This is a genomic window from Dickeya fangzhongdai, assembly GCF_002812485.1.
GTDB lineage: Bacteria > Pseudomonadota > Gammaproteobacteria > Enterobacterales > Enterobacteriaceae > Dickeya > Dickeya fangzhongdai.
The window spans coordinates 4,376,322-4,607,007 of the sequence record NZ_CP025003.1 but is presented as its reverse complement, the minus strand read 5'-3'; the positions used below and the strand labels follow the sequence as shown (position 1 = coordinate 4,607,007).

219 protein-coding genes, 3 tRNA genes, 3 rRNA genes and 1 riboswitch (2 of these 226 only partly in view) are annotated in these 230,686 nt (G+C 56.8%); of the genes, 157 read left to right on the top strand and 68 right to left on the bottom strand.

The window, feature by feature from the left end; all coding sequences use genetic code 11:
• On the bottom strand, window positions 1–596 hold the 5' end (the start) of the coding sequence (gene glpD, locus CVE23_RS20680; protein WP_038664843.1) for a glycerol-3-phosphate dehydrogenase. It extends 904 nt beyond the left edge of the window; 596 of the gene's 1,500 nt are visible here — the first part of the coding sequence; the start codon lies at window positions 594–596; its stop codon lies beyond the left edge, outside the window.
• Window positions 597–958: 362 nt separating this feature from the next.
• On the opposite strand from glpD, the gene glpE reads away from it, so the two are divergent.
• On the top strand, window positions 959–1,279 hold the full coding sequence (gene glpE / locus CVE23_RS20675; RefSeq protein WP_100850251.1) for a thiosulfate sulfurtransferase GlpE: 321 nt from the start codon (window positions 959–961) through the stop codon (window positions 1,277–1,279).
• A 41-nt stretch (window positions 1,280–1,320) separates the two neighbouring features.
• Here the strand turns inward: glpE and CVE23_RS20670 are convergent, their stop codons facing one another.
• The 4 genes from CVE23_RS20670 to rbsK form a co-directional block, all read right to left on the bottom strand.
• Window positions 1,321–2,619, bottom strand: a complete 1,299-nt coding sequence (locus tag CVE23_RS20670; RefSeq protein WP_100850250.1) for an MFS transporter — start codon at window positions 2,617–2,619, stop codon at window positions 1,321–1,323.
• 5 nt (window positions 2,620–2,624) lie between these two features.
• The gene (locus tag CVE23_RS20665; protein WP_049854240.1) at window positions 2,625–3,104 is read right to left on the bottom strand and encodes a NanQ anomerase/TabA/YiaL family protein; all 480 of its coding nucleotides are present in this window, start codon (window positions 3,102–3,104) and stop codon (window positions 2,625–2,627) included.
• 110 nt (window positions 3,105–3,214) lie between these two features.
• Window positions 3,215–4,135 (bottom strand): dihydrodipicolinate synthase family protein, encoded by a 921-nt coding sequence (locus CVE23_RS20660; protein WP_038920455.1) that lies wholly within the window; start codon window positions 4,133–4,135, stop codon window positions 3,215–3,217.
• Window positions 4,136–4,193: 58 nt separating this feature from the next.
• Window positions 4,194–5,405, bottom strand: coding sequence for a ribokinase (gene rbsK / locus CVE23_RS20655; protein WP_038920454.1), 1,212 nt, complete (start codon window positions 5,403–5,405; stop codon window positions 4,194–4,196).
• Window positions 5,406–5,683: 278 nt separating this feature from the next.
• On the opposite strand from rbsK, the gene glpG reads away from it, so the two are divergent.
• The 4 genes from glpG to malQ all read left to right on the top strand — a co-directional run bounded on the left by glpG (window position 5,684) and on the right by malQ (window position 12,053).
• On the top strand, window positions 5,684–6,508 hold the full coding sequence (gene glpG, locus CVE23_RS20650; RefSeq protein WP_039692860.1) for a rhomboid family intramembrane serine protease GlpG: 825 nt from the start codon (window positions 5,684–5,686) through the stop codon (window positions 6,506–6,508).
• Between the two features lie 143 nt (window positions 6,509–6,651).
• On the top strand, window positions 6,652–7,410 hold the full coding sequence (locus CVE23_RS20645; protein ID WP_012768014.1) for a DeoR/GlpR family transcriptional regulator: 759 nt from the start codon (window positions 6,652–6,654) through the stop codon (window positions 7,408–7,410).
• 44 nt (window positions 7,411–7,454) lie between these two features.
• Window positions 7,455–9,872, top strand: coding sequence for a maltodextrin phosphorylase (gene malP / locus CVE23_RS20640; RefSeq protein ID WP_100850249.1), 2,418 nt, complete (start codon window positions 7,455–7,457; stop codon window positions 9,870–9,872).
• A 12-nt stretch (window positions 9,873–9,884) separates the two neighbouring features.
• Entirely contained in the window at window positions 9,885–12,053 is a 2,169-nt protein-coding gene (malQ, locus tag CVE23_RS20635) for a 4-alpha-glucanotransferase (RefSeq protein ID WP_038920451.1), read from the top strand.
• 232 nt (window positions 12,054–12,285) lie between these two features.
• Here malQ and nfuA read toward each other — a convergent pair whose 3' ends face one another.
• Both nfuA and gntX read right to left on the bottom strand, forming a co-directional pair.
• Window positions 12,286–12,861 carry a Fe-S biogenesis protein NfuA gene (nfuA, locus tag CVE23_RS20630; RefSeq protein WP_033569397.1) on the bottom strand — a complete coding sequence of 192 codons (576 nt, stop codon included), beginning with the start codon at window positions 12,859–12,861 and terminating at the stop codon, window positions 12,286–12,288.
• A gap of 56 nt (window positions 12,862–12,917) precedes the next feature.
• Complete coding sequence (gene gntX / locus CVE23_RS20625; RefSeq protein WP_100850248.1) at window positions 12,918–13,622, bottom strand: DNA utilization protein GntX; 705 nt, start codon at window positions 13,620–13,622, stop codon at window positions 12,918–12,920.
• 78 nt (window positions 13,623–13,700) lie between these two features.
• Between gntX and bioH the strand changes: the two genes are divergently transcribed.
• Together bioH and CVE23_RS20615 are read left to right on the top strand one after the other, a co-directional pair.
• A complete protein-coding gene (gene bioH / locus CVE23_RS20620) occupies window positions 13,701–14,471 on the top strand; it encodes a pimeloyl-ACP methyl ester esterase BioH (RefSeq protein ID WP_049854235.1) in 771 nt (256 codons plus the stop codon).
• Between the two features lie 20 nt (window positions 14,472–14,491).
• Window positions 14,492–15,175: a hypothetical protein gene (locus CVE23_RS20615; protein ID WP_049854234.1), complete on the top strand. Its 684-nt coding sequence runs from the start codon at window positions 14,492–14,494 to the stop codon at window positions 15,173–15,175.
• 131 nt (window positions 15,176–15,306) lie between these two features.
• Here the strand turns inward: CVE23_RS20615 and CVE23_RS20610 are convergent, their stop codons facing one another.
• From CVE23_RS20610 to greB, 3 genes are all read right to left on the bottom strand, one after another.
• The gene (locus tag CVE23_RS20610; protein WP_100850247.1) at window positions 15,307–17,646 is read right to left on the bottom strand and encodes a Tex family protein; all 2,340 of its coding nucleotides are present in this window, start codon (window positions 17,644–17,646) and stop codon (window positions 15,307–15,309) included.
• 152 nt (window positions 17,647–17,798) lie between these two features.
• Complete coding sequence (olsF, locus tag CVE23_RS20605) at window positions 17,799–19,508, bottom strand: bifunctional ornithine lipid synthase OlsF (protein ID WP_038920445.1); 1,710 nt, start codon at window positions 19,506–19,508, stop codon at window positions 17,799–17,801.
• A gap of 214 nt (window positions 19,509–19,722) precedes the next feature.
• Complete coding sequence (greB, locus tag CVE23_RS20600; RefSeq protein ID WP_038664885.1) at window positions 19,723–20,205, bottom strand: transcription elongation factor GreB; 483 nt, start codon at window positions 20,203–20,205, stop codon at window positions 19,723–19,725.
• A gap of 270 nt (window positions 20,206–20,475) precedes the next feature.
• Between greB and ompR the strand changes: the two genes are divergently transcribed.
• Window positions 20,476–21,195: an osmolarity response regulator transcription factor OmpR gene (ompR, locus tag CVE23_RS20595; protein WP_005969424.1), complete on the top strand. Its 720-nt coding sequence runs from the start codon at window positions 20,476–20,478 to the stop codon at window positions 21,193–21,195.
• On the top strand, window positions 21,192–22,589 hold the full coding sequence (envZ, locus tag CVE23_RS20590; protein WP_038920443.1) for a two-component system sensor histidine kinase EnvZ: 1,398 nt from the start codon (window positions 21,192–21,194) through the stop codon (window positions 22,587–22,589). Before ompR ends, envZ begins: the two co-directional genes overlap by 4 nt.
• A gap of 95 nt (window positions 22,590–22,684) precedes the next feature.
• On the opposite strand, the gene pckA is transcribed toward envZ, so the two are convergent.
• From pckA to CVE23_RS20565, 5 genes are all read right to left on the bottom strand, one after another.
• Complete coding sequence (gene pckA, locus CVE23_RS20585) at window positions 22,685–24,304, bottom strand: phosphoenolpyruvate carboxykinase (ATP) (RefSeq protein ID WP_038664892.1); 1,620 nt, start codon at window positions 24,302–24,304, stop codon at window positions 22,685–22,687.
• 295 nt (window positions 24,305–24,599) lie between these two features.
• Window positions 24,600–25,472 (bottom strand): Hsp33 family molecular chaperone HslO, encoded by an 873-nt coding sequence (hslO, locus tag CVE23_RS20580; protein ID WP_038920442.1) that lies wholly within the window; start codon window positions 25,470–25,472, stop codon window positions 24,600–24,602.
• A 173-nt stretch (window positions 25,473–25,645) separates the two neighbouring features.
• The gene (gene hslR, locus CVE23_RS20575; RefSeq protein ID WP_100850246.1) at window positions 25,646–26,059 is read right to left on the bottom strand and encodes a ribosome-associated heat shock protein Hsp15; all 414 of its coding nucleotides are present in this window, start codon (window positions 26,057–26,059) and stop codon (window positions 25,646–25,648) included.
• Window positions 26,056–26,760 carry a GMP/IMP nucleotidase gene (yrfG, locus tag CVE23_RS20570; RefSeq protein WP_100850245.1) on the bottom strand — a complete coding sequence of 235 codons (705 nt, stop codon included), beginning with the start codon at window positions 26,758–26,760 and terminating at the stop codon, window positions 26,056–26,058. Before yrfG ends, hslR begins: the two co-directional genes overlap by 4 nt.
• 176 nt (window positions 26,761–26,936) lie before the next feature.
• Window positions 26,937–29,066: an intracellular growth attenuator family protein gene (locus tag CVE23_RS20565; RefSeq protein ID WP_100850244.1), complete on the bottom strand. Its 2,130-nt coding sequence runs from the start codon at window positions 29,064–29,066 to the stop codon at window positions 26,937–26,939.
• A 423-nt stretch (window positions 29,067–29,489) separates the two neighbouring features.
• Between CVE23_RS20565 and nudE the strand changes: the two genes are divergently transcribed.
• Window positions 29,490–30,041, top strand: coding sequence for an ADP compounds hydrolase NudE (gene nudE / locus CVE23_RS20560; protein ID WP_038920437.1), 552 nt, complete (start codon window positions 29,490–29,492; stop codon window positions 30,039–30,041).
• 147 nt (window positions 30,042–30,188) lie between these two features.
• Here nudE and mrcA read toward each other — a convergent pair whose 3' ends face one another.
• On the bottom strand, window positions 30,189–32,747 hold the full coding sequence (gene mrcA, locus CVE23_RS20555; protein ID WP_038920436.1) for a peptidoglycan glycosyltransferase/peptidoglycan DD-transpeptidase MrcA: 2,559 nt from the start codon (window positions 32,745–32,747) through the stop codon (window positions 30,189–30,191).
• 319 nt (window positions 32,748–33,066) lie between these two features.
• On the opposite strand from mrcA, the gene pilM reads away from it, so the two are divergent.
• From pilM to ppiA, 14 genes are all read left to right on the top strand, one after another.
• Window positions 33,067–33,975, top strand: a complete 909-nt coding sequence (pilM, locus tag CVE23_RS20550; protein WP_100850243.1) for a type IV pilus biogenesis protein PilM — start codon at window positions 33,067–33,069, stop codon at window positions 33,973–33,975.
• Window positions 33,969–34,529, top strand: a complete 561-nt coding sequence (locus tag CVE23_RS20545) for a PilN domain-containing protein (RefSeq protein WP_100850242.1) — start codon at window positions 33,969–33,971, stop codon at window positions 34,527–34,529. Before pilM ends, CVE23_RS20545 begins: the two co-directional genes overlap by 7 nt.
• Window positions 34,526–35,080, top strand: coding sequence for a hypothetical protein (locus CVE23_RS20540; protein ID WP_225622617.1), 555 nt, complete (start codon window positions 34,526–34,528; stop codon window positions 35,078–35,080). The genes CVE23_RS20545 and CVE23_RS20540 overlap by 4 nt, the downstream gene beginning before the upstream one ends.
• 62 nt (window positions 35,081–35,142) lie before the next feature.
• Window positions 35,143–35,433, top strand: a complete 291-nt coding sequence (locus CVE23_RS20535; protein WP_229705568.1) for a HofP DNA utilization family protein — start codon at window positions 35,143–35,145, stop codon at window positions 35,431–35,433.
• A 3-nt stretch (window positions 35,434–35,436) separates the two neighbouring features.
• The gene (gene hofQ, locus CVE23_RS20530; RefSeq protein ID WP_049842585.1) at window positions 35,437–36,747 is read left to right on the top strand and encodes a DNA uptake porin HofQ; all 1,311 of its coding nucleotides are present in this window, start codon (window positions 35,437–35,439) and stop codon (window positions 36,745–36,747) included.
• A gap of 601 nt (window positions 36,748–37,348) precedes the next feature.
• Entirely contained in the window at window positions 37,349–37,870 is a 522-nt protein-coding gene (gene aroK, locus CVE23_RS20525) for a shikimate kinase AroK (protein ID WP_038669202.1), read from the top strand.
• Window positions 37,871–37,923: 53 nt separating this feature from the next.
• Window positions 37,924–39,009, top strand: coding sequence for a 3-dehydroquinate synthase (gene aroB, locus CVE23_RS20520; RefSeq protein ID WP_049842586.1), 1,086 nt, complete (start codon window positions 37,924–37,926; stop codon window positions 39,007–39,009).
• A gap of 134 nt (window positions 39,010–39,143) precedes the next feature.
• On the top strand, window positions 39,144–40,199 hold the full coding sequence (locus tag CVE23_RS20515; protein WP_100850241.1) for an SPOR domain-containing protein: 1,056 nt from the start codon (window positions 39,144–39,146) through the stop codon (window positions 40,197–40,199).
• Between the two features lie 76 nt (window positions 40,200–40,275).
• The gene (gene dam, locus CVE23_RS20510) at window positions 40,276–41,103 is read left to right on the top strand and encodes an adenine-specific DNA-methyltransferase (protein ID WP_038664929.1); all 828 of its coding nucleotides are present in this window, start codon (window positions 40,276–40,278) and stop codon (window positions 41,101–41,103) included.
• A gap of 139 nt (window positions 41,104–41,242) precedes the next feature.
• Window positions 41,243–41,920, top strand: a complete 678-nt coding sequence (gene rpe / locus CVE23_RS20505) for a ribulose-phosphate 3-epimerase (RefSeq protein WP_038664932.1) — start codon at window positions 41,243–41,245, stop codon at window positions 41,918–41,920.
• Window positions 41,913–42,611 (top strand): phosphoglycolate phosphatase, encoded by a 699-nt coding sequence (locus CVE23_RS20500; protein WP_038664935.1) that lies wholly within the window; start codon window positions 41,913–41,915, stop codon window positions 42,609–42,611. Before rpe ends, CVE23_RS20500 begins: the two co-directional genes overlap by 8 nt.
• Before the next feature lies 1 nt (window position 42,612).
• Window positions 42,613–43,617, top strand: a complete 1,005-nt coding sequence (trpS, locus tag CVE23_RS20495; protein ID WP_038920431.1) for a tryptophan--tRNA ligase — start codon at window positions 42,613–42,615, stop codon at window positions 43,615–43,617.
• 293 nt (window positions 43,618–43,910) lie between these two features.
• Window positions 43,911–45,065 carry a mandelate racemase family protein gene (locus CVE23_RS20490; protein ID WP_038920430.1) on the top strand — a complete coding sequence of 385 codons (1,155 nt, stop codon included), beginning with the start codon at window positions 43,911–43,913 and terminating at the stop codon, window positions 45,063–45,065.
• Window positions 45,066–45,309: 244 nt separating this feature from the next.
• Window positions 45,310–45,882 (top strand): peptidylprolyl isomerase A, encoded by a 573-nt coding sequence (gene ppiA, locus CVE23_RS20485; protein ID WP_038920429.1) that lies wholly within the window; start codon window positions 45,310–45,312, stop codon window positions 45,880–45,882.
• 250 nt (window positions 45,883–46,132) lie between these two features.
• Here ppiA and pelZ read toward each other — a convergent pair whose 3' ends face one another.
• The 3 genes from pelZ to pelC all read right to left on the bottom strand — a co-directional run bounded on the left by pelZ (window position 46,133) and on the right by pelC (window position 50,395).
• Window positions 46,133–47,395 carry a pectate lyase PelZ gene (gene pelZ, locus CVE23_RS20480; RefSeq protein ID WP_038920428.1) on the bottom strand — a complete coding sequence of 421 codons (1,263 nt, stop codon included), beginning with the start codon at window positions 47,393–47,395 and terminating at the stop codon, window positions 46,133–46,135.
• 169 nt (window positions 47,396–47,564) lie between these two features.
• Window positions 47,565–48,689, bottom strand: a complete 1,125-nt coding sequence (pelB, locus tag CVE23_RS20475; protein ID WP_049854222.1) for a pectate lyase PelB — start codon at window positions 48,687–48,689, stop codon at window positions 47,565–47,567.
• Window positions 48,690–49,267: 578 nt separating this feature from the next.
• Window positions 49,268–50,395 (bottom strand): pectate lyase PelC, encoded by a 1,128-nt coding sequence (gene pelC / locus CVE23_RS20470; protein WP_049854221.1) that lies wholly within the window; start codon window positions 50,393–50,395, stop codon window positions 49,268–49,270.
• 458 nt (window positions 50,396–50,853) lie between these two features.
• Between pelC and CVE23_RS20465 the strand changes: the two genes are divergently transcribed.
• The 11 genes from CVE23_RS20465 to argD all read left to right on the top strand — a co-directional run bounded on the left by CVE23_RS20465 (window position 50,854) and on the right by argD (window position 63,679).
• Complete coding sequence (locus tag CVE23_RS20465; RefSeq protein WP_100850240.1) at window positions 50,854–52,224, top strand: pyridoxal-dependent decarboxylase; 1,371 nt, start codon at window positions 50,854–50,856, stop codon at window positions 52,222–52,224.
• Window position 52,225: 1 nt separating this feature from the next.
• Entirely contained in the window at window positions 52,226–53,257 is a 1,032-nt protein-coding gene (locus CVE23_RS20460; RefSeq protein WP_038920424.1) for a ligand-gated ion channel, read from the top strand.
• Window positions 53,254–54,543, top strand: coding sequence for a PDC sensor domain-containing protein (locus CVE23_RS20455; RefSeq protein WP_038920423.1), 1,290 nt, complete (start codon window positions 53,254–53,256; stop codon window positions 54,541–54,543). The genes CVE23_RS20460 and CVE23_RS20455 overlap by 4 nt, the downstream gene beginning before the upstream one ends.
• Entirely contained in the window at window positions 54,540–55,682 is a 1,143-nt protein-coding gene (locus CVE23_RS20450; protein WP_038920422.1) for an MFS transporter, read from the top strand. Before CVE23_RS20455 ends, CVE23_RS20450 begins: the two co-directional genes overlap by 4 nt.
• Window positions 55,683–55,893: 211 nt before the next feature.
• Entirely contained in the window at window positions 55,894–56,520 is a 627-nt protein-coding gene (locus CVE23_RS20445; RefSeq protein WP_038664968.1) for a glycoside hydrolase family 19 protein, read from the top strand.
• 485 nt (window positions 56,521–57,005) lie between these two features.
• The gene (locus CVE23_RS20440; RefSeq protein WP_100850239.1) at window positions 57,006–58,970 is read left to right on the top strand and encodes a PatA/PatG family cyanobactin maturation protease; all 1,965 of its coding nucleotides are present in this window, start codon (window positions 57,006–57,008) and stop codon (window positions 58,968–58,970) included.
• A gap of 107 nt (window positions 58,971–59,077) precedes the next feature.
• Window positions 59,078–59,227, top strand: coding sequence for a hypothetical protein (locus CVE23_RS22930; RefSeq protein ID WP_022635150.1), 150 nt, complete (start codon window positions 59,078–59,080; stop codon window positions 59,225–59,227).
• 264 nt (window positions 59,228–59,491) lie between these two features.
• Entirely contained in the window at window positions 59,492–59,809 is a 318-nt protein-coding gene (locus tag CVE23_RS20435) for a helix-turn-helix domain-containing protein (RefSeq protein WP_107760597.1), read from the top strand.
• Window positions 59,810–60,342: 533 nt separating this feature from the next.
• Complete coding sequence (locus CVE23_RS20430) at window positions 60,343–61,473, top strand: helix-turn-helix domain-containing protein (RefSeq protein ID WP_225622616.1); 1,131 nt, start codon at window positions 60,343–60,345, stop codon at window positions 61,471–61,473.
• 220 nt (window positions 61,474–61,693) lie between these two features.
• Complete coding sequence (locus CVE23_RS20425) at window positions 61,694–62,269, top strand: aminodeoxychorismate synthase component II (RefSeq protein WP_038664982.1); 576 nt, start codon at window positions 61,694–61,696, stop codon at window positions 62,267–62,269.
• 186 nt (window positions 62,270–62,455) lie between these two features.
• Window positions 62,456–63,679 carry a bifunctional acetylornithine/succinyldiaminopimelate transaminase gene (argD, locus tag CVE23_RS20420; protein ID WP_100850237.1) on the top strand — a complete coding sequence of 408 codons (1,224 nt, stop codon included), beginning with the start codon at window positions 62,456–62,458 and terminating at the stop codon, window positions 63,677–63,679.
• 88 nt (window positions 63,680–63,767) lie between these two features.
• On the opposite strand, the gene crp is transcribed toward argD, so the two are convergent.
• On the bottom strand, window positions 63,768–64,400 hold the full coding sequence (gene crp, locus CVE23_RS20415) for a cAMP-activated global transcriptional regulator CRP (RefSeq protein ID WP_012768072.1): 633 nt from the start codon (window positions 64,398–64,400) through the stop codon (window positions 63,768–63,770).
• A gap of 329 nt (window positions 64,401–64,729) precedes the next feature.
• On the opposite strand from crp, the gene CVE23_RS20410 reads away from it, so the two are divergent.
• On the top strand, window positions 64,730–65,137 hold the full coding sequence (locus tag CVE23_RS20410; protein ID WP_038664988.1) for an OsmC family protein: 408 nt from the start codon (window positions 64,730–64,732) through the stop codon (window positions 65,135–65,137).
• Window positions 65,138–65,180: 43 nt separating this feature from the next.
• On the opposite strand, the gene CVE23_RS20405 is transcribed toward CVE23_RS20410, so the two are convergent.
• The 3 genes from CVE23_RS20405 to CVE23_RS20395 all read right to left on the bottom strand — a co-directional run bounded on the left by CVE23_RS20405 (window position 65,181) and on the right by CVE23_RS20395 (window position 67,409).
• The gene (locus tag CVE23_RS20405; protein ID WP_038920414.1) at window positions 65,181–66,050 is read right to left on the bottom strand and encodes a phosphoribulokinase; all 870 of its coding nucleotides are present in this window, start codon (window positions 66,048–66,050) and stop codon (window positions 65,181–65,183) included.
• 127 nt (window positions 66,051–66,177) lie between these two features.
• Window positions 66,178–66,414, bottom strand: coding sequence for a YheU family protein (locus tag CVE23_RS20400; protein ID WP_038664995.1), 237 nt, complete (start codon window positions 66,412–66,414; stop codon window positions 66,178–66,180).
• A complete protein-coding gene (locus CVE23_RS20395) occupies window positions 66,411–67,409 on the bottom strand; it encodes a hydrolase (RefSeq protein WP_100850236.1) in 999 nt (332 codons plus the stop codon). The genes CVE23_RS20400 and CVE23_RS20395 overlap by 4 nt, the downstream gene beginning before the upstream one ends.
• A 134-nt stretch (window positions 67,410–67,543) precedes the next feature.
• On the opposite strand from CVE23_RS20395, the gene CVE23_RS20390 reads away from it, so the two are divergent.
• Window positions 67,544–68,149: a LysE family translocator gene (locus CVE23_RS20390; protein ID WP_038920412.1), complete on the top strand. Its 606-nt coding sequence runs from the start codon at window positions 67,544–67,546 to the stop codon at window positions 68,147–68,149.
• 51 nt (window positions 68,150–68,200) lie between these two features.
• Here CVE23_RS20390 and CVE23_RS20385 read toward each other — a convergent pair whose 3' ends face one another.
• Window positions 68,201–70,120 (bottom strand): ABC transporter ATP-binding protein, encoded by a 1,920-nt coding sequence (locus tag CVE23_RS20385; protein ID WP_038921147.1) that lies wholly within the window; start codon window positions 70,118–70,120, stop codon window positions 68,201–68,203.
• A gap of 124 nt (window positions 70,121–70,244) precedes the next feature.
• Here CVE23_RS20385 and kefG point away from each other — a divergent pair, with 124 nt between their 5' ends.
• The 4 genes from kefG (at window position 70,245) to slyD (ending at window position 73,606) form a co-directional block, all read left to right on the top strand.
• The gene (gene kefG, locus CVE23_RS20380) at window positions 70,245–70,796 is read left to right on the top strand and encodes a glutathione-regulated potassium-efflux system ancillary protein KefG (protein WP_038665004.1); all 552 of its coding nucleotides are present in this window, start codon (window positions 70,245–70,247) and stop codon (window positions 70,794–70,796) included.
• 3 nt (window positions 70,797–70,799) lie between these two features.
• Window positions 70,800–72,605 (top strand): glutathione-regulated potassium-efflux system protein KefB, encoded by a 1,806-nt coding sequence (kefB, locus tag CVE23_RS20375; RefSeq protein WP_038920411.1) that lies wholly within the window; start codon window positions 70,800–70,802, stop codon window positions 72,603–72,605.
• A gap of 78 nt (window positions 72,606–72,683) precedes the next feature.
• Window positions 72,684–72,878 carry a YheV family putative zinc ribbon protein gene (locus tag CVE23_RS20370; RefSeq protein WP_038920410.1) on the top strand — a complete coding sequence of 65 codons (195 nt, stop codon included), beginning with the start codon at window positions 72,684–72,686 and terminating at the stop codon, window positions 72,876–72,878.
• A 143-nt stretch (window positions 72,879–73,021) separates the two neighbouring features.
• A complete protein-coding gene (gene slyD / locus CVE23_RS20365; protein ID WP_038920409.1) occupies window positions 73,022–73,606 on the top strand; it encodes a peptidylprolyl isomerase in 585 nt (194 codons plus the stop codon).
• Window positions 73,607–73,670: 64 nt separating this feature from the next.
• Here slyD and CVE23_RS20360 read toward each other — a convergent pair whose 3' ends face one another.
• Window positions 73,671–74,888 carry an oxalate decarboxylase family bicupin gene (locus CVE23_RS20360; RefSeq protein WP_100850235.1) on the bottom strand — a complete coding sequence of 406 codons (1,218 nt, stop codon included), beginning with the start codon at window positions 74,886–74,888 and terminating at the stop codon, window positions 73,671–73,673.
• Window positions 74,889–75,359: 471 nt separating this feature from the next.
• On the bottom strand, window positions 75,360–76,727 hold the full coding sequence (gene eat, locus CVE23_RS20355; RefSeq protein ID WP_100850234.1) for an ethanolamine permease: 1,368 nt from the start codon (window positions 76,725–76,727) through the stop codon (window positions 75,360–75,362).
• 373 nt (window positions 76,728–77,100) lie between these two features.
• Here eat and CVE23_RS20350 point away from each other — a divergent pair, with 373 nt between their 5' ends.
• Both CVE23_RS20350 and qhpR read left to right on the top strand, forming a co-directional pair.
• On the top strand, window positions 77,101–78,117 hold the full coding sequence (locus tag CVE23_RS20350) for a phosphotransferase enzyme family protein (RefSeq protein ID WP_100850508.1): 1,017 nt from the start codon (window positions 77,101–77,103) through the stop codon (window positions 78,115–78,117).
• A 152-nt stretch (window positions 78,118–78,269) separates the two neighbouring features.
• A complete protein-coding gene (gene qhpR / locus CVE23_RS20345) occupies window positions 78,270–79,313 on the top strand; it encodes an AraC-like transcriptional regulator QhpR (RefSeq protein WP_038665028.1) in 1,044 nt (347 codons plus the stop codon).
• A 69-nt stretch (window positions 79,314–79,382) separates the two neighbouring features.
• Here the strand turns inward: qhpR and CVE23_RS20340 are convergent, their stop codons facing one another.
• On the bottom strand, window positions 79,383–79,601 hold the full coding sequence (locus CVE23_RS20340) for a protein SlyX (protein ID WP_038665031.1): 219 nt from the start codon (window positions 79,599–79,601) through the stop codon (window positions 79,383–79,385).
• A 213-nt stretch (window positions 79,602–79,814) separates the two neighbouring features.
• Here CVE23_RS20340 and fkpA point away from each other — a divergent pair, with 213 nt between their 5' ends.
• The gene (gene fkpA / locus CVE23_RS20335; RefSeq protein WP_038665034.1) at window positions 79,815–80,675 is read left to right on the top strand and encodes an FKBP-type peptidyl-prolyl cis-trans isomerase; all 861 of its coding nucleotides are present in this window, start codon (window positions 79,815–79,817) and stop codon (window positions 80,673–80,675) included.
• A 144-nt stretch (window positions 80,676–80,819) separates the two neighbouring features.
• Here the strand turns inward: fkpA and pmrB are convergent, their stop codons facing one another.
• From pmrB to eptA, 3 genes are read right to left on the bottom strand one after another with little or no spacing between them, the layout of a single operon-like run.
• A complete protein-coding gene (gene pmrB, locus CVE23_RS20330) occupies window positions 80,820–81,947 on the bottom strand; it encodes a two-component system sensor histidine kinase PmrB (protein WP_038920405.1) in 1,128 nt (375 codons plus the stop codon).
• Entirely contained in the window at window positions 81,944–82,612 is a 669-nt protein-coding gene (pmrA, locus tag CVE23_RS20325; RefSeq protein WP_038920404.1) for a two-component system response regulator PmrA, read from the bottom strand. Before pmrA ends, pmrB begins: the two co-directional genes overlap by 4 nt.
• Entirely contained in the window at window positions 82,609–84,252 is a 1,644-nt protein-coding gene (gene eptA, locus CVE23_RS20320) for a phosphoethanolamine transferase EptA (RefSeq protein WP_038920403.1), read from the bottom strand. The genes pmrA and eptA overlap by 4 nt, the downstream gene beginning before the upstream one ends.
• Before the next feature lie 183 nt (window positions 84,253–84,435).
• Between eptA and CVE23_RS20315 the strand changes: the two genes are divergently transcribed.
• From CVE23_RS20315 to CVE23_RS20120, 40 genes are all read left to right on the top strand, one after another.
• Entirely contained in the window at window positions 84,436–85,158 is a 723-nt protein-coding gene (locus CVE23_RS20315; RefSeq protein WP_013319711.1) for a helix-turn-helix transcriptional regulator, read from the top strand.
• Window positions 85,158–85,547, top strand: coding sequence for a sulfurtransferase complex subunit TusD (gene tusD / locus CVE23_RS20310; protein WP_038920402.1), 390 nt, complete (start codon window positions 85,158–85,160; stop codon window positions 85,545–85,547). Before CVE23_RS20315 ends, tusD begins: the two co-directional genes overlap by 1 nt.
• A gap of 15 nt (window positions 85,548–85,562) precedes the next feature.
• Window positions 85,563–85,922 (top strand): sulfurtransferase complex subunit TusC, encoded by a 360-nt coding sequence (gene tusC / locus CVE23_RS20305; protein WP_049854209.1) that lies wholly within the window; start codon window positions 85,563–85,565, stop codon window positions 85,920–85,922.
• An 11-nt stretch (window positions 85,923–85,933) separates the two neighbouring features.
• Window positions 85,934–86,221, top strand: a complete 288-nt coding sequence (gene tusB, locus CVE23_RS20300) for a sulfurtransferase complex subunit TusB (RefSeq protein WP_038920400.1) — start codon at window positions 85,934–85,936, stop codon at window positions 86,219–86,221.
• Window positions 86,222–86,353: 132 nt separating this feature from the next.
• Entirely contained in the window at window positions 86,354–86,728 is a 375-nt protein-coding gene (gene rpsL / locus CVE23_RS20295) for a 30S ribosomal protein S12 (RefSeq protein WP_012768095.1), read from the top strand.
• Between the two features lie 96 nt (window positions 86,729–86,824).
• Window positions 86,825–87,295, top strand: coding sequence for a 30S ribosomal protein S7 (gene rpsG / locus CVE23_RS20290; RefSeq protein ID WP_013319707.1), 471 nt, complete (start codon window positions 86,825–86,827; stop codon window positions 87,293–87,295).
• A gap of 92 nt (window positions 87,296–87,387) precedes the next feature.
• Window positions 87,388–89,502, top strand: coding sequence for an elongation factor G (gene fusA / locus CVE23_RS20285; RefSeq protein WP_038920399.1), 2,115 nt, complete (start codon window positions 87,388–87,390; stop codon window positions 89,500–89,502).
• A 71-nt stretch (window positions 89,503–89,573) separates the two neighbouring features.
• Complete coding sequence (tuf, locus tag CVE23_RS20280) at window positions 89,574–90,758, top strand: elongation factor Tu (protein WP_012882957.1); 1,185 nt, start codon at window positions 89,574–89,576, stop codon at window positions 90,756–90,758.
• 128 nt (window positions 90,759–90,886) lie between these two features.
• Window positions 90,887–91,081, top strand: a complete 195-nt coding sequence (gene bfd, locus CVE23_RS20275) for a bacterioferritin-associated ferredoxin (RefSeq protein ID WP_013319705.1) — start codon at window positions 90,887–90,889, stop codon at window positions 91,079–91,081.
• A 74-nt stretch (window positions 91,082–91,155) separates the two neighbouring features.
• Window positions 91,156–91,629: a bacterioferritin gene (gene bfr / locus CVE23_RS20270; RefSeq protein WP_038920398.1), complete on the top strand. Its 474-nt coding sequence runs from the start codon at window positions 91,156–91,158 to the stop codon at window positions 91,627–91,629.
• 289 nt (window positions 91,630–91,918) lie between these two features.
• Complete coding sequence (gene rpsJ, locus CVE23_RS20265; RefSeq protein ID WP_001181005.1) at window positions 91,919–92,230, top strand: 30S ribosomal protein S10; 312 nt, start codon at window positions 91,919–91,921, stop codon at window positions 92,228–92,230.
• Between the two features lie 32 nt (window positions 92,231–92,262).
• Window positions 92,263–92,892, top strand: coding sequence for a 50S ribosomal protein L3 (rplC, locus tag CVE23_RS20260; RefSeq protein WP_013319703.1), 630 nt, complete (start codon window positions 92,263–92,265; stop codon window positions 92,890–92,892).
• Window positions 92,893–92,902: 10 nt separating this feature from the next.
• Complete coding sequence (gene rplD / locus CVE23_RS20255) at window positions 92,903–93,508, top strand: 50S ribosomal protein L4 (protein ID WP_012764041.1); 606 nt, start codon at window positions 92,903–92,905, stop codon at window positions 93,506–93,508.
• Window positions 93,505–93,807, top strand: a complete 303-nt coding sequence (rplW, locus tag CVE23_RS20250) for a 50S ribosomal protein L23 (RefSeq protein WP_009111205.1) — start codon at window positions 93,505–93,507, stop codon at window positions 93,805–93,807. The genes rplD and rplW overlap by 4 nt, the downstream gene beginning before the upstream one ends.
• An 18-nt stretch (window positions 93,808–93,825) precedes the next feature.
• Window positions 93,826–94,647: a 50S ribosomal protein L2 gene (gene rplB, locus CVE23_RS20245; protein WP_038665071.1), complete on the top strand. Its 822-nt coding sequence runs from the start codon at window positions 93,826–93,828 to the stop codon at window positions 94,645–94,647.
• A gap of 16 nt (window positions 94,648–94,663) precedes the next feature.
• Window positions 94,664–94,942 carry a 30S ribosomal protein S19 gene (rpsS, locus tag CVE23_RS20240; protein WP_012764044.1) on the top strand — a complete coding sequence of 93 codons (279 nt, stop codon included), beginning with the start codon at window positions 94,664–94,666 and terminating at the stop codon, window positions 94,940–94,942.
• A 14-nt stretch (window positions 94,943–94,956) separates the two neighbouring features.
• Window positions 94,957–95,289: a 50S ribosomal protein L22 gene (gene rplV / locus CVE23_RS20235; protein WP_033570830.1), complete on the top strand. Its 333-nt coding sequence runs from the start codon at window positions 94,957–94,959 to the stop codon at window positions 95,287–95,289.
• Between the two features lie 17 nt (window positions 95,290–95,306).
• Window positions 95,307–96,008: a 30S ribosomal protein S3 gene (gene rpsC, locus CVE23_RS20230; protein WP_012768105.1), complete on the top strand. Its 702-nt coding sequence runs from the start codon at window positions 95,307–95,309 to the stop codon at window positions 96,006–96,008.
• A gap of 13 nt (window positions 96,009–96,021) precedes the next feature.
• Window positions 96,022–96,432, top strand: a complete 411-nt coding sequence (rplP, locus tag CVE23_RS20225; RefSeq protein ID WP_012768106.1) for a 50S ribosomal protein L16 — start codon at window positions 96,022–96,024, stop codon at window positions 96,430–96,432.
• Entirely contained in the window at window positions 96,432–96,623 is a 192-nt protein-coding gene (rpmC, locus tag CVE23_RS20220; RefSeq protein WP_012764048.1) for a 50S ribosomal protein L29, read from the top strand. Before rplP ends, rpmC begins: the two co-directional genes overlap by 1 nt.
• Complete coding sequence (gene rpsQ, locus CVE23_RS20215) at window positions 96,623–96,877, top strand: 30S ribosomal protein S17 (protein ID WP_012768107.1); 255 nt, start codon at window positions 96,623–96,625, stop codon at window positions 96,875–96,877. The genes rpmC and rpsQ overlap by 1 nt, the downstream gene beginning before the upstream one ends.
• Before the next feature lie 165 nt (window positions 96,878–97,042).
• Window positions 97,043–97,414, top strand: coding sequence for a 50S ribosomal protein L14 (gene rplN / locus CVE23_RS20210; RefSeq protein ID WP_012768108.1), 372 nt, complete (start codon window positions 97,043–97,045; stop codon window positions 97,412–97,414).
• Between the two features lie 10 nt (window positions 97,415–97,424).
• Window positions 97,425–97,739 carry a 50S ribosomal protein L24 gene (gene rplX / locus CVE23_RS20205; RefSeq protein ID WP_038665079.1) on the top strand — a complete coding sequence of 105 codons (315 nt, stop codon included), beginning with the start codon at window positions 97,425–97,427 and terminating at the stop codon, window positions 97,737–97,739.
• Window positions 97,740–97,753: 14 nt separating this feature from the next.
• Window positions 97,754–98,293 (top strand): 50S ribosomal protein L5, encoded by a 540-nt coding sequence (rplE, locus tag CVE23_RS20200; protein WP_038665082.1) that lies wholly within the window; start codon window positions 97,754–97,756, stop codon window positions 98,291–98,293.
• A gap of 13 nt (window positions 98,294–98,306) precedes the next feature.
• Entirely contained in the window at window positions 98,307–98,612 is a 306-nt protein-coding gene (rpsN, locus tag CVE23_RS20195; RefSeq protein ID WP_012768111.1) for a 30S ribosomal protein S14, read from the top strand.
• Between the two features lie 33 nt (window positions 98,613–98,645).
• On the top strand, window positions 98,646–99,038 hold the full coding sequence (gene rpsH / locus CVE23_RS20190; protein WP_012768112.1) for a 30S ribosomal protein S8: 393 nt from the start codon (window positions 98,646–98,648) through the stop codon (window positions 99,036–99,038).
• A 13-nt stretch (window positions 99,039–99,051) separates the two neighbouring features.
• Window positions 99,052–99,585 (top strand): 50S ribosomal protein L6, encoded by a 534-nt coding sequence (rplF, locus tag CVE23_RS20185; RefSeq protein ID WP_012886342.1) that lies wholly within the window; start codon window positions 99,052–99,054, stop codon window positions 99,583–99,585.
• Between the two features lie 9 nt (window positions 99,586–99,594).
• A complete protein-coding gene (gene rplR, locus CVE23_RS20180) occupies window positions 99,595–99,948 on the top strand; it encodes a 50S ribosomal protein L18 (protein WP_012768114.1) in 354 nt (117 codons plus the stop codon).
• Window positions 99,949–99,962: 14 nt separating this feature from the next.
• Window positions 99,963–100,463, top strand: coding sequence for a 30S ribosomal protein S5 (rpsE, locus tag CVE23_RS20175; protein ID WP_012768115.1), 501 nt, complete (start codon window positions 99,963–99,965; stop codon window positions 100,461–100,463).
• Between the two features lie 6 nt (window positions 100,464–100,469).
• The gene (rpmD, locus tag CVE23_RS20170; RefSeq protein WP_004846568.1) at window positions 100,470–100,649 is read left to right on the top strand and encodes a 50S ribosomal protein L30; all 180 of its coding nucleotides are present in this window, start codon (window positions 100,470–100,472) and stop codon (window positions 100,647–100,649) included.
• A 3-nt stretch (window positions 100,650–100,652) separates the two neighbouring features.
• Entirely contained in the window at window positions 100,653–101,087 is a 435-nt protein-coding gene (gene rplO, locus CVE23_RS20165; protein ID WP_038920397.1) for a 50S ribosomal protein L15, read from the top strand.
• A gap of 7 nt (window positions 101,088–101,094) precedes the next feature.
• Window positions 101,095–102,426: a preprotein translocase subunit SecY gene (gene secY, locus CVE23_RS20160; RefSeq protein ID WP_013319693.1), complete on the top strand. Its 1,332-nt coding sequence runs from the start codon at window positions 101,095–101,097 to the stop codon at window positions 102,424–102,426.
• A gap of 34 nt (window positions 102,427–102,460) precedes the next feature.
• The gene (gene rpmJ, locus CVE23_RS20155; RefSeq protein WP_012768118.1) at window positions 102,461–102,577 is read left to right on the top strand and encodes a 50S ribosomal protein L36; all 117 of its coding nucleotides are present in this window, start codon (window positions 102,461–102,463) and stop codon (window positions 102,575–102,577) included.
• 147 nt (window positions 102,578–102,724) lie between these two features.
• Window positions 102,725–103,081 carry a 30S ribosomal protein S13 gene (gene rpsM / locus CVE23_RS20150; protein WP_012768119.1) on the top strand — a complete coding sequence of 119 codons (357 nt, stop codon included), beginning with the start codon at window positions 102,725–102,727 and terminating at the stop codon, window positions 103,079–103,081.
• 16 nt (window positions 103,082–103,097) lie between these two features.
• Window positions 103,098–103,487 carry a 30S ribosomal protein S11 gene (gene rpsK, locus CVE23_RS20145; protein ID WP_002919257.1) on the top strand — a complete coding sequence of 130 codons (390 nt, stop codon included), beginning with the start codon at window positions 103,098–103,100 and terminating at the stop codon, window positions 103,485–103,487.
• A 30-nt stretch (window positions 103,488–103,517) separates the two neighbouring features.
• On the top strand, window positions 103,518–104,138 hold the full coding sequence (rpsD, locus tag CVE23_RS20140; protein ID WP_013319692.1) for a 30S ribosomal protein S4: 621 nt from the start codon (window positions 103,518–103,520) through the stop codon (window positions 104,136–104,138).
• Between the two features lie 25 nt (window positions 104,139–104,163).
• Window positions 104,164–105,153: a DNA-directed RNA polymerase subunit alpha gene (locus tag CVE23_RS20135; protein ID WP_012768121.1), complete on the top strand. Its 990-nt coding sequence runs from the start codon at window positions 104,164–104,166 to the stop codon at window positions 105,151–105,153.
• A 40-nt stretch (window positions 105,154–105,193) separates the two neighbouring features.
• Window positions 105,194–105,586, top strand: a complete 393-nt coding sequence (rplQ, locus tag CVE23_RS20130; RefSeq protein WP_012768122.1) for a 50S ribosomal protein L17 — start codon at window positions 105,194–105,196, stop codon at window positions 105,584–105,586.
• A 129-nt stretch (window positions 105,587–105,715) separates the two neighbouring features.
• The gene (locus CVE23_RS20125) at window positions 105,716–106,102 is read left to right on the top strand and encodes a DnaJ family domain-containing protein (protein WP_038920396.1); all 387 of its coding nucleotides are present in this window, start codon (window positions 105,716–105,718) and stop codon (window positions 106,100–106,102) included.
• 60 nt (window positions 106,103–106,162) lie between these two features.
• Window positions 106,163–106,429: an alternative ribosome-rescue factor A gene (locus CVE23_RS20120; RefSeq protein WP_071605241.1), complete on the top strand. Its 267-nt coding sequence runs from the start codon at window positions 106,163–106,165 to the stop codon at window positions 106,427–106,429.
• Here CVE23_RS20120 and mscL read toward each other — a convergent pair.
• From mscL to def, 5 genes are all read right to left on the bottom strand, one after another.
• Window positions 106,392–106,817, bottom strand: a complete 426-nt coding sequence (gene mscL, locus CVE23_RS20115; RefSeq protein WP_038920395.1) for a large-conductance mechanosensitive channel protein MscL — start codon at window positions 106,815–106,817, stop codon at window positions 106,392–106,394. The two genes, CVE23_RS20120 and mscL, sit on opposite strands and share 38 nt — an antisense overlap.
• A gap of 103 nt (window positions 106,818–106,920) precedes the next feature.
• On the bottom strand, window positions 106,921–108,297 hold the full coding sequence (gene trkA, locus CVE23_RS20110; protein WP_038920394.1) for a Trk system potassium transporter TrkA: 1,377 nt from the start codon (window positions 108,295–108,297) through the stop codon (window positions 106,921–106,923).
• 50 nt (window positions 108,298–108,347) lie between these two features.
• Complete coding sequence (rsmB, locus tag CVE23_RS20105; RefSeq protein WP_100850233.1) at window positions 108,348–109,643, bottom strand: 16S rRNA (cytosine(967)-C(5))-methyltransferase RsmB; 1,296 nt, start codon at window positions 109,641–109,643, stop codon at window positions 108,348–108,350.
• Window positions 109,644–109,701: 58 nt separating this feature from the next.
• Window positions 109,702–110,643 (bottom strand): methionyl-tRNA formyltransferase, encoded by a 942-nt coding sequence (gene fmt, locus CVE23_RS20100; RefSeq protein ID WP_100850232.1) that lies wholly within the window; start codon window positions 110,641–110,643, stop codon window positions 109,702–109,704.
• 36 nt (window positions 110,644–110,679) lie between these two features.
• Window positions 110,680–111,189: a peptide deformylase gene (gene def, locus CVE23_RS20095; protein WP_038920391.1), complete on the bottom strand. Its 510-nt coding sequence runs from the start codon at window positions 111,187–111,189 to the stop codon at window positions 110,680–110,682.
• Window positions 111,190–111,301: 112 nt separating this feature from the next.
• Between def and dprA the strand changes: the two genes are divergently transcribed.
• From dprA to CVE23_RS20065, 6 genes are read left to right on the top strand one after another with little or no spacing between them, the layout of a single operon-like run.
• Window positions 111,302–112,435, top strand: a complete 1,134-nt coding sequence (gene dprA / locus CVE23_RS20090; protein WP_038921146.1) for a DNA-protecting protein DprA — start codon at window positions 111,302–111,304, stop codon at window positions 112,433–112,435.
• Complete coding sequence (locus CVE23_RS20085; protein ID WP_038920390.1) at window positions 112,407–112,880, top strand: DUF494 family protein; 474 nt, start codon at window positions 112,407–112,409, stop codon at window positions 112,878–112,880. Before dprA ends, CVE23_RS20085 begins: the two co-directional genes overlap by 29 nt.
• A 19-nt stretch (window positions 112,881–112,899) precedes the next feature.
• Entirely contained in the window at window positions 112,900–113,460 is a 561-nt protein-coding gene (locus CVE23_RS20080; protein ID WP_071605240.1) for a DNA topoisomerase family protein, read from the top strand.
• A complete protein-coding gene (gene tsaC, locus CVE23_RS20075; RefSeq protein ID WP_071605239.1) occupies window positions 113,453–114,022 on the top strand; it encodes an L-threonylcarbamoyladenylate synthase type 1 TsaC in 570 nt (189 codons plus the stop codon). The genes CVE23_RS20080 and tsaC overlap by 8 nt, the downstream gene beginning before the upstream one ends.
• An 18-nt stretch (window positions 114,023–114,040) precedes the next feature.
• Window positions 114,041–114,868: a shikimate dehydrogenase gene (gene aroE / locus CVE23_RS20070; RefSeq protein ID WP_100850507.1), complete on the top strand. Its 828-nt coding sequence runs from the start codon at window positions 114,041–114,043 to the stop codon at window positions 114,866–114,868.
• Window positions 114,865–115,134 carry a DUF1488 family protein gene (locus CVE23_RS20065; protein WP_038920389.1) on the top strand — a complete coding sequence of 90 codons (270 nt, stop codon included), beginning with the start codon at window positions 114,865–114,867 and terminating at the stop codon, window positions 115,132–115,134. The genes aroE and CVE23_RS20065 overlap by 4 nt, the downstream gene beginning before the upstream one ends.
• 18 nt (window positions 115,135–115,152) lie before the next feature.
• Here CVE23_RS20065 and CVE23_RS20060 read toward each other — a convergent pair whose 3' ends face one another.
• On the bottom strand, window positions 115,153–115,698 hold the full coding sequence (locus tag CVE23_RS20060) for a gamma carbonic anhydrase family protein (protein ID WP_038921142.1): 546 nt from the start codon (window positions 115,696–115,698) through the stop codon (window positions 115,153–115,155).
• 466 nt (window positions 115,699–116,164) lie between these two features.
• Between CVE23_RS20060 and CVE23_RS20055 the strand changes: the two genes are divergently transcribed.
• The 9 genes from CVE23_RS20055 (at window position 116,165) to aceK (ending at window position 127,764) form a co-directional block, all read left to right on the top strand.
• Window positions 116,165–117,706 (top strand): 16S ribosomal RNA (locus CVE23_RS20055).
• Between the two features lie 69 nt (window positions 117,707–117,775).
• A tRNA-Ile gene (locus CVE23_RS20050) sits at window positions 117,776–117,852 on the top strand.
• A gap of 112 nt (window positions 117,853–117,964) precedes the next feature.
• Window positions 117,965–118,040, top strand: a tRNA-Ala gene (locus CVE23_RS20045).
• Window positions 118,041–118,207: 167 nt separating this feature from the next.
• Window positions 118,208–121,114 (top strand): 23S ribosomal RNA (locus tag CVE23_RS20040).
• Between the two features lie 120 nt (window positions 121,115–121,234).
• A 5S ribosomal RNA gene (gene rrf / locus CVE23_RS20035) occupies window positions 121,235–121,350 on the top strand.
• The 16S, 23S and 5S rRNA genes sit together here with 2 tRNA genes alongside, the layout of an rRNA operon.
• A gap of 417 nt (window positions 121,351–121,767) precedes the next feature.
• A complete protein-coding gene (metA, locus tag CVE23_RS20030; RefSeq protein WP_038665129.1) occupies window positions 121,768–122,697 on the top strand; it encodes a homoserine O-acetyltransferase MetA in 930 nt (309 codons plus the stop codon).
• Between the two features lie 302 nt (window positions 122,698–122,999).
• Window positions 123,000–124,598, top strand: a complete 1,599-nt coding sequence (aceB, locus tag CVE23_RS20025) for a malate synthase A (protein WP_100850231.1) — start codon at window positions 123,000–123,002, stop codon at window positions 124,596–124,598.
• A 23-nt stretch (window positions 124,599–124,621) separates the two neighbouring features.
• Window positions 124,622–125,929 carry an isocitrate lyase gene (gene aceA / locus CVE23_RS20020; RefSeq protein WP_100850230.1) on the top strand — a complete coding sequence of 436 codons (1,308 nt, stop codon included), beginning with the start codon at window positions 124,622–124,624 and terminating at the stop codon, window positions 125,927–125,929.
• 77 nt (window positions 125,930–126,006) lie between these two features.
• Window positions 126,007–127,764: a bifunctional isocitrate dehydrogenase kinase/phosphatase gene (gene aceK / locus CVE23_RS20015; protein WP_049854784.1), complete on the top strand. Its 1,758-nt coding sequence runs from the start codon at window positions 126,007–126,009 to the stop codon at window positions 127,762–127,764.
• Window positions 127,765–127,770: 6 nt separating this feature from the next.
• Here aceK and iclR read toward each other — a convergent pair whose 3' ends face one another.
• Complete coding sequence (gene iclR, locus CVE23_RS20010; protein ID WP_038665141.1) at window positions 127,771–128,601, bottom strand: glyoxylate bypass operon transcriptional repressor IclR; 831 nt, start codon at window positions 128,599–128,601, stop codon at window positions 127,771–127,773.
• A 164-nt stretch (window positions 128,602–128,765) separates the two neighbouring features.
• Between iclR and metH the strand changes: the two genes are divergently transcribed.
• The 3 genes from metH to CVE23_RS19995 are packed head-to-tail and all read left to right on the top strand — an operon-like array spanning window position 128,766 to window position 134,431.
• A complete protein-coding gene (gene metH / locus CVE23_RS20005) occupies window positions 128,766–132,449 on the top strand; it encodes a methionine synthase (protein ID WP_100850506.1) in 3,684 nt (1,227 codons plus the stop codon).
• A gap of 37 nt (window positions 132,450–132,486) precedes the next feature.
• Window positions 132,487–133,851 (top strand): AAA family ATPase, encoded by a 1,365-nt coding sequence (locus CVE23_RS20000; protein ID WP_049854782.1) that lies wholly within the window; start codon window positions 132,487–132,489, stop codon window positions 133,849–133,851.
• Window positions 133,820–134,431, top strand: a complete 612-nt coding sequence (locus CVE23_RS19995) for an HNH endonuclease family protein (protein WP_038920383.1) — start codon at window positions 133,820–133,822, stop codon at window positions 134,429–134,431. The genes CVE23_RS20000 and CVE23_RS19995 overlap by 32 nt, the downstream gene beginning before the upstream one ends.
• Window positions 134,432–134,527: 96 nt before the next feature.
• On the opposite strand, the gene CVE23_RS19990 is transcribed toward CVE23_RS19995, so the two are convergent.
• Window positions 134,528–135,982, bottom strand: coding sequence for a DASS family sodium-coupled anion symporter (locus tag CVE23_RS19990; RefSeq protein ID WP_100850229.1), 1,455 nt, complete (start codon window positions 135,980–135,982; stop codon window positions 134,528–134,530).
• 299 nt (window positions 135,983–136,281) lie between these two features.
• Between CVE23_RS19990 and CVE23_RS19985 the strand changes: the two genes are divergently transcribed.
• Window positions 136,282–137,928: a Na/Pi cotransporter family protein gene (locus CVE23_RS19985; protein ID WP_038920381.1), complete on the top strand. Its 1,647-nt coding sequence runs from the start codon at window positions 136,282–136,284 to the stop codon at window positions 137,926–137,928.
• A gap of 57 nt (window positions 137,929–137,985) precedes the next feature.
• Here CVE23_RS19985 and CVE23_RS23185 read toward each other — a convergent pair whose 3' ends face one another.
• A complete protein-coding gene (locus CVE23_RS23185; RefSeq protein ID WP_049854778.1) occupies window positions 137,986–139,020 on the bottom strand; it encodes a methyl-accepting chemotaxis protein in 1,035 nt (344 codons plus the stop codon).
• A 204-nt stretch (window positions 139,021–139,224) separates the two neighbouring features.
• A complete protein-coding gene (gene lysC / locus CVE23_RS19975) occupies window positions 139,225–140,589 on the bottom strand; it encodes a lysine-sensitive aspartokinase 3 (RefSeq protein ID WP_100850228.1) in 1,365 nt (454 codons plus the stop codon).
• A gap of 116 nt (window positions 140,590–140,705) precedes the next feature.
• A riboswitch (Lysine riboswitch) is annotated at window positions 140,706–140,903 on the bottom strand.
• A 206-nt stretch (window positions 140,904–141,109) separates the two neighbouring features.
• Here lysC and pgi point away from each other — a divergent pair.
• Window positions 141,110–142,759 (top strand): glucose-6-phosphate isomerase, encoded by a 1,650-nt coding sequence (pgi, locus tag CVE23_RS19970; RefSeq protein ID WP_038920377.1) that lies wholly within the window; start codon window positions 141,110–141,112, stop codon window positions 142,757–142,759.
• Between the two features lie 76 nt (window positions 142,760–142,835).
• Here the strand turns inward: pgi and CVE23_RS19965 are convergent, their stop codons facing one another.
• Window positions 142,836–143,831, bottom strand: coding sequence for a glycosyl hydrolase (locus CVE23_RS19965; protein WP_225622615.1), 996 nt, complete (start codon window positions 143,829–143,831; stop codon window positions 142,836–142,838).
• 72 nt (window positions 143,832–143,903) lie between these two features.
• Here CVE23_RS19965 and CVE23_RS19960 point away from each other — a divergent pair, with 72 nt between their 5' ends.
• Window positions 143,904–144,926 carry an IS110 family RNA-guided transposase gene (locus CVE23_RS19960; protein ID WP_100848778.1) on the top strand — a complete coding sequence of 341 codons (1,023 nt, stop codon included), beginning with the start codon at window positions 143,904–143,906 and terminating at the stop codon, window positions 144,924–144,926.
• Window positions 144,927–145,111: 185 nt separating this feature from the next.
• Here the strand turns inward: CVE23_RS19960 and CVE23_RS19955 are convergent, their stop codons facing one another.
• On the bottom strand, window positions 145,112–145,279 hold the full coding sequence (locus tag CVE23_RS19955; protein WP_188726083.1) for a hypothetical protein: 168 nt from the start codon (window positions 145,277–145,279) through the stop codon (window positions 145,112–145,114).
• Window positions 145,280–145,528: 249 nt separating this feature from the next.
• Between CVE23_RS19955 and CVE23_RS19950 the strand changes: the two genes are divergently transcribed.
• The gene (locus CVE23_RS19950; protein ID WP_038920375.1) at window positions 145,529–145,873 is read left to right on the top strand and encodes a DUF4156 domain-containing protein; all 345 of its coding nucleotides are present in this window, start codon (window positions 145,529–145,531) and stop codon (window positions 145,871–145,873) included.
• Window positions 145,874–145,912: 39 nt separating this feature from the next.
• Here CVE23_RS19950 and epmB read toward each other — a convergent pair whose 3' ends face one another.
• On the bottom strand, window positions 145,913–146,956 hold the full coding sequence (gene epmB / locus CVE23_RS19945; RefSeq protein WP_038920373.1) for an EF-P beta-lysylation protein EpmB: 1,044 nt from the start codon (window positions 146,954–146,956) through the stop codon (window positions 145,913–145,915).
• A gap of 39 nt (window positions 146,957–146,995) precedes the next feature.
• On the opposite strand from epmB, the gene efp reads away from it, so the two are divergent.
• Both efp and CVE23_RS19935 read left to right on the top strand, forming a co-directional pair.
• Window positions 146,996–147,562: an elongation factor P gene (gene efp / locus CVE23_RS19940; RefSeq protein ID WP_012768149.1), complete on the top strand. Its 567-nt coding sequence runs from the start codon at window positions 146,996–146,998 to the stop codon at window positions 147,560–147,562.
• Between the two features lie 155 nt (window positions 147,563–147,717).
• Window positions 147,718–148,071, top strand: coding sequence for a DMT family protein (locus tag CVE23_RS19935; protein ID WP_022635071.1), 354 nt, complete (start codon window positions 147,718–147,720; stop codon window positions 148,069–148,071).
• 168 nt (window positions 148,072–148,239) lie between these two features.
• Here CVE23_RS19935 and blc read toward each other — a convergent pair whose 3' ends face one another.
• The 5 genes from blc to frdA all read right to left on the bottom strand — a co-directional run bounded on the left by blc (window position 148,240) and on the right by frdA (window position 152,209).
• Entirely contained in the window at window positions 148,240–148,788 is a 549-nt protein-coding gene (gene blc / locus CVE23_RS19930; protein WP_100850227.1) for an outer membrane lipoprotein Blc, read from the bottom strand.
• Between the two features lie 118 nt (window positions 148,789–148,906).
• Entirely contained in the window at window positions 148,907–149,263 is a 357-nt protein-coding gene (frdD, locus tag CVE23_RS19925; protein ID WP_049854775.1) for a fumarate reductase subunit FrdD, read from the bottom strand.
• Between the two features lie 14 nt (window positions 149,264–149,277).
• On the bottom strand, window positions 149,278–149,673 hold the full coding sequence (gene frdC / locus CVE23_RS19920) for a fumarate reductase subunit FrdC (protein WP_100850226.1): 396 nt from the start codon (window positions 149,671–149,673) through the stop codon (window positions 149,278–149,280).
• 12 nt (window positions 149,674–149,685) lie between these two features.
• On the bottom strand, window positions 149,686–150,420 hold the full coding sequence (locus CVE23_RS19915) for a succinate dehydrogenase/fumarate reductase iron-sulfur subunit (protein ID WP_038665183.1): 735 nt from the start codon (window positions 150,418–150,420) through the stop codon (window positions 149,686–149,688).
• Window positions 150,413–152,209, bottom strand: a complete 1,797-nt coding sequence (frdA, locus tag CVE23_RS19910; RefSeq protein ID WP_038665185.1) for a fumarate reductase (quinol) flavoprotein subunit — start codon at window positions 152,207–152,209, stop codon at window positions 150,413–150,415. Before frdA ends, CVE23_RS19915 begins: the two co-directional genes overlap by 8 nt.
• Window positions 152,210–152,678: 469 nt before the next feature.
• Here frdA and epmA point away from each other — a divergent pair, with 469 nt between their 5' ends.
• Complete coding sequence (gene epmA, locus CVE23_RS19905; protein ID WP_038665188.1) at window positions 152,679–153,656, top strand: elongation factor P--(R)-beta-lysine ligase; 978 nt, start codon at window positions 152,679–152,681, stop codon at window positions 153,654–153,656.
• An 80-nt stretch (window positions 153,657–153,736) separates the two neighbouring features.
• Here the strand turns inward: epmA and mscM are convergent, their stop codons facing one another.
• The 3 genes from mscM to rsgA all read right to left on the bottom strand — a co-directional run bounded on the left by mscM (window position 153,737) and on the right by rsgA (window position 159,122).
• Window positions 153,737–157,060 carry a miniconductance mechanosensitive channel MscM gene (gene mscM, locus CVE23_RS19900; RefSeq protein WP_100850225.1) on the bottom strand — a complete coding sequence of 1,108 codons (3,324 nt, stop codon included), beginning with the start codon at window positions 157,058–157,060 and terminating at the stop codon, window positions 153,737–153,739.
• Between the two features lie 29 nt (window positions 157,061–157,089).
• Complete coding sequence (gene asd / locus CVE23_RS19895; protein WP_049854771.1) at window positions 157,090–158,001, bottom strand: archaetidylserine decarboxylase; 912 nt, start codon at window positions 157,999–158,001, stop codon at window positions 157,090–157,092.
• 71 nt (window positions 158,002–158,072) lie between these two features.
• Window positions 158,073–159,122, bottom strand: a complete 1,050-nt coding sequence (gene rsgA / locus CVE23_RS19890; protein ID WP_100850224.1) for a small ribosomal subunit biogenesis GTPase RsgA — start codon at window positions 159,120–159,122, stop codon at window positions 158,073–158,075.
• A gap of 147 nt (window positions 159,123–159,269) precedes the next feature.
• Between rsgA and orn the strand changes: the two genes are divergently transcribed.
• From orn to CVE23_RS19850, 8 genes are all read left to right on the top strand, one after another.
• Window positions 159,270–159,812: an oligoribonuclease gene (gene orn, locus CVE23_RS19885; protein WP_038920366.1), complete on the top strand. Its 543-nt coding sequence runs from the start codon at window positions 159,270–159,272 to the stop codon at window positions 159,810–159,812.
• 179 nt (window positions 159,813–159,991) lie between these two features.
• A tRNA-Gly gene (locus CVE23_RS19880) sits at window positions 159,992–160,067 on the top strand.
• Between the two features lie 443 nt (window positions 160,068–160,510).
• Window positions 160,511–162,046 carry an amino acid adenylation domain-containing protein gene (locus CVE23_RS19875; protein WP_167389559.1) on the top strand — a complete coding sequence of 512 codons (1,536 nt, stop codon included), beginning with the start codon at window positions 160,511–160,513 and terminating at the stop codon, window positions 162,044–162,046.
• Between the two features lie 3 nt (window positions 162,047–162,049).
• Window positions 162,050–162,316 carry an acyl carrier protein gene (locus CVE23_RS19870; RefSeq protein ID WP_049842643.1) on the top strand — a complete coding sequence of 89 codons (267 nt, stop codon included), beginning with the start codon at window positions 162,050–162,052 and terminating at the stop codon, window positions 162,314–162,316.
• 23 nt (window positions 162,317–162,339) lie between these two features.
• Entirely contained in the window at window positions 162,340–163,287 is a 948-nt protein-coding gene (locus CVE23_RS19865; protein ID WP_038920365.1) for a chlorinating enzyme, read from the top strand.
• Window positions 163,288–163,301: 14 nt separating this feature from the next.
• A complete protein-coding gene (locus CVE23_RS19860) occupies window positions 163,302–163,982 on the top strand; it encodes a serine-tRNA(Ala) deacylase AlaX (RefSeq protein WP_049854768.1) in 681 nt (226 codons plus the stop codon).
• Window positions 163,975–164,895 carry a DMT family transporter gene (locus tag CVE23_RS19855; RefSeq protein WP_038665208.1) on the top strand — a complete coding sequence of 307 codons (921 nt, stop codon included), beginning with the start codon at window positions 163,975–163,977 and terminating at the stop codon, window positions 164,893–164,895. The genes CVE23_RS19860 and CVE23_RS19855 overlap by 8 nt, the downstream gene beginning before the upstream one ends.
• Entirely contained in the window at window positions 164,888–165,616 is a 729-nt protein-coding gene (locus CVE23_RS19850) for a thioesterase II family protein (RefSeq protein ID WP_100850222.1), read from the top strand. Before CVE23_RS19855 ends, CVE23_RS19850 begins: the two co-directional genes overlap by 8 nt.
• A 39-nt stretch (window positions 165,617–165,655) precedes the next feature.
• On the opposite strand, the gene CVE23_RS19845 is transcribed toward CVE23_RS19850, so the two are convergent.
• Window positions 165,656–166,228 (bottom strand): helix-turn-helix domain-containing protein, encoded by a 573-nt coding sequence (locus CVE23_RS19845; protein ID WP_038921140.1) that lies wholly within the window; start codon window positions 166,226–166,228, stop codon window positions 165,656–165,658.
• 153 nt (window positions 166,229–166,381) lie between these two features.
• Here CVE23_RS19845 and CVE23_RS19840 point away from each other — a divergent pair, with 153 nt between their 5' ends.
• Window positions 166,382–166,990 carry a LysE family translocator gene (locus CVE23_RS19840; RefSeq protein WP_100850221.1) on the top strand — a complete coding sequence of 203 codons (609 nt, stop codon included), beginning with the start codon at window positions 166,382–166,384 and terminating at the stop codon, window positions 166,988–166,990.
• 99 nt (window positions 166,991–167,089) lie between these two features.
• On the opposite strand, the gene CVE23_RS22810 is transcribed toward CVE23_RS19840, so the two are convergent.
• On the bottom strand, window positions 167,090–167,314 hold the full coding sequence (locus CVE23_RS22810; protein WP_145958435.1) for a hypothetical protein: 225 nt from the start codon (window positions 167,312–167,314) through the stop codon (window positions 167,090–167,092).
• A 9-nt stretch (window positions 167,315–167,323) separates the two neighbouring features.
• On the opposite strand from CVE23_RS22810, the gene CVE23_RS19835 reads away from it, so the two are divergent.
• From CVE23_RS19835 to CVE23_RS19805, 7 genes are all read left to right on the top strand, one after another.
• Entirely contained in the window at window positions 167,324–168,391 is a 1,068-nt protein-coding gene (locus CVE23_RS19835; RefSeq protein WP_145958434.1) for a YbbN family protein, read from the top strand.
• 429 nt (window positions 168,392–168,820) lie between these two features.
• On the top strand, window positions 168,821–169,627 hold the full coding sequence (locus tag CVE23_RS19830; protein ID WP_038920360.1) for an efflux RND transporter periplasmic adaptor subunit: 807 nt from the start codon (window positions 168,821–168,823) through the stop codon (window positions 169,625–169,627).
• Window positions 169,624–170,943, top strand: a complete 1,320-nt coding sequence (locus CVE23_RS19825) for an efflux RND transporter periplasmic adaptor subunit (protein ID WP_038920359.1) — start codon at window positions 169,624–169,626, stop codon at window positions 170,941–170,943. The genes CVE23_RS19830 and CVE23_RS19825 overlap by 4 nt, the downstream gene beginning before the upstream one ends.
• Window positions 170,940–173,048: a site-2 protease family protein gene (locus CVE23_RS19820; RefSeq protein ID WP_100850219.1), complete on the top strand. Its 2,109-nt coding sequence runs from the start codon at window positions 170,940–170,942 to the stop codon at window positions 173,046–173,048. Before CVE23_RS19825 ends, CVE23_RS19820 begins: the two co-directional genes overlap by 4 nt.
• Window positions 173,049–173,410: 362 nt before the next feature.
• The gene (locus CVE23_RS19815) at window positions 173,411–174,298 is read left to right on the top strand and encodes a phage tail protein (RefSeq protein ID WP_049854750.1); all 888 of its coding nucleotides are present in this window, start codon (window positions 173,411–173,413) and stop codon (window positions 174,296–174,298) included.
• A 107-nt stretch (window positions 174,299–174,405) separates the two neighbouring features.
• Window positions 174,406–180,285, top strand: coding sequence for a DUF4347 domain-containing protein (locus CVE23_RS19810; protein ID WP_167389558.1), 5,880 nt, complete (start codon window positions 174,406–174,408; stop codon window positions 180,283–180,285).
• 89 nt (window positions 180,286–180,374) lie between these two features.
• Complete coding sequence (locus CVE23_RS19805; protein ID WP_049854748.1) at window positions 180,375–181,883, top strand: TolC family protein; 1,509 nt, start codon at window positions 180,375–180,377, stop codon at window positions 181,881–181,883.
• A gap of 84 nt (window positions 181,884–181,967) precedes the next feature.
• Here CVE23_RS19805 and nifJ read toward each other — a convergent pair whose 3' ends face one another.
• Window positions 181,968–185,480: a pyruvate:ferredoxin (flavodoxin) oxidoreductase gene (gene nifJ, locus CVE23_RS19800; protein WP_100850218.1), complete on the bottom strand. Its 3,513-nt coding sequence runs from the start codon at window positions 185,478–185,480 to the stop codon at window positions 181,968–181,970.
• A gap of 575 nt (window positions 185,481–186,055) precedes the next feature.
• Here nifJ and CVE23_RS19795 point away from each other — a divergent pair.
• The 8 genes from CVE23_RS19795 (at window position 186,056) to CVE23_RS19755 (ending at window position 193,954) form a co-directional block, all read left to right on the top strand.
• The gene (locus CVE23_RS19795; protein ID WP_038920353.1) at window positions 186,056–186,802 is read left to right on the top strand and encodes a hypothetical protein; all 747 of its coding nucleotides are present in this window, start codon (window positions 186,056–186,058) and stop codon (window positions 186,800–186,802) included.
• 407 nt (window positions 186,803–187,209) lie between these two features.
• Window positions 187,210–188,091, top strand: coding sequence for a nitrogenase iron protein (gene nifH, locus CVE23_RS19785; protein ID WP_038665259.1), 882 nt, complete (start codon window positions 187,210–187,212; stop codon window positions 188,089–188,091).
• Between the two features lie 60 nt (window positions 188,092–188,151).
• Entirely contained in the window at window positions 188,152–189,600 is a 1,449-nt protein-coding gene (gene nifD / locus CVE23_RS19780; RefSeq protein ID WP_100850216.1) for a nitrogenase molybdenum-iron protein alpha chain, read from the top strand.
• A gap of 87 nt (window positions 189,601–189,687) precedes the next feature.
• The gene (gene nifK, locus CVE23_RS19775; protein ID WP_100850215.1) at window positions 189,688–191,256 is read left to right on the top strand and encodes a nitrogenase molybdenum-iron protein subunit beta; all 1,569 of its coding nucleotides are present in this window, start codon (window positions 189,688–189,690) and stop codon (window positions 191,254–191,256) included.
• 100 nt (window positions 191,257–191,356) lie between these two features.
• Entirely contained in the window at window positions 191,357–191,575 is a 219-nt protein-coding gene (gene nifT / locus CVE23_RS19770) for a putative nitrogen fixation protein NifT (RefSeq protein ID WP_033570863.1), read from the top strand.
• 12 nt (window positions 191,576–191,587) lie between these two features.
• The gene (locus CVE23_RS19765) at window positions 191,588–192,250 is read left to right on the top strand and encodes a NifB/NifX family molybdenum-iron cluster-binding protein (protein ID WP_100850214.1); all 663 of its coding nucleotides are present in this window, start codon (window positions 191,588–191,590) and stop codon (window positions 192,248–192,250) included.
• A 133-nt stretch (window positions 192,251–192,383) separates the two neighbouring features.
• Window positions 192,384–192,743, top strand: coding sequence for a helix-turn-helix domain-containing protein (locus CVE23_RS19760; protein ID WP_202438418.1), 360 nt, complete (start codon window positions 192,384–192,386; stop codon window positions 192,741–192,743).
• The gene (locus CVE23_RS19755; RefSeq protein WP_100850213.1) at window positions 192,743–193,954 is read left to right on the top strand and encodes a type II toxin-antitoxin system HipA family toxin; all 1,212 of its coding nucleotides are present in this window, start codon (window positions 192,743–192,745) and stop codon (window positions 193,952–193,954) included. Before CVE23_RS19760 ends, CVE23_RS19755 begins: the two co-directional genes overlap by 1 nt.
• Window positions 193,955–193,965: 11 nt before the next feature.
• Here CVE23_RS19755 and CVE23_RS19750 read toward each other — a convergent pair whose 3' ends face one another.
• Window positions 193,966–194,328, bottom strand: a complete 363-nt coding sequence (locus CVE23_RS19750; protein ID WP_038921137.1) for a hypothetical protein — start codon at window positions 194,326–194,328, stop codon at window positions 193,966–193,968.
• Window positions 194,329–194,432: 104 nt separating this feature from the next.
• Here CVE23_RS19750 and CVE23_RS19745 point away from each other — a divergent pair, with 104 nt between their 5' ends.
• A complete protein-coding gene (locus tag CVE23_RS19745) occupies window positions 194,433–194,621 on the top strand; it encodes a hypothetical protein (RefSeq protein WP_038920347.1) in 189 nt (62 codons plus the stop codon).
• Here CVE23_RS19745 and CVE23_RS19740 read toward each other — a convergent pair.
• A complete protein-coding gene (locus tag CVE23_RS19740) occupies window positions 194,602–196,194 on the bottom strand; it encodes a methyl-accepting chemotaxis protein (RefSeq protein ID WP_100850211.1) in 1,593 nt (530 codons plus the stop codon). The genes CVE23_RS19745 and CVE23_RS19740 overlap by 20 nt on opposite strands.
• Window positions 196,195–196,539: 345 nt before the next feature.
• Between CVE23_RS19740 and nifE the strand changes: the two genes are divergently transcribed.
• The 6 genes from nifE to CVE23_RS22925 all read left to right on the top strand — a co-directional run bounded on the left by nifE (window position 196,540) and on the right by CVE23_RS22925 (window position 201,287).
• Window positions 196,540–197,913: a nitrogenase iron-molybdenum cofactor biosynthesis protein NifE gene (gene nifE / locus CVE23_RS19735; RefSeq protein WP_100850210.1), complete on the top strand. Its 1,374-nt coding sequence runs from the start codon at window positions 196,540–196,542 to the stop codon at window positions 197,911–197,913.
• A gap of 9 nt (window positions 197,914–197,922) precedes the next feature.
• The gene (nifN, locus tag CVE23_RS19730) at window positions 197,923–199,308 is read left to right on the top strand and encodes a nitrogenase iron-molybdenum cofactor biosynthesis protein NifN (RefSeq protein ID WP_100850209.1); all 1,386 of its coding nucleotides are present in this window, start codon (window positions 197,923–197,925) and stop codon (window positions 199,306–199,308) included.
• The gene (locus tag CVE23_RS19725; RefSeq protein ID WP_038665286.1) at window positions 199,295–199,762 is read left to right on the top strand and encodes a NifB/NifX family molybdenum-iron cluster-binding protein; all 468 of its coding nucleotides are present in this window, start codon (window positions 199,295–199,297) and stop codon (window positions 199,760–199,762) included. The genes nifN and CVE23_RS19725 overlap by 14 nt, the downstream gene beginning before the upstream one ends.
• A 200-nt stretch (window positions 199,763–199,962) precedes the next feature.
• Window positions 199,963–200,442, top strand: a complete 480-nt coding sequence (locus CVE23_RS19720) for an Hcp family type VI secretion system effector (protein ID WP_100850208.1) — start codon at window positions 199,963–199,965, stop codon at window positions 200,440–200,442.
• Window positions 200,443–200,541: 99 nt separating this feature from the next.
• Window positions 200,542–201,063, top strand: coding sequence for a DUF2778 domain-containing protein (locus CVE23_RS19715; RefSeq protein WP_308420898.1), 522 nt, complete (start codon window positions 200,542–200,544; stop codon window positions 201,061–201,063).
• 77 nt (window positions 201,064–201,140) lie between these two features.
• Complete coding sequence (locus CVE23_RS22925) at window positions 201,141–201,287, top strand: hypothetical protein (protein ID WP_167389557.1); 147 nt, start codon at window positions 201,141–201,143, stop codon at window positions 201,285–201,287.
• Window positions 201,288–201,508: 221 nt separating this feature from the next.
• Here CVE23_RS22925 and CVE23_RS19705 read toward each other — a convergent pair whose 3' ends face one another.
• Both CVE23_RS19705 and CVE23_RS23180 read right to left on the bottom strand, forming a co-directional pair.
• Window positions 201,509–201,904, bottom strand: a complete 396-nt coding sequence (locus CVE23_RS19705) for a hypothetical protein (RefSeq protein WP_100850205.1) — start codon at window positions 201,902–201,904, stop codon at window positions 201,509–201,511.
• 240 nt (window positions 201,905–202,144) lie between these two features.
• The gene (locus CVE23_RS23180; protein WP_259503095.1) at window positions 202,145–202,267 is read right to left on the bottom strand and encodes a hypothetical protein; all 123 of its coding nucleotides are present in this window, start codon (window positions 202,265–202,267) and stop codon (window positions 202,145–202,147) included.
• 120 nt (window positions 202,268–202,387) lie between these two features.
• On the opposite strand from CVE23_RS23180, the gene nifU reads away from it, so the two are divergent.
• The 6 genes from nifU to nifM are packed head-to-tail and all read left to right on the top strand — an operon-like array spanning window position 202,388 to window position 207,145.
• Window positions 202,388–203,215: a Fe-S cluster assembly protein NifU gene (gene nifU / locus CVE23_RS19700; RefSeq protein ID WP_100850204.1), complete on the top strand. Its 828-nt coding sequence runs from the start codon at window positions 202,388–202,390 to the stop codon at window positions 203,213–203,215.
• A gap of 32 nt (window positions 203,216–203,247) precedes the next feature.
• Window positions 203,248–204,492, top strand: coding sequence for a cysteine desulfurase NifS (gene nifS, locus CVE23_RS19695; protein WP_049842640.1), 1,245 nt, complete (start codon window positions 203,248–203,250; stop codon window positions 204,490–204,492).
• 12 nt (window positions 204,493–204,504) lie between these two features.
• Window positions 204,505–205,653 carry a homocitrate synthase gene (gene nifV / locus CVE23_RS19690; RefSeq protein ID WP_100850203.1) on the top strand — a complete coding sequence of 383 codons (1,149 nt, stop codon included), beginning with the start codon at window positions 204,505–204,507 and terminating at the stop codon, window positions 205,651–205,653.
• 4 nt (window positions 205,654–205,657) lie between these two features.
• The gene (locus CVE23_RS19685) at window positions 205,658–205,927 is read left to right on the top strand and encodes a nitrogenase-stabilizing/protective protein NifW (RefSeq protein ID WP_049854738.1); all 270 of its coding nucleotides are present in this window, start codon (window positions 205,658–205,660) and stop codon (window positions 205,925–205,927) included.
• Complete coding sequence (locus CVE23_RS19680; RefSeq protein WP_100850202.1) at window positions 205,911–206,354, top strand: nitrogen fixation protein NifZ; 444 nt, start codon at window positions 205,911–205,913, stop codon at window positions 206,352–206,354. The genes CVE23_RS19685 and CVE23_RS19680 overlap by 17 nt, the downstream gene beginning before the upstream one ends.
• The gene (gene nifM / locus CVE23_RS19675) at window positions 206,351–207,145 is read left to right on the top strand and encodes a nitrogen fixation protein NifM (RefSeq protein ID WP_100850201.1); all 795 of its coding nucleotides are present in this window, start codon (window positions 206,351–206,353) and stop codon (window positions 207,143–207,145) included. The genes CVE23_RS19680 and nifM overlap by 4 nt, the downstream gene beginning before the upstream one ends.
• Here nifM and CVE23_RS19670 read toward each other — a convergent pair.
• The 3 genes from CVE23_RS19670 to CVE23_RS19660 form a co-directional block, all read right to left on the bottom strand.
• Window positions 207,066–207,608: a methylated-DNA--[protein]-cysteine S-methyltransferase gene (locus CVE23_RS19670; RefSeq protein ID WP_100850502.1), complete on the bottom strand. Its 543-nt coding sequence runs from the start codon at window positions 207,606–207,608 to the stop codon at window positions 207,066–207,068. The genes nifM and CVE23_RS19670 overlap by 80 nt on opposite strands.
• A 50-nt stretch (window positions 207,609–207,658) precedes the next feature.
• Entirely contained in the window at window positions 207,659–209,023 is a 1,365-nt protein-coding gene (locus CVE23_RS19665) for a DNA-3-methyladenine glycosylase 2 family protein (RefSeq protein WP_100850200.1), read from the bottom strand.
• Window positions 209,024–209,262: 239 nt separating this feature from the next.
• Entirely contained in the window at window positions 209,263–209,793 is a 531-nt protein-coding gene (locus CVE23_RS19660) for a flavodoxin (protein ID WP_038920335.1), read from the bottom strand.
• Window positions 209,794–210,207: 414 nt separating this feature from the next.
• On the opposite strand from CVE23_RS19660, the gene nifL reads away from it, so the two are divergent.
• The 5 genes from nifL (at window position 210,208) to CVE23_RS19635 (ending at window position 217,366) form a co-directional block, all read left to right on the top strand.
• Window positions 210,208–211,737 (top strand): nitrogen fixation negative regulator NifL, encoded by a 1,530-nt coding sequence (nifL, locus tag CVE23_RS19655; RefSeq protein ID WP_100850199.1) that lies wholly within the window; start codon window positions 210,208–210,210, stop codon window positions 211,735–211,737.
• On the top strand, window positions 211,734–213,305 hold the full coding sequence (gene nifA, locus CVE23_RS19650; protein WP_049842638.1) for a nif-specific transcriptional activator NifA: 1,572 nt from the start codon (window positions 211,734–211,736) through the stop codon (window positions 213,303–213,305). The genes nifL and nifA overlap by 4 nt, the downstream gene beginning before the upstream one ends.
• 176 nt (window positions 213,306–213,481) lie before the next feature.
• Complete coding sequence (gene nifB / locus CVE23_RS19645) at window positions 213,482–214,879, top strand: nitrogenase cofactor biosynthesis protein NifB (protein ID WP_038920333.1); 1,398 nt, start codon at window positions 213,482–213,484, stop codon at window positions 214,877–214,879.
• Complete coding sequence (locus CVE23_RS19640; protein WP_038920332.1) at window positions 214,879–215,391, top strand: nitrogen fixation protein NifQ; 513 nt, start codon at window positions 214,879–214,881, stop codon at window positions 215,389–215,391. The genes nifB and CVE23_RS19640 overlap by 1 nt, the downstream gene beginning before the upstream one ends.
• Before the next feature lie 304 nt (window positions 215,392–215,695).
• Window positions 215,696–217,366: a methyl-accepting chemotaxis protein gene (locus tag CVE23_RS19635; protein WP_049854730.1), complete on the top strand. Its 1,671-nt coding sequence runs from the start codon at window positions 215,696–215,698 to the stop codon at window positions 217,364–217,366.
• A gap of 205 nt (window positions 217,367–217,571) precedes the next feature.
• Here CVE23_RS19635 and CVE23_RS19630 read toward each other — a convergent pair whose 3' ends face one another.
• Complete coding sequence (locus tag CVE23_RS19630; RefSeq protein ID WP_042861216.1) at window positions 217,572–218,468, bottom strand: LysR family transcriptional regulator; 897 nt, start codon at window positions 218,466–218,468, stop codon at window positions 217,572–217,574.
• Window positions 218,469–218,628: 160 nt separating this feature from the next.
• Between CVE23_RS19630 and CVE23_RS19625 the strand changes: the two genes are divergently transcribed.
• The 6 genes from CVE23_RS19625 to CVE23_RS19600 all read left to right on the top strand — a co-directional run bounded on the left by CVE23_RS19625 (window position 218,629) and on the right by CVE23_RS19600 (window position 225,473).
• Window positions 218,629–219,960, top strand: coding sequence for a M20 family metallo-hydrolase (locus CVE23_RS19625; RefSeq protein WP_100850198.1), 1,332 nt, complete (start codon window positions 218,629–218,631; stop codon window positions 219,958–219,960).
• The gene (locus CVE23_RS19620) at window positions 219,957–221,408 is read left to right on the top strand and encodes a M20 family metallopeptidase (RefSeq protein WP_100850197.1); all 1,452 of its coding nucleotides are present in this window, start codon (window positions 219,957–219,959) and stop codon (window positions 221,406–221,408) included. Before CVE23_RS19625 ends, CVE23_RS19620 begins: the two co-directional genes overlap by 4 nt.
• Before the next feature lie 244 nt (window positions 221,409–221,652).
• On the top strand, window positions 221,653–223,176 hold the full coding sequence (abgT, locus tag CVE23_RS19615; protein WP_100850196.1) for a p-aminobenzoyl-glutamate transporter: 1,524 nt from the start codon (window positions 221,653–221,655) through the stop codon (window positions 223,174–223,176).
• Window positions 223,177–223,375: 199 nt separating this feature from the next.
• Window positions 223,376–223,846, top strand: coding sequence for a MarR family winged helix-turn-helix transcriptional regulator (locus CVE23_RS19610; protein WP_100850195.1), 471 nt, complete (start codon window positions 223,376–223,378; stop codon window positions 223,844–223,846).
• 121 nt (window positions 223,847–223,967) lie between these two features.
• Window positions 223,968–224,393: an organic hydroperoxide resistance protein gene (locus CVE23_RS19605; protein ID WP_100850194.1), complete on the top strand. Its 426-nt coding sequence runs from the start codon at window positions 223,968–223,970 to the stop codon at window positions 224,391–224,393.
• Window positions 224,394–224,462: 69 nt separating this feature from the next.
• The gene (locus CVE23_RS19600; RefSeq protein WP_038920327.1) at window positions 224,463–225,473 is read left to right on the top strand and encodes an alpha/beta hydrolase; all 1,011 of its coding nucleotides are present in this window, start codon (window positions 224,463–224,465) and stop codon (window positions 225,471–225,473) included.
• 60 nt (window positions 225,474–225,533) lie between these two features.
• On the opposite strand, the gene CVE23_RS19595 is transcribed toward CVE23_RS19600, so the two are convergent.
• The 6 genes in view from CVE23_RS19595 to CVE23_RS19570 are tightly spaced (at most 46 nt apart) and all read right to left on the bottom strand, a layout consistent with a single transcriptional unit that may run on beyond the window.
• Complete coding sequence (locus CVE23_RS19595) at window positions 225,534–226,352, bottom strand: amino acid ABC transporter ATP-binding protein (RefSeq protein WP_039693163.1); 819 nt, start codon at window positions 226,350–226,352, stop codon at window positions 225,534–225,536.
• A gap of 18 nt (window positions 226,353–226,370) precedes the next feature.
• Entirely contained in the window at window positions 226,371–227,312 is a 942-nt protein-coding gene (locus CVE23_RS19590) for an amino acid ABC transporter permease (protein WP_100850193.1), read from the bottom strand.
• A 4-nt stretch (window positions 227,313–227,316) separates the two neighbouring features.
• Window positions 227,317–227,847, bottom strand: a complete 531-nt coding sequence (locus CVE23_RS19585; RefSeq protein WP_038920324.1) for a GNAT family N-acetyltransferase — start codon at window positions 227,845–227,847, stop codon at window positions 227,317–227,319.
• A gap of 29 nt (window positions 227,848–227,876) precedes the next feature.
• Window positions 227,877–228,824, bottom strand: coding sequence for an ABC transporter substrate-binding protein (locus tag CVE23_RS19580; RefSeq protein ID WP_100850192.1), 948 nt, complete (start codon window positions 228,822–228,824; stop codon window positions 227,877–227,879).
• A 46-nt stretch (window positions 228,825–228,870) separates the two neighbouring features.
• Entirely contained in the window at window positions 228,871–229,791 is a 921-nt protein-coding gene (locus CVE23_RS19575; RefSeq protein WP_100850191.1) for an ABC transporter substrate-binding protein, read from the bottom strand.
• On the bottom strand, window positions 229,788–230,686 hold the 3' portion of the coding sequence (locus tag CVE23_RS19570) for an LLM class flavin-dependent oxidoreductase (RefSeq protein WP_100850501.1). It continues 478 nt past the right edge of the window; the window shows 899 of its 1,377 coding nt (coding positions 479–1,377); its start codon lies beyond the right edge, outside the window; its stop codon occupies window positions 229,788–229,790. Before CVE23_RS19570 ends, CVE23_RS19575 begins: the two co-directional genes overlap by 4 nt.

The window sequence follows — 230,686 nt, the reverse complement described above, 5'->3', positions numbered from 1 at the left end:
GCCTGCCAGCGATGCGTCTCGCCGCTCAGCGCGTCTTCGGCTTCCACCACCCACAGGCCGTTTTCTCGGCGGGCGCGGGTGACGGTCATGCGCGTTTTCACCTCGCCGCCGCGGCGTACGACTTCCTGCGCGTTCAGCACCACCAGACGGGCGTCGTCCACCCAGCAGTCGGAATATTCGAAACCGCGCGTCAGTTCCGGTTTCAGCACCGATTCACGGCCGAATCGCAGCCCGTGGCTGGACGGCAGGCTGACGCGTTTGCCCAGATGGTCGTACATGAACAGACCGGCGCGAATCATCCAGGCCGGACGCAGGTGCGGCTGGTGCGGCAGGCGAAAACGCATCGGGAAAATGATGTGCGGCGCCATTTTCAGCAGCACTTCGCGTTCGGACAGCGCTTCCCCCACCAGCCGGAATTCATAGTGTTCCAGATAGCGCAGGCCGCCATGAATCAGCTTTGAGCTGGCGGAGGAGGTGGCGCAGGCCAGATCCTGTGCTTCCAGCAACAGAACGGACAGTCCGCGCCCGGCGGCATCCGCCGCGATGCCGGTACCGTTAATGCCTCCGCCGATCACGATCAGATCTTTGGTTTCCACGTTTTCTCCTCCGCCACGTCAAAAGCCGTCATATTCGTTAAAAGCTATAATGTCGTTAAAAGCAATAATGTTCGTTTTCGCTCACGATATTAATCGAAAACAAACATGTTAGCCAAGCGTTAACCAATTAAAAACATTTGCGCGTGATGTAGCTAACAGTTTCGCGCCTGATTTAATTAAAGATAACCTGTTCGGCACGGGTGATCTGGGGGTTTTCCCCGCCGCGCGCGCCCGGTTGTTCGCGATATCCCTGTGGTTTATCCGGTCTATCGGCGCGATGAGTGGGTTACAATGCGCGCAATGTCATGCAAGGCATACCATTCGGTAACCACCACCCTTTATCAGGCAATATGAGGCAGGCAATGGAGCAGTTTGAGGCAATCGATATTGAGCAGGCGCATCAGCGCTGGCAGCAAGGCATTGTGCTGGTGGATATTCGCGATCCGCAGAGTTTCGGCGGCGCCCACGTGCCTGGCTCGACCCACCTGACCAACGAAACCCTGTCGGATTTTGTGCGCGGCGCCGATTTCGAACAGCCGGTGATGGTGATGTGCTATCACGGCATCAGCAGCCGTAACGCGGCGAATTACCTGATAAGCCTGGGTTTTGAGGCCGTATATAGCGTGGATGGCGGTTTCGACGCCTGGCAAACGCGCTTTCCGCAGGATGTGGCAGCGGGATGACGGTGAACCGGTGTGGCGCGCGAGGCGCCACACCGGCTTGATTACCGGACTTCAATCGGTTTTTTGACGAACAAGCCGTAGCTCAACGCCCCTAGCATCAGCAAACCCGCGCCCAGAAAGAAAACATTGGTGAACATCCCGGTGGCGTCCAGAATCACCCCGGTAATAATGGGCGCGCTGGCTGCCCCGAGAAAACCGCCGAAGTTCTGAATGGCGCCAAGTGACGCCACCTGCTCTTTGGGAGCAATGTCGGTCGCCAGTGTCCAGATGACGCCGGAAGGCAACTGCGAGCAGAAATATCCCAGCGATAACAGCAGAATGGACATCGAGGTGTTGCTGACGAAAGGAATCGGCGCAACAAAGCAGGCCGCCAATGCTGCTCCCAGTACGATAGGGATCTTACGGGCGGTGATGGTGTTGACGCCGCGGCGAATCAGCCGATCGGAGATAGCACCGCCACACAGCACGCCGAGAATGCCGGCGAGGAACGGAATGGAGGCAATCCAGCCGGTCTGTTTCAACGTGAAGCCGAGGGATTTTTCCAGATAGCCCGGCAGCCAGGTCAGATACACCCAGATGGTAAACATGATGGAGAAATTACCCAGAATCATGAACCAGGTGGTTTTATGCCGAAACAGCGCGCCCCAGCCTGGCTGGCTTTTGGCCGCCTCATCGCCGGACGCCGCCGCCGCTGTTGTTCCGGCATGAATGTCGCGCTCTTCGGCCGCGGTCGGTTCGCGGTAGAACTTCAGCCAGACCAGCAGCAGCGGTATGCCCGCCAGGCCGATGGCGATAAACATGCCGCGCCAGCCCAGCGTCAGCAACAGTACGGTCAGAATCGGCGGCGCCACGGCGTTGGCGATCTGCGAGCCGGTATTGATGATGGCGGTCGGCAGGCCGCGTTCGCGGGCGGAAAACCAGCGGTGGGTGATTTTAATGCCCGAGGTAAAAAAGGGCGACTCGGCGATACCCAGCAACATGCGCAATCCATAGAACATGGAATAGCCGTTGATGAATCCGGCCAGCACGGTAAAGGTTGACCACAACCCCACTGCGCCGGAAAACATTTTTTTCGGCCCCAGTTTGTCCACCAGCCAGCCGGCCGGCAGGTTGGCGAGCGCATAAGGCCACAGGAAGGCGGAAAGCAGCATGCCCATCTGGGTGGCGCTGAAACCGAACTCTTTAGCGATGGTGGTATTGGCGATACTCAAGTTGGCGCGGTCAAGGTAATTGATGATCGCCGCCATTAACAGAATGAAAATGATTCCCCAGCGTAAGCGGGTAATCGGCGAGGTGGTTATAACCGTATTATCTTGTAAGGTAGAGGTGGCGTTTTTCATAATAATCAGCAATCCGTAAATAAACTGATGTGAATTTTAATCACCGCTTTGCGAATAAAAGACGGGCCTCGGCTTTGACAGCATGGCCGGTGCAGATCTTCCGGAAAGAAAACGGCAAACATGCCTGGTGTTAATGAAATAAAGCTTTCGTTTTGAGTATTGCGATAAAAGACAATATCGTGGTGCTCGCTTTTGTCTTCAATCACAGTATTGCTGCGGCTGCCGCGTGCGACGCCGATGGTTTCTTCCCCCTGTAATAAATATTGGATATCGACAAAATTAAAATGTGATTCCGCCAGCCGTTCCTCGGCAGGTTCTGTGGTGAACTCTTGTAATAAGCAGAACATTTTTCCGGGAATAATGTCGTATTTCCCCGTCGCCATCACGGCAAAGTCGGTCGTGGAAATATAATCGATGGCCTGATGAATAATCGGATGTGTTGCGTATTTCTCCCGACTCCAGTCTTGTTGATCGCAAATAATCATAGCGGGTTATTCCTGGTGAATGACAAGAGCATGCCATTAAGCCGGCAGGTGGAAATAAAGGCGTTATTTCCACTCGCCGGACAATACGCCTGACGGCGGTGACGTTATCGTTACTGAATTTTTTTCTGGTAGTGTTCCGTTCCCTGACGAATCTGATCCAGGATCACCGTCAAGGCCCAGAATTTCTCCAGCACATTGTCCCCGGTCACCCGGCAGTGATCGTGTTCAAAGGTGCCGAGGCGCTGATGGTAGATCTTGGCGTTTTTGGGGTAGCCCAGCGTTTCGGTGACCGCCGCCAGCGACAGAAAGGTCGCCAGCTCCTGCGCCAGTTCCGGCTGCTGCCGGCTTTGCGAATACAGCCACTGATACAATTCCGGGTGGAAGTTGGTGAACACGCCGCTAAAGCCTTTGGAGCCGGCGCGCATCGCCGGAAAAGCGATGGCGGCGTTGGCGTTGATGATATTCAGCGGCGTGCCGGCGGTGAGTTTTACCCGGCGTTCTACCGTTGGCAGGTCGCAACTCACGTCCTTGAGCACCACAAAGCGGCCGCTGTTGGCGCAGTGCATCAGTTCTTCATCCGTCAGCAGGCGGCGATACGGCGCCGGACATTCGTATAGGCCGAGCGGCAGTGTCGCCGGCAGCGCCGCCAGCAACGTGTCCAGCGTACTGAAGAATGTCGCCGAGCCTTGGTTTTTCGGGTCCAGATGATTGGTGACCAGCACCAGCGCGTCGATGCCGGTTTCCGCCATCGCCTGCAGTTCGGCAATCTGCTCGTCGATAGCGTCGCTGATGTGGCCGGATGCGATCACCGGCACGCGTCCCGCTACGGTGTCTACGACGAAACGAGCCAGATCCACGCGCTCCTGCAGGCTGAGGAACAACATTTCGCTGGACTGGCAGACGGCGAACAGCGCGTCCACTCCTTTGTCCAGATACCAGTCAATCAGCTTCGCCAGACCGGGGTAGTCGATTTCGTTTCTGGTGTTAAACGGGGTCAGCATGACGGGAATGATGCCTTCGATGCTCTTCATTCTTTTTCTCCTTGCCCGAAAATCTGTTCGGGGTGTTTAAAAATAAGGTGTGGGTAAATCAGCGTTGCGCCAGCCGGTTCGTCACCTGCTGATGGGTTGGCATATTGGCGGCGCCTTCCCGTTCGACCGCCAGAGAGGCGAACGCATTGGCATAGGTGGCGGCCTGCGCCACGCTCTGTCCGGCGGCCACGGCGGCGGCGAATGCGCCGTTGAAGGCATCGCCGGCGCCGGTGGTATCCACGCTGACGGCGGGAAAGGCTGGAATATGCTGGAATTGCTGACCGTCAAACAGCAGGGCGCCGTTGGCGCCCATGGTGATGATCACCCGTGCGGCGCCAAGAGCGTGGATTTTCTGCGCGGCTTGTCTGGCACTGTCCAGGCTGTTGATCTCAATACCGGACAGTAATGAGGCTTCGGTTTCATTCGGGGTGATGATATCCACATAATCGAGGCAGGATAAAACATCGTCGGAATAAGGGGCCGGATTCAGGATAATTTGCGTGTCGAGCGCCCTGGCCAGCTTCATGGCGCTTAGCGTAGCCGGGAAATTATTTTCCATTTGCAGCAGCAATACGTCCGCGTCTTCCAGCTCGGGCATGATTTCGGCAATTTCTTCATCGGTCAGCGTTTTATTGGCGCCGGAATAAATGGCAATCATATTTTCGCCATTTTGCAGCGAGACATAAATAATCGCGTTGCCGGTCGGTTCCGTGTCGGACTGATATAATTTAAATGAGTGAATGGCGGATTTTGAAAGATGTTCGTAAGCAAAATGACTGAATTGATCTTTCCCGACTTTGGAAACGAAATGCACTTTCGCACCGGCCATACTGGCGGCCATTGCCTGATTGGCGCCTTTTCCTCCTGGCCCCAGTGCGCTGCCTTGCGCCAGTAAAGATTCTCCGCCTTTGGGAAAACGCGCGACCCTGGCGACAATATCCACATTAAACGAGCCAAGAATACAGACTTTACCTTTCATGGTTTTATCCTTTTTTCGTATGCTTTTATTTCTTACCTGATTTTTTATTTTCTTTAACAGGACCTCAAAATCTTTTCCGGTTTCGGTAATAAGCTGAGATTGCAGGCTGCGGCGAATAATAACGGCGCCGCCGTGGCAACGCTGAATCAGTTGTTGCCGGGCCAGGGCATTCAGATCACTGCGTATGGTTTCTCTGGTGACAGAGAAAATAGCGGCCAGATATTCCACGCTGGCGCGATCGTATTGATCCAGATATTCCAGAATCTTGTTTCTACGCTCTTCAAGAAACATACCCTTAACACCTCTTAAATGAGAGTAATGGAGCCTCCCTGGTTGAAAAGTGACCGCGATCATAGGATGTCGGACAAAACGGAAGTAAACAAAAATCCGCAGTACACCCGCCGGGCGGCAAGGGAGCCTGTCATGACGAATGCCCGAGAGATGTGAAAGCCATCACATCCAAACGGAAATAGCGGGGGTTATGAACGGTTATTGCGCTGCGCTCCGGGCGGTAAATGTTTTAGAATCGAAGACATAAATTCATTGGCGGGAAGCGTTGGGCTATTGTCATGATCCGAATTGTTGCGTTATCCAATCCGCGTCTGGCGCAGGCGTTTGTCGACTATATGCATACGCACCAGGTGCGACTGGTTGTCCGCATCAACGGCAGCGAAGTGGATATCTGGCTGCCGGATGAGAGCCAGCAGGAGCGGGTGAAACAGGAACTGGCGCGCTTTCTGCAAGAACCCTGGCATGAACGCTATCAGGCGGCCAGCTGGCAGAACGGCACTACCGACAGCGGGCTGCGTTACCCGTCGTTTTCCTACCTGCAGACGCTGCGCCAGCGCGCGGGGCCGTTGACGCTGGCCGTGCTGGTGGTCGCCATCGCCGTCTACCTGCTGATGCAGGCCTACGGCGTCGAGCGCATGATGGTGCTGCTAGCCTTTCCGGACAGCACGCAGACTCTGCAGCTCTGGCGCTGGTTCAGCCACGCGCTGCTGCATTTCTCGCTGTTGCATCTGCTGTTCAACCTGATGTGGTGGTGGTATCTCGGCGGCCCGGTGGAGCGTGTGCTCGGCACCCGGCGCTTGTGCGTCATTCTGTTATTGTCATCTGCGCTCAGCGGTTGGGTGCAGTCCTGGTTCAGCGGTGTCTATTTCGGCGGCCTGTCCGGCGTGGTGTATGCCCTGATGGGGTACGTCTGGCTGCGCGGCGAGCGTGAGCCGGATGGCTCGCTGCATCTTCAGCGTGGTTTGATGGCGTTTGCGCTGGTGTGGCTGGTGGCGGGCTATTTCGATATTTTGGGCATGTCGATCGCCAATGCGGCGCATGTCGCGGGACTGGTCATTGGCTTGCTGATGGCATGGTGGGATACACGCAACAGACACCGTTAATGCCATCATACCGTTTACCGAAATCCGAATGAGTGGCAGAAGGGCGCGCAGTGGCTACTGCATGGCCGTGCGTTGTTTTGCCTGCGAGGCGCGGTTTCTTAATTGGCCGGCATGACGGCATGCCGGTGTTTGAGGGGATCAATGTGAAGCAAACACAGCGGCACGACGCCATTATCGATTTGGTGCGTCGGCAGGGATACGTCAGTACCGAGGAGCTGGTGGAGCATTTTGCGGTCAGCCCGCAGACCATTCGCCGCGATCTGAACGATCTGGCGGAACAGAACAAGATCCATCGTCATCATGGCGGAGCGGCGTTGCCCTCCAGTTCGGTTAATACCGCCTATCACGATCGCAAAATGATGTGGTCTGATGAAAAAGCCAGGATTGCGAGGCAGGTCGCCAGCCAGATTCCGGATGGTGCTACGCTTTTTATTGATATCGGCACCACGCCGGAAGCGGTGGCCCACGCGCTGATGAACCATAAAGATTTGCGGGTGGTCACCAACAACCTGAATGTGGCGACGCTGCTGACCGCCAAAGAAGATTTTCGCCTGATTCTGGCGGGTGGCGAGGTGCGCAGCCGGGACGGCGGCATCATCGGCGAGGCCACGCTGGATTTCATCTCTCAATTCAGGCTCGATTTCGGCATTTTGGGAATCAGCGGTATTGATATGGACGGCTCGTTGCTGGAGTTTGATTACCACGAGGTACGCACCAAGCGGGCGATTATCGAAAACTCCCGCTGCGTGATGCTGGTGACGGACCATTCGAAGTTCGGCCGTAACGCTATGGTCAATTTGGGTAACATGGATTTGATCGACTATCTTTTTACCGATCAGTTACCACCGCCCAGTGTGCTGAAAATCATCGAACAACATAAGGTACAGTTGGAGTTGTGCTGATCCCGACGTGCCTTTTTCCATCACTGATAGAGGAGAGAGGCACGATGTCACCATCATTCAATCCTTCCCGGTTCGCCGCCGCCCTGCAGCGTCAGTTGCAGGCGTGCGCTCAACCGTCTTTGCAGGCGCTGTCGTTGCGTCAGTGCTGGCAACTGGTGAGCGCCGCGCTGACGGAGCAACTGGATGTGTTGACGTCTGCCGACCAGTTCCCGCCCGACGCCGCGTCTGCGGCGGCGCGGCATGTCAATTACCTGTCGATGGAGTTCCTGCCCGGCCGCCTGACCGGCAACAACCTGCTCAATCTGGGTTGGTATGACGCGGTGGCGGAGGTGCTGGCGCAACAGGGGCTGGCGCTGAGCGACGTGCTGGAGCAGGAAACCGACCCGGCGCTCGGCAACGGCGGGCTGGGACGGCTGGCGTCCTGTTATCTGGACGCGATGGCGACGGTCGGCCAGCCGGCGACAGGCTATGGTCTGCATTATCAGTACGGCTTGTTCCGCCAGCATTTTGACGCCTGCTTTCAGCGGGAAACGCCGGACGACTGGCTGCGCGACAGCTACCCCTGGGCGCGTCCGCGTCCGGAGCTGGCGGTGGAGGTCGGCTTCGGCGGCGAACTGGCGATACAGGCGGATGGCAGCGAGCGTTGGATACCGGAGCAGGTTATCGTCGGCGAGGCCACCGATATCCCGGTTATCGGCTATCGCAACGGCAGGGTACAACCGCTGCGGCTGTGGCAGGCCACGCACAGTGACCCGTTTGATCTTGAGCAGTTCAACGCCGGTCATTACCTGAAAGCCGAGCAGCAGGGCATCGCCGCCGCCAGTCTGACCAAGGTGCTTTACCCGAACGATAATCACGCGGCAGGTAAAAAACTGCGCCTGATGCAGCAGTATTTTCAGTGCGCCTGCGCCGTGGCGGACATCTTCCGGCGGCATGAGCGCGCAGGAAGGTCTCTGGAGACGTTGCCCGACTATGAAGTGGTGCAGTTGAACGATACCCATCCGACGCTGGCGATCCCCGAAACCCTGCGTCTGTTGCTGGACGAGCACGAAATGCCGTGGGAACAGGCCTGGCAGCTTACCGGGCGCCTGTTTGCCTACACCAATCATACCCTGATGCCGGAGGCGCTGGAGTGCTGGGACGAACGGCTGTTCGGCCGGCTGCTGCCGCGTCATCTGTCGATTATCAAAACGATTAATGAGCGCCTGCGCCAGCAGGTGGACGCGCGCTGGCCGGGCGATCGGCACGTCTGGGCGCGGCTGGCGGTGGTACATCGCCGTCAGGTGAGAATGGCGAACCTGTGCGTGGTGGCCTGCTTTGCGGTCAATGGGGTGGCGCAGATGCACTCTGATCTGGTGGTGCGCGACCTGTTTCCGGAATATCACCAACTGTGGCCGACGAAGTTTCACAATGTCACCAACGGCATTACGCCGCGCCGCTGGCTGAAACAGTGCAACCCGGCGCTCTCTTCGCTGATCGACGATACCCTGCGCACCGAATGGGGCAACCGGCTGACGCTGCTGGACGGGCTGGCGCCCTATGCGCAGGACAGCGCGTTCCGGGCGCGCTACCGGCGCATCAAGCAGGACAATAAAACGCAACTGACGCAATTTTTGCAGCGCGAATACGGCATCCGTATCGATCCGGCCTCGTTGTTTGATGTGCAAATCAAACGGTTGCATGAATACAAACGGCAGCATCTGAATCTGCTGCACATTTTATCGCTATATAAGCGATTGCTTGCCGACCCCGGATTGGATATCGTGCCGCGCCTTTTTCTGTTTGGCGCCAAGGCTGCGCCGGGGTACGTGCTGGCAAAAAACATTATTTACGCCATCAACTGCGTGGCGGAGCACATTAACCGGGACAAACGGGTGAATGATCGCCTGAAAGTGGTCTTTTTGCCGGATTACCGTGTTTCGCTGGCGGAGCGGATTATTCCGGCCGCCGACGTATCGGAGCAGATTTCCACGGCGGGCAAGGAGGCGTCCGGCACCGGCAACATGAAGCTGGCGCTGAACGGCGCGCTGACGGTGGGCACCCTGGACGGCGCCAATGTGGAGATGGCGCAGGAAGTGGGCGCGGAGAATCTATTCATCTTTGGGCATACCGTCGAACAAGTGAAAGCGCTGACCGCCGACGGCTATAAACCCGCTCGCTACATTGCCGCGAATCCATTGCTCAAGGAAATCCTCGCCGAACTGGCCGATGGAACGTTCAGTCACGGGGATAAAACGGCGTTCGCCCCTCTGCTGGATAGCCTGCTGAAACTGGGGGACCCCTATCTGGTGCTGGCCGATTTCGCACCTTACTGCCAGATCCAACAGCGTGTGGATGAGCTGTATCGTGAACCTGATGAATGGACGCGTCGCTGCATTCTGAATACCGCCCGCATGGGGATGTTCAGTGCCGATCGGGCAATTCATGATTATCAGAAACGCATCTGGACGATGCGTGATTAAGGAATCAATACCATGGCGTTGAAAGCAAAAAAATCTGTACCCCAACATCCGGGGATCGCTGATACCTATAAAGATGCTTACGGTAATGAACAGGCGATAGACCAGGAAACCCGCGAGAAACTGCTGCAACTGCTTGATGTGGCGGCTCCGACAGTAGCGCCGTTGCCTTCGGTGTGCGTGTTCCGTCAGGGGCAACCGCATAGGTTGCCCCTGCGCGATGAAGGCGAGTATGGCTGGACGCTCACCTATGAGAAAGGCGGCATTATCGAAGGGCGTTCGGCCGGGCAGGCGGCGCTGGCGTTGCCGGACAACCTGCCGCTCGGCTACCACCAACTTATTCTGACGCAGGGCGAACAGCAGTGGTCATGCCGGGTGATTGTGGCGCCGGCGCGGTGTTACGAGCCGGAACCGCTGACGCAGGGAAAACGCTGGTGGGGCGTCACGGTGCAGCTTTATACCCTGCGTTCGTCGGATAACTGGGGGATCGGCGATTTCGGCGACCTGAAAACGCTGGTGGAGCAGGTAGCGCGCCGGGGCGGCGCCTTTGTCGGCCTTAATCCATTGCACGCGCTTTATCCGGCCGAGCCGGAAGCCGCCAGCCCGTACAGCCCGTCATCGCGCAACTGGCTGAATATTATCTATATCGATGTGAATCAGGTGGATGATTTTCATCAGAGCGACGCCGCCTGCGAGTGGTGGAAGCAGGACGATGTTCAGCGACGGCTGACAGCCGCCCGCGCCAGCCGATGGGTGGATTACGCCGCGGTCACCAGCCTGAAACTGACGGCGCTGCGGCTGGCGTTCAACCATTTTAATCGCCGCAACGCGCTGGACCCGCGCAAAACCGCCTTCCAGCAATTTCTGAAAACCCACGATGAAAGCCTGTTGCAGCAGGCGACTTACGACGCGTTGCAGGCGTGGCGGAAGAAGCAGGGCGAGCCGGCCGCCGACTGGTTGCAGTGGCCGTGGGAATATCATGACGCGCGTAGCGACGCCTCGCTGCGATTCCGGCAGGAACACGCCGATGATGTGCAGTTTTATTGCTGGCTGCAGTGGCTGGCGCATGAACAGCTGGCGACCTGTTTTTCCCACAGCAAACAACTGGGCATGCCGATCGGTCTGTATCGCGATCTGGCTGTAGGGGTGGCGCAGGGCGGCGTGGATACCTGGGGCGATCAGCAATTGCACTGCATGTCGGTGACGCTAGGCGCGCCGCCGGACCCGCTGGGGCCGGGCGGACAGAACTGGAACCTGACGCCGATGCACCCGATTCTGCTGCGCCAGCGCGACTATCAGCCGTTTATCGATTTGCTGCGCAGCAATATGGCGCACAGCGGCGCGCTGCGTATCGACCATGTGATGGGGCTGCTGCGGCTGTGGTGGATTCTGAGCGGTAGCACCGCTACCCACGGCGCTTATGTGCTTTATCCGGTGGATGACCTGCTGGGGATCCTGGCGCTGGAAAGCCATCGCCATCGCTGCCTGGTGATCGGCGAGGATCTGGGGACGGTGCCGGAAGAGATCGTCAACAAACTGCGCGACAACAGCGTCTACTCCTATAAGGTGCTGTTTTTTGAAAAGGATCAGCACGATCGTTTTCGCGCGCCGGACGAGTATCCGCCCCGCTCAATGGCTACCATCACCACCCATGACCTGGCGACGTTACGTGGCTACTGGCAGGGCGTCGATCTGACGCTGGGCAAGGATCTCGGGTTGTATCCCACCGACGCATTGCTGCAACAGCAGCACGACGCGCGGGAAAGCGCCAAGCAGGGGCTGCTTGACGCCCTGCATGAGCAGGGACTGCTGCCGCAGCGGGTTGGGCGCAATGCATCGCTCACGACCATGAGCGCCCAGCTTAACCGCGGAGTGCAGCGTTATCTGGCCGACAGCGCCAGCGCGCTGCTGGGATTGCAGCTTGAAGACTGGCTGGACATGGCGACGCCGGTGAATGTGCCGGGCACCCATCAGGAATACCCCAACTGGCGGCGCAAGCTGAGCCGTTCGCTGGATTCCATTTTTACCGACCGCTATCTGGAACGGTTGATTCGGGATATCGATTTGCGTCGTGGCGGGCCGGTACCGTCGCGGACCAGAAAGACGGCGAAACCGGCAGATAACGAGAAGCCGGAAGAGACAAAAAAGGAAGAGACAAAAAAGAAAGCAACGAAAAAAGCCTGAGTGGCGAGTAAACGGCATCGGGAAAAACGACGGGCGACCAGATGACTGGCCGCCCGTGATAATCAAAACCGGCTCGATGGGGCCGATCGTCAGCATCGTATCCGATCAGCACTACCGATCAGCACTACCAATCAGCACTACGTCGTATCATGGCATCTGATTGGAATGACCATCCCATCAGAGCGACATCCTGTCAGAACGGCATTCTATCAACTGTCAGAACGGCATCCTATCAATAGTAGGAGTGTTCGCCGCGCTGATGCTCGGTGAGGTCACGCACCCCTTTCAGTTCCGGGAATTTCTGCAACAGCTCTTTTTCGATGCCTTCCTTCAGGGTGTAATCCACCATGGAACAGCCGTTGCAGCCGCCGCCGAACTGCAGAATGGCGTAACCTTCCTCAGTGATTTCCATCAGCGTGACGCGGCCGCCATGACCGGCCAGCTGCGGGTTGATCTGGGATTGCAGCACATACTCCACACGCTCCATCAGCGGAGCGTCGTCGCCGACTTTGCGCATCTTGGCGTTCGGCGCTTTTAACGTCAGCTGGGAGCCTAACTGGTCGGTCACGAAGTCGATTTCGGCGTCTTCCAGATACGGCGTGCTGAGTTCATCCACGTAGGCGGACAGTTTCTCGAACTTCAGCTCGGTATCGTTCGGCTCGACGGCATCGGGCGGGCAGTAGGACACCCCGCACTCGGCGTTAGGGGTACCGGGATTGATGACGAAGACACGGATCTGGGTGCCTTCCTCCTGTTTTGCCAGCAGCTTGGCAAAGTGCTCCTGAGCAGCGTCGGTAATACGAATCATAATGTTAACTCAATAGTTGACTACGCCAGTTGGTTATAATACGCCCATCCCGGCGGTTACGACAAGGTGCGGCATAGACACCACACCTGAACCTGCCGCGCGCCGGCATTGCATAATACCCGGCTGACTTCCGCCGCGGTGCTGCCGGTGGTCACCACATCGTCCAGCAACACTAACCGTTTGCCGTCGACGTCATGCCGACACTCGAACGCGCCGCGCAGGTTGCGGCGACGGGAACGTGCGCCCAACGTCTGCTGAGGAACGGTAGAACGCACGCGGACCAGCGCGGCGGGGTGATACGCGCAGCCCAACCAGCACGCCAGCAGGCGTGCGAGCAGGTCGGTCTGGTTGAAGCCGCGCCGCCAGTGACGCCGTCGGTGCAGAGGAACGGTGACGATGGCGTCAGGCCGCGGATACGCGGCGGGCAGGCTCCGGGCGGTATCCCGGCGGCGCGCCAGCCATTGCAGCAGCATCAACCGCGCCAACGCCGGCGCCAGCTCGGTGCGCCCCTGAAATTTGACGCGTTTGAGCAGCGTGCTCAGCGGCGGCCGATAATCGCTGACAAACAGCAACGACTGCCACGGCGGCGGCTGTTGCAGGCACCGTCCGCACGGCAGGACGTCGGATGCCGAAGGCAGGCCGCAGCGCGGACAGCTGGTGACCGGCAGCAGCAGGTGACGGCGGCAGTGACTGCAAATCCCGTGATGACTATGATAGAGCGGCTGCTGGCAGAGCCAGCACTGTGCCATGATCGTCAACATCGCATTTCCCTGAGTAATCAGGCATGCCGGGCGGCGTGGCCTGAACCATTCCATTTCTGACGGAGGACAACATAACTCATGGAAGCACTGCACTGGCAAACGGAAGGGGAAGGAACATGCGAACTTGTGATGCTGCATGGCTGGGGAATGAATTCGCAGGTATGGAACAACATCGTCGTGCGACTGGCCCCGCATTTCAGGCTGCATCGGGTGGACCTGCCGGGTTATGGTCAGAGTCAGGGATTTGGGGTGATGTCGCTTGCCGACATGGCGCAGCAGGTGTTGGCGCAGGCGCCGCAGCGGGCGGTGTGGCTGGGCTGGTCGCTGGGCGGGCTGGTGGCCAGTCAGGCGGCGCTGAGCGCGCCGGAACGGGTTAATGCGCTGATTACGCTGGCGTCGTCCCCGTGCTTTGAAGCGCGCGACGACTGGCCGGGCATCCGTCCGCAGGTGTTGTCCGGTTTCCAGCAAATGCTGAGCGAAGATTTCCTCGGCACCATCGAGCGCTTTCTGGCGTTGCAGACGCTGGGTACCGAAAACGCCAGAAAAGACGCCCGCTTGTTGAAAGTGGCGCTGTCCGGTCAACCGGCGCCGACTACCGAAGTGCTGAACGCCGGGTTGGATATCTTGCGCCACGCCGATCTGCGTGAACCGCTGAGTGCGCTGACCGTACCGTTCCTGCGTCTGTACGGCGCGTTGGACGGGCTGGTGCCGCGCAAGGTCGCCGCGCTGATGGACGAACGGTACCCGCACTCCACTTCCGTGGTAATACCGAAAGCCGCCCACGCGCCGTTTATTTCCCACCCGGAAGCGTTTGTGGAGCATGTGGTGAATTTTACTCAGGCAAAATGAGAATGTGACAAGGAACAATAATGTCTGAAGCAATGGTGTCTGAGTCGATTGTTGAATCTGAATGGATATTAAAAGGATTCTGGACCAGGGTAAGGTTTGCCTATCAAACAACGCACGGTGGCTGGAGCGATATCGATGTATTGGCATATGACCCTGAAGAAAAGCATTTAGTCATTTCAGAATCGAAAGTCAGGGGGCCTAAAAAAGATATTTATGCTTACACCGAACATACCAAACAAAGGTATGGCTCGATACTTGAGTATGATGCGAATCACTATTTCTCATTTTTAGACCATTTACCTTTAGTGTGTGCTGATGGTGTTATCTTTTCTAATTTTAACAAGATGGTCAAACGGTTGACGGTTCAATTAGTCTCTAACTACGTTATTGATTCGTCGCTTTTGGCAGAAGCTGAGCAAACTGTATTAGAGAAAGTGCACCGCTTATTTCCAGATACCAATATGCAGATCCATATCATGCTTGATTCGACCATCGATGTTATTTCAAGGGTGATCTCATTGGAAAGCGAAAGTACGCGGGGACGTCGATACGGTCACCCTATGCTGGATATTGCCAGGGAAATAAATCGTTATTCCCATCCCACTATTCATTATGCCGGGCAAGGTAAGGTTAAAACAGCGGCGGTGCGCGAACAGATAAACTCGGTATTAGAGAGTGTATTGAATAAGAAAACGAGCCAATAACCTTTCTGTTTCCTGATAGACGTCAGATTTTCTGAGAGACAGCTATTTTCAGGTTGTCGCCTGCTGTGCCTTTAAATACTGCACCCGGATCCTTTGGGGAAGCGGGTGCAGTGTGATCGACAGGGTCTTTATCACCGTTTCTTAAACGCCGCCGCCAGCGCGTCGCTCATGGCGCTGTTGCCTGCCGGCGTGCTGCTCTGGCGCGGGCGGGCCTTGTTCCCTGCTTGCGATGGGCGCGACGCATTATTGCCGTTGTCGCGCTCGCGTCCGCTACCGCCGCGGCGGCTGTTGCCCTCGCCCGGTTGTTCGTCCAGCCGCATGGTCAGCGCGATGCGCTTGCGTTGCAGGTCCACTTCCAGCACCTTCACCTTGACGATGTCGCCGGCTTTCACCACCTGATGCGGGTCTTCTACGAAGCGAGCCGACAGTGAGGAGATGTGCACCAGCCCGTCCTGATGTACGCCGATATCCACAAACGCGCCGAAGTTGGTGACGTTGGTGACGGCGCCTTCCAGAATCATGCCCGGCATCAGGTCGTTGAGGGTTTCCACCCCGTCGGCGAAGCTGGCGGTCTTGAATTCAGGCCGCGGGTCGCGCCCCGGTTTTTCCAGCTCTTTGATGATGTCGGTGACGGTAGGCACCCCGAAGCGATCGTCGGTAAAGCTGACCGGTTTCAGGGTGCGCAACGCGCTGGAATTGCCCATCAGGTCCTGCAGTTTCTGCTCGGTGGCGGCCAGAATGCGCTCCACCACCGGGTAGGCTTCCGGGTGGACGGTGGAGGCGTCAAGCGGGTTGTCGCCGTGGTTGATACGCAGGAAGCCGGCGCACTGCTCAAAGGCTTTCGGACCAAGGCGGCTGACTTTCAGTAGTTGGTCGCGGTTGTTGAAGCGCCCGTTTTCGTCGCGCCAGCTGACGATGTTTTGCGCCATCAGCCGGGTGAGGCCGGCCACGCGGGTCAACAGTGCTACCGACGCGGTGTTGAGGTCGACGCCGACGGCGTTCACGCAGTCTTCCACCACCGCGTCCAGTTTCTTCGCCAGTTGAGTCTGGCTGACGTCATGCTGGTACTGGCCGACGCCGATGGATTTGGGGTCGATCTTGACCAGCTCGGACAGCGGGTCCTGCAGGCGGCGGGCGATGGACACCGCGCCGCGCAGCGACACGTCCAGATCCGGGAATTCCAGCGCCGCCAGTTCGGAGGCGGAATACACCGACGCGCCCGCTTCGCTGACGATCACCTTCTGGGCTTTCACGTCTGGGAACTGTTTCTGGGTATCGAGGAAGAAACGCTCGGTTTCACGCGAGGCGGTGCCGTTGCCGATGGCGACCAGCTCCACCTGATGCTTGATGCACAGCGCTGCTACCACGGTAGCGGCTTTGGCGGTCTGACCGGTGTGCGGATAGATGGTGTCGGTCGCCACCAGTTTGCCGGTGGCGTCCACCACCGCCACTTTCACGCCGGTACGCAGGCCCGGGTCCAGCCCCATCGTCGCGCGCATGCCGGCGGGCGCCGCCATCAGCAGGTCGTGCAGGTTGCGGGCAAACACGTTGATGGCTTCATCTTCGGCTTTTTCACGCACGCTGCCCATCAGCTCGGTTTCCAGATGCAGCAGCACTTTGATGCGCCAGGTCCAGTTCACCACCGCGCGCCGCCAGCTGTCCGCCGGCGCGTTACCGAGACGCAATCCCAGATGGTCGACGATGATTTGCTCGCAGTGGCTCTCTTTCGGCGGTTCGTCAAACTGCGGATCGGCGTTAAGCGACAGTTGCAATACGCCTTCGTTACGGCCGCGGAACATCGCCAGCGCCCGGTGCGACGGCACCTGCGACAGCGGTTCGTGATGGTCGAAGTAGTCGCGGAATTTCGCGCCGTCTTCCTCTTTGCCTTCCACCACGCGGGACACCAGATGGGCGTTTTTCCACAGGTAATCACGCACCTTAGCCAGCAGCGCAGCGTCTTCGGCGAAACGCTCCATCAGAATATAGCGCGCGCCATCCAGCGCGGCCTTGACGTCGGCCACGCCGTTATCGGCATTGACGTAAGCGTCGGCCACGTGTTCCGGCGTCTGGCTCGGGTCGTTCCACAGGCTGTCCGCCAGCGGTTCCAGCCCGGCTTCGATGGCGATTTGCCCGCGCGTGCGGCGTTTGGGCTTGTAAGGCAGGTAGAGGTCTTCCAGCTCGGTCTTGCTGAGCGTGGTGTTGATCGACGCCGCCAGCGCGTCGGTCAGCTTGCCCTGTTCCTCAATGGATTTGAGGATGGTCTGGCGGCGTTCTTCCAGCTCGCGCAGGTAAGACAGACGGCTTTCCAACTGGCGCAACTGGGTATCATCCAGCCCGCCGGTGACTTCTTTACGGTAACGGGCGATAAAAGGCACCGTGTTGCCTTCATCCAGCAGTTGAATGGCCGCACTGACCTGTTCGGTTCGTGCCTGCAGTTCGCTGGCAATAATCTGGCTTAATGCATTCGTCATAGTGTTATCAGCAAGATAGTTTTATTAGCGAGATAATGAACGTTGAAAGGATAAATGACTGGGGGACAGTTATACGGATTGACGGCGCAAAATGCCAGTCAGACAAACGGAGGGTTTGCAGCGGCCCGGCCGGCGCCGGTACCGCCAGAGTATTATGCCTCGTTGCAGAACGGCGCGATGTAGCGCTGATGACGAGAGGCTTTCAACTGCTGTAAATCCACCAGCACCAGACCATCAACGCAGTTGTTGAAATCCGGGTCGACGCCGAAGTCGATAAACTGCACGCCGCCCGGCTCGCACAGCTCCGAGTACTGCTTATACAGCGTGGGAATGGAGCATCCCATGTTGCTGAGCATACTTTTGAGGCGCGTCAAATCCTGTTGATAGTCGTCGCCTTCGAATTGCCTGAGCACTTCCGGCAGCGAGGCCGGGTAGGGCCGACGCGAACGGGCCAGCGCCTGGCTGGGTGCGAAGTGCAACCGGTAGAACGCAATCAGCAGATCGCGCGCCGGCGAAGGCAAGGAACCGGACAAGGAAACCGGGCCGAACAGATAGCGGTACTCCGGGTAGCGCGCCAGATACGCGCCGATGCCCAGCCACAGGTAGTCCAGGCCGCGCTTGCCCCAGTATTTGGGCTGAATAAAGCTGCGGCCCAGCTCAATTCCGCTGGCCAGCACCGGGGCCATCTCTTCGCCGTACTGAAACAGGCTATGACTGTACAGACCGCTGATGTCTTTTTCCGCCAGCAGGCGCGCCGTCGGCGCAAACCGATAGGCGCCGACGATTTCCAGTTCGCGGTCGTCCCATAACACCAGATGCAGGTAATCGTCGTCGAAGCTGTCGAGATCGCGACGTTTGCCGGAGCCTTCGCCGACGGCGCGAAAGGCGATTTCGCGCAGACGTCCCAACTCACGCAAGATAGGAACGTAATCTTCGCTGCCGCGACGATAGAGGTAGATTTTTTTACCGTCCGGCGTGGTGCCGAGTGCTTCGCAGGTTTCCAGCGCCCGTTTCAGCAGCGTGCGCTCTTCCGGCAGCGCAATCGGCTTGTCGCCGTTAAAACAGCCGGGTTTGCCTTGCCCCAGGCGGTAGACATGGCGGCGGAAGCGGGCGGCCAGATCGTTGGGCTGCCATTCGCCCTGGCTCCAGGTCGAGTAAGGGATCTGCGCGCCGATGCGAAAGCGCAGCCGGTTGCCGTGCTGGCGGAACATTTCCCGCACCAGCAACAGGGTGGACAGCGGGCGATAAATCAGCGACGACAGGTAGAACAGATTGCTGTTACGTCCGCTGATGTGAATCGGCACAATCGGCGCGCGCGCTTTGGCCGCCATGCGGATAAAGCCGTTATGCCAGTGGCCGTCCCGGATGCCTTTCAGGCTCATGCGGGAGACTTCGCCGGCGGGGAACATGATGATCGCGCCATCGCCGGCCAGATGTTCCTGAATGGCGGCGAGCTGATGACGCCGGGTGCGGTTGCTAAAGTTATCCACCGAAAAAAACAGGTTTTTCAGGGGCTCGATATAGGAAAGTAATTGGCTGGCGACGATACGCACATCCGGACGCACGCTGGCGACGGTACGTAGCAACGCCAGGCCGTCCAGCGAACCGATCGGGTGGTTGGCGACCAGTACCACCGGTCCATGACTGGGGATGTTTTCCAGATCGCCTTCCACCATTTCACAATTAAGGCTGAAGTAATCCAGAACCTGTTCCACCAAATCCAGTCCTTTGAGGTGGGGGTAACGCTGGGCAAATTGCTGGAATTCATTCTCGAACAACAGACTACGCAACAGTGAACGCTGCCAGGTCGGAGTGGAACGATGCGGAGCAAGCTCTTGTAATAGGTTATCCAGGCTAAACATAAACGGCCCTCCATAATCACCGATGCCACGGTAAGGGAGGGAAATGACATCTTTATGTCAAAGTGAGAACAAATATGTGAAGGTAAGAACCCATATGTCAAAAAAAGAATAAGAATGACTAATAGCAATGTATTTTGATATTTGGAAGCCGACATGGCGAACACGGCGAGCGTGATCGGCAAAACGCCCGCCGGTATGACGGAGCTTGAGCCGGTCAATCGATAGGGTTGCGATAGTCGATTTTATTGACGTACCAGACCTTTGGGCCGGTTGGCGTATTAACCACCGCTTCTTCATCCACCGCTTTTTTCAGCAGCGCGCGCGCCATTGGGGCGTCGATTGAGATGTAATCCTTGCGGCCGTAAATTTCATCCGGCCCGACGATCCGAAAGCGTTTCACGTCGCCGTCTTCGTTTTCCACCTCGACCCAGGCACCGAAAAACACCTTGCCGTCTTGCTGGGGGGAGTAATCCACCACGCGCACTACCTGCAGGCGTTTGCGCAGATAGCGCACCCGGCGGTCGATTTCGCGCAGCAGGCGTTTGTTGTAGAGATAATCGGCGTTTTCGCTGCGATCGCCCAGGCTGGCGGCCCAGGCTACCTTCTCCGTGATTTCCGGGCGGCGTTCCTTCCACAGATAGTTGAGTTCCTGATGCAGGGCTTCATAGCCTTCGCGCGTGATCAGATCGGTTTTCATACGCTTTTCTGAAATGTGAGGATCATAAAATCGTTATAATCGTTGGCTGTGAGATAACATAGCGGATAAATCGTCATTTGTGGCGTGATTTGCAGTGCCCGGTGATGGGAACGGCTTGATTACAACGTATTTTTATATCCTTTGTAACAATTTTGCCTAGAATATATACCAGAAACGACTGTCAGTTCATTGCCGGTTTCTGAACAATATCAGATTGTGTTTCGTAATAAAGCCAAGCGCTGGCGGCTATCACGTCTTTGGAGAAGAGAGATGCAAGAGAATTATAAAATTCTGGTTGTGGATGACGATATGCGCCTGCGTGCGTTGCTGGAACGCTATCTGACCGAACAGGGTTTTCAGGTCCGTAGCGTCGCTAACGCCGAACAGATGGATCGCCTGCTAACGCGCGAGTCCTTCCATCTGATGGTGCTGGACCTGATGTTGCCGGGGGAAGATGGCCTGTCCATCTGTCGCCGTCTGCGCAGCCAAAGTAACCCGATGCCGATCATTATGGTGACGGCGAAAGGCGAAGAAGTGGACAGGATCGTGGGTCTGGAAATCGGTGCGGACGACTACATTCCTAAACCGTTTAACCCGCGCGAACTGCTGGCTCGTATCCGTGCGGTTCTGCGCCGTCAGGCCAACGAACTGCCGGGCGCGCCGTCGCAGGAAGAAGCGATTATCGCGTTCGGCAAGTTCAAACTGAATCTGGGCACCCGCGAAATGTTCCGCGACGACGAGCCGATGCCGCTGACCAGCGGCGAGTTCGCCGTACTCAAGGCGCTGGTCAGCCATCCGCGCGAGCCGCTGTCTCGCGACAAACTGATGAACCTGGCCCGCGGCCGTGAGTACAGCGCGATGGAACGTTCGATTGATGTGCAGATTTCCCGTCTGCGCCGCATGGTAGAGGAAGACCCGGCACACCCGCGTTATATCCAGACCGTGTGGGGACTGGGCTACGTGTTTGTGCCGGACGGCAGTAAAGCATGATTCGATGGCGCTTCTCTCCGCGCAGCGCCTTCGCCCGTACGCTGTTGCTGATTGTTACTCTGCTGTTCGTCAGTCTTGTCACCACCTATCTGGTGGTGCTTAACTTCGCGATTCTGCCCAGTCTGCAGCAGTTCAACAAGGTTCTGGCCTACGAGGTCAGAATGTTGATGACCGACAAGCTGCAACTGGAAGACGGTTCCACGCTGGACGTGCCCCCCGCGTTCCGGCGTGAGATTTACCGCGAACTGGGCATCTCGCTCTACACCAACGCCGCGGCGGAGGAGAGCGGGCTGCGCTGGGCGCAACACTACAAGTTTCTGAGTCAGCAGATGGCGCAGCAACTGGGCGGGCCGACCGAAGTGCGGGTGGAAGTGAGCAAGAATACCCCGGTGGTGTGGCTGAAAACCTGGTTGTCGCCGGATATCTGGGTGCGGGTGCCGCTGACGGAAATCCATCAGGGCGACTTCTCGCCGCTGTTCCGTTATACCCTGGCGATTATGCTGCTGGTGATCGGCGGCGCCTGGCTATTTATCCGGGTGCAGAACCGACCGCTGGTGGAGCTGGAGCACGCCGCCATTCAGGTGGGGAAAGGCATTATTCCGCCGCCGTTGCGCGAGTACGGCGCGTCGGAAGTACGTTCGGTGACGCGCGCTTTCAATCAGATGGCGTCCGGGGTCAAGCTGCTGGCGGATGACCGCACGCTGCTGATGGCCGGCGTCAGCCACGACCTGCGCACGCCGCTGACCCGCATTCGTCTGGCGACGGAGATGATGGGTCAGGAAGATGAATACCTGGCGGAGTCGATTAATAAGGATATCGAAGAGTGCAACGCCATCATTGAGCAGTTCATCGACTATCTGCGCACCGGTCAGGAAATGCAGATGGAAGTGGCCGACCTCAACGCGATTCTGGGGGAGGTGGTGGCGTCGGAAAGCGGTTACGAGCGCGAGATCGACAGCGAACTTGCTCAGGGCGAGTTGCAAATGAAGGTCAGCCCGTTATCCATCAAGCGGGCGGTGGCGAATCTGGTGGTGAACGCGGCCCGTTACGGCAACGGCTGGATTCGCGTCAGCAGCGGCCGAGAGTTGCAGCGCGCCTGGTTCCAGGTGGAGGACGACGGCCCCGGCATCGACCCGTCGCAGCTTGCGCACCTGTTCCAGCCGTTTGTGCGCGGCGATAGCGCCCGCAGCACCAGCGGCACCGGTCTGGGGTTGGCGATTGTGCAGCGTATCATTGATGCGCACAACGGATCGCTGGATGTCGGCGCCAGTGAGCGCGGCGGGCTGCGGGTGAGAGCCTACCTGCCGTTAACCTTCCCGAATCAATCCGGCGGAACGCCGGCGCGTGATGGCAACCGGCGAGCATCGGCCCCTGTAAGCGGCAGAAAGAAATAGAAAAAGTGGCGGCGGATGCCGCCAGGAAAACGACGAAAACGGTAAAGAAAAAGGCGCGTTCATCGCGCCTTTTTGCTGTCGGTGGGTTGCCGTCGTTATTGCTTCGGCCCGGCGGAAACCAGCGCCGCACCGGCAGGAGTGTCGGTGTACTTGTCGAAATTGGTGATAAAGCGCTGTGCCAGATCGTGCGCCTTCTCCTCCCACTGCGCCGGGGAGGCGTAGGTGTCGCGCGGATCCAGAATCGCCGGATCGACGCCCGGCAGCGCGGTCGGGATCGACAGATCGAAGATCGGCAACGTCTGGGTTTCGGCGTCGTCGATGCTGCCATTGAGGATCGCGTCGATAATGCCGCGGGTGTCCTTGATGGAGATACGCTTACCGGTGCCGTTCCAGCCGGTGTTCACCAGATAGGCTTTGGCGCCCGCCGCCTGCATGCGTTTTACCAGCACTTCGGCGTACTGCGTCGGGTGCAGCGCCAGAAACGCCGCGCCAAAGCAGGCGGAGAAGGTTGGCGTCGGTTCAGTCACGCCGCGCTCGGTGCCTGCCAGTTTGGCGGTAAAGCCGGACAGGAAGTGGTACTGGGTCTGATCCGCGGTCAGTCGGGAAACCGGCGGCAGCACGCCGAAGGCATCGGCGGTCAGGAAAATCACCTTGGTGGCGTGCCCGGCTTTGGAAACCGGCTTGACGATGTTATCGATGTGATAGATCGGGTAGGACACGCGGGTGTTTTCGGTTTTTGAGCCGTCGCTGAAATCCACGCTGCCATCCGCCAGCACGGTCACGTTTTCCAGCAGCGCGTCGCGGCGGATGGCGTGATAAATATCCGGCTCCGCTGCAGCGGACAGATTGATGGTTTTCGCGTAGCAGCCGCCTTCAAAGTTGAACACGCCGTCGTCGTCCCAGCCGTGTTCGTCATCGCCGATCAACTGCCGTTTCGGGTCGGTGGACAGCGTGGTTTTGCCGGTGCCGGACAGGCCGAAGAACACCGCCACATCACCTTTTTCACCCACGTTGGCCGAGCAGTGCATGGAGGCGATGCCTTTGAGCGGCAACAGGTAGTTCATGATGGAGAACAGACCTTTCTTCATTTCGCCGCCGTACCAGGTGCCGCCGATGAGCTGGATGCGCTCAGTCAGGTTGAAGGCCACGAAGTTTTCCGAGTTCAGCCCCTGTTCCTGCCACTGCGGGTTGGTGCATTTCGCGCCGTTCATCACGATGAAATCCGGCTCGAAACCCTGCAACTCCTCATCGCTGGGACGGATAAACATGTTTTTCACGAAGTGAGCCTGCCAGGCGACTTCGGTGATGAAACGAACCTTCAGGCGCGTGTCGGCGTTGGCGCCGCAGAAAGCATCAACGACAAACACGCGTTTGCCTGATAACTGGTTGGTGACCAGCTGTTTCAGGTGTTGCCAGGTTTCCTGGCTGAGCGGATGGTTGTCGTTTTTGCCTTTGCCCTGATCGGACCACCAGACGGTGTCGCGGGTCACATCGTCGCGGACGATGTACTTATCCTTCGGGGAACGGCCGGTGAAAATGCCGGTATCAACGGCAACGGCGCCCAGCTGGGTTTCGATACCGCGTTCATAACCTTGTAGGGTAGGGGATGTTTCTTCAGTAAAAAGTAAATCGTAGCTTGGGTTGTAGACAATTTCGCGGACATCATGAATGCCATAAGCCGTCAGTGCTTCTGGCGTAATGCCTTTTATCTGCATGTTGCTACTCCTAGATCGTTATAGTCGTACTGTTAGTAAGTCTAGAAGGTGAGCTTATTTTAACCGCGATAACAATCAAAAAATTAAATAAATTCATTAATAACTTTGCTTATACATGTGAAGAAAAAGTAAGCAAACGGTTGTTGTGTAAGCGAAATGACCGGGTGAGATAACGGGCGGTTTTTTCGTAGTACCGTCGTTGTGAGTGGTACCGTCGTTGTGAGTCGTATTGTTGTTGTGAACGTTGTTGTGAAAGTAGAGAAACGGCCCGCAGGCGGGCCGCTGAAACGGGGAATCAGTGCAGGGTCGGCTCGGCGCCGGGCTGGCGAAGGTCGGCAATATCCTGCGGGCTGAACAGATAATGGCTGCCGCAGTAGTCGCAGTGCATATCGATCTGTCCGTCCTGCGCCAGAATGTCGTTGACCTCGTCCGCCGACAGGGTCATCAGCGCGTCGGCGCAGCGTTCCCGCGAGCAGTGGCATTGGAACGCTACCGGCTGCGGCTCATACAGCGTGACGTTTTCCTGATGGTATAGACGATAAAGCACCTCGTCGGCCGGCAGACCGAACAGTTCCTCGCTCTTGACGGTGGCGGTCAACTGGGCCAGGTGGTCGAAGTCTTCGCGGTTGCCGTGCTGCGCGGGCAGAACCTGCAGCAGCATCCCGGCGGCGCACTGGCGGCCATCGTGTTCGCCGGTGCGGATGAACAGGCGCGTCGGCAACTGCTCGGACTGCTGGAAATAGTTTTCCAGACAGGCGGCCACGTTGTCGCCGTCCAGCCCCACTACGCCCTGATAGCGCTCGCCCTCGGTCGGGGTAATGGTGATCACCAGATAGCCGTTGCCCACCATGTCGTGCAGCGAGCTGTCGGCGGCGATGTCGCCCTGCAGGCGGGCGACGCCGCGCATCTGCTGTTGATGATTGCCGTTGATCACCGCCAGTTTCAGCGGGCCGTCGCCCTGTAACTGCACGGTGATATCGCCGCTGAATTTCAGCGTGGCGGTCAACAGGCTGGTGGCGACCAGCATTTCACCCAGCAGGTTTTTTACCGGCGCGGGGTAGTCGTGATTGGCCAGCATCTGCTGGAAGGTGTCGCTTACTGTTACCAGTTCGCCGCGAACGGCATGATTTTCGAACAGATAACGATGCAATTGGTCATGATTGGCCATAATGTTCTCTCGTGGTGATGACGGCTTAGAGCCTGGCCCACCGGGGCTATTTTACTTGCCATTTTGGCCCTGGGCAGTGCTCGAAATCCTCACGTACTAGGTGTACGCTCCGGGTTCTCCGCGCTGTCCGTGTCCAAACTGGCTGCGCCAATAACGCCTGGTGGGCCAGGCTCTTATTCCGCGTCACTGTATTTGAATTTGATTAAATCCCGGCGCTCTTTTTTATCCGGCCGCCGGTCCGGGTGCGGCATCGACAGGGCATTGAGCTTTCTGGCCTGCGCCAGTTTTTCCCGCTTTTCAATGCTCTGCTGCGTTTCTTCATACAGCGCCTGCGCTTGCGCCGCCGTGCGCCGTTGAGCGCTGATAGCGCGGACAATCACCGTGCGTGCGTCGTTGCCCTGACGCAGCGTGATTTCGGCATCCAGCTCCACCAGCTTGCCGGGTTTGCTGCGCTGGCCGTTATAGTGCACTTTGCCGCCGTCGATCATCGCGCGCGCCAGTGAGCGGGTTTTGTAAAAACGCGCCGCCCACAGCCATTTGTCCAACCGGACCGCATTGTCATCGTCATGCTGGCTGTCTTTGCTCATGAACACTCCTGATTGCCGACGAAAACCGACTGGTGGATGCCCGGGAGCAACGCCAGATAGTCATTCATCGACGGATGCTGCCGAAAACGGTTTTCCTGCCGGCTGGTCGAGTCAGGATTACTGACGCCCAGACAATAACGGATGCCAAACGTTCTGGCGGCATCCAGTATGGGTTCGCTGTCATCCACAAACAGCGTACGCGCCGGGTTAAACCCGGTTTCCGCCTGAACGGATCGCCATAACCGCTGATCTTCTTTGGGATACCCATAAGTATGGGTGGAAAGTAATAAATCAAGGTGCCGATCGAGCCCGGTGTGGGCTATCTTGACCGACAGGCTGTGCGGATGGGCGTTGGTCAGCAAAATAGTCCGGCGGCCGCTTTCGCGCAGCGCATGCAGAAACGGCGTGGTATCGTCGCGCAGGCGGGCGCGGTGGCCGATATCGCTGGTCATTTGGTAGATATCCAGCCCCAGCCGGTCGCTCCAGTAATCAAAGCAGTACCAGTTCAGGGTATGGCGCACTGCCTGATATTCCGCCGTGATCAATTGTTGAGCCTGATCCAGGCTGATATTGCGCTGGCGGCTCAGGGATTCCGGCACCAGTTGCAGCCAAAAATAGCTGTCAAACGCCAGGTCGAGCAGCGTGCCGTCCATATCCAGCAGGACGGTATCGATCTCATTCCAGTTCAGTTCGGGATTCATGCACACTCCGGGACATACGCCCCGTTTCCGGTTGGGCCGGAGGCGGGGCAGTCGATGTTATCAGCGTAGCATAACCGCTAAACGCGGCCGATCGCACTCGTCGATTGAGGTAACCGGTCGATTATGCCGGTTACCTTATCTGAGAGCGGAGTCTGTTGACCTGGGAGCGAAGTCCATTATCCGTACATGGCGGTGGCGGCGGGCGCTTCCGGCACCAGATGGCGGGCGTAGTATTGCTGGATGTTGGCGATACGCTGCTGACTGCGGCGGCGTTTCACCAGCAGCAACACCAGATTCAGTATCAGAATGACGCTGAAGGCCAGCAACAGCAGGCAGGCGCCCAGCGAACGCCACATGGTGACCGCGTCAGGTTCGCTGTGCAGCGAAATATGGCGGGTGCCGTTGGCATCGATGCTCAGTTGAGTAATCACGCCGTTGGACTCGAACGGCGTGTGCAGCAATAGGGATGACAGACGTTGCAGTTCCTGCCATTGCTCCTGCGGCGGGAAATCGCGCAGCGGCGTGGTGGGCATCTGATGATTGACGAACTGGCGGCCTTCGTCGCTGCGAATCAGAAAACCGCCCGGCGGCGGACTGTTCAGCGAATTGGACGCCGTGATGATTTCGCGGCTATAGAACTCGTCGGTGGCGTTTTTCACCAGCGAATCCAGCGACTCGGCGCTTACCGGGCGCAGCACCACGCTCATGCCTTTCAACGCGCCGGAACGCGCACGTTTAACCAGCAGATCCCAGTTCTTGGCGTTGCCCAGATTGATCAGCGCGTTTTTGAGCCGGGTGCAATCTTCTTCTTTTTCACACAGCGCATCGGTTTTCAGCACGATATCCGAGAAATTATTCAGCAGAATCATGCCGGATTTCTGAATGGCGTCCGCCAGTTGCGAGCTGACCTGATTGTCGCTGACGGCTGGGTGCAACTGCTCGTTGACCGTCTTTTGCAGCGCGGCGGTTTTCTCGATGGTGTCCGACTCGGGCAATGGCAGAGGCGCGGCCTTGTTCCAGTAAATGGCGGCGCAATCAAATGGCGCAAACGCCGAGGCCCGGGAGGAGGTCGGATTAAGGTTGATCGGCGGCACATAGCACATGCCGCTGCCGCGGATCTGCAATTTGTCGCCGATGTGCAGCGGCATACGCTCCAGTTCTTCTACCTGAGTCACCTTGATGCTGCTTGCGCCCTGCATCCAGGCCAGACTGAGTTTCAACGGCAGATCAAGCGGCACCGAGGTCAACAACAGGATCAGGCTTAACAACGCGCCAACCGCCAGTACGGCGTTTTTGCCCCATTGCTGTAGCGGGAAGAATTTGACTTCGTTGTGTAATGACAGGTAATGACCCTGACGCACGACCTGACGGGTCAGGTAGATATCCACATCGGTTTTTCTGCCGAGATCGTAGCCGATATAAGGCTGCCAGTGAGGGGGATAGATGAGATCAATATTGCCGAGAGAGACATTGCCGATCTGGCTTTGACTGGCGTCGCTGAACAACCCCATGCATTGTGGCGTGCCGTGCAGGCAATGCACCTCGCGGAGTTCTTTCTGCGAGGGCGGGCGGAACAGCTGCCAGCATCCCCAACCGGCCATGAGGCAGGCGGCGCCAGCCAGCCAGGGCAGCATCGCCAGCGGGCTGGTCAGGCTGAACACCAGCAGCAAAAACGCCAGACTCAGCACCCCGGTTTCGCGCAGGCCGCGTGAGCGGTGCACGGCGTGTTCTTCCAGTGTTTCCCTGCGAATCGCCACCAGTTCGGTGTGCTCATGGACTTCCGGGCGAATCGACGCCTGTTCGCCAGAGATATCGGCGCCGGTGCTGGAATCCATCTCATTGACGAATTCCGTCAGCGAATGACCGTTGAGTGAAACCACCAGCGGAATCGAACGGGTTTTGATCAGCTCGATCTCATTGTTCTGGGTGATGTATTGCTCCCAGCGCGCGGGCAGGTGAATCTCCTGAGTGTCGATATAGTAGCGCCATTTGTTGGGCGCATCGGTACTCAGCCCATAGCGAGTGATGCTATGAGTAATGGGATACACCCGGTTGCCCGGCAGCAGACGAGGCAGACGCGGCGACGCGACCGGAACGGACGACGAAACCGGGCCGTCCAGATGGGACATGGCCAGATAGCGTTCGATGGCAATACGTTCCGACGCCGTCAGTTGACGATGTCCTGACGGTGTAACTGGCAAACGTTTGGCGAATAGAAGACGACGATACATTAGATAGCCAATGATCCCCCCTACCGCAATCAGACAGGCAAACAATACAGCCAATATGATGAGTATTGTGCGCATATTATCTCCAGCCAACAGCGTAAGGTTCCCTCTGTTATTTCCGGATAGTAACAAAACTACACGAACAATGTTAACCCGCGTCGCATGGTTAATGACTGAATTAACCGACTATTAGTTGTTTAACAGCGTATGTTAGCAAGCGGGAGATATTGCTGAAATGAGGAAAGTCTGAATTTTTTCTGATGAGTCATCAATAACCGGCTATGCGTACGCCATGATTTTTGTATAAAAAAAATTAATGTGTACGTGGTGTTGCTGATATGTAAAGTCACCATGATAGAGTTGCAGCAGCTGTTAATGTTAACGCACAATGTGACTCACTGAAGATTCTGTAGGAAACTGCGGCTCTACCGGTTTTTTGTTCCGTGCCGACCATTGGCCTGAACAGGGAAAGCCTGTTGATGTTTCCTTATAGAGGCCACGATGAATAATAACCTGCAAAAACCCAAAATCCTCAAGGTTGAGACCGTAGCCCGTTCCCGTCTGTTCAATGTGGAAGCCGTTGATTTGGAATTTAGCAACGGCGAGCGCCGCGTTTACGAGCGTATGCGTCCATCGGGCCGCGAAGCGGTGATGATTGTACCGGTGAGCGGCGACGAGTTGCTGTTGATTCGTGAGTACGCGGTAGGGATTGAGCAGTATGAACTGGGGTTTCCCAAGGGCTTGATAGATCCGGGTGAGACGGTGTTTGAAGCGGCTAACCGTGAACTGATGGAAGAGGCCGGGTTTGGCGCGGAACAGTTTGAATTGTTATCCACCCTGACGATGGCGCCGTCCTATTTTTCCAGCAGTATGAATGTGGTGGTGGCGAACGGCCTGTACCCGCAACGCCTGCAGGGCGACGAACCGGAACCGTTGCAACTGGTGCGTTGGCCGCTGGCGGACATGATGTCGCTGCTGAAAGAGCCGGATTTTCGCGAAGCGCGCAACGTCAGCGCGCTGTTTCTGGCGCAACAGTGGCTGGGCCGGCAATAACCGACAGCGACCTGCCAGAACGATCGATAACCAAAGAAAAAGGCGCGATAATCGCGCCTTTTTGCTATCTCAATCAGAAACGTATCTCAATCAGAAACGTATCTCAATCAGAAACGTATCTCAATCAGAAACCTATCGCCGTCGGGATCAGAACAGCTCTTCCGCCTGACCGCTGCTGGTATTGAACAGCGTGGTGCCGGCGTCATGCACTGCCCGTTCGGTCGGCTGCGTGCCATCAATGAAGTATTCCTGACGGCTGTTGGCGCCGCCATCCGACAGTTTGCCGCTGCTGCGATCGATGGTGACGGTCACGATGCCTTGCGGCGGCGGCGTTTTCTGTTCCGGTACGCCCGCCAGCGCCACCTTCATGAAGTCATCCCAGGCAGGTTCGGCACTCTTCGCGCCGCCTTCGTAACCGGAAATCTGGTCGCGAATCACGCCGGATGCCGACGTCCGGCCAAGGTCGCGGCGATGATCGTCAAAACCAATCCACACGGAAGCGACGATATTGGGGCCATAACCTGAGAACCAGGCATCCTTCGAGTTGTTGGTGGTACCGGTTTTACCGCCGATATCGCGGCGTTGCAGCACCTTGCCCGCGCGCCAGCCCGTCCCCATCCAGCCTGGTTCGCCGAACACATTACTGTTCAGCGCATCCTTGATCAGGAAAGACAGCGGCGTGCTGATGACATGCGGCGCATAAGGCTGCGTCGCCGCTTGTCTGGCGACTTCCGACGGTGTGGCCGGGTCAGCTTGCGGCGCGGCCTGCACCGGGTTTTCCTGCGAGGTCGCCACGTTTTCCATGCTGTCATCCGACAGAACGGCGGAACGTTGGGTATCCCCGTAGATCACCGGCAGATTACAGGTATCGCACACCACTTTCGGGGTGGCGCTGAATACGGTGCTACCGCTGGCGTTGTCGATTTTGGTGATGAAATAAGGGTCGACCAGATAACCGCCGTTGGTCATCACCGCGTAACCGCGCACCACCTGCAGCGGTGTAAAGGACGCCGAGCCCAGCGCCAGCGATTCGGTATGCACGATGTTCTGTTCCGGGAAGCCGAAGCGCTCCAGATAATCGGCGGCGTAATCCACGCCCATCGCGCGCATCGCGCGTACCATCACCACGTTTTTCGACTGCCCCAACCCCTGACGCAGACGGATCGGGCCGTCGTACACCGGAGGCGAGTTTTTCGGGCTCCAGTCGGAACCGGCGCCCGGATCCCAGCGCGTAATCGGGGCGTCGTTGAGAATGGTGGCCAGTGTCAGCCCTTTATCCATTGCCGCGGTATACAGGAACGGTTTGATGTTCGAACCGACCTGACGCAGCGCCTGCGTGGCGCGGTTGAACTTGCTCTGGTTGAAGTCGAAACCCCCTACCAGCGCCAGCACGGCGCCGTCTTTCGGATTGAGCGACACCAGCGCGGAGTTGACGTCCGGCACTTGCGCCAGCCACCAGTCGTTATCGACTTTACGCACCCAGATTTGCTGGCCGGCCTCCAGCACGTCCGTCACGCGCTTCGGCGTGGGGCCCTGCTGGTCATCCGAGCGGTAGGCGCGCGCCCAGCGTACCCCTGCCAGCGGCAGTTCGATTCTGTCGCCGTTGGCCATCATGGCATGGGCTTTGTCGGCGCTGGCGTCAGTCACCACCGCCGGGAACAGCGGCCCGTAAACCGGCAGCTTTTTCAAGGCCTCGACGATTTTATCCTGCGTCAGGGCCGGGGTGCCCACTTTCCACAGCACCTGCTCCGGCCCACGGTAGCCGTGGCGCATGTCGTAAGCGATGACGTTATTATGCACCGCGTCTTCCGCCGCCAACTGCAACTTGCGGGTAATGGTGGTGTAGACCTGATAACCGTCGTTATACGCATCTTCGCCGTAACGCTTCACCATTTCCTGACGAACCATTTCGGCCAGATAGGGCGCGGAGAAGGCGATTTCCGGCGCGTGATAATCCGCCACCAGCTTTTCATTGCGCGCCTGATCGTATTGCGTCTGCGTAATGTAGTTTTCGTCCAGCATACGGGACAGCACCACATTGCGGCGAGCGACGGCGCGATCGTAGGAATAAAGCGGGTTGAAGGTGGACGGCGCTTTCGGCAGACCGGCGATCATCGCCATTTGCGCCAGCGTCAACTGGTCCACCGGACGGCCGAAATAGACCTGCGCCGCCGCACCGACGCCATAGGCGCGGTAACCCAGATAGATCTTGTTCAGGTACAGCTCAAGAATTTCGTCTTTGGTCAGCGTTTGCTCGATGCGAATCGCCAGAAACACTTCCTTGATTTTACGCAACAGCGTGCGCTCGGGGCTCAGAAAGAAGTTTCGCGCCAGCTGTTGGGTAATGGTGCTCGCCCCCTGCGAGGCGTGACCGGACGTCAGGGCGATCACCGCCGCACGGATAATCCCTTGTGGGTCAACGCCATGATGTTCGAAGAAACGGCTGTCTTCCGTGGCGATAAACGCGTTCACCATCGTGGGGGGAATCTGATCCAGCTTCAGCGGGATACGACGCTTTTCGCCAAACTGGGCGATCAGCTCGCCGTCGGCGCTGTAAACCTGCATCGGCGTCTGCAGACGGACGTCTTTCAGCGTGGCGACATCAGGTAACTGCGGCTCGATATAGCGATAGAGGCCATAGAGCGAAGCGGCTCCCAGCAGAATGCAACTCACTGCAAGGATGAATAGGTACTTTACGAACTTCACCGGAGATTTTCCATTCAGTAGCAATTGAATAGTTTATAAACAGACGGGCGCTAGTATAAAGGGAAGCCAGCAAGGTGGATATACCCGTCATCTTTCAGGTTACAGATGCGTTGGCCGCCCTCTGTATACGGCCCTTCTCTGGGCCTCGCCCCGCCTGGGGGCGCTGCAAACCGGGGCCGAATCAGCCCGGCAGATTTGTCACCCTGCCGCTACCGGGTTCAGTTCCTGGGGATTCACCCGGTCGGTGGCCGCCTTATCTGTACCCCGACATCCATCGGGTATCTGTTCTGTTATGAAACGATAAGGAGATCGAACACTCATGGCTTATCCCATCTGGCAGGTTGGACTGGATATCCAGAACGGTTTTATGCGTGCTCTGGCCGTACAACGCCGCAGGCATGGCTGGCAATTGCGCCACTGGTGGCAGTTGCCGTTGCCGGGCGGAACATTAAGCGGCGGTAGTCTACATCATCCCGCCGCGCTTTGTACGGTTCTTCGTCAATGGCGGCAGGAATTGCCACGATTTGTTTCATTGCGGTTGGGATTTCCCGCCTCGCGGGTACTGCAGCAACGGCTGGTGCTGCCTGACCGCCGTTTGCGTGAGCCGCGGCGCGGCGAATATATCGGAAAGATGGCGGCAAAGGCCTTGCCGATCAGCGGCGACGATCTGGCGCTGGATTATCGCCCCGACCCGCAAACGCCGAATACGCTGCTGGTCACCGCGGCGCGCCAAACCGAATTGAACATCTGGCTGCATTGCCTGCGCGATGCCGGCTTGCAGCCCGACGCTGTGGATATTACTCCCTGCGCTTTGCGTTGCATGGCCGCCCAGGCCGGACTGGCGACCGATCGCCTGTTGCTGCACCGCTTCGACGATCACTGGCTGTGGGTTGCGCCGCTGGCGGAACCACTGGCATTCGGTACTTTTTATCCCGACGACATTTATTCAGATGGCATTTATTCAGATGACATGTCGAGCCGCTCGGATGGCGTTGCGACGTCGCCTGATGTACTGAAGTATGTAAGTACCTGCTATCAAAATAACGCTTCTCATCAGGCCTATCTCAGCGCATCTGCGCCGGAGTATCTGCAACAGCTTCCCGCCACGTTGATTCCCTGGTCCCCCCTGAGCGCGTTTGAGCGGCAGCAACCTCCGTTGCCGACGTTTCCCGCCGCCTTTGCCATTGCCGGCGGTCTGGCGATGCGCCCGGAGGATACGCCATGTTGACGGTTAATCTTCTGGCGTGGCGCCAGCGCCTGTTATATCGGCGTATGCGGCTGAGCCTGCTGGCGCTGGGTTTCTCGCTGTTTGGCATCGGTTGTACGGCGGCCGTGGTCGGTGGGTACTGGCAGCAACAACTGGCGGAACTGCGGCTGCGCCTCGATCAAACGCAGTCGCAACAGTCGCAGTATGAACAGCTCTACCGCCGGACGCGGGATGCCTGGCAGGCGCGGGAAGCGCGGCTGGCGCAGCAGGCGGCGCAGGAACGAGGACGGCGGCAGAATTTGCGCTATCAGGCGTTGCTTGAACAGTTGCCGACGCTGGTGCCCGATTCGCTCTGGCTAACGGAAATCGGCGATAGCGGCGCGCATCTCCAGATATCCGGAGTGAGTAATCACTATTCTGCTATCGTCACTCTGGCGAAGGCGATGTCGACGTTACCGCAGATAGAACACGCCAGCGTACAACAGACGCAGCGCGACACGCAGGATAGTTCGAGGCTGGTTTTCTCGTTGCGCCTGTATTGGCAGGCGTTGGCTGAGACGGGAGACAACGGATGATGGCATGGCTTTACCCCATGACTGCCCGCTGGCTGGCGACGCCGTTGTGGTTGCTGCTACTGGCGCCATCAGCGCTGGTGATGCTGGCGGCGCTGATGGTCGGCGGGGTATGGATTTCGGCAGAACGGCAGTTGCTGTTGCAACTTGAGCAGCAGCATCGGGACAGTACGCTGGTCATTGCGCAGTGGCGGGAGAACATTACCCGGATGCCAGCCTTGCACGCGCTTCAGCGCTGGCTGGCGGATCAGCCGCCCTTGGCGGCGGACTGGTCGTCGAATCGCGTAGCAGCGTGGCTGGAAGCGCCGCTACGTGATAGCGGCGTACATCTGGTGACGTGGCGTCCGGTGCAGCCGGAAGACATGAATACGACATCGCCTGCCTGGCTGCTGGCTTTTAACGCGGAGTATGCCGCGACCCTGAATTTTCTGACGCGTTTCAGGGCGCTCCCGGTGGTGCTGCGCATTGATCATCTGACGATCCGAAAAACGCCTGCCGGGCTGCGCACCGAACTGCGGCTGTCGTTGCCGCAGCCAGTGGAGACGGCGCGATGAGCGGATGGCGAGGCATCATATTGTGGCTCGCTTGGCTGTCGGGAATGACGAGGGCGGAGACGATGCGCGATCCGTTTCAGCCGCGTCTGGTCGCATCATGCGAGAACCGAACGTTACCGGATGAATGGCGGTTGAAAGGCATGGTGGGGTCGTCATCGCAGTGGGTCGGATGGCTGGCGCAGACGCCAGGCGGCTGGCTGCGAGTCCGCGATGGCGACGTTATCCCGCCCGGCGACTGGCGGATTACGCGGCTGGATAGCACTGGCGCCACGCTGCGCCCGGCAGACGAGACGGTGCATTGTGGGGCGTCAGAGGTTCATCTTGGCTCGCCCTTTCATCACAAAAAGGAATAACGCATGAAGACAGGATGTTTTCCCGGCGGGCGGTTACGTCGGTACGGCTGGCTAATCTGGCTGATGATGTTGTTTAGCGGTGTGCTAGCCGAAGCCCGCGGCGACGAGCCGGTTTCGCTGGCGTTCGATGATGTGCCGGTTCAGCGCGTCTTGCAGGCGCTGGCCGATCACCAGCAGCTTAATCTGGTGGTGGCGCCGGGCGTGACGGGCAACGTCAGCCTGAATTTGCAGCAGGTTCCCTGGCAGCAGGCGCTCGATATTATTCTGCGCATGGGTCAGTTGACGATTGAACGGCAGGACAGCGTCATGATGGTCTACCCCGACACCTATACGAAAGACCGGCAGCGGCAACAGGAGGAGCTGGCGGCCAAACAGCGTCAGCAACTGCCGTTGCAGAATCTGTCCGTTACCTTGCAGTACGCGGAAGCCGCCGACGTGGTAGCGAGTCTGCAGAGTCAGCGCGGTACTTTACTGACCGAGCGTGGCAGCGTAACGGTGGACAAACGCACCAATACGCTGTTGGTGAGGGATGTCGTTTCAGCGCTGGAGCAAATTCGTCCCTGGGTCGGGGAACTGGACAAACCGCTGGCGCAGGTGCAACTGGCGGCGCATATCGTGACCATCAGCAGTGAGCACCTTAAGGCGTTGGGCGTCAACTGGGGACTGGGCGATGCCGCGACGACGGGGCAGGCGCTGCAAATGAACAATTTCAGCGTCAGCCTGCCGGTGGAGTCGCCCGCCGTCAACGCGGGGTTTCATCTGGCGAAGTTGAACGGACGGCTGCTGGATCTGGAATTGATGGCGCTGGAACAGGAAAATGAAGTGGAGATCATCGCCAGTCCGCGCCTGTTTACCGCACATCAGCAGACGGCCAGCATCAAGCAGGGCACGGAAATTCCGTATCAGGTGTCCAGCGGCGCCAGCGGCTCAACGTCGATTGAGTTCAAAGAAGCGGTGCTGGGAATGGAAGTCACGCCCAGGATTCTGCATGGCGGGCAGATAACGCTCAATCTGTTGATTAGCCAGAATATGCCGGGACGCGCCATCAAACAGGGCGAAGGGGGCGAGATACTGGCGATCGATAAACAGGAAATCCAGACACAGGTGACGGTGCAGGATGGTGAAACCATTGTGCTGGGCGGTATTTTCCAGCAGCAGAAGAATCAGGGCGAGCGGCAGGTTCCGGGGCTGGGCGCGTTGCCGGGCATAGGGCAATGGTTCCGCAGCGGTAATCAGCAGCACACGCGTCGCGAGCTGGTCATCTTTATTACCCCAACGCTGATCCAGTCGGCCAGACGCGCTCCGGCGGCCTGAAGGCGGGCAGGCGGACGAGCAGCGCCGCCTGTCTTGTCGGTCCGCTTTGTTAAAATAGTGCCCTTCATCGTTTGACGATACCCTCGTTTTAGCATACAAGGATAGCGGCTTGAGCACGGAAGTGGTGTTACATCAGCGGTGTACACCCCAAATAATTCAAGTTGCAGGACAAAACGCTCGCGTTTTAAACAACGCAACGCGTTGGCCTTTCAGGGCCAGGCTCATTATGAGCCTGGTAACGCGGCGACGCAGTGAATCCTCGGGCGTTTACATCAGTAAGCGACAAAGGGCGTGACAACGTTGCCGTGAGCAGCGTTTAACACAGCGTGCTGCGGCCTGGAAGGGGCGAGGCCCATGTATGGGCCGCGTAATAACGCCAACGCACCTGCAACTTGAAGTATGACGGGTATAGATAAAACGCACGGTTTATCGCTGCCTGATTCGTGTGGCATTTTATTCGGTTGCCAAACTACCCTGAGTATTGAGATAATTTTTTGTCTGATTCTCGCACTATCGCTCATGAGGTTTCAGTTTAGGTTCCGCCGCAGGTTACATGGCGGGGCGGGTTATCATTAACGAATTTCTTAGTAATACCAAAAAAATGGCAGAGAAACGCAATATCTTTCTGGTTGGGCCTATGGGTGCCGGCAAAAGCACTATTGGCCGTCAGTTAGCTCAGCAGCTCAATATGGAATTCTTCGACTCCGATCAAGAAATTGAGCGACGTACCGGGGCTGATGTGGGCTGGGTATTTGATGTGGAAGGCGAGGAAGGCTTCCGCGATCGCGAAGAGAAAGTCATTAATGAATTGACGGAAAAGCAGGGCATTGTACTGGCAACAGGCGGCGGTTCGGTGAAATCACGCGAAACCCGCAATCGCCTGTCTGCACGCGGCGTGGTGGTGTATCTGGAAACCACCATTGAAAAACAGTTGGCCCGTACTCAACGAGATAAAAAACGTCCGTTGCTTCAGGTTGAAACCCCACCACGCGAAGTGCTGGAGGCATTGGCGAAAGAGCGTAATCCGCTGTATGAAGAAATCGCCGATGTCACGATTCGCACCGATGAACAAAGCGCCAAGGTCGTTGCCAACCAGATCATCAGCATGCTGGAAAGCAACTGATTTTGTGTAATCTCCTGCACACCGCAGGTTTCTGACAGATCAATGGAACGCGCATGGAAAGAGTCACCGTAACCCTCGGGGAACGCAGTTACCCCATTACGATCGCCGCCGGTCTTTTCAACGATGCGGCTTCTTTTATGCCGCTGAAGGCTGGCGATCAGGCCATGCTGGTGACCAATGAGACGTTGGCGCCGCTTTATCTGGATGCGTTGCGTGATCGGTTGGAAAAAAGCGGCGTGCGGGTTGATCAGGTGATTCTGCCTGATGGCGAACAGTTCAAGTCTTTAACCGTGCTGGAGCAGGTGTTTTCCGCCTTGCTGGCCCGGCCGCATGGGCGCGACACCACGCTGGTCGCGTTGGGGGGCGGCGTTATCGGCGATCTGACCGGCTTTGCCGCCGCCTGTTATCAGCGCGGCGTTCGCTTCATTCAGGTTCCGACCACGCTGCTGGCGCAGGTCGATTCGTCCGTCGGCGGAAAAACCGCCGTCAACCATCCGCTAGGCAAAAATATGATTGGCGCGTTCTACCAGCCTGCTTCGGTGGTGGTCGATCTGGATTGCCTTAAAACGCTGCCCGCACGCGAGCTTTCCTCCGGTCTGGCTGAAGTGATCAAGTATGGCATCATCCTTGACCGCGCGTTTTTCGAATGGTTGGAAGAGCATATTGACGCTGTGCGCAGCCTGCAGGATGAACCGCTGGCTTACTGTATTCGCCGTTGTTGCGAACTGAAGGCGGAGGTGGTGGCGGCGGATGAACGTGAATCCGGACTGCGCGCCTTGCTGAATTTGGGCCACACTTATGGACATGCCATTGAAGCGGAAATGGGCTACGGCAACTGGCTGCATGGCGAAGCCGTAGCCGCGGGCATGGTCATGGCGGCCGAGGCCGCCCGCCGTCTCGGGCAGTTTAGCGCTGACGATGTCGAGCGCATCAGGGCGCTGTTGCTGCGGGCCGGATTGCCTGTCACCGGGCCGCGTGAAATGGCTCCACAAGCGTATCTGCCGCACATGATGCGGGACAAGAAGGTTCTGGCGGGGGAACTGCGTCTGGTTCTGCCCACGGCGATAGGTCAGTCGGAAGTCCGAGCGGGCGTATCGCACGAACTGGTGCTGGCATCCATTGCCGACTGCCTTCCCTGAACGCACTCCCTGACTGGCTGAATAGCCAGCAGCCGGAGTTGTGGTAGTTTACGTTTAAAATACAATGCCTTATGATTTAGACTTTCGCAGTGTCAGATGTCCGCGGAAGCTAGCCTTTCAGTTGGAGGGTATAAATGGATGAGTTCAATCCGGAAGAAGAATTGAAGCCGGATACCAGCGATCGACGCCCTGCGCGCCAGCAGAGACGAAGCAAAGGCTTCGCTGCCCCCAGTGTCTCGCTATCCAGACAACACACCATGATTGGTATCGGTATTGTGGTACTGGTGCTGCTGATCATCGGCATTGGTTCTGCTCTGCAATCTCCCAGCCAGAACAAATCTTCGGCTCCGTCGCAACCAGCAGGTTCTGACAGGAATATCGATCTGTCATCGTCCATGTCTTCCAGTCAGGAACCGGGAACACCGCCACCGGCGGCGGCGCTTCAGCCCTCTTCTCCGGCGCCAGTCGCCGCTCCGAATTCGGGCGCAGGCTCTGCGCAGACGCTGAGTGGTCAGCCTGTTTCCGGTACGCCCACGCAGGCGCCGTTGCCTTCGCAGAATAGCAACCAGCAGCGTATTGAATTGCCGGGCAATATTACCGATGCGCTGTCTCAGCCTCAGCAACAGGACCGGGTGAACGCGTTGTCTTCTGGGTTGCCGACCGAACCGGCGACCGTGCTGGCGCCGGCAACCAAAGGCGGACGTGCTCAGCCTGCGGAGAAATCTCCTGCCCATGTTCAGGCGGAAAAACAGCCTTCTCCGGCATCTCATAAAACCGCCGCCGAGGCGAAAGAGAGCGCCAAACCTGCTGCGAATGCGCATCGGGCACCCACGACGGCCGTGACGCCCGCACCGGCCAGCAAACCGGCAGCGGCGGTCAAACCGGCGACGTCAGCCGGAAGCCAGAGCGGTACGGCTATCCAGAGTGCGCCGGCCGGCCACTTTACTTTGCAACTCAGCAGCGCCTCCCGCGAGGATTCCCTCAAAGCGTATGCCCGGGAACAGCGGCTGGCGAATTACTGGGTATATGAAACGAAACGTGACGGGCGACCCTGGTATGTTCTGGTGAATGGTGTTTACGCCTCGCCGGAGGATGCCAAACGCGCCATTGCGTCCTTGCCTGCTGATGTTCAGGCGAAAAAACCATGGGTCAGGCCGATCCGTCAGGTGAAGCAGGACTTGACCAAGTAAGACCAATTGGCCCTGATGTGCTGTCTAAACAGAGTACAATCCGTGGCTCTGAACTGTGTGAGTAATTAACGACGGCATGAAGAAAAACCGCGCGTTCTTAAAATGGGCCGGTGGGAAGTATCCGCTGGTGGAAGAGATTCGCCGATATCTGCCAGCGGGAGAGCGATTAATCGAGCCTTTCGTGGGCGCGGGTTCCGTATTTCTCAATACTGACTACGACAGCTATATTCTGGCGGATATCAACAGCGATCTGATTAATCTCTATAAAATTGTCAAAACCGAAACCGATGCTTTCATCCGCGATGCCCGCGAGCTGTTTATCGATGAAGTGAATACCTCGGATGTTTTTTACCGGTTGAGAGAGGAGTTCAATCTCTGTACCGATGATTATCGTCGGGCGCTGCTGTTTCTGTATCTGAACCGTCATTGTTATAACGGTCTGTGCCGCTATAACATGCGTGGCGAGTTCAATGTGCCGTTTGGGCGCTATAAGAAACCCTATTTTCCGGAAGAAGAGCTTTACTGGTTTGCGGAAAAGGCGCAGAACGCTACGTTCGTGTGCGAGCATTATCAGCAGACGCTGACTAACGCCTCCCCGGGCTCGGTGGTGTATTGCGACCCGCCTTACGCGCCGCTGTCGGCTACGGCCAATTTTACGGCGTACCATACCAACAACTTTAATAATCGGGACCAACAGAATCTGGCGCAGCTGGCGCAGCAGTTGTCGTCGCAAAGCCAGATCCCGGTACTGATTTCCAATCACGATACAGTACTGACTCGTGAATGGTACCGTGACGCTTCGTCGTTGTATGTGGTCAAGGCGCGCCGCACCATCAGCCGCAATATTTCGGGCCGCAGTAAGGTCAATGAGTTGCTGGCGTTGTATTGTCAGGCAGCGTTCTGAGCGTGATCGGGCGCTGCGGGCGGATGGGCGCGATGTGAGGAAGTAAAAGGGTTGTTCCCCTACAGAGTGGCTGCGCAGGTGTGAGATTAATCCATAGCGCCCGGCAGCAAAATGCAGACTTGATGGTTTGGAGAAACGCATGAAACCGTTTTTAATCGCCCCGTCTATTTTGTCGGCTGACTTTGCCCGTCTTGGCGAGGACACGGCGCAGGCCCTGGCGGCCGGGGCGGATGTGGTCCACTTTGACGTGATGGACAATCACTATGTTCCCAATCTGACTATCGGTCCGCTGGTGCTGAAATCTCTGCGCAACTATGGCATCACCGCACCGGTGGATGTGCATTTGATGGTAAAACCGGTGGATCGGCTGATCCCTGATTTTGCCGAAGCCGGCGCCAGTTTCATCACGTTTCATCCCGAAGCGTCCGAACATGTCGACCGTACCCTGCAATTGATCAAGGATCATGGCTGCAAGGCCGGTCTGGTGTTTAACCCCGCCACCTCGCTGAGTTATCTTGATTACGTGATGGATAAGCTGGACATCATTCTGCTGATGTCCGTCAATCCGGGCTTTGGCGGCCAGTCTTTCATTCCGTCCACGCTGGATAAACTGCGCCAGGTACGTAAGCGGATTGATGAAAGCGGCTACGATATTCGCCTGGAAGTGGATGGCGGCGTTAAAGTCGAGAACATCGCGCAGATTGCGGCGGCCGGGGCGGACATGTTTGTCGCCGGTTCGGCGATTTTCGGCCAACCGGATTACCGGGCGGTGATTGAGCGTATGCGACAGGAACTGGAGACGGTACGTCATGACTGATTTCTCTGCGATTCGCGGGCTGGCGTTCGACCTTGACGGCACGCTGATCAACAGTGCGCCGGGGCTGGCCGAAGCGGTCGATATGACTCTGGGGGCGTTGTCACTGCCTCGCGCGGGCGAAGCGCTGGTGTCCACCTGGATTGGCAACGGCGCCGATGTGCTGGTAGAGCGCGCATTGCGCTGGGCTGGTATGGAACCGACGGCACGGCAGGTTCATGACGCCCGTTCGCTGTTCGACAAGTATTATGCCCGCACGGTGGACAGCGGTAGCCTGCTGTTTCCGGGCGTGCAGGAAACGCTGGCGCAATTGGCCGAACGCGGTTTTCGCATGGCGGTAGTCACCAATAAACCGACGCCGTTTGTCGCGCCGTTGCTGGAGATGCTGGGGATCGGCAACGACTTCTCGCTGATTCTGGGCGGTGATGACGTGACCGAGAAGAAGCCGCATCCGGCGCCGCTGTATATGGTGCTGGGCAAGCTCGGGCTGCGGGCGAACGAGTTGCTGTTCGTCGGCGATTCGCGCAATGATATTCAGGCGGCGCGGGCCGCCGGATGCCCGTGCGTCGGCATGACGTACGGTTATAACTATGGCGAGGCGATTGCCCTGAGCCACCCTGACGTGGTGCTGGATCGCTTTGCAGATTTATTGACCCTTGCCGGGTTACCCCTTTCAAACGATCAGGAAGCATGACATGAGTAAGCCCATTGTATTTAGCGGCGCACAGCCGTCAGGCGAGTTGACCATTGGTAACTACATGGGTGCGTTACGTCAGTGGGTCAACATGCAGGATGATTTTGACTGCATCTATTGCATCGTGGATCAGCATGCGATCACCGTCCGCCAGGACCCGCAGCAATTGCGCAAAGCGACGCTGGACACGCTGGCGCTCTATCTGGCCTGTGGCATCGACCCGCAGAAAAGCACGATTTTCGTTCAGTCGCATGTGCCGGAGCACGCGCAACTGGGCTGGCTGCTGAATTGCTACACCTATTTCGGCGAACTGAGCCGCATGACCCAGTTCAAGGACAAGTCCGCCCGTTATGAAGAAAACATCAACGCGGGTCTGTTCGATTACCCGGTGCTGATGGCGGCCGATATCCTGCTGTACCAGACCAATCAGGTGCCGGTCGGGGAAGACCAGAAACAGCATCTGGAACTGAGCCGTGATATCGCCCAGCGTTTCAACACTATTTACGGTGAAACGTTCCGTATTCCGGAGCCGTTCATTCCTAAATCCGGCGCGCGAGTGATGTCGCTGCTGGAGCCGACCAGGAAAATGTCCAAGTCGGATGACAACCGCAATAACGTTATCGGCCTGCTGGAAGACCCGAAATCGGTGGTGAAGAAGATCAAACGCGCGGTAACGGATTCCGACGAGCCGCCGGTGGTGCGTTACGACCTGCAAAACAAGGCCGGCGTATCCAACCTGCTGGATATCCTCTCTGGGGTGACGGGAAAATCCATTGCCGAACTGGAGCAGGAGTTCGACGGCCAGATGTATGGTCACCTGAAAGGCGCGGTGGCGGACGCCGTCTCCGGCATGCTGATCGAGTTGCAGGAGCGTTATCATCGCTTCCGCGATGATGAAGCCTTCCTGCAGCAGGTGATGCGTGACGGCGCGCAGAAAGCCAGCGCCCGCGCGCAGGAAACGCTGCGCAAGGTGTATGACGTGGTTGGATTCGTGGCTCGCCCGTAATCTGATTTTCGCCGGACCGGTTCAGACAGCGCCGTTTCCCATCAGGAACGGCGCTTTTTTTATGCCCTGATGGGCGGACACTTGTAAATAGGGCAATTGCATAATCATCGGGTGGATAATTTTCACAAATGTTATAGATTGCCTAATGACCTCACAGCAGACTTCCTCAATAATCGATAAAAATAAAACGCAATTTTATTAAATCAGCACTGTGTTTTTATTCTCTCTCCGTTCTTCTTATGGTTATAAGAGCCCGTGCTGGCAGGCGCTTCACCTTCAGGCAGGTAATCAACGTGAAAATTGAATCGATCGACGTCACCGTCTTCACTTATCCCACTCGTCGCGTTTCCGACAGTGCAGGACATTCTCATCCGGGCGATGAGCATCAGGCCAGTATGGCGTTGCTGACCATCACCGCCGACAGCGGTCACAAAGGCTATGCGTTCGCGCCGCCGGAAGTGATCCGCCCATACGTGGTGAACAGCTTTTTCCGCAAGGTGCTGATTGGGCAGGATCCGTTTGATCGTGAGCGGTTGTGGCAGGATCTGGTGCACTGGCAGCGCGGCAGCGCCAACCAGCTGACCGACCGCGCGCTGGCGATCGCCGAGCAGGCGCTGTGGGATCTGGCCGGGCGTGCGCTGAATCTGCCGGTGTACAAACTGCTGGGCGGCTACCGCGATAAAGTGCCGGCCTACGGCAGCACCATGTGCGGCGACGAGCTGACAGGCGGCCTGTCCACGCCGGAAGAATACGGCCAGTTTGCTGAAAAGCTGGTGAAACGCGGTTACAAGGCCATCAAACTGCACACCTGGATGCCGCCGGTGTCGTTCGCGCCCAGCCCGAAAATGGACGTCAAAGCCTGTGCGGCGGTGCGCGAGGCGGTGGGGCCGGATATCTGCCTGATGCTGGACGGCTACCACTGGTACAGCCGCAGCGAGGCGCTGTATATCGGCCGTGAACTGCAAAAACTGAACTTCACCTGGTTCGAAGAGCCGATGGAAGAGCAGAGCATGGCGTCCTACAGCTGGCTGAACAAGAATCTGGACATTGACGTCATCGGGCCGGAAAGCCTGGGCGGGAAATACTTCAGCCGCGCCGACTGGGTGAAAGAGGGCGCCTGCGACATTCTGCGCGCCGGGGTGCAGGGCGTGGGCGGGATTTCGCCGTGTCTTAAAGTGGCGCATCTGGCGGAAGCCTTCGGCATGGATTGCGAAATTCACGGCAACGGCGCGCCGAACCTGGCGGTGGTGGGGGCGATTAAAAACTGCCGCTGGTACGAACGCGGCCTGCTGCATCCGTTCCTGAACTACGACGAGCCGGCGGCCTATCTGAATACGCTGGTCGACCCGATGGACGAAGAAGGGTATGTCCATTTGTCGCAGCGTCCCGGTTTGGGCGAGGACATTAATTTTGACTGGATTGATGCCCATACGTTGAGCAAGCACTGATAAGACGTTTCAGACGTCTTCCTTTTGACGGTTTTTACCTCCCCCGGCAGCGGGAATCCGGCATCGGGGGAGCGCGATTGTCGCCATCGTGTGTCCTGTGGGGGGTTAAGAGCGCAAATAGTGCTCTTTTTATCGCCAATGGGTGGCTGGGATCGCGTAAAAAAAGGTAAATGGGTAGCGCAGAAAGGTGTGGCTATTTAAAATCGGTACGCTTTCTGTCGTTGATCCTCAAAAGGAATTCTTCATGTCAAAACGTATATTGGCAGCGGTAGTAACTGTACTCTCTCTGACCGCTTTTTCACCGGCTTTTGCCGCTACCACGTCCACCCATGTGTTGCTGACAACCTCCGCGGGCAACATTGAGCTGGCTCTGGACGACCAAAAAGCGCCGGTTTCCGTGAAAAACTTTGTTGATTATGTCAACAGCGGGTTTTACAACGGCACCATTTTCCACCGGGTAATTCCGGGATTCATGGTGCAGGGCGGCGGTTTCGGCAGCGATATGAAGCAGAAACCCACCAATCCGCCGATCAAGAATGAAGCGGACAATGGTCTGCGTAACCTGCGCGGCACCATTTCCATGGCGCGCACCAGCGAAAAAGACAGCGCCACCAGCCAGTTCTTCATCAACGTCGCGGACAACGCTTTTCTGGATCACGGCCAGCGTGATTTTGGCTACGCCGTCTTCGGTAAAGTGGTGAAAGGCATGGAAGTAGCTGACAAGATTTCTCAGGTTCAGACAGAAAATGTGGGGCCGTACCAGAACGTGCCTTCCAAACCGATTGTGATTCAGTCAGCGAAAATCATTAAGAAATAATCGTTTACTGACCTGACATGTCCTGATGAGAGGTTAACGCTGTCCCCTTGCCGTTGAACGGTAAGGGGATTTTTTATTTCAACCGGCGCTAAGCGTCCGCTTCCTATCTTTAATCAGCGCAGGCTGATAAAGACACGTCTTTAGCCATCAGGCAACGCTACCCCACCAACAAAATGTTAAATGCCAGCCACTTAGCGTGACTGGCATTCGCCGGTAAAGTTTTATTGCACTGAACGGATAAAAGCCGACGTTATTCCAGCTCTTTGGCCATTTGCTGCAGCCAGGCGTCCACACCGGTACTCGGGACTGTCAGAGTACGTTGGGTAGCCGCTGCGGTCGGGTAACCGCCCACTTCGCTCTGGCTGTTGACGAAGGTGCCGCTGCGTTTCTGGAAATCGCTGACGATGCGTTTATCCACCGCGTCGCGATCTTTCGGGCGAGCGCCGGCGTGCTGCGTCACCTGATTGACCACCGACGAGGAACTGATCGCGGTCAGCCCGGTGGGCCATACCGGCGCCGATTTCAGCAGGTTGATGCCGGTGCCGGAGGTTTGCGCCACGGCCTTGCCTGATTTGTCGAAGGCCAGGTTGTCGCTCATCCAGACATCGCCGCCGGTGGTGTTGCTGCCGACCAGCGACAGGCCGGACTTGGTGTTGGCGCCGTGATACATCACGTTACCGGCGATCGCCACTTTGGCGTTCACCGGCAGGGAGCGGCCTTCCCATTCGCTCTGCACCGCACCGACACGAATACCCCAGATGCCTGGGTTGTAGATCAGGTTGTTGACCACCACGCCGGTAGTCGCGCCCTTGAACCAGGGGTTACGCTCGTTGTTGTGGGCGTACAGGTTGCCGATGATCGCCGCGTTGGTCACGTTATCGTGGACCAGCGTGCCCATCGAGTGAATGCCTTTGGAGTGGCTGGAGTCGTACAGGCCTTCCGCAATGATGTTATTGGAGAAGGTGACGTTATGAGCCGTACCGGACTGACCATCGTAACGCGGCCCGGAAACCGACAGGTTTTCGTCGGTGCCCCAGGCAAAGCTACAGTGGTCTACCACCACGTTATAGGCGTCCGGCCCGTAGAGCGACACATCTTTCTCAAAGCCGCTCTTCTTGGCGTGACCGTTATCGCCGATGCGGAAACGGATATGTTGTATCAGTACGTCATGGGTGGAGATCATCATGCCGCCCTTGACCAGCGTGATGCCCGGCGACGGTGCAGTCTGACCGGCAATGGTGACGTAAGGTTCGGCAAGCCGGATGTCTCTATCCGATATGTCGATCACGCCGCCCACTTCAAACACGATAATGCGCGGGCCTTTGGTGGCCAGCGCTTCGCGCAGCGAGCCGGCGCCGCTGGAGGCCAGCGTAGTCACGCGGATGATTTTGCCGCCGCTGCCCGCTACCGTCTCGGTTCCGAATCCTTTCAGGTCGGGGGCGGCGGTGCTGGCGGCCTGAGCGGTCAGGACGCTGGTGCTGAACAGTAAAGCAAACAGAAGGGTATGTTTCATAATGGCTTGCTCCTTATGCCGGGTCGTGTCCTGTCTGGCATTAGTGACACGGCGAGATAAAAAAGCGGGCGAGCGAATGTCGCTCCCCCGCTCCATAGTGGCTCCGCTATCCGCCCGGGCTTGCCGGGCGGATGGGGTTCCAGACATCAGCGTGGCTGACGGGAACCGATTATTTACAAGCTGAGCTGGTCAGCTCGGCCAGGTTTTTACCGACACCAGCGTAGTTAGCCAGTTTGTCCTTCACGCACTGTGCGCTGACCGGGCTGTAGCTGTAGGTCACAGTCGGGTAAGTACCGGTGGAAGTCCAGCTATCGGCGTTGACGTAAGCTTTGGTATCCGCCGTCCAGGTGATGTTGTAGGTAGCGAAATCAGCCGGTTTGGTGATGTTGTTGTTTTTCAGCACCCAGGTGCCGAAATTGCTGCCGTCGTAGCGGGACGTCACCGGGTTCACCGCGTTTTCGAACCAGTTGCTTTCGACCAACGCCTTGCCGTTCTGACGCACGTTCAGACCAGAGCTGGTGATGTTGGTGTACAGGTTGTTGTAGGCGTGTACGTTACCGCCGCGCTGCAACGGCAGACGGGCGTTGACGTCATTGTAGATGTTGTGGTGGTAAGTGATGTTGCGTTCGGCGCTGTCAGAGGCGCTGAACCCTGCCAGACCGACTTTCTTCACGCCGTGGATGTAGTTGTAGGAAATGGTGACGTAAGTGGCGCCTTTCTTGATGTCAAAGGCGGATTCGAACGTGGTGTCGCCGTCTTTGGTGCCATCACACTCGTGGTTGGCGGCAAACAGTTCGTTGTGGTCCAGCCAGATGTTCGGCGAGTTGTCGATACGGAACATATCGCCATCCTGAGCGCCGCCCGGCAGGTAGCCGATACGCATGTTGCGTACGACTACGTCGGAGGAGTTCACGATCCAGATGCCGAAGTTGGCGGAAGAGCCGTTGGCGCCGATGATGGTGATGCCTTTGGTGAAGTCTTTGATTTCCACGCCGCGGGCGTCTTTGCTCCACTGGCCGCAGATATTGGCGGCAGCGGCGTTGATCAGCGAATCTTCGTTACCGGTATAGGTGATGACCAGCGGGTACGCGCCGCCTTTCACCTTTTTGCCTTTGGCGTCGAGTTTGGCGGCATCGATGATATCGATGATGTCCTGCATGGATGCTGCGGTTTTGCTGACGGCTCCTGTCACGTTGCCCCCGGAAGTGGTGGCATAACCGCCTGTCGCAGCCAGACTGGATTGACTAAAGGCCAGCAGCAGACCGGCGGCAATCGGGGCAATGAATGATTTCATGAGTAGTATTCCTGTTTTTGAAAAATGTGAGATGGGCATTTATCGTTCCACATGCCCTTTATAGGTTGGTGCGGCAGGGGTATCCCGGCCATGTTTCAGGTTACGAACGCGCCGACGACCCTCGCTCACCCCAGTCACTTGCTTCTGTCGCTGGGGTTTGCCGGTTGCCGTCTGCCCGCAACCCGAATATTTAGGGGATAGATAAGTAAAACCGAATCGCACGAATCAACCTGTGCTCAGTTTTAGCTCAAAAGGGGGACATTTCAATAGTTGGAACGGCGGTTCATTATTAGTGGTGATTATGTTTTTGCAAATTTTGACAGACGTCACTTTTGGCGGCCGGAGTTCTGACCACTTAGTTATAACGTTTGATAATTAAAAGATGATTAATTATCAAATTAGCGTGAAAAGCGGCATAAGGCAACGTGCATAGCCGGTAGCGTTCCGCATCGGGTTCATGGTGATAAGGTGCCATGACGGCCTGGCTGCGTATCGAAGAAGAAAAAGAGCGGGCGTGTGGCCCGCTCGGTGATGGGGCGTCAGCCGGGCTGTTTTCATGCCCGGCTTTCGCTGTCGGATTATTTACAGGCTGCGCTGGTCAGCGTCGCCAGGCCTTTGCTCACGCCGGCGTAGTTAGCCAGTTTGTCCTTCACGCACTGCGCGCTGACCGGGCTGTAGCTGTAGGCCACCGTCGGGAAAGTACCGGTGGAAGTCCAGCTATCCGCGTTGACGTAAGCCTTGGTGTCCGCCGTCCAGGTGATGCTGTAGGTAGAGAAGTCGGCCGGTTTGGTGATGTTGTTGTTTTTCAACACCCAGGTGCCGAAGTTCTTACCGTCATAGCGGGACGTCACCGGGTTCACCGCGTTTTCGAACCAGTTGCTTTCGATCAGCGCCTGACCGTTCTGGCGCACGTTCAGGCCGGAACTGGTTACGTTGCTGTACAGGTTGTTGTAAGCGTGCACCAGGCCGCCGCGCTGCAACGGCAGACGGGCGTTGACGTCGTTGTAGCGGTTATGGTGATAAGTGATGTTGCGGCCGGTGTCGCTGCTGCTGGAACCGTCCAGACCGACTTTCTTCACGCCGTGGATGTAGTTGTAGGACACGGTGACATAGTCCGAAGCCCCCTTGATATCTACCGCGGCCTCAAAGGTGGTGTCGCCGTCCGGCGTACCGTCGCATTCGTGGTTGGCGGCAAACAGTTCGTTGTGGTCGATCCAGACGTTTGGCGAATCGTCAACGCGGATCATGTCGCCATCTTTGGCCCCGCCCGGCAGGTAGCCGATACGCATGTTTTGCACCACCACGTCGGAGGATTTCTTAATCCAGATACCGAAGTTGGCGGAAGAGCCGTTGGCGCCGATGATGGTGATGCCTTTAGTGAATTCTTTGATTTCCACACCGCGGGCGTCTTTGCTCCACTGGCCGCAGATATTGGCGGCAGCGGCGTTGATCAGCGAATCTTCGTTACCGGTATAGGTGATGACCAGCGGGTACGCGCCGCCTTTCACCTTTTTGCCGTTAGCATCCAGACGGGCCGCGGCGATGATATCGACGATATCCTGCATCGACGTCGCCGTTTTGCTGACGGCGCCTGTCGTGTTGCCGCCTGCTGTAACGGCGTAGCCGCCGGTGTCGGTGGCGGCCAGCAACGGTTGACTGAGTGCCAGTAGCAGTCCAGCGGTAATCGGGGTAATGAGTGATTTCATAGCGTGTGTTCCTTTTCTCTAAACCATAAATATGTTGCGGGCATGTGCTATTCCCTTCGCCCGTATTGAGGGTGGAGTCGGCATGCATTGGTAAGAGAAATCAAAGTATGCCGGCAGCCAGACTCATTTTTAGTGTAAAAATCGCACAATTCAATAATTGAAATGCCATTTCATTATCTGGATCGAAGAGATCTTTTAATAGTTTTGAGCAGGCTCACGCTAACGTGTTCCCATAATGAAAGCGGGGAATAATTGTTTAGTCATGCTCATGGTTTTGGTTTGGCATGAACTGTGAAATCGGTCACTGGCATTCTGGATGGCTCGCCGGTTGACCTTGTTGCTGACGTCTGCTTCCTCTCTCCCGCATTTCGCCGTATTTCCACGCTGAACAGCCGCGCTCGCTAACCGGGCGATTCCTTACCCTGCTTTTATCGCTGAAATGAGCAGACGGAGAGGATATGCAACCAATTGATGAATTAACAATTTTGTCCGAAGGGATGCACGATGTGGTGCGAAGGCGAATTTTGCGGACCTACACCGCGCGTATGGAGGAGCAGCGGCGACATTTCGCCGGGTTTCAGACCAACCAACAGGGAGAGTTCGACGCCGGATTGCGCCCACTGCTGGACATGAATCTGCTGAATCTGGGAGACAGCATGGAGCCCGGTGCCTATCAGGTTAACAGCAAGCGTTTTGAACGGGCGGTGCTGGATTATTACGCCCGGCTGTGGAACCTGCCGTCGCCGTACTGGGGATACCTGACCGCGATGGGGTCGACCGAAGGCAATCTGTTCGCGCTGTGGAATGCGCGCGATTTTCTGTGTGGCGCGGCTACCACGCACTGGCCGGCCATGACGCATGCGCGTTACGCGCCGGTGGTGCTGTATTCCGACCACAGCCACTATTCGCTGGCGAAAGCCTGCCGGGTATTGCAACTGGCGACGCCTGCCGAAGCCGGGCCGACGCTGGGGCGTTGCCCAATCAACGCCGGCGTGTGGCCGCGAGCGGTACCGTGCGACGACGCCGGGCGAATCGATGTGGAGAGCCTGCTGCAACTGGTGATGTTTTTTCATCGCTACCGGCGGCCGGTGATTGTCTGCCTGACCAGCGGCACCACCTTCAGCGGCTCCTGCGACGACTGGCCGCAGATTACCACGCAACTACGGCAGCGCCTGCCGCCCAATACGCCGCAGCAGCGCAGTTACTGGGTGCATGTGGATGGCGCGCTGTCGTCCAGTTATCTGCCGTTCTGGCCGGAACCGGAAGGGCGCCAACTGGCGATTGATGCGCAGGCGGCGTCGCTGCACTCCATCTGCGCCAGCCCGTACAAATGGCTGAGCATGCCGTGGCCGTGCGGCGTGGTGATGCTGTCGGCGCCGTATCGCGCGGTGGCGCTCAGCCGCCCGAATTATATCGGCAGCGGAGACTCGACCTTATCCGGTTCGCGCCCCGGCCTATCCGCGGTGGTGTTGTGGAACCAACTGTGTCGCCTCGGCGAACAGGGGCAGCGGGAGATGATCCGCCGCTGTCACGACATACAGCGCTACGCTCACCAGCAACTTCGGTACCTATTTGAACGGCTTGATCCCGGCCGGGAACGACTGTTTCTGCAACCGTTACTCAGCGGCTCGCTGATGGTGCAGTTCAGCGCGCCCAGTCCGTCCATCATCGAGCGTTTCTCGTTGTCCAGCGAACAACTGATGGTGCAGGGCAAGCCTGCGCTCTTCTGCCATCTGGTGGTGCTGCCGCATTGCCATCGGGCGCTGGTGGACAACCTGTTGTGGGCGCTGGGTCAGCCAGGCGCTTTTCCATCGGCCGGGGAGGTGTGAGATGCGGATTCTGTGGTCATGCTGCGGGCTTGTTTTGTTGCTTATGGGGTTGCCGGCGTGGTCCGCGCCGGCGGATAGCGCGGCGGATGCCCGCCCGGTGGATGTGAGTGTGAGCATTTTTATCAATAAGATCTATGGCGTGAACACGCTGGAGCAGACCTACAAGGTCGATGGCTACATCGTGGCGCAATGGACCGGAAAACCGCGCAAAACGCCGGGCGATAAGCCATTGATTGTCGAAAATAACCAGATCGAGCGATGGATCAATAACGGATTATGGGTGCCGGCGCTGGAATTCATCAACGTGGTAGGCAGCCCGGACACCGGCAATAAACGCCTGATGCTGTTTCCCGACGGGCGGGTCATTTATAACGCCCGCTTTCTCGGCTCATTCAGCAATGACATGGACTTCCGGCTGTTTCCGTTTGATCGTCAACAGTTCGTGCTGGAACTGGAGCCTTTTTCCTATAACAACCAGCAGCTGCGGTTCAGCGACATACAGGTCTACACCGAAAATATTGATAACGAAGAGATCGACGAATGGTGGATTCGGGGCAAAGCCTCTACCCACATCAGCGATATTCGTTACGACCACCTGAGCAGCGTACAGCCCAATCAGAACGAGTTCTCCCGCATTACGGTACGGATAGACGCCGTGCGCAACCCGTCGTACTACCTGTGGAGTTTTATTCTGCCGCTGGGGCTGATTATCGCTGCGTCCTGGAGCGTGTTCTGGCTGGAGTCTTTCTCCGAGCGACTGCAAACCTCGTTCACTCTGATGCTGACGGTAGTGGCCTATGCGTTTTACACCAGCAATATTCTGCCGCGCCTGCCTTACACCACGGTCATCGACCAGATGATCATCGCCGGGTATGGCAGCATTTTCGCGGCGATCCTGCTGATTATTTTCGCCCACCACCGTCAGGCGAACGGCGTGGAAGACGATCTGTTGATACACCGCTGCCGCCTGGCCTTTCCTCTCGGGTTTCTGGCGATTGGCGGCGTGTTGATTATACGGGGGATTACGCTATGAGCGCTTCACCTTCACGGGCGGCGCTGGCGGAAGCGCTGTTCGCCAGCCTGATCTTTATCGGGCTGCTGGGATTCTCTACCTACATGGTCTACCACAAGTCGATCAGTACGCTGGAACAGGAGATCAAAATCGGGTTGTTGTCGAACGTGCGGGCGGCGGCCTCCACCCTGTCCGGCGATCGGCATCAGGACATTACCGCGCGCACCGTGCGCGATGATCCGGTTTATCAGCAACTGGCGGTGCAACTGGAACGCATTCGTCAGGCATCGCAGGATGTGCGCTACATCTATACCACGGTGCTGGATCAGGACAAGGTGCGGTTTGTGGTGAACCCCAGCCCGCAGAACGACAACGATGGCGACGGCCTGCCGGACCTGCCTCCGGCGTTGATGCAGGTGTATGACAACGCGCCGTCGGAACTGGTGGACGCATTGCGGCAGCACAAAGCTGCGGTGTCGGACCAGCCGTATCGGGACGAGTGGGGCTCTTTCATCAGCGCCTACGCGCCTTTTTATGACCAGCAAGGCGAGTTTCGCGGCGTACTGGCGATGGATCTGGAGCTATCGAGCTTTTATCAGCGGCTGGAAGCGCTCAATCAGGTATTTCGCAAGGCGATCAGCACCATTCTGTTTCTCGGGCTGGTTGTCGGGCTGGCGGTGTGGTGGATGCGGCGCAGCAGCCAGCAGGTCCGGGTGCAACTGGCAAGCCGCGAACAGGCCTACAGCGCGCTGCTGCACGCCACATCGCCTTCGCAACTGGAGCGATTGTATGACTGGCCGCTGCCGCTGCTGTTCCTGCGCGGCGGCGACCATGACCGGCCGCCGGCGTATCTGGCGGCAACGGCTGCCGAACCTTGGCTGTCGGGAGGCGAGCAGGCACAGCAGGCAAGCCTGAGCGAGTGGTGGCGCAATGCGGCGCCGTCGCTGCTTCCCTGCCCGGATTCGGTGTTGGCGATTGCGTCGACTGAAGCGCTGGAGGCGCATTTTTCGCCAGACTGTTGTCACCGTTTCTGGCTGCAGAGCTTTCAACTGTGGCGGCAACTGGCGCAGCAACCGCTGACGATTGAGGTCAGCCAGAGGGAAGAGGCCTTGCTGTATTGGGTGCTGGATGTCCGGCTAACGCGGTGCGGCGAGCCGAACGGCGCTGTGACTGAGGAGCCGGACTGGTGGCGGCGTTTTCTGCGCTGGCAGGCGGAGGCGGAATCCGCGCAGGTGACGATCCGTCAGGTGACGCGCGGCCAGTTGTTGCTGAGCTGGCGAGTGCCTAAATATCCGGAGGCGCTATGATGCCGCGTTTACTACCGATACTGTTAATCGTGCAGACCTTCCTGATCCAACTGGTTTCCGGCATCAATTACGTCACCATTCCGGTGCTGATGAACCTGCAGGGCCATAATAATCTGTGGATCGGCGTGGCGATGGCCTGCGAAATCATTGGCGTGCTGCTGTTCCACCAGCGCCTAAGCCGCATCATCCAGCGGATGGGGTTGATGTGGTCGACGCTGCTGCTGGTGCTGTTGCGCGCCAGCCTGTGCGCCAGTATGGCGTGGCAACAATTTTACCCCGGCTGGCTGGTCAGCATTCTGGGATACGGTCTGTGCACCGGGATGCAGTTGATCCTGTTGCAGACCTGGCTGAATCAACTGCCGTTGCGACGGCGCGGCATCATCATGGGATTGTTTTCCGCCGCGCTGTCGCTGGGGGTGGCGCTGGGACCGGTATTGCTGCAACTGACGCAGGTCTCCATGTCGCAGCGGTTCTGGCTGACCGCGCTGCTCAGTCTGAGCGCGCTGCTGCTGGTGTGGATCGCCCACATCAATCCACTGTCGGGAACGGTGTCCGCGGTGCGTTTTCGCTTTGTCTGCCGCCATGCCCGCGCCATTCTGGTGTCCGCGCTGGTCGGCGGCGTCAGTTTCTACGGCCTGCCCAACTTCCTGACGCTGTATGGCATCAGCGACGGGCTGACGGAGGAGCGGGCGTCGTTGCTGATGACCATGTTCATGCTGGGCAGCGTCACGCTCGGGATGCTGGTCAGCCTGCTGTCGGATTGGGTAAACCGGCAGTGGATCGTGGTGTTCTGCATTTTCTGTTCGGTGGTTTGCGCGGTATTTCTGGCGCTGGCGGTGTATGCCGATTACGGCGCTACGCTGGTGCTGCTGTATATCTGGGGCGGTAGTATGGGCGGCGTTTACAGCATCGGCCTGTCGCTGATCGGCGATCGCTTTCATCCACAGCAGCAGATGTCCGCCAACATGAGCTACACCATGATGGATTCACTAGGCGGCATCGCCGGTCTGATTGGCATCGGCTTCATGATGGACCGTATGGGGCCGGAAGGCATGACGATGGTGCTGGTAGCGGTAGGTTGTGCGTTTCTCTGCTATTTGGTGTGGGAACTGGTCGAACACCAGACGCCTTTTCAATAAACGTCTCTTCTTAATGAGCCCGCACCGTACGGGCATTGCCCGCGGTGTTTCTCTTCCCGATCCCCGGCGTATTGCCGGGGACTGGTTCATCATGTCCTTATTTTCTCCGGGTTTACTGCATGTTCCCCTGCTTTTTGCCGATGTTTACCCAAGAGAGGGAGCGTGTTTCCTCTGCAAACTGACTGCGTCAAGCAATTGAGGAGGAAACCCGATGACTCTTGAAATCAGCCAGGAAAAATTAAAAAAGGTAATGACGGCGGCCAGTGCGGACGACCTCGCGCTGTTCCAGCCCGCGTTGCAGCAGGAGTGCAATGCGGCGGAGATCAACACCCCGCTACGTTTTGCGCACTTTGTCGCCCAGATCGCGCATGAAAGTAATGAACTGCGTGCGCGGGTGGAGAATTTGAACTACAGCGCCAAAGGGCTGCGTTCGGTGTTTGGGCGCTATTTCACCACCGATGAGATGGCCGCGCAGTGTGAGCGCAAACCGGAGTCGATCGCCAACATTGTTTACGCCAACCGGCTGGGCAACGGCGCGACGGAAACGGGAGATGGCTGGAAGTACCGCGGCCGGGGGTTGATTCAGCTGACGGGGCGTGACAATTACCGCACCTGCGGGAGCGCCATCGGCCAGGATTTGGTGACGAACCCGGATTTGATCAGCCAGAACCCGTCGGTGTCGGTGGCGGCGGCGATCTGGTTCTGGAAAAAGAACGGACTGAACGCGCTGGCCGATCAGGATGACGTCAATGGCATTACCCGTCGGATTAATGGCGGCCTTAATGGTCTGGCAGACCGTAAGGACTATCTGGCAAAAGCCAAGCGCGCTTTTGGTTGAGAAGCGGCCGGCGGTTCCAGTCTGGTAAGCGGGAATTCCGGGGTTGCAGGCAGCTCCGGTTTTATCAGAAACAGGCATTCGCCGCGCCGGAACGAATAATTATCCGTTTTACAAAGGAGATCGTCATTCAATAAACGTTCAGTATTTTATTTATCAGTTCTATGTAACCTACTGAGCTACATAGAACTGATAAAACTGATACTAAAGTGATACCAAAATATTTTTTAAGTAAGGCTACTATAAATTTATTAGCCTAAGATAAATGCTCAACTTGTCAGAACGTTTTTAAACAATAAAACGATGACGAGCATTTATTGAGAAATACCGTATTTGCTGTGTGAATGTTCTGCGCCAGTTCCAGAGTGAAAGAAAATATAACCGGAATGATTGCTGATAACTTGTGCGATAATCACGGTTGTTATTCTCTTGCAAACGGAATGGTATACAAACACCGGGGATTTTAAATTCCATATTCAGGAAAGAGAATGATGATGCACCCGTCGAACACTCATAATGCATTATTGAATAACCCACTTTCTGATTTACAGCAATTGGGGATAAATGGAGAAGGAATAAAAATCGGTATTATTGATGGCGCCATTGATTGCCAGCATCCGATATTAAATCATTTAAATATTGAATGCCTTTCTGTGCAGAAAAATAAAAGCACCTCACACGGTACGGCTGTGGCCAGTATTATCGGTGGAAAGGGCGTTGGCATCGCACCGGCGGCAACACTTTTGAGTATTCCCGTCTTTCATGAAGACGAGTGGGGAAATATTCATGGCTGCTCTGAGCGTACGCTGGCGAAAGCCATTCGTGATGCTCGTTTAAAGGGGTGCAATATTATCAACGTTAGCGGTGCGTCATTATCGGTTAATGGCCAGGGAACGGATGAATTACGCAAAGCTGTCGACGATTGCGAAAAAGAAGGCGTATTGGTTATCGCCGCTGTCGGTAATGAAGGCCGTAATAGTGAGTCATTACCGGCGTCGATGGATTTTGTTTTAGCCGTCGGCGCTTGTGATAAAGAGGGATTGCCCGCCTCATTTAATAATTACGGGGTGAAGCTGAGAAAGAAAATGTTGCTGGCATCTGGTGTATCAATCCCTGTTGCTACGCCGAATTATGATCTGTCTGTTGTATCTGGTAGCAGTTTTTCTGCCCCGGTGGTGTCGGCGGTCTCGGCATTAATCATGAGGGCGATGAATGTAGCAAACGATCGTCGTGCGTCAAAAATGATTCGGGACGTGCTGTTTAACACAGCCACCCCACTCGTGTTGTCAACGGCAGGTAATCGGGAGTCTGTTGTATACCGATTAAATATTCAGAAATTATTCCAGCAAATAGCACAGGAATTCTATCACCAACCACCAAAAAGGATCACCACCATGTCAACTGAAGAGAAAATGGTTGAACCCGCCGCCGTGGAGCTGCTGGTTCCCTCGATTATCGACGCCCAGCAGGACATTCAGGATATCGAGCTGGATGACGATGAGGTGCTGGCGCCTTCCAGCCTGAGCCCGGAAGCGAGCGCCCCGTCGCGCGCCGCCGGCCTGTCGTTATCGAAAATCAGCGATCCGGCAGCCAATCACTATGTCCATGCTCCGGCCCGGCGGGTTATGCCGCAATCCTCGCTGCTGGATGCGCGCACGGTCCGCGATCAGGAAAAGATCTTTGTCATCGGCCAGGTCGGCTATGACTTCGGTACCGAAGCGCGGCTGGATTATTTTACCCAGGTGATGGGAAATAAAAGCGGCTACCCGTTTGACCCGGTGCAAATGGCTGAGCACTTGAATACCGGTGATAATGCGGAACAATCCAACGCGCTTATCTGGACGCTGAAAATTGACGGCATTCCGGTTTATGCCATTAAACCGGATGCTCAGTTCGCGGTGCTGGAATATGCCCGTTTGGTGGAGTTCCTGTACGAACAGGAAACCAAAGGCGTGGAGCGCGTTTCCATCGCCGGGATTATCAGCGGCGAAACCCGTTTGTTCAACGGCCAGGTGATCCCCACCATCAGCCCGGTATTACGCGGCATGTTCAACTGGGAATCCCAGGATATTTCCAAGATGCTGATGGGGGAAAGCGCCGTCGGCACGCCGAAATCCAAGGAACTGGTCAACTTCATCAACCGCATTTATTACGAACTGCGTAACCGGGGTTACGAGTCGAATGAACGCGCCATTAACTATGCGGCCACCAACGCTTATCAGATGAAGGAAATCTTCGACGACGCTTTCGGCGAAGGGTTATTCCTGAACAAGATCGGCGCGGAACGCAGCCCGGTCAGCCGTCCGGAATCCGATTGCTGGGACGTGGTGCTGGAATTCTTCAACCCGAAAGAACGCCTCACCGCCGCACGCAAACTGTATCGCTACACCATTGACGTCAGCGATGTCATGCCGGTCACCATCGGTACGCTGCGCAGCTGGCATGCCTATTAATATCGGCCTGCCGAACCATACCGTTTTTCAGCTTTGCCGCCAGTCGGTGGCATTAACCTGGGGATATCCCCAAAACGTAATGCAAATACACTCAAGGAGAAATAACCATGAAACTTCCAACCCAAGCACAGAATGTTAATCGCGCTAACCGTGTTGCCGAAGCCAAAGCGTCCGGCGTTAACCCGGCCTTCTGGGGCCAGGCGCTGAATCTGCTGAAAAAAGCAGGCCAGGGCGCGCTGTCCGGCGTACTGAGCTAATCAGTAATGGTGCATGACCGAATGGTCATGCACCATTTATTCATAATAAAAATAAATAATTAAATGTAGTCTGGTGTTAATTGTGTTGTCAAAATCAGGGGATATTAGGTTAGGTGAATTTACATCATAACTAATTGGTATGCTTTATTGTGGTTGGTGTGCGTAAATATCAACCTGTCGTGAGTGTGGTCTGGTATTTGGAAATGAAGCCATGAAAAGGTGTATTGATTTTGATTGCAGAGGGGAATGTATGTCTAACAACGGATTTATGGTGAACACAGCAGTGATCAAAGACCTCAGGTTAAAAAAAAATTAAGTCAGGAGGAACTGTCAGAACAAAGCCTTGAATCAAAGTGTTATATCTCTATCTCTACAATAAAAAGAGCGGAGTTAGGCAAGCCGATCTCCAGACAAACGTTGTATAAATTTGCAAAATTCTTTGATGTCACCGAGGAGAACCTCGTGCTGCAGTCACATGATCCCGCATCCTGTGATTTTAATTCTGATGAGTATAAATATATCGCATTTTTGTTTGCTGATTTATATCAGATGCTGGTTCTACGTGATGCGAATAAAATCTGATTGTAGATATAGAAAATAATATTTTAATGGTTTTAAGAATGATGCCGTTTTTATCATTGTGATAAGAGTGGTTGCATAAGAATAAAGTAATGGCCTATTCAGCGATACAATAGCGCCGAATATTTATTCGGCTGATTTTAATGCCGGCAGGGAATGCATTTATTTTTATCCCGATACAACGGTGATAATGAGTAAAAAATCAGTAAAGGGATTTACATTATTTTTACCAGGGTTTGTCCAGAGAGTCTGTCGACAGAATCTACGGATTCATTTTGATTGTCGAAATAGCGGTTTGAATGAGAAGGGCGTGTTGCATAAGTCACGCCATTTCTTATGAAGGGGCGCATTTTATTACCTCAACTAATTTGACTGCAGGAAAACCAACGCACCTGCAGCTTGAAACATGACGGGGATATTGTGAAATGTGCACTGGCAGGAGTTGAATAAAGGATTTTCCCGTGAAAACAGAAAATATACTACCTGGTAAATTAAAAAGTATTCCTGCCGAAAAAATACCCCTCATGGGCTATTCGGTGGGGCGACATATCCCGGAATTTATCTTTTTGCCTTCGGTACTGCGTGACCGAATCGATCGGTTGATGTTATCCGGTAGACCCATTTTGCTTTCTGGCGAGCCGGGCGCAGACCTGTCTGAGATTACCGGCTATATTCGCGCCAGACTTCAGGCGTTGCAGGGGCGCTATGTCGAACTGAGCGGCGAGGGCGACCCAACGAAACGGCTGGAGGAGGCACTCGCCGCTATTCCCGACGATCGTCGGCTAACCTTGTGCATTCCTGGTTTTGATACGCTGACCGAACAGCAGCAGCAGAAGGCTCTGGCGTTGCTTCGGGTAGAACATGCCAGGCGGAGCGAGCTACGGCTGGTGTTCGGGCTGATTGCTGCGCCGGCGGAGAACAGCGCGTCGTCGGCGCAGCCCGCTGCTCAACTGGTGTCGGCGTTTGGCTGCCAGTCGCTGTCAGTACCGGCCCTGAAAGGCCGAACGCAGGATATCGCCGAACTGATTCATGCCGCCTGGCAGGCGTACCGTCAGTCAATCCGGCAGACATTGCATCCTGAGGTGCTGTTTCACCTGCATCATTACGACTGGCCCGGCAATGTGCGGCAACTGTGGCACAGTATCGCCCGGCTGTTGATGCTCAGCGACGACGCCGAGATCGACCTGGCGCAGGCCAGTAGTATTCTGCCGCAAATCGTGGCCCGAACGGAGCTGGCGCCGTCAGGCGAGCGGCAGCGGATTAACCGTTCATTATGCGATGCGGTGCTCAGCCGTGATCAGGACGCCCTGCAACAGTTTCACCCGTCGGTAATCAAAGCGCTGCTGTATCTGGGCGAGCATTTCCAGCAGGAAGTAACGTTGATTGAGCTGGCGGAAAATTCCCACATCAGCCCGTCGCATCTCTCCTATCTGCTCAAGCACAGCCTCCGGCTGTCGTTTAAGCAGATTTTGAATCAAACCCGCATTTTCTATGCCTGCCAGCGGCTGGAGTGCCACCCCATGAGCCGGATCACCAATCTCTACCTGGATTGCGGCTATGGCGACCTGAGTCATTTTGAGAAGATGTTCAAACGCTATACCGGCGTTACGCCCATCGAGTTCCGGAAAAAATTCAACCCGGTGGTGCTGCGTGATGAAACCGGGTGACAGCCGACGCCCTTTCTTAACGTCCCCGGTCATGGCATGGCCGGGTTTTCCCCAGGATTGGCGCACATTTATTTATTTCCTTCTCCGGCTGTTTCAGATGTGCATCTGGACAACCGTGTCTTAACTCTTCAGACTCGACATCATTCCTTCTTCATCATGCTGTGTTAGGTATGATGTCTACGACGAGCGTAACGCCATTCACCCGCTGATAGATAAAGATATGTTGCTACTTATCGACAACTACGACTCCTTTACCTACAACCTGTACCAGTATTTTTGCGAGTTGGGGGCGGAGGTGCTGGTCAGGCGTAATGATGCGCTGACTTTGGCGGACATCGAGCGGTTATCGCCGCAACGACTGGTGATTTCCCCCGGCCCTTGTACGCCGGATGAAGCCGGGATTTCGCTGGCGGCTATCCGCCATTTTGCCGGCACGCTGCCGATTTTGGGGGTGTGCCTGGGGCATCAGGCGCTGGGGCAGGCATTTGGCGCACGGGTGGTGCGCGCCCGTCAGGTGATGCACGGCAAAACCTCGCCGGTGCGGCACACCGGCCGCGGCGTGTTCGCCGGGCTGGCAAACCCGTTGACCGTCACCCGTTATCACTCGCTGATTCTGGAACAGGATTCGCTGCCTGATTGTTTTGAGGTAACCGCCTGGACCGAGAACGACGCCGGAATGGATGAGATCATGGGAGTGCGTCACCGCTCGTTGCCGCTGGAAGGCGTGCAGTTCCACCCCGAAAGCATTCTCAGCCAGCAGGGGCATCAGCTACTGAAGAATTTCCTTGATTTATAGAGGGATAGTGGGAGCAAATCCGGCTTTATACCCGTCATGCTTCACGTTGCAGGTGTGCCGGCGTTATTACCAGGCCCTTCCTATTTAGGGCATGTCGGATTAATGATTGCGTATTTTTGATTTTTTATGCATATTTAATGACTATATTTTCACTCGAAAACCACGGATATCACAACGGGGCAGCAAATGGCGACAGAGAAAGCAGCAGTAACACGGGATACTTACGATAAGGTAATTCTTCCGGTTTATGCACCCGCGCAGTTTGTGCCGGTAAAAGGCAAAGGGAGCCGTGTCTGGGATCAGCAGGGCAAGGAATATATCGATTTCTCCGGCGGCATCGCGGTGACGGCGCTGGGGCACTGCCATCCGGCGCTGGTGGCGGCGTTGAAAGAGCAGGGCGAAACCCTGTGGCACACCAGCAACGTGTTCACTAACGAACCGGCGCTGCGTTTGGCCACCAAACTGATTAATGCGACCTTTGCCGACCGCGTCTTTTTCGCCAACTCCGGCGCGGAAGCCAACGAAGCGGCATTCAAGCTGGCTCGTCATTACGCCATTACCCGCCACAGCCCGTACAAAACCAAGATCATTTCGTTTTATCAGTCGTTCCACGGTCGTACGCTGTTCACCGTTTCCGTCGGCGGCCAGCCGAAATACGCCGATGGTTTCGGCCCGAAACCGGCGGACATCGTGCACGTGCCGTTTAACGATCTGGATGCGGTAAAAGCGGTGATGGATGACCACACCTGCGCGGTGGTACTGGAACCGATTCAGGGCGAAGGCGGCATCACGCCTGCCACGCCGGCGTTTCTCAAAGGGGTTCGCGAGCTGTGCGACCAGTATCAGGCGCTGCTGGTGTTTGATGAAGTGCAGTGCGGCATGGGCCGCAGCGGCAAGCTGTTCTCTTATATGCATTACGGCATCACGCCGGACATTCTGACCACCGCCAAAGCGCTGGGCGGCGGTTTCCCGATCAGCGCGATGCTGACTACGGAAGAGATCGCGTCGGTAATGGCGGTCGGCACCCACGGCACGACTTACGGCGGCAATCCGTTGGCCTGCGCCGTGGCGGAAGCGGCGCTGGATGTGATCAATACGCCGGAAGTGTTGTCCGGAGTGGTGGATCGCCATGCGCGCTTTGTGTCCGCGCTGGAGAGTATCAACGCGCAGTACGATATTTTCGACGAAATCCGCGGCATGGGGCTGCTGCTGGGCGCGCAGCTGAAACCGGCCTGGCATGGCCGCGCCCGGGATTTCCTGGCGGCATCGGCGGATCTGGGGTTGATGGTTCTGGTGGCGGGGCCGGACGTGATTCGCTTCGTGCCGTCGCTGGTGATTACCCCGGAAGAGATCGATCAAGGCATGGCGCTGTTCGGAAAAGCAGTGGAGCGGGTGGTGAAAGGCGCGTAAGCCGCGGTTTTTCTTTCCACTAAAACGACAAGAGCGTGCCTGGGCACGCTCTTTTTGATCCGGCTGATGTTGATCCGGTGGATGATAATCAGCGGGTGCCGTACACCACGATGGTTTTACCGTGGGCGGAAATCAGGTTCTGATCTTCCAGCATTTTCAGGATACGACCGACGGTTTCGCGGGAACAGCCGACAATCTGGCCGATCTCCTGTCGGGTGATCTTGATCTGCATGCCGTCCGGGTGGGTCATGGCGTCCGGCTGCTTGGCCAGGTTGAGCAGGGTTTGCGCGATACGACCGGTAACGTCGAGGAACGCCAGGTTGCCGACTTTCTGCGAGGTCACCTGCAGGCGGCGCGCCATCTGCGAGGACAACCGCATCAGAATATCCGGGTTGACCTGAATCAGCTGGCGGAATTTTTTATAGGAAATCTCAGCGACTTCGCAGGCAGTCTTCGCCCGGACCCACGCACTGCGTTCCTGCCCATCTTCGAACAAGCCAAGTTCGCCGATAAAATCGCCCTGATTCAGATAAGAAAGAATCATTTCCTTGCCTTCTTCATCCTTGATCAGCACGGCAACCGAGCCTTTCACGATGTAGTAAAGCGTCTCTGCTTTTTCACCCTGATGAATCAGAGTGCTCTTCGATGGGTACTTGTGAATGTGGCAATGAGAAAGGAACCATTCGAGAGTCGGGTCTGTTTGCGGTTTGCCGAGAACCATTCGCTGTTATCCTCTGTTGTAATTCACTGCGCAAATCACAGGGCTCAGAGTTCCCTGTACGGCGTGATAACATAGTTATAATTCAATTCCGTCCTGGCGGAATGACGTCAGGGAATAAATATACTGAGGCTGTCTATCGGATGACGCCAGTAAGCCGGCTGCGGGTCTTGCAGAGGCTCAACATACACCGGTTTACTTCTTCGTTTGTAACACAGGTTGAGTGTAGTGTCTTGTGTTGTCTCGCTTCAGCATGATTAAGCTCTGATTATCAGGCTTTTTTGTACATAAGCGGTGTAAAATTTCAAAAATAATTGATTGAGGGCAAACTTATGCAGGCTCGGGTGAAATGGGTTGAAGGGTTAACGTTTCTTGGCGAATCCGCGTCCGGACATCAGTTGCTGATGGACGGTAACGCCGGCGATAAAGCCCCCAGCCCGATGGAAATGGTGCTGATGGCGGCAGGCGGGTGCAGCGCCATTGATGTGGTGTCTATCCTGCAGAAAGGCCGTCATGATGTGGCGGACTGCGAAGTGCGTCTGACCTCTGAACGCCGTGCGGAAGCGCCGCGCCTGTTCACCGCCATCAACCTGCACTTTATCGTTACCGGCAAGGGGCTGAACGACAAGGCGGTAGAGCGCGCGGTGTCGCTGTCGGCGGAGAAATACTGCTCCGTGGCGCTGATGCTGGAGAAGGCGGTGACGATTACCCACAGCCATGAAGTGATCGCGCTCGACTGAATTGCCTGCACGCGGCGGCTAACTTCACCGCCCGCCGCGTCGCTTAATCAATATGATTACCTTCTACTAACCGCTGCACCAGCGGCATCATGATCAACTCCATCGCCAGCCCCATTTTGCCGCCCGGCACCACCAGCGTGTTGATGTGGGAAATGAACGAACCCTGCAGCATCGCCAGCAGGTAGGGATAATCAATGTGGTCCAGCCCCTGAAAGTGGATGACCACAAAACTTTCGTCCATCGACGGAATGGCTTTGGCGGCAAACGGGTTGGAGGTGTCCACCGTCGGCACGCGCTGAAAGTTGATATGCGTGCGGGAAAACTGCGGAGTGATGTGGGTGATGTAATCTTCCATCGAACGTACGACGGAATCCATTACCGCTTCGCGGGAGTGACCGCGCTCGTTGATATCGCGCACCAGCTTTTGAATCCACTCCAGGTTGACGATCGGCACCACGCCGACCAGCAGGTCGACATGCTGCGCCACATCGTGCTGGTCGGTGACTACGCCGCCGTGCAACCCTTCGTAGAACAACAGATCGGTCGGTTCCGGCATCGGCTCCCACGGGGTGAAGGTGCCCGGCACCTGATTGTAGGGAATCGCCTCGTCGTAAGTGTGCAGGTATTTGCGGGTCTGGCCGGTGCCGCTGTGGCCGTATTCGATAAAGGAGTGTTCTAGCTGGCAGAAGTCGTTCGCTTCCGGCCCGAAATAGCTGATGTGGCGGCCCAAATCCCGCGCCTTGCGGATCGCCATATCCATTTCCGGCCGGGTGTAACGGTGATAGCTGTCGCCATCCACCAACGCGGCGCGAAGATTCAGTTGCTGGAAAATCTTGCGAAACGCCAGACTGGTGGTGGTGGTCCCCGCACCGCTGGAGCCGGTGACCGCGATAATTGGATGCTGGTGCGACATGGTGTGCAACCTCCGGTGAATGGTGCAACCTCCGGTGAATGGTGCCAACTCCGGTCAGAGATATCTGATAATTGTTAGCATGTTTATACCGCGGTGACACGCCAATTTACGTTTTTAAGCGATTGATTCAGGGCTGATACCGTTCACCGCTGCTGAGCTGACTGCGGGGCATGATATTGACGGTTTCATGCAGTTCAGACCAGACCAACACCACGTCGCCCTGCGCCAGTTGCTGGCGTACATCGGCCACTTTTTCATCCAGCGTTCGCTCCTGCTCGCCGTAGTCGGTCCCTTCGCGCAGGACGAACGATTCAATCAGGTTTTGCAGCGTTTCCGACGCCAGTTCTTGCCAGGGAATGATCATGCGTTCTGCTCCAGATAAGGGGTAAACCAGTCGGGAATACGGTGTTCCAGCCACAGTTCGGGTTTGCGCCACGACCCACCGACAAAGCCGACATGGCCGCCGCATTCCGTCAGTTGGTAGTCGATGTTGGCCGGCAATTGCGATGTATCGGGGATCACGGCCGGCGTCATGAACGGGTCGTCTTTGGCCTGAATGATCAACAACGGCTGGCGGATGTGCGATAACCGCGGCAGCGCGCTGCTGCGCCGGTAGTAGTCCGTCGCGCCGGTAAACCCATGCAGCTGTGACGTCACCAGGTCGTCAAACTCCCGCAGGCGATGTACCTGACGTAGCCGTTCGGCGGAAATCGGCAGGCTGCCGGGGTAGGCGGAAAGTTTGCGCAAGGCGCTGCGGCGCAACAGATTAAGCAGATACGACTGGTACAGCCGGGAAAACCCGTGCTCCAGACGGTGGCTGCAAGGCTCCAGCATCAACGGCGCGGAGACGATCGCCGCGGCGTTCAGCGTGACGGGCGCGTCCTGACCGCTCAGCAGGCAAGCCAGCATGTTGCCGCCCAGCGATACCCCGACCGCCGCCGTGGGCGCGGCGCCCAGCGTCTGGTTCAGCCAGTGCAGAAAATAGCGGGCGTCTTCGGTTTCGCCGGCGTGATAGGCGCGCGGCAGACGGTTGGGCTGCCCGCCACAACCGCGAAAGTGCATCACCACCGCCAGCCAGCCGCGCCGCTGGCAGGCGGTCATCAACCCGTGGGCGTAAGGGCTGTGGAAACTGCCCTCCAGACCATGAAACAGCACCACGCGAGGTTTGTGTTTCGCCTGAGCCGGCGTTTCGCTCCAGGCGAGATCGACAAAATCCCCGTCCGGCATAGTCAGCCGCTGCCAGACCGGTTTCAGCGCCGGATGGCGTCGAAGCAGGCGCGGCAGCAGAGTCTGCAGATGGGGATTGCGCACGCCCGGCAAGGGCTGAAAACACTCGCTACGGTGAGAAGAATTATTCATAACCAGAAAGCCATGATGAAAAGGTGTCGTGATGCCCGTGGCGGCGATGCCTGTAGCGGCATCGCGAAAAGCTTGTCTGCATCACATCACGCTGCTAGGTTGTGACGTCCCTTCTGTTACAGGATTGTCGTTTCATGGAGCACTTCAGTCTGTTTCTTTCAATGCTCGGTTTCTTGTGGGTCGCCGCCATTACGCCCGGCCCCAATAATATGCTACTTACCGCCTCCGCCGCCAATTTTGGCGTATTGCGTTCTATGCCGTTGATGCTGGGCATCATGGTCGGCATGCAAAGCATGTTGCTGCTGGTGGCGCTGGGGCTGGGGAGCGTGATCCTGCTTTATCCGTCGCTGCATCTGGCGTTGAAGGTGCTGGGCAGCGCCTATCTGCTATGGTTATCGTGGAAGATCGCCACCGCGGCGTATGAAAAACTGGATACCGACACCGCGCCGTCGGCGCCGATACCGCTGTATCAGGGCGGGTTGCTGCAATTCCTCAATCCGAAGGCCTGGCTGATGGCGTTGGGCGCGGTGGCGGGGTTTAGCCTGGCAGGCGACGGTTACGCAGGGTCGGTGGTGGCTATCAGCATTGCGATGGTGTGCGTCAATTTCGTGGCTGGGGTTATCTGGCTGGGATTCGGCGCGATGATCGGCCGCTTGTTGCGTAGCCCGCGCGCCTGGAAGATTTTCAATCTCGCGATGGGGTTGCTGACGGCGACCTGCGTGCTGATGATCTGGCATTGATGGGTGCGGCGGGCCGTGCGTTGCCCGCCGTTTGGGCGTGAAGTCGGGTTTTTACCCCTGGCTTTCCGCGTCGCGCAGCAACTGCTCCAGTTGCTCCTGCGCATCCAGCCAGGCCATTTCGGCGTTTTCCAGATCCGCTTTCGTCGCGCTTTGCTTTTGCAGGCACTCGGTCAGTTCGCTTTTACGGCTGACGTCATAAAGCGCGCTGTCGGCCAGGCGTTCTTCCACTGCGGTCAGCGCGGTTTGCAGTTTCTCCATCTGTTGTTCCAGTTGGGTAATCTGCTTACGCAGCGGTTGGGTCAGCGTGCGTAACTCGGCGTCGCGCCGTTTCTGATCCTTCCTCGACTGAGCGCTGTTGGCGGCGTTGTCTCTGGAGGCGGATTCCGTTGCGTTATCCTGCTTCTGCGCATCCAGCAGCCATTGTTGGTAATCCTCCAGATCGCCGTCAAACGGTTCGACCTTGCGGTCATGCACCAGATAGAGATCGTCGGTGGTGGATCGGATCAGGTGACGATCATGAGACACCACGACCAGCGCGCCTTCGAAGTCGATCAACGCCTCGGTCAACGCCTGACGCATGTCGAGATCCAGGTGGTTGGTCGGTTCGTCGAGCAGCAGCAGGTTGGGGCGCTGCCAGACGATCAGCGCCAGCACCAGCCGTGCTTTCTCGCCGCCGGAAAAGCGCTCGGTAGGCTCGGTCACCTTGTCGCCCCGGAAATCAAAACCGCCGAGGTAGTCGCGCAACTGCTGCTCGGTTTCCCGTTCCGCCAGCCGGACAAGGTGCTGCAACGGCGACTCGTCGGGACGCAGGAACTCCAGCTGATGCTGGGCGAAATAGCCAAGACGCACGCCTTTGGCCAGGCCGATGTCGCCGCTGAACGGCTGAAGCTCGCCCGCCAGTAGCTTGATGAGCGTCGATTTCCCGGCGCCGTTGTGGCCGAGCAACCCGATGCGCGAACCGGGCACCAGATTGAGTTTGATGGAATCCAGAATCAGACGGTCGCCGTAGCCCGCGCTGACTTTTTCCATCCGCAACAGCGGGTTGGGCAACGCTTCCGGCGCCCGGAAGCTGAAGCGGAATGGGTTGTCGACGTGGGCCGGGGCGATAAGCTCCATGCGTTCCAGCATCTTGATACGGCTTTGCGCCTGCTTGGCCTTGCTGGCTTTGGCGCGAAAACGGTCGATGTAGTGCTGCAGGTGGGCGACCCGTTCCTGCTGATGCTGGTACATCGCCTGCTGTTGAGACAGGCGGGTGGCGCGCTGCTGCTCGAACGAGGTGTAGTTACCGGTGTATTCGAACAGGGTTTCCTGCTCGATATGCAGAATCCGGTTGGCGATCGGGTCGAGAAAATCCCGATCGTGGGAGATCAGCACCAGCGTGCCGGGATAGTTCTTCAGCCACTTCTCCAGCCAGATCACCGCGTCCAGATCCAAGTGGTTGGTCGGCTCGTCGAGTAGCAGTAAATCGGAACGGCAAATCAGCGCCTGCGCCAGATTCAGGCGCATACGCCAGCCGCCGGAGAAGTCGCTGACGGGCTGTTGCAACTGTTCCTGCTGAAAGCCGAGCCCGTTGAGCAGGCTGGCGGCGCGCGCCTGAATCGACCAGGCCTGAACGGCGTCCAGCTTGCCGTGCAGGGTGGCGATGGCGTTGCCGTCGTTGCGGGCATTCGCCGCGTCCAGGTCGGCTTCCAACTGGCGGAACTCGCGGTCGCCGTCGATCACGTAATCAATCGCCGATCGCGCCAGCGCCGGGGTTTCCTGATTGACCCACGCCAGCGCCCAGTTTTGCGGAAAGGTTACGCTGCCGCCGTCGGCGCTGATTTCCCCTTTCAGCAACGACAACAGGGTTGATTTGCCACAGCCGTTTTTACCGACCAGGCCGACTTTTTGGCCGGGGTTGACGGTAGCGGTGGCGTTGTCCAGCAGTACCCGGGTACCGCGTCGAATTTGCAAGGAGGAGAAAACAATCATAACGCGCCAAATGTTCAAATATGTTAAATTACCGATCGGGTATCAGGACTGCCGTGTCCTGTTGTATTGCTGCGCAGCATGGTAGCCGAAAATACCTGCAATGACGACGCTTTGGAGGGGAATGATGTCGCAGCCACCAAAAATTTTGCTGCTGTTTGCCCATCCGGAATCCCAGGATTCGGTCGCGAATAAGCTGTTATTACAATCCGCCCGCCAGCTTGGGCATGTCACCGTGCACGATCTTTACGCGCACTATCCTGATTTTTTTATCGATATTCATCATGAGCAGCAGTTGCTGCGCGAGCATCAGCTGATCGTGTTTCAGCATCCGCTTTATACCTACAGTTGCCCGGCTTTGTTGAAAGAGTGGCTGGATAGGGTGCTGACCCGCGGCTTTGCCAACGGGGTCGGCGGTAATGCGCTTGCCGGAAAATACTGGCGATCGGTGGTGACGACCGGCGAGCAGCAAGACGCTTACCGGTCTTCGGGTGTGAATCGTTACACGATGGATGACGTATTGAGACCGTTTGAAATGACGGCGACCATGTGCCACATGCACTGGCTGTCGCCGCTGGTGATTTACTGGGCCCGGCGCTTGCCGCCGGATGTATTGCAAGAGCATGCCAGAGCCTATGGCGACTGGCTGGCGTCGCCATTTCCGCGCGGAGAATCCTAGCACATGGAAACCTCTTCTTTGCTGAATGCCGGCGTGCTGTTTCTGTTTGTTGCCGTGTTGATGGTGCCGATCGCCGCCCGTTTGGGAATCGGCGCGGTGCTGGGGTATTTGCTGGCCGGTATCGCCATCGGTCCGTGGGGGTTGGGCTTCATTCGTGATGTGGAAGCCATCCTGCATTTTTCCGAGCTGGGCGTGGTGTTCCTGATGTTTATCATCGGTCTGGAACTGGACCCGGCCAAGCTGTGGCGGCTGCGGCGTTCTATTTTCGGCACCGGCGCGGCGCAGGTGCTGTTGAGCGCCGCGGTGCTGGGCGGCGCGCTGTATCTGAGCCAGTTTTCCTGGCAGGCGGCGCTGATTGGCGGTATTGGACTGGCGATGTCTTCCACCGCCATCGCGCTGCAGCTGATGCGCGAAAAAGGCATGAACCGCAACGAGTCCGGCCAGCTCGGCTTTTCCGTGCTGCTGTTTCAGGACCTGGCGGTGATCCCGGCGCTGGCGCTGATTCCGGTGATGGCGGGCGTGCAGGGCGAGCTGGATGACTGGCGTCAGGTGGTGCTGAAGGTGGTGGCGTTCGGCGGCATGTTGATCGGCGGCCGCTATCTGGTGCGTCCGCTGTTCCGTTTTATCGCCGCCTCGGGCGTGCGGGAAGTGTTTACCGCCGCCGCGCTGTTGCTGGTGCTGGGCTCCGCGCTGTTCATGGACGCGCTGGGGCTGTCGATGGCGCTCGGTACCTTTATTGCCGGCGTCCTGCTGGCGGAAAGCGAATACCGTCATGAACTGGAAATTTCCATTGAGCCATTCAAAGGGCTGTTGCTGGGACTGTTCTTCATTTCGGTAGGGATGTCGCTCAATCTCGGCGTGCTGTACGCCAATATCCTGATGGTGTTGGCGGGCGTGGCGATCCTGGTGGTGGTGAAAGGGTTTATCCTGTACCTGCTGGCGCGGTTGTACGGGCTGCGTTCCTCCGAACGCCTGCAGTTCGCCGGGGTGTTGAGTCAGGGCGGGGAGTTCGCCTTTGTGCTGTTTTCCTCCGCCGCCACCCACAAAGTGCTGAAAGGGGCGCAGTTGCCGCTGCTGCTGGTGACGGTGACCCTGTCGATGATGGTGACGCCGATCCTGATGCAGTTGATCGACCGTATTCTGGCGCGCCGTTTCAATGCGCAGGAAGAGCCGGACGAAACGCCGTACGTGGAAAACGATGAGCCGCAGGTGATCGTGGTGGGATTCGGTCGTTTCGGGCAGGTGATCGCCCGTTTGCTGATGGCCAACAAAATGCGCATCACCGTGCTGGAGCGCGATATCAGCGCCGTCAGCCTGATGCGCAGCTACGGCTACAAGGTCTATTACGGCGACGCCACCGAGCTGGAGTTGTTGCGCGCCGCCGGCGCGGCACAGGCTCAGTCCATCGTGATTACGTGTAATGAGCCGGAAGACGCGATGACCATCGTGCATCTGTGCCAGCAGCATTTCCCTCACCTGGAAATTCTGGCCCGTGCGCGCGGCCGTGTGGAGGCGCACGAGTTTTTGCAGGTCGGCGTGACGCAGTTCTCGCGCGAAACCTTCTCCAGCGCGCTGGAGCTGGGCCGCAAAACGCTGATCTCATTAGGGATGCATCCCCATCAGGCTTACCGGGCGCAACAGCATTTCCGGCGGCTCGACATGCGCATGCTGCGCGAACTGATGCCGCAGCGCCAAGGCGATGTGGCGCAGATTTCCCGCGTTAAGGAAGCCCGCCGCGAGCTGGAGGATATCTTCGAGCGCGAAATGCTGCGTGAGCGACGTCGACCGGACGACTGGGACGAACACTAGGCGCATTCGCGGCGTACCGCAGTATGCCGCGAACGCAGACCATCAGGATACATCAAGAAAGGGAGCCGGAGGGCAACCATGCGGAAACGTTTTATTGCCGGGGCGGTATGCCCGAAGTGCCACTCGCAGGATACGCTGGCGGTGGGGCGCGAGGGCGACGATGAGGTGGTGGTGTGCGTGCACTGCGGTTATCAGCAGAGCCAGTCGGAAACGCCGCCAAAAGCCGCCACCCCGCCTGCCGGCGAAATCATCGGTATGTTTCGCCCGGAATAGGGCGACACAAGCCTTAAGTCATTGCTGCCGGCCAGCGTTGCCGGGATAGTTTATCGCAGACAGTTTTTTTATCCCGGACAGTACATGGGGACGTTTTTCCGCTACAATTTGCGCAAAATCGATTTCCAACGCTAGGAGATATCATGAAAGTAGCAAAAGACCTGGTGGTCAGCCTGGCCTATCAGGTACGTACGGAAGATGGTGTATTGGTTGATGAGTCTCCGGTGAGCGCACCGCTGGACTATCTGCATGGTCACGGCTCGCTGATTTCCGGTCTGGAAAAAGCGCTGGAAGGCCGCGATGTGGGCGAGCGTTTTGACGTCAGCGTCGGCGCCAACGATGCCTACGGCGAATATGATGACAATCTGGTTCAGCGCGTGCCGAAAGACGTGTTTGTCGGCGTGGACGAGCTGCAGGTCGGCATGCGTTTCCTGGCCGATACCGATCAGGGTCCGGTGCCGGTAGAAATCACCGAAGTGCAGGACGATCACGTCGTGGTTGACGGCAACCACATGCTGGCGGGTCAGAACCTGAAATTCAACGTGGAAGTGGTCGCTATCCGCGAAGCGACGGAAGAAGAACTGGCGCACGGCCATGTACACGGCGCGCACGATCATGACCACGATCACGACGGTTGCTGCGGCGGCCACGGTCATGATCACGACCACGATCATGACCACGGTAAAGGCGGTTGCGGCGGTAACGGCGGCTGCGGTTGCCACCACTGATTTGCCCTTCCCCGAAAAGGCCGCGTTTGCGGCCTTTTTCTTTTTTGTGTCAGGGACTGAGTTGTCAGGGCACGATCGGCGCTTTGGTTTTTTGCAGCGAACGCATGAACGTGTCGTTCAGATGCAGGTGCTGTTCCACCAGTGTCGGCGGCGTGAGCGCCAGCCATTGATTCAGGGAGATGTCCGCGTAGTGGTCGCTCTTGAACAGTTCCAGAAAGCGTAGTGGCGTGGTGCCGGTGTTCTCCACATAGTGCCCCATAGCGAACGGCACATAACCGACGTCGCCGGCCCGAAAATCGAACGTTCGCGCCTGCCCGGACGAAGCAAATACCCCCATCCGTCCTTCCCCTTCGAGATAGTACTGCCATTCGTCATTGTTGGGGTGCCAGTGCAGTTCCCGCATCGCGCCGGGCTCCAGCTCCACCAGCGCGGCGGCGATGGTTTTGGACACCTTGAACACCGAGGAGTCGGTAATGCGCACCGTGCCACCCTTCATCTTGATTGGGGTTTGCGCCAGCATGCGGTGACTGAATGGGTTGGCGACCTGACCGGCGCCGCCAAACGCGCCTTTGTCGATCGACCCCGGCACCGGCGCGGCAAAGATGTACTCTTCGGACGGGCTGGGCAGATGGCTGAAGGTTTCTACCGGTACGCCGAAGTTTTTTGCCAGCACCTCCGGCGGTACATGTTTGAACCAGTCGCTAAGTAAAAAGGTGCTGTCTTCGTCGAAGTTACCGCTGTCAAACGCCAGCAGAAATTCACAACCATCCGGCCCCAATCCCTGAATCGAGTGCGGTACGCCGGGCGGGAAGTACCATAAATCGCCGACGCCCAGATCGTCGACAAACCAGCGTCCCTCGGCGTCGATGGCGGTGATGCGGGCATTGCCGTACAGCATATAAGCCCATTCGCCTTCCTTGTGCCAGTGCAGTTCACGGATGCCGCCGGCGTTGAGGCGCATGTCAACGCCGGCGATGGTGGTGGAAATGCCCAGTTCTCGCTGCGTCACCTGACGCGTCCAGCCGCCGCTGCCTTTGCGTATGTGTGCGTCGCTAAAAGAAAAACGCAGGTTGGGCAGGGTGCCGTTGTCGGTCAACGGCGGGTTGACCAGGTCCGGGTTCTGCGCTTGCCGCAGTGGGTTTTGCGGGCCGGGATCATTACCGCCCTGGCCGTTGCCGGTCCACGGAATGGCGTTGTCTTGCGCATGCAGTTTACCGGCGGCCAGCGCGACGGTTCCACCGACAGTAAACGCCATAAAGTTTCGACGAGTTAATGCATTCATTAGCGACTCCCTTGCTGAGTGATCGTGGTGTCATGATTGACGTGGGTATCATTCGAATGTGTTTTTCCGTGTGGGCACATCGCTACCCACAGCCGGTTACAGTTAAACGTTATTTATTCTTGTGGTGGAGGGATGTCGTTTCATCCCTTTAGGGAAGGCGAGTTGTAAGGATGTGTTGGCAATAAATATAAATATAATTTATGTGTTTGCGGTGAGTAATGGTGAAAAAACAGGCTGGTTGATTTTTTGTTTAATTAATGTGTCTTTTTTGTTTTATGAAGAGCACGTTCTGATAAAAACAGCTTGGGCGGGTTGGTTGGGGGGATAAATCAGGCCGATGTGGTTCAGTCATACTCGTTTACACGTTGTGTACCCGTCCGGGCAAAACCGTCCATCATAAAAACCGCATCATCATGAAAACCCAACGCCTCCCGTGGGAGGCGTTGAAAGCACATCAGTCAGCGACGCCGGTTACTCTTTTCCCATCAGCATTGCGTCCTGCGGGGCATTGTCGCGCTGGGAACGCGTCATCAGGAAATAGCTGTAGCCCGTCAGCATCAGCACGATGAACAAGCCGCCAATCACCGGGTTAAACCACAGCATGGCTATCAGGCACACCACGGACAGCGCCAGTGCGATAGCCGGGATGATCGGATAGCCCGGCGCATGGAAAGTACGATGCAGGCCCGGTTCGGTACGACGCAGGTGGAACAGACTCAGCATACTCATCATGTACATTACGTTGGCGCCGAACACCGCCATGGTGATCATCGCGGCGGTCAGGCTCATCCCCTGCAGGTTGATCCAGCTGTCGCTGAAGATAGTAGCGATGCCAATCACGCCCCCGGTCAGAATGGCGCGGTGCGGCGTCTGAAAACGGGACAGCTTCGCCAGACCGGCGGGCAGGTAACCGGCGCGGGCCAGCGCGAAGAACTGGCGGGAATAGCCGAGGATGATGCCGTGGAAACTGGCGATTAGTCCGAACAGCCCGATCCACACCAGCATGTGCATCCAGCCGGAGTTTTCACCCACCACGGCTTTCATCGCCTGCGGCAGCGGGTCGTTGATGTTGGACAGGGTGCGCCAGTCGCCCACGCCGCCAGCCATAATCATGACCCCGAGCGCCAGCACCACCAGCGTGATGATGCCGCTGATGTAGGCTTTGGGGATGGTGCGCTGCGGATCTTTGGCTTCCTCGGCGGCCATGGCGGCGCCTTCAATCGCCAGAAAGAACCAGATAGCGAAAGGAATGGCGGCGAAGATGCCGGAGATAGCCGGGCTGCCGAAATTATCGCTGCCGGCCCAGCCGTTGGCGACAAAGTGGCTGATGCTGAAACCCGGCGCCACCACGCCCATGAACACCAGTAGCTCAATGACCGCCAGCACGGTGACAAACAGTTCGAACATCGCCGCCAGTTTCACGCCCAGAATATTCAGCGTCATGAAGATCAGATAAGCCCCGGTGGCCGCGTAGCGCGGATCCAGCGACGGATACTGCACGTTGAGATAGGCGCCGATAGCCATCGCGATCGACGGCGGGGCGAAGACGAACTCGATCAGGGTCGCCATGCCGGCAATCAGGCCGCCGGTTTCGCCGAAGGCGCGGCGGCTGTAAGCGAACGGGCCGCCGGCGTGAGGAATGGCGGTGGTCAGCTCGGTAAAGCTGAAAATAAAGCAGGTATACATGGCGGCGATAATCAGGGTAGTGACGAGAAAGCCTAATGTTCCCGCCACGCCCCAGCCGTAGCTCCAGCCAAAGTACTCGCCGGAAATCACCAGACCGACGGCGATTCCCCACAGATGAAGCGTACCCAGGGTGGGTTTTAACTGCATTGTCATGACGCTCTCCCCTACAAGACGCGGGATGAAAACAGCCGGTTTTCATCACCCCTATTTATAAGAATCAGTTAGTTATAAAAACCATCGGGTTGTAACAACCGTTTGCTGTTGTCTGCGACGGGCACGCCCGCTAGGTCCGCATGTTTCGATAATGCCGCTGACGGTCGGCCGGCGACTTGACATCCGCGCGGAGATTTTTGCGCTCTGCGGTCAAACCGGGGGAATTCGACCGGGAGGTGTCGCGTACGGTCAATTTGCGGCATTGCGACGTCAAGCATCGTAACGGGAGTGATCACATCCTGAGAGCCGATCACCCGGATAACACCCGGTCTGGCCCTCTTTGGATGAGATAACACGTATGGCAGAACAGGACATGGCAGAGCAGTACATGGCAGAGCAGTACGATACCCTTGATAACACCACCCTGGACCAACTGGCCGCGCTGGCCATGACACGTTACCCACCTGCATTGCAGGGGCAGCTCGCCCTGCTGTGTCGTTCGGAAAACGCCACCTATCGGCTGGTCGCGGGCGGTAAACGTTACGCGATGCGCATTCATCGGCCTGGCTATCATCAGCGCGAGGATATTGCCGGCGAACTGTCCTGGCTGGATGCGTTGCGGGAAGAAGGGATTACGGTGCCGCAGGCGCTGACCGGGCTGGATGGCGAAACGGTGCAAACGGTGACGACGGCGGATGGCACGGTGCGCAATGTGGTGCTGTTTCACTGGATTGAAGGCGAGATGCCAACCACGGCAGTCGATGCCGCCGCCTTTGAACAACTGGGCGTGATCACCGCCCGTTTGCATCAGCACAGTCGCCGCTGGGCGCGTCCGATCGGCTTTCGTCGTCTGGTCTGGGACCATGACACCATGGTGGGGGCGCACGGTCACTGGGGACGCTGGCAGGACGCGCCCAACCTGAAAGCGGAAGACCACGGCATCATCGAGGAAACGCTGGCGCAGGTGCGCGACGCGCTAACGCACTACGGCAAAGACAGCCAGCGTTATGGCCTGATTCACGCGGATTTGCGCCTGACCAACCTGCTGTTGCTGAACGGCGAAACCCGGGTGATCGATTTTGACGATTGCGGCTTCAGTTGGTATCTGCACGATTTGGCGGCGGCGATCAGTTTCGTGGAGCACCACCCCAGCGCGCCCGCGTGGGTGGAAGGCTGGCTCAGCGGCTATCAGCGCGTCTGTCCGCTTAGCGAGGCGGATCGGGCGGTGATCCCGTCGTTGTTGATCCAGCGCCGTATCCAGTTGATGGCCTGGGCGGGTTCTCATAGCCAAACCGAACAGGCGATCGGCCTGGGAGCGGACTGGAGCGATCACACCGTGCGGTTGTGTCGTCGCTATCTGAACAAGGAAGCGCTGCCGGTCGGCGCCTGAGCCGATCGTCGCGGCAACTGCACCACAACAGCGCACCGTGGGATCGCCGTGGTGCCGCTCTGTCTTACGACGCCAGTTAAATCAGTGACTTGTGAATGGTATGGAAATTGCAGGTCTATGATATTTCGTTGGTTGTGTGTGAGGCAGGAATCATGGAAACCACGTCTTTTCGGCTGCCGCCGGTCGCCGGGCTGCCCATCGGGCACCGGGGCGTTCTGGCCGCCGCCGCATCGGGCCTGACCGATTTTATCGGTGAAAAAGGCGGTGATGCGGACCGCATTCTGGGCATCAGCGGCATCAACCCCGAACTGCTGGCTTGCCCGACGCTCAGTGTCGGGCTGGTGAATTACTGCCGGGTGCTGGAGGAGGCCGCCCGCTATTCGGATTGCGATAATTTCGGGCTGCATTACGGCCGGCAGTTCAAGCCGCAGGCGCTGGGGTTGATAGGCTATGTTGGGTTATGCAGTGCCACTCTGGAGCAGGCATTGCATAACGTAGTCAATGCCTTTCCCTTTCATCAGCACGATACGCTGATCCGTCTGGTGGACAAGGGCGACTGCTGGCGTTTCGACTATCAGGTGCGTCACGGCGCCATCCTGCACTGCCGTCAGGATGCGGAACTGACGCTGGGGATGATGTTGAACCTGATTCGTCATGCGGCCGGCAAAAACTGGGCGCCGCGGGAAGTGCATTTTGAGCATCCTCGCCCTGAACAGTGGCATGAGCACTGCAAGGCGTTCGACGCGCCGGTTTACTTCGATCAACCGTTCAATTCTCTGCTGATCCCCAAACGCGACCTGATGCGAGCCATGCCGGATCATGATCCGCTGTTGCTGCTGGTGGTGCAGGATTCCCTGCGCCGGCTGAACAGCGACGTTCCCCAGCAGAGCGTGGTGGATATGGCGCGCGCCCGACTGCGTCAGGTGTTGCCGCAAGGCGAGCCGTCGCTGGAAGAGGTGGCGGAAAACATCGGTCTATCGAGCTGGTCGTTGCAGCGGCGGCTGAAAGACGAAGGCATTACTTTCACCCAACTGGTGGAGAAGGTGCGTTGCGAGATGGCGACCCATTATCTGCAGCAGCGTCAGCTGTCGATTTCCGAGATGGCGTTCCTGCTGGGTTACTCTGAGGTCAGCGCTTTCTCCCGCGCGTTCCGTCGCTGGTTCGGCATCAGCCCGCGGCAGTGGCGCAAGGCATAGTCTGTCGCGATCGGCGGGTCACGATGACCGGGTTAAGCGATGACAGGGTTAGGTCATACGACGACTGGGTTAATAGTGCGGCGGCGGCGTCTCTTCCGACTGCGACGCAATCATTGATGGCGATGTCGCCCGCAGTTTTTCGGTCATTAGCCGCAGTTGTTCGCGCAGCCTGACCATTTCCAGTTCGTGCTGCACGACGGTCTGGTTCAATTCTTCAATGGTGACCTCCTGAAAAGCCAGACGACTTTCCAGTAATTCGAGCCGTTGTTCCAGTGCTGACAGTGACATCTTTATTTCCTCCCGTGCAGTGTGCGCAGAGTGTGTCAGAAAGCGGAAAGTTCTGGTAGCAAAACCATACGCCGTCGGGCGTAAATCCTGGCATTCAGAATTTTTCGCTATCCGGTGCGGCGCGTCGTTGTATTGTCTTTGCGCGCAACGTTATAGTAGCTGGCGAAATGTTAATGTTGCCGGGGCATGGTGCTCCGAATGTTGGAGAGATGGATGAAATCACTGTTTAAAGTCACACTGCTGACGGCAGCCATGGGACTGGCGCTGAGTACGGGTGTTATGGCGGCGGACGCGGCCAAGACCACTGATGCCGCGGCGGCAACCTCTGCCCCAGCGGCAGCGGACGCAGCGAAAGCGGCGGCGGGCAAATTCAAGAGCGATGAAGAAGCCGCAGCATACGCACTGGGTGCGTCGCTGGGTCGCTACATGGACAACTCCCTGAAAGAGCAGGAAAAGCTGGGCATCAAACTGGACAAGCAACAGCTGATTCAGGGTGTTCAGGACGCGTTTGCCGACAAGAGCAAGCTGTCTGACGAAGAGATCGAGAAAACCCTGCAATCGTTTGAAGGCCGTGTGAAAGAAGCCGCTCAGGCCAAAATGCAGCAGGATGCCAAAGACAACGCGGATAAAGGCACCAAATTCCGTGATGCCTTCGTCAAAGAAAAAGGCGTGAAGAAAACTGAGTCCGGCCTGCTCTATCAGGTAGAGAAGGAAGGGACCGGCGCGGCGCCGAAAGACAGCGATACCGTAGTGGTGAACTACAAAGGTACGCTGGTTGACGGTTCCGAGTTCGACAACTCCTACAAGCGCGGCGAACCGCTGTCTTTCCGCCTGGACGGCGTAATCCCGGGCTGGACCGAAGGCCTCAAGCATGTGAAGAAAGGCGGTAAGATCAAGCTGGTCATCCCGCCGGCGCTGGCTTACGGCGAAGCGGGCGTTCCGGGGATCCCGGCTAACTCCACGCTGGTGTTCGAAGTCGAACTGCTGGACATCAAATCGGATGCCGACGCTAAAGGCGCTGCGCCGAAAGCGGAAAAACCGGCTGACGACAAGGCTAAGAAAGCCGCTCAGTAATCGACTGACCGCCGCCGGTGGCGGCGTCGGCACGATGGTGATACCGCCTGCTCATCAGAGCCGGCGGTATTTTTTTGCCCTAACGGGCGGCGGTACTGCGTATGCCCGGCAACTGCATGTTGCGGGTGAACAGGAGCGAACCGGTCAGCCGGCGCCGTCCTCGTAGCAGATGATGCCATTGCTGTGGCGCTTGAAAACGACGCGGGCCTGCGTCCCGGTGCGGTCACGCCGGTTCTCCAGAAAGAACTCGCCGTGGTGCAACTGCACGATGCGGGTCACGATGCTCAGCCCGAGCCCGATACCGCCGTAGCGGGTATCCATACGTACAAACGCCTTGGTCAGTTCTCCCACCTGGGACTCGTTGATTCCCGGCCCCTCGTCCGCGACGACCAGTTCACAGCCGCCGTTGGAATAGTCGGTGATCCTGACGGTAATGGTGCTGTTTTCCGGGCTGTATCGGTAAGCGTTTTCCACCAGATTGCGCAGCAGTAACTGCAGTAGCGTCGCATTGCCCGGTACGGTTCCGGTTTGCGTGTCCGACCGCCAGTCGAGCTGCTGGTGACGTAGGGTCGCCATTTCCTCCAGCTCTTCCTGTTTTGGCGTAATCACATCGTCAACCAGGGACACCGACTCGTAGTGGCCGGCGGCGAGTTCGTTCCCGACCCGAGCCAGCAACAGCAACTGTTCGATGGTTTTAGTCAGATGGTCGACGCGTTTGATTAATGGCTGGCAGTCGATGTGGTGCACTTGCTCGTGCAATTCCAGGCTTAGCCGGATGCCGGCCAGCGGGGTGCGCAACTCATGCGCGACGTTCGAGGCGAAGAGCCGGTCGCGGCGCAGCGATTCGCTAAAGCGCGTAAACAGCTGGTTCATGCTGGCGATTACGGCTGCGACTTCGGTGAGATTGCTTTGTTGCTGGAGCGGTTCCAGATTTTCAGCGCTCCGATTTTGCAACTCCTGCTGCAGTTCGGTAAGTGGGCGTGTAAGACGACTGATGGCCTGTGCGCATATTAATAAGGTGGCGGTAACCATGACCAGGCCCGGCAGACTGAGAGCGGCTATCGCTTCATAAATCTCGAACTGGATATCGTCTTCGCGCGATTGCGCGGTCAGCGCCTGATTAACCAGCAGCTGAATTTGCTCCTTACTCTCGTACCATAACCAAAACACGCTGATAAGCTGACAAATCAGCAAGATACAACCAAGCGTCAGGATCAGCTGCTTCCTGATGCTGGTGGTGCGATCCGGAAGAGAACGGGGGATGAGCCTCATGTCTGATCACCCTTGGTCAGCAGATAGCCGAAACCGCGCAGGGTCTTAATCCGATTTTTGCCGATCTTCTGCCGTAGGTTGTGGATATGCACTTCCAGCGAATTGGAGGAGGGGTCGTCGTCCCAGCTGTAAAGGTCCTGATGCAGCACTTCGCGGTGTACCTGTGAACCGGCCTTGAGGATCAGCCGGGACAGAATGGCGAACTCTTTGGGGGTCAGGACGATGGGTTTATCGTCCAGCATGACCTGTTGATTGTTGAGATCGAGCGTGATGTTGTCTACCCGGATCCAGCTGTCGCTGGATCCCTGATGGCGGCGGATCAGTGCGCGGACCCGCGCCTGAAATTCGCTCAGCGCAAAGGGTTTTATCATGTAATCGTCTGCGCCGACGTCCAGCCCGGTAACGCGATCGTCCACCGTGTCGCGGGCGGTCAGGATTAACACCGGTTGCTGGTAGTGGTTCCGCCGCCAGCGGTTTAGCAGGGTGAGGCCATCTTCATCCGGCAACCCCAGATCCAGCACCACCAGGCTGTAGTGGGCGCTGGTGATCAGGGCATCCGCTTCTTTGGCGGTGGAAGCGCAATCGCAGACATACCCTTCGTTGCGCATCGCCTGCAATAATCCTTCCTGTAACAACGTATCATCTTCAACAATCAAAAGTTTCATGAAGTGCCCCGACACGGTTGAAGAATATCAAGCGGCGCCTGATATTCCGCTGTCGCAATGTTAAACATGCCCAGAACGGTATGGAACAGATTGTCCTGGGAAAAACGTTGCTGACCGGCCTGCTTGCGCATGCAACTGTCGTCGATGGAAAACTGTTGCTGATAGCCGCCGGAAAGCCACATCAGCATCGGGATATGAGTTTGTTGTGTGGGCGCGACCGCGTACGGCATGCTGTGCAGGTAAATCCCGTCTTCGCCCAGTGACTCGCCGTGGTCGGAAAGATAAACCAAAGCGGTGTTAAATTTATCCTGATGCCCTTTCAAGACATTAATTGCCTTATCAACAATATAGTCTACGTAGAGAATCGTATTATCGTAAGTATTGATTAATGATTCTCGCGAGCATGTCTGGATCTGATTGGTATCGCAGGTTGGGGTGAATTTTCGAAAGGCGTCGGGATAGCGCTGATAATAGGCCGGCCCGTGGCTGCCCATCGTATGCAGCACAATGATGCCGTCGTTGTTCAGCTGATTGATGTAATCTTCGACGCCGCTGAACAATGCCTCGTCATGGCATTCCCCATCAATGCACTGGCCGGGCAGATTCAGCGCGGTGATATCCGTGCTCGGCACGCGATCGCAGGCGCCTTTGCAGCCGCCGTCGTTCTCCTGCCAGCGCACGTTGACGCCGGCGTGCTGCAGCACATCCAGCAATCCTTCCTGATGGGCGGCCAGTTGTTCATCGTAGCCGGCGCGCGGCATGTTGGAGAACATGCAGGGAACGGAAACCCCGGTGGAGGTGCCGCAGGACGCCGTCTGACTGAAATAGATCACATTGTCGTTGGCCAGCCGCGGGTTGGTGGGTTTGCTGTAGCCGCCGAGCGAAAAGTTCTCGGCACGGGAGGTTTCCCCCACCACCAGAATCACCAGATTCTTTTTGGCATCATCATTCGGCAGCGGCTTTTTATGCGCATCCAGCCCAATTTGCACCAGCGGTAAATTGGCTTGCGCGTGATGACGGTAATAGGAAATGTTGGCGAAAATAATATTGCTGGGGGTCAGCGATTTCACCAGCTCCTTATTATTTCGCATCAGCGAGGCGTAATCTTTATAGAAAAAGGTGGCGACCAGCAGAATGGCGACAATCGACATCAGGATGCTGAAGCAGCGGGAGCCAATCGCTATCCAGCTTATCGGCGTCGGTTTGATTTTAACCCACAGCGCGCCCAGCGCGGGAACAAGGCCCAGCAGCGTCAACCAGAGCAGGTACTGCGGCGTCACCAGCGCCATCGATTCCGCCATGTTGGTTTCAAACACGTTTTGCATCATGGTGCGGTCGATGATGATGCCGTAGTTGATCATGAAATATTGTACCGCCGCGCCGCCCACCAACAGCAGGGCGACCACGCCCTGACGCAGCCAGGAAATCGCCAACAGGGTGAACAAAATATTCAGTACCGCGAAAATGACGACGGGCATGGTGGCCAGGAATAATCCATCCCGCCAGGTGTTGATAGCGACCAGATGCGAAACCTGGCGGTAGTAGGCGATATTTTGTATCAGGGTAATGAAGGCAGCGAACACCAGATTATAGGTAAAGCTGCTCCAGACCGGGCGGGAGAGGCGAGACATTTTAAACATTGCGGATAGCCATCCATGCGGGGGAAATATGATGTGTCGCACTCTAAACCGCATAAATTAAATCAACCTTAAGAGAGGTGACGCTGGTCCGGCCATGAAATACAAAGGACGACGCAAGGGTTATTTGATAGACTGATAATCCTGTCAATACGATGATAAATGACGTTGAGGGTGGTGCCTGCCATGTCTACTTCGCTTGTTACTGGCGAATCCAATGACCTTGATTTGCTGGACCAGCGTCCGTTCACGCAGACGGATTATGAAATCCTGAAATCGTATGAAGCAGTGGTCGACGGTCTGGCGATGCTGATCGGCGATCATTGCGAAATCGTGCTGCACTCGCTGGACGACCTGAAATGCTCGGCGGTCCGTATCGCCAATGGCGAGCACACCGGACGGAAAATCGGCTCACCCATTACCGATCTGGCGTTGCGCATGCTGCACGATATGGCAGGCGAAGACAGCAGCGTTTCCAGAGCGTATTTCACCCGCGCCAAAAGCGGTGTATTGATGAAGTCGGTAACCATCGCTATCCGCAACCGCGAACAGCGCGTGATCGGGCTTTTGTGCATCAATATGAATCTCGACGTCCCCTTCTCGCAGATCATGCAAACCTTCATGCCGCCTGAAATCAAGGAAGTGGCATCCTCCGTCAACTTTGCGTCTTCGGTGGATGAGCTGGTGGCGCAGACGCTGGAATTCACCATCGAAGAGGTGAACGCCGATCGCAACGTCTCCAACAATGCCAAGAACCGCCAGATTGTGCTCAATCTCTATGAGAAAGGCATCTTTGATATCAAGGACGCCATCAATCAGGTGGCCGACCGGCTGAATATTTCCAAGCACACCGTCTACCTCTATATCCGTCAGTTCAAGAGCGGCGACTTCAGCGGGCACGATCGTTAATGCTGAGTTACTGCCTGCTGGTGACCGGGCCCGCCTATGGCACGCAGCAAGCCAGCAGCGCGTTTCAGTTCGCGCAGGCTTTGCTGACGCAAGGATATCGGCTGCAGAGCGTTTTCTTCTACCGTGAAGGGGTATTGAACGCCAACCAGCTTACCGCGCCGGCCAGCGACGAGTTTGATCTGGTGCGGGCCTGGCGGCAACTGGCGCAGACCCATCAGGTGGAACTCAATGTATGCGTGGCGGCGGCGCTGCGTCGCGGCGTGACTGACGCGCAGCAGGCGGAACAGTTACAGTTGGCGGGGGCGAATCTCCAGCCGGGGTTTACCCTGAGCGGATTAGGCGAACTGTCGCAGTCGGTACTGCGCTGCGATCGCGTCGTTCAGTTTTAGCCGCAGGGGAATAAGATGAAGCGAGTTGCTTTCGTATTTACCCAGGCGCCTCATGGTTCGTCTGCCGGTCGGGAAGGGCTGGACGCCTTGCTGGCGATGTCGGCGCTGACCGAGGATATCGGGGTTTTCTTTATCGCTGACGGCGTGTTCCAGCTTCTCCCAAACCAGCGGCCGGATCTGATCCTGATGCGCAACTATATCGCCACCTTCGGGGTGCTGCCGTTGTATGACGTTGAACGCTGCTATGTCTGCGAGGCGTCAGCGCGTCAGCGTGGGATCCCGGCGGAAACCCGCTGGGTGCTGGATGTGGAGCCGCTGGCGGCCGATGCGCTACGCGCCACGCTGAACACTTACGATACCGTCCTGACCTTTTGACCGGTGACCCCATGCTGCATACTCTGGCTCATTCACCTTACCATACCGACCTGGATGCGCTGCTGCGCAACGTCGGCGACGGCGATGCCATTCTGCTGCTGCAGGACGGCGTGATTGCCGCGCTGGCCGGCACGCCCGGCGGCGAGCGTCTGTTATCCTCCGGCGCGACAGTGCATGCCCTGAAAGAGGATGTTGAGGCTCGGGGCCTGATTGCGCAAATTTCCACCACAATTGTGTTGATTGACTATACTGAATTTGTGCAATTAACTGCCCTGCATTCCCGGCAACTGGCCTGGTAATTTCGCCTTTTTGTATATTTCTTGACTCCTTACCCGGCCAGCCCTAAAATTCTGCGTCCTCATACTTTGCCTCTGTGTTGGTATGGGGTGATTTATTACGTGTTTACGAAGCAAAAACCAGGAGCTTTTTGAATGGCAACAATTAACCAGCTGGTACGCAAACCGCGCTCCCTGAAGGTTGCTAAAAGCAACGTTCCGGCGCTGGAAGCCTGCCCGCAGAAACGTGGCGTATGTACTCGTGTATATACCACCACCCCGAAAAAACCGAACTCCGCACTGCGTAAAGTATGCCGTGTTCGTTTAACTAACGGTTTTGAAGTTACCTCCTATATCGGCGGTGAAGGTCATAACCTGCAGGAACACTCCGTGATCCTGATCCGTGGCGGTCGTGTTAAAGACCTGCCAGGTGTGCGTTACCACACCGTACGCGGCGCGCTGGACTGCTCTGGTGTTAAAGACCGTAAGCAATCCCGTTCCAAATACGGCGTGAAGAAGCCCAAGGCTTAATGGTTCTCCGTTAAGTAAGGCCAAACGTTTTAACTTTAATGTCAAACTAAACTCGTAGAGTTTTGGACAATCCTGAATTAACAACGGAGTATTTCCATGCCACGTCGTCGCGTCATTGGTCAGCGTAAAATTCTGCCGGATCCGAAGTTCGGATCAGAACTGCTGGCTAAATTTGTCAATATCCTGATGGTAGATGGTAAAAAATCTACCGCAGAAGCAATCGTCTATACCGCGCTGGAGACCCTGGCTCAGCGTTCTGGTAAAGACCATCTGGAAGCCTTTGAAGCAGCACTGGACAACGTGCGCCCGACTGTCGAAGTTAAGTCGCGCCGTGTTGGTGGTTCTACTTATCAGGTTCCAGTTGAAGTTCGTCCGGTTCGTCGCAATGCTCTGGCTATGCGTTGGATCGTTGAAGCTGCTCGTAAACGCGGTGATAAATCCATGGCTTTGCGCCTGGCGAACGAACTTTCTGATGCAGCAGACAACAAAGGTACTGCTGTGAAGAAACGTGAAGACGTTCACCGTATGGCTGAAGCCAACAAGGCGTTCGCTCACTACCGCTGGTAATCCCTGCGTAGACGTTAATAACCCGGCGGGCGCTTCAAAGGCTGACCCGCCCGGGTTTACTACTTTGAACGCCCTAGGAATAGAGGAAACAAATGGCTCGTACAACACCCATTGCGCGCTATCGTAACATCGGTATCAGCGCACACATCGACGCCGGTAAGACCACTACTACTGAACGTATTCTGTTCTACACCGGTGTGAACCACAAAATCGGTGAAGTTCATGATGGCGCCGCCACTATGGACTGGATGGAGCAGGAACAGGAGCGTGGTATCACTATTACCTCCGCTGCGACCACTGCCTTCTGGTCCGGTATGGCTAAGCAGTATGAACCGCACCGTATCAACATCATCGACACCCCGGGGCACGTTGACTTCACCATCGAAGTAGAACGTTCCATGCGTGTTCTGGATGGCGCAGTCATGGTTTACTGTGCGGTAGGTGGTGTTCAGCCGCAGTCTGAAACCGTATGGCGCCAGGCAAACAAATATAAAGTTCCGCGTATCGCGTTCGTTAACAAAATGGACCGTATGGGCGCGAACTTCCTGAAAGTTGTTGACCAGATTAAAGTGCGTCTGGGTGCGAACCCGGTTCCGCTGCAGCTGGCGATTGGCGCAGAAGAAAACTTCACCGGTGTTGTTGACCTGGTGAAAATGAAAGCCATCAACTGGAATGATTCTGATCAGGGCGTGACCTTCGTTTACGAAGATATTCCGGCCGACATGCAGGATCTGGCCGACGAATGGCATCAGAACCTGATCGAGTCTGCAGCAGAAGCTTCTGAAGATCTGATGGAAAAATACCTGGGCGGCGAAGAGCTGACCGAGGAAGAAATCAAGAAAGCACTGCGTCAGCGCGTACTGAGCAACGAAATCATTCTGGTTACCTGTGGTTCCGCGTTCAAGAACAAGGGCGTGCAGGCAATGCTGGATGCCGTTGTCGATTACCTGCCGGCACCGACCGACGTACCGGCAATCAACGGTATTCTGGACGACGGTAAAGATACGCCGGCTGAGCGTCACGCTAGCGATGATGAGCCGTTCTCTGCACTGGCGTTCAAAATCGCAACCGATCCGTTTGTGGGTAACCTGACGTTCTTCCGTGTGTACTCCGGCGTGGTTAACTCCGGCGACACCGTGCTGAACTCAGTAAAATCTGAGCGTGAGCGTTTTGGTCGTATCGTTCAGATGCACGCCAACAAACGTGAAGAGATCAAAGAAGTTCGCGCAGGCGACATCGCAGCTGCGATCGGTCTGAAAGACGTGATCACCGGTGACACCCTGTGTGACCCGGAAAACCCGATCATTCTGGAGCGTATGGAATTCCCGGAACCGGTTATCTCCATCGCGGTAGAACCGAAAACCAAAGCCGACCAGGAAAAAATGGGTCTGGCTCTGGGCCGTCTGGCGAAGGAAGACCCGTCTTTCCGCGTATGGACTGACGAAGAATCCAACCAGACCATCATCGCTGGTATGGGTGAACTGCACCTCGACATCATCGTTGACCGTATGAAGCGTGAATTCAACGTGGAAGCGAATGTTGGTAAACCGCAGGTTGCTTACCGCGAAGCGATTCGCGCTAAAGTTACCGATGTTGAAGGTAAACACGCCAAGCAGTCTGGTGGTCGTGGTCAGTACGGTCATGTTGTTATCGACATGTACCCGCTGGAGCCGGGCTCGAATCCGAAAGGCTACGAGTTCGTCAACGATATCAAAGGTGGTGTGATTCCTGGCGAATACATCCCGGCCGTTGATAAAGGCATCCAGGAACAGCTGAAAGCCGGTCCGCTGGCTGGCTTCCCGGTAGTTGATCTCGGCGTGCGTCTGCACTTCGGTTCTTACCATGACGTTGACTCCTCCGAGCTGGCGTTTAAACTGGCCGCTTCTATCGCCTTTAAAGCGGCGTTCAGTAAAGCGAAACCTGTTCTGCTTGAGCCGATCATGAAGGTTGAAGTAGAAACGCCGGAAGAGAACACTGGTGACGTCATCGGTGACCTGAGCCGTCGTCGTGGTATGCTGCGTGGTCAAGAATCCAACGTTACTGGCGTTGTGATTCACGCTGAAGTTCCGCTGTCTGAAATGTTCGGATACGCAACCCAGCTGCGTTCTCTGACCAAAGGTCGTGCTTCTTACTCCATGGAGTTCCTGAAGTACGATGATGCGCCGAACAACGTTGCCCAGGCCGTTATTGAAGCCCGTGGTAAGTAATTCGGGTTTAACAACACATTGATCCCGTGCTCTCTCCGTTAGGGGAGAGCATTTGAGTAAGGAATATAGCCGTGTCTAAAGAAAAATTTGAACGTACAAAACCGCACGTCAACGTCGGTACTATCGGCCACGTTGACCATGGTAAAACTACTCTGACCGCAGCCATCACTACCGTTCTGGCAAAAACCTACGGTGGCCAGGCTCGTGCATTCGACCAGATCGACAACGCGCCGGAAGAAAAAGCGCGTGGTATCACCATCAACACCTCTCACGTTGAATACGATACCCCGACTCGTCACTACGCGCACGTTGACTGCCCGGGACACGCCGACTACGTGAAAAACATGATCACCGGTGCTGCCCAGATGGACGGCGCGATCCTGGTAGTTGCTGCGACTGACGGCCCGATGCCGCAGACTCGTGAGCACATCCTGCTGGGTCGTCAGGTAGGCGTTCCGTACATCATCGTGTTCCTGAACAAATGCGACATGGTTGATGACGAAGAGCTGCTGGAACTGGTTGAGATGGAAGTGCGCGAGCTGCTGTCTCAGTACGACTTCCCGGGCGACGACACGCCGGTTATCCGCGGTTCCGCGCTGAAAGCGCTGGAAGGCGATGCCGAGTGGGAAGCGAAAATCATCGAACTGGCCGAAGCGCTGGACAGCTACATTCCGGAACCGGAGCGTGCGATTGACAAGCCGTTCCTGCTGCCGATCGAAGACGTATTCTCCATCTCCGGCCGTGGTACCGTAGTAACCGGTCGTGTAGAGCGCGGCATCATCAAAGTGGGTGAAGAAGTTGAAATCGTGGGTATCAAAGACACCACGAAAACCACCTGTACTGGTGTTGAAATGTTCCGCAAACTGCTGGACGAAGGCCGTGCGGGCGAGAACGTGGGTGTTCTGCTGCGTGGTACCAAGCGTGATGAAGTTGAGCGTGGTCAGGTTCTGGCCAAGCCGGGTTCAATCAAGCCGCACACTCAGTTCGAATCTGAAGTGTATATCCTGAGCAAAGACGAAGGTGGCCGTCACACGCCGTTCTTCAAAGGCTACCGTCCGCAGTTCTACTTCCGTACAACTGACGTGACTGGCACCATCGAACTGCCGGAAGGCGTAGAAATGGTAATGCCGGGCGACAACATCAAGATGGTCGTAAACCTGATCGCGCCGATCGCGATGGACGACGGTCTGCGTTTCGCTATCCGTGAAGGCGGCCGTACTGTAGGCGCCGGCGTGGTTGCCAAAGTTATCGCTTAATTGCCGATAGCTAAAATGAAGAAAAAGGGTACTTCGGTACCCTTTTTTTATTCTCCAGAGAAGAATTGAAATACAAACCATTCTTATTTACAATGCGTGTAATTGGTTAAAAAATGAGTTATCCGCATATGTATGTCTGTCTGTGCAATGCCGTTTCCGACAAAGTCATTCGACAGGTCGTTCGTCAGCATCAGCCCCAGTCGTTGAAGCAATTGAAGCAGTTTGTGCCGGTTGGGACGGAGTGTGGTAAATGCATCCGTCAGGCCAGGTTGATCCTGGAAGAAGAAACAGCAAAAAATGCGGAATTGTATAAAGTCGCATAAGTGATAAGGGCATTCTTTTGACTCTGTGTTGGTCGCTTCTACACTTTTTAGTACTGGAGCGGAGGAGCTGAGTCATGAAAGGCGATAAAAATGTCATTACACATCTGAACAAACTGTTGGGTAACGAGCTGGTTGCAATCAACCAGTATTTCCTTCATGCCCGCATGTTCAAAAACTGGGGACTCAAACGTCTTAACGATCATGAGTATCATGAGTCGATTGACGAAATGAAACACGCGGATCGTTATATCGAGCGTATCCTTTTTCTGGAAGGTGTCCCTAATCTGCAGGATCTTGGCAAACTCAATATCGGCGAAGACATCGAAGAGATGCTGCGTTCAGACCTGGCGCTGGAACTTGAAGGTGCGAGGGATTTACGCGAGGCGATCTCCTATGCCGACTCGGTGAGGGATTATGTCAGTCGCGATCTGATGATTGAGGTGCTCGCTGATGAAGAAGAGCACATCGACTGGCTGGAAACCGAACTGGAACTGATTGCGCGTCTGGGTATCCAAAACTACCTGCAAACGCAATTGAAAGAAGAGTGATTTTTTCCACCCGACATTCTCTGCGATACGGCTGTTGTTCAGTCGTTAGCTGGTGAATAAAACACCACCTCTAACTTTCGATTGCTTCCTGAGCAAATTTACGTATAATGCGCGGGCTTACCTGAGATGGTAAGCCCGATTCGTATGAATCTGAGGCAGGTACCTGATACCTGCCGAACAATACTCCCGATATGGGGGTTATGTACTGAACGATTACACTCCCCCATCAATCGTAATGGGTGTGAGGAGTAATTATTTCCGTTTATAAAATAATTGGAGCTCTGGTCTCATGCAGAACCAAAGAATCCGTATCCGCCTGAAAGCGTTTGATCATCGTCTGATCGATCAATCAACCGCGGAAATCGTCGAGACTGCCAAGCGCACTGGTGCGCAGGTCCGTGGTCCGATCCCGCTGCCGACCCGCAAAGAGCGCTTTACCGTTCTGATCTCCCCGCACGTTAACAAAGACGCGCGCGATCAGTACGAAATTCGCACTCACAAGCGTCTGGTTGACATCGTTGAGCCAACCGAGAAAACCGTTGATGCTCTGATGCGTCTGGATCTGGCTGCCGGTGTAGACGTGCAGATCAGCCTGGGTTAATCAGGTCATTGAGCGATTGAGAGGTTGAAACAATGATTGGTTTAGTCGGTAAAAAAGTGGGTATGACCCGCATCTTCACTGAAGACGGCGTATCTATCCCCGTAACCGTAATCGAAATTGAAGCAAACCGCGTGACTCAGGTGAAAACCCTGGAGAACGACGGATACAGTGCTGTCCAGGTCACCACCGGCGCTAAAAAAGCTAACCGTGTAACCAAGCCGGAAGCAGGTCACTTCGCTAAGGCCGGCGTAGAAGCTGGTCGCGTTCTGCGTGAATTCCGTCTGGCTGACGGTGAAGAATTCGCTGTAGGACAGGACATTAGCGTTGAAATTTTCGCTGACGTTAAGAAAGTAGACGTTACCGGTACTTCTAAAGGTAAAGGCTTCGCCGGTACCGTTAAGCGCTGGAACTTCCGCACTCAGGACGCTACCCACGGTAACTCCTTGTCTCACCGTGTTCCGGGTTCCATCGGTCAGAACCAGACTCCGGGCAAAGTGTTTAAAGGCAAGAAAATGGCAGGCCAGCTGGGTAATGAGCGCGTAACCGTTCAGAGCCTGGACGTAGTACGTGTTGACGCTGAGCGCAACCTGCTGCTGGTTAAAGGTGCAGTCCCGGGTGCAACCGGTAGCGACCTGATCGTTAAACCGGCTGTGAAGGCGTGAGGAGATAGCAATGGAATTAGTATTGAAAGACGCGCAAAGCGCGCTGACTGTTTCCGAAACTACCTTCGGTCGTGATTTCAACGAAGCGCTGGTTCACCAGGTTGTTGTTGCTTATGCAGCAGGTGCCCGTCAAGGTACTCGCGCTCAGAAGACCCGTGCTGAAGTAACTGGTTCCGGTAAAAAACCGTGGCGTCAGAAAGGCACCGGCCGTGCGCGTTCTGGTTCTATCAAGAGCCCGATTTGGCGTTCCGGTGGCGTGACTTTCGCTGCCAAGCCTCAGGATCACAGCCAGAAAGTAAACAAAAAGATGTACCGCGGCGCGCTGAAAAGCATCCTGTCCGAACTGGTACGTCAGGATCGTCTGATCGTTGTCGAGAAGTTCTCTGTTGAAGCACCGAAAACCAAACTGCTGGCTCAGAAACTGAAAGAACTGGCGCTGGATGACGTGCTGATCATCACTGGTGAACTGGATGAGAACCTGTTCCTGGCCGCTCGTAACCTGTACAAGGTTGACGTGCGTGACGTGGCAGGCATCGATCCGGTAAGCCTGATCGCCTTCGACAAAGTGGTTATGACTGCTGATGCTGTTAAGCAAGTTGAGGAGATGCTGGCATGATTCGTGAAGAACGTCTGCTGAAGGTGCTGCGCGCACCGCACGTTTCTGAAAAAGCGTCTACTGCGATGGAAAAAAATAACACCATCGTGCTCAAAGTTGCTAAAGACGCGACTAAAGCAGAAATCAAAGCTGCAGTACAGAAACTGTTTGAAGTCGAAGTCAATGACGTCCGCACCCTGGTTGTTAAAGGGAAAGTAAAACGTCACGGACAGCGTATCGGTCGTCGTAGCGACTGGAAAAAAGCTTACGTCACCCTGAAAGAAGGCCAGAATCTGGACTTCATCGGCGGCGCAGAGTAAGTCGGAGGAGTAAAAACAATGGCAGTTGTTAAGTGTAAACCGACATCTCCGGGTCGTCGCCACGTTGTTAAAGTGGTTAACCCTGAGCTGCACAAGGGCAAACCGTATGCCCCGTTGCTGGAAAAAAACAGCAAAACCGGTGGCCGTAACAACAATGGCCGCATCACCACTCGTCACATCGGTGGTGGTCACAAACAGCAGTACCGTATTGTTGACTTCAAACGCAACAAAGACGGTATTCCGGCTGTGGTCGAGCGTCTGGAGTACGATCCGAACCGTTCCGCGAACATCGCGCTGGTTCTGTACAAAGACGGCGAACGCCGTTATATCCTGGCGCCGAAAGGCCTGAAAGCAGGTGACCAGATTCAGTCTGGTGTTGATGCTGCAATCAAAACCGGTAACACCCTGCCGATGCGTAACATCCCGGTGGGTTCAACGGTTCACAACGTAGAAATGAAACCGGGTAAAGGCGGCCAGCTGGCTCGCTCCGCTGGTGCCTACGTTCAGATCGTTGCCCGTGAAGGTGCTTACGTTACCCTGCGTCTGCGTTCCGGCGAAATGCGTAAAGTTGAATCCGACTGCCGCGCAACGCTGGGCGAAGTCGGCAACGCTGAGCACATGCTGCGCGTTCTGGGTAAAGCTGGTGCTGCACGCTGGCGTGGCGTTCGTCCGACCGTTCGCGGTACGGCGATGAACCCGGTTGACCACCCGCACGGTGGTGGTGAAGGTCGTAACTTTGGTAAGCACCCGGTTACTCCGTGGGGCATTCAGACCAAAGGTAAGAAGACCCGCAGCAACAAACGTACTGATAAATTTATCGTACGCCGCCGTACTAAATAATTTTAGAGGATAAACCATGCCACGTTCTCTCAAGAAAGGTCCATTTATCGACCTGCACTTGCTGAAGAAGGTAGAGAAAGCGGTGGAAAGCGGTGACAAGAAGCCCCTGCGCACCTGGTCCCGTCGCTCAACGATCTTTCCAAACATGATCGGTTTGACCATCGCTGTCCATAATGGTCGTCAGCACGTTCCGGTATTCATCTCTGACGAGATGGTCGGACACAAGCTGGGTGAATTCGCGCCGACTCGTACTTACCGCGGCCACGCGGCTGATAAAAAAGCCAAGAAGAAATAAGGTAGGAGGAAGAGATGGAAACTATCGCTAAACATCTTCATGCTCGTTCTTCTGCTCAAAAGGTTCGCCTGGTGGCTGACCTGATTCGCGGTAAGAAAGTGTCGCAAGCTCTGGATATTCTGACCTACACCAACAAGAAAGCTGCTGGTCTGGTCAAAAAAGTACTGGAGTCTGCCATTGCTAACGCAGAACACAACGATGGCGCTGACATTGACGATCTGAAAGTTGCGAAAATCTTCGTAGACGAAGGCCCGAGCATGAAACGCATTATGCCGCGTGCTAAAGGTCGTGCGGATCGCATCCTGAAGCGTACCAGCCACATCACTGTGGTTGTGTCCGATCGCTGAGACTCTGGAGACTAGCAATGGGTCAGAAAGTACATCCTAATGGTATTCGCCTGGGTATTGTCAAAACTTGGAACTCTACCTGGTATGCAAATACCAAAGAATTCGCTGACAACCTGGACAGCGATTTTAAAGTTCGTCAGTACCTGAACAAGGAACTGGAGAAGGCCTCCGTTTCTCGCATCGTTATCGAGCGTCCGGCTAAAAGCATTCGTGTGACCATTCACACTGCTCGCCCGGGCATCGTTATCGGCAAGAAAGGTGAAGACGTTGAAAAACTGCGTAAGGGCGTAGCGGATATCGCTGGCGTACCGGCGCAGATCAACATCGCTGAAGTTCGTAAGCCTGAACTGGACGCAAAACTGGTTGCCGACAGCATCACTTCTCAGCTGGAGCGTCGTGTGATGTTCCGCCGCGCGATGAAGCGTGCTGTTCAGAACGCCATGCGTCTGGGCGCTAAAGGTATCAAAGTTGAAGTCAGCGGTCGTCTGGGCGGCGCTGAAATCGCACGTACCGAATGGTACCGCGAAGGTCGTGTTCCGCTGCACACGCTGCGTGCTGACATTGACTACAACACCTCCGAAGCGCACACCACTTACGGTGTCATCGGTGTGAAAGTGTGGATCTTCAAAGGTGAGATCCTGGGTGGTATGGCTGCCGTTGAACAACCGGAAAAACCGGCTGCTCAACCGAAAAAGCAGCAGCGTAAAGGCCGCAAGTAAGGAGAGTCGCTGAATGTTACAACCAAAGCGTACAAAATTCCGTAAAGTGCACAAAGGCCGCAACCGTGGTCTGGCTGCTGGTACGGATGTGAGCTTCGGCACTTTCGGTCTGAAAGCTGTTGGCCGCGGTCGCCTGACTGCTCGTCAAATCGAAGCTGCTCGTCGTGCTATGACTCGTGCTGTTAAGCGTCAAGGTAAGATCTGGATCCGTGTATTCCCGGATAAACCGATCACTGAGAAACCGCTTGAAGTGCGTATGGGTAAAGGTAAAGGTAACGTGGAGTATTGGGTTGCCTTGATTCAGCCAGGTAAAGTCCTGTACGAAATGGACGGGGTGCCGGAAGAGTTAGCCCGTGAGGCATTCGAACTGGCAGCAGCGAAACTGCCGATCAAAACCACCTTTGTAACTAAGACGGTGATGTAATGAAAGCAAAAGAGCTGCGTGAAAAGAGCGTTGAAGAGCTGAATACCGAACTGCTCGGACTGCTGCGTGAACAGTTCAATCTGCGCATGCAAGCTGCCAGCGGTCAGCTGCAACAAACTCACCTGTTGAAGCAAGTGCGTCGTAATGTCGCACGCGTTAAGACTTTACTGACTGAGAAGGCGGGTGCGTAATGACCGATAAAATCCGTACTCTGCAAGGTCGTGTCGTTAGTGACAAAATGCAGAAATCTGCTGTTGTCGCTATTGAGCGTTTCGTGAAACACCCGATCTACGGTAAATTCATCAAACGCACGACCAAGCTGCACGTGCATGACGAGAACAACGAATGTGGAATTGGCGACGTGGTTGAAATCCGCGAATGCCGTCCGCTGTCCAAGACCAAATCCTGGACCTTGGTTCGCGTTGTAGAGAAAGCGATTCTGTAATAGAGTATTGCTCTTCTCTTGATAATAAACGGCTCTGTAAAGGGCCGTTTATTTTTTCTACCCACAGTCGATAAGTGGTGTTATAATGCTGCGCCCTCGATTCTGGGGTATTAATGACCCGCAAGGGTTCGAAAAGTAGTAGTTGACATTAGCGGAGCACTAAACATGATCCAAGAACAGACTATGCTGAATGTGGCCGATAACTCCGGTGCACGTCGCGTAATGTGTATCAAGGTTCTGGGTGGCTCGCACCGTCGCTACGCAGGCGTCGGCGACATCATCAAAATTACCATTAAGGAAGCAATTCCCCGCGGTAAGGTGAAAAAAGGCGATGTACTGAAGGCGGTAGTGGTGCGCACCAAGAAGGGTGTTCGTCGCCCTGACGGTTCTGTCGTTCGCTTCGATGGTAATGCATGCGTTATTCTGAACAATAACAGCGAGCAACCTATCGGTACGCGTATTTTTGGGCCGGTAACTCGTGAACTGCGTACTGAAAAGTTCATGAAAATTATCTCTCTGGCACCAGAAGTACTCTAAGGAGCGAATCATGGCAGCGAAAATCCGTCGTGATGACGAAGTTATCGTGCTGACCGGCAAAGATAAAGGTAAGCGCGGTAAAGTTAAGAACGTCCTGACTTCTGGTAAGGTCGTTGTTGAAGGTATCAACCTGGTTAAAAAACATCAGAAGCCGGTTCCGGCGCTGAATCAACCAGGCGGAATCGTTGAAAAAGAAGCTGCTATCCAGGTTTCTAACGTTGCAATCTTCAATGCGGCCACCGGCAAGGCGGATCGTGTAGGCTTTAGATTCGAAGACGGCAAAAAAGTCCGTTTCTTCAAGTCTAACAGCGAAATTATCAAGTAATTTGGAGTAGTACGATGGCGAAACTGCATGATTACTACAAAGACGAAGTGGTTAGCAAACTGATGACTCAGTTCAGCTACAATTCTGTCATGCAAGTCCCTCGGGTCGAGAAGATCACCCTGAACATGGGTGTTGGTGAAGCGATCGCTGACAAGAAGCTGCTGGATAACGCCGCAGCTGATCTGACAGCTATCTCCGGTCAAAAACCGTTGATCACCAAAGCACGCAAATCTGTTGCAGGCTTCAAAATCCGCCAGGGCTATCCGATCGGCTGTAAAGTAACTCTGCGTGGCGAACGCATGTGGGAGTTCTTTGAGCGTCTGATTTCCATTGCTGTACCGCGTATCCGCGACTTCCGCGGTCTGTCTTCGAAATCATTCGATGGACGTGGTAACTACAGCATGGGTGTGCGTGAGCAGATCATCTTCCCGGAAATCGACTATGACAAGGTCGATCGCGTTCGTGGTTTGGACATTACCATTACCACCACTGCGAAAACCGATGATGAAGGCCGTGCGCTGTTGGCCGCCTTTAACTTCCCGTTCCGCAAGTAAGGTAGGGTTACTAATGGCTAAGCAATCCATGAAAGCACGCGAAGTTAAACGCGTGAAATTAGCTGATAAATTCTTCGCCAAGCGCGTTGAGCTGAAAGCTATCATCTCCAATGTGAACTCATCCGACGAAGATCGTTGGGATGCTGTTCTCAAGCTGCAGACTCTGCCGCGTGATTCCAGCCCGTCCCGTCAGCGTAACCGCTGCCGCCAGACAGGTCGTCCGCACGCTTTCCTGCGGAAGTTCGGGTTGAGCCGTATCAAGGTCCGTGAAGCCGCCATGCGCGGTGAAATTCCGGGTCTGAAAAAGGCTAGCTGGTAATTGTCACCAATTGAATCACGGGAGTAAAGACAGATGAGCATGCAAGATCCGATCGCGGATATGCTGACCCGTATCCGTAACGGTCAAGCCGCGAACAAAGTTGCGGTCACCATGCCTTCCTCCAAGCTGAAAGTGGCAATTGCCAACGTGCTGAAGGAAGAAGGTTTTATTGAAGATTTTAAAGTTGAAGGCGACACCAAGCCTGAACTGGAACTGACTCTTAAGTATTTCCAGGGTAAGGCAGTGGTAGAGAGCATTCAGCGTATCAGCCGTCCTGGTCTGCGCATCTATAAACGCAAAGATGAGCTGCCGAAAGTTATGGCCGGTTTAGGTATCGCAGTTGTTTCTACCTCTAAAGGTGTGATGACTGATCGTGCAGCTCGCCAGGCTGGTCTTGGTGGCGAGATTATCTGCTACGTAGCTTAATCGGGAGGGAAGAATGTCTCGTGTTGCAAAAGCACCCGTCGTCATTCCTGCCGGCGTAGAGGTAAAACTCAACGGTCAGGATATTTCGATCAAGGGTAAAAACGGCGAGTTGGTTCGTGAGATCAATGCCGCTGTCGAAGTTAAACAAGCTGATAACGTGCTGACTTTCGCCCCGCGCGAAGGTTTTGCCGATGGCTGGGCTCAGGCCGGGACTACTCGCGCTCTGTTGAACAGCATGGTTATCGGTGTTACCGAAGGCTTCACCAAAAAGCTGCAATTGGTAGGTGTAGGTTATCGTGCAGCCGTGAAAGGTAATGTGGTGAATTTGGCCCTGGGCTTCTCTCACCCGATCGATCACGAACTGCCTGCAGGCATTACTGCTGAATGTCCGTCTCAGACTGAAATCGTACTGAAAGGTGCGGATAAACAGCTGATCGGTCAGGTAGCGGCTGACCTGCGTGCTTACCGTCGTCCTGAGCCTTACAAAGGCAAAGGTGTCCGTTACGCCGATGAAGTCGTGCGTACCAAAGAGGCTAAGAAGAAGTAAGGTAACACTATGGATAAGAAATCAGCTCGTATCCGTCGTGCAACCCGCGCACGTCGCAAAATCCGTGAATTGGGTGCGACTCGTCTGGTGGTACATCGTACCCCCCGCCATATTTATGCGCAGGTTATCGCACCGAACGGTTCTGAAGTCCTGGTAGCCGCTTCTACTGTAGAAAAAGCTATCGCTGAGCAACTGAAGTATACCGGTAACAAAGACGCGGCCGCAGCTGTTGGTAAAGCTGTTGCTGAACGCGCTCTGGAAAAAGGCATCAAGGGTGTGGCCTTTGACCGTTCCGGGTTCCAATATCATGGTCGAGTCCAGGCACTGGCAGATGCTGCCCGTGAAGCTGGCCTTCAGTTCTAAGGTAGAGGTGTAAGATGGCTCACATCGAAAAACAAGCTGGCGAACTGCAGGAAAAGCTGATCGCGGTAAATCGCGTATCTAAAACCGTTAAGGGTGGTCGTATTTTCTCCTTCACAGCACTGACTGTGGTAGGTGATGGTAACGGTCGCGTAGGTTTTGGTTACGGTAAAGCTCGCGAAGTTCCGGCAGCGATCCAGAAAGCGATGGAAAAAGCCCGTCGCAATATGATGAATGTCGCGCTGAACAACGGCACTCTGCAGCACCCGGTTAAAGGTGCACACACAGGTTCTCGTGTGTTCATGCAGCCAGCTTCCGAAGGTACCGGTATCATCGCCGGTGGTGCAATGCGCGCCGTTCTGGAAGTTGCAGGGGTTCACAACGTATTGGCTAAGGCCTATGGTTCCACAAACCCGATTAACGTGGTTCGTGCAACTATTGATGGTCTGGCTAACATGAAGTCCCCGGAAATGGTCGCTGCCAAGCGTGGTAAATCCGTTGAAGACATTCTGGGGTAATTGACCATGGCAAAGACTATTAAAATTACTCAAACCCGTAGTGCAATCGGTCGTCTGCCGAAACACAAGGCAACGCTGCTTGGCCTGGGTCTGCGTCGTATTGGTCATACCGTTGAGCGTGAGGATACTCCTGCTGTTCGCGGTATGGTCAACGCGGTTTCCTACATGGTTAAAGTGGAGGAGTAACAGATGCGTTTGAATACTCTGTCTCCGGCCGAAGGTGCCAAACACGCGCCGAAGCGCTTAGGTCGCGGTATCGGTTCCGGCCTCGGTAAGACTGGTGGTCGCGGCGTCAAAGGTCAGAACTCTCGTTCTGGCGGTGGCGTACGTCGTGGCTTCGAAGGCGGTCAGATGCCTTTGTATCGTCGTCTGCCGAAGTTCGGCTTCACTTCTCGCAAAGCGATGATTACAGCGGAAATCCGTCTGTCTGATCTGGCGCGTGTAGAAGGCGATGTTGTTGATCTGAATACGCTGAAAGCTGCTAACGTCATCGGCGTTCAGATTGAATTCGCGAAAGTGATTCTGTCTGGCGAAGTTGCACGTCCGGTAACGATTCGTGGTCTGCGCGTCACCAAAGGCGCTCGTGCTGCTATCGAAGCTGCTGGCGGCAAAATTGAGGAATAAGTAGCAGATGGCTAAACAACCAGGATTAGATTTTCAAAGTGCTAAAGGCGGAGTTGGCGAACTGAAACGCAGACTGTTGTTTGTTATCGGTGCGTTGATTGTTTTCCGTATTGGCTCTTTTATTCCGATTCCTGGTATTGATGCCACTGTGCTTGCCAAATTGCTCGAACAACAGCGCGGCACCATCATTGAAATGTTTAACATGTTCTCTGGTGGTGCTCTCAGCCGTGCTTCGATTTTCGCTCTGGGAATCATGCCGTATATTTCGGCATCCATCATCATTCAGTTGTTGACGGTGGTTCACCCGGCTCTGGCGGAAATTAAGAAGGAAGGGGAGGCTGGCCGACGTAAAATCAGTCAGTACACCCGTTACGGCACTTTGGTGTTGGCAATATTTCAGTCAATCGGTATTGCTACCGGTTTGCCGAATATGCCTGGAATGCAAGGACTGGTGATTAATCCGGGCTTTGCATTTTATTTCACCGCTGTTGTCAGTCTGGTTACCGGGACAATGTTCTTGATGTGGCTGGGCGAGCAGATTACTGAACGGGGTATCGGCAACGGTATCTCGATTATAATCTTTGCCGGTATTGTTGCGGGATTACCGCCGGCCATTGGCCATACTATCGAGCAAGCGCGGCAAGGCGATCTGCACTTCCTCCTGTTGCTGTTGGTTGCAGTGCTGGTATTCGCAGTAACGTTTTTTGTGGTGTTTATTGAGCGTGGTCAGCGTCGTATCGTTGTTAACTACGCCAAACGTCAGCAAGGACGTCGCGTATACGCAGCACAGAGTACGCATTTACCGCTGAAAGTGAATATGGCAGGGGTTATCCCGGCTATCTTCGCTTCCAGTATTATCCTGTTCCCTGCAACCATTGCATCTTGGTTCGGGGGCGGTACTGGTTGGAACTGGCTGACAACTATTTCGCTGTATCTGCAGCCTGGGCAACCGCTTTATGTGTTACTCTATGCATCTGCAATCATCTTCTTCTGTTTCTTCTACACTGCGTTGGTGTTCAACCCGCGTGAAACAGCAGATAACCTGAAGAAGTCCGGTGCATTCGTGCCAGGAATTCGTCCGGGAGAGCAAACGGCGAAGTATATTGATAAAGTGATGACCCGCCTGACTCTGGTCGGTGCGATGTACATTACTTTTATCTGCCTCATCCCGGAGTTCATGCGTGACGCAATGAAAGTGCCGTTCTACTTCGGTGGTACGTCATTATTGATCGTTGTTGTTGTGATCATGGACTTTATGGCTCAAGTGCAAACCTTGCTGATGTCAAGTCAGTACGAGTCTGCATTGAAGAAGGCAAACCTGAAAGGCTATAGCCGCTAATTAGGTTTAGCTTGAGAAGTTACGGAGAGTAAAAATGAAAGTTCGTGCTTCCGTCAAGAAATTATGTCGTAACTGTAAGATCGTTAAGCGTAACGGCATCGTTCGCGTCATCTGCAGCGCCGAACCGAAGCATAAACAGCGCCAAGGCTGATTATCTCGCATATTTTTCTTGCAAAGTTGGATTGAGCTGGCTAGATTAGCCAGCCAATCTTTTGTATGTAACTGCAATATCCATTTGAGTATCCTGAAAACGGGCTTTTCAGTATGGTATTGCTTTATAAAATTGTAGGAGTGCATAGTGGCCCGTATAGCAGGCATTAACATTCCTGATCATAAACATACCGTAATTGCATTAACTGCTATTTACGGCATCGGCAAAACCCGTTCCAAATCCATCTGTGCTGCAACGGGTATTGCTGAAGATGTTAAGATCAGTGAGCTGTCTGAAGAGCAAATCGATAAGCTGCGTGACGAAGTAGCCAAGTTTGTTGTAGAAGGCGATCTGCGTCGTGAGATCACCCTGAGCATCAAGCGTCTGATGGACCTTGGTACTTACCGTGGTTTGCGTCACCGTCGTGGTCTGCCGGTTCGCGGTCAGCGTACCAAGACTAACGCCCGTACCCGTAAGGGTCCGCGCAAACCGATCAAGAAATAATCGGGGTGATTGAATAATGGCAAAGGCACCTATTCGTGCACGTAAGCGTGTAAGAAAGCAAGTCTCTGACGGTGTGGCTCATATCCATGCTTCTTTCAACAACACCATCGTTACTATTACCGATCGTCAGGGTAATGCGTTGGGTTGGGCAACTGCCGGTGGTTCCGGTTTCCGTGGTTCTCGTAAATCCACTCCGTTCGCCGCTCAGGTAGCAGCAGAGCGCTGCGCTGAAGCTGTGAAAGAGTACGGTATCAAGAATCTGGAAGTTATGGTTAAAGGACCTGGTCCGGGCCGTGAGTCTACTATCCGCGCACTGAACGCGGCTGGTTTCCGCATCACTAACATTACTGATGTGACTCCGATCCCTCATAACGGTTGTCGTCCGCCGAAAAAGCGTCGCGTGTAACGCCGCTTTTAGGATTGCTGGAGAAAGAAAATGGCAAGATATTTGGGTCCTAAGCTCAAGCTGAGCCGTCGTGAAGGCACCGACCTGTTTCTAAAGTCTGGTGTTCGCGCGATCGATTCCAAGTGTAAAATTGAACAAGCTCCTGGTCAGCACGGTGCGCGTAAACCGCGTCTGTCTGACTATGGTGTGCAGTTGCGTGAAAAGCAGAAAGTTCGCCGTATCTACGGTGTTCTGGAGCGCCAGTTCCGTAACTACTACAAAGAAGCCGCTCGCCTGAAAGGCAATACAGGTGCAAACCTGTTGCAGTTGCTGGAAGGTCGTCTGGACAACGTTGTTTACCGTATGGGCTTCGGCGCGACTCGTGCAGAATCTCGTCAGCTGGTAAGTCACAAGGCTGTCATGGTAAATGGTCGCGTTGTTAACATCGCTTCTTATCAGGTATCTCCGAATGACGTAGTCAGCATCCGCGAGAAAGCGAAAAAGCAGTCTCGTGTTAAGGCCGCTCTGGAGCTGGCTGAACAGCGTGAAAAGCCAACTTGGCTGGAAGTTGATGCTGCCAAGATGGAAGGTGTGTTCAAGCGTATTCCTGAACGTACCGATCTGTCTGCGGACATTAATGAACACCTGATCGTCGAGCTTTACTCCAAGTAAAGCTTAGTACCAAAGAGAGGACACAATGCAGGGTTCTGTGACAGAGTTTCTAAAACCGCGCCTGGTAGATATCGAGCAAGTCAGTTCGACGCACGCCAAGGTGACCCTTGAGCCGTTAGAGCGGGGCTTCGGCCATACTCTTGGTAACGCACTGCGCCGTATTCTGCTTTCATCCATGCCTGGTTGCGCGGTGACCGAGGTTGAGATTGATGGTGTACTGCACGAGTACAGCACCAAAGAAGGCGTACAGGAAGATATCCTGGAAATCCTGCTCAACCTGAAAGGGCTGGCGGTGAGAGTTCAAGGCAAAGATGAAGTTATTCTTACCCTGAATAAATCTGGCATTGGCCCTGTGACTGCAGCCGACATCACCCACGACGGTGATGTCGAAATCGTCAAGCCACAGCATGTGATCTGCCATCTGACCGATGAGAACGCATCTATCAATATGCGTATCAAAGTTCAGCGTGGTCGCGGTTATGTGCCGGCGTCTGCCCGTATTCATACGGAAGAAGATGAGCGCCCGATCGGTCGCCTGTTAGTCGACGCTTGCTACAGCCCTGTTGAGCGTATCGCTTACAATGTTGAAGCAGCTCGTGTTGAACAGCGTACCGACCTGGACAAGCTGGTTATCGAGATGGAAACCAATGGCACGATCGATCCTGAAGAGGCGATCCGCCGTGCGGCGACCATTCTGGCTGAACAATTGGAAGCTTTCGTTGACTTGCGTGATGTACGTCAGCCGGAAGTGAAAGAAGAGAAACCAGAATTCGATCCGATCCTGCTGCGCCCTGTTGACGATCTTGAATTGACTGTCCGCTCTGCTAACTGCCTTAAGGCAGAAGCTATCCACTACATCGGTGATCTGGTACAGCGTACCGAGGTTGAACTGCTTAAAACGCCTAACCTGGGTAAAAAATCTCTTACTGAGATTAAAGACGTGCTGGCTTCTCGTGGTCTGTCTCTGGGCATGCGCCTGGAAAACTGGCCGCCGGCAAGCATTGCTGATGAGTAACCGGATCACAGGTTAAGGTTTTACTGAGAAGGATAAGGTCATGCGCCATCGTAAGAGTGGTCGTCAACTGAACCGTAACAGCAGCCATCGCCAGGCTATGTTCCGCAACATGGCTGGTTCTTTGGTTCGTCATGAGATTATCAAGACGACCCTGCCGAAAGCGAAAGAGCTGCGTCGTGTTGTTGAACCGCTGATTACTCTTGCCAAGACCGACAGCGTTGCTAATCGTCGTCTGGCATTCGCCCGTACTCGTGATAACGAGATCGTGGCTAAACTGTTTAATGAACTGGGCCCGCGTTTCGCGAGCCGCGCCGGTGGTTACACTCGTATTCTGAAGTGTGGCTTCCGTGCTGGTGACAATGCGCCGATGGCATACATCGAGCTCGTTGATCGCGCAGTTTCTCAGACAGAAGAAGTTGCTGCTGCAGAGTAATTTGCACTAGCGTAAAAAAGCCGGGGAAACCCGGTTTTTTTACGTCCTCATTAAACCTCGCCTTGTTGCTGTTCGAACTCTCTTCAATTTACTATCATGTGGATGAAAGATCGTGCGGGAGGCTGTTTTATGTTCCCTATTGATGAATGGGCCGAGCGCCATATCATTGAGGCGCAAAAGCGTGGGGAGTTAGACCATTTGCCAGGCAGCGGTAAGCCGCTTCAGTTGGATGACAATAGCGCTGTTCCTGTTGAACTACGCAGCGCATACCATCTGATGAAGAATGGCGGTTTTTTGCCGCCGGAACTATCCGATCGCAAAGAAGCGCTGACATTGGTAAATTTACTGCGCGCGGCTGACCCAGCATCAGCAGACTATACCGATTTATCCCGGCGGCTCAAGGCGCTAGAGTTACGCCTGCAGCTGTCAGGAATGAATACCGATTTTCTGAAAGGGTCTTATCAGCATGCATTAGGCATGCGATTGGAGAAGAATATCTCCGTTAAAGATGACTGAACCGCTTGTTATAACAGGCAATTTACGTTGAATATAACATCCATCGAATGAGGTAGATTTATGTCACATTATCGCCATACTAAAGGGCAGATAAAAGATAACGCACTTGAGGCGCTGCTCCATGACCCTCTGTTTCACCAGCGTGTTGAGCAGAATACAAAAGGTAAAGGGAGCTATCGCAGGAAAGAGAAACATCAAAAAGCACAGGGTAAGAACTGGGAGGCCAGTGGTAAGAAAACAATGCTTTTACCACTGGCCTTCTGGCATGTTGATTCTGCCGTTAAGACAATTATGCGTTTTTGGAATGGTTATCGGCCTGTTGTTTGAGTAAATCTCGGATCTCTGTCAGTAATTTTTCTTCTGCGCTGATCTTGGGCGGCGCATTGGGTTCTTCCTGTTGGGTACGACGTAATTTATTCATGAGCTTGATGGCCATAAAAATGGCAAATGCAACGATGATAAAATCAAAAATATTCTGAATGAATACGCCGTAATTAATACTGACTGCGGCTATATTGCCTTGCGCCTCTCGCAAAACCCAATGAAACTGTTTGAAATCGACGCCGCCGATCAAGAGTCCCAGTGGTGGCATGATAATGTCCGATACCAACGACGATACGATTTTTCCGAATGCGGCGCCGATAATGACCCCGACAGCCAGGTCAACCACGTTGCCGCGCATGGCGAATTCACGAAACTCTTTTATAAAGCTCATAACACTCTCCCCGATAAAACCTTTTTTAATTTTAACAAGCGATGGAAAATTTACCAAAAAGGGATATTTCAGGGCGCGCAGGATAAAACGCCCTGAGGAAAGGTTAGAGGAAGAATGGGCTGGGCTGGAATAAACGCTCGACGTCGGACACATATTTCTTGTCAGTCAAAAACATAATGACATGGTCACCCTGTTCTATTTGCAAATTGTTATTGGCAATGATGACGTCGTCGCCGCGCACAATTGCACCGATAATTGTTCCTGGCGGCAGTTTGATATCGGCGATCATGCGGCCGACTACTTTCGATGTGCCTTCATCACCATGTGCAATTGCTTCAATCGCTTCTGCAACACCGCGTCGCAGCGACGATACACTGACGATATCCGCTTTACGCACATGTCCCAGCAATGCGGAAATGGTGGCCTGTTGTGGCGAAATAGCAACATCAATGACACTGCCCTGCACCAGGTCGACATAGGCCCGGCGCTGGATCAGGACCATCGCTTTTTTGGCACCCATCCGTTTTGCCAGCATGGCTGACATGATATTCGCTTCATCATCGTTGGTGATGGCGATGAATACATCAATCTGTTCAACGTGCTCCTGAGCCAGTAACTCCTGGTCAGAAGCATCGCCGTGAAAGACGATAGTGTGTTGTAAGCGCTCCGCTAACTCAGCGGCTCGCAGCGCGTCGCGCTCTATTAGCTTGACGCTATAATCCTTTTCGAGTCTGAGGGCCAGGCCAGCGCCCACATTTCCGCCCCCAACAATCATGATGCGCTTATAGGGCTTCTCCAGCCGCTGCATCTCACTCATCACCGCCCGAATATGCTGTGAGGCGGCGATAAAGAACACTTCATCGCCGGCTTCAATCACGGTTGAGCCTTGAGGACGAATCGGCCGGTCATGGCGGAAAATGGCTGCGACTCGCGTTTCTATGTGAGGCATATGGTCGCGCATCGTTGCAATCGCATTACCCACCAACGGCCCGCCATAGTATGCATTTACTGCGGCAATACTGACTTTCCCCTCTGCGAAATTGACTACCTGCAATGCGCCCGGATACTCGATCAATTTATAAATATTGTCGATAACCAGTTGTTCCGGCGAAATAAGGTGATCAATCGGGACGGCTTCCGCCTGAAACAATTGCTCAGATTCACGGATATACTCCGATGAGCGGATACGCGCGATGCGGTTGGGAGTATTGAACAGGGAGTAAGCGACCTGACAGGCGATCATGTTGGTTTCGTCGGAATTGGTTACGGCGATCAACATATCTGCATCTTCAGCGCCGGCTTCGCGCAATATGCGCGGATGAGAGGCATAGCCAGTCACCACGCGCAGATCGAATTTGTCCTGAAGCTGGCGTAGCCGGGTCGTATTGGTGTCCACAACGGTAATATCATTGTTTTCGCCTGACAGATTTTCTGCCAGCGTTCCGCCAACCTGACCTGCACCAAGAATAATTATCTTCATCGTGATTTCTGCCGTGTCTGTTCCTGTCGGGGCTTATCAACCGGTTAGAGCTATTGCCCGTTTTTTACCAGCTTCGCATAAAAGAAACCATCGCCATCTTCCGCCGCGGGTAATTTCTGAATCCCAGGGTGCTGCGGGCTACCGGTATCAACCAATGCGGCATCAGGATGGCGTTGCAGAAATGCGGCCACTTGCTGGTGGTTTTCCTCCGGTAGTATAGAGCAGGTGGCGTACACCAGCGTGCCGCCATTTTTCAGCCGTGGCCAGATAGCTTCCAGAATTGCCTGTTGCATAGCAGCCAGTTCGGCGATATCGCTATCGCGGCGCAACCACTTGATATCCGGGTGACGGCGAATGACGCCGGTCGCGGAGCAAGGAGCATCCAGCAAAATACGATCAAAGCGCTTGTCCCCACACCATGCTGTTGGTGTTCGGCCATCTCCACATTTGACCTCGGCGTGTTGACCAAGGCGTTGCAAATTCTCTCTGACCCGCTTTAGCCGTTGTTCATCCACGTCAACGGCAAGTACATGAGCATGAGGAGCGGCTTCAAGTATATGTGTTGTCTTGCCGCCAGGCGCGGCGCACAGATCGAGAATATCTTCGTGGTCTTGCGGCGACAACCAGTGGATACAGCCTTGTGCCGACGCGTCCTGTACGGTGACCCAGCCCTGTTCGAACCCCGGTAACTGATTGACGGCGCAGGGTGTCCCCAGTCGAATGGCATCCGCATAGAAAGGGTGAGGATAAGCTTCTATCTCTTTTTCCTGCAGTAACGTCAGATAGGCTGCCTGAGTATGATGCTGCCGGTTGACCCGTAACCACATGGGAGGATGCTGATTGTTCGCCTCGACGATGCGCTCCCATTGCTCGGGATAGGCCTTTTTCAGTCGTTGCAACAACCACTCGGGGTGCGCATAGCGCGCCGGATTGTTCTGCAGCCGTTGCTGCAATTCGTCCTGCTGACGCTGGAACTGGCGTAATACGCCATTGATTAATCCTTTCAACTGAGGCCGTTTCAGGGCAACCGCGCCGTTAACCGTTTCCGCCAGCGCGGCATGGGGAGGAATGCGAGTGTGGATGAGCTGATAGATACCTACCATCAACAGATAATGCAGTACCTTCTGCTTGCCGGTAAGCGGTTTGGCCATCAGTTGACGAAGATACCAATCCAGCTGTGGTAATACGCGTAATACGCCAAAGCAGATCTCCTGCAGCAGGCCGCGATCCTTCTCACTGATGTCTCGCTGGAGCGTAGGGAGCAGGTGGCTGAGTGATTGCCCTTGTTCGACAACCTGGACAAGAGCAGTGGCGGCAATGCTACGAAGATTATATGTGCTTTTCATCGGTTCAGAACGGGTAGGAGAATGTCAGTGGTACCGACATAAGGTCGGTACCGTGGTATCAGGCCAGTGTGTGGCCCGGGGTGAACCATTCGCGGCGAGAGTTAAGCAAATCCTGTGCTGACATGGCTTTTTTGCCCGAGGGTTGCAGGATCTGAATATTTAATACGCCGTCAGCGGTAGCAATCCGGATGCCGTCTTTGTCGGCAGCAAGTATGGTTCCCGGCTGTTGCTGATGCGAGGCGTCCAGCGCCTCGGCTTTCCAGACTTTTACCGGTCGTTCCTCAATCAGAAAATAGCTGACTGGCCACGGATTGAAGGCACGGATGCAGCGTTCCAGCTGTTTTGCCGACAATTGCCAGTCCAGACGCGCCTCTTCCTTGCTCAGTTTTTCTGCATAGGTTGCCAGGCTGTCGTCCTGTGCTTCGGCGGTCACCTGAGAGGCGGACAATTGCGCCAGTGTATCCATTAATCCCTGAGGACCCAGCTTTGCCAGCTTGTCATACAGTGTGGCGCTGGTGTCATCCGGCAGAATCGGGCATTCGATTTTGTGAAGCATGGCGCCAGTATCCAGCCCGGCGTCCATCTGCATGATCGTGACTCCCGTCTGTGCATCGCCAGCCCAGAGCGCGCGCTGTATCGGCGCCGCTCCACGCCAGCGCGGCAGCAGCGAACCATGCACATTGATGCACCCCAGGCGAGGCATATCCAGTACGGCTTGCGGCAGGATGAGGCCATAGGCAACCACAACCATTACATCAGCGCCCAGTTCCGCCACCAGTTGTTGATTCTCAACAGGGCGTAATGATTTGGGTTGGAATACCGGAATACCATGCTGTTCAGCCAGCACTTTAACCGGGCTGGGCGTCAGCTTGTTGCCGCGGCCTGCCGGGCGGTCCGGTTGGGTGAACACGCCGACAACCTCATGCTCTGACGATAGCAGCGCTGCAAGATGCTGTGCGGCGAAATCAGGCGTTCCTGCGAAAATAATGCGTAATGACACGTGGTTTCCTGCCTGGAAATAGGTTTACGGGACTGCTTATGCCTTGCTGTTTTGTCTGGCCAATTTTTCCAGCTTCTGGCGGATGCGTTGGCGCTTCAGCGGCGACAGGTAGTCGATAAACAGTTTGCCGACCAAGTGATCCATTTCATGCTGAATGCAAATCGCCAGCAAGCCGTCGGCTTCCAACTCAAACGGGTTACCTTCGCGATCCAGCGCGCGCACTTTGACGTGTTCTGCCCGCGGAACCAGCGCGCGAGTTTCAGGAATGGACAAACAGCCTTCTTCAATTCCGGTATCACCAGATTTCTCCAGCAGTTCCGGGTTGATCAAGACCAGTCGTTGATCCCGTTCTTCTGAAACATCGATCACGATGATGCGCTGATGGATATCAACTTGCGTGGCCGCGAGGCCAATGCCTTCTTCCTCGTACATGGTATCGAACATATCGTCCACGATACGCTGAATCTCTGCATTAACTTCTTTTACCGGCTGCGCCTTAATGCGAAGCCGCTCATCGGGGAAATGTAATACTTGCAACACTGACATATATGTTTAGATCTGTATTCAGGTGGTTAGAATGCTCCAGTCTTTATTGTAGACATTTCCGAGGGTGATTGACAGCATCACGGCCATGGCACAGCAGGATGCGGAGTGGGATATGACGGATATGGAAATCTGGTTGCGTCTGGCGTCGGTTAAGGGCCTTGGCGCCAAAAGGTGCGCCGCATTGTTCGGTCAATTGCAGGCCGAAAACTCGTATCCGGCGGGATATCTGAAATCGCTTGGCCTAACGGAAAGTCAGACCGAGCAGTTTCTCGCTCTGAGCGATCTGGATATCCAGAATACAGTGCATTGGCTGGAAACGCCGGATCATCACCTGGTGACATTCAACAGCGCCGATTATCCCCCTTTGCTCAGTAACATTGTTTCGCCCCCGGTATGTTTGTATGTCGCCGGAGATGTTGGCGTACTGTCATCTCCGCAGATTGCGGTGATTGGCAGTCGCAACAATAGCGCTTACGGCGAACAGTGGGGGCATGTCTTCAGCCAGCAACTCAGCCTGAATCATCTGACCATAACCAGCGGGCTTGCTGTGGGGATCGATGGTATTGCCCATCAGGCCGCCCTGCAGGCGGGAGGGAAAACCATTGCGGTATTGGGGAGCGGATTAAACCAGCTTTATCCGCGCCGGCATCTGACGCTGGCGGATGCAATTGTGCAGCAGGGTGGGGCTCTGGTGTCGGAGTTTCCTCTGAATACTCGGCCGTTGCCGGTGAATTTCCCTCGCCGCAATCGCATCATCAGCGGATTAAGCCTGGGCGTTCTGGTGGTGGAGGCATCGATGCGTAGTGGCTCGCTGGTGACGGCGCGTTATGCGTTGGAACAAAATCGCGAGGTATTCGCTCTGCCCGGTCCGATTGGCAATCCGATGACGGAAGGTAATCACTGGCTAATACAGCAAGGGGCCAGCCTGGTTACCCAACCTCAGGACATTTTTGAACAACTCCATAATGGACTGCGCTGGTTTGCCGATATTCCTAGTGAGGGCGTTCCGGGAATTATTTGTGCGACGGAAGACGAACTGGAATTGCCATTTGCTGATGTGTTGGCTACCGTAGGAGATGAGGTTACACCTGTTGACGTTGTCGCTGAACGTGCCGGCCAACCTGTGCCAGAGGTGGTGATTAAGTTACTGGATCTGGAGTTAGCAGGGTGGATCGCAGCTGTACCCGGCGGCTATGTCCGTATAAGGAGGGCAGGCCATGTTCGACGTACTAATGTACTTGTTTGAAACTTACATCCACAATGAAACCGAAATGCGTGTCGATCAGGATACGTTGACTGATGACCTCACCCGCGCGGGATTTGATCGTGACGATATCTACAGCGCGCTGGACTGGCTTGAAAAACTAGCCGACTTGCAGGAAGGGCAAACCCCGCCACTGGCGTTGGCCAGCGACCCTCTGGCGTTGCGCATTTACACCGCTGAAGAGGAACAACGTCTGGATGTGGATTGTCGCGGCTTTCTGCTGTTTCTTGAGCAGATTAAAGTGCTCAATCTGGAAACCCGCGAGATGGTCATTGATCGGGTGATGGCGCTTGAAACGCAGGATTTTGACCTGGAAGATCTAAAATGGGTCATTCTGATGGTGCTGTTCAATGTGCCAGGTTGCGAAAATGCTTATCAGCAAATGGAAGATTTACTCTTTGAAGCCAATGAAGGGTATTTGCAGTAGTCGGGAATCAAAGTAAATCATGGCTAAAACCATACTTATTGCTGAAAAGCCGCAGCAGGTGTGCCCTGAATGTGGGGCCGTGTTGGTTATCCGTTCCGGGCAGCACGGCCCGTTTCTTGGTTGTTCCCGTTATCCTGAATGCCATTATATTCGACCGCTTAAAGCCTATGCTGATGGGCATGTGGTGAAAGTGCTGGATGGGCAGCATTGCCCTCGTTGCCAGTCGGCGCTGGTGCTGCGTCAGGGGCGTTATGGCATGTTCATCTGTTGCAGTAACTATCCTGAATGCGAGCATACGGAAGCCATCGATCGCCCGGATGAAACGACCCTGACATGTCCCCAGTGCCATGACGGCCGATTGCTTCAGCGTAAATCTCGTTATGGCAAGACGTTTCACTCCTGCGAACGTTATCCTGCCTGTCAATTCACGCTGAATCACAAGCCGATCGCGGGGGAATGCGAATACTGCCATTACCCGTTATTGATAGAGAAGAAAACTGCGCAGGGCGTAAGACGCTTTTGTGCTAGTAAATTGTGTGGAAAGCCGGTATCGGCTGAAGAAAGTCATTGTGATGAGTAATTTAAATTCTGAAGATTTAGCACCGTTGTTACAGCAACTGCGGGAAGAAAATGTGATCGCCTACCCAACGGAGGCTGTATTTGGGCTTGGGTGTGATCCCGACAGTGAAACGGCGGTAGAACGTTTGTTGGCGTTGAAACAACGCCCACGTGAAAAAGGGCTGATCCTAATTGCGGCGGATTTTCAGCAACTGGAACCTTATGTCGACATGTCGGCCTTGTCGAACATTCAGCGCCAGACCATCTTTGCCTCCTGGCCAGGGCCGGTTACCTGGGTGCTTCCGGCCAAAACGGTAACGCCGGATTGGCTGACCGGGCGGTTCACCTCACTGGCGGTGCGAGTGAGCGATCACCCGCTGGTTAAGCAGCTGTGTCTGGCGTTCGGAAAGCCGCTGGTTTCTACCAGTGCAAATCTGAGCGGCCAGCCGCCGTGTCGTACAGTCAGTGAAGTGGTGGCGCAGTTTGGCGAGCGTTTTCCTGTCCTGAATGGAGAGGTTGGCGGTCGTCTGAATCCATCGGAAATTCGTGATGCCTTGACGGGAGAAATGTTGCGTCAGGGGTAGCAAGTATTGGAGAACAAGGTGTCCGTGAGTCAATCTTTTGCGGTTTTTGGTCATCCTATTGCGCACAGCAAATCGCCGCGCATTCATGCGTTATTTGCCGAGCAGACGGGGATCTCGCTGACCTACGAGCGAATACTGGCGCCGTTGGATGGTTTTGAGGACAGCCTGAACGCGTTTTTTCAACATGGAGCATGCGGCGCCAATGTGACGGCTCCGTTCAAGGAACGCGCATGTGCGGCTATGGATGAGTTGAGCGAACGTGCTCGTTCCGCTGGCGCCGTCAATACGATCCAAAGGAAAGGCGATGGTTCGCTTTATGGCGACAATACTGACGGTATTGGTCTGCTGAGTGATTTGCAGCAGCATGAGTTTATCCAGCCTCATAACCGGGTGTTGCTGGTGGGGGCGGGGGGCGCAGCACGCGGCGTTATTCAGCCTTTGCTGGCGTACGGATGCGAGTTAATTATCGCTAATCGCACATTCGCCAGAGCTGAGGCACTGGCTGAACATTTCAGCCGCTATGGTCAGGTGAGCGCGTTGCCGATGGAAAAGTTGGGCAGTCATCATTTTGATTTGATTATCAATGCTACCTCATCGGGGGTAGCGGGCGATGTTCCTGATCTGCCAGCCTCTCTAATTTCTTCTGATGTGTGTTGCTATGACATGTTTTATCAGTCGGAACCGACCCCTTTTTTGACGTGGTGCATCCGGCAGGGGGCACAACGTTATGTTGACGGAATGGGGATGCTGGTCTGGCAGGCGGCGCATGCGTTCAATTTGTGGCATGGCGTCATGCCGGATGTCGTACCGGTAATTCATAAAATGAAACAGGAACTGGGAACATGAATCAGGCGATTCAGTTTCCAGATCGGGAATGGTGGAGTGATCATGATGGGGCGATCATTTTTCCGGCCCTGGTCGGCGGGTTCCAGCGCGAGTGCGTGATTAGACGATATGTTCTGCTGGAACGCTATGGTGATGTGCAACCGGAACAGTGGCTGTCACTGTTCCGTGAACATCGCTGGGATTGGGAAGATGAGTTTGAACGCTTGATTCGTGATGATGAATACGACGAGCAAGGGCGCTTTCTGTTTAGTGATGAAATTCATTGATGAAAAGCGCCAATTGCTTCACTGGTGTGATTGGCTTAGATATTCGTCTTTCCAGCGCACATAGTTATTGGATGAATAAAGCAGCCCTTCCAGTTCCTGCTCTGTCAGTGGGCGAACCTTTTTAGCTGGACTACCAAGATAAAGGTAACCTTTCTCCAGCGTCTTTCCCGGTGAAACCAGACTACCCGCACCAATGATGACGTCATCTTCAACGGTGACGCCATCAAGAAGAATTGAACCCATGCCCACCAGAACACGATTGCCGATCGTGCAACCATGCAGCATGGCTTTGTGCCCTACGGTAACGTCTTCCCCAATAATTAATGGATTTCCATTCACGTTTTTTTCCGAACAGTGGGTTACGTGCAAGACGCTGCCATCCTGAATATTGGAGCGAGACCCAATCCGGATGAAGTTGACATCACCCCGGATGACCACTAATGGCCAGATGCTCACATCATCCGCCAGTGTGACCTCCCCGATAACTACACTGGAAGGGTCCACCATGACGTTTTTACCGATAACCGGCAGCGCTCCTTTAAACGGGCGTAATGCCTCGGACATATGCCGCATCTCCTAAAGTTAATATTACGGATCCCGGATCCTTGGTTGGATCCGGCTTTATTGCTCAGAAAATAGCGTTGCCTGCACAATAACTCAACGTAAGGGTGGAAAAATGCGCGAACGGAAAAAAAGATCGAGAAAGTGGTTGTGTAACCCGTTCGGATCCCTATAATGCGCATCCACTGACACGGCAACGGCGACAAGCCAGCGCGGTGTGAGGCAGAGAAAACGAGAAAAAAGTCGTTGACTCTGAATGAGGAAAGCGTAGTATACGCCACCTCGCGACAGCAGGCTGTAAGCCGGTCGCACTGCTCTTTAACAATCAATCAGACAATCTGTGTGGGCACTCGCAGGACGCTTCACTAAAAAATTATGTGAAAAGTCTTGAAGAGTGACAACAGTTAATTCATACGAACTAACAGTAAATTCTTTGAGCACGTTTTCTTCGGAAAACACATCAAACTTTAAATTGAAGAGTTTGATCATGGCTCAGATTGAACGCTGGCGGCAGGCCTAACACATGCAAGTCGAGCGGCAGCGGGGGGAAGCTTGCTTCCCCGCCGGCGAGCGGCGGACGGGTGAGTAATGTCTGGGGATCTGCCTGATGGAGGGGGATAACTACTGGAAACGGTAGCTAATACCGCATAACGTCGCAAGACCAAAGTGGGGGACCTTCGGGCCTCACGCCATCGGATGAACCCAGATGGGATTAGCTAGTAGGTGGGGTAACGGCTCACCTAGGCGACGATCCCTAGCTGGTCTGAGAGGATGACCAGCCACACTGGAACTGAGACACGGTCCAGACTCCTACGGGAGGCAGCAGTGGGGAATATTGCACAATGGGCGCAAGCCTGATGCAGCCATGCCGCGTGTGTGAAGAAGGCCTTCGGGTTGTAAAGCACTTTCAGCGGGGAGGAAGGCGGTAAGGTTAATAACCTTATCGATTGACGTTACCCGCAGAAGAAGCACCGGCTAACTCCGTGCCAGCAGCCGCGGTAATACGGAGGGTGCAAGCGTTAATCGGAATGACTGGGCGTAAAGCGCACGCAGGCGGTTTGTTAAGTCAGATGTGAAATCCCCGAGCTTAACTTGGGAACTGCATTTGAAACTGGCAAGCTAGAGTCTTGTAGAGGGGGGTAGAATTCCAGGTGTAGCGGTGAAATGCGTAGAGATCTGGAGGAATACCGGTGGCGAAGGCGGCCCCCTGGACAAAGACTGACGCTCAGGTGCGAAAGCGTGGGGAGCAAACAGGATTAGATACCCTGGTAGTCCACGCTGTAAACGATGTCGATTTGGAGGTTGTGCCCTTGAGGCGTGGCTTCCGGAGCTAACGCGTTAAATCGACCGCCTGGGGAGTACGGCCGCAAGGTTAAAACTCAAATGAATTGACGGGGGCCCGCACAAGCGGTGGAGCATGTGGTTTAATTCGATGCAACGCGAAGAACCTTACCTACTCTTGACATCCAGAGAACTTAGCAGAGATGCTTTGGTGCCTTCGGGAACTCTGAGACAGGTGCTGCATGGCTGTCGTCAGCTCGTGTTGTGAAATGTTGGGTTAAGTCCCGCAACGAGCGCAACCCTTATCCTTTGTTGCCAGCGATTCGGTCGGGAACTCAAAGGAGACTGCCAGTGATAAACTGGAGGAAGGTGGGGATGACGTCAAGTCATCATGGCCCTTACGAGTAGGGCTACACACGTGCTACAATGGCGTATACAAAGAGAAGCGACCTCGCGAGAGCAAGCGGACCTCATAAAGTACGTCGTAGTCCGGATTGGAGTCTGCAACTCGACTCCATGAAGTCGGAATCGCTAGTAATCGTAGATCAGAATGCTACGGTGAATACGTTCCCGGGCCTTGTACACACCGCCCGTCACACCATGGGAGTGGGTTGCAAAAGAAGTAGGTAGCTTAACCTTCGGGAGGGCGCTTACCACTTTGTGATTCATGACTGGGGTGAAGTCGTAACAAGGTAACCGTAGGGGAACCTGCGGTTGGATCACCTCCTTACCGAGTTGAAGTGCCTGCGTGGTGTCCACACAGATTGTCTGATGAAGTAAACGAGCGGTAAAACCTTATAGGCTTGTAGCTCAGGTGGTTAGAGCGCACCCCTGATAAGGGTGAGGTCGGTGGTTCAAGTCCACTCAGGCCTACCAGATTTCTCCTGATACTGCGTTGTGAAATAGCCCGCATATTGATGTATGCGTCGTCATTCCACGCCTTGTCTCAGAAGAAATTACGGGTAAAGGTTTACGTGTTGCATTCTATGGGGCTATAGCTCAGCTGGGAGAGCGCCTGCTTTGCACGCAGGAGGTCTGCGGTTCGATCCCGCATAGCTCCACCATTTACGAATGACTTCAGAGTATACTGGCGACAGTATGCTGCGAAGTATTCTGCTCTTTAACAATCCGGAACAAGCTGAAAATTTGAAACGACGGCATATGAGTGTGAATTCATGTGTTGTTCGAGTCTCTCAATATACCCGCATCCCGAGACACTTTCGGGTTGTGAGGTTAAGCGACTAAGCGTACACGGTGGATGCCTAGGCAGTCAGAGGCGATGAAGGGCGTGCTAATCTGCGAAAAGCGTCGGCAAGGTGATATGAACCGTTATACCCGACGATACCCGAATGGGGAAACCCAGTGTGATTCGTCACACTATCATTAACTGAATCCATAGGTTAATGAGGCGAACCGGGGGAACTGAAACATCTCAGTACCCCGAGGAAAAGAAATCAACCGAGATTCCCCCAGTAGCGGCGAGCGAACGGGGAGGAGCCCAGAACCTGAATCGGCTTGTGTGTCAGTGGAAGCGTCTGGAAAGTCGCACGATACAGGGTGAAAGTCCCGTACACGAAGATGCACAGGCCGTGAGTTCGATGAGTAGGGCGGGACACGTGGTATCCTGTCTGAACATGGGGGGACCATCCTCCAAGGCTAAATACTCCTGACTGACCGATAGTGAACCAGTACCGTGAGGGAAAGGCGAAAAGAACCCCGGCGAGGGGAGTGAAATAGAACCTGAAACCGTGTACGTACAAGCAGTGGGAGCACCTTTTGGGTGTGACTGCGTACCTTTTGTATAATGGGTCAGCGACTTATATTCTGTAGCAAGGTTAACCGCATAGGGGAGCCGCAGGGAAACCGAGTCTTAACTGGGCGTTAAGTTGCAGGGTATAGACCCGAAACCCGGTGATCTAGCCATGGGCAGGTTGAAGGTTGGGTAACACTAACTGGAGGACCGAACCGACTAATGTTGAAAAATTAGCGGATGACTTGTGGCTGGGGGTGAAAGGCCAATCAAACCGGGAGATAGCTGGTTCTCCCCGAAAGCTATTTAGGTAGCGCCTCGTGAATTCATCTCCGGGGGTAGAGCACTGTTTCGGCTAGGGGGCCATCCCGGCTTACCAACCCGATGCAAACTGCGAATACCGGAGAATGTTATCACGGGAGACACACGGCGGGTGCTAACGTCCGTCGTGAAGAGGGAAACAACCCAGACCGCCAGCTAAGGTCCCAAAGTCATGGTTAAGTGGGAAACGATGTGGGAAGGCCCAGACAGCCAGGATGTTGGCTTAGAAGCAGCCATCATTTAAAGAAAGCGTAATAGCTCACTGGTCGAGTCGGCCTGCGCGGAAGATGTAACGGGGCTAAAACCATGCACCGAAGCTGCGGCAGCGACGCTTAGGCGTTGTTGGGTAGGGGAGCGTTCTGTAAGCCGTTGAAGGTGGACTGTGAGGTCTGCTGGAGGTATCAGAAGTGCGAATGCTGACATAAGTAACGATAATGCGGGTGAAAAACCCGCACGCCGGAAGACCAAGGGTTCCTGTCCAACGTTAATCGGGGCAGGGTGAGTCGACCCCTAAGGCGAGGCTGAAAAGCGTAGTCGATGGGAAACAGGTTAATATTCCTGTACTTGGTGTTACTGCGAGGGGGGGACGGAGAAGGCTATGTCATCCGGGCGACGGTTGTCCCGGTTTAAGCGTGCAGGTGGGTGGACCAGGTAAATCCGGTCTGCTGTCAACACTGAGGCGTGATGACGAGGTACTACGGTACTGAAGTGACAGATGCCCTGCTTCCAGGAAAAGCCTCTAAGCATCAGGTAACATTGAATCGTACCCCAAACCGACACAGGTGGTCAGGTAGAGAATACTCAGGCGCTTGAGAGAACTCGGGTGAAGGAACTAGGCAAAATGGTGCCGTAACTTCGGGAGAAGGCACGCTGGGCATGGTGAAGTCCCTTGCGGACGGAGCTGAGCCCAGTCGCAGATACCAGCTGGCTGCAACTGTTTAATAAAAACACAGCACTGTGCAAACACGAAAGTGGACGTATACGGTGTGACGCCTGCCCGGTGCCGGAAGGTTAATTGATGGGGTTATCCGTAAGGAGAAGCTCTTGATCGAAGCCCCGGTAAACGGCGGCCGTAACTATAACGGTCCTAAGGTAGCGAAATTCCTTGTCGGGTAAGTTCCGACCTGCACGAATGGCGTAATGATGGCCAGGCTGTCTCCACCCGAGACTCAGTGAAATTGAACTCGCTGTGAAGATGCAGTGTACCCGCGGCAAGACGGAAAGACCCCGTGAACCTTTACTATAGCTTGACACTGAACCTTGAGCCTTGATGTGTAGGATAGGTGGGAGGCTTTGAAGTGTGGACGCCAGTCTGCATGGAGCCAACCTTGAAATACCACCCTTTAATGTTTGATGTTCTAACGTGGACCCGTGAACCGGGTTGCGGACAGTGTCTGGTGGGTAGTTTGACTGGGGCGGTCTCCTCCCAAAGAGTAACGGAGGAGCACGAAGGTTAGCTAATCCTGGTCGGACATCAGGAGGTTAGTGCAAAGGCATAAGCTAGCTTGACTGCGAGAGTGACGGCTCGAGCAGGTGCGAAAGCAGGTCTTAGTGATCCGGTGGTTCTGAATGGAAGGGCCATCGCTCAACGGATAAAAGGTACTCCGGGGATAACAGGCTGATACCGCCCAAGAGTTCATATCGACGGCGGTGTTTGGCACCTCGATGTCGGCTCATCACATCCTGGGGCTGAAGTAGGTCCCAAGGGTATGGCTGTTCGCCATTTAAAGTGGTACGCGAGCTGGGTTTAGAACGTCGTGAGACAGTTCGGTCCCTATCTGCCGTGGGCGCTGGAAGATTGAGGGGGGTTGCTCCTAGTACGAGAGGACCGGAGTGAACGCACCACTGGTGTTCGGGTTGTGATGCCAATTGCATTGCCCGGTAGCTAAGTGCGGAAGAGATAACCGCTGAAAGCATCTAAGCGGGAAACTTGCCCCGAGATGAGTCTTCCCTGGGCCCTTGAGGCCCCTGAAGGGACGTTCGAGACGAGGACGTTGATAGGCTGGGTGTGTAAGCGTAGCGATACGTTGAGCTAACCAGTACTAATGACCCGAGAGGCTTAACCTTACAACACCGAAGGTGTTTTGGTGAGAGAGACGAGAAAGAATTTGGCTTGTTCGACGGATGGATTCTGATGGTTGTGCGGCGCGGTAGCGTGGGCATGACGGTTGGAATGAAAAGAATTTGCCTGGCGGCGAGAGCGCGGTGGTCCCACCTGACCCCATGCCGAACTCAGAAGTGAAACGCCGTAGCGCCGATGGTAGTGTGGGGTCTCCCCATGCGAGAGTAGGGAACTGCCAGGCATCACATAAGGAACCCCCGGTTATGCCGGGGGTTTTTTGCTTTGGGGGCGCGGTGGCCAAACCGAGTGCCAGGGCGGGGATGGCCGGCGGCCCGATGTTTTTTACTACCCTACCGCCTTGTCCTTTTACTGATCTTTTGAACGCTGTCCGATATTTTTTTCACTTTTCTACAATACCTTCTCTCCTATCTCTCCTTTACCGTGGTTCCCATTACTTTGCATCAGCAGAGGAACTGTCTCGCTTTGCGTCATACTGTGTAATTCTTATGCTAAAAATGGATATATAAATCTGATTTCTGATGAAAGATTTTCAACCAGATGGTTATGTACTCGACATTGCTCTGGAAAATCGTTATCTTCGGCAGCCTAGAAGGCTAAACGTATAAACGTATAAACGTATGCAGTGAGGTGTAAGGTTATGCCAATCCGGGTTCCTGATGAGTTGCCAGCTGTCAGCTTCTTGCGCAATGAAAACGTCTTTGTAATGCCGTCTTCCCGAGCCAGAACGCAGGAAATTCGTCCGTTGAAGGTGTTGGTGCTTAACCTGATGCCAAAGAAAATCGAAACGGAGAATCAGTTCCTGCGGCTCCTGTCGAATTCGCCACTGCAGGTGGATATTCAGTTGTTGCGCATTGATAGCCGGGAATCGAAGAACACGCCTACGGAGCACCTCAATAACTTCTACTGCGACTTTGAAGATATCGAGCACGAGAATTTTGACGGTTTGATCGTGACCGGCGCGCCGCTGGGGCTGGTGGATTTTTGCGATGTGGTGTACTGGCCGCAGATCGAGCGGGTGGTGAACTGGGCCAAAGAGCATGTCACTTCTACACTGTTTGTGTGTTGGGCGGTTCAGGCGGCGTTGAATGTGCTGTACGGCATCCCCAAGCTGACCCGTGACGTGAAATTATCCGGTGTGTATTCACACCATACGTTGCAACCGCATGCCCTGTTGACGCGCGGTTTTGACGAAACCTTTCTGGCACCACATTCCCGCTATGCGGATTTTCCTTCCGACGTGATTCGTGAGCACACCGATCTGGATATTCTGGTGGAGTCTGAGGAAGCCGGTGCCTACCTGTTTGCCAGTAAGGATAAGCGGCTGGCGTTTGTGACCGGGCACCCGGAGTACGATGCGCTGACATTATCAAGCGAGTATTTCCGTGACTACGATGCCGGCCTTAATCCAGTAATCCCGGTGAACTACTTTCCGGGGGATAACCCCCAGAAAACGCCGCGGGCGACCTGGCGCAGCCACGGCCATCTGCTGTTTTCCAACTGGCTGAATTACTATGTTTACCAGATCACGCCGTTCGATTTGCGTCATATGAATCCTACGCTGGATTGACGCTTTCCTCTCATTCTCTCCCGTCAGGCGCCTCATGGCGCCTTTTCTTTTTCCTGCTCAAGCGAAGCGGGTACGTCTCCGATTTCCTTTTCTTACTGCTCATGGAATGCATTTCTCTATTGCGTATAACTTTAATTTTAAATTAATCATATGCTTGAATTGAATTTAAATTAAAAATGGAAATTGTTTTTGATTTTTAATTTTATTGAATTAGGCTTAGTTCTGTTGGCTGAAAAATGTTCGGAATGAGTTCGCAGATTGAACAGCCGATAAGGCGAGGACAACGGAATAGGAACGACGACATGACACAACAGACGATAAGCAGGGAACTGGTGTTCACCACCGCATTTGGTGAGGCAGAACGACAGATTCTGACGGCTGAGGCGGTGGATTTCCTCACCGCGTTGGTCAGCCGGTTCACTCCGCAGCGCAACCGTTTACTGGCTGAGCGCCAGGCGGTGCAGGCAAGAATTGATAACGGTGAATTACCTGGTTTTATTTCGGAAATGGATTCCATAAGGAAATCCGACTGGAAGATTCGTGGTATTCCTGCTGACCTGCTGGATCGCCGGGTAGAGATTACCGGCCCGGTGGAACGAAAAATGGTGATTAACGCCCTGAATGCCAACGTGAAAGTCTTTATGGCGGACTTTGAAGATTCGCTGGCGCCCAGTTGGCCGAAAGTGATTGAAGGGCAAATCAACTTGCGGGATGCGGTGCGCGGCGCCATCACCTACACCAGCGAGGCGGGAAAGATTTATCAGCTCAAGCCTGACCCGGCGGTGCTGATTTGTCGGGTGCGTGGCCTGCACCTGCCGGAAAAACACGTGTTGTGGAATGATGAACCCATCCCCGGCAGTCTGTTCGATTTTGCGCTCTATTTTTTCCATAACTACCGCCAGTTGCTGGCAAAAGGCAGCGGCCCCTATTTCTACCTGCCGAAAACCCAATCCTGGCAGGAGGCCGCCTGGTGGAGCGAGGTGTTCAGCTATACCGAAGAACGCTTTGGCCTGACGCGCGGCACTATCAAAGCCACCATCTTGATTGAAACCCTGCCTGCCGTGTTCCAGATGGACGAAATTCTCTATCACCTGCGCGACCACATTGTCGGGCTGAACTGCGGCCGTTGGGACTACATTTTCAGCTACATCAAGACGTTGAAAAATCATCCGGACCGGGTATTGCCGGACCGGCAATCAGTCACGATGGACAAACCGTTCCTGAACGCTTACTCGCGTTTGCTGATCAAAACCTGTCACCGGCGCGGCGCGTTTGCGATGGGTGGGATGGCCGCGTTCATTCCCAGCAAAGACGCGGAGCGCAACGCCTGGGTGCAGGAAAAAGTCAGGCAGGACAAGGAGCTGGAGGCTCGTAATGGTCATGACGGCACCTGGATCGCCCATCCCGGTCTGGCCGACACGGTGATGCCGGTATTCGATCGCCTGCTGGGCGATCGTCACAATCAACTGGATGTGCTGCGTGAAGACGATGCGCCGGTGACCGCCGATGAACTGCTGGCGCCCTGTCCGGGAGAGCGTACCGAGGCCGGCATGCGCGCCAATATCCGCGTCGCGGTGCAATACATCGAAGCCTGGATTTCCGGCAACGGCTGTGTGCCGATTTACGGGCTGATGGAGGATGCCGCCACCGCCGAGATCTCCCGTACCTCCATCTGGCAGTGGATTCACCACGGCAAAACCCTCAGTGACGGCAGGGTGGTGACCAAGTCGTTGTTTCGCCAGATGCTGGCGGAAGAGATGCAGGTTATCCGCGGCGAGCTGGGCGACGCCCGTTTCGACGACGGCCGTTTCGATGACGCCGCCCGTTTGATGGAACGCATCACCACGCAGGACGCGTTAATCGATTTTCTCACCTTACCCGGTTACGACTTACTTGATTAATCCTGTTTAAAAAAGGAATCGCTATGAGCACCTCTCGTACCCAACAAATCGAGCAACTGGAACAAGAGTGGAACACGCCGCGCTGGAAAGGCATTACCCGCCCGTACCGCGCCGAGGATGTGGTGAATCTGCGCGGGTCGGTGAACCCCGCCTGTACGCTGGCGCAACTGGGCGCGGAAAAGATGTGGAAGCTGTTGAACGGTAAGTCGCGTAAAGGCTACGTCAACTGCCTCGGCGCGTTGACCGGCGGGCAGGCGTTGCAGCAGGCGAAAGCCGGGCTGGAGGCGATATATCTGTCCGGCTGGCAGGTGGCGGCGGATGCCAACCTGGCCGCCAGCATGTACCCGGACCAGTCGCTCTACCCGTCCAACTCGGTGCCGTCGGTGGTGCAGCGTATCAACAACACCTTCCGGCGCGCGGATCAAATCCAGTGGGCCAACGGCATCGGGCAGGATGACCCGCGTTATACCGATTACTTTTTGCCGATCGTCGCCGATGCGGAAGCCGGTTTTGGCGGGGTGCTGAATGCGTTTGAACTGATGAAATCGATGATTGAAGCGGGCGCCGCCGCGGTCCATTTTGAAGACCAACTGGCGTCGGTGAAGAAGTGCGGCCATATGGGCGGCAAGGTGCTGGTGCCGACGCAGGAAGCGGTGCAGAAACTGGTGGCGGCCCGGCTGGCGGCGGATGTACTGGGCGTGCCGACATTGCTGGTGGCGCGTACCGACGCCGACGCGGCCGATTTGCTGACCTCGGATTGTGATGATTACGACCGGGACTTCGTCACCGGCGAACGCACGGTGGAAGGGTTTTACCGCACCCGCGCCGGGGTGGAGCAGGCGATCAGCCGCGGGCTGGCGTATGCCCCTTACGCCGACCTGGTGTGGTGTGAAACCTCAACGCCCGACCTGGCGCTGGCGCGGCGTTTCGCCGAGGCGATTCACACCCGTTTCTCCGGCAAACTGCTGGCCTACAACTGTTCGCCGTCGTTCAACTGGAAGAAGAATCTGGACGATCGCACCATCGCCCGTTTTCAGGATGAACTGTCGGAGATGGGCTACAAATACCAGTTCATCACGCTGGCGGGTATCCATAGCATGTGGTTCAACATGTTCGACCTGGCGCATGCCTATGCGCAGGGCGAAGGCATGAAGCACTACGTGGAGAAAGTACAGCAGCCGGAATTTGCGGCCATTAAACAAGGGTACACCTTCTCGTCTCACCAGCAGGAAGTGGGCACCGGTTATTTCGACAAGGTGACCACCCTGATTCAGGGCGGCGCGTCGTCCGTCACCGCGCTGACCGGTTCGACGGAAGAACAGCAGTTCTGAACCGGAAGATCGCACCATTGCGGCCAGCCTGATGCTGGCCGCGTGTCGTTACATCGATGGCGTCAGAGGAGAGGTGGATGAGTCGAGGTCGGGAACAACTGGTGGCGCAGACCATTCTGCAAGGGTTCGATGCGCAGTATGGCCGGTTTCTGGAAGTGACTGCCGGCGCACAGCAGCGCTTCGAGCAGGCGGACTGGCATGCGGTGCAGCAGGCGATGAAGCAGCGTATCCAGCTCTATGACCATCATGTCGGGCTGGTGGTGGAGCAACTGGGCTGCATCACCGACCGGCAGTGTTACGACGCGGCGTTCGTCGCGCGGGTCAAACAGATTTATACCGCGCTGTTGCCGGACTATCCGCGCTTCGAAATCGCGGAGAGCTTTTTCAACTCAGTGTATTGCCGGCTGTTTCATCACCGTGAACTGACGCCGGACAAACTGTTCGTGTTCAGTTCGCAGCCGGCACGGCGTTTTCAGGAAATTCCGCGTCCGCTGGCTCGTACTTACCAGCCCGACAACGGCTGGCCCGCGATGCTGGAAGCGGTGCTGACCGCTTTGCCGCTGCGATTGCAGTGGGAAGACCTGACGCGAGACATCGGCTATGTGGTGCGGTCGCTGCGGGAAGCGTTCCCGGCGGCGTCGCTGGCAAACGCTTCGCTACAGGTGGCGAACGAGCTGTTTTACCGCAACAAAGCGGCCTGGCTGGTGGGGAAACTGCGTTTGCCGGGCGGCGTGTTTCCGTTTTTGCTGCCGATTCACCACAACGAACGCGGCGCGCTGTTTATCGATACCTGCCTGACCCGCCATGCGGACGCCAGTATTGTGTTTGGTTTCGCCCGTTCCTACTTTATGGTTTACGCACCGCTGCCGTCGGCGCTGGTGGCCTGGCTGCGGGAGATTTTGCCGGGTAAAACCACCGCGGAGTTGTATCTGGCGATCGGCTGTCAGAAACACAGCAAGACCGAATATTACCGCGAGTACCTCGATTTCATCGCCAGTACGCAGGAGCCGTTCATTACCGCGCCGGGGGTAAAAGGAATGGTGATGCTGGTGTTCACGCTGCCGACTTTCGACCGGGTGTTCAAGGTGATCAAAGATCGGTTTGCGCCGCAAAAAGAGGTCAGCGAAGCGCGGGTGCGGGAGTGTTACCGGCTGGTGAAGGAACACGACCGCGTCGGACGTATGGCGGACACTCAGGAGTATGAAAATTTCGTGCTGGAGAAAGCGCGCATCAGCCCGGAACTGCTGGCGGAATTATGGCGGGAAGTGCCGGACAAACTGGAAGACCTGGGCGACCGGCTGGTGATTCGCCATCTGTACATGGAGCGTCGCATGACGCCGCTGAATCTCTACCTGGAACAGGTCAACGGTCAGGCGCTGCGCGATGTGATTGAGGAGTACGGCAACGCCATCCGGCAACTGGCGGCGGCCAATATCTTTCCCGGCGATATGCTGTTCAAGAACTTCGGCGTCACCCGCCACGGCCGGGTAGTGTTTTATGACTACGACGAAATCTGCTACATGACCGAGGTGAATTTCCGCGACATTCCGCCGCCCCGCGATCCGGCGGACGAACTGGCGGCCGAACCCTGGTACAGCGTCGGGCCGAATGATGTGTTTCCGGAAGAGTTTCGCCAGTTTCTGTGCAGCGATCGCCGCTTGCTGCCGCTGTTTGAAGAGCTGCACGGCGATCTGTTTCGGGCTGAATACTGGCGGGCGTTGCAGCAGCGGATTCGCGACGGTCACATCGAAGATGTCTACGCTTACCGGCGCAGAAAACGCTTCAGCTTACGTTATGCCGACCCGGTAACGTCAGCGGACGCGCTGACGTTATAACGCCGGTCAGCGCGCGCCGCCGTACTGATAGGTGATCTCTTTCGCCGCCTTGATCACCAGCGCGCCCAGTTCGGTGATGCGATCATCGGTGATGCGGGAGACCGGCCCGGAAATGGAGATAGCGGCAAACGCTTCGTGGTGTTCGTCGAGAATGCAGGCGGCGACACAGCGCAAGCCCAGCGCGTGTTCCTCATCGTCCAGCGCGTAGCCCTGCCGGCGAATGCTGGTCAGGTTCTCCTTCAGCGTCTGGGCGCTGAGGGTGTGCGGGGTATAGCTGTGCAGCCCTTTGCGGTGCAGCAACTGGGTGATTTTGTCGTCCGGCAGCATGGCGAGGAACGCTTTGCCGGCGCCGGACGCGTGCATCGGCAGTTTGCCGCCGATCGGCGCGGACATGCGCATCAGCGCGGTACACTGCACCTGATCGATGATAATGGCCTGATAATCACTCTGATCCAGCACCGCCAGATTCACCGTTTCACCAGAACTCTCCATCAACTGACGCAACATCGGGTGCACCAGACTGAGCAGATTACGGCTTTGCAGAAAGCTGCTGCCGACGATAAACGCATGGGTACCGATGGTCCACAATCCCAAATCGCCGACCTGGCGCACAAATCCCTGCTGCTGCATGGTGGTCAACAACCGATGGGTCGTGGAGTTGGGCAGGCCCGCCTGCTGGGCCAGATCGGTCAGCGCGATGCTGCCGTTGGCTTTGGCGATGTATTCCAGCAGCGTCAGACCGCGGGTCAACGACTGCACCTGTCCGGCAGGTTGAGCGGGGCTGGCGGCGGCAGCGCGGGGTTTCTTGCCGCGTTTGGCGGGTTCGGGTGGCGTCATCGTCGATTTCCTTTTTCATATCATGGAATCGATTTTCGTTTTTTTAGCGCAGAATGCAACCGTCTTGTCAGGCGGTATTATCAACCGCGTACTGCGCTGGCGCGGCGGGCTGTTGTGCTAGGATAAAGGTTCGCACAGACGAGGGTGATAACGAGAATAAAATGATGGCAAATCGGTTACAGGCATTACAGCAGCAGCTGGCGCAACGCATTATGATTCTGGACGGCGGCATGGGCACCATGATCCAGAGCTACCGCCTGCAGGAAGAAGATTACCGCGGCGAACGTTTTGCCGACTGGCAGTGCGACCTGAAAGGCAATAACGACTTGCTGGTGCTGAGTAAACCGGAGGTGATCACCGCCATTCATAACGATTATCTGGCGGCGGGCGCGGATATTCTGGAAACCAACACCTTCAACGCCACCCGCATCGCTATGGCTGACTACGAGATGGAAGCGCTGTCGGCGGAAATCAATACCGTCGCCGCCCGGCTGGCGCGGGCCTGTGCCGACGAGTGGATGGCGCGTACGCCGGAGCGCCCGCGCTATGTCGCCGGGGTGCTGGGGCCGACCAACCGCACCGCGTCGATCTCGCCGGACGTCAATGACCCGGCGTACCGTAATGTTAGCTTCGACCAACTGGTGGAAGCATACCGCGAATCGACCCGCGCGCTGGTTGAAGGCGGCGTTGATATCATCCTGATCGAAACCATTTTCGACACCCTGAACGCCAAAGCCGCCATTTTTGCGGTAGAAACCGAATTCGAAGCGCTGGGCGTCACGCTGCCGGTGATGATCTCCGGCACCATTACCGATGCCTCCGGCCGTACTCTGTCCGGCCAGACTACCGAAGCGTTTTATAACTCGCTACGTCACGCCCGGCCGCTGTCGTTCGGTCTTAACTGTGCGCTGGGGCCGGACGAACTGCGTCAGTACGTGGCGGAACTGTCGCGCATCGCCGAGTGCTATGTGACCGCACACCCCAACGCCGGGTTGCCGAATGCCTTCGGCGAATACGATCTGGATGCGGACGAGATGGCGCGCCAGATTGGCGAGTGGGCGCAGTCCGGCTTCCTGAACATTATCGGCGGATGCTGCGGCACCACGCCTGAGCATATCGCCGCGATGGTTAAGGCCGTCGACGGCGTGGCGCCGCGCGCGTTGCCGACGCTGCCGGTGGCCTGCCGCCTGTCCGGGCTGGAGCCGCTGAACATCGGCGACGACACGCTGTTCGTTAACGTCGGCGAACGCACCAACGTCACCGGTTCCGCCAAATTTAAGCGTCTGATCAAAGAAGAAAAGTACAACGAGGCGTTGGACGTAGCGCGTCAACAGGTAGAAAGCGGCGCGCAGATCATCGACATCAACATGGACGAGGGCATGCTCAACGCCGAAGCGGCGATGGTGCGTTTCCTCAACCTGATCGCCGGCGAGCCGGATATCGCCCGGGTGCCGATCATGATCGACTCCTCCAAGTGGGACGTGGTGGAAGCCGGGCTGAAGTGTATTCAGGGCAAGGGCATCGTCAACTCGATTTCGATGAAAGAAGGCGTGGAGGCCTTTGTGCATCACGCCCGGCTGGTGCGCCGTTACGGCGCCGCCGTGGTGGTGATGGCGTTTGATGAAGTGGGGCAGGCGGATACCCGCGCGCGCAAGATTGAGATTTGCCGCCGCGCCTACCAGATCCTGACCGAAGAAGTCGGTTTCCCGCCGGAAGACATCATTTTCGACCCGAACATTTTTGCCGTCGCTACCGGTATTGATGAGCACAACAATTATGCGGTGGACTTTATCGAGGCCTGCGCCGACATCAAAGCACAACTGCCGCATGCGCTGATTTCCGGCGGCGTGTCCAACGTGTCGTTCTCGTTTCGCGGCAACGAGCCGGTACGCGAGGCGATTCATGCCGTGTTCCTGTATTACGCCATCCGCAACGGCATGGACATGGGCATCGTCAACGCCGGTCAGCTGGCGATCTACGATGATTTACCCGCCGAGCTGCGCGACGCGGTGGAAGACGTGATTCTCAACCGGCGCGACGACGGCACCGAACGGCTGCTGGCGGTTGCCGAGAAATACCGCGGTAGTAAGTCCGACGACGACAGCAACAAAGGCGAGGCCGAATGGCGCGGCTGGCCGGTGAGAAAACGGCTGGAATACGCGCTGGTCAAAGGCATCACCGAGTTTATCGAGCAGGACACCGAAGAGGCGCGGGCGCAGTCGACTCGCCCTATCGAAGTGATCGAGGGGCCGCTGATGGACGGCATGAACGTGGTCGGCGACCTGTTCGGCGCCGGCAAAATGTTCCTGCCGCAGGTGGTGAAGTCGGCGCGAGTGATGAAACAGGCGGTGGCGTATCTGGAACCGTTCATTCAGGCCAGCAAAGAGCAGGGCTCCAGCGCCGGCAAGATCCTGCTGGCGACGGTGAAGGGCGACGTACACGACATCGGCAAGAACATCGTCGGCGTGGTATTGCAGTGCAACAACTATGAAATTATCGATCTGGGCGTGATGGTGCCGACCGACAAGATCCTCAAGACCGCGCGCGAGGAGAACGTCGATATCATCGGCCTGTCGGGGCTGATTACCCCGTCGCTGGATGAAATGGTCAACGTCGCCAAAGAGATGGAGCGCCAGGGCTTTACGCTGCCGTTGCTGATCGGCGGCGCCACCACTTCCAAGGCGCACACCGCGGTGAAGATCGAACAGAACTACAGCGGCCCGACGGTATACGTGCAGAATGCGTCGCGCTCGGTGGGCGTGGTGTCGGCGCTGCTGTCGGACAGCCAGCGCGACGACTTTGTGGCGCGCATTCGTAAGGAATACGAAACGGTGCGCATTCAGCATGGTCGCAAAAAACCGCGCACGCCGCCGGTGGCGTTGGGCGTGGCGCGCGACAACGCCATGCCGATCGACTGGGAAAGCTATACGCCGCCGGTGGCGCATCGCCTCGGCGTACAGCCGGTTTCCGCCGGCATCGAGACATTGCGTAACTACATCGACTGGACGCCATTCTTTATGACCTGGTCGCTGGCGGGCAAATACCCCAACATTCTTGAAGATGAAGTGGTGGGTGAGGAGGCCAAACGCCTGTTTGCCGACGCCAACGCCATGCTGGATACCCTGTCGGCCAGCGGCACCTTGAACCCGCGCGGGGTGGTGGGGCTGTTCCCGGCCAACCGGGTGGGCGATGACATCGAAATCTATACCGACGAGCGTCGTACCGAGGTGCTGGTCGTCAGCCATCATCTGCGCCAGCAAACCGAAAAGACCGATTTTCCCAACTACTGTCTGGCGGATTTTGTCGCGCCGAAAACCAGCGGCAAACCGGATTATTTCGGCGCGTTCGCGGTGACCGGCGGGTTGGAAGAAGACGAGCTGGCGACGCAGTGGGAAGCGCAGCACGACGACTACAACAAGATCATGCTCAAAGCGCTGGCGGACCGGCTGGCGGAAGCGTTCGCCGAATACCTGCACGAGCGGGTGCGCAAGGTCCACTGGGGCTATGCGCCGAACGAGAACCTCGGCAATGACGAGCTGATCCGCGAGAACTATCAGGGCATCCGACCGGCGCCGGGCTACCCGGCCTGTCCGGACCACACCGAAAAAGCGACCATCTGGCAACTGCTGGACGTGGACAATACCGTCGGCATGAAACTCACCGAGTCCTACGCCATGTGGCCGGGCGCGTCGGTGTCCGGCTGGTACTTCAGCCACCCGGACAGCAAGTATTTCGCCGTGGCGCAAATTCAGCGCGACCAGGTGGAAGACTACGCCGCTCGTAAATCGTTGCCGATCGACGAGGTGGAGCGCTGGCTGGCGCCGAATCTGGGGTATGATGCGGATTGATATAAAAGTTATTCATGAAACGGAATAAGGTGGTGAGATGATCCATGAACTTAGCCTTGCCAATGTTGGGCCCGCCAGCACCATGCATCTCACATTTGGCAATCGGCTCAACCTGTTAACCGGCGATAATGGTCTGGGAAAGAGTTTTTTACTGGATATTATTTGGTGGGCGCTGACTCGCCGATGGCCCGCAGAGGTGAATCCTAAACTGGCCGCTGGCAAAAAAGCGCTCCCTGCGTTCGGCCTGGCAGGTGAAGAGGCAAGTATTGCTTTTTCATTTGCCGGTAAGGTCAAGACTGAACGTTATGAAAGCCATTACGAGAGTACCTATGCCCGACGTGAGCAGAGCTGGACTGGCCGTGCCGGTCGGCCGACCAACCCTGGACTGGTGCTGTATGCGATGGCGGATGGCAGCTTTGCGGTGTGGGATCCGCACCGTAATTACTGGCGCACGCAGGATGGCATTGATGTGCAGGAGCGGGTTCCGGCCTATGTGTTAAACCCGACTGAAGTGTGGGATGGTTTGCCGGGTGACGAACGCTCCTGGCTCTGTAACGGGTTGATCCGTGATATTGCCAGTTGGCAAAAAGAGAAAGGCGCGGCGTTCAAACATCTTAATGCCGTGCTGAAGGTGCTTTCCCCCTCGATAACCGAAGTGCTCTCGCTGGGGGAACTGACCCGCATCAGTCTGGATGACGTACGTGAAATACCGACCCTCAGGATGCCTTACCAAAAAGATGTGCCTGTGCTCCATGCGTCTTCGGGAATGCGGCGTATTCTGGCGCTGGCTTATTTTTTGGTATGGGCCTGGGAGGAACACCAGCGAGCCGCCAGTATTGTGGGGGAAGACGTCAGCCCTCAGATTACGTTCCTGATTGATGAAGTTGAGTCTCATCTTCATCCCAGTTGGCAGCGCAGTATTGTTCCCGCTTTGCTGAAAGTGATGGGAAAGCTGAACGCCAAAGCACAGGTGCAGTTGATCACTACCACGCATTCTCCGCTGGTGATGACCTCGGTAGAGCCATTATTTGATGGCTCACGAGATGCATGGTTTGATCTGGATTTTCTAAATGGTGCGGTGGTGCTGGAGCGGCGTGAATTTGAAAAACACGGTGATGTGACCAACTGGCTGACGAGCGAGGCGTTCGATTTAAAAAGTGGCAGACCGCTGGAGTATGAGCGACTGGTTGAGGACGCGGCAAAGCTGCTGAATAAGTCTGATGCATCGGAAAAGGAGCTGGACGCGATGTATCAGCAGTTGCTGGCGGCTCTCGATGTTAAAGATGAGTTCCTGTTTCGCTGGCGGTTTATCCGTGGAAAAAAAGCAAACCCGGAGCAAAATAATAAGAAGATAAAAAAAGGACGCAAAGATGATTCCGGTGGTGTTACAGGCGGAGCCTGATGATTTTGATGTCGAGGTGCGTCAGAGAGGGCATAACTGGTTGAGTAAAAAGGGTATTGCTCTTAATGCACCACCGCCGAAGGCTTCGGATTTACCGAACTATTGGACGCACAGCAATTATTCGCTTTGGGAATCTTATTGCGGTGTCTGCGCCTATCTGGCGATTTATTTTGAGTGGGTGACAGGGGCATCTTCTACCGACCATTTCGTCGCTAAATCCCATAATGCCGGTGACGCCTATGAATGGAACAATTATCGCCTAAGTTCATTGGGGCCAAATCGTAACAAGAATGACTTCGATGACGTCTTGGATCCAATCAGTTTGCAGCCGGATACCTTTGTAATTAATTTCCTGTCGGGTGAGATTAGCCCTAATTATGCGTTATATCCTAACGGTTCGCCGTATGCCACGCAGGCAGAATCGACAATATCCCGGCTTAGGCTCGATAGTCAGGAGCATCGACGGATGCGTACACGCCATTTTGAGAAATATATCAACGGGGATTGGTCGCTTAATAGCCTGAAAGATGACTCCCCTTTCGTGTATGCCGAGATTGTGCGCCAGGGGCTGACTCGTTAATCATCGCCAGCCTGTCATATTCGTTTCGAGTCATCAGAGGCTAAAAAAACACAGGCCGGGTTACCCCGGCCTGTGTTTTTTTGATGCCTGCTTGGCTTAGTAAAGCCCGATCACCTTCCACCACAATAGACCGGCGGACATGAAGATCGCCTGATTGATCAGGCTGATGACAAAGCCGGTACGCCACCAGACGGCGGTGGGCACGTAGCCGGCGCCGAACAGAATCGGGCCGCGGGCGTGGGTGTACTGGGTCAGCGAGCAGTACAGGCTGCTGGTGAACGCCAGCATCAGCGCCATCGGCGCCGCCGGGATGTGCAGGTTAATGCCCACGCCGAGGAACACCGCGTACAACGCCGCGATTTGGGCGTTGCCGCTGGCGAAGAAGTAATGGGTGTAGAAGTAGGCGGCGTTGAGCAACAGCAACACCAGTACCCAACTGGTGTCCTGCATCAGGTGACCGATGCTGCTGCCGATCAGGTCGCCAAACCAGGTAGTGAAACCCAGTTTCTTCAACTGGTTAGCCATCATCAGCAGCGCGGCGAACCAGATCAGCGTATCCCATGCGCCTTTCTCGCTCTTGATGTCTTCCCAGCTTAATACGCCGGTCAGCAGCAGGAAGGAGAGGCCGACAAAAGAGGCGGTGGTGGCGTCGATGCCCAGCAGATCGCCGAAAATCCACAGCACCAGCAGAATTACCACGGTGGCCGCCATCAGCCATTCGCCGCGCGACATGCGCCCCATTTTTTCCAGTTCGGTGATCGCCAGTTTCGGCGCGTCCGGCGTATGACGGATTTCTGGTTTCGCCAGCATATAAACGCACAGCGGCACCAGCAGTAGAGAAATCACGCAAGGTACGACCGCTGCGACAAACCAACTGCCCCAGGTGATGGTGACGCCGGCGTTGGCCGCCAGTTTCACCGCCAGCAGGTTACCGGTGTAGCCGGTCATGAACAGTGCGGCGGTGACGTCGTTGACGTTGCCGATACAGGTCACCAGAAAGGTGCCGATCTTGCTGCGGGAGGCGTCTTCCGGTTTGGAGTCGAAGCTGCGCGCCAGCGAGTCGGCAATCGGGTAAATCACCCCGCCGCAGCGGGCGGTGTTGCTGGGCATGGCGGGCGACAGCACCAGGTCGGCGAACGCCAGACCGTAAGCCAGCCCTAGCGTGCGTTTACCCAACAGGCGGATCATTTGTAAGGCGATGCGACGGCCCAACCCGGTTTTGATAAAACCGCGGGCAATCATGAATGCTACTACAATCAACCAGATCAGCGAACTGTTGAGGTCGCTCAACGCGGTCTGGATGGAGGCGCTGGCGCTGGTGTCGCCGGCGGCGTAGGTGAGGGCGAACAGCGTAATGCTGATGATACCGATGGCGCCGATCGGCAGCACGTTCGCCACGATGCTGATGATGGTGGCGACGAACAGTACGGCGGAGTGCCAGGCGGCGGGTTTCAGCCCGGATGGGGGCGTCAGTTGCCAGAAAAAGGCGGCCACAATCATGATGATAAGCAGCGCCAGCCAGTTCAGGCCATATGCGGTTTTTGTCTTCATCCGTATATCCTTAGCTCAGGTCTGAAGAGGATGCCGTCGCCGGTGTCGGGCGAAGCGGCTGATGGAAGAAGCATAACGCCAGAAACGTGCCGCGTGGGGGGAAATACGCCCTGTTATTGATTTAGGCCGTGATTTTAAAAAAATTACGCTTATTTACACCCGTTGACCCACTCAAGAACGGATAAGATGTCAGTAAGATGTCAGAATTAAGACCGGGCGCAAGTGGGTAGTACACCGGGCTTGTGGGCGGGAATGCCATTTTTTTCCATAACTATTTTGACTAAGGGAGGCCCAGTTCCGTGTTGACGCTGCTGCATTTATTGTCCGCCATCGCGCTGCTGGTCTGGGGGACGCATATTGTTCGTACCGGGATTATGCGGGTGTACGGCGCCCGTCTGCGGCGAACGATCAGCGATAGCGTAAGCCGTAAGCCGCTGGCCTTTCTCGCCGGCATCGGTGTGACCGCGCTGGTGCAGAGCAGCAACGCCACCGCGCTGCTCACGATCTCTTTTGTCTCGCAAGGGTTGATTGCGCTGGCGCCGGCGCTGGTGATTATCCTGGGCGCGGATGTCGGCACCGCGCTGATGGTGCGAGTCCTGACGTTTGATCTCTCCTGGCTGTCGCCGTTACTGATTTTCCTCGGGGTTATCTTTTTCCTCAGTTGCAAGCAGACCCGCGTCGGACAGTTGGGGCGGATTGCCATCGGTCTGGGGCTGATTCTGCTGGCGCTGGAATTGATTGTGGAATCGGCGACGCCGATCACCCAGACCGCCGGGGTTAAGGTGCTGTTTTCCTCGCTGACTGGCGATGTGATGCTGGATGCGCTGGTCGGGGCGGTGTTCGCCATTGTGAGTTATTCCAGCCTGGCGGCGGTGCTGCTGACCGCCACCCTGACCGCCAGCCATGTGATTTCCCTGGATGTGGCGTTGTGTCTGGTGATCGGTGCCAATCTGGGCAGCGGCATTCTGGCGCTGGCGAACGCCAGCGCACAAGGCCCGGCGGCGCGGCAGGTGGCGCTGGGGAGCATGTTCTTCAAACTGATTGGCTGTATGCCGGCGCTGCCGGCGATAGGTTATCTGGCGGATTGGATGGAGGCGGTGCCGTTGCCGGATGAGGAACGGGTGATTTATTTCCACCTGTTTTACAACCTGGCGCGCTGTCTGCTGTTGTTGCCATTTGCCGGACGAATGGCGGAGCTGTGCGGCAATCTGGTGCGGGTTGAACCGGATCTCGATCCGCGGTTGCGACCCCGCCATCTGGATGTCAGCGCGTTGGATACACCGACGCTGGCGCTGGCTAACGCGGCGCGGGAGACGCTGCGCATCGGCGATGTGATCGAACAGATGCTGAAAATGTTTCAGGGCGCGCTGCGGGGTGACCGCCAGCAGGTGCGAGAGATCCGTAGACTGGATGACGACGTGGACGTGCTCTACAACGCCATCAAGCTCTATCTGGCGCAGATTGAAAAGGCCGGGTTGCATGAACGTGATTCCCGGCGCTGGGCGGAGGTGATTGAGATGGCGCTCAATCTGGAACAGGCCGGCGATATTATCGAGCGGGTGGTTTGCGATCTTGACGCGCATGCGCCAGATGGGCTGCGCGGTTTTTCGACCGCCGGGCGCGACGAGCTTAATGCATTGTACGAACAACTGTTGAACAACCTGCGACTGGGAATGTCGGTGTTCCTGTCGTCGGATGTGACCAGCGCCAGACGGCTGCGCCGCGCCAAACACCGTTTTCGTATTCTGAACCGGCGCTACTCCCACGCGCATGTCGACAGGTTGCATCATCAGAATGTGCAGAGTCTGGAAACCAGTTCGCTGCATCTCGGGTTGCTGGGCGATATGAACCGACTGAATTCGTTGTTTTGCGCGGTCGCCTACAACGTGCTGATGGTGACGGAAGAAGAAGACGAAGGGAGGGAAGAGTCCTCGGTTTCCATGTAAGCCATGCTAAGAGCCGGGCGGCGGCGATGTGTTTCGCTGCTGCCCGGCGGTCCATGCCTACATGTCCGTTCGCTGTTCGATCACGCCGTACCAGCCCAGGCCCTGATAGCTTTCGTAACCCGGCGTCAGCGCGAAAGACAGGGTTCGGCCGTCGGTTTTATAGTACCCGGCCGCCTTTCCTTCAGTCCGTAACGGAAAGTGTTCTCCCAGCGGGGTCGCGTCATCGGAACTGGCGATGACGCGCGATGCGGAATCCACAATCAGACAGCGCGTATGCCGCCACTCCTGAGCCGTCAGGCGCACATTTCGAACCACCGTCGCGGCCTGCGGCGCCCAGTCGAAGAAAATCAGCAATACGCCAACCGGGCGGCCATGCTCGTCGCCGTTCTCACGAATCGCCGTGGCGTAGGTCGCTACCGCCGCATTACGTAGCAGCGCGATTTTCTGGATATCCGCCGCCGCATAGTCCGTGCCGTTTTTCGTCGCTTTCGCCTGCCGGAAAATAGGCAGGTCGGAGACGTTGCGGCCGGTGACGTCGTAATCCTGCCCGCGTCCGTTCGCCAGTACCGTACCGTTCAGGTCGGTAATCCACAGGTCCAGATAAACGGTATAGCTCGACAGAATGACCGATAGCCGATGCGAAGCGTACTGCTTTTCGGCCTGCCCCGGATGAGCGGCGCAGGCGACCACTGCGGTGTCCGTCGCCCACCAGCGCACGTCGCAGGAGCGCTCGTACAGGTTGCGATCGATGATGTCGATCATGTTCAGCGCCTGATCGACGTGGCGCCCGCTTTCATGCTCGTGCAGCCGGGAAATCATGTTGTCGCCCAGTTCTGTCAGCTTTGACAGCGGTCCCGCCAGTTCCTGATTGAGGTCGGTGGTGATTTGGTTAATCAGCGACGCTACGTGTTTAACCTGGCTGGCGACCACCGCAAATCCTCTTCCCGCCTCTCCGGCGCGTGCCGCCTCAATCAAGGCATTCAGGGCAAGAAATGTGGTTTCCCGGTTGATGTGGTCGATATCGGCAATCTTGTTATTGGCGATTTTTCGTATGTGATGACTGAGCTCTACAATTTCACGAGGATTTGCCATGCGTTCACCGCGCTCCCTTTTCCATCCCGCCTTGATGTTTAAACATCGTGTTTTCCGCTGCGGCAGGCTCTGTCGTTTATCCTTTTTTATTGGCTGGGATCATGGAGGCGGCGGCGCTGGCGGACCGCAGGCATAAAAAAATCCGAAACCCGTCTGGGGTTTCGGATTTGCCTGCCGTGATGGCTTGCGGCCATTTATCTCGCGTTATTCGAACAGATTGCGGTGCAGCGTCTGGACCACCTGTTCGGCATCGCTGGACGGCACCAGGAAGCACAGGTTATGGCTGCTGGCGCCGTAACAGATGAGGCGGATGTTGAATGGTTCCAGCACCCCGAACACCTCTTTACCGACGCCGCAGGCTTGCGACAGCTTGTTGCCGATCAGCGCCACCAGCGACATGTTCTCTTCCACTTCCACCCGGCACAGCGAGGACAGTTCGGTCAGCAGCGCGCTGGACAGCAGGCTGTCGCCGGTCGAGGTAGAGCCGGTGGTGTCCAGCGTCAGCGCCACGTTGACTTCAGAGGTGGTGATCAGGTCCACCGAAATATTGTGGCGGGCCAGAATGCTGAACACTTCCGCCAGAAAACCGCGCGCGTGCAGCATGTTGAGGCTGTGCAGGGTCAGCAGCGTCTGCTTACGGCGCAGCGCCAGCGCGCGGAACAGCGGCGGATTGTCGGTCTTGTTGCATACCAACGTGCCGCCGGCCGCCGGGTCTTTGCTGGAGCCGACGAACACCGGAATGTCGCTGCGCACGGCGGGCAGCAGCGTGGCCGGGTGCAGCACCTTGGCGCCGAAAGTCGCCATTTCGGCCGCTTCTTCAAAGGTAATCTGGTCGATGCGGTGTGCGGACGGCACCACGCGCGGGTCGGTGGTGTAGATGCCGGGAACGTCGGTCCAGATGTCGATGCGGCCGGCGTTCAGCGCTTCGCCCAGCAGGGCGGCGGTGTAATCGCTACCGCCGCGGCCCAGCGTGGTGGTGCGGCCTTTGGCTTCGCTGCCGATGAAGCCCTGGGTGATGACTAGCCCCTGCGCCAGACGCGGCGCAAGCTGGCTGCGGGTCAGTTCGCCCAGCGCGTCGCAGTCTGGTTCGGCGCGGCCGAAGCGGTCGTTGGTGCGCATGATTTTACGCACGTCGAACCATTCGGCGGCGACGTTGCGCTCGCGCAAAATTTCCACAAACAGCAGGGTGGACATCAGTTCGCCGTGGCTGACCAGCTCATCGGTCAGGGCGTTGGACGTCGCCAGCGCCGCCGCTTCCGACAGGCGGGCCACGTTGTCCAGCATGCGGTCGATCTCTTCACGGATGACGGCCGGCTGGCCCAGTCGGTTGAGGATGGCGTGTTGGATCTGGCGGATTTTTTCCAGATGCTCGGTGCGCTCAGCCGGCGGCAAGCCTTCCGCCAGCGCCACCAGCAGGTTGGTCACGCCGGCGGAGGCGGACAGCACCACCACCCGTACCTGCGAGTCGGACAGCACGATGTCGGCGCTGCGGTTCATGGCGTCGAAATCAGCGACGCTGGTGCCGCCGAATTTGGCGATAATCAGTGAGTTCTCAGTGTTAGCAGACATTCAAAAACCTCGTGTCAGGGGCGTCATTGTCGTCGTCGACAACAGCATTCCATCGTTAAGCCTTGGCACAAGGGAAGAGCGGTAAGCAGGGGGCAAGCGTAGGAACTGGCTACGGCACACCCAGAAGCGCTCCACCTTGCTGATCGTTCCGCCTTGCGGAGCGATGCGGGTGACAACCCAGGGGATTCAGCCCCTGCGGTCGACAGCGTAAACACCGTACGTTACGTCTGCCTCGGCGCCGCTCCCCCTCAGGTATCTTCATCGGATACGGTTCCTCCGATACCTTGCCTGGGCGGCGCTCCTCTTCTGGCTTGCGCAACAGGTGCGCAAGTAGGCTTTTACAAATAGCGGGTAACGCGGCGGCTGTCAATCAACATTGGACCGGGGCGCGGCATTTCGCAAGAAAAGGGCTTCCCCGCACGGCGTTAAGGGATACAATCGGGAAAAAGCGGGCAGGATTTCCCGCCCGGCGACCGACTTGTTCTCAAACCGACTTGTTCTCAAACCGAAGAGTAGTGTGATGAAAAATATCAACCCGACGCAGACTGCCGCCTGGCAGGCATTGCAGCAGCATTTTGCCGCGATGAAAGAGGTGCAGATCAGCGATCTGTTCGCGCAGGATCCCGAGCGTTTCTCTCACTTTTCCGCCACGTTCGGCGACCTGATGCTGGTGGATTATTCCAAGAATCGCATCACCGCCGACACGCTGGAAAAACTGCAGGCGCTGGCGCGTGAAACCGATCTGTCCGCTGCCATCAAGTCGATGTTTTCCGGCGAGAAGATCAACCGCACCGAAGCGCGCGCCGTACTGCATGTCGCGTTGCGCAACCGTAGCAACACGCCGATCGTGGTCGACGGCAAGGATGTGATGCCGGAAGTGAACGCCGTGCTGCAAAAGATGAAGCAGTTCAGCGAACGCGTGATCGGCGGCGAGTGGAAAGGCTATACCGGCAAGGCGATCACCGACGTGGTGAACATTGGTATCGGCGGGTCCGACCTGGGGCCGTTCATGGTGACCGAGGCGCTGCGCCCGTATAAAAATCACCTTAATATGCACTTCGTTTCCAACGTCGACGGCACCCACATCGCCGAAACCCTCAAACGCGTCAACCCGGAAACCACGCTGTTCCTGGTGGCCTCCAAGACGTTCACCACGCAGGAAACCATGACCAACGCCCACAGCGCGCGCGACTGGTTCCTGAAGGCGGCCGGCGATGAAAAACATGTCGCCAAACACTTCGCGGCGCTGTCCACCAACGCCAAAGCCGTCGGCGAATTCGGTATCGACACCGACAACATGTTCGAATTCTGGGACTGGGTCGGCGGCCGTTATTCGCTGTGGTCCGCCATCGGCCTGTCGATCGTGCTGTCCATCGGCTTCGACAACTTCGAGCAGCTGCTGAGCGGCGCGCACGCTATGGACCAGCATTTCGCCACCACCCCGGCCGAGAAAAACCTGCCGGTGCTGTTGGCGCTGATCGGCATCTGGTACAACAACTTTTTTGGCGCGGAAACTGAAGCGATTCTGCCGTACGATCAGTACATGCATCGCTTTGCGGCCTACTTCCAGCAGGGCAACATGGAGTCCAACGGTAAGTACGTCGATCGCAACGGCAACCCGGTGGATTACCAGACCGGACCGATCATCTGGGGCGAACCGGGCACCAACGGTCAGCACGCGTTTTACCAGTTGATCCATCAGGGCACCAAGCTGGTGCCGTGCGACTTCATCGCGCCGGCGCTCACCCATAACGCACTGAGCGACCACCACAACAAGCTGCTGTCGAACTTCTTCGCTCAGACCGAGGCGCTGGCGTTCGGCAAATCCCGCGAGGTAGTGGAAGCGGAGTTTGCAGCGGCCGGCAAATCCGCCAAAGACGTCGAGCACGTGGCGCCGTTCAAAGTGTTTGAAGGCAACCGTCCGACCAACTCCATCCTGCTGCGGGAAATCACTCCGTACAGCCTGGGGGCGCTGATCGCGCTTTACGAGCACAAGATCTTCACCCAGGGCGCGATCCTGAACATCTTCACTTTCGACCAGTGGGGCGTGGAGCTGGGCAAACAGCTGGCTAACCGTATCCTGCCGGAACTGCAGGATGACAGCGCCGTCAGCAGCCACGACAGTTCTACCAACGGGCTGATCAACCGCTTCAAACAGTGGCGTGCGTAATGACGGCGCAGGCGCTCAATAACAACAGGCCCCGATTTCGGGGCCTGTTTTTTTATGGCATTGGTTTTTTATAGCATCAGTTGGCTTCGACGATCGGCGTCAACTGGCTGCCGTTCCAGATGCCGCCCCGGTTGACGACGCTACTGTCGTTGTAGGCGGCGGAGGCATTCAGATTTTTCACCGGACTCCAGACGTTATTCCAGGGCAGGAAGTAGACGGTTTTGGGGAAATGGCTTTTGATGATGCTGACCAGACGGGCGTAATCAAACTGCTGGTTGGTGGTGGACGGGCCGACCTCGGTTAAGGCGAACGGCTTGTTCAACCGCAACATCTCGTCGTAACCGCTGAGATTGGCCGGGTTGTCCAGATACATATCCAGCCCGGCGATATCCACGTAAGCGTCGCCGGGGTAGAACCCGGTCTTGTCCTGGCGGTTGGCGTCCGGCGCGTACACCCACAGCAGGTTGTTCAGCCCTTTGGTCTGGGTGAAATAGGTGTAGATGTCGCGGTACAGACGGATATACAGGTTCATTCGCGTGGTGTCATGGGTGTTGTAGCCGGTGGCGCCCCACCAGAACCACTCGCCGTTCATTTCATGCAGCGGGCGGTACAGCACTACCACGCCTTGCTGTTGCAACTGCATGAGCCCGGCCGCCACCTTGTCCAGAATAGCCAACCAACGGGTGCGCTCCGGCGTTCCTGATTGCAGCACGGCAGCCAGTTGCTCGTTGCTGACTGCTTTTTTCAGCCCGCCTTCGCCGGTGCCGGGATCGTTGCCGGCAAATACCGGGTTGGGCAGATGATGGCTGATTTGCACCAGACCGCCTTTTTTCCAGTAATCGATCAGTGTGCTGTTGCAGCTGTAATCCACCAGATCCGCCTCGTTACCCGCGGAGGTTCGGTCCCAGCCGCGCGCGTAGTCGCAGGCGTAGATGGCCGGATACTGACCGGTACGGGCGGCGATGTTCTCCGCTTCGGCTAGCGAGAAGGCGTCATCGCCGCCGATATTGGCGTAGCCGCCAAACGCGCCGGAGAGCAGGCGGGAATCGCTGCGATTCGGCAGGTGCGCCATCCAGTTAATGGGATGGACTACCTCCTCCCCCTGCGGTTAACTGTACGAAATATGCTCAACAGGAGAGTCACCATGAATATCGTATTTCTGGGTATTGATCTGGCTAAAAATGTTTTCCAGCTTTGCGGATTAAACCAGGCTGGCAAACCGGTTTATACAAAACGTACCGGCCGAAAAGAATTACTCCAGACGGTGGCAAATATTCCTGCCTGTCTGATTGGTATCGAAGCGTCAACAGGGGCATTTTACTGGCAACGCGAGTTTGAAAAACTGGGACATAAAGTAAAAGTCATCAGCCCACAGTATGTAAAACCTTTTGTTCGCGGGCAAAAAAATGACGGTAATGATGCACAGGCGATAGCTGTGGCCCTTATGCAACCCACGATGCAGTTTGTTCCGCCTAAAAGTCCCGAACAGCAGGATATTCAGGCTCTGCACCGTGCAAGACAACGTATTGTCAATCATCGTACTGCAACCGTCTGTCAAATCAGAGGACTGCTGCTTGACCGGGGAATAACAATCGGTGCAGCGGTCTCAAGAGTTCGTCATGCAGTTCCGCTGATCCTTGAAGATGCAGAAAATGGTCTCAGTACCAGAATGCGCAGGACGATTGCAGAACTCTATGATCTCTTTAACGATCTTGGTCGTCGCATAAACTTTTTTGATAAAGAAATAGAGGCTGTGTTCAGGCAATCTGAAGCCTGCCAGCGCATTGCCAAAGTTAAAGGTATTGGTCCTAAAACGGCAACGGCTGTTGTTGCCGCTATTGGCAAAGGAACTGAATTTAAAAATGGTCGTCACTTCGCCGCGTGGCTTGGTCTGGTTCCCCGGCAACACTCAAGTGGTGACAGGCAAGTTCTCATGAATATGACGAAAAAAGGCGACAAGCATCTGCGGACTCTTTTTATTCATGGTGCCCGCGCTGTCGTCAGGGTTGCCACGAATAAGAATGATAGCTGTCTGCATCAGTGGGTTAATCAGTTGAGGGAACGGCGAGGGTTTAATAAAACGACCGTGGCGGTAGCTAACAAGAACGCGAGAATAATCTGGTCGATGCTGAGAAATGATACAGAATATCAGGCAGCCGGAAGTTAATTCCCAGCCAGAAAAGTTGCAGTGTACTGAGAAATGGTGACAGGTTGCACCTGCACAATCGGAACCTGATTTTTATACTGGCCTCAGAGGCCGTCCAGTTGTTGAGGCGATCGTGTGCGGATTACCCATTTGGGCACAGGTTTTCCTGATGCCGGATAGATGTAAGCAACAACCCAAAACCAGAATCAGTGCTTGCAAAACGGAGGTAGTCCATAGATGTAGATGGCGCGGGTCGTCGCCATCGCGTTGGGAGTGACTGGTGACACGGTATGGGCGCCGACCTGGCTGATTGTGGCGGTCATCAGACAGGCGGCAAGTGATATCTGGCGAAATAGCTGATACGTCCTTTTCATGCGATATATCCTGTTGGTGAAGGGAAAAGCCTCGGTTGCAACGAATGCCCCGAGGCAGAGCGCGACAATGCTGTTCCCGCCGATGTGAAGCCGGGCGTGATCACAGTCATGGCAACAGAAATTGTTGTCGTTTATCCGGTAATTGCCACCCCGATGGTGGTAACATGAGCCTGTTTTGGCATAAGTTTTCGATTGTCGGGTCGGGGTAGCCCGGCTTCGACCAGTGTATCGACTATCACGGAGAGAAGCATGCGGACTCGTATTCTGATGGGATTGGCTGCTGTCGCCTTGCTGGCGGGATGCAGCACCACCAACGAACTCAGTGCTGCCGGTCAGGCGGTGCGTTTTACCGACAGTAAACCAGCGGCGCAATGCCAGCTGTTGGGCAATATTACTGGCACGCAATCCAACTGGTTGTCGGGCGGCGGTGATGAAGGCAGCTCAATGCGCGGCGCGGCGAATGACCTGCGCAACAGGGCGGCGGAGATGGGCGGCAACGTGATTTACGGCGCGACTACGCCGAGCCAGACGTTCCTGTCCAGCTTCGCGCCGCTGGACAGCAAGATGCAGGGTCAGGTTTATAAGTGCCCCTGATGTCGAAGGCCGCCAGCGTCGCGTGACGCTGGCGGTGCCTCAGTTCTGATTTTCCTGTTGTTGCGGCATACCGATATCCAGCAGCGTCTTGCTGGCTTCGCCGCCGATTTCCCGCGTCAGGCTCGGCACCAGATAGCCTGATACCCGCGTCATCAATTCCCTGATCAAGGTTCGCGCTTCGTCGTCCGGCACCAAAAAGTGCGCCGCGCCCTGTACTTTATCCAGCACATGCAGGTAATAGGGCAGAATACCGGCGTCGAACAACGCGTTGCTGAGTGCCGCCAGCGTGTCGGCGTTATCGTTGACGCTGCGCAGCAGTACGCTTTGATTGAGCAGCGTCACGCCCGCCCGGCGCAAACGTGCCATACTGTCGGTGAATTCCGCGTCGATTTCGTTGGCGTGGTTGATGTGGGTCACCAGCACCACGCGCAGCGACGAGCGCGCCAGCCGCTGGCAGAGTTCGTGGGTGATGCGCGCCGGAATCACCACCGGCAGGCGGGTGTGGATGCGTAACCGTTTCAGGTGGGGAATCTGTTCCAGTTCGGTCAGCAGCCAGTCCAGTTCGTGATCCTTGGCCATCAGCGGGTCGCCGCCGGAAAAGATGATTTCGTCCAGTTGCGGGTGCCGGCGGATATACTCCAGCGCCTGGCGCCAGTTGGCTTTGTTGCCCTGATTATCCTGGTAGGGAAAATGGCGGCGGAAGCAGTAACGGCAGTTGACCGCACACCCGCCTTTCACCAGCAGCAGCGCGCGATTGCGGTATTTGTGCAGCAGTCCGGGCACCACGCTGTGCTGTTCGTCCAGCGGGTCGTGGCTGAAGCCGGGGGTGGTGATGAACTCGTCCTGCGCGGTCAGCACCTGCAACAACAGCGGATCGCGCGCATCGCCGGGCCGCATGCGCGCGGCAAACGCGCGCGGCACCCGCAGTGGGAAAAGTTTGCGGGCATCGCGCCCGGCGGTCAGTTGCGGATGGTTATCCAGCGCCAGAAGTCGCAGCAATTCATCAGGATCGGTAATAACGTCGGTGAGTTGCTGCAACCAATCTTCTCGGGAAGGTATATTTAGGGTTACAATGTGTGCCATTTTTTTGGCTAAGTACCAGTATTAATGTAGAGGGCCATTATGGCGACTTATTTTAGCAACGATTTCCGCTCCGGTCTTAAAATCATGTTCGAAGGCGAGCCGTATGCCATCGAATCCAGTGAATTTGTGAAACCGGGTAAAGGCCAGGCTTTTGCTCGCGTCAAAATGCGTCGTCTGTTGACGGGGTCCCGCGTTGAGAAAACCTTCAAGTCTACCGACTCGGCTGAAGGCGCTGACGTGATGGATACCAACATGAACTACCTGTATAACGACGGTGAGTTCTTCCATTTCATGCATCCTGAAACCTTTGAACAGCATCAGGTTGAAGCGAAAACCGTGGGTGATTCTGCTAAGTGGTTGCAGGATAACGCCGAATGTATCGTTACCCTGTGGGACGGTCGGCCGATCGCCGTTCAGCCGCCGAACTTTATCGAAGCTGAAATCACCGAAACCGATCCAGGCCTGAAAGGCGATACCGCCGGTACTGGCGGCAAGCCGGCTACCCTGTCCACCGGCGCCGTGGTAAAAGTGCCGTTGTTCGTGCAGATCGGCGAAGTGATCAAGGTTGACACCCGCTCCGGCGAATACGTCTCCCGCGTGAAGTAATCTTCCCGGCGCGTAAACTGCCCGTCGGGCGGTTTACGCGTTGCTTTGCCTTTGATATCCCGCCTGAAAAATTCTCTCACACACGCCGAGCGTTGCCTGATGGTATTTTGCGCCGCCTGACGTAATAATGCCGCGTCTTGGTTAAGGAGAGTGCTATGTCCCCACTAATTATCACGGTTTTCATGCTGACCCTCAGTAATGTATTCATGACCTTTGCCTGGTATGGGCACCTTCGCTATTTCAGCGGCCGTACCTGGATGGTGGCGGCGTTGGTCAGTTGGGGGATCGCACTGTTTGAATACCTGTTGCAGGTGCCGGCCAACCGTATCGGTTATCAGGTGGCGTCTGCCGGGCAACTGAAAATTCTGCAGGAAGTGATCAGCCTGTCAGTCTTTATTCCCTTTTCGATAATTATTCTCAAAGAGCCATTCCGTACCGACTATATTTGGGCCGGGCTGTGTCTGCTGGGCGCGGTATTCTTTATGTTCCGCGATAAAATTATGGGTTGACCCATCGCGTAACGATATTTCGTAAAAACAGTCGGCGCGATCGCCGGCTGAAAATAAGCCGGACGAATTGGCCTGTTATTGCAGGAAATAACAATATCAAAACGCTGTTTTATTTATTTCCTGTGTTGTTTCGGTCAGCCTGATTATTTCCCTGAACCGGCGAGTGGATTAACCCAGAGAATGGTTTAACCCAGAGAATGGTTTAACCCAGATTAAGCTGTCCGTCTGGAATCCATTGCGTTGAGCGGTCGCCAGCAGCGCCTGCCTGACGAGCGGAGGGATTTCAGGCGTGCGGGACAGAATCCACAAATAATCGCGGTTTGGGCCGCATACCAACGCGTAGCGATAGTCGCTGTCCAGCGCAATCACGTTGTAGCCGCCGTAAAACGGGCCGAAGAACGACACTTTCAGCGCGGCGCGTTGCGGCGAGCCGGTGAAGTAGCCCTTACCGATACTTTCGCGCCAGACCCGCTTAACCGGGTCGAAACCGCGGTTAACCACGGTGATGCCGCCGTCCTCGCGTGGGCTGTAAGTGGCGGTGACCTGCTCCAGACCACGCTCGAAACGGTGGTCCAGTCGGGCGATTTCATACCAGGTTCCCATATAGCGGGAAGGCTCGAAGTTGTCCACGATCTGAACGCCCTGTGGCGTTGTGGTACTGCATGCGGTCGTAAACAGTGCGATAAACGATGTCAGCAATAAGCGCCAGTGCTTCATGCGCGGCTTCCTGTGCCTTTTGGTTTGAACATGGTTTAACAGTAGGAAGCGGGAAGTGAAGATGCAATAAAAAACGGCCCGCAGAGTGCGAGCCGTGAGACATGGCGAGGCGGCGGTTTTACAGCGTAACCACACCAATGATAGTGACGACCGACAGGATCGCCGCCAGACCGTAGAACACCCATTTGCCGGCCGGCACATGGATTTTCAGGTCATGCATGGCGTGATGGATACGGTGCAGGCCGCACCACAGCGGCAGCACGATCATCAGCAGCAGGAACGCGCGGCCAATCAGGCTGTGGCTGAACGCGGCGATGCGATCGTAGGTCAGCGCCTGCGGGAACAGACCAAGCGGCAGCAGAACCCCGACCAGCAGGATGATAACCGGCGCGAAAATGGCGCTCCACATGCCGCCGGCGCCGAACAGGCCCCAGAACGGCGGTTCGTCGGAACGTTTGGGTTGTTGATTAATCACGAGATTCCTCCTGTTCAGAACAGCAAGGCGATGGCCAGCACCGCCAGCGTGACAACGACGGTGACCGCCCACAGTCCTTTAACCACCGGCTCCGGCCCCATTTTTTCATCTTTTACGATGATAATGCTCGCCTTCGGCGCCAGATCGAACCAGGTCTTGGTGTGCAACACCGCCGCCAGCAAGGCGATGATGTTGAGCAACAGTACCAGCGGGTTTTGCAGGAAGCTGACAAACTGGCTCCAGCCTTCCGGACCGGCTTTGAGCGAAAACACGCCATGCAGCAGCACGATGCTGAACCAGACGGCGGGTACCGCGGTGCCTTCGCGCAGCATATAGAAACGGTAGAAACCGAGCTTCTGCCACCAGGTGGGCGTCATGCCACGGACATACGCTTTACGTTTGGTGATCATTTGTTGCCTCCCTTATTGTGGTCTCAGCATGGCGATCATGAAGTCTTTGGCGCTTTCCACCTTACCCTGCTGGATAGCCGCCGCCGGATCGACGTGCTTCGGACACACTTCGGAGCAGTAACCCACGAAAGTACAGGACCAGACGCCGTTGTCGCTGTTCAGTTGCGCCATACGCTCTTTCTTGCCGTGGTCGCGGTTGTCCAGGTTGTAACGGTGCGCCAGCGTGATGGCAGCGGGACCGATGAACTCCGGATTCAGGCCGAACTGCGGACAGGCGGCGTAGCACAGCCCGCAGTTGATGCAACCGGAGAACTGGTGGTATTTCGCCATCTGGGCCGGCGTCTGCTTGTTCGGTCCCTGGTCCGGCGTGCGGTTGTTGCCGATGATGTACGGCTTAATCGCTTCCAGACTTTCGATGAAGTGGGTCATGTCCACCACCAGATCGCGTTCGATCGGGAAGTTGCCCAGCGCTTCGACCTTCATGCCGCCGGTGTACTCACGCAGGAAGGTTTTACAGGCCAGCTTCGGCACGTTGTTGACCATCATGCCGCAGGAGCCGCAAATCGCCATGCGGCAGGACCAGCGGTAGGACAGGTCCGGCGCCAGGTTGTCCTTGATGTAGCCCAGCGCGTCCAGCAGCGAGGTTTCGCGGGTATACGGCACCTCGTAAGTTTCGAAGTGCGGGGCGTTGTCCTGCTCCGGGTTATAGCGCATGACTTCCATTTTCAGGGTTTGCATATCAGCCATTCGCTTGCTCCTTCTTGTTTTTCTCCTGAGCTTCCGCTTCGGCGCCGTAAACGCGTTTCGCCGGCGGCAGCTTGGTGATCTTCACATCGCTGTATTCCAGGCGGGGCGCGCCTTCCGGGTTATAAAACGCCAGCGTGTGCTTCAGGAAATTGACGTCGTCGCGTTCGGTGCAGCCTTCATCCAAACGCTGGTGCGCGCCGCGGGACTCTTTGCGGTTGATGGCGGAATGCGCCATACACTCGGCAACGTCCAGGCTGTGGCCCAGTTCGATGGTGTAGAGCAGATCGGTGTTGAACACGCTGGAATGGTCGGTGATCTTCACGCGCTTGAAGCGTTCTTTCAGTTCCGCCAGTTTGTCGACGGTTTTCTGCATCAGGTCGGTGGTGCGGTAGATGCCGCAGCCTTCTTCCATCGACAGCCCCATTTCGTCGCGGATTTTGGCCCAGCTTTCGGTGCCTTCCTGCTTCATCAACGCGTGCAGGCGCTGTTCCACGTCTTTGGCCTGCGCATCCAGCGCGCTGGCGTTGGCCGGCGCTGCCGCCTGCGAGCGTTCCACCGCTTTTTCACCGGCGACGCGGCCGAAGACCACCAGTTCCGCCAGTGAGTTGGAACCGAGACGGTTGGCGCCGTGCAGACCGACGGACGAACATTCGCCGACGGCGAACAGGCCCTGAATACGGGTTTCACACTGCTGGTCGGTTTCGATGCCGCCCATGGTGTAGTGCGCGGTGGGGCGAATCGGAATCGGCTCTTTCACCGGGTCGACGCCGACGTAGGCTTTTGCCAGTTCGCAAATGAACGGCAGGCGTTCTTTCAGTTTCTTCTCGCCCAGATGACGCAGGTCGAGGTAGACCACGTCGCCCAGCGGGGTGGACACGGTGCGTCCGGCGCGCCATTCGTGCCAGAAGGCCTGCGAAACTTTGTCGCGCGGACCCAGCTCCATGTATTTGTTTTTCGGCTCGCCCAGCGGCGTTTCCGGCCCGAGGCCGTAGTCCTGCAGGTAGCGGTAGCCGTCTTTGTTGACCATGATGCCGCCTTCGCCGCGGCAGCCTTCGGTCATCAGGATACCGGAGCCCGGCAGGCCGGTGGGGTGGTACTGTACGAATTCCATGTCGCGCAGCGGTACGCCGTGACGGAAGGCCATGCCCATACCGTCGCCGGTAACGATGCCGCCGTTGGTGTTGTAGCGATAGACGCGGCCGGCGCCGCCGGTAGCCATCACGATGGCGTTGGCGCGAATCTGAATCAGCGACCCTTCCATCATGTTGATGGCGACGACCCCACGGGCCTGCCCGTCATCCACCAGGATATCCAGCACGAAGTGCTCGTCGAAGCGCTGAATCTGCGGGTATTTCAGCGAAGTCTGGAACAGGGTGTGCAGCATGTGGAAGCCGGTTTTATCCGCGGCGAACCAGGTGCGTTCGATCTTCATCCCGCCGAAGCGGCGCACGTTGACCGAACCGTCCGGTTTGCGGCTCCACGGGCAGCCCCACTGTTCAAGCTGGGTCATTTCACGCGGGCAATGCTGCACGAAGTGATCCACCACGTCCTGTTCACACAACCAGTCTCCCCCGGCCACGGTATCGTGGAAGTGGAAGTCGAAGCTATCGTGATCCTGTGTGACTGCCGCCGATCCCCCTTCGGCAGCCACGGTGTGGCTGCGCATCGGGTAGACTTTGGAAATCAGCGCAATCTTGAGTTGGGGATTTGCTTCTGCTGCGGCGATCGCCGCCCGTAAACCTGCTCCCCCGGCCCCGATAATGGCCAAATCGGCATTAAAGGTTTGCACTGCATGCCTCCAGTTACTTAAGTTAAATAAATTAAATTAAGAAAATAATATGAAATTAAGTTTAGCCACTTATTTTCCGTTTTAATTTCCAAGACATTAAATCGAGTGAAAAAATATCCGGTCAAACAGTACTGAGAGATTAAATCACCCTTTTTTTGTATGGAAATGATTATAGCGATTTGTAGATGACTGAAATTTGATGTGATCCAGCATTTTGCTGTTTTTTAATATCTATACGGACATATTCCGGAAAATGTGATTTATCCGCAAATAGCACTTTCATACCCCAAATAATTTGAGTTGCAGCAAGAGGGCCGCCGGGTGAATCTCCGGGAGTCTGGATTAGGCGGCGCCTGGTAATTATGAATATAGGTAAGCCAAATAGAGGAAAACCCTTCGCGGGATAAATTTGTCTGGCTGTGGTGATGCGGGTAGACTGCACCTCCAGTTTTAGTGTGGAGTGGAAATCATGAGCGAAACGGCAAGTTGGCAGCCCAGCGCCCCTGTCGCCAATCTGTTGAAGCGGGCGTCGATAATGAAAGAAATCCGGCGTTTCTTCTCAGACCGCGGCGTGCTGGAAGTGGAAACGCCGGCCATGAGCCAGGCGACGGTGACGGATGTGCATCTGTTCCCGTTCCAGACCCACTTTGTCGGCCCCGGCGCCGCCGATGGCATGGCGCTGTATCTGATGACCAGCCCGGAATACCACATGAAACGCCTGCTGGCGGCGGGCAGCGGGCCGATTTACCAACTGTGCCGCAGTTTCCGCAACGAAGAATCCGGCCGTTATCACAACCCTGAGTTCACCATGCTGGAGTGGTATCGCCCGCACTATGACATGTACCGGCTGATGAACGAAATGGATGACCTGCTGCAACAGGTGCTGGAGTGCGACAGCGCGGAGATGCTTTCCTATCAGCAGGCGTTCCAGCGTCATCTGGAGGTGGATCCGCTGTCGGCGGACAAGGCGCAGCTGCGTGAAGCGGCGGAGAAAATCGGCGTGGGGGATGTCGCCAACCGGGAAGAGGATCGCGACACCCTGCTGCAACTGCTGTTCGCGTTTGGCGTGGAGCCGCAAATCGGCCGCGACAAACCGGCGTTTGTCTACCATTTCCCGGCAACGCAGGCGGCGCTGGCGGAAATCAGCACCGAGGATCACCGGGTGGCGGAGCGTTTCGAGGTCTATTACAAAGGCATCGAACTGGCTAACGGTTTTTGCGAACTGACCGACAGCAAAGAGCAACGTCAGCGTTTCGAGCAGGATAACCGCAAACGCGCGGCGCGCGGCCTGCCGATGCAGCCGATCGACGAAAACCTGCTGGCGGCGCTGGAAGCCGGTATCCCGCCGTGTTCCGGCGTGGCGCTGGGCGTTGATCGTCTGGTGATGATGGCGCTGAATGCCGAGTCTATCGGCGAGGTGATGGCGTTTACGGTGGATCGCGCCTGACGCCGCTTTTCCTTTATTATTCAGTCTGACTGAAAACCACGGAAGCCATCGCTTGCCGTGGTTTTCTTTTTGCAGAGGGGTTACAGCCCGCCAGCAGTGCGGGTTGAGGTGGCGGCGTTACGCCCGACGATCTGCACCGAATCCATCTGTACCTGGAACGGCGGGAACGGCATCACCAGATGGTGTTCGCGGTAGCTTTCCAGAATCAGCTGGTGCAGTTCGTGGCGCAGCGGCATGCGGTGGCCCATTTCCGCGGCGAAGATACGCAGTTCGAAAATCTGGATGCCCTGACGCAGGTCCACCAGAAATACTTCCGGCGGCGGGTTATCCAGCACCAGCGAGCAGCGTTTCACCGCGTCCAGCAGCAGCGTGGTGACCTCCTGCGTACTGGCGTCGGCGGGCGCCGGGATGGTCAGCACTACGCGGGTGACCGAATCGGACAGCGACCAGTTGATGAACTGCTCGGTGATGAACGCCTTGTTGGGCACGATGATCTCTTTGCGGTCCCAGTCGGAAATCGTGGTGGCGCGGGTATTGATGCGCATCACGCTGCCGGTCAGATCGCGGATGGTCACGGTATCGCCGATGCGGATCGGTTTTTCGAACAGAATGATCAGGCCGGAGATGAAGTTGGCGAAGATCTCCTGTAAGCCGAACCCCAGCCCCACGCCAAGTGCCGCCACCAGCCACTGTAATTTTGACCATTCGATGCCGATCAGCGAGAACCCCATCAGCCCGCCCACCAGCATCAGCAGGTATTTGCTGACGGTGATAATGGCGTAGCCGGTGCCGGGCGACAGCTCGATATGCTGCAGCACCGCCAGCTCCAGCAGCGCGGGCAGGTTGCGTACCAGCTGCGCGGTGATGACAAACACCAGCAGCGCGATCAACACCGAGCCGAGGGTAATCGGCTGTATGCTCTCTACGCCTTTCACCGTGCTGGTGACGTCCCACAGGCTGATATTTTCCATAAACGCGAAAGCGGAATGGATTTCCGACCACAGCGCAATCACCGACACCAGCGCAATCAGCGTCAGGATGGAGCGCACCAGTTTCAGCGAGCGGGCGCTGATGGCGTCCAGATCCACCACCGGTTCTTCCACCACGTCGACGCCGGCTTCGTGCGACGACGGGTTGGTGTCTTCCTCGCCGCGGGCGCGTTGCGCCAGCATGTCCGCCCGGCGCTGTCTGGCGCGGTCAAAGGCGATGCGGCGGCGTTGAATCCACATCCAGCGGCGAATGATGTGATAAATCACCAGCAGGAAGAACCAGATGGCGACCGAGGTTTCCAGCCGCGCCAGCAGCGCCTGCGAGGTGGTCAGGTAGCCCAGACAGGATGCCAGCGCGGCAATCAGCGGGATGCAGATCATCAGATTCCACATCGCGCGGTTCACCGGGTTTTCGCCGGATCCTTCCTTATCCAGATACAACGGAATACCGGCGCGTTTCAGGCTGGTGGTTACCAGACTGAGCGCCATACACAGCAGAATAAAGCACAACCGCCCCAGCGTGCTGGAAAACTCCCGGTCGTTGAGGTTATCAAAGGTGATCAGCGCCATTACCAGCGGTACGATAAAGCCGATGGACAGGCGGTAGTAACGCATGGCGCGCGCCACCTGTTTCGGCGACCAGCCGAAATGCACGATGAACAGCCCCTGACGGTGGGAAAACGCGGCGCAGACCATCACCACCCACATCAGCGGCACCGTGGCGGTCACGCTATCGCCGATCGCCACCGCCACCGGGTAGGGCCAGGCGTTTTGCAGGCCATAACCGAGCGCGGCCCACAGCACCGGCAGCGGCATCGCCACCATCACCGACCAGAACACGGTACGCAGCGTCAGCATGAAATAGTCGAGGGTGACTTTGCCCACCCGGCTGCTGGCGCGCTCCAGAAAAGCATGATAATGACGACGCGAGCTGATGCTGAGTCCGACCAGCAGCAACGCGCCCAGCAGCGGCAACAGCGTGCTCTGGCTGGTCGCCATCATCAGCATCGCGCCGCTAAGTTGGGTAAAGGTATCCAGCGACAGCAGGCGCGACAGGTCGCGCAGCAGGTTGAGCGGGTAGGCGAAACCGATCGGGTCGACATCCGCCACCCAGAACAGATAGCGATGCGCCGCATCGCGGATCTCGGTCAGCGCGTCCTCCAGCTGGCTGCTGGCGACTTTCAGCTTGGTCAGTTCCAGAATCTGAGTGTCGCAACCGGAAATCAGCGACGTGAGCAGATCGCGCTGGGTGCGTTGCTGATCGTTGACGATCTTTTGCTGGGCGGCGGTTAACGGGGTGCCGTCGTCCTGCCGGGCGGGTTCGCCGGCCGCCGACAGTTTGTTGAGCAGGTCTTCGTAATGCAGACGCTGGGCGCGCAGTTGCGCCATGTCGCCGTCCAGTTGTTGAGGCTTGGGCATTTCCGGCAGTCGCGCCACCTGCGCGCGCAGGGTTTCCCCCAGCGCCGGCGACGAGCCGAGCCACTGCGCCTGTTCGCGCAGCGTGCTCAGCGCCTGACGTACCTGTAGCGTTTGGGCGGCGGTCTGGCGCTGACGGGCGGCGATCTGATCCATGCGCTGCGCCTGCTGGTTGAGCGCCACGGAGAGTTCGCGGTTGGTTTGCAGCAGGCCGGCGACCGCCGCAGGCAGTTGGCCTTCCTGTTCCGCCAGTTGCTCGGTACGCTCCAGCGCCTGCTCCGCCTCGCGCTGGCGCAAGGTGTTCAGCGTGCTGCGCAACAGCTGCAGTTGACTGTCCAGCCGGTCACGCCGCTTTTTGTAGACATCCGCCTGCAGGCGCGACAGTTCCTGACGGTTGCTGGCGGAAAGCTGCGCCAGCTCCAGCTCTTCCACCCGGCTTTTACGCAGCGCCGCTTCGGCCTGCAATGCGGCCAACTGAGCCTGTCCGAGCGTGGTGGGCGGGTTGCCCAGCGCCTGCAGACGCCGTTCGACTTCGCTCAGCGCGCGGTTGGCTTCGGTTTGCTGTTGCGGCAGTTGGGCCAGCGAATCGCTGATTTCCCGCTGGCGGTCCTGCTCCTGTTGCAACTGGCGGCCTTGCTCCAGCAACTGGCTGCTGAACTGGACAATCTGTTGTTCCAGCTCGTTGACCGATGTCGTTTTCGGCGGCGCGGCCGGTTTGGCGTTTTCGGCATCCAACTGCTGGCGCAGTTCGCGGGTCAATTTGGGAAAGTCGTCAATCGCGCGCTGGTACTGGTCGGCACGCTGGCGGGTGTCCCGGCGTTCGTCCAGCAGCCGCAGCGCCGACTGTAACTCTTTGACGATATCGGCCTGCGCCGGGGTGTTCTTGTTGGCTTCGGCCTGTTGCAGCTCCTGCTTCAGTTGCGTTTCGTCAGGCAACTGGGCGGCCAGCGACGTGGTTGATAACAGGCATCCCAACAGGAAAATCAGAATCAGACGCACGGCTGGCCTCCTCAGGCGGGTTGATGGGGTCAGGGGGTATCGCTGTCGTTGGCGGCATTCATGCGCGCCAAAACGTCCTCATCCAGCGCTTCGGCCATGGCTTCACCCATGCGAGTGGCGCTTTGGCTGGCCAGTCCGGGCATCAATTGCACCCGGTCTTTCGCAAACAGGTTAATCACCGTGGAGCCGAGTTTGAAGCGGCCCATCTCGTCGCCTTTCTCCAGAATTACCGCGCCTTCGCCTTCCATCGGATAGGCCCAGCGTTTGATGATGCCTTCGCGCGGAGGGGTTACCACCCCCGCCCAGACGGTTTCGATGCTGCCGACGATGGTGGCGCCGACCAGAATCTGCACCATCGGACCGAACGGCGTATCGAACAGGCAGATCACGCGTTCGTTGCGGGCAAACAGGTTCGGTACGTTGGCGGCGGTCAGTGGATTGACCGAAAACAGGTCGCCCGGCACGTAAATCATATCGCGCAAAATGCCGTCGCACGGCATGTGGACGCGGTGGTAATCGCGCGGGGAGAGATAGGTGGTGACAAACAGACCGTCACGGAACAGGTCGGCGATAATGTAGTTGCCGGCCAGCAGCGCTTCCAGCGTGTAGTCGTGCTGTTTGGCCTGCAGGATCCGGTCGTCGTCAATGGTGCCCAACTGGGAGATGGTGCCGTCGGCGGGCAACACCAGCCGGTTCGGCAGCGGGTCTACCGGGCGGATGCCGGGTTTCAGCGGGCGCACAAAGAAGTCGTTGAACGAGCGGTAGGATGCGGTATCCGGTTGCTGCGCTTCCTGCATGTTGACTTTGTAGATGCGGGCAAACAGGTCAATCACCAGTTTGGTGAGCATGCCGGCCTGACGGTCGGCTCCCCAGCCAGCCAGTTGCGTCAGCCAGACCTTCGGGAGCAGATGTTGTAGAGCAATCTTGATTCTGTCCAGCACAGTGAGCCTCGTCGTTTTTTTAAGGGTACGCCGTAAAAAGGGGCGCATTGTAGCGGTGGATACGATAAATGTCAGTTATCCGGAGCAGAAAAGGATTTACGCGTTTTTACCTGCGCCATGCTCTCAAGGATACGGTGATAATTGTCGAAACGCTCTGGTGCTATCTCCCCGCGTTCCAGCGCGGCGCGAATGGCGCAGCCGGGGTCGGTGTCGTGTTTGCAGTCGCGGAATTTGCAACTGCCCAGGTATTCGCGGAACTCGATAAAACCGCGCGTCACCTGTTCCGGATCCAGATGCCACAGCCCGAATTCGCGCACGCCCGGCGAGTCGATGACATCGCCGCCGTGCGGGAAATGGTACAGACGAGCGGCGGTGGTGGTGTGCTGGCCCAGTCCGGAAGCGTCGGATACGTCGTTGACCAGAATTTGGGCGTCGTCAAGGTAGAGCAGTGCGTTGAGCAGGCTCGATTTACCGACGCCGGACTGCCCGGCAAAGATGCTGACGCGGCCGGTTAGCGCGGCTTCCAGCTCGGCGACGCCCTGCTGGGTGTGGCTGGACATCATCAACACCCGGTAGTGCAGCGCGCGATAGATATCCATCACCTCTTCCACAAACGCCCGGCCTTCGTCATCCAGCAGATCGGTTTTGTTGAGCACGATCAGCGGCTCGATTTCCAGCGTTTCGCAGGCCACCAGATAACGATCGATAATATTGAGCGACAGCTCCGGCAGAATGGCGGAGACAATCACAATCTGATCGATGTTGGCGGCAATGGGTTTGAGACCGTCATAGTAGTCCGGGCGGGTCAACACCGACTGACGCGGATGCACCGCCTCGACGATGCCGCTGATGCCGGCCAGCGTTTCGTTGCCGGCGCGCCAGACCACCCGATCGCCGGTGACCAGCGAGTGGATGGTTCGGCGAATGTTGCAGCGGTGCAGCTCGCCGTTCGGCGCTTCCACATCGGCGTGCATGCCGAAACGACTGATGATGACGCCTTCCTGCGGTTCGCTCAGTTGGCTGTCATCCCACTCGACCTTGCTGTCGGCATGTTTCAGGCGGCGCTGATGGTTGGCGCTGACCCGCCGTTGCTGACCTTTTGACAGTTTCTTTTTACTCACGCGGTCTCTCTTGGTTCGGCGCTTATCGCCGGTGGCGATGGAAGCGACTATAATACACGCTATTTTATTTTAATTAACCGCCGCCAGCGGGCCTGTCAGCCTGCCGCCGGCGAAATTTTCAGCAACGGCGACACGGGAAAGGCGACGATGGTAAATGAAAACAACCTGATCTGGATCGATTTGGAAATGACGGGGCTGGATCCCGAGCGGGACCGGATCATCGAGATCGCAACACTGGTGACCGATGCCAACCTGAACGTACTGGCGGAAGGCCCGACGCTGGCGGTGCATCAGCCGGACAGCCAACTGGCGCTGATGGATGACTGGAACGTGCGCACCCACACCGCCAGCGGGCTGGTGGATCGGGTCAAAGCCAGCGCCTTTGACGAAAGCGCCGCGGAACGGGAAACCATCGCATTCCTGCAGCAGTGGGTGCCGGCGGGCAAATCGCCGATTTGCGGCAACAGCATCGGGCAGGATCGCCGCTTTCTGTTCCGTTACATGCCGGAACTGGAAGCCTACTTCCACTATCGTTATCTGGACGTCAGCACGCTCAAAGAACTGGCGCGCCGCTGGAAGCCGGAGATGCTGGCCGGATTCAAAAAGCGCAACACCCATCAGGCGCTGGACGATATCCGCGAATCGGTAGCGGAACTGGCTTACTACCGTGAGCACTTTATCCAGCTGTAATGGCATCCTCCACGAGGAAACCAGGAAAATCGCCCGGTTCTGCGGGCATTTTCAGCGTATTGATGATTTTGTCGGCACTTGAACGACATTTTTCGTCAGGGGGGTTGCGGGAAAAAACGTTTCTCGTATAATGCGCTCCCCGTAACGACAGAAAGTAGTGCGACGTTACGCCACACCCTGCGGGAATAGCTCAGTTGGTAGAGCACGACCTTGCCAAGGTCGGGGTCGCGAGTTCGAGTCTCGTTTCCCGCTCCAAATTCAGTTGTGCAGATGAATGTCTGCATGATGCAGAAAACCACCGAAAGGTGGTTTTTTTGTTTCTGCCGTTCGTTATAGCAAACCCGCCGACTGATTCTTACCAACACGATTTTCCCACCGCTTTTTCCCACGAGCGGGTCTTCCCTGATTCCTGTCCTCGCCCTTCCTGCAATCGGCGTGTCAGCAGCGTGCCTGACGGGGAAACCCCGACATCCGCGTTCTTCCCCTTATCCGCTTTACACCGCTTCGATAAGAAAACCATTGCGAACTGACAAGGTGCGGTGTGGCATGCCTGACGTCGGGCGGTTCGATTAACAACGTATAAAAATGACTTCTTAATAAAAAAATCAGCATATAAAAAACGCTTGTTCGTTTTAGTGGTATTGTATAGTCTTTAAAAAAACAAATGTGATGCCAATGTGAACGAAAAGGAGGATGGTGTGAACGCTAAGCCCTCATCCACGCAGCCGAGAAGGACACTCTTGGGGTGCTTTCTGGCAGCGGCGGAAAAGTATCCCGACCGCATCGCCGTCAAAGATCGCGAAACACGTCTCACCTACCAGGCCATGAAGGGCTTGATCCTCAATATCGCCAGCGCGTTGCGTGAATTGCAGGTGGTGCCGGGTAACCGCGTCGCCGTCGAACTTACCCCTTCCAAAGAGCTGATCGCGGCATTGCTCGCCGTGCAATATGTCGGGGCTGCTTATGTTCCTCTGGATAAGAAGGCGCCGCTGGAAAGAAACCAACTGATCGTGAATGACGCCAGGCCCGCTTTGATTATTTCCGATAGCGACATGACTCCTCATCGGGATGTCAAAAATGTGCACATACAGGCTTTGACGTCTGCTTCTGCTTCATCCGACATATACGATCAGTCACGGCTCGAAAACACGGCTTATATCATCTACACCTCAGGTACCACAGGAAAACCCAAAGGTGTGCCGATTACCCACGGCAATCTTGAAGCATTATTTTCCGCTACCGCCGCTATTTATAATTTCAACCAACAAGACGCAACGCTGTTGTATCACTCCTATGCATTTGACTTTTCAGTATGGGAAATATGGTCGGTTCTGGGTTATGGCGGAAAGTTGGTTATACCTGACGATGAAACCAGAATTGTTCCGGATGCTCTGGCCAGACTAATTAAAGAAGAAAATATTACGTTATTAAATCAAACACCCACCGCATTTTCTGTGAATGCCGATAAACTCTGCCAATTTAAACCAGACGAACTCTCGCTACGTTGCATTATTTTTGGTGGGGAACGATTGAATTTCCAAACGCTGAAACGTTGGCATAATCATTTTGGATTACATTCCCCCATGCTGGTGAATATGTACGGCATCACCGAAACGACGGTGCATACCAGTTGGCACATTGTCAGCGACGCCGATTTAATCAACCCCAACTCCAATATTGGGCGAGTGCTGCCAGATTTTCATTACATTATTAGACCTATCGGAAACGAGCCTTCCGCAGAGGAAGGTGGTGAGCTTCTGTTATCCGGTCCACAGGTTACTCATGGATACCTGAATATAAACAACGACGAAAGCCGAAAATTTATCTGGCTGGAAACAGAGGGTGTATCGCGAAGATATTATTGTTCCGGTGATGTGGTAAAGCATAACCATGACGGTGAACTGCTCTATCTTGGTCGATGCGACGACCAGGTGAAAATTAATGGATTCAGGATTGAAACTGGCGAAATCGAATCTGTCCTGGCACAGATAGACGACATTGACGACATTTCAGTGCTGGCGGCAAAGACCGAAATGCATGGTCATCACTTGATCTGTTTCTTTACCACTTCATCGAAGATTGCAGAAGGTGATGTAAAGGAGAAGTTGAAGTCTCTGGCCCGACTCGCTTTGCCTGTATATATGCGTCCGATGCGTTACAGGCGAGTCGACGTGATGCCAAAAACGGTAAACGGAAAGGTTGATAAAAAATTAATTTTGCATTCAATGGAGTAAATCATGACTGTCACTGATGCTTTAAATTCCCAAGACCATATCCAGAATAAAACAGCCCAGAAGGAAAAAGCACTAGAGCAATATTTACTGTGGCTGAGCGATATCCTGGAGCAGTCGGTTAAACCCGGCGATAACTTTCTCGACGCAGGCGGTCACTCGATGATTGCTATTTCGTTAAATGAAAGGGTTAAAAAAGAATTCGGACTTACGCTATCAATGGAGCGTTTATATAACACGACATTAAAAGACGTTTTCTTTGCAGCCAAATAGTTCCCTAACAGAGGATATGTAAAATGAGTAAGACATTACACCTGACAGAAGAACAATTGGATGGCTTTCATCGCAACGGTTATATCGGCCCGTTAACTATTTATACTCCGGATGAAATGAATGAAATCTGGAATAAAGTGCGTCGCCAATTACCTGACCGGAGTAACGCCGCCTATCCATCCGACTCCTACAGCGCGGCTACAAACATCTCCAATTATGATCGTCATCTGGATGTTGAACTCCTTAGCCGGCATATTACCAATCCACGTATCGTCGCCCCTGTTTCCGATATTCTGGGCAAGGATGTGCTGTGCTGGCGGACCGAGTTTTTCCCAAAATATCCGGGGGATGAGGGGACTGACTGGCATCAGGCCGACACCTTCGCCAACGCCAGCGGCAAGCCGCAGATTCTATGGCCCGGCGAAACGGAAGATCGCTTCGGCAAGGGAACGCTTACCGTCTGGACGGCCTTTACCGACGCCACGATTGAAAATGGCTGTCTTGAAATCATGCCCGGCACGCACCACAAGATGAATTACGACGAAACCAAGTCGATGGCATATCAGACAGATATTATCAATAACCGCGCGAAAGAGGGTAAAAGCCGGGGGTTCTTTGGCTATGACTACCGCGAACTGCAAATCGAGCCGGACTGGAAACCAGACGAAAGCAAAGCGGTTCCATTGGTAATGAAGGCGGGCCAATGCGTTATCTTCTGGTCCACGCTGATGCACGCTTCCTATCCCAACTCGTCCAAAAAAGACTTCCGTATGGGGTTTGCCACGCGCTATGCGCCAAGCGTTGTCGATATCTATCCCGATACCGACGTCGTGCAGGAGTACGGCGGCAGTATTCCGCTCGATAAGTTTGGGTGCGTTATTGTTTCAGGCCGGAGCCTCAACGGAAGAAACCGTATCGCTTCAAATAACCTGCTCGGGCAACCCTTCACTCCCCTGACTGAAACCCTATAAAAAGGAGCCCCCAAATGATTCAAATTCAACGCTATCTGGATGATACCTACTGCTTTTCTGCAACAAGCGAGGTCATTGCCGCCGGCACTGATGAGTTTGGAACATGGCTAGCCCTGAAGGAGAACATTTTTCACCCGCAGGGCGGGGGGCAGCCCGCAGATACGGGGTGGGTCAATGACATCCCCGTTAGCGTCCGCAAAGATGCGTCCGGTCTGGTGGTCGTTTATCCGCAATCTCCACTCAAGTCCGCTGAGTCGGACCTGTTGGAGTCCAGGTTATCCGCGTCCGAACGTATGCGAAATGCTGCGTTGCATACCGCCGGGCATTTGCTGAACTGGGAAATGCGTCGGTATGGATGGATGGCGACTGCCGGGCACCATTTCCCCGGGGAGTCTCGCGTCGTTTTTTCCCCTATGGGTTCCAGCGCGGTACTGGTTGATCGCTTGCCGCTTGAGGATATCGAAGCCGGCATCAGCTCACGTCTGAGGGATGGCGGCGAGGTCAAGATATGGCTGGAGGGGGATACCCGCTACTCTCTGATTCACGATACCGAAGCGATGCCTTGTGGCGGAACGCACGTGGATAACCTCAGTAAGATCGCCGATTTCTCGATCAAATCGGCCAAATTCAAGAAAAACCAGCTGCGTATCAGTTATGACGCCAGCCATACCGCCCCGAGGAATGACAATGTCTAATGAGACGACCCTGCAACTTTCACGCTCACGACTGTATCTGGTGGATTTGGGATTACTGGCGGTCGCCCTGTCATGGGGCGCAAGTTACTCATTGATGCAGATGATCATTCATGCGGGGGTGGCTGTTCCTTTGTTCCTGATGCTGCGCTTTGCCCTGGCTGTTCCTTTTATGTTCATTGGCACTCGCATCCGCTTGCGCGATTTTACACGCGGCGAAGTGGTTAATGGTGTGATTTTCGGTGCCTTGCTCTACGCCATTTTGACGCTCGAAACGCTTGGCGTGAAGCATACTACCGCTGCCAATGCGGGTTTTCTGATTGCACTGTCGGTGGTTCTGGTTCCCTTTTATGAACGGGTGCTGGGCAAGCGCAGACAGAGCAAGCTCATCTATTTTACCTGTTTCCTGTCATTGGCTGGCGGCGGGTTGATAAGCTTTTCCAATGGTGGGCAAGTCGGCTTTAACCTCGGTGACTGGCTTGTGTTGCTGGCGGCATTAATTCGCGGATTCCAGATATTCATGTTTGGCAGGCAGACGGCCGGCAAACCCTATTCGCTGATCAATATCACGCTGGTCGAACTGCTGACCGTCGCCGTGCTTGGCTTGTCGTTTGTCTATGTTTCCGATCCGGAGTCTATGCGTACTATCCCCAGCATTTCCCTTGATATCTGGGGCTATATTCTCTTTCTGAGCCTGCTGGCGACGGCATTTGCATTCCTGATGCAACTCTATGCGGCGAAGCTCACCAGTCCGACTCGGGTTGGGCTCATTTTGTCGCTGGAGCCCGCTTTTGCCGCATTTTTTGCTGTCTCCATTATGGGCGAGGTGATTGGGGTCTGGCAGGGCATCGGTGGAGCAGTCATCGTTTTTGCTGCGTTGGTAGGGCGTGTGCTTGAGGGTAAACGCTATGAATGAGCCCCAGCATCACATGGTTCTGTTTCATCATGCCGGCGGTAACGCCTCGGCTATGAACGCGATTGCCCGGCGTTTTTCGCCACAGTTCGACACCATGCTGATGGAAATGCCGGGGCGCGGCCGGCGCCGTCAGGAAGAACTGATGCGTGACGCCGGGCGTATCGTGGATGACTTTGCCTCGCGCATTCCCCCTCAGGGCCGGCTCATCCTGGTTGGACACAGCCTGGGCGCCTATATGGCCTATTTGCTGGCCGGCTACTGCCGGAGCAGAACGCCGGATCGGGATATCGTACTGGTGGCGATGTCTAACGACCCTATCCATTGCCGCAGGCGCTTTCCGTGGCAGGAGCTTAACCCGGAGTCGCAGCAAGCGATATGGCATTTTGCGACCCAACTCGGGGAACTTCCTGACTGGTTGACGCAAGACGACGTGTTACGTCAGCAGTTTATTCAGGTGCTGGCTGCCGATTTGGACGTTGCCAATTCCATTCAGCCCGAAAGCACTTGTCCGCTGGAGGATGTGCCGTTGTTAGTGATCTACGGAGAGGACGACCCGTATCTTCCCTTTGCTCCTTCTCGCTGGTGTGAATGTACCAGCGGTATTTATCGTATGGAGAGTGTGCCGGGAGGGCATTTTATTCAATCGGAGCAGGAGCAAGATATTTACGACATCATTCTTCGCTTTATTGCAGACGTCGATACGAAAGGAAAGGATAGCTGAAGAATATATGTCAATTGGGGGCGGCGGCGCCCCGTTTGACTAAACCTGAATAGCGTTAGACATGACCACGGTCGCACTGACCGCACTATCTGTGCATATATAAGAGTGAGTGATGTTTCCGGAAAAACAGTAAAAATCGCCCGCTTTAAGCACGATGCTTTCGTCATCGGCAAGCTTGAGCATTAATGAGCCTGAATGCACCAGAATATGCTCGTGTGTTCCAGATGCATGTGGCGGGCTATTGATAATGACGCCGGGGTTCATTTGCAAATGCCATATTTCAGCGATATTGCCCAGCCCAATACGGAATTTCATCTTTTGGGCGTATTCCCCTTGCATTGGAATACCTTTTTCCATGTAAGGATAAGCGCTGGTATTAACGGCAAGCAGATCGCTTAGAGGAACTCGCAGGGCGCTGGCAATCGCATCCAACGTATCGACTCGTGGGTTCGAGTGACCAGACTCTAGCTTGGACAACGCGGCTTTTGACACGCCTGATAACCTGGAAAGATCATTAAGAGAAATATTTCTGGTCATTCTTAATTGTTTGATTTTGTTTCCAATATTAATGGATGTTGTTTCTGCTTTATCGTGATGTTGGGACGTGTTCATCAACAAACCAAATGAGTTATCAGACAAGGCGCCCAGTCTAGCAGATCCAGATAGAAAGGTGATTGTTTTGTTTAGGAGCGGACTATATCGGTATACCGAACCCGGAACGATACCCAGATCAAACACTGTTGGCTTAATTGAGGTAATATCAACATGATTCATGAAAATGAATACATAAAAGTTATATTCTATATCGCATTATTTCTGAGCATTCCGGGGCCGACCAACACTTTGCTTCTTTGTTCTGGTTATACCCAAGGTTTTATTAAAAGCATAAAGCTGATTTTATCAGAATGGCTCGGATATCTATTGGCAGTCTCTGCATGGGGGCTGTTGTTTACTTATCTGGCACAACATGGAAATCTGGTGCTGAGCGTCATTAAATTGTTCTCGGCCTGTTATGTCGTTTATTTGGCGATCAAAGTGTGGCGGTTTTCGCTTCATCAAATTAGCGGCAATATCACTTTCGGCACGGTCTTTATCACGACCTTACTCAACCCCAAGGCCTTTTTATTCGCCGATTCCATCATTCCTCCGTCGGCTTTCATATATCAAGACAGTTATATTCAAGCGATGTTCGCTCTGCTGTTGGCATTGCTTCCCATTTCTTTTATATGGACCTACGCCGGCACGCTGATTAGTCTCAACGACGCTTCAAGTCAGCGCAGGCTAAAGCCAACGCTGTTTTATCGCGGCGCTTCGCTCGTCATCTCTCTTTTCGCTGCATCGATGTTTTATAAATCGGCGTCAACGATGTTTTAGTGCAAGGATCGCAGCAGCCCATTATTGCGCTGTTGTCGATCGCCACGACAAATTCATAATCGGGTCTTTGCCTCTCATCGGGTTTAACAAAAGCGTTAATCAACAAGGCAGCACCGACAACCCCATGGCGGCCATAGCGGTAATATCGGCCTGCAAATCAGCGGACTGTTCCGGATACGTGATGCCGATAGCGGGCGGCAAGCGGTGATTCAAGCCCAAAACACGCTCGACCTGATTGACGGCACTGATGGCGGTCATATGGGTCTGACCCAGCGTGTCTTTAACCAGAATTCTTTGTGTACCGGTATTTTCCTCTATTTCCACGATGAATTCGTGCGAGGCCCCCGGCCCCGGTTTATTCCCACGTTGCTGCTGTTTAAGCATGGGAAGCTGGCCTCGCGGCAAATGGGCGCCCTGACGCTATCGGAGCTTAAGCAATGGCTACAGTCTGAGGGCATCGCCCTGGAAAACCTGCCGGCCGCATCGCTTCGAACCGACGCGCCCTGGCCTGCGTTTTACGGTGACCCGCCATTACACGCCTTTCTGGCGCAGCGACTGAGACAGCATGCCGCCTCAGGGGCGGTGGTGCGCGCTTCCACACCGTATTGGGCGGACGAGCGCGGGACGATTTCCGCCACGCTGGCGCACCATGAATCCATGACGGTGTTTGAGCGTGTGACCGGACTGCCGACCGCTTTCGCCGTGATTCTGGAGTCGGCGCCGTTCCTGACGCCGGAACAGGCCGAGGCACTGTTTGAGGTGTTGACGCCGGACAAGGACATCTGGGCGGTGCCGCTGCAATGGGTGCGCTTTTTGTTGAGCGATGCCTGCCAGCCCTGGTCTGACTGGCTGCGGGCGCCGCAGTTGGATGCCTTGCGTAAACAGTGGCTGGCGCTGACCGACCGCTATTTATCGGGACAGGCGGTGTCGGAACGCGACTGGGAGCCTTTCCGGCAATATACCTCCGCCTGGAAAGCCGAACAGGACGCGACGCAAGAGCTTGAGAATGCGCTGGTCGATATCCTCGCCGCGTTGTCGCCTGCCCCTGTCGCGGCTTCGGAAACATGGCAAACGCTACGGGATCCCATCAATGTCATTTTGTGGCAAATCGCGCAAATTGACGCGGGCTGGACGCCGGCGGAACGGGCCATGCCGGCAAAACGCGACCTCTGGTTCAAAGCGCAGGAAGACTTGATGTCTGATCAGGCGCCGACTAACGAGAAGTTCAACGCATGGCAGACGAAATGGCAGGAGGAAAACGCTGATTTCGCCGCCAAAGAGGAGGCGTTTTATCAAACGGTTGATGCCCGGCTTGCCGTGCTGGAACAACCGCTGCAAGCACACTTGTTGACGCTGTTACGCCAGTCGCCGCGTTTTTTGCCGCCTGAAGATCTCGACTGATTTTTCTCATCTCACGCGTTTTACTCTTGGGGAATGCGGCCTCTCATTGCTGAGAGGACCGCATAAAAGAGGAGGCGGCCTGATTGCTTTATCACTAATTTTTTTTACACGCTAACGTGTGTGAGCGCCGTGGAGCGATACCTTCATTAGTCGGTGACTGGGGTGAGCGAGGGCAGCCAACGCAGCGGTAACTTGAAGTATGATGGATATATGCCGTGATACCCGCGTCATAAACGTGTGACGGAAATAATCGACAGAACCGCGACCGATGGCGTTCAATGTGCCCTCGGTCGTTTTGTTTGCCCTGATGACTGATTTGATTCGCGTCTGATGGACGGACGGCGGATATATTTCTGTGGCTCAGCGATTCAGAGCCGATAACCTGTTAATAATTAAATTTATGCTACAACGAGATTAAGGCAGGCTGGTGTGAATAATTTCAGCAAATTCATGTTTTGTGATGCGTTGAAGGTGTTGGTTTTCTGTACTGCGGGATTCAGTGGAGCGAGCCAGGCCAGCGCTCCCGAACTTTCCCCGCTTCCCACTAGCGCGGGTCAGCCGCTTGCGACGGCAGACAATCAGGCGCGTGGGATGCTGGTGGCGGTGGATCAGGCGACGATTTCCAGCGATCTGGCCGGGCGCATTGTGGAAATGCCGTTCAGGGAAGGGGAGTCATTCAAAAAAGGCGACCTGCTGGCGCGTTTTGACTGTGCCATCTATCAGGCGCAGTTGGCGGCGTCTCAGGCGGCGATGCGCGCGGCGGAAGCGGAACTGAGCCAGAACCAGCAACTGGCGCAACTGAAGTCGGTGGGAAAGCACGCGGTATCCTTGTCCGCCGCGCGTCTGGCGCAATCGCAGGCGGAAAGCCAGGTTTACCAGATTCAGGTTAATCGTTGCCGTATTCTGGCGCCGTTCGACGGTCAGGTGGTTAAGCGGCGCGCTCAGGCTTATGAAAGCGTCGCGCCGGGCGCGCCGGTGCTGGATATCGTCAACAACCGCCATCTGGAGATTAATCTGCTGGTGCCGTCCCGCTGGCTGTCGATGTTGAAACCCGGGCTGACCTTTACGTTTACGCCCGATGAAACCGGCACGCCGCTGCAGGCCAGCGTATCCAGACTGGGGGCGCGTATTGATGAAAGCAGCCAGACTCTCAGCCTGACCGGCGTCATCGAAACCAAAGACACTGCGTTGATGGCAGGAATGAGTGGCACAGCACATTTTCCGGAGAAACCGTGAGCAATACGCCCCCTGTTTCCGGCGAACGTATCTTCGCCCGCTTTCTGGACATCGAACGTCAGGCGCGCTCGGCGAACACGACCGAAGCGCTGGCTTATTGCATCGTTAACGACAGCCAGACGCTGTTTGGGTTTCGCCACGCCGCGCTGGTGATCAACGGCACGGTGCGGGCGGTGACTGGCGTGACTCAGCCGGCGCCGCATGCGCCCTTTGTCGCGTTTATCGAGCGAGCCGGCGCGCAGTTGCAGAACGCTCAGCAGCATGAGCAGTGTGCGGTGGTAACCGCAGCGTCGCTGGATCAACAAAGCCGTAATGACTGGCTGGCGTTGTCGGCGCCCGAAGTGCTGTGGGCGCCGCTGCAAGACCGTCAGGGACGCACATTTGGCGGCATCTGGTATGCCCGCGAGCAGCCCTGGCAGAGCGCCGAGCAATTGCTGGCGGAACAACTGGCTCATGCGTTTAGTCATGCCTGGCTGGCGCTGGAGCCGCAACCGGTCTGGCGGCGCACCCGCTGGCGGTGGAAACTGGCTATTCCCTGCCTGCTGCTCGTCGGGTGCCTGTTCATCCCGGTGCGTCAGTCAGTGCTTGCTCCGGCAGAGGTGATTCCGTTCAACGGGCGAGTAGTCGCCGCGCCGCTGGATGGCGTGATTCAGGCGTTTGCCGTTCAACCAAACCAGAGCGTGCGCAAAGGCGACTTGCTGGTGCGCTTTGACGATACCACCCTGAAAGCGCAGGCGGATGTTGCCGAACGGGCGTTGAATGTGGCGGAAGCGGAGTACCGCGCCAATTCGCAACGCGCTTTTCAGGACGCCGATTCCAAGGCGAAGCTGGATTTTCTGGCCGCACAGGTGGCGCAAAAGCGCGCCGAGCGTGATTACGCCAATGCCTTGTTGAGTCGCGCTGAAATTCGAGCAGAACGCGACGGCATCGCGGTGTTTGCCGAGGCCGAACGCTGGACCGGTAAACCGGTCCGTACCGGTGAACGATTGATGGAATTAGCCGATCCGGCATCGGTATCGCTGCGCATCGAACTGGATGTCGGCGATGCCATTCGACTGGAGCCGGATGCGCCGATCACCCTGTTTCTCGATAGCGATCCGGTGACGCCGCATGGCGCCCTGCTGGATCGCGTCGCTTACGAGTCGGAACAGACCCCGGCGGGCAACCTGGCTTACCGGCTGGATGCGCGTTTCACCGGCGAGCCGCCGCGCATCGGGCTACGCGGTACCGCTAAAGTTTCCGGCGAATATGTGCCGCTGGCGGTGTATCTGTTCCGGCGGCCGCTCGCCGTGTTGCGTCAATCGGTCGGTCTATGAGTGGTTTTCTGCCCGAACTGAGAACCGACCTGCAACTGGTGGAGTCCGCCACCGGTCTGGACGGCGCGCCGCAGTGGGTGCTGGCCGACCCGGTCACCGGGCGCTACTTTAAACTGGCGCCGTCGGCGATCCGTCTGTTGCGGCACTGGTCGCTGCGCCATCCCAAATGGGTGCTGGACGCCGCCAACCGCGAGCCCGGTTTGCCCTTGCAGGATAAAGAACTGGAACAACTGCTGCGGTTTCTGCGTAACCACGATCTGATTGCCGCCAGCGACCCGCTGCAACGGCAAGGCTATGCCATCAAGGCTGCGGCATTGCGGATCAGTCTGTGGAAAACCCTGCTGCATCAGTATCTGTTTTTCCGGATTCCATTATGGCGTCCGGACCCGGTGCTCAGCCGTTGCTGGCCCTGGCTGCAACGTTACGGCCGGCCGTTTCTGCGGATCGCGTTACCGCTAATACTGCTGCTGGGGGGATTTTTAGTCAGCCGGGACTGGGTCCGTTATATCCACTCTTTTCCCCATCTGTTCAGCCTGCAAGGGGCGGCCGCCTTCGGTGTGGCGCTGGTCGGCGCCAAATTCATCCATGAACTGGGGCATGCTTTTATGGCCAAACGCGCCGGTTGCCGGGTGCAAAACATGGGGGTGGCTTTTATCGTGCTGTTCCCGCTGTTTTATACCGATGTCAGCGACGCCTGGAAGCTCCGGGACCGCCACGCCCGGCTACTGATCAGCGCGGGCGGTATTCTGGCGGAGCTGATGCTGGCATGCGTCGCCCTGCTGGCGTGGTCGCTGCTGCCTGACGGACCGATACGCACCGCTGCTTTCATGCTTTCCAGCGTAACCTGGATAACCACGCTGGCGGTTAACCTCAACCCGTTGATGCGTTTTGACGGGTACTTTCTGCTGAGCGACTTTTGGCGGGTGGAAAACCTGCAGGAGCGCGCGTATGCCCTGTGTCGCTGGCGGCTGCGCGAAGCGCTGTTTGGCTACGGCCGCCCGGCGCCGCAAACCTGGTCGCCCGCGATGCAACGCAAACTGCTGATCTGGGGATACGCCTCGTGGATATGGCGTTTCTTTCTGTTTTTCGGCATTGCGCTGGTGGTGTATCACTTTTTTATCAAGGTGGTCGGCATCGTCCTGATGCTGGTGGAAATTGGTTGGTTTATCGCGCTTCCAGTGGTTAAGGAAGCGCATATCTGGTGGTCCATGCGTAAAACTGCTCATCCTGTCAGCCTGTGGCGTTCGGGGTTGATTTTGGCGGCTGTGCTGCTGTTTCTGCTGTTTCCCTGGCGCGGCAGCGTCCGTATTCCGGCGGTATTGGAGGCTGAAAGCGTCAGCGTGCTTTACGCGCCCATTGCCGCACAGGTTAAAGCCTTGCATGTAACGGACGGCCAGCAGGTGAAAGCCGGCGAGGTGTTGCTGGAACTGACGTCGTCCGATCTGGATTATCGCATCAACATTGAACGCCAACAGATTGCGGTGTTGCAGCAAAAACGGCAGCGGGGCGCCGGGCGTCAGGAAACCGCCAGCGAAACCCAGGTGCTTGACAGGCAACTGGCCGAATCGTTGGCTCGTTATCGGGGACTGGATGCGCAGCGTCAGCGGTTGTCGATCACGGCGCCGCAGGCAGGGCAAATCAGAGATGTGGCGCGGGATATGACCGCAGGCCGCTGGCTGACCACCGACATGCCTTTGTTACGCGTCGTCGAGCAAGGGAGCGGAAAAGTACAAGGGTATTTGCCCGAAGACACGCTGAAACGGGCTCAGGTGGGCATGACCGGTGATTTTATCGCGGATGACCCGGCTTATCCCCGCATTGCGGTGCAGTTGAAAGACATAGCGCCAACCGGCGTGGCCTGGCTACAGCAAGAGATGCTGGCGTCCGATCGCCACGGCCCTATCGCCGTGCGCCGGGATCGGGACCATAACCCCCAACCGGTGCAGGCGCAGTATGGCGTCCGTTTTACGGTGCAGGACGGGCGGTTTTCGCCGCCGCAACAGCCGCTACGGGGCAGCGTCATTCTTGAAGGAGAAAAAGAATCCATCCTCGGTGCGGTATGGCGTCGGGTGGCGGCGCTGGGGATCCGGGAAAGCGGTTTCTGATGCGAATACGCCGGGAGGCTTCAGGGGATGTTCGTCATATTGGCTGTGGCCGTAAGGCGTTTGTCATCGTTGTAAGGTGAGGATTCGCTGTGATATGGCTCCGAACGGGTGCGGCCACACTATCTTATTCTAATTAAAACAAAAAAAATTGTTTTTTCTATTTATTTCATTTGAATGAAAAATGTAAAGTAGTGTTGTTTTTTTGTAGGGAATTTTTCTCTGGCTGAGCTATATTCCAGAGTAGTCATACAGATTTTACAGCGTCACCGTAGTCTTGTTATTTGATTTTCAATCCAAATTATAATGCTGGCTATTAATAACGTTAATTTATTAAACCAACTATTCCTCCAGGAGGGATGTGTATGAGGCATATTCAGCGTTTATTTGTAAAATCAGCCATCACTACTGCTATTGCCGTGAGCGCTTTTCTGCCCCAAAGTGCGGCAGCTTGTAATGACGAAGCCTACACCGGCACCGTGTGTTCTTTTGCCATGTCTTTTTGCCCGCGCGGCTGGCTTCCGGCCAACGGTCAGACTGTCCCTATCAATAGCTATCAGGCGTTGTACTCCCTGCTGGGATTCCAGTTCGGCGGCAACGGCTCAACCACCTTCGGGATACCTGATTTGCGTGGACGCTCGGCAGTCGGAACGGGTACCGGGCTCGGGTTACAGACCGTCACCCTCGGGCAGAAAATCGGTAATCCGGCGGTGAATGTTACCGTGCCTTTACCCGCGCATAACCACATCGCGGCCTTTACCGCAACCACCTCTACGACCACGGTAACGGTGCCGGAAAAAACCGGTACCGGGCTAACGGTAAGCGGCCAGACCATCACCAATACGCACAGCCTGACGGCAGCGACTTCCGGCCTGCTGAAGATTGCCGGGGGGGCGACTGTCGCCGGTAGCGCGCCGCTACCCACCAATGGCGCGATACTGGCCAAACCCGCGTTGGGGGCACCTAATATTTATAATCCTACGGCGGCTGCCGATACTACTATCGGGCCTAGCCAGACGCTTACCGGCCCGGTGAGCGGCACCATTACCTCGTCTATTAGCGGCGGTACGGTAACGGGTACGCCAACGATTCCGTCGTTCCCGATAACGATACCGACAGTCACTGGCGGAACAGTGGCGGTAAGCGTGACAGGGGTAGCGCAGCCGGTGGTTAACGTGGCGACCCAGTCGCCTTCGCAAGGGCTGACTGTTTGCATTATGGCCAATGGACTGTATCCACCGCGTCCTGATTGATGACTAACAGGATGGTTCGCGGGGCAATTATCTGAAAAAACAGACCAGTTCGGCATAACGCGGGCTGGTCTGTGTTGTAAATAAATCACATCCTGAAAGGTATCCTTATGTTGTGGCGTCATTGGCTGGGTAAAAAAAGTCGTCAGGTTTCACAGGGCGCTGAGTTCAACGCGGAATCGCCTCTGGGGGTCATGCTGGAAGCGCGAATGCTGTTTGATGGCGCGGTGGCTGCCACTGTTGAACAGACTGCCGCCACTCAAAATACGGCTACGCAAACCGCGACAACCGATACCGCGTCGCATGCCGACAGCAGTCAATCTGACCAAAAAGCGACTGAGGCGACCAGCCACAATACCGATACCCAGGATTCGACGACTTCGGCAGACAGCAGCGTTGCGGTTGCTGGCAGCGCCACGCATAAAGAAGTGGTGTTTATTGACACCTCGGTGGCGGATTACCAGCAGTTAGCCAGCGGTGTGAAAGACGGGGTTGAGGTGGTGCTGCTGGATGCCGGCAAGGATGGATTAAGCCAGATAGCGCAATGGGCGCAAACGCATACCGGTTATGAAGCCATCCATATCATCAGCAATGGTGGCGAAGGCAGCCTGACGCTGGGGAGCGTCACGTTGACCGACAGTATGCTTGCCAGCAGACGCGCCGACCTGACGACCATCGGCCAGGCGTTGAGCGACTCCGGCGATATTCTGCTTTATGGCTGTAATGTGGCGGAAGGAACCAATGGGCAGGCTTTCATCAGCGATCTGGCCGCACTAACCGGGGCCGATGTGGCGGCGTCTACCGATCTGACCGGGTCGGCGACGTTGAACGGCGACTGGGTGTTGGAAGCGCAAGTAGGCGAGATAAACACCGACATCGCGCTAACGGCGGCTACGCAGAGCGAATATACCCGCGTGCTGGATACCTTTACTTTTGAAGCCGGTTCCAGCGGCGGTAGCGGTAATAACCAGACCTGGCAGGAAGGGACGCACACCCTGCATTTCGATTTTGTCGGTAACGTGCTGGCTGGGTTAAACAGCGATGGCAATACCATGATATACGACGTGCAAACGGATGGTTCCAGCTCGTCAAATTCGCTGACTTTCACCATCAGCATTCCCGGCTATATTTTTGACTTGTCTTCACTGGATATGTTGAATGCCGATGGCGTCGGGAACATGAACTACACGGTTTCATCCAGTAAATCGACCAGTGGGGACAATAAGAGCGGGGTGCTGACATTTCCCGGGGCGGTGTCTTATACCACGGTCAGCGGCTTTAACAGCAATTTTGTCGGCGTGTCCTCAATTACCATTACTACCTCGGGTACCAACGAGTACTACCTGGATAACCTGGTGTTAAACAATATTCGGGCCGCGTCTTCGGTAGATGCGACATCGACCGTGACTGCCGGGCCGGCCAGCGAAGCGACGACATTCTCCACCACCGCCACCTCTGCGGCCAGCGCCGCCTCGCTGCTGGACTTCACCATTACCGACCCCGGTACGTCGGATGGTTCGGCCACTACCGTCAGCGCTTTTTACGCCAATGTCAGCGGGACGGCGACGTCATCGGAGCTGAGCCAGATGCGGTTTCTGCTCAGCGGCCCGGATGCCACCAACGTAGTTGGTACGTACGACAGCAGCACCGGCAGAATCACGTTTTCCGGGCTCAGCCTGTCGATTGCCAATAGCAGCAGCGAAACTTACACCATCAAGGCGTATTACAACGACAACACCGGCAGTAACGACATTACGGATCACCACACGGTGGTGCTGTCGGTGAATGCCAGCAGCTTCACTACCGGGTCAGGCAGTTCCACCTTTGCCAGCAGCCAGGCCAATGTGACCAACGGCAGCGGCGCCAGCATTGATGTGGCGGCAACCAAACTGATTTACAGCCAGTCGCCGTCCACCGCGGTGGTCAGCGGCATTAACTTTACCACCCAGCCTGTCGTGATCGCCGTTGACGATCGCGGCAATATCGATACTGATTTCAGCGGCACCGTCACGCTGAGCGAAAATGGCAGCGGCTCGCTGACCGGCACCACGTCGGTGGCGGCATCAAGCGGTATCGCTACCTTCAGCGGCGTGAAATACACCTCGGCCAGCGACGCCGACGCCAACTTTGTGCTTACCGCCGCATCTGGCAGCCTGGTCAGCGCCGCCTCGGCGTCAATTGATCCGGATGTGGTCGCAACAAGGCTGGTTTTTTCCACCCAGCCGGTGCCCGTCACCATTCAGAATGGGCAAAGCACCAGTTTCAGCACGGTGCCGGTCGTGCAGGCGGTAGATGCCAATGGCATGGTGGATCAGGATTACACCACCAATATCGTGCTCTCGGTGACCGATCCTAACGACGGCACCGTTGACGGCACCGTCAACAGCCTGTCGGTCACCTCCGGCGATCAGGACGCCAGCGGCACGACGGTGACGCTGACGCCCTCCGGTGGTATTGCCACCTACACCGGCCTCATTATCCAGTACACCAACAGCGGCAGCACCAATACGCTGGCGCTGCGGGCTACCTCGGGCGGCCTGACGGCGAGCAACAGCTCGTCGATAACCTCGACCTCCAATACCGCGCCGGTATTCAGCAACCTGAACGGCGGAGCCACCTATACCGAAAATGGCAGCGCGGTGGTGATAGACAGCGATGTTACGGTCGCTGACACCGAGCTGGATGCGCTTAACACCGGACTTGGCAACTATAACGGCGCGTCGATTACCATCGCCCGCAACGGCGGAGCCAGCAGTAATGATATCTTCGGCAACAGCGGCTTGCTGGGGGTGCTGACGCAAGGACAAAACTTCACGTACAACGGCACGACGGTGGGCAGCGTCACCACCAATTCGAACGGTACGCTGGCGCTGACGTTCAACATCAACGCGACCTCGGTCATCGTCGATGCCGTGCTGCAATCCCTGACCTATGCCAACAGTTCCGACAATCCGCCGACCAGCGTAACCCTGAACTGGACCTTCAATGACGGTTCGCTAAACAGCGCCGGTAGCAATCAGGCGGTGCTCACTATTACGCCGGTCAACGATGCGCCGACTTTATCCAGCGGCGCCACGGTTACGCTGACCACCACGACGGAAGACGTCACCTCGTCGTCCACGGCGGTGTCGTCGTTGTTGAGTGCTACAGGTTACGCGGATGTGGACAGCGGCGCCGTCAGCGGTATCGCGCTGACGGCGCTGACCGGCAACGGGACGTGGCAATACTCGACGGACAGCGGGAGCAACTGGTTCAGCGTCGGCACGGTATCCAGCTCGTCGGCGCTGCTGCTCAGTTCGACGGCGCAGATCCGCTATGTGCCGGACAGCGCCAATGGCGAAACCGCCACCTTCAGTTTCAGAGCCTGGGATCAAACCAGCGGTACGGCGACAGTAGGTGCCAGCAAGGGGCTGGCGGATACCTCGACTACCGGCGGCAGCAGCGCGTTCTCTAGCAACAGCGCGCAGGCGTCACTGGCCGTGAGCAACGTCAACGATGCGCCGACTTTATCCAGCGGCGCCACGGTTACGCTGACCACCACGACGGAAGACGCCGCTTCGTCGTCCACGACGGTATCGTCGCTGCTGAGCTCTGCAGGTTACGCGGATGTGGACAGCGGCGCCGTCAGCGGTATCGCGCTGACGGCGCTGACCGGCAACGGGGCGTGGCAATATTCGACGGACAGCGGGAGCAACTGGTTCAGCGTCGGCACGGTATCCAGCTCGTCGGCGCTGCTGCTCAGTTCGACGGCGCAGATCCGCTATATGCCGGACAGCGCCAATGGCGAAACCGCCACCTTCAGTTTCAGAGCCTGGGATCAAACCAGCGGCACGGCGACGGCGGGCGCGAGCAAGGGGCTGGCGAATACCTCGACCACCGGCGGCAGCAGCGCGTTCTCCGCCAACAGCGCGCAGGCGTCACTGGCCGTGAGCAACGTCAACGATGCGCCGACCTTATCCAGCGGCGTGACCGTTGCACTGACGCCGACGACCGAAGACGTGACATCTGCCGCGACCACTGTGTCGTCGTTGCTCGGCAATGCCGGCTATGGCGACGTAGACAGCGGAGCCTCCAGCGGTATCGCCATTACCTCGACGGTGGGGAATGGCGGCTGGCAATACTCCACCGACAGCGGAGCCAACTGGTTTAATGTCGGTACGGTATCGGGGTCATCGGCCCTGCTGCTTGGATCGACGGCGCAGATTCGCTATATGCCGGACCGCGCCAACGGCGAAACCGCAACGTTGGGTTTCAGAGCGTGGGATCAAACCAGCGGCACGGCGACGGCGGGTGCCAGCAAGGGCCTGGCGGATACCTCGACCTCCGGCGGCAGCAGCGCGTTCTCTACCAATAGTGCGCAGGCGTCGCTGGCGGTGACCAGCGTGAATGATGCGCCGACCGTCGGCAGCACTGTCAGTGGTCAAAGCGCGACGAAAGATACGGTGTTCAGTTTCACGGTGCCAGCCGGTACGTTTATTGACGTCGACAGCAGCGACACGCTGACGTTGAGCGCGACGCAGGCGGATGGTTCGCCGCTGCCGGTCTGGCTGGCTTTCAACCCGTCGACGCGCACCTTCTCGGGCACGCCGGGCAACAGCGATGTGGGCAACCTGACCATCCGGATAACCGCGACCGACAGCAGCAATGCCTCGGTCAGCACCACCTTCGGGTTGACGGTTAACAACAGTAATCTTCCGCCGGTCGTTTCCCTACCCGTGGCCGACCAGACCATCGCGCAAAACGGCAGCTTCAGCTTTACCGTACCGGCCGGCACTTTTACCGATCCCGATGTCGGCGACACGCTGACGTTAAGAGCGACGCAGGCGGATGGTTCGGCGCTGCCGGGCTGGCTGGCTTTCAACCCGTCGACGCGCACCTTCTCGGGCACGCCGGGTAACGGCGATGTGGGCAACCTGACCATTCGGGTGACGGCGACCGACAGCGGCAATGCCTCGGTCAGCACCACCTTCGGGCTGGCCGTCACCAACGTCAACGATGCGCCCGTGGTGTCCGGCTCGCTGAATGCTCAAACGGCGACACAAAACGGTGGCTTCAGCTTTACCGTACCGGCCGGTATTTTCACCGATCCCGATACCGGCGATACGCTGACGTTGAGCGCGACGCAGGCGGATGGTTCGGCGCTGCCGGGCTGGCTGGCTTTCAATCCGCCGACGCGCACCTTCTCAGGCACGCCGGGCAACGGCGATGTGGGTAACCTGACCATTCGGGTAACGGCGACCGACAGCGGTAATGCCTCGGTCAGCACCACCTTTGGGCTTGTCGTCACCGGCAGCAGTGTGGATAACAGCAATAATGTGGATAACAGCAATAGTGTGGATAACGGCGACCCGGAATTCAGGGTCAACGGCACGGGGTCGATGCCGACTAACGCTGCGCCGGTGCCGATGATTACGGTGGCGCCCAATGCGCCGATCACGTTAGGCGCATTATTTGCCCCGACGCCGCTCGGCTCACTGAATACCGGCGTAACGACAGACAACACGACGGCAACGTCAACGATCTTTCAGGCGTCCCAGAATACGCAGCAAACCGGTAGCGCGCCGGTCAGTCAGATCGCCGGTGCCTTCGGGCAGGGCGCTGTTTCCGGCGGCGCCAACCGGTTTGAAAGTTCGCTGGGGTCATTCCCCAGTTTCAATACCGGCGGCGCGCTGGGCGGAAGCTCTTCGCTGGCAGGCGTGTTTTCAGGGATCAACCTGCCTTCCTTGTCGCCGATGGCGGTGTTCTCCGGCGGTAGCTGGCGTGACATCAGCGTCAACGCAGGCAACACCGGAAATGAGGCGCGGCTTACGACGCCATCCGGCGGCATGGCGATGGAGTTCGCCCCCGGCCTGGAGCGTCAGTTGCGGCACATTGGGGACATGGAATCGCAACGTTTGGCCGCCATTGAACAGGCGTTGCTCGATATGGGGCAGTTCAATAGCGCTCAGACCGATCGCGGTCAGAGCAGTAACGATAGACAGCAAGGATAAACGCGGTCTTGGGACAAGGCATTCGTGGCAATAGCAGTAGTGATGACAATAGCAGCCGAAAAATAACAACAAAGGTCAGGAGTGAAATCGTGTCAAAGGGTCGGAAACTTTTCAGTCTCAGCCTCATCGTCATGACGATGAGCGGTTGTGCCGTCACCAGTCAGCCTATTTCGAAAGAACAAAGCGAGCAACGTATCCAGCTGGATAAGGTCGCCATGTTCAGCAAACAGGAGCCGGTAACGGCGCCCATTACCTTGTACGATGCGATGGCGAGGGCGCTTAAATACAACCTGGAAGCCCGGCTTAAGGTGATGGAGCAGGCGTTGTCGCAACAGCAACTGGAGCTGGCGCGCTATGACATGCTGCCCCAGATGGCGATGTCGGCGGGCTATGTCGGGCGCAGCAACACCAGCGCGTCCAGTAGCCGCAGCATCGAAACCGGGCGGCAATCGCTGGAGCCTTCCACCTCGCTGGAACGCGACCGCGACGTTGCCGACCTGACGATGGTGTGGAACGTGCTGGATTTCGGCGTCAGTTATGTCAGCGCCAAACAAAAGGCCGATCAGCGCTGGATCGCCGACGAGCGTAAGCGCAAGGTCGTCCATACCATTATTCAGGACGTGCGCTCGGCGTACTGGCGGGCGGTAGCGGCAGAGCGCCTGCTGGGGCGGATTGATAGCCTGATCGATCGAGTGAATCAGGCGCGCGAAGCCAGTGAGCACATGAGTACGCAGCAGGTCGGCGATCCGGTTGAAGCGCTCAGTTATCGCCGTGCGCTGATTGACGCGGTGCGCCAGTTGGAAGAACAACGCCGGGCATTGTCGCTGGCGAAGACCGAACTGGCGACGTTGATGAATCTGCCGCTGGATACCCCGTATACGCTGGCGTTGCCGAACAGTAACGACATGCCGGTGCCGCAATTAAACGTCGACTTCAATACCCTGGAACAGACCGCGCTGCTTAGCCGTCCGGAACTGAAGGAGCAGGATTATCAGGTGCGCGTTCACGCAGCTGAAACCCGTAAATCTCTGCTGCGCATGTTGCCGGGGCTGGAGGTCAGCGCGGGCGGCCACTACGACAGCAACTCGTTCATGGTTAACCAGAGCTGGGCCGACGTCGGCGTGAAGGTGACCTGGAACCTGTTTAATCTGCTGTCCGGACCGGCGGCGTATAAGACCGCTCAGGCCAATGAAAAGGTGTCGGAAGTGCAGCGTCAGGCAATGTCGCTGGCCGTTATGGCACAGTTGTATATCGCCCGCGCCAACTTCAACGAAGCGGTGCGCCAGTATAAAACCAGTGTGGAACTGCGCGATCTCGACGGCCAGATTGCCGAACAACTGCGCAATCGCTATAAGGCCAACAGCATCGGCGAACTGCAATTGATTCAAGGCGAACTGAACGCCCTGAATGCTAATCTGCGTCAGGATCTGGCCTACGCGGAATTGCGCAATACCTACGGCCAAATTCTCTCGACCGTTGGGTTGGATTTGCTGCCGAAAACGCTGCCTTCCGACCGGCTGGCGGATATCAGTCAGGCGCTGCGCCAGTCTGAAACCAACTGGCAGCAAGGGAAGATCGGCGCGTTGCAGTCATTCTGATTCCCCGGTGATTAAGATGGCGCCTGCAACGCAGGCGCCAGAGCAACGGCTATCCTTGCCTGACAATCATAGGCGCTGGCAGCATTACCCCTCCGCCAGACGTTTGTACCGCTCGAAACGCTCTCTGGCGTCCTGTTCGGTTTTGGCGAACAACTGGCTCGCCTGCTCCGGGTACTGGCGCCGTAACGCGCTATAGCGCACTTCTCCCATCAAAAAGTCCTGGAAATCGGCTTCCGGTTCGTCGGAGTCCAGCGTGAACGGGTTTTTACCCGCCGCCTGCAACTGCGGGTTAAAGCGATACAGATTCCAGTATCCTGCTTCCACCGCCTTCTTGGTTTCACGCTGGCTGCATCCCATGCCGGCTTTCAGGCCGTGATTGATACAGGCGGCGTAGGCGATGACCAGCGACGGGCCGGGGTGGGCTTCCGCTTCGGCGATGGCGCGCAGCGTTTGCGCCTTGTCCGCGCCCATCGCTACCTGCGCCACGTACACGTAGCCGTAACTCATCGCCATCAGACCGAGGTCTTTCTTGCGGGTGCGTTTGCCTTCGGCGGCGAATTTCGCCATCGCCGCCGCCGGGGTGGATTTGGACGACTGGCCGCCGGTGTTGGAATACACCTCGGTGTCGAACACCAGCACGTTGATGTCTTCGCCGGAGGCCAGCACGTGGTCCAGCCCACCGAAGCCGATGTCATAGGCCCAGCCGTCGCCGCCGAAAATCCATTGCGAACGTTTGGCGAGGTAATCCCGGTTCTGATAGAGACGGTTGAGCACCGGATCGTCGCCTTTTTCATGCTCCAGCAGGGTGATTAATCGATCGGCCCGTTCGCGGGTGTCGTCGCCGCGGTCTTTCAGTTCCAGCCACAGGTTGAGCGCGTCGGCCAGCGCCGGGCTGAGCGGTTGCATCAACGCCGTCGCGGCGTCGCCGGCCAGCTGTTCGCGGATGGCGTTGCCGCCCAGCAGCATCCCCAATCCGAATTCGGCGTTGTCCTCAAACAGTGAATTGGCCCAGGCGGGGCCGTGTCCGCGGTGGTTGGCGGCGTAAGGGATGGACGGCGCGCTGGCGCCCCAGATGGAGGAGCAACCGGTGGCGTTGGCGATCAGCATACGGTCGCCAAACAGCTGGGTAATCAAGCGGGCGTACGGGGTTTCGCCGCACCCGGCGCAGGCGCCGGAGAACTCCAGCAGCGGCGTCTCGAACTGGCTGCCCTTGACGGTGGTTTTGCTGAACGGGTTGGCTTTGGGCGGCAGGCCGAGCACCTGTTCCCACAGCGCGATTTTGGGCTGCTGCGACGTCAACGGCTGCATGGTCAACGATTTACCGCGCGACGGGCAGATATCCACGCAGTTGCCGCAGCCGGAGCAGTCCAGCGGCGACACCGCCAGATGGTAATGCAGCGTTTTAGCGCCGGTGGCCGGTTTACTGAGCAGGGTGTCGGGCGCCAGCGCCCGCTCTTCTTCGGTCAGCAGCGCCGGGCGGATGGCGGCGTGCGGGCAGATAAACGCGCACTGGTTGCACTGGGTGCAGCCTTCCGGTTGCCAGGCGGGCACGCTGATGGCGATGCCGCGTTTCTCAAACGCCGCGGTACCGAGCGGAAAGGTGCCGTCTTCCATGCCGGTAAAGGCGCTGACCGGCAAGTTATCGCCCTCCTGCCGGTTCATCGGCGTCAGAATACGCTGGATAAAATCGGGCTGGGTGTCGTCGAGGGTCGCAACAGGTTCCGGCAGGTCGGCCCACTCGGTCGGGATGCGCACCTGAACCGGCGCCTGCATGCCCTGATCGATGGCGGACTGATTCATCTCCACCACGCTCTGGCCCTTCTTGCCGTAGGACAGGGCGACCGCGCTTTTCAGGTAATCGGCGGCGGTATCGGCGGGAATAATCCCGGTCAGTTTGAAGAATGCCGCCTGCATGATCATGTTGAAGCGGCCGCCCAGCCCGAGCTGTCGGGCGATGTCCACCGCGTTGACCACATAGAAGCGAATCTGGTTGCGCGCCAGATAGCGTTTCATCGCCGCCGGCAACGCCGCTTCCAGCTCCGTCGGGTTCCAGGTGCAATTGAGCAGGAAAATGCCGCCGGGTTTCAGCCCCGCCAGCAGGTCGTATTTATCGACGTAGGATTGCTGCGAGCAGGCGATAAAGTCGGCGTTGCGGATCAGGTACGGCGAGGTAATCGGCTGGGAGCCGAAACGCAGGTGCGACACGGTAATCCCGCCGGATTTTTTCGAGTCATAGGAGAAATAGGCCTGCGCGTACATCGGCGTCTGATCGCCGATGATCTTGATGGCGCTTTTATTGGCGCCGACCGTGCCGTCGGAACCGAGTCCCCAGAACTTGCAGGCGGTGGTGCCCGCAGGCGCGGTATCGATGTCATCGACCGGCAGCGGCAGCGAGCTGTGGGTGACATCGTCCACGATGCCGACGGTAAAACCATCCTGCGGCATGGGCTGCAGCAGGTTATTGAAAACCGCGGCGATGTGCGCCGGTGCGATATCTTTGCCGCCCAGCGCATAGCGGCCGCCGACGATCAGCGGCCGGGTATCGTGATTGTAGAAGGCGTTTTTTACGTCCAGGTACAGCGGCTCGGCCTGTGCGCCCGGTTCTTTGGTGCGGTCCAGCACCGCGATGCGCTGCACCGTGGGCGGGATGGCGGCAAAAAAATGCGTCAGCGAGAACGGGCGGTACAGGTGCACGGTCAGCAGCCCGACCTGTTCGCCGCGTTGGTTGAGGTAATCGACGGTTTCCTGAATGGTTTCGCACACCGAACCCATCGCGATAATCAGGCGTTCGGCGTCCGGCGCGCCGTAATAGTTGAACAGGTGGTATTCGCGGCCGGTGAGCCGGCTGATGTGCGCCATCGTCTCTTCCACCAGTTCCGGCAGCGCCTGATAGAAACGGTTAACCGATTCCCGCTCCTGAAAGTAGATGTCCGGGTTTTGCGCGGTGCCGCGCGCCACCGGATGGTCGGGGTGCAGGGCGCCGCGGCGAAAGCGGTCCACCGCCTGCCGGTCCAGCAGCGTATCCAGTTCGTCGTATTCCAGCAGTTCAATCTTCTGGATCTCGTGGGAGGTGCGAAAACCGTCGAAGAAGTTGATGAACGGCACCCGGCCTTTGATCGCCGCCAGATGCGCCACGGCGGACAGGTCCATCACCTGTTGTACGCTGCTTTCCGCCAGCATGGCGCAGCCGGTTTGCCGTACCGCCATCACGTCCTGGTGGTCGCCGAAAATATTGAGCGAGCTGGTGGCCAGCGCGCGGGCGCTGACGTGGAACACCGCCGGTAATAGCTCGCCGGCGATTTTGTAGAGGTTGGGGATCATCAGCAACAACCCCTGCGACGCGGTATAGGTGGTGGTGAGCGCGCCGGCCTGCAACGAACCGTGCACCGCCGCCGCCGCCCCGGCTTCCGACTGCATTTCCACCATTCTGACCGGCTGGCCGAACAGATTCTTTTTGCCCTGCGCCGCCCATTCATCCACGTTTTCAGCCATCGGCGTGGAGGGGGTGATGGGATAGATTGCCGCCACCTCGGTAAAGGCGTACGAGATATACGCCGCCGCGGTGTTGCCATCCATTGTTTTCATCTTTCTTGCCATGTACGGGTTCCTCTCTGTGGTGTCGAAGGCCGCCAGCTACGCTTTGCCGGCTGGCGCACCGTCATGGGCTGACCTAGCACGGCTTATGCCAGTTAGCGCCTGATAAAGGAAAAGCAGGAGATTGAAAGGGTTACGATGGCTGCTGCCGCGGCTGTGGCAATGTGGCGCCGGTGTGATTGAGCGGAACAAGACACGGACTGCGACATCCTGTCGGCCTGCCAACAAAGTGTTGTGCCGCGTCCCGCACTTGTGGCTACTGTTGCCGGGCGTCAGACGAGGGCGGCGCGCATAATAGAGTCGCCGCCATCAAATTTTGTGGCCTGATAATAAGAAATACGCTTTTGAATTATTTTATTATAAATAATATGCGTGGATGTTTTAAAAATATCTCTATATATCAATGGGGATGGAGCATGCGATGAATTAATTAATTCAATTGGCATTAATGGATTAGTATTGACGAAAATATCATATTCTATTTTCTTGAGAGGAAAATATTCACTGCCTACAGTTATCAGACGGCGGTGATATTACCGCTTTCACTCCAATATATTATTCATTAAGAGGAACGGAATATGGCTATTGCAGTTGAAACTCTGAATGCGGTGCAGTTGAAAAAAAGTATTGATGACGGCAGCCGTACCACATTAGGTACGGGGGATGCAGTGACATTCACGAATTTACCCAATCAGCCGGTTGCCATTGTGGCGTATAACAATACCGGGAATACAACCAGTTTTAATGTGGTATATAACAATCAGGCGCCGACCAGTTATCAGATTGATTCCGTACAGTCCCAGGGTTTTTCTCTCGGGCTGGCTTATCTCATCAATCCCGGCGTGACCCATGCCAGCGAGATCACGGTTTCCGTACCGAAAACGGAACAGCAGGGATCGTCCATTGATGTCTACGCGGTCAGTCTCTATTTTCCGCTGGGTAAAATCCAGAATCAGGAAATTCCGCTGGATGGGCGTGCCGTACACTTTAACGGTTATTCCCGCTCGTACGCCACCCCGCCGCTGGCCTGGTATGCACTGACCGTTCAATCCGGTAATACCGGGCAGGTGGGGCTGTATTTCTCCGGCAATCGTATTGATGTTATTGCGGTTAATACGCCAAATGAAATCAAGGAGGTATTAAGAACCAAAGTGATTGCCACCTCCGGTAGCGGTATTGCCAGCGCGGATTTTGATATTCTGGTGAATCCGGGGAATTCTTATACCAAGAATTTTTACGGTGTTTCGAGCCAACTGGTTTATTCACCGATATCCGCGGCTAATACCACCCAGGATGGCTCCATCTCTATACAGAAAATTTCATAACGATGGTTTTTTTCTGAAGATATAATTCAGAATCATAGATAAAATATGTATAAATGTATTCTTCAATAATAACCACGTTTGGATAACATACGTGGTTTTTTTATTTTTCTTTTCATTCATCTTCTTTATCGCATCGACTATGGCGGCGTTTAAGAAAACGTACCGTATTCCGATTGCATGCCGATTGGCGGCGCTGCCGGCCGCATACCGCATTCAGACGCTATCCTGATTGTCCCTTTTCCAACAATTGGTCTGCCGATTGTCTTGTCTCTGTGCCGCCGTGGCGGCTGACGTTTTATAAAAATCAAAGTAAATCAATGAATTGATGGATATGGCCCGGCTGGTACGTTCCCTGCACTCCTCATGGGGTGTGCAACAAGCATTCAACCCGAACAGGAGAAGCAATCATGGCAATGCGTCAATGCGCCATCTATGGCAAGGGCGGTATTGGTAAATCCACCACCACCCAGAATCTGGTCGCCGCGCTGGCGGAGATGGGCAAGAAAGTGATGATCGTCGGCTGCGACCCGAAGGCGGACTCCACTCGTCTGATCCTGCACGCTAAGGCCCAGAACACCATCATGGAAATGGCGGCGGAAGTCGGCTCGGTGGAAGACCTCGAATTGGAGGACGTGCTGCAAATCGGCTACGGCGGCGTGCGCTGCGCTGAATCCGGCGGTCCGGAGCCGGGCGTGGGCTGTGCCGGTCGCGGCGTCATCACCGCCATCAACTTCCTTGAAGAGGAGGGCGCGTATGAAGAGGACATCGACTTTGTGTTCTACGACGTGCTGGGCGACGTGGTGTGCGGCGGCTTCGCCATGCCGATCCGCGAAAACAAGGCGCAGGAAATCTATATCGTCTGCTCCGGCGAGATGATGGCGATGTACGCCGCCAACAACATTTCCAAAGGCATCGTTAAATACGCCAAGTCCGGCAAGGTGCGCCTCGGCGGGTTGATCTGCAATTCCCGTCAGACCGATCGCGAAGATGAGTTGATCATCGCGCTGGCGGAAAAACTCGGCACCCAGATGATTCACTTCGTGCCGCGCGACAACATCGTGCAGCGCGCCGAAATCCGCCGCATGACGGTGATCGAATACGACCCCAAATGCAAACAGGCCGATGAGTACCGCACGCTGGCGGGCAAGATCGTCAACAACACCAAAATGGTGGTGCCCACGCCGGTAACGATGGACGAACTGGAAGCGTTGCTGATGGAGTTCGGCATCATGGAAGAAGAAGACACCAGCATCATCGGCAAGACCGCCGCCGAAGAGAATGCCGCCTGATGAACCCTGTGCCGGCGGCCGCGGGGGCGGGCGTCTGGCGATGAATAAAGGAAAGCCGGAATGACAAACGCAACGAGTGAACGCAATCAGGCGATCATCCAGGAAGTGCTGGAGGTCTTCCCTGAAAAAGCGCGCAAAGAGCGCAAAAAACACATGATGGTGACCGACCCGGCGATGGACAGCGTGGGCAAATGCATCGTGTCCAACCGCAAATCCCAGCCGGGGGTGATGACCGTTCGCGGCTGCGCCTACGCCGGTTCCAAAGGCGTAGTGTTCGGCCCGATCAAGGACATGGCCCATATTTCCCACGGGCCGATCGGCTGCGGGCAGTATTCCCGCGCCGGACGCCGCAATTACTACACCGGCGTCAGCGGCGTGAACAGTTTCGGCACCCTGAATTTCACCTCTGATTTTCAGGAAAAAGACATCGTGTTCGGCGGCGATAAAAAACTCACCAAACTGATTGAGGAACTGGAACAGCTGTTCCCGCTGACCAAGGGCATTTCCATTCAGTCGGAGTGCCCGGTGGGGCTGATTGGCGACGACATCGAAGCGGTCGCCAACGCCAGCCGCAAAGCCATCGGCAAACCGGTGGTGCCGGTACGCTGTGAAGGGTTTCGCGGCGTGTCGCAATCGCTCGGGCACCACATCGCCAACGACGTGATCCGCGACTGGGTGCTGGATAACCGCGACGGCAAACCGTTCGAATCCACGCCGTACGACGTGGCGATCATCGGCGACTACAACATCGGCGGCGACGCCTGGGCCTCGCGCATTCTGCTGGAAGAGATGGGGCTGCGGGTGGTGGCGCAGTGGTCCGGCGACGGCACGCTGGTGGAGATGGAAAACACCCCGCATGTGAAGCTGAATCTGGTGCATTGCTACCGGTCGATGAACTACATCTCGCGTCACATGGAGGAAAAACACGGCATTCCGTGGATGGAATACAACTTCTTCGGTCCCACCAAAATCGCCGAGTCGCTGCGCAAAATCGCCGCGCAGTTCGATGAAACCATCCAGAACAACGCCGAGGCGGTGATTGCCCGCTATCAGGCCCAAACCGACGCGGTAATCGCCAAATACCGCCCGCGGCTGGAAGGGCGCAAGGTGCTGCTGTACCTCGGCGGGCTGCGGCCGCGCCACATCATCGGCGCGTATGAAGACCTCGGCATGGAGATCATCGGCACCGGTTATGAATTCGGTCATAACGACGATTACGACCGCACCTTGCCGGAGCTGAAGGAAGGCACGCTGATGTTCGACGACGCCAGCAGCTACGAGCTGGAAGCCTTCGTTAAGGCGCTGAAACCGGACCTGATCGGCTCCGGCATCAAGGAAAAGTACATCTTCCAGAAAATGGGGGTGCCGTTCCGTCAGATGCACTCCTGGGATTACTCCGGTCCGTACCACGGCTATGACGGCTTCGCCATCTTCGCCCGCGATATGGACATGACGCTCAATAACCCCAGTTGGAGCGAATTAACCGCCCCGTGGCTGAAGTCCGCCTGATGATGATGATTTATCAACGATGATTGTTTATAAAACCAGCCTGATATCCCGTCAGTTCACCGATTAGTGGCGCGGGAGGAGAAAACCATGAGTCAAACTGCTGAAAAAACCCAGCCCTGCTACCCGTTGTTCGAGCAGGAGGAATACCAGACGCTGTTTCGCAACAAGCGCGGTATGGAGGAAGCCCACGACGAACAGCGCGTGCGCGACGTCTTCGAGTGGACCACCACTCAAGAGTACCAGGAACTGAATTTCCAGCGTGAAGCGCTGACCATCGACCCGGCGAAAGCCTGCCAGCCGCTGGGCGCGGTGCTGTGCGCGCTCGGGTTTGCCAACACCCTGCCTTACGTACACGGTTCGCAGGGGTGCGTGGCCTATTTTCGTACCTACTTTAATCGTCACTTTAAAGAGCCGATCGCCTGCGTTTCCGACTCGATGACCGAAGATGCCGCGGTATTCGGCGGCAATAACAATATGAACAGCGGCTTGCAGAACGCCAGCGCGTTGTACCAGCCGGAAATGATCGCCGTCTCCACCACCTGCATGGCGGAGGTGATCGGCGATGACTTACAGGCCTTTATCGCCAACGCCAAGAAAGATGGATTTGTCGCCGCGGACATGCCGATTCCATACGCCCACACCCCGAGTTTTATCGGCAGCCACATCACCGGCTGGGACAACATGTTCGAAGGTTTCGCCCGCACTTTCACCACCGGCGAAGGGAAAAACCATCAGCCCGGCTCGCTGGCGCGGCTGAATCTGGTTACCGGGTTTGAAACCTACCTCGGCAACTACCGGGTGATAAAACGGATGATGGCGCAGATGGAAGTGCCGTGCAGCCTGTTGTCGGATCCGTCCGAGGTGCTGGATACCCCGGCCGACGGTCACTACCGTATGTACGCCGGCGGCACCAGCCAGCAGGAGATGCGCGACGCGCCGAACGCCATCGATACGCTGCTGCTGCAGCCGTGGCATCTGGTGAAGACCAAAAAAATGGTGCACGACGAATGGGGCCAGCCCGCCACCGAGGTGCCGGTGCCGATCGGCCTGGCCGCCACCGACAAACTACTGATGACGGTCAGCGAACTGACCGGTAAACCGATTGGTGAGGCGCTAACGCTGGAGCGCGGCCGGCTGGTGGACATGATGCTCGACTCCCACACCTGGCTGCACGGCAAGCGCTTCGGCCTGTACGGCGATCCGGATTTTGTCATGGGGTTAACCCAGTTTTTGCTGGAGCTGGGCTGCGAACCGACGGTGATCCTGTGCCACAACGGCAACAAACGCTGGCAAAAGGCGATGAAGAAACTACTGGAAGCGTCGCCCTATGGTCAGGACAGCGAGGTGTACATCAACTGCGACCTGTGGCACTTCCGCTCGCTGATGTTTACCAACAAACCGGATTTCATGATCGGCAACTCCTACGGCAAGTTCATTCAGCGCGACACGCTGGCGAAGGGCGAACAGTTTGAAGTGCCGTTGATCCGGCTCGGCTTCCCGCTGTTCGACCGTCACCACCTGCATCGCCAGACCACCTGGGGTTACGAGGGAGCGATGTCGATCCTCACCACGCTGGTGAATGCGGTGCTGGAGAAACTGGATCACGACACCATGACGCTCGGCAAGACCGATTACAACTTCGATCTGATCCGCTGAGGTGGCGGCGTTTCCCTGTGAACAGGGAGGGCTGCAACCTTCTTCCACTATCAGGCGCCCGGCGTTGTCCGGGCTGTCCTGTTCCGTTAAGGAGAAACCGATGCCGGTGGTGATTTTTCGTGAACGCAACGCACAACTGTACTGCTACGTCGCCAAGCTGGACCTGGAAGCCAAAGTAACGGGCATGGAGTTTGATCGGCACGATTACTGGGGCGGACGCGTCGAGCTGGAAGGCGGCAAGTGTTATTACGTCAATCCTCAGGACGCGAAACCCGTGTTCCCGGTCAGCCTGCGGGCCAGCCGTGCTGAGCTCGGATAAGGAGAAAGGAGCATGTCTGATGATGATGTGTTGTTCTGGCGCCTGTTCGCGCTGATCCAGTGCCTGCCGGAGCTGCCGCCGCCACGGCTGCTGGGCTGGCTTGGCGACGGCGATGAAGCGTCGCTGGATGCGGACCGGCTGGCGTCGCTGACGCAGGCGGAACTGGCGGCGCGTTTCCCGATTGATGCCGACGCCATGACCCCGGCGCGTTGGCGCTCGGTGATGGACTGCCTGCGCGGCGCGCTGCCGCCGCACCTGGCTGTCGCGGCGCCTTCCCGACGCAGGCCGGAACTGCTGGCGGCGTTCGCCTCGCAGGATGGGCTGACCATTAACGGCCATTTCGGTCAGTGTCGGCTGTTTTTTATCTACGCGTTCGATCAGGACGGTTCCTGGCTGCACGACCTGCGCCGCTATCAGCCTGCCGGCGGCGAGCAGGAAGGCAATGAAGTGCGTTCGGCGCTGCTGAACGACTGCCACTTGCTGTTCTGCGAGGCGATTGGCGGCCCGGCGGCGGCGCGCATCATTCGCCACAACATCCACCCGGTCAAGGTCGCGCCCGGCACCCGGATTCAACCCCAGCGCGACGCGCTGCAAACCCTGCTGGCCGGCACGCTGCCGCCGTGGCTCGCCAAGCGGCTGGAAAAGGGCAACCCGCTGGAGGATAGGGTGTTTTGATATCCTAAAAGCATACCAGTGCGTTGGTATGCTTTCCCTGATGGCTGGCGTCCGTTGTTCTGCATCGTGTCGCCGTTGATTGGTGCCATCATCGTTGATGGTTGACGTCTATTTTTTGATAAAGGTTAGCCGTATGGCTAACTTTTTGTATTTTATTTCACTTGTTAGCTATATGGCTAACTTTTTCGGTGGTATTCTTTTGATAGGCGATGGCATCACGTTGACGGCGGCGAGCATGGCAAGCAGAGAGAGTATGGGGAAAACGATAGCCAGTACCCGTAAGGCGCGCGGGCTAACACAAAGACAATTGGCGGAGCAAACGGGGATTAACAAAACCACGCTATCCGAGATTGAGAACGGCCGGTTTACTGGCTCGCTGGATATTTTTGAACGGTATCTGGATGCGGTCGGTTTACAGCTTGAGTTGGTGATGAAGCAGCATCGGCTGCCAGGCTGGGATGAGGTCGACAAGCTCTTTGCGGAGGATGAGTAATGGTGCTGGAGCAACTACCCAGAAAAATCGATAAGATTACCGTGTGCTCGTCAGGTCAGCCATTGGGCGTGCTAACGCATGGCTCGGTTCATCATTACCAGCCCACTCAGGTTCAGCGCCATGTATCGTTAACCATGACCAACTCTACGCTGGATGGCTATGTATCCGGCGCCCTGCATCCTGTTTTCGCGCAAAACTTGCCTGAGGGATTTAACCGACGCTACATCGCGGAAAAACTGGCCCGTTATGCGCGGGTTAATGATATGTATCTGCTTGCATTGCAGGGAGAACATGGTATCGGCATGCTGGATTACCAAAGCGATTTGCATTTTCCTGAAACTGAAAATATCTCGTTATCCGAGATTTTGCATTATCAGGGATCGGAGCCGTTGTTTCCCCAATTGCTGGAAAAATATTATTTACGTAATACGCTGGCTGGCGTGCAGCCCAAGGTCAGCTTGCCTGAAGCAGGCAGGACGGTGGAACAGAAAGCGCTTATCGTTAAATCGTTTGACGAGCTATTTCCATTACTGACGGTTAATGAGTTTGTATGTATGGGCGCGGCGAGGTATTGCGGTCTGGAACCGCCTGAAACCTGGTTGTCGGAGAATCTCGAAACCTTCATCGTCGCGCGTTTCGACAAACCAGAAGGGCAGCGATTGGGGTATGAAGATTTCACCACATTGTTGAAGAAACCCAACAATCCTGATGCGAAATATAGCGGCAGCTATGAGACATTGTTGAAAGCAACGCATCTTTACACCGGTAGTTATGATGAAGTATCCAGAATGTATCGGTACATTGTGTTTAATTGTCTGATCGGTAATGGCGATGCGCATCTGAAAAATTTTGCTTTGCAATATACGCCCGACATGAAACGGATATTTGTTTCTCCACCGTTTGATATCACCCACACCCTGATTTATGACGCTATTGATAATAAGATGGCGCTCAAGATGGCAAACAGTAAGGTGTTTCCGGATAAAGCCTGCCTGCTGAAACTGGCGGAGTCGCCTACTTTCCGTATTCGTGACGCCCAAACTATTATTGAGTCCCTGGCTCAGGGGATCAGTGATTATCTGGATATTTCAAATGAAGTCAGCGTGTTTAAAGGATTAAAAACGTCAATTAAACACGCGGTATCGACAGTCATGACGCCGACTTACAGCGTGAAGCCGTATCGTCATGATAAAAAGAAAAAATTCAATTAAGTTCCGTGTTATCACTCCACCGTTATGCTCTCTCCGTCCTGATGCGTGATCCGCAATCGGGTGCCGGCGATCGCCGTTTGCACCGCCTGACGGATGGTCATCGTGCCGATAACCGGGTGAGGGCGCACCGCGCCGGTTTTGCTGGTGTCGGTGATGATGCCGCAGCCGGTGGCGTGGGCGATCTGCTGGGCGGTTTCGTCGAAGCGATCGAAACGGATGTCGTAGGTGCCGACTTTGTCGCATTGGCCGTAGGGCACCGGCTGGTTGGCCGGCGGCGTACCGGCGCCGCTATCAGGCCATTCCGACGTGCGGGGGCAGCCGGACAACAGCAACGTACCGCATAACAAAAATGTCCCGGATAACAACGATCTCATAGGGATAATGCCGGTTCGGACAGGCTTGAGCGCCATGATGCCTCCTGATAAAGCCGTTGCGGGTAAGAGGTAGCCTTCTTCAACGTTGGGCGGTGTCACGCCTTATGGCGGGACACCGTCTATTATCGTCGCTGGATGTAAAAGATCGCGTGCCGGGTGTAACAAGCGCGCTGATTGGTGTGAGCGGCTGTTTCTGCCTGCGCAATATTGAGAAAAATCAGCCCGCCGTTGATGGCGGGCTGACCAAGGGGCGGCGGTTGCTGCCGGAAAGCATCAACGCGGCGCGGCGATAGCCAGCGGGTTACTGTCGTTCAGATTGAAAAACGTCATGGTGTCGTCCAGATTTTTCGCCTGTTCGTGCAGCGAGGAGCTGGCGGAGGCGGACTCTTCGACCAGTGCCGCGTTTTGCTGGGAGGATTGCTCAAGCAGGGTGATGGCGGTGTTAACCTGTTCGATGCCTTTGGCTTGCTCTGATGAGGCCATCGAGATATCCGCCATGAATTCATTCACGCGTTTGATCTCGTCCATCAGCCGCGCCATATCCTGGGTGGAGAGCGACGCGACTTTTTCGCCCTGGGCGATTTCATTGGCCGTTTTTTCGATCAACTCTTTGATTTCGCGTGCCGACCCGGCGCTGCGCTGCGCCAGACTGCGCACTTCAGACGCCACGACCGCAAAGCCTTTACCGGCTTCGCCCGCGCGGGCGGCTTCCACCGCCGCGTTAAGCGCCAGAATGTTGGTCTGGAAGGCGATGCCGTCCATGATGCTGATGATATCGTTGATCTTGTTGGAGCTGTCGGCGATGTGCTGGATGCGTTCGATCATCTGGCTAAAGTTGCTGGCATTTTTTTCCGCCAGCGCCGCCACGGAGTTGGTCAGTGTCATGGCTTTGCCGGTGTTGGCGGTGTTTTCCTGCACCGACGCGGTGATCTGCTCCATGCTGGCGGCGGTTTGTTCGACGGATGACGCCTGCGCTTCGGTACGGGCGGCGAAATCCCGGTTGGCGGCGGAGATTTGTTCCGCGCCGGCCGCCACGGAACCGGCCGAGTCTCTGACATCCAGCACGATTTTGCGGAATGCCTGCTGCATGTCTTTCAGCGAAACCATCAGCCCACCCATCTCGGTATTGTGCTGAGGAGGAATATCCAGCGTCAGCACGCCTCGTTCCATCATGCCGAAATAGGTTCTGACTTTCTGCATCGGCGTCAGCACCACGGTGCGAATGAATTTCAGAGTGAACAGACTGATGAACAGCACCACTATCAGCGTGGAAATCAGGATAGTTAATGTCTGCTGATAGAAGCCGTCCGCATGCGCGATCTCTTCATGCCCGATACCTTTGGCGAAGGTGACAAACTGCGTCAGCTTCTGGCGGAAGGTCGCGCCTTTTTCCAGCGCATCGGGCACCAGCGTCGTGTAGAACCGATCAACGTTTCGGTCGCGCAGCGCCGTGAGCATAGGAGCGACGGCGTTGTTCATGTAGTCATTGAAGGCGTCGTCGATTTCACCGCGCAGCGCCCGGCCTTGCGACGTCAGCGCCGGAATACCGCGCAGTTCCGACATGGTGCTGTTGGCGGAAGTGATGTAGCCGTTCAGCCGTTCAAGACCGGCCTGAATGGTGGCGTCATCCTTTTTGCTCTCAATGGCCAACGCGACGTTAATGCCGGCCAGCCGGGCATTCAGCATTTCCGAATAGGCGGAATAAAGCGGGATAAGCTGTTCTCCCTCGATGCTGCTGACCTTGCGGATAGACAGGTTGCTTTGCATGGAGGAATACAGACTGAACGTGCAAACAGAAAGTAATAGCAGCACAAATACGGCGATAACGCAGTAAAGCCCATTTTTTATTTTGATTTTTTCTAACATTCCCTATCTCCTTTAAACGACGGGTTTTCCCTGCCTGCCGCTATGGTTTCTTATGTCTTGCTGACATGAAGTCAATATCGGTAAGGCGACTATTAAGCTGTGTTTTTCATCAGACGTGGCGTGCCGGCCCGATAGGGGGGACAGCCTAATAGTTTTATAACGAATGGTTGTTGATGTAGGTCAGGCTGTGCCCCGCAATGATTCGCGCCCCCTGTGCTGGTAATCTCCGCCAATTGTCTGCTTTGTCGTAAACCTCACATCACTTTTTCCTTATAAATCAATTTATCAGCGCTGGCCTGCGTTTTGCACCGCATGAGGGATATCAACAAACGCGGCGAGGGTGAGATGAAGGGAAGTGAGATTCTGGCGTTGTTCGACGAGCCAGCCTGTGAACATAACCACAAGCAAAAGTCGGGGTGCAGCGCGCCCAAACCCGGCGCCACCGCAGGCGGCTGCGCGTTTGACGGCGCGCAGATCACGTTGCTGCCGCTGGCGGACGTCGCCCATCTGGTGCACGGGCCGATTGGCTGCACCGGCAGTTCCTGGGATAACCGCGGCAGCCAAAGCTCCGGCCCGACGCTCAACCGGCTTGGTTTCACCACCGATCTCAGCGAGCAGGACGTGATCATGGGGCGCGGCGAACGGCGGCTGTTCCATGCGGTGCGGCATATCGTCAACCGCTACCGCCCGGCGGCGGTGTTTATCTACAACACCTGCGTACCGGCGATGGAGGGCGACGACATTGAAGCGGTATGTCTGGCGGCATCGGAGGCGGTGGGCGTGCCGGTGATCGCCATCGACGCCGCCGGTTTTTACGGCAGCAAGAATTTCGGCAACCGGCTGGCGGGCGAGGTGATGGTGAAAAAGGTGATGGGTCAGCGGGAACCGGCGCCCTGGCCGCAGGACACCCCATTCGCTCCCGAACACCGGCACGATATCGGCCTGATTGGCGAGTTCAACATCGCCGGCGAGTTCTGGAACGTGCTGCCGCTGCTGGACGAACTGGGTATCCGGGTGCTGGGCAGCCTGTCCGGCGATGCCCGCTTCGCTGAAATCCAGACGATGCACCGGGCCGAAGCGAACATGCTGGTGTGCTCGCGGGCGCTGATCAATGTCGCCCGGCAGTTGGAGCAGCGCTACGGCATTCCGTGGTTTGAAGGCAGCTTCTACGGCGTGCGGGCGATGTCCGACGCGCTGCGGCAACTGGCGGCGATGACCGGCGATGCGGACCTGATAACCCGCACCGACGCGCTGATAGCCCGCGAAGAGGCCGCCGTGACGCGGGCGCTGGCGCCGTACCGCGAACGTCTGCAGGGGCGCAAAGTCCTGCTGTACACCGGCGGCGTCAAATCCTGGTCGGTGGTGTCGGCGTTGCAGGATCTGGGCATCACCGTAGTCGCCACCGGCACCCGTAAATCCACCGAGGAGGACAAGCAGCGCATCCGCGAGCTGATGGGCGACGACGCGCTGATGCTGGAAGAAGGCAACGCCCGCACGCTGCTGGATGTGGTTTACCGTTACGGCGCGGACATGATGATCGCCGGCGGGCGCAACATGTATACCGCGTACAAGGCGCGGCTGCCGTTTCTGGATATCAACCAGGAGCGTGAGCACGCTTTCGCCGGGTATCGCGGGCTGGTGGCGCTGGCGCAGCAGCTGTGCCTGACGCTCGATAGCCCCATCTGGCGGCAAACTCATCAACGGGCCCCGTGGCACTAAGGAGCAGCGATGGCACAGGTGATTCGCAGTAAAAAACCGCTGGCGACCAGCCCGATTAAAAGCGGTCAGCCGCTGGGGGCGATTCTGGCCGCTCAGGGCATCGAACACAGTATCCCGCTGGTACATGGCGCGCAGGGGTGCAGCGCGTTCGCCAAGGTGTTTTTCATCCAGCATTTTCACGAGCCGATTCCGTTGCAATCCACCGCGATGGACCCGACCACCACCATCATGGGAGCGGACGACAACATCTTTACCGCGCTCGCCACGCTGTGCCAGCGCAATACGCCGAAAGCGATCGTGCTGGTCAGCACCGGGCTGTCCGAGGCGCAGGGCAGCGATATGGCGCGGGCGGTGCGGCAGTTCCGCGACGACTATCCGCGCTTTAAATCGGTGGCGATCCTGACGGTCAACACGCCGGATTTCTACGGATCGCTGGAGAATGGCTTCAGCGCGGTGGTGGAGAGCATTATCCAGCAGTGGGTGCCGGAAAAACCGCCGGTGGGGATGCGCAACCGGCGCGTCAACCTGCTGCTGAGTCATCTGCTCAATCCCGGCGATGTCGAGCTGATCCGCAGCTACGTCGAGGCGTTTGGGCTGCAACCGGTGATCCTGCCGGATCTGTCGCAATCGCTGGACGGGCATCTCGCCGGCGGCGATTTTCAGGCGGTGACGCAGGGCGGCACGCCGCTGCGCGGTATCGAGCAGATGGGGCAAAGCCTGAGCACCATCACCATTGGGGCGTCATTCCAGCGCGCCGCCAGTTTGCTGGCGATGCGCAGCCGCGGCCAATCGCTCAGCCTGCCGCATCTGATGACGCTGGAGAACATGGACTGCTTTATCCGGCATCTGCAACAGCTGGCCGGGCGCGAGGTCCCGGCGTGGATCGACCGTCAGCGCGGCCAGTTGCAGGACGCGATGATCGACTGCCATATGTGGCTGCAAGGTCGGCGGATGGCGCTGGCGGCGGAGGGCGATCTGCTGGCGGGTTGGTGCGACTTCGCTCTCAGTCAGGGCATCACGCCGGGCCCGGTGGTGGCGCCGGTCAACCAGCAAAGTCTGGCGGCGTTGCCGGTGGAACAGGTGGTGATCGGCGATCTGGAGGATTTGCAGGATCTCCTGTGCGACAACCCGGCCGACCTGCTGCTGTCCAATTCCCATGCCGTCGATCTGGCGGAACAGTTCGGCATGCCGTTGATCCGCGCCGGATTTCCGATCTTCGATAAGATCGGCGAGTTCCGCCGCCCGCGTCAGGGCTATGCCGGTATGCGCGACACCCTGTTCGAACTGGCGAACCTGATGCTGGCGGGCCATCACCACCAGCCGGTTTACCACTCGCCGCTCAAGCAGCAGTTTGCGCCGCCGCGGCGTCAGGAGGCGGACCATGCAGCATGTTAACCGGCATCTCAGCGCCATCAGCGCCGGCGTCTGGTCAATGAAGGTGGCGTTCGCCAGTTCTGATTATCACCATGTCGATCAACACTTTGGCGCCACGCCCCGGCTGGTGATCTACGGCGTGAAAGAAGATCAGGTCACGCTGCTGAAAGTGGTGGACTTCAACGTGCGTTACGGTCATCAGGAGGACAAACTCACCTGCCGCATCGACGCGCTGGAGGACTGCGTCACGTTGTATTGCGTGGCGATTGGCGACGCTGTATTCCGCCAGTTGTTGCAGGTGGGGGTCCGGGCGGTGCGCGTACCGACCGATACGCCGATCGCCCAACTGTTGCAGCAGATCCAGCAATGCTGGCATGACGGCGAGCCGCGCGTCACCCGCCGCCAGCGCGATCCTAACCGTTTCGAACGGCTGATCGCCGAACAGGAATGGCGCGAGGAGGATGATGTGTTGTGAGTGATGTCTGTTGATTGGGGGAAGCATGCCCGTTTTCAAAATGTGGGGTGGTAGAGAAAAATATTTTTATTGTATTTGGTAAGTTTTTCTTATCAAATGGTTGGCAGCCAGTAATAGGCTGCCTTATAATATTTTTTTAATTTATTGTTTAATATCGTGTTAGATATTTAAATGGAATTTTTTATAAAGGATTTTATGTAATGGCTAATATTATTTATCTAAGTATAGAAGGGAAAAGTCAAGGTTTAATCTCATCTGGGTGTGGCTCTTATGATTCAATAGGAAATAAATGGCAGAAGGGGCATGAGGATGAAATACTGGTTTATGAGTTAAACAATTGGGTGGATAGGGTAGATAATGTTAATTATCATCCTGTTGAAATTAGAAAGCCTATTGATAAGTCTACTCCACTGCTACTTACCGCTTTAAATGATAACGAATATTTGGAGTGTAAGTTCTTATTTTATAGAACGAACGGAAACGGCAGTCTAGAGGTTTATTTTTCTATAACTCTTCAAAATGCCAAGATAAATAATATAAAAATGAATTATCCTAATAGTGCTACTCACAATGATAGTCAACCAGATGAAATGATATCTTTTACATATAAAACAATGTTGTGTGAGCATATAAAGGCGGGGACAAGTGCATATTGTCTTTGGGATAGTAGTTTGTTTTAGTTAAACGTGAAGAGTCTATTGGTTCATAATAAATTATTCGCTCTTTTAATTGGAATAGGTAAGCGGTTCTAGTAAAGGATTATAGGCATGCAGATATGTATGATGGATTATGAGAATCTGTCTCGTGATGGGAAGACACTCAAGTTAAAATGCTATGGTATCGGTGTTTTTGATGTTTTTTCTGGTGTCGATGGTTATATTAATGATCCTAATTGCTCTTTTGTAGAAAAAGCAGCCATTCCACCCGGAACATATTGGATAGTAGATCGCCCTAAAGGAAGTATACTAAATCAGCTTCGTGCTGAGGCTATTGACATGGCTCATCTATACAAAAATCATCATTCGGAATGGTTTGGTTTATATAATTCGAAGACCATGAGTGATCATGTTTATGTTAATGGTATTCGAAGGGGGAGTTTTAGGCTACACCCGCGTAATACTGATGGGACCGGCGTTTCATGGGGATGTATTACCTTTTATAATGCATCTGATTTTCAGAACTTGCGGCGATCTCTTTTAGGGGGGATTAAGGTTGCAGTACCGGGTGGTAAAGGTTTGGAAGCCTATGGTAGGATCGACGTGATAGGCAAACCTGATTTCAGCAAATGTGACATAAGATGAAAAAATTTATTTTTTTTATCATTTTATTCTTCTTAATCGTGTCGATGCTTCCTGAGCATACGTTAAATGATTTTGTTATGAATCACCTGACCATCAGCGGTGACGGCGAAGAAGCAATTGATGATTTCTATTTTTCAGTGCTGATAATCAAGGTGCTGATATCATCCGTTCTGTCTTTTACCGTGACCTATCTGACTGGAATGTTTTTAAAAAAGAAAAAATAGCTTTTCCTGTTACATTTTGCAGGGGTACCTGATGGTGATCGTACCATCTAATATTAATATGGTACGGTTGCCTGAATCAACAGTGCAGCCAAAGTTACGTCATTATTCTTGCCGTTTAATATCCTCTTTGAAGAAACTGAACCGTGATATTCGTCGCGGTCAGATTGTTATGACAGTCTATTTATAACAGCGTGATTACCTTTATTGTTCTTCTAATATTTCTAATCAGATACTCTACCTTTTTCTCTGAAGACAGGCTTGTCACCATTATCCGCTGCTTTATAAATATCCAGAAACCATATGCTGTCATCATAATTATCTACTTCTGGTGAGGGGGTGAGTGTATAAGTATATGATCCGTTTTTGAATATATATCCCCTGAAGTTTTTTGATGGTTCAATATTTAATGTCTTTCCTTTTATATTTAGCTCGCTTTTGTTTTTTTTGTTAATTGAATGATATGTTATATCACTGCACTCGATCTCATGCTGAGAGCAATTACCATAGGATAGATAAATATCATATGTTTTTCCTTCAAAAAATGGGAGGGTTTTTTCTTTAGAAAATGCATTGAAGGAAATAATGACTGCGATTATAGATATAATTATTTTTTTCATGGTCTTATATAAATACCTTCGTGATATATATTTAGTTAACTTATTCTAATCCCAATAGGCATAATTGTCACAGCCAGTTTGAACGCGACAGAGCGCGGAAACCGGAGCATACACAAAGTACGTGAGAGTTTCGAGTGTAGCCTAGGCCCAAAATGGCAAGGAAAATAGCCCTGATGATTAAAATGGTTAAATAATTTTTCAATTCGATTATACATTAGCAGGGAATCTATTTCCCTGCTGTCAGCCTTCCGTGCCGGAAGGATTGCCTTTGATTAGTGTCACCTCTCTGACAAAACCGACATAAACCGCGACATTGGTCGCGGTTTTGTTATCGGCTATCGCCGCTATCTCGTTGATCTGCATTTGTTTCTGTGACTGGCATCACATTTGCTCTGACTCTGTTTACTCAGACCATGCAACGCGGGTGAGCGCCGGGCGGCTGGGTGCCCGGCGTTTTCACCCATTCAGTAGGGAGCAGAGCAGATGTGGAACTATTCCGAGAAAGTGAAAGACCATTTTTTTAATCCCCGCAACGCACGGGTGGTGGCGGAGGCCAACGCCGTGGGCGATGTCGGTTCGCTCAGCTGCGGCGATGCCCTGCGGCTGATGCTGCGCGTCGATCCGGACAGCGAAACCATCCTTGACGCCGGCTTTCAGACTTTCGGCTGCGGCAGCGCCATTGCGTCGTCTTCGGCGCTGACGGAGCTGATCATCGGCCGCACCCTGCGGGAAGCGGAACAGGTAACCAACCAGCAGATCGCCGACTATCTCGACGGCCTGCCGCCGGAAAAAATGCATTGCTCGGTGATGGGACAGGAAGCGCTGCGGGTGGCGATCGCCAACTACCGTGGCGAAACGCTGGAGGACGATCACGAGGAAGGGGCGCTGATCTGTAAGTGCTTTGCGGTGGATGAAGGGCAGATCCGCCGTGCGGTGGTGGCCAACGGCCTGACGACGCTGCAGGACGTGATCAACTACACCAAAGCGGGCGGCGGTTGCAGCGCCTGTCATGAAAAGATCGAACTGGCGCTGGCGCAGATCCTGAGCGAGCACGAGGCGACGCCGGCGGCGGCGACGATCGTAGTGAAGGATGAACGCTGGCAACAGGTGGCGGAGGCGGTGGCGGAGCTGCGGCCGCACATTCAGGCCGACGGCGGCGATATGTCGCTGGTGAATGTCAGCGAGCGTCAGGTCACGGTCAGCCTGTCCGGCAGTTGCAGCGGTTGCATGATGACCGACATGACGCTGGCCTGGCTGCAACAGAAGCTGGTGGAACGCACCGGGCAGTATATGGACGTGGTGGCGGCATAACCGTCAGGCAGACAGGCATGAGGAAAACAACCATGAACAACGTTTATCCGGACAAAAAAAGCGCTCCAGACAAAAAAATCTATCTGGACAACAACGCCACCACCCGGCTTGACCCGATGGTGCTGGAAGCGATGCTGCCGTTTCTGACTGAACACTACGGCAACCCGTCGTCGATTCACGATTTCGGCACGCCGTGCCGCGGCGCGCTGGAACGGGCGCGCCAGCAGGTCGCCAGCCTGCTGGGGGCGCGCTATGACAGCGAGATCCTGTTTACCTCCTGCGCCACCGAAGCCACCTCCACCGCGATTCATTCCGCGGTGAATCTGGCGCCGGAACGGCGCGAAATCATCACCACCGCGGTGGAGCATCCGGCCACGCTGGAGGTGTGCGAGCACCTGGCGCGGCAGGGCTATACCATCCATCGGCTGGCGGTGTCGCCGCAGGGCGAGCTGGATCTGGCGGCATACCGCCGCTTGCTGAGCGATCGCGTCGCGCTGGTCAGCGTGATGTGGGCCAACAATGAAACCGGGGTGCTGTTCCCGGTGCCGGAGATGGCGGCGCTGGCGCATGAGCACGGCGTATTGTTCCACTGCGACGCGGTGCAGGCGGTGGGCAAGATTCCGATCGTGCTCTCCGCCACCGATATCGACATGCTCTCGTGCTCGGCGCACAAGATCCACGGCCCGAAAGGGGTTGGTTGTCTGTATCTGCGTCGCAACACCCGCTTTCGTCCGCTGCTGCGCGGCGGGCATCAGGAACGCGGCCGTCGCGCCGGTACGGAAAATATCGCCGGTATTGTCGGCATGGGCAGCGCCTGCGAACTGGCGGAGGTGCATTTGCCGATGATGACGGCGGCCGTGGCGCCGCTGCGCGACACCTTGCAGCACGAACTGGCTCGCCGCATTCCCAGCGTGATGGTGATGGGCGACGGGCAGCCGCGCACCCCCAATACCCTCAATATGGCGTTCGAATTCATCGAAGGGGAAGCGATCCTGTTGCTGATGAACCATGTCGGCATCGCTGCGTCCAGCGGCAGCGCCTGCACCTCCGGCTCGCTGGAGCCGTCGCATGTGATGCGGGCGATGGACATTCCCTATACCGCCGCCCACGGCAGCATTCGTTTCTCGCTGTCGCGCTATACCCGCGAAAAAGAGATCGACTATGTGATTGAACAACTGCCGCCGATTATTGCCCGGCTGAGAACGCTGTCGCCTTACTGGCAGCAGGACAAACCGGCGGCGCTGGCCGGGACGGCGTTCGCGCCGACCTACGGTTAAGGAGCGCCGACGATGGAGCAGGTGATCATCAACGACACCACGCTGCGCGACGGCGAGCAGAGCCCCGGTGTGGCATTTCGCGCCAGCGAAAAGCTGGCGATTGCCGAAGCGCTGGCGGAGGCGGGCGTGCCGGCGCTGGAGGTCGGTACGCCGGCGATGGGGCTGGAAGAGCGCTCACGTATGGCGCTGGTCAGACGGCGGCTGCCGGGCATCGTGATGATGGCCTGGTGCCGGATGAACGAGGACGAAATCCGTCAGAGCGCCGATCTGGGCATGGACTGGGTGGATATTTCGGTGCCGTCGTCCGATCGGCTGCGGCAGCAGAAACTGCGCCAGCCGCTGTCCGTGCTGTTGCCCCGGCTGGCGGCGTTGATTGCGCTGGCGCGTCAGTGCGGGCTGCGGGTGAGCATCGGGTGTGAAGACGCCTCGCGTGCCGGCGACGATGTGTTGCGCCAGCTGGCGCAGACGGCGCAGGCCGCAGGTGCGGAGCGGCTGCGTTTCGCCGATACGCTGGGGGTGCTGGATCCGTTCGCCACCTATGACCGGATTCAGGCGCTGCGCCAGTGCTGGCCCGGCGAGATCGAGATGCACGCCCATAACGATCTGGGGCTGGCGACCGCCAACACGCTGGCGGCGGTACGGGCGGGGGCCACCCACGTCAACACCACGGTGCTGGGGCTGGGCGAACGGGCGGGCAACGCGGCGCTGGAATCAGTGGCGCTGGGGTTGCAGCGCTGCCTCGGGCGCTCAAGCGGCATCCGCTTCGCGCAGTTGCCGTCGTTATGCCATCTGGTGGCGAACGCCGCGCAGCGCACCATTGATGTACAGCAACCGCTGGTGGGAGAGCAGGTGTTCACCCATGAGTCCGGGGTGCATGTGGCGGCGTTGCTGCACGATCGGGAAAGCTATCAGGGCATCGATCCGCATCTGATGGGGCGGGAGTTCCGGCTGGTGCTGGGCAAGCATTCCGGCCGCCAGGCGGTGGGCGGCGTGTTCGCCCGTCTGGGCTACGGGCTGGATGCGCAGCAGGTCGACGCGTTGCTTGATGCGGTGCGGGTGTTCGCGGAAAACGGGAAACGCAACCCGCGGGATACCGAATTGCGCCAGATCTATCAGGATCTGTTTGGCGACGATCGGGCGTTGCGCTGTCAGGGGGGATAAGGCGATGGAGTGGTTCTACCGTTTGCCGGGAGTGCAGGCGTTACAGGGCGCCGACGCTTTTTTTGCCTTTTTTGAGGTGCCGTACGACGCCGATCGGTTGAGCCGATGTCAGGTGCCGGTGCTGCGCGAGTTTCACCGTCGGCTGATGACGGCAGTGCCGCTGCGCAACGCGCTGGACGATGCGCCGAACGCTGACTGGCAGTTAGCGCGGCGGCTGCTGGCGGAGAGCTATCAACACTGGGCGAAGGGAGGCCGCGATGACGCCGAGGTTTGAATGCGGCGATGCCGTGCGGGTAGTGCGCGCGCTGCGCAACGACGGCACGTTCGCCGGGCGGGCGCGCGGCGAACTGTTGGTGCGGCGCGGCAGTGTCGGGTATGTGCGCGAGTGGGGGGTATTCCTGCAGGATCAGATAGTCTATCAGGTGCATTTTCTCGATCGGGATCGGGTCGTCGGCTGCCGCGAGTCAGAGTTGATCGACGCGGATCAGCCCTGGCTGGCGGGTGATTTTCAGTACGGCGATCGGGTGTGCAGCATGCAGCCGCTGGCGATCAATGGCGACATCGTCGTGGCGATGGGCCAGCAAGGCGAGGTGCTGGCGACGGCGCAGGGCGAACGGGGAGACAGCTGTATCGTACTGTTCGGCGAGCGGCAGTTTCAGGTGCCGATATCGGCGTTGCATAGCCTGGAGGTGGACGAATGACGCCACCGGCCTGGCAGCGCTTCAGTCGCCTGCGGCTGGCGCAGACCCGGTGGGATTGTCTGCCGGAGCAACTGCCTGAGCCGGATCGGCCGCGCTTTGAGCGCCAGTTGCAGCGCCAGTTGGCGCTGGAGCACGCGGTGGTGACGGCGGCTCGTCGGCAATCGCTGGCGGCGACAGGCGCGCAGTTGCAGCAGGTGGCGCAGCAACTGGCGGAGGAACTGACCCGCACCGGCTTTTCCGCCGACGAGCAACAGGCTATCGTGTTGCACCACGCCTTGATGGAACTGCAACTGGCGAGCGTTGGCGCGCAGGCCGGCGAGCCGGAACAGGCCGAGATTCGGCGCTGGTATCGACAACACGCCGGGCGTTTTTGTCGCCCGGAGCAGCGGCTGACCCGCCACCTGTTGTTGACCGTCGACGATAATCGCCCGGCAGTCGGGCAGCAGATGGCCGAGCTGTTGCGTCAGCTGCGCGCCGACCCGGAGCGTTTCGAATCGCTGGCGCGGCGGCATTCTCACTGCCCAACCGCGCTGGACGGCGGGCTGATGGGCTGGGTCAGCCGGGGTTTGCTGTTTCCGGCGCTGGACCGCTGCCTGTTTGCGTTGACGGCGGGGGCGCTGAGCGAGCCGGTGGAAACCGAACTGGGCCTGCATCTGCTGCGCTGCGAGGCGATTCGCCCGGCCGCGCCGCTGCCGGAGGCGGAGGCGCTGGCTAAAGCGGCCGATTACCTGCGGGCGCAGCGTCAGCGTCAGCACCAGCGCCAATGGTTGCAGACATTGTTGCCGTGCTGACGGCATAACGCCGCTCGTGCTCCAGCAGCCACTGCTTGGTCGCCAGCCCGCCTGCGTAACCGGTCAGCGCGCCGGAGGTGGCGATCACCCGGTGGCAGGGCACGATGATGGAAATCTGGTTTTTGGACGACGCCATGCCTACCGCCCGCGACCCGTTGGGATTGCCGACGGCGGCGGCGATTTGCTGGTAAGTACGGGTAACGCCGTAGCCGATGTCCAGCAGCCGGGCGTAGACCTGCCGGCGGAACGGCGTGGCGTCCTGATGCAGCGGCAGGTCGAAGGTGGTGCGCTGACCGGCGAAATACGCCTGCAACTGCTGGCAGCAGGCTTGCGTGACGGCGTCCGGCCGGGTGGGTTTTTGCTCATTGCTGAATAGCACGCTGGTCACGCAGCCGTCTGCCGCGGTGACGTCGGCGTAGCGCCAGGGAAAGCTGTCTGGGCAGTCCAGTTGTTGCGTCGCCATTTTCACACGATTTTCCTCCACAGGATGTTTTTTCACCACATGTTGCATGTTTACAGCGTGTTCCACAGATGAAGGGTCAGGTAGCTCTTCCACGGCGCCGCGCGCTGCGGGTCGATCTCTCCCAACTGACGCAAGGCGTTGCGGATACCCAGATCGCCGCCCAGCCAGATATCGGGATCGTTGAGCGATCGCAGTTTCAGATAATCGAGCGTCCAGCGACCGATGCCTTTCACCTCGGTGAGTCGATCGATGTCGCTGATGTCGTGGCGGCAGAACCAGTCAGCGACATTCACCAGCGTGGTTTTTTTCGACCGCATGCTGCGCAGTGGCTCAACAATTTCCGGGGTGATGCGGTCCGGCGTTGGGAAGTAACGCTGGCCGTCTTCCTCGATGGCGCAGAGCGACACCAGTTGGTTTAGCAGCGTGGTCGCGGCACCGACGCTCACCTGTTGACCGCAAACGGCGCGGATGGCGGCTTCAAACGGCGAGAACACGCCGGGAATGCGGATGCCGGAGGCGATCGGCAATGTCGGATAAGCCTGACGCAACTGATCCTCGATCGCGTCGATATTGACGTTAAGATCGAACATGTTGCGGATCCGCTCCAGCACCTGAGACAACAGCGTCAGGCGGCTTAGCGCGATCGTCACGTCAAACCCGCCGGTCGCCGGACGTATCTGAAACGATCCCTTCTCGCCGTTGAGGATAAAGCGGCGGCCGTAAGTCTCGCCGTCGATCCATTCCACGCCGTCGATCAACCGCCGGAACTGAAAAGCCAGAAAATAATCCCAGTGGTAGCGGCCGCCGACCGGGAGGCGCAGCCTGATGTGTTCCGCCTTATCCCGGCTGTCCGGTGGCGACAACATCATCCGTTTGGGCGTGGTTTTCAGGTACTTGTCGATAAGCTGATAAAACCCGCTCAGGCCGTTAAACCCGCACGAGGCGGCGATGTCGGTGATGCTGAGGCTGGAACTCTGGAACAGTTTCTTGGCGAAAAAAATCTTCGCGATGTTCTGGTATTCCTTCACCGAACAGCCGTAATGCTCGCGGAACAGCCGGTTCAGGTAGCGGCTGGAGAGATGGTGGGCCGCGGCAATCTGCTCCACCTTCGACAGCAGATGTTCGCCGCTGTCGATGGCGGCGGCGATGCGCACCGGCAGTTGTTGCTTGCGGTCCAGTTCGGCGAAACGCGGCGCGTATTCCGGCTTGCAGCGCAGGCAGGGGCGAAAACCGGCCTGAATCGCCTCGGTGCGGGTGCGGTAGTAAACGACGTTTTTCTCCAGCGGCAACGGCGCCGGGCAGATGGGGCGGCAGAAGATACCGGTGGATTTGACGGCGACGAAAAAGGTGCCGTCAAAACGCGGATCGCGGCTGATTCTCGCCTGTTGCCATGTGGTCAGCACGGTATCGTTCATGTGGTTCTCCCCTGAATTCCGGCCTTCAGTAAACCGCAAAAGCGTTCCCCAATCTTCCGCGTTTCGGAACAGGATAGTGGTCTTGGTGAGGAAATGTGATTTTCGTCAAAAAAAAACGTGACGGATATTTTTTGATTTTAAAAATCAAATAATTAGTGTTTTTGAGCAGGATGTACCCGACCTTTTCTCCGAGGTGCGGGAAAGGCCGGGTGGGTATTGGGCGGGGAACCGAATGCGCGTTACAGGATGGCGGGCTTGATTTGCGCCAGCCAACTGTCGAGGCGCTGTTCCGTCAGGTCGTGCTGGTTGTCCTGATCCAGCACCAGGCCGACAAAGCGGTCTTCCTGCAATGCGGCGGACGTATTGAATTCGTAGCCGTCGCTCGGCCAGTCGCCCACCACGCGCGCGCCCAGATCGGTCATCACGTCGTAGAGCGGTTTCAGCCCGCTGGCGAAATTATCCGGGTAGCCCTGCTGATCCCCCAGCCCGAACAGCGCGACGATTTTGCCTTTCAGGTCGGTGCCGGCCAGCTCATCGGCAAATTCCAGCCAGGACGGATTTTCACAACCGGCGTCGATACCGGGTAGCTGGCCGTCGCCCAGCGTCGGGGTGCCCAGCAGCAGTACCGGGTAGGACAGAAAGGTTTCCAGCGAGGTGCGGTTGATGTTGACCGGCGCGTCCGCCGCCTCGCCCAGTTTCTGATGAATCAGTTTGGCGATCTTGCGGGTTTTGCCGGTATCGGTGCCAAAGAAAATGCCAATGTTCGCCATAGCGTTGCTCCTGATTACGTGATGAAAAAAACAGGTGATGAAAACAAAAACAGCCCTCCGTGAAGGATGCATCAGGCCGTTCATTCATTTGCCATTTGCGAATCCCGTGCCAGTTTTGACTGTGCGCAATATGGATTTTTCTGCACATTGATGGCGCACCGCTGCACTTTTATTGTGCTTTTTTTGTACTGGCGAGCCGGCGGTTTTTCACGGTCAGGGCGCATGGCAACAGGGATGGGCGCTTTTGGGCGGTAAAACAGGATCCGGATCAATGTTTAGTCGGCTTAATCAATAAAAGGTGCAGTGTTTGCATGGTTATTCTCCGTTATTCGCCAGCCGGACGGGGTGTCGCAGCCTGCGACAAATTGTCGACAAGCCGACATCCCCGCCGCCAAACCGTAAGGGAGTCACCCCATGTCCATGCATTTGATGACGGAATCTTTTCCGCTGGGCGAAATCGCCAGCCATTTGTCCCGGCAGCATCCGTCGCTGTTTTCCACCGTGGTGGAACAGTCGTCGGTGGCGATCTCCCTGACTGACCCGCACGCCCATATCGTGTACACCAACCCGGCGTTTTGCCGCCTGACCGGCTACAGCCTGCCGCAATTGCTCGGGCAGAATCACCGCATTCTCGCCAGCCAGCAGACCCCGACCGAGGTGTATCAGACGCTGTGGCAGACGTTGCTGCAAGGGCGCGCCTGGCGCGGTCAGCTGATTAACCGCCGCCGCGACGGCAGCCTGTATCTGGCGGAAATCGACATCACGCCGATTTTCAATTCCCACGGCGAGGTGGAGCACTACCTCGGCATGCATAAAGACATCAGCGCCGGTTATGCGCTGGAGCAGCGGCTGCGCAACCACATGACCATGATCACCGCGGTGCTGAACAATATCCCGGCGGCAGTGGTGGTGGTGGACGAGCAGGATCGGGTGATCATGGATAACCTGGCCTACAAGACGCTGTGCGCCGACTGCGGCGGCCGCGAACTGCTGGCGGTGCTGGATTATCCGGCCAATAAGGCGGCGTTGCAGCAGGGAACGGCGCTGCCGGTCACCATTCGCGGCGCGGTGCGCTGGCTGACGCTCGGCTACTGGGCGCTGCCCGGCGTTAATGAGGAAGCCAGCCGCTATTTCACCGACACCGCGCTGCCGCGCACGCTGATCGTCATCAGCGACTGCACCGAACAGCAGCAGCAACAACAGCAGGGGCGGCTCGATCGTCTCAAACAGCAGATGACCAACGGCAAGCTGCTGGCGGCGATCCGCGAGTCGCTGGATGCGGCGCTGATTCAGCTCAATTGCCCGATCAACATGCTGGCGGCCGCCCGCCGGCTCAACGGCGCGGACCGCAGCAACGTGGCGCTGGAATCCGCCTGGCGCGAAGGCGAAGAGGCGGTGGCGCGGTTGCAGGCCTGCCGCCCGTCGCTGGATTTCGAACCGGCGGCGGACTGGCCGATCGGCGTGCTGGCCGAGGATCTGGCCGCGCTGTATCACACCCGTTTTACCGACGGCGACCAGCTGCGCTGCGAACTGGACACGCCGCAGCTGACCGGGTTCGGGCAGCGCACCCAGATTCTGGCCTGTCTTAGCCTGTGGCTGGACCGTACGCTGGCGCTGGCGGGAGAAATCCGTCCTTTCGCGCTTTCGGTGCATCTGTTCGCCCGTCAGGACGGCGACTGGCTGGCGCTGTATCTGGAAGACAATGTACCGCTGGAGCAGGTGCGCTACGTCAGCACCCAGACCGCGCTCACCACGCCGGGCAAGGGCATGGAACTGCGTTTGATCCAGACGCTGGTGGCGCATCATCAGGGGGCGATAGACCTGACGTCCCATCCGGGCGGCGGCACCTGTCTGGTCCTGCGCTTCCCCCTATCTGCTGCACTCACGGCACACTCGGCTTCACTAACCAGACTCCCCACTTCACTGACAGGAGGCTCAAAATGACACAGGCACCCGATACGGGGAACGTCGTATGGCGTTTTGATTTGTCTCAGCAGTTTACCGCGGTGCAGCGCATTAGCGCGGCGCTGAGCCGGGCCACCGACATCGGGCAGGCGTTACAGGCGGTGTTGCGGGTGCTGCATGATGATGCCTTCATGCAGCACGGCATGATTTGCCTGTATGACCCGCAGCGCGGCGGGCTGAGAGTGGAAGCGCTGTACTGCGAGGATCAGCGGGTCCTGTCCAGCAGCAGCCAGGTGTGTTACCGGCCGGGCGAAGGGCTGGTGGGCACGGTGATGACCCAGCGTCAGCCGCTGACGCTGCCGCGCGTGGCGGACGATCAGCGTTTTCTCGACCGGCTTAATCTGTATGACTACGAGCTGCCGTTTATCGGCGTGCCGTTGTTGGGCATCGAACAACAGCCGATCGGCGTGCTGGCGGCCCAGCCAATGGCGCGCTACGAGGAACGCCTGCCGGCTAGCACCCGTTTTCTGGAAACGGTGGCTAGCCTGATCGTGCAGACGGTGCGGCTGATGCGCGCCCCCCGGCGCGACGGCGAATCACCGTCGGCGGCGAGCCGCCCGGCCGCCTGTAAAACGCCGCGGCCGTTCGGTTTTGACAACATGGTGGGGAAAAGCGCGGCGATGCGCCAGACGATGGAGATCATCCGTCAGGTGTCGCGCTGGGACACCACGGTGCTGGTGCGCGGCGAGAGCGGCACCGGTAAAGAGCTGGTGGCGAACGCCATCCACTACAATTCGCCGCGCGCGGCGGCGCCGTTCGTGAAATTCAACTGCGCGGCGCTGCCGGATAACCTGCTGGAAAGCGAACTGTTCGGCCATGAAAAAGGCGCCTTCACCGGCGCGGTGCGTCAGCGTAAGGGGCGCTTTGAACTGGCGGACGGCGGCACGCTGTTTCTGGATGAAATCGGCGAGAGCAGCGCCTCGTTTCAGGCCAAGCTGCTGCGTATCCTGCAGGAAGGGGAGATGGAGCGGGTGGGCGGCGACGAAACCCTGCGCGTCAATGTGCGGATTATCGCCGCCACCAACCGCCATCTGGAGGAGGAGGTGCGCGCCGGCCATTTCCGCGAAGATCTCTACTACCGGCTGAACGTGATGCCGGTGTCGCTGCCGCCGCTGCGGGAACGGCAGGAGGATATCGTCGAGCTGGCGCAGTTTCTGGTGAAGAAGATCGCCGCGCATCAGGGCCGGGCGCTGCGCATCAGCGACGGCGCCATCCGCCTGCTGATGGGGTACAACTGGCCGGGCAACGTGCGCGAGCTGGAAAATTGTCTGGAGCGGGCGGCGGTGATGACCGACACCGGGTTGATCGACCGCGACGTTATCCTGTTTAACCACCACGACGCGGCGCCGATGATGAACAAACCGACGCCGCCGGCCGCCGCCGAAGAGGGCTGGCTCGATCAGAATCTGGATGAACGCCAGCGGCTGATCGCCGCGCTGGAGAAAACCGGCTGGGTCCAGGCCAAGGCGGCGCGGCTGTTGGGGATGACGCCGCGGCAGGTGGCCTATCGCATCCAGATTATGGACATCAACATGCACCGTCTGTAACCGGACGACGGGATTGTGGCATGTGGCACATTGTCGGCCGAATGCCGCAATTCCGACAAACCGCTTCGGCAGTTTTCCTTATTATCACGTTGTTTTTTCAATAATAAATTTTTTGGCTATACGGTATGGCGCTTGCACTCTCCGGATATGATTCCATCCTTTGATAGGCCATAACCATGACATCCTGCCCTTCCGCATCCGGTTGCCGTTCCGACCAGACCGACCGTTTTACTCCATTGCAAGCCAGCAAAGTGGCGCATCACCCCTGCTACTCGGTGAGCGGGCACCATCACTACGCCCGCATGCATCTGGCGGTGGCGCCCGCCTGTAACCTGCAATGCCATTACTGCAACCGCAAGTACGATTGCAGCAACGAATCCCGCCCCGGCGTGGTGTCCGAACTGCTGACGCCGGAGCAGGCGGTGGCGAAAGCGCATCAGGTGGCGGCGGCTATTCCCCAACTGTCGGTGGTCGGCATCGCCGGGCCGGGCGACCCGCTGGCGAATCTCGCCCGCACCTTTCGCACCCTGACGCTGCTGCGCGAACAGTTGCCGGATCTCAAGCTGTGCCTGTCCACCAACGGCCTGATGCTGCCGGAGGCGGTGGATCGGCTGCTGGATGTCGGCGTCGATCACGTTACGGTGACGGTCAACGCGCTCGATCCGGATATCGCAGCGCGGATCTACGCCTGGCTGTGGCTGGACGGCGATCGCTATACCGGGCGCGAGGCGGGGGCGATCCTGCTGGAACGCCAGCAGGAGGGGATCCGGCGGCTGACGGAAAACGGCGTGCTGGTGAAGATCAACTCGGTGCTGATCCCCGGCATCAACGATCGGCATTTGTTTGAGGTCAGCCAGCAGGCGCGGCGCTGGGGGGCGTTTTTGCACAACATCATGCCGCTGATCGCCCGGCCGGAACACGGCACGGTATTCGGCCTCAACGGTCAGCCGGAACCGGACGCCGAGGCGCTGGCGGCGGCGCGGACGCAGTGCGGCGCGGCGATGCCGCAAATGGCGCACTGCCAGCAGTGCCGGGCCGACGCTATCGGCATGCTGGGCGAAGACCGCAGCCAGCAGTTTCGGCTGTCGTCGCTGCCTGCCGAGCCGCAGCCTTACCTGCCGTTGCTGCGCCAGCGCGCGCAGGTGCACGCCAGTATCGCCTCGCGCGGCGAGTCCGAGGAGCCGGACGCCTGTCTGGTGGCGGTGGCGTCGTCCGGCGGCGAGGTGATCGACTGCCATTTCGGCCATGCCGATCGCTTTCAAATCTACAGCCTGTCGGCCGCGGGGGTGATTCTGGTCAACGAGCGTTTTGCGCCCAAATACTGCCGCGGCGGCGATGACTGCGAACCGACCGACAGCGAGGATCGCATGGCGGCGATGCTGGCGTTGCTGGCGGACGTGGAGGCGGTGTTCTGCGCCCGCATCGGCTACGCGCCGTGGCAGAAGCTGGAACAGCAGGGTATCCAGCCCTGTGTGGAAGGCGCCTGGCAGAATATCGCCGAGGTGCTGGGCCGCTGGTGGCGGCAACGTCAGCAAGCGCAACCCGTCGGGGAACGCGCGCAGGGAGCGGCCTGATGGCCGGGGCGGAGTACTGGCTGCGGCGGCTGCTGGCGTTGCATGACGCCGGCGCGGCCTGCTTCCCCCGGCAAATGGGGTTGGATAACGCCGCCTGGCTGGCGCTGCGACAGCGGCTGAACGGGCCCGCGCCGGGGGAGAACGCCGCGCGGGATCAACGCCAGTCGCTGATGAGCGAACTGCAACAAACCCGGCGGGAAGAACGGGCGCAACTGGCCGACTGGCTGTACGGCTATCTGGCGGCGGACGGCGCGCCGATGCATCAAATCATCGCCAGCGCCTCGCTGGGCTTCAATCACCTGTGGCAGGATCTGGGGCTGGATTCCCGCGCCGAGCTGCGTCTGCTGATGAGCGACTGCTTCCCGGAACTGGTGGCGCTGAACCACCAAAATATGCGCTGGAAAAAATTCTTCTACCGTCAGCGTTGCCTGCATCAGGACGGCGAACTGGTGTGCCGCTCCCCCAGTTGCGACGACTGCTGCGAATGGGCGCTGTGCTTTGCGCCGGAATAATTTCATCCGACGACGCCCTGCAATGAGGCGTAAATGATGCATTTATACTACGACTGGTCCTGCGGATGGTTTCCTGCCGTTTCCACTTTTATTCTCTTTCGTTCCTCCCGCGTTTAAAAATATATTTATTTTAAATATCTTTCTTACTTATCATTTTCGAGCCGCCGGTTAAATAAAAAGGCGGAATGGCCGATATAGCAGGCATCTCTGCTGCGATAAAAGGAGGCGGATAACAATTAATTAAAATGAGAACGAATCAATAGCCATAAAACCAATAATCAATCGCATGTTCGAGAGGTATTAAATGAGTTTTATTTGTAACGTCAGGGTTAAAATTATGATGCTGGCTATCCTGATCATATTTACCTTGTTATGGGGCGGGGTGTCAGTTTTCTCTCTGTATTCACTGAATAGTCTGACCGGCGAGATTGGTCTGACGAATGTGCAGCAAACCAACGGCGATATTATTAATGGCGCCAGCGATAGTTACTACAAAGTTAAATTATCGATGGACGAAGCCGTTATTGCTGGAAATAACAGTGAGCGCGCTCGCACATTGCTCAACGACGCCACCGCGGACGTGGATTTTCTGAAAGGCGGGCTGGCGCAGTTCAAAGTGACCGACCACGCCAATATCAGCAGCAATACCATTGATGATATTTACAATAGTTCCTATCAACTGTTCAGCGAAGCGATTGTGCCGATGCTGGATGCAGCCAAACAGAATAACCACGATGTCTATGACAAACTCGTCAGGGAGAAATACAACCCGCTGCGGGTAAAATTCACCGCCGCCATCAACGAATATAATCAGATTATTAAAAATCTGAAAACAGAAGCGCAGGCCCGCATTTCAGCCTGGGTATACTGGTGTAAGGTTACGCTGATCGTCGCCATGATTGTTGGGTTGTGCGTGGTGATATTAACCGACCGCTATCTCGCTATTCAGATGGGCCGCCCGCTGGAGAGGGTGAAAGCGCATCTGCAAATCCTGTCGAACGGACAACTGGATTCGACAATCGGCGAGATGGGACGCAATGAGATTGGGCAGTTAATTCCGTTTGTTCACACCATGCAGAATAACTGGATAAAGACGGTGACCGATATTCGCCGCAGCGCCAGCGAGATTTATCACGGCAGCAGCGAGATCGCCGCCGGCAACAGTGATCTGTCCTCTCGTACCGAAGAGCAGGCCGCCGCCCTGAGTGAAACCGCCGCCAGCATGGAACAACTGAGCGCGGTGGTGAAACAGAACGCGGATAACGCCCATCAGGCCAGCTCGCTGGCGCGGGATGCGTCAAAAGCGGCCAACAACGGCGGCGACGTGGTGAAAGCGGTAAGCAACAGCATGCAGAACATCACCCACAGTTCGCAGAAAATCGTCGACATCATCAATGTGATCGACAGTATCGCCTTCCAGACCAATATTCTGGCGCTGAATGCGGCGGTGGAAGCGGCGCGCGCCGGAGAAGCCGGTCGCGGGTTCGCAGTGGTGGCGAGCGAGGTCAGAAATCTGGCCCAGCGCAGCGCTCAGGCGGCGAAGGAAATCAAAACCCTGATCGACGAGTCGGTAGACAACGTCAAGAATGGCTACGAGCAGGTGTCGCTGGCCAGCAAATCGATGGAGGATATTCTGAAGTCGGTCACCAATGTGACGGATATCATGGGAGAAATCGCCTCGGCGTCCAGCGAACAGAGCAAGGGGATTTCCCAGGTGGGAACCGCCATCACGCAGATGGACAGCGTGACGCAGCAGAACGCGGCGTTGGTTGAACAGTCTTCGGCAACCTCGTCTTCGCTGGAAGAACAGGCGCATCAACTGAACGAGATTGTCTCGGTATTCAAACTGCCGGGCGTGGCCGACGCAACGGCGGCGCGTCGGGAACTCAAACCGGCCGGGAAGGTAGCCGCGCTGGCGAACCTGAGCCCGGCATCCCGACAGGAGAAGGCCGGCGACGACTGGACGTCGTTCTAATCCCGGCGGCGTCGGCTTCACACGGCGCCTTTGGTACGAATCTTACAGCGGCGGCGACCTGCGGGTTGTCGCCGCTTTTTTGCCTCAGCGACGTGTTAAGCCATTGATGTGTTGAGCCGTAGATGTGCTAAACCATTGATGTGCTAAACCGTAGTAGATGTGCTGTTGTCTGGCGAAAAACCTGAGCCAGCGTGCATGGCGCCGATTACCGGCAATAGCGCCGAAACAGTTTGGCTAATTGGGCGCCCATCGGCGACAGCATGGTGTCCTTACGCTGAATCAGATAGAAGGTGGCTTTGGGCAGCGGCTGGTCCAGTTCCAGCACCCGCAGGCGTTCGCCGAGGATCGGGTCGCGGATGACATCCCGTGACAGGATGCTGACGAAGTCGGTTTTGGCGACCAGACTGACGCTGGACATCAGGGTTTCACAGGTGACGCTGACCCGGGGCGTGACCGGCAGCGTGGCGAACAGGTCAAACAGCTGTTTGTAGTAGCTGCCGCGCGGGGTGGGCATGGTCCACTCGTAGTCCAGTAAATCCTCCAGCGAATGCGCCCGTTGAATCGGGTGGTCACGCCGCACCACCACGCAGTATTCCTTTTCCATCAGTTTTTCGTATAACAGTTCGTTATCATAGGACGAGCCGGAGTAGGTATTGACGGTGAAGTCCAGTTCTCCCTGCCGCAGCTCGTGGATCATCGCCACCAGTTGCCCTTCGGTGATGCGCAGTTTGACCTGCGGATAAAGCCGGTGAAAACGATTGACGATCTCCGGCATCACCGTGTGGGCGATGCTGGCGCCGACCCCGATATTGACCCGTCCGCTGGCCTGCCCAAGCCGCTGCTGGATGTCTTCGCGCGCCACGCGCAACTCTTCCATTATCAGGCTGGCGTGGCGGAAATAGGCTTCGCCGCAGTCGGTCAGCGCCATCCCCTGGCGGTGGCGCAGAAACAGGCGTGCGCCCAGACAGGCTTCCAGCTCCTGAATGGATTTGGTCAGCGCCGGTTGCGACAGATTCAACTGCCGCGACGCGGCCCGAATGCTGCCGTGGCGCGCCACTTCTACGAATGATTGCAACTGATGCAGCTTTACGTTCTGAGTCATCTGGTTCTCTGATCGCCATTCTGGTGATAACTATGATTTATCACGCCAAAGATCCTGACATCTTATTCACACTGGTGGGTTTGTGTACATTTTTTTCAGTTAATGACAGTCCGTTGCACGGGCGTCTTCGAATCAGAACACCACCAGAGAAAACAGGCTTATGCACTCAGACGTTCTTTATTCCGATTTGTCACAACGCGTGGAAAAACTCATTCCGTGGCTGCGGGAAACGCGCCGCGATTTGCATAAATATGCGGAATCCGGTTGGCTGGAGTTTCGTACCGCCACGCGGGTCGCCGAAGCGCTGCACCAACTGGGTTATCCGCTGAAGCTCGGGCGGGAGGTGATCAACGCCGACGCCCGCATGGGGCTGCCGCCGGACGAGGTATTGCAGGCGCAGGAGCAACGGGCGCTGGCGCAGGGGGCGCTGCCGCAGTGGCTGCCCTATTTCTCCGGTGGTTTTACCGGCATCGTGGCGACGCTGGACACCGGACGCCCCGGCCCGGTCATCGGCTATCGCGTCGATATGGACGCGCTCGATCTTAACGAACAACTGGCGGACGATCACCGCCCGTTCCGCGACGGGTTTGCTTCCTGCAACGCCGGCATGATGCATGCCTGCGGTCATGACGGCCACACCACTATCGGGCTGGGACTGGCGCAGGTATTGATGGCGATGCGCGAGCACCTGTGCGGCACCATCAAAATTCTGTTCCAGCCGGCGGAGGAAGGCACCCGCGGCGGCAAATCAATGGCGGAAGCGGGCGTGGTGGATGACGTGGACTACTTCACCGCCATTCATATCGGCACCGGCATTCCAAATGGGCATCTGGTGTGCGGTAACGACACGTTCATGGCGACCACCAAACTGGACGTCAACTACCGCGGCGTGGCGTCTCACGCCGGCGGTCGACCGGAAGAGGGCCGCAACGCCCTGCTGGCGGCGGCGCAGGCCACGCTGGGGCTGCATGCCATTCCACGCCACAGCGGCGGTAGCTCGCGTATCAACGTCGGCGTGCTGCAGGCCGGTACCGGGCGCAACGTAGTGCCGTCGCACGCCGCGATGAAAGTGGAAACCCGCGGCGCCACCAACGAGGTCAACGAGTTTATTTATCAGCAGGCGCTGAAGGTGATCGACGGCGCCGCCGCCATGCACGGCGTTGAGGTGGATATCGCGTTGATGGGCGCGGCGCAGTGCAGCCAGCCCAGCCCGGAATGGGTGGCGTTCATTCGCCGTCAGGCGGAGCAGGTGCGGGAACTGACTCATATCATCGACCGCAAAGACGGCGAGGCCGGTTCTGAAGACGCCACCTACCTGATGGAGCGGGTGAAAGCGCACGGCGGTCTGGCATCTTACGCGGTGTTCGGCACCGAACTCAGCGCCGGGCATCACAACGAGAAATTCGATTTCGATGAAAGCGTGATGGCGGTGGCGGTGAAAACGCTGGCGCTGCTGGCGCTCAATATCCGCGAGTTTGGGGAGGCGCAATGACCCAGACAATCGTCGGATTTGTTAACGACACGCTGGCGGCACGCGCGCAACAGCTGGCCGCCATCGCGGATGATATCTGGGATCACCCGGAAACCCGCTTTACCGAACATTACTCGGCCGAACGGCTGGCCAGTGCGCTGGAAGCGGAGGGCTTTTGCGTGCAGCGCGGCATCGCCGGCATCGATACCGCGTTTGTCGCCAGCTTTGGCAGCGGCCAGCCGGTGGTAGCGCTGCTGGGCGAGTTCGACGCGCTGGCCGGGTTGAGCCAGCAGGCCGGTTGCGCCGCGCCGTCGCCGCTGACAGCGGGCGGCAACGGCCACGGTTGCGGCCACAATCTGCTCGGCACCGCCGGGCTGGGCGGGGTGCTGGCGGTGAAAGCCTGGCTGGAGCAACACCCGCAGGCCGGTACCGTTCGTTTTTATGGCTGCCCGGGAGAAGAGGGCGGTTCCGGCAAAACCTTCATGGCGCGCGAGGGCGTGTTCGATGACGTGGACGCGGCGCTGACCTGGCACCCGGAAACCTTCAGCGGCATGTTCTGTACCCCGACGCTGGCCAACATTCAGGCCGCCTTTCGTTTCAAAGGCGTGGCGGCGCATGCGGCGGCCGCGCCGCATCTGGGGCGCAGCGCGCTGGATGCGGTAACGCTGATGAACACCGGCGCTAATTTCCTGCGTGAGCACATCATTCCCGACGCGCGGCTGCATTACGCCGTGACCGACACCGGCGGCCATTCGCCCAATGTGGTGCAGGCGGACGCCGAAGTGCTGTATCTGGTACGCGCGCCGCAGATCGATCAGGCGCAGGCCATCTATGAGCGGGTGGTGAATATCGCCCGCGGCGCGGCGCTGATGACCGACACCACCCTGACGGTGCGCTTCGACAAGGCCTGTTCCAACTATGTGCCTAACCGGACGCTGGAACAGGCGATGTACGGTTTTGTCGCGGCGTTTGGCGTGCCGGCGTACAGCGGGCAGGAGCAGGAGTACGCCGCCGAGATAGCCCGGACGCTGAGCGCCGAGGATATCGCCAGCAATCTGGCGACCATCGCCCGCACCGGCGGCGCGGCCGGTCAGGCGTTCAGCCGCACGCTGAAAGGCCAGTCGCTGACCTCGCAGGTCGCGCCCTATGCGCCGACCGAATCGTTGCTATCCGGCTCCACCGATGTGGGGGATGTCAGCTGGCTGGTGCCGACCGCCCAGTGCTTCAGCCCCTGCTACGCGCTCGGCACGCCGCTGCATACCTGGCAGGCGGTGGCGCAGGGCCGCACTTCGCTGGCGCACAAGGGCATGCTGCTGGCGGCGAAAGTGATGTCCGCCACCGCGCTGGCGCTGTTGACCGACAGCGCGTTGTTGCAAGCCTGTCGGCAGGAATGGCGGCAGCAACGGCAGGAAACGCCGTACCGCTGCCCGATCCCGGCCGGTATCCAGCCGTCGCCGTTGCAAGGCTAATGCTCCCGGTTTGTTGACCGTAGTCCGGCAATCGTTTGCTGTCGTTGCGTCGTTCCCGCAACCGCCGCAAACGTCGGAGAAACCGAGCAGGGGAAGGTCGCTATTACCCGACGGCAGGGTTTGGGGGTGAGTCAACGATGTGTTCAGAGAGATACACGTGAATCACCGCCCGATACCTGACCGTGTTTTACCTATAAATCACAACAAAACAACCACATAAAAATTCAGTACAGAGGGGAAAACCATGAGTGTGACAGCGGAAAGCAGCCAGCCGCAGCCGGGCGGGCTATTTCAGTGGGTAGAGCGGGTGGGGAACAAAATCCCCAATCCGTTTCTGTTGTTCGTATACCTGATCGCCGCGCTGATGGCGGCCAGCGCGCTGTTTTCCTGGTTTGGCATCACCGCCACCAACCCGGCCAACGGCGAGGTGGTGCGGGTGAAAAACCTGCTCAGCGTAGAAGGGTTGCAATGGATTTTGCCCAACGTCATCAGGAATTTCAGCGCTTTTACCCCGCTGGGCGCCATTCTGGCGCTGGTGTTGGGAGCCGGGCTGGCGGAGCGCGTCGGCCTGCTGCAAACGCTGATGTACAAGATGGCCTCGCGCGTCAGCGCCCGCTACGCCAGCTACATGGTGCTGTTTATCGCTTTTTTCAGCCACATTTCGTCGGATGCCGCGCTGGTGGTGATGCCGCCGCTGGGGGCGCTGATTTTTCTGGCGGTCGGCCGTCACCCGGTGGCCGGTCTGCTGGCGGCGATCGCCGGCGTCGGTTCCGGTTTTACCGCCAACCTGCTGATCGTCACCACCGATGTGCTGTTGTCCGGGTTGAGTACCGAATCGGCCAAGGTCATCAATCCGGCGGTACATGTCAGCGTGATTGATAACTGGTTTTTCATGGCGGCGTCGGTGGTCGTGCTGACCATTACCGGGGCATTGCTGACGGACAAATTTATCGAGCCGCGTCTGCCGCCTTATCAGGGCGAACGCCACGAGCATCTGTCCCGGCTGACGCCGGAGCAAAATCGCGGCCTGCGCGCCAGCGGTATCGCCGCGCTGGCGTTCATCGCTATCGTGGCGTTGTTGGTGGTGCCGGAATGGGGGCCGCTGCGCGATCCGGTCAAGCATACCGTGATGCCGTCGCCGTTTATTCAGGGCATCGTGCCGTTGATCATTGCGTTTTTCTTTGTGGTGTCGATTCCTTACGGCATGGTTACCGGCCAAATCAAATCCCAGAACGACCTGCCGCAGTTGATGGTCGACCCGATGAAGGGCATGGCCGGTTTCATCGTCATGGTGTTTCCGCTGTCGCAGTTCGTGGCGTTTTTCAACTGGAGCAACATGGGCAAGTTCATCGCCATCGGGCTGACCGACTTGCTGGAATCGCTGGGCATGACCGGGATACCGGCGTTTGTCGGGCTGATCTTTCTGTCGGCGTTCCTGTGCATGTTTATCGCCAGCGGTTCGGCCATCTGGTCGATTCTGGCGCCGATTTTCGTGCCGATGTTCATGCTGCTGGGTTTTCATCCGGCCTTTGCCCAGATTGTGTTCCGGGTGGCGGATTCGTCGGTGATCCCGCTGGCGCCGGTGTCGCCGTTCATTCCGCTATTCCTCGGATTTCTGCAGCGCTATAACAAAGAGGCGCGGCTGGGCACCTATTACTCGCTGGTGTTGCCGTATCCGCTGGTGTTTTTTACCGTCTGGCTGGCGCTGTTGCTGGTGTGGTATCTGCTGGGGCTGCCGATCGGACCAGGTGTTTATCCGCATTTATAATCGCCATACGGCATAACGTTGGCTGTAACCAGAGTTGCCTGTAACCAAAGTTGCCTGTCACCATAACTGACGGTAAACCGGCGGTGCTATCCGCCGGTTTTTATTTGTTATCAATGTATTAGAATTTTCTTTTTGGTTTTTGTCATTTTTTAATCTAAATCGTTTGCTATTTAATTTTGAGCGATGTAGAGTGGCGACCATGAACAGAAAAGATACCGACACCAAACCAACACTGAGTGATGACGCCCTCCGGCTGGACGGCCAACTCTGCTTTGCGCTCTACTCGGCGAATCTGGCGATGAACAAGTTGTATCGCCGCTTGCTGACCGAGTTGAACCTCACCTATCCCCAGTATCTGGTGATGCTGGTGCTGTGGGAGCGCGACGGAATAACGGTATCTGAACTGGGTGAACGTCTGTTCCTGGATTCCGCCACCCTGACGCCGCTGCTCAAGCGCCTGCAAACCGCCGGGCTGGTGACGCGCCGCCGCGGTACTGAAGACGAACGTCAGGTGCTGATTGAGCTGACCGATGACGGTCGTGAATTGCAGAATAAGGCGAAGGCGGTGCCGGAAGGCGTGTTCTGCGCGGCGGAATGTAATATCGAACAGTTACGCGCCATCAAGACGGATCTGGAAACGCTGCGCGCCAGTCTCATCAGACATATTTGATGATGGGGGTAGCGGGACGCGCGGTTGTTGATTATGTTTTTTTATATCCAATTAAGTAGTGTACGATTTAATTTTTATCGATTTAAATCGCCAACCCAATCCACTCAAAAGGAGTCACACCATGTCTATTGAAAAAGTTCTCTATGTTGCTCATGCCCAGGCTAACGGCGGTCGTGACGGACGTGCGGTCTCTTCCGACCAGCAGCTGGACGTCAAACTGACTACCCCGCGCGAGCTGGGCGGCGCCGGCGGCGAAGGCACCAATCCGGAGCAGCTGTTTGCTGCCGGTTACTCCGCCTGTTTCCTGGGGGCGCTGAAGTTCGTCGGCGCACGCGACAAAGTGTCGATTCCGGCGGCGACCACCATCAATGGCAGCGTGGGGATCGGCGCGATTCCGAACGGTTTCGGCATCGAAGTCGAATTGAAAATCTCTCTGCCGGGTCTGGAGCGTGCGGTAGCGGAAGACCTGGTACAGAAAGCGCACATCGTTTGCCCGTACTCCAACGCGACGCGCGGCAACATCGATGTAACACTGACCGTTATCTGAGTCAGTGAGAAGTAAGTGTAAATAAATAAAAAATAAACTCTTTTTCACTTAACACCAGGGTAATTCATCATGAGAAAATGTCTTGTCGCGGCCTTGCTGGCCGCTGTAACGGGAAACGCCTCCGCCGCGGATAACAACGCGCCGTATGCCGAACGTCATGTGCAGGCGTTTCTGGATAAACTGAACGCGGGCGGCGGCAAGCCGATCGAACAGCTGTCGCCGGCGGAAGCGCGCGAAGTGCTGGTGGCGGCGCAGGCGGGCGCGAAACTGCCGGCGGCTGACGTCACCCAGAAAACCATTACCGTCGACGGTCAGAAAATCCCGCTGATCATCGTCAAGCCGGCGGGCAGCACCGGGGTTTTGCCGGTGTTCATGTTCTTCCACGGCGGCGGCTGGATTCTGGGGGATTACCAGACGCATGAGCGTTTCGTGCGGGATCTGGTGGTGCAGTCCGGCGCGGCGGCGGTGTTCGTCGATTATTCTCCATCGCCGGAAGTGCATTATCCGGTGGCGATTCGTCAGGCGTATGCCGCGACCCGCTGGGTAGCGGAGCATGGTAAAGACATCGGCGTTGATGGTTCACGACTGGCGCTGGCGGGCAACAGCGTGGGCGGCAACATGGTGGCGGCGGTGGCGCAGCAGGCCAAACAGGCGGGTACGCCGCGTATTCGTTATCAGGTGCTGTTCTGGCCGGTGACCGACGCCAACTTCAACACGGCGTCTTATCAGCAGTTCCAGAATGGCTACTTCCTGAGCCGCAACATGATGAAATGGTTCTGGGACGCCTACACCACCGACAGCAAACAGCGCCGCGATATTCTGGCTTCGCCGCTGCAGGCGACTCGCGAACAACTGACCGGCTTGCCGCCGGCGTTGATTCAAACCGCCGAACTGGACGTGCTGCGCGACGAAGGCGAAGCCTACGGCCGTAAGCTGGATGCCGCCGGGGTGGATGTCACCGTCACACGCTATAACGGCATGATCCATGACTTCGGTCTGCTCAATGCGCTGAGCGACGTGCCGGCTACCCGCGCCGCGCTGTTGCAGGCGTCCACCGAACTGCGTGAACGACTGAAATAACCCTCTCTCCCCGGCGTCAGCCGGGGAATCGGGACACAATCTATAGCACCTTGTTTAAAGCTAGAGCACCTTGTTTAAAAAGCTGGCGGTGCGCGGATGGGCTGGATGGTTCAGCACCTGATGCGCGTCGCCGCTTTCCACGATTTTGCCGTCCACCATAAACACCACCCGATCCGCTACTTCGCGCGCGAAGCCGATCTCATGGGTAACGATCACCATCGTGACGCCCGATCGCGCCAGATCCTTGATCACGTCCAGCACTTCGCCCACCAGTTCCGGGTCCAGCGCCGAGGTCGGTTCGTCAAACAGCATCACTTTGGGGTTGAGCGCCAGCGCGCGGGCGATGGCGATGCGTTGTTGCTGCCCGCCGGACAGGTGGCGCGGGTAAGCGTTCGCCTTGTGGCGTAATCCGACCCGGTCCAGCAGCGCCAGCGCCACGCTCTGCGCCTGCGCGCGGCGATACAACCGGTGCACCCGCGGCGCTTCGATAATGTTCTCCAGCACCGTCAGGTGCGGGAACAGGTTGAAGTTCTGGAATACGTAGCCGACGCCGAGGCGCTGGCGCAGGATCTCCCGTTCTTTCAGTTCGTACAGCGTATCGCCTTCGCGGCGGTAGCCGATGTAGTCGCCGTCGATGCGGATGGTGCCTTCGTCCACCCGCTCCAGATGGTTGATGGCGCGCAGCAAAGTGGATTTGCCGGAACCGGACGGCCCGATAATCACCGTGACCGAACCGGGCGGCAGCGTCAGGCTGATGTTATCCAGCGCCCGGTGCGCGCCGAACCACTTGCCGACCCCCTGAATATCGATCCGGCCTTGTTCGGTCACGGCGCGTGGCGCGGTACGTGGGATGGAATAGAGATCAATGGCTTCAGACATGGTGCTTCTCCCTGAAAATCAGTGTCGGCGGCGTGCGCTCAGGCGCCGGAATAGTCGCTGCAGCGGATGAGGCGTTATTTCCCGCACCGCGCCGCGGGCGACGTAGCGCTCCACGAAATATTGCAGCACCGACAGTACGCTGGTGATCACCAGATACCAGACGGTGGCGACCATCAGCAGCGGAATCACCTGCTGGGTGCGGTTGTAAATCACCTGCACGGTGTAAAACAGCTCCGGCAGCGCCAGCACGTACACCACCGAGGTGCCTTTGGCCAGGCTGATGATTTCGTTGAAACCGGTCGGCAGAATCGAACGCAGCGCTTGCGGCAGAATAATCCGCCAGGTGCGGCGGTAGCCCGGCAGGCCGAGCGCGGCGGCGGCTTCAAATTGTCCGGCGTCGACGCCGAGGATGCCGCCGCGAATAATTTCGGCGGTATAGGCCGATTGCACCAGCGTCAGCCCCAGCACCGCCACGGAGAACGGGCCGAGCACATCAATGGTCGGATAGCGGAAAAACTCGATGGACGTGAAAGGGATGCCCAGCGCCAGCGCGTCGTACAGGTACGAAAAGTTGTAGAGGATAATCAGCACCAGAATCAGCGGCAGCGATCGGAACAGCCAGATGTACAGCCAGGCCAGCGTGCTGAGTAACGTGGACGATGACAGCCGCGCCAGCGCCAGCCCGGTGCCGGCGATAATGCTGAACAGGGTGCCGAGCAGCGTCAGCAGCAGCGTGCGCCCCAGCCCTTCCAGAATCACCGGGTTAAAGAAATAGCTGGCGAACACCGGCCATTCCCAGCGGTTGTTGAGCGCCACCGACTCGGCGATGCCGGCGAAAATAAACAGCGAAAACAGCGCGCCTGCGATACGCAGCGGATAACGCGCCGGCACCACGCGCAACGGAGCAGCAGGGATATCGGCCGGGTTCTGGGACAGTGAAGGAGGGATGGATTGCGTCATGAGCTTATACCTTTACCCGTTCCTGTTGCGCCGCCCGGTTAGGCACCGGGCCATACAAGGGTTTGCGAAACGGCAAGCGGCCATCGTGCGGCGGCAGACTGTAGTATTCCGGGTCGACCTGGGTATCGAACTGCGGCTGATAGCCTTCGCTCAGGTACAGGCCGACCGCTTCCGGCTGACGGAAACCGGTGGTCAGGAATAAATCCCGGTAGCCCAGCCGACGGGCGTGCTGTTCCAACTCATGCAGCACCCGTTTGGCCAGCCCCTGACGGCGCAGGGTTCTGTCGGTCCAGATCCGTTTGAGTTCAGCGGTGGTGGCGTCGTAGCGCTTGAACGCGCCGGTGGCGATCGGCCGCTCATCACGCAGCAGCACAATGAAGATGCCGTCTGGTTGCAGATAGAGTCCTTCCGGTTCCGGATCCCGATGGGCGAAGTAATCGCCGTAGCGCTGGCGGTATTCGGCGAACAGGCCGTCCAGTACCGGTGCAATGCGGGCGTCTTCCGGGTAGGTGATAATAAAGCGTTCGTCAGACATGGTGTCCTCCCTGTTCAGCCGGATACGGGTTACAGCGGCGTGTCGCCCAGGCCCGGCGGGTTGATCTCCGAACGGCTGATGCGTTCCACGCTTTCTCCCCAGCGGTTCAGCACCCGGTCGTATTCGCCGCCCTGAATCACGCCGTTGAGCGCGGTATTGAGGGCAGTCACCAGCCCGTTGCCTTTACGGGTGGTCACCGCGATGTGCGCCACCTGCGGCCAGCCGCCGTTGACCGTGCCTACCAGCCGGGTTTGGCCGTTCAGCGCCGCTTTGTACGCGCCGGTGACGTTCGGACCGAAGGTGGCGTCGGCGCGGCCGGACTGAATGCTCAGGTTGGCGGCGGCGGCATCGGTGACGTAGACCGGTTGAAACGGCGGCAGGCCGGCGGCGTGGTTTTGCTTATCCCAGTCGAGCAGGATAGCCTCCTGATTGGTGCCGGAGCCGACGATGATCCGCAGCCCGGCGATGTCTTTAGCGCTTTGGATCGATTGGATCTTGCTGCTGGATTTCACGTAGAAGCCCAGTGTATCGGCGCGGTAGGTGGCAAAGTCAAAACGCGCTTTGCGCGCTTTGGTCACCGTGACGTTGGTGATGGCGACATCGTACTTGCCGGAAGCGACGCCCAGCGGCCAATCTTCCCACGACGTCGACACCAGCTTCAGCTCCAGCCCGAGGCTGTCGGCTACCAGCCGGGCGATGTCCGGTTCGCTGCCGATGACGCTTTTGTTGTCGTCCGCCAGAAAGGCCAACGGCGGCGAGGAACCCAATGCCGCGACCGCGACGGTGAGTTTGCCCGGTTCGACAAAGGTAAATCCGGCCGGAATCTGGGCGATGGCCTGCGGGTTTTTGGGCGCATGGATCGGTTGCTGATTAGCCTGGAGGTCGATGCCGGCGGCGTGTGCGCTGCCGAGCAACAGCCAGCCGCCGAACAGCGTGGCGGCCAGACGGTAAAACGGACGAACGGCGAGAGTCTGCATAGCGTATTCCTTGAACATAAAAAATCGACGGTCGGCGCGAGCCGGGTTATTCGTCCAGACCGCGTGGGTTGACGTCGGAGCGCGTGACTTTTTCGTCATTCTCGCCCCAGCGATCCAGCACCTGCGCGTATTGCCCACCGGCGATGACGCCGTTGAGCGCGGTGCTGATTGGCTGCGCCAGCCCGTTGCCTTTGCGGGTGGTGACCGCCACCGGCGCCACGGTGGGGCCGATGCCCACCATCCGCGTCTGGCCGGTCAACGCCGCTTTGTAGGCCCCGATGGAATGCGGGCCGAAAAAGGCGTCCACCCGGCCGGACTGAATACTCAGGTTGGCGGCGGCATCGTCGGTCACGTAAATCGGCTGTACCGGCGGCAAGCCCTGAGCGCGATTCTGGCGATCCCAGCCCAGCAGGATGTTTTCCTGATTGGTGCCGGAACCGACGATCACTTTCAGCCCCGCCACGTCCGCCGGCTCGCGAATCGCCTGAATCCGGCTGGTGGATTTGACGTAAAAACCCAGCGTATCCACGCGGTAGGTGGCGAAATCGAATCGCTCCTTGCGCGCTTTGGTCACCGCGATATTGATGATGGCGGCGTCGTAGCGGCCTGAGGCGATACCCAGCGGCCAGTCTTCCCAGGCAGTCGGCACCAGCTTGAGCTTCAGCCCCAGCGCGTCGGCAAGCAGCCGGGCGATGTCCGGATCGCTGCCGATGCGCGTCTTGTTGTCCTCCGCCAGCAGCGCCAGCGGCGGGGAACTGTGGTTGGAGATCGCCACCGTCAGCGTGCCGGGTTCGGCAAAGGTAAACCCGGCCGGGATCTCGGCGATGGCCTGCGGGTTGCCAGGCGCGCGCACCGGCAACTGGTTGGCCTTCAGGTCGATGCGGCCGACGGTGGTGGGTTCGGCGTGCCCGCCGGCGCTGAACAGCAGTGCGGCAAGCAGCAGCGGCGTGGCGTGGCGCGCGTTCACTGTGCCGTTTCCTCTGCCGGTTGGCGGGTGGCGGCGTAGCGATTGGTCGGGTAATCCAACGCCAGGCTTTCCCGCAGCGTGTAGCCGGGGTATTCCCGGCGGAACAGGCCGCGCTGTTGCAGCAACGGCACCACCTGATCGACAAAGCGGGTGAAGTTGTCCGGCGTGGCGCTCTGGATAATGAAGCCATCGGCGGCGCGCTGTTCAAACCACAGTTGCAACCCGTCCGCCACCTGTTGCGGCGTGCCGCTGAATAGCGGACGCGGGGTGGTGGCTTCCAGCGCCGCCTGACGCAGCGTCAGTCCGCGCTCGCGGGCGTTGCGCTTGATTTCATCGGTGGTGCTGCGAAAACTGTTCTGGCCCAGCGCGCCGATATTCGGGAAGGGTTCATCCAGCGGGTGCTGCGAGAAGTCGTAGTGTTCGAAGTAGCGGCCGAGGTAATTCAGCGCATCTTCTATGGTCACCAGCGCGGCGGTGTCCTGATACTGTCGTTCCACGTCTTCCGCGCTGTCGCCTACCAGTACGCTGACGCCCTGAAAGATGTGCAACTGGTCTTCGCGTCGCCCTTGTTCCACCAGCTGTTGCTTAACGTCGCGGTAAAACGCCTGCGCTTCCGCCAGCGTGTGCTGGTGGGTGAAGATGGCATCGGCGTGGCTGGCGGCCAGTTTCTTGCCGTCATCCGACGCGCCGGCCTGGAAGATAATCGGGCGGCCCTGCGGCGTGCGGCCGATATTCAGCGGTCCGGCGACCGAGAAAAATTCCCCCTGATGATTCAGGGTGTGCAGTTTCTGCGGGTCGAAGAAGCGGCCGCTGGCCTTGTCGCGGATAAACGCGTCGTCTTCCCAGGAGTCCCACAGTCCTTTCACCACCTGCAAAAATTCATCGGCGATGCGAT

Coding starts and splice junctions, on each gene's coding strand:
- CVE23_RS20080 (WP_071605240.1), top strand. CDS start 112,900: ATGGCTAAAACCATACTTATTGCTGAAAAGCCGCAGCAGGTGTGCCCT.
- metA (WP_038665129.1), top strand. CDS start 121,768: ATGCCAATCCGGGTTCCTGATGAGTTGCCAGCTGTCAGCTTCTTGCGC.
- CVE23_RS22930 (WP_022635150.1), top strand. CDS start 59,078: ATGAAACTTCCAACCCAAGCACAGAATGTTAATCGCGCTAACCGTGTT.
- def (WP_038920391.1), bottom strand. CDS start 111,189: ATGTCAGTGTTGCAAGTATTACATTTCCCCGATGAGCGGCTTCGCATT.
- CVE23_RS20065 (WP_038920389.1), top strand. CDS start 114,865: ATGAATCAGGCGATTCAGTTTCCAGATCGGGAATGGTGGAGTGATCAT.
- CVE23_RS19935 (WP_022635071.1), top strand. CDS start 147,718: ATGTCCCCACTAATTATCACGGTTTTCATGCTGACCCTCAGTAATGTA.
- efp (WP_012768149.1), top strand. CDS start 146,996: ATGGCGACTTATTTTAGCAACGATTTCCGCTCCGGTCTTAAAATCATG.
- CVE23_RS19660 (WP_038920335.1), bottom strand. CDS start 209,793: ATGGCGAACATTGGCATTTTCTTTGGCACCGATACCGGCAAAACCCGC.
- CVE23_RS20135 (WP_012768121.1), top strand. CDS start 104,164: ATGCAGGGTTCTGTGACAGAGTTTCTAAAACCGCGCCTGGTAGATATC.
- CVE23_RS19950 (WP_038920375.1), top strand. CDS start 145,529: ATGCGGACTCGTATTCTGATGGGATTGGCTGCTGTCGCCTTGCTGGCG.
- CVE23_RS19640 (WP_038920332.1), top strand. CDS start 214,879: ATGGCCGGGGCGGAGTACTGGCTGCGGCGGCTGCTGGCGTTGCATGAC.
- hofQ (WP_049842585.1), top strand. CDS start 35,437: ATGAAGACAGGATGTTTTCCCGGCGGGCGGTTACGTCGGTACGGCTGG.
- rplV (WP_033570830.1), top strand. CDS start 94,957: ATGGAAACTATCGCTAAACATCTTCATGCTCGTTCTTCTGCTCAAAAG.
- rplP (WP_012768106.1), top strand. CDS start 96,022: ATGTTACAACCAAAGCGTACAAAATTCCGTAAAGTGCACAAAGGCCGC.
- CVE23_RS19580 (WP_100850192.1), bottom strand. CDS start 228,824: ATGCAGACTCTCGCCGTTCGTCCGTTTTACCGTCTGGCCGCCACGCTG.
- CVE23_RS20125 (WP_038920396.1), top strand. CDS start 105,716: ATGTTCCCTATTGATGAATGGGCCGAGCGCCATATCATTGAGGCGCAA.
- CVE23_RS19595 (WP_039693163.1), bottom strand. CDS start 226,352: ATGTCTGAAGCCATTGATCTCTATTCCATCCCACGTACCGCGCCACGC.
- rpsC (WP_012768105.1), top strand. CDS start 95,307: ATGGGTCAGAAAGTACATCCTAATGGTATTCGCCTGGGTATTGTCAAA.
- pelB (WP_049854222.1), bottom strand. CDS start 48,689: ATGAAATCATTCATTGCCCCGATTGCCGCCGGTCTGCTGCTGGCCTTT.
- bfd (WP_013319705.1), top strand. CDS start 90,887: ATGTATGTCTGTCTGTGCAATGCCGTTTCCGACAAAGTCATTCGACAG.
- frdC (WP_100850226.1), bottom strand. CDS start 149,673: ATGATCACCAAACGTAAAGCGTATGTCCGTGGCATGACGCCCACCTGG.
- aceB (WP_100850231.1), top strand. CDS start 123,000: ATGACACAACAGACGATAAGCAGGGAACTGGTGTTCACCACCGCATTT.
- rplX (WP_038665079.1), top strand. CDS start 97,425: ATGGCAGCGAAAATCCGTCGTGATGACGAAGTTATCGTGCTGACCGGC.
- CVE23_RS19845 (WP_038921140.1), bottom strand. CDS start 166,228: ATGAACACGTCCCAACATCACGATAAAGCAGAAACAACATCCATTAAT.
- blc (WP_100850227.1), bottom strand. CDS start 148,788: ATGAAGCACTGGCGCTTATTGCTGACATCGTTTATCGCACTGTTTACG.
- rplC (WP_013319703.1), top strand. CDS start 92,263: ATGATTGGTTTAGTCGGTAAAAAAGTGGGTATGACCCGCATCTTCACT.
- CVE23_RS20660 (WP_038920455.1), bottom strand. CDS start 4,135: ATGAAGAGCATCGAAGGCATCATTCCCGTCATGCTGACCCCGTTTAAC.
- CVE23_RS20565 (WP_100850244.1), bottom strand. CDS start 29,066: ATGCGCACAATACTCATCATATTGGCTGTATTGTTTGCCTGTCTGATT.
- CVE23_RS19965 (WP_225622615.1), bottom strand. CDS start 143,831: ATGGCGCACCTGCCGAATCGCAGCGATTCCCGCCTGCTCTCCGGCGCG.
- nifU (WP_100850204.1), top strand. CDS start 202,388: ATGTGGAACTATTCCGAGAAAGTGAAAGACCATTTTTTTAATCCCCGC.
- CVE23_RS19620 (WP_100850197.1), top strand. CDS start 219,957: ATGACCCAGACAATCGTCGGATTTGTTAACGACACGCTGGCGGCACGC.
- pgi (WP_038920377.1), top strand. CDS start 141,110: ATGAAAAATATCAACCCGACGCAGACTGCCGCCTGGCAGGCATTGCAG.
- nifA (WP_049842638.1), top strand. CDS start 211,734: ATGACACAGGCACCCGATACGGGGAACGTCGTATGGCGTTTTGATTTG.
- CVE23_RS19680 (WP_100850202.1), top strand. CDS start 205,911: ATGACGCCGAGGTTTGAATGCGGCGATGCCGTGCGGGTAGTGCGCGCG.
- CVE23_RS19765 (WP_100850214.1), top strand. CDS start 191,588: ATGTCTGATGATGATGTGTTGTTCTGGCGCCTGTTCGCGCTGATCCAG.
- rpsE (WP_012768115.1), top strand. CDS start 99,963: ATGGCTCACATCGAAAAACAAGCTGGCGAACTGCAGGAAAAGCTGATC.
- rpsS (WP_012764044.1), top strand. CDS start 94,664: ATGCCACGTTCTCTCAAGAAAGGTCCATTTATCGACCTGCACTTGCTG.
- pmrA (WP_038920404.1), bottom strand. CDS start 82,612: ATGAAACTTTTGATTGTTGAAGATGATACGTTGTTACAGGAAGGATTA.
- rsmB (WP_100850233.1), bottom strand. CDS start 109,643: ATGAAAAGCACATATAATCTTCGTAGCATTGCCGCCACTGCTCTTGTC.
- CVE23_RS19960 (WP_100848778.1), top strand. CDS start 143,904: ATGAATATCGTATTTCTGGGTATTGATCTGGCTAAAAATGTTTTCCAG.
- qhpR (WP_038665028.1), top strand. CDS start 78,270: ATGGAAACCACGTCTTTTCGGCTGCCGCCGGTCGCCGGGCTGCCCATC.
- CVE23_RS20395 (WP_100850236.1), bottom strand. CDS start 67,409: ATGAATAATTCTTCTCACCGTAGCGAGTGTTTTCAGCCCTTGCCGGGC.
- slyD (WP_038920409.1), top strand. CDS start 73,022: ATGAAAGTAGCAAAAGACCTGGTGGTCAGCCTGGCCTATCAGGTACGT.
- CVE23_RS20315 (WP_013319711.1), top strand. CDS start 84,436: ATGTCTACTTCGCTTGTTACTGGCGAATCCAATGACCTTGATTTGCTG.
- CVE23_RS20400 (WP_038664995.1), bottom strand. CDS start 66,414: ATGATCATTCCCTGGCAAGAACTGGCGTCGGAAACGCTGCAAAACCTG.
- hslO (WP_038920442.1), bottom strand. CDS start 25,472: ATGGCCAATCATGACCAATTGCATCGTTATCTGTTCGAAAATCATGCC.
- CVE23_RS19795 (WP_038920353.1), top strand. CDS start 186,056: ATGGCTATTGCAGTTGAAACTCTGAATGCGGTGCAGTTGAAAAAAAGT.
- CVE23_RS19810 (WP_167389558.1), top strand. CDS start 174,406: ATGTTGTGGCGTCATTGGCTGGGTAAAAAAAGTCGTCAGGTTTCACAG.
- CVE23_RS20370 (WP_038920410.1), top strand. CDS start 72,684: ATGCGGAAACGTTTTATTGCCGGGGCGGTATGCCCGAAGTGCCACTCG.
- trpS (WP_038920431.1), top strand. CDS start 42,613: ATGAGTAAGCCCATTGTATTTAGCGGCGCACAGCCGTCAGGCGAGTTG.
- fusA (WP_038920399.1), top strand. CDS start 87,388: ATGGCTCGTACAACACCCATTGCGCGCTATCGTAACATCGGTATCAGC.
- CVE23_RS20515 (WP_100850241.1), top strand. CDS start 39,144: ATGGATGAGTTCAATCCGGAAGAAGAATTGAAGCCGGATACCAGCGAT.
- CVE23_RS19720 (WP_100850208.1), top strand. CDS start 199,963: ATGGCTAATATTATTTATCTAAGTATAGAAGGGAAAAGTCAAGGTTTA.
- crp (WP_012768072.1), bottom strand. CDS start 64,400: ATGGTTCTCGGCAAACCGCAAACAGACCCGACTCTCGAATGGTTCCTT.
- CVE23_RS20540 (WP_225622617.1), top strand. CDS start 34,526: ATGATGGCATGGCTTTACCCCATGACTGCCCGCTGGCTGGCGACGCCG.
- epmB (WP_038920373.1), bottom strand. CDS start 146,956: ATGGCACACATTGTAACCCTAAATATACCTTCCCGAGAAGATTGGTTG.
- CVE23_RS20445 (WP_038664968.1), top strand. CDS start 55,894: ATGACTCTTGAAATCAGCCAGGAAAAATTAAAAAAGGTAATGACGGCG.
- CVE23_RS19850 (WP_100850222.1), top strand. CDS start 164,888: ATGAATGAGCCCCAGCATCACATGGTTCTGTTTCATCATGCCGGCGGT.
- glpE (WP_100850251.1), top strand. CDS start 959: ATGGAGCAGTTTGAGGCAATCGATATTGAGCAGGCGCATCAGCGCTGG.
- aceK (WP_049854784.1), top strand. CDS start 126,007: ATGAGTCGAGGTCGGGAACAACTGGTGGCGCAGACCATTCTGCAAGGG.
- rplD (WP_012764041.1), top strand. CDS start 92,903: ATGGAATTAGTATTGAAAGACGCGCAAAGCGCGCTGACTGTTTCCGAA.
- rpsN (WP_012768111.1), top strand. CDS start 98,307: ATGGCTAAGCAATCCATGAAAGCACGCGAAGTTAAACGCGTGAAATTA.
- CVE23_RS20360 (WP_100850235.1), bottom strand. CDS start 74,888: ATGAATGCATTAACTCGTCGAAACTTTATGGCGTTTACTGTCGGTGGA.
- rpsG (WP_013319707.1), top strand. CDS start 86,825: ATGCCACGTCGTCGCGTCATTGGTCAGCGTAAAATTCTGCCGGATCCG.
- dam (WP_038664929.1), top strand. CDS start 40,276: ATGAAGAAAAACCGCGCGTTCTTAAAATGGGCCGGTGGGAAGTATCCG.
- eptA (WP_038920403.1), bottom strand. CDS start 84,252: ATGTTTAAAATGTCTCGCCTCTCCCGCCCGGTCTGGAGCAGCTTTACC.
- rpmJ (WP_012768118.1), top strand. CDS start 102,461: ATGAAAGTTCGTGCTTCCGTCAAGAAATTATGTCGTAACTGTAAGATC.
- CVE23_RS23180 (WP_259503095.1), bottom strand. CDS start 202,267: ATGCAGATCAACGAGATAGCGGCGATAGCCGATAACAAAACCGCGACC.
- CVE23_RS19755 (WP_100850213.1), top strand. CDS start 192,743: ATGGTGCTGGAGCAACTACCCAGAAAAATCGATAAGATTACCGTGTGC.
- CVE23_RS19820 (WP_100850219.1), top strand. CDS start 170,940: ATGAGTGGTTTTCTGCCCGAACTGAGAACCGACCTGCAACTGGTGGAG.
- epmA (WP_038665188.1), top strand. CDS start 152,679: ATGAGCGAAACGGCAAGTTGGCAGCCCAGCGCCCCTGTCGCCAATCTG.
- CVE23_RS19740 (WP_100850211.1), bottom strand. CDS start 196,194: ATGTTAGAAAAAATCAAAATAAAAAATGGGCTTTACTGCGTTATCGCC.
- nifE (WP_100850210.1), top strand. CDS start 196,540: ATGAAGGGAAGTGAGATTCTGGCGTTGTTCGACGAGCCAGCCTGTGAA.
- CVE23_RS19665 (WP_100850200.1), bottom strand. CDS start 209,023: ATGAACGATACCGTGCTGACCACATGGCAACAGGCGAGAATCAGCCGC.
- CVE23_RS19610 (WP_100850195.1), top strand. CDS start 223,376: ATGAACAGAAAAGATACCGACACCAAACCAACACTGAGTGATGACGCC.
- yrfG (WP_100850245.1), bottom strand. CDS start 26,760: ATGAATCCCGAACTGAACTGGAATGAGATCGATACCGTCCTGCTGGAT.
- bfr (WP_038920398.1), top strand. CDS start 91,156: ATGAAAGGCGATAAAAATGTCATTACACATCTGAACAAACTGTTGGGT.
- rpsQ (WP_012768107.1), top strand. CDS start 96,623: ATGACCGATAAAATCCGTACTCTGCAAGGTCGTGTCGTTAGTGACAAA.
- CVE23_RS19870 (WP_049842643.1), top strand. CDS start 162,050: ATGACTGTCACTGATGCTTTAAATTCCCAAGACCATATCCAGAATAAA.
- CVE23_RS20440 (WP_100850239.1), top strand. CDS start 57,006: ATGATGATGCACCCGTCGAACACTCATAATGCATTATTGAATAACCCA.
- ppiA (WP_038920429.1), top strand. CDS start 45,310: ATGTCAAAACGTATATTGGCAGCGGTAGTAACTGTACTCTCTCTGACC.
- CVE23_RS19760 (WP_202438418.1), top strand. CDS start 192,384: ATGGCTAACTTTTTGTATTTTATTTCACTTGTTAGCTATATGGCTAAC.
- glpG (WP_039692860.1), top strand. CDS start 5,684: ATGATCCGAATTGTTGCGTTATCCAATCCGCGTCTGGCGCAGGCGTTT.
- malP (WP_100850249.1), top strand. CDS start 7,455: ATGTCACCATCATTCAATCCTTCCCGGTTCGCCGCCGCCCTGCAGCGT.
- CVE23_RS19630 (WP_042861216.1), bottom strand. CDS start 218,468: ATGACTCAGAACGTAAAGCTGCATCAGTTGCAATCATTCGTAGAAGTG.
- CVE23_RS19955 (WP_188726083.1), bottom strand. CDS start 145,279: ATGAAAAGGACGTATCAGCTATTTCGCCAGATATCACTTGCCGCCTGT.
- rplE (WP_038665082.1), top strand. CDS start 97,754: ATGGCGAAACTGCATGATTACTACAAAGACGAAGTGGTTAGCAAACTG.
- CVE23_RS20120 (WP_071605241.1), top strand. CDS start 106,163: ATGTCACATTATCGCCATACTAAAGGGCAGATAAAAGATAACGCACTT.
- CVE23_RS19715 (WP_308420898.1), top strand. CDS start 200,542: ATGATGGATTATGAGAATCTGTCTCGTGATGGGAAGACACTCAAGTTA.
- rpe (WP_038664932.1), top strand. CDS start 41,243: ATGAAACCGTTTTTAATCGCCCCGTCTATTTTGTCGGCTGACTTTGCC.
- greB (WP_038664885.1), bottom strand. CDS start 20,205: ATGAAAACCGATCTGATCACGCGCGAAGGCTATGAAGCCCTGCATCAG.
- CVE23_RS19860 (WP_049854768.1), top strand. CDS start 163,302: ATGATTCAAATTCAACGCTATCTGGATGATACCTACTGCTTTTCTGCA.
- rpsL (WP_012768095.1), top strand. CDS start 86,354: ATGGCAACAATTAACCAGCTGGTACGCAAACCGCGCTCCCTGAAGGTT.
- CVE23_RS20340 (WP_038665031.1), bottom strand. CDS start 79,601: ATGTCACTGTCAGCACTGGAACAACGGCTCGAATTACTGGAAAGTCGT.
- abgT (WP_100850196.1), top strand. CDS start 221,653: ATGAGTGTGACAGCGGAAAGCAGCCAGCCGCAGCCGGGCGGGCTATTT.
- CVE23_RS23185 (WP_049854778.1), bottom strand. CDS start 139,020: ATGGCAAATCCTCGTGAAATTGTAGAGCTCAGTCATCACATACGAAAA.
- CVE23_RS20455 (WP_038920423.1), top strand. CDS start 53,254: ATGAGCGCTTCACCTTCACGGGCGGCGCTGGCGGAAGCGCTGTTCGCC.
- dprA (WP_038921146.1), top strand. CDS start 111,302: ATGACGGATATGGAAATCTGGTTGCGTCTGGCGTCGGTTAAGGGCCTT.
- CVE23_RS19815 (WP_049854750.1), top strand. CDS start 173,411: ATGAGGCATATTCAGCGTTTATTTGTAAAATCAGCCATCACTACTGCT.
- rpsK (WP_002919257.1), top strand. CDS start 103,098: ATGGCAAAGGCACCTATTCGTGCACGTAAGCGTGTAAGAAAGCAAGTC.
- CVE23_RS19590 (WP_100850193.1), bottom strand. CDS start 227,312: ATGACGCAATCCATCCCTCCTTCACTGTCCCAGAACCCGGCCGATATC.
- nudE (WP_038920437.1), top strand. CDS start 29,490: ATGAATAATAACCTGCAAAAACCCAAAATCCTCAAGGTTGAGACCGTA.
- CVE23_RS20425 (WP_038664982.1), top strand. CDS start 61,694: ATGTTGCTACTTATCGACAACTACGACTCCTTTACCTACAACCTGTAC.
- CVE23_RS22925 (WP_167389557.1), top strand. CDS start 201,141: ATGAATCACCTGACCATCAGCGGTGACGGCGAAGAAGCAATTGATGAT.
- nifB (WP_038920333.1), top strand. CDS start 213,482: ATGACATCCTGCCCTTCCGCATCCGGTTGCCGTTCCGACCAGACCGAC.
- CVE23_RS20665 (WP_049854240.1), bottom strand. CDS start 3,104: ATGATTATTTGCGATCAACAAGACTGGAGTCGGGAGAAATACGCAACA.
- rplN (WP_012768108.1), top strand. CDS start 97,043: ATGATCCAAGAACAGACTATGCTGAATGTGGCCGATAACTCCGGTGCA.
- CVE23_RS19670 (WP_100850502.1), bottom strand. CDS start 207,608: ATGGCGACGCAACAACTGGACTGCCCAGACAGCTTTCCCTGGCGCTAC.
- fkpA (WP_038665034.1), top strand. CDS start 79,815: ATGAAATCACTGTTTAAAGTCACACTGCTGACGGCAGCCATGGGACTG.
- tusC (WP_049854209.1), top strand. CDS start 85,563: ATGAAGCGAGTTGCTTTCGTATTTACCCAGGCGCCTCATGGTTCGTCT.
- CVE23_RS20085 (WP_038920390.1), top strand. CDS start 112,407: ATGTTCGACGTACTAATGTACTTGTTTGAAACTTACATCCACAATGAA.
- rbsK (WP_038920454.1), bottom strand. CDS start 5,405: ATGTTTCTTGAAGAGCGTAGAAACAAGATTCTGGAATATCTGGATCAA.
- CVE23_RS20060 (WP_038921142.1), bottom strand. CDS start 115,698: ATGTCCGAGGCATTACGCCCGTTTAAAGGAGCGCTGCCGGTTATCGGT.
- kefG (WP_038665004.1), top strand. CDS start 70,245: ATGTCGCAGCCACCAAAAATTTTGCTGCTGTTTGCCCATCCGGAATCC.
- metH (WP_100850506.1), top strand. CDS start 128,766: ATGGCAAATCGGTTACAGGCATTACAGCAGCAGCTGGCGCAACGCATT.
- rplR (WP_012768114.1), top strand. CDS start 99,595: ATGGATAAGAAATCAGCTCGTATCCGTCGTGCAACCCGCGCACGTCGC.
- CVE23_RS19600 (WP_038920327.1), top strand. CDS start 224,463: ATGAGAAAATGTCTTGTCGCGGCCTTGCTGGCCGCTGTAACGGGAAAC.
- aroB (WP_049842586.1), top strand. CDS start 37,924: ATGGAAAGAGTCACCGTAACCCTCGGGGAACGCAGTTACCCCATTACG.
- malQ (WP_038920451.1), top strand. CDS start 9,885: ATGGCGTTGAAAGCAAAAAAATCTGTACCCCAACATCCGGGGATCGCT.
- pelZ (WP_038920428.1), bottom strand. CDS start 47,395: ATGAAACATACCCTTCTGTTTGCTTTACTGTTCAGCACCAGCGTCCTG.
- CVE23_RS19585 (WP_038920324.1), bottom strand. CDS start 227,847: ATGTCTGACGAACGCTTTATTATCACCTACCCGGAAGACGCCCGCATT.
- CVE23_RS20405 (WP_038920414.1), bottom strand. CDS start 66,050: ATGTCGCACCAGCATCCAATTATCGCGGTCACCGGCTCCAGCGGTGCG.
- rpmD (WP_004846568.1), top strand. CDS start 100,470: ATGGCAAAGACTATTAAAATTACTCAAACCCGTAGTGCAATCGGTCGT.
- CVE23_RS20545 (WP_100850242.1), top strand. CDS start 33,969: ATGTTGACGGTTAATCTTCTGGCGTGGCGCCAGCGCCTGTTATATCGG.
- argD (WP_100850237.1), top strand. CDS start 62,456: ATGGCGACAGAGAAAGCAGCAGTAACACGGGATACTTACGATAAGGTA.
- CVE23_RS20670 (WP_100850250.1), bottom strand. CDS start 2,619: ATGAAAAACGCCACCTCTACCTTACAAGATAATACGGTTATAACCACC.
- iclR (WP_038665141.1), bottom strand. CDS start 128,601: ATGACGCCACCCGAACCCGCCAAACGCGGCAAGAAACCCCGCGCTGCC.
- envZ (WP_038920443.1), top strand. CDS start 21,192: ATGATTCGATGGCGCTTCTCTCCGCGCAGCGCCTTCGCCCGTACGCTG.
- tsaC (WP_071605239.1), top strand. CDS start 113,453: ATGAGTAATTTAAATTCTGAAGATTTAGCACCGTTGTTACAGCAACTG.
- CVE23_RS19625 (WP_100850198.1), top strand. CDS start 218,629: ATGCACTCAGACGTTCTTTATTCCGATTTGTCACAACGCGTGGAAAAA.
- CVE23_RS20450 (WP_038920422.1), top strand. CDS start 54,540: ATGATGCCGCGTTTACTACCGATACTGTTAATCGTGCAGACCTTCCTG.
- CVE23_RS20465 (WP_100850240.1), top strand. CDS start 50,854: ATGCAACCAATTGATGAATTAACAATTTTGTCCGAAGGGATGCACGAT.
- rpsH (WP_012768112.1), top strand. CDS start 98,646: ATGAGCATGCAAGATCCGATCGCGGATATGCTGACCCGTATCCGTAAC.
- CVE23_RS20535 (WP_229705568.1), top strand. CDS start 35,143: ATGCGCGATCCGTTTCAGCCGCGTCTGGTCGCATCATGCGAGAACCGA.
- CVE23_RS20615 (WP_049854234.1), top strand. CDS start 14,492: ATGTCTGAAGCAATGGTGTCTGAGTCGATTGTTGAATCTGAATGGATA.
- nifS (WP_049842640.1), top strand. CDS start 203,248: ATGAACAACGTTTATCCGGACAAAAAAAGCGCTCCAGACAAAAAAATC.
- CVE23_RS20460 (WP_038920424.1), top strand. CDS start 52,226: ATGCGGATTCTGTGGTCATGCTGCGGGCTTGTTTTGTTGCTTATGGGG.
- CVE23_RS19995 (WP_038920383.1), top strand. CDS start 133,820: ATGATTCCGGTGGTGTTACAGGCGGAGCCTGATGATTTTGATGTCGAG.
- CVE23_RS19840 (WP_100850221.1), top strand. CDS start 166,382: ATGATTCATGAAAATGAATACATAAAAGTTATATTCTATATCGCATTA.
- CVE23_RS19750 (WP_038921137.1), bottom strand. CDS start 194,328: ATGAGATCGTTGTTATCCGGGACATTTTTGTTATGCGGTACGTTGCTG.
- CVE23_RS19605 (WP_100850194.1), top strand. CDS start 223,968: ATGTCTATTGAAAAAGTTCTCTATGTTGCTCATGCCCAGGCTAACGGC.
- eat (WP_100850234.1), bottom strand. CDS start 76,727: ATGACAATGCAGTTAAAACCCACCCTGGGTACGCTTCATCTGTGGGGA.
- tusD (WP_038920402.1), top strand. CDS start 85,158: ATGCTGAGTTACTGCCTGCTGGTGACCGGGCCCGCCTATGGCACGCAG.
- nifD (WP_100850216.1), top strand. CDS start 188,152: ATGACAAACGCAACGAGTGAACGCAATCAGGCGATCATCCAGGAAGTG.
- pelC (WP_049854221.1), bottom strand. CDS start 50,395: ATGAAATCACTCATTACCCCGATTACCGCTGGACTGCTACTGGCACTC.
- rplO (WP_038920397.1), top strand. CDS start 100,653: ATGCGTTTGAATACTCTGTCTCCGGCCGAAGGTGCCAAACACGCGCCG.
- CVE23_RS19745 (WP_038920347.1), top strand. CDS start 194,433: ATGGCGGGACACCGTCTATTATCGTCGCTGGATGTAAAAGATCGCGTG.
- nifT (WP_033570863.1), top strand. CDS start 191,357: ATGCCGGTGGTGATTTTTCGTGAACGCAACGCACAACTGTACTGCTAC.
- nifH (WP_038665259.1), top strand. CDS start 187,210: ATGGCAATGCGTCAATGCGCCATCTATGGCAAGGGCGGTATTGGTAAA.
- CVE23_RS20500 (WP_038664935.1), top strand. CDS start 41,913: ATGACTGATTTCTCTGCGATTCGCGGGCTGGCGTTCGACCTTGACGGC.
- CVE23_RS20390 (WP_038920412.1), top strand. CDS start 67,544: ATGGAGCACTTCAGTCTGTTTCTTTCAATGCTCGGTTTCTTGTGGGTC.
- tusB (WP_038920400.1), top strand. CDS start 85,934: ATGCTGCATACTCTGGCTCATTCACCTTACCATACCGACCTGGATGCG.
- pmrB (WP_038920405.1), bottom strand. CDS start 81,947: ATGAGGCTCATCCCCCGTTCTCTTCCGGATCGCACCACCAGCATCAGG.
- olsF (WP_038920445.1), bottom strand. CDS start 19,508: ATGTTTAGCCTGGATAACCTATTACAAGAGCTTGCTCCGCATCGTTCC.
- orn (WP_038920366.1), top strand. CDS start 159,270: ATGGTAAATGAAAACAACCTGATCTGGATCGATTTGGAAATGACGGGG.
- ompR (WP_005969424.1), top strand. CDS start 20,476: ATGCAAGAGAATTATAAAATTCTGGTTGTGGATGACGATATGCGCCTG.
- CVE23_RS20000 (WP_049854782.1), top strand. CDS start 132,487: ATGATCCATGAACTTAGCCTTGCCAATGTTGGGCCCGCCAGCACCATG.
- CVE23_RS20410 (WP_038664988.1), top strand. CDS start 64,730: ATGCAGGCTCGGGTGAAATGGGTTGAAGGGTTAACGTTTCTTGGCGAA.
- CVE23_RS19990 (WP_100850229.1), bottom strand. CDS start 135,982: ATGAAGACAAAAACCGCATATGGCCTGAACTGGCTGGCGCTGCTTATC.
- CVE23_RS19725 (WP_038665286.1), top strand. CDS start 199,295: ATGCAGCATGTTAACCGGCATCTCAGCGCCATCAGCGCCGGCGTCTGG.
- CVE23_RS19635 (WP_049854730.1), top strand. CDS start 215,696: ATGAGTTTTATTTGTAACGTCAGGGTTAAAATTATGATGCTGGCTATC.
- nifN (WP_100850209.1), top strand. CDS start 197,923: ATGGCACAGGTGATTCGCAGTAAAAAACCGCTGGCGACCAGCCCGATT.
- CVE23_RS19855 (WP_038665208.1), top strand. CDS start 163,975: ATGTCTAATGAGACGACCCTGCAACTTTCACGCTCACGACTGTATCTG.
- kefB (WP_038920411.1), top strand. CDS start 70,800: ATGGAAACCTCTTCTTTGCTGAATGCCGGCGTGCTGTTTCTGTTTGTT.
- trkA (WP_038920394.1), bottom strand. CDS start 108,297: ATGAAGATAATTATTCTTGGTGCAGGTCAGGTTGGCGGAACGCTGGCA.
- nifM (WP_100850201.1), top strand. CDS start 206,351: ATGACGCCACCGGCCTGGCAGCGCTTCAGTCGCCTGCGGCTGGCGCAG.
- aceA (WP_100850230.1), top strand. CDS start 124,622: ATGAGCACCTCTCGTACCCAACAAATCGAGCAACTGGAACAAGAGTGG.
- pckA (WP_038664892.1), bottom strand. CDS start 24,304: ATGCAGATAAAAGGCATTACGCCAGAAGCACTGACGGCTTATGGCATT.
- bioH (WP_049854235.1), top strand. CDS start 13,701: ATGGAAGCACTGCACTGGCAAACGGAAGGGGAAGGAACATGCGAACTT.
- hslR (WP_100850246.1), bottom strand. CDS start 26,059: ATGAGCAAAGACAGCCAGCATGACGATGACAATGCGGTCCGGTTGGAC.
- rplF (WP_012886342.1), top strand. CDS start 99,052: ATGTCTCGTGTTGCAAAAGCACCCGTCGTCATTCCTGCCGGCGTAGAG.
- gntX (WP_100850248.1), bottom strand. CDS start 13,622: ATGTTGACGATCATGGCACAGTGCTGGCTCTGCCAGCAGCCGCTCTAT.
- CVE23_RS19915 (WP_038665183.1), bottom strand. CDS start 150,420: ATGGCTGATATGCAAACCCTGAAAATGGAAGTCATGCGCTATAACCCG.
- lysC (WP_100850228.1), bottom strand. CDS start 140,589: ATGTCTGCTAACACTGAGAACTCACTGATTATCGCCAAATTCGGCGGC.
- rplW (WP_009111205.1), top strand. CDS start 93,505: ATGATTCGTGAAGAACGTCTGCTGAAGGTGCTGCGCGCACCGCACGTT.
- CVE23_RS19705 (WP_100850205.1), bottom strand. CDS start 201,904: ATGAAAAAAATAATTATATCTATAATCGCAGTCATTATTTCCTTCAAT.
- CVE23_RS20610 (WP_100850247.1), bottom strand. CDS start 17,646: ATGACGAATGCATTAAGCCAGATTATTGCCAGCGAACTGCAGGCACGA.
- mscL (WP_038920395.1), bottom strand. CDS start 106,817: ATGAGCTTTATAAAAGAGTTTCGTGAATTCGCCATGCGCGGCAACGTG.
- CVE23_RS19685 (WP_049854738.1), top strand. CDS start 205,658: ATGGAGTGGTTCTACCGTTTGCCGGGAGTGCAGGCGTTACAGGGCGCC.
- rplQ (WP_012768122.1), top strand. CDS start 105,194: ATGCGCCATCGTAAGAGTGGTCGTCAACTGAACCGTAACAGCAGCCAT.
- secY (WP_013319693.1), top strand. CDS start 101,095: ATGGCTAAACAACCAGGATTAGATTTTCAAAGTGCTAAAGGCGGAGTT.
- CVE23_RS20350 (WP_100850508.1), top strand. CDS start 77,101: ATGGCAGAGCAGTACATGGCAGAGCAGTACGATACCCTTGATAACACC.
- nifK (WP_100850215.1), top strand. CDS start 189,688: ATGAGTCAAACTGCTGAAAAAACCCAGCCCTGCTACCCGTTGTTCGAG.
- rpmC (WP_012764048.1), top strand. CDS start 96,432: ATGAAAGCAAAAGAGCTGCGTGAAAAGAGCGTTGAAGAGCTGAATACC.
- rpsD (WP_013319692.1), top strand. CDS start 103,518: ATGGCAAGATATTTGGGTCCTAAGCTCAAGCTGAGCCGTCGTGAAGGC.
- nifL (WP_100850199.1), top strand. CDS start 210,208: ATGTCCATGCATTTGATGACGGAATCTTTTCCGCTGGGCGAAATCGCC.
- rpsJ (WP_001181005.1), top strand. CDS start 91,919: ATGCAGAACCAAAGAATCCGTATCCGCCTGAAAGCGTTTGATCATCGT.
- CVE23_RS20385 (WP_038921147.1), bottom strand. CDS start 70,120: ATGATTGTTTTCTCCTCCTTGCAAATTCGACGCGGTACCCGGGTACTG.
- pilM (WP_100850243.1), top strand. CDS start 33,067: ATGGCTTATCCCATCTGGCAGGTTGGACTGGATATCCAGAACGGTTTT.
- nifV (WP_100850203.1), top strand. CDS start 204,505: ATGGAGCAGGTGATCATCAACGACACCACGCTGCGCGACGGCGAGCAG.
- nifJ (WP_100850218.1), bottom strand. CDS start 185,480: ATGGCAAGAAAGATGAAAACAATGGATGGCAACACCGCGGCGGCGTAT.
- rplB (WP_038665071.1), top strand. CDS start 93,826: ATGGCAGTTGTTAAGTGTAAACCGACATCTCCGGGTCGTCGCCACGTT.
- CVE23_RS19865 (WP_038920365.1), top strand. CDS start 162,340: ATGAGTAAGACATTACACCTGACAGAAGAACAATTGGATGGCTTTCAT.
- nfuA (WP_033569397.1), bottom strand. CDS start 12,861: ATGATTCGTATTACCGACGCTGCTCAGGAGCACTTTGCCAAGCTGCTG.
- aroK (WP_038669202.1), top strand. CDS start 37,349: ATGGCAGAGAAACGCAATATCTTTCTGGTTGGGCCTATGGGTGCCGGC.